This window comes from Streptomyces olivaceus (assembly GCF_000721235.1).
Classification (GTDB): domain Bacteria; phylum Actinomycetota; class Actinomycetes; order Streptomycetales; family Streptomycetaceae; genus Streptomyces; species Streptomyces olivaceus.
The window spans coordinates 55820-284205 of the sequence record NZ_JOFH01000006.1 but is presented as its reverse complement, the minus strand read 5'-3'; the positions used below and the strand labels follow the sequence as shown (position 1 = coordinate 284205).

Here is a 228386-nt window from a genome sequence, read left to right as displayed (position 1 = left end):
ATGACCACTGTCGCCGCGTACGCAGCCCCCGCCGCCAAGGCCCCGCTGGAGCGCACCACCATCGAGCGGCGCGAGGTGCGTGAACACGACGTCCTGATCGACATCAAGTTCGCCGGCATCTGCCACTCCGACATCCACCAGGCCCGCGAGGGCTGGGGTGAGGCCATCTTCCCGATGGTCCCCGGCCACGAGATCGCGGGCGTGGTCTCCGAGGTCGGCCCCGGCGTCACCAGGTTCGCCGTCGGCGACCGGGTGGGCGTCGGCTGCATGGTCGACTCCTGCCGCGAGTGCGAGTACTGCAAGGCCGGCCTGGAGCAGTACTGCGTCGAGGGCAACACCGGCACCTACAACGCCGTCGGCAGGGACGGCGAGGTCACCTACGGCGGCTACGCGCAGAAGGTCGTCGTGGACGAGAACTTCGTCCTCGGCATCCCCGAGGGCATCTCCCTGGACGAGGCCGCGCCCCTGCTGTGCGCCGGCATCACCACGTACTCCCCGCTCCGGCGGTGGAACGCCGGCCCCGGCAAGAAGGTCGCCGTGGTCGGCCTGGGCGGCCTCGGCCACATGGCCGTCAAGCTCGCGCACGCCCTGGGCGCCGAGGTGACCGTGCTGTCGCAGTCCCTGCGCAAGAAGGACGACGGCCTGAAGCTGGGCGCCGACCACTACTACGCCACCAGCGACCCGGCGACCTTCCAGGAGCTGGCCGGCAGCTTCGACCTGATCGTCTCGACGGTCTCCGCCCCGCTCGACTTCGCCGCCTACCTCGGGCTGCTGCGCCCGCACGGCACCCTGGCGAACGTCGGAGCGCCCGAGGAGCCCATCTCGCTCAACCTCTTCGCGCTGCTCGGCGGCGGCAAGGGCCTGGCCGGGTCCATGATCGGCGGCATCGCCGAAACCCAGGAGATGCTGGACTTCTGCGCGGAGCACGGCATCGGCGCCGAGATCGAGCTGATCGCCGCGTCCGAGGTCAACGAGGCCTACGAGCGCGTCCTGGCCAGCGACGTGCGGTACCGCTTCGTGATCGACACCGCGACGATCTGATCCTCCGGCCGCGAAGGCCAACCCGCCCGCCGGGTCCCGTCCGTCCGCCCCGCCCGCCGGGTCCCGTCCGTCCGCCCCGCTCCGGTCGTACCGCCACTGCCACAGTCGGCGGCGTCCGGGCGGGGCGGACGCGTATCCGCCCCCTCCGGGCCGCCACAGCCCCTCAGCGCGCCGTCCGGCGGCGTCGCAGCGACGGGTCGAGCAGCGCGGGCGTGGCGTCGAACTTCTCGTGCGCGGCGAGGTCCGTGCCGGGCGCGACGACGGCGTCGATCGCGTCGAGGACGTCGTCGGAGAGCACGGTGCCGGCGGCGGCGAGCTGGGAGTGCAGGTGGTCCAGGGTGCGGGGCCCGATGAGCGCGCCGGTGACGGCCGGGTGCGCGGTGACGAAGCCGAGCGCGAGCTGGATCATGGTCAGCCCCGCCTCGTCGGCGATCCCGGCGAGCTTCTCGACGGCGTCGAGCCGGGCCCGGTTGGCGGGGAGCGCGGGGTCGAAGCGCTCGGGGAGCACCGCCGACCGGTGCGTGGCGACCTCCCGGCCCGCCCGCACCGCGCCGGACAGCCATCCCGAGGCCAGCGGGCTCCACACCAGCACCCCGAGCCCGTACTGCTCGGCCACGGGCAGTACGTGGCTCTCGACCCCGCGCTGGAGGACGGAGTAGCTGGGCTGCTCGGTGACGTAGCGGCTCAGCCGGTGCTCGCGGGCGGCCCACTGCGCCTCGACGATCCGGTACGCGGGGAAGGTCGAGGAGCCGAAGTAGCGGATCTTCCCCGCCCGCTGCAGGTCGGTGAGCGCGGACAGCGTCTCCTCGTCGCTCGTGTTCGGGTCCCACCGGTGGATCTGGTAGAGGTCGACGTGGTCGACCCCGAGGCGGCGCAGGCTGTTGTCCAGCTCGGTGACCAGCCAGCGGCGCGAGGAGCCCTGGTGGTTGGGGTCGTCGCCCATCGGCATGTTGGCCTTCGTGGCCAGCACGATGTCGTCGCGGCGCCCGGCGATCGCCTTGCCGACCATCTCCTCCGACTCGCCGCCGCTGTACCAGTCGGCGGTGTCGATGAGGTTGATCCCGCCCTCCAGGGCGGCGTCGACGAGGGCGGTGGCCTCGTCCTGGGTGGTGCGCCCGATGCCGCCGAAGTTCATGGCGCCGAGCGCGAGCGAGCTGACCTGCACACCGGTGCGGCCCAAGGGGCGGTACTGCATGACGTGTCCTCCATGGAGAGTCCGGGGGCATGACTTGGTGGCGGGCTCGACGCTCTGGCATCATGAGAGACCAAGCGGAACCGCGTCCCGTTTACTCGTACGACGATACGGAACGATGTCCCGTTTATCAAGCGCAGCCGGGTGACCGACGCCGGGCGAGCGAAGGCGCAGGTGGGAGGACATGACGGTGAAGGACGGCGAGGCGGGGACCGGGCAGGCCGGATCCCGGCCCAAGCGCGCGGACGCCCGGCGCAACGAGAAGACCCTGCTCGACGCGGCCGCCGCCGTGTTCGTCAGGTCGGGCGTGGAGGCCCCCGTGCGCGACATCGCGGCCGAGGCCGGCGTCGGAACGGCCACGATCTACCGCCACTTCCCGACCCGGGCGGACCTCATCATCGGCGTCTACCGGCACCAGGTGGAGGCCTGCGCCGAGGCCGGCCCGGCGCTGCTGGCGAGCAGCCCGACCCCGTACGCCGCCCTCGTGAGCTGGGTCGACCGGTTCGTCGACTTCCTGGTGACCAAGCACGGCCTCGCCGCGGTCCTCCAGTCCGACAACGCCGGCTTCGAGACCCTCCACGCCTACTTCCTCGACCGCCTCGTCCCCGTCTGCGCCGACCTCCTCGCCGCCGCGACCGCCTCCGGCGAGATCCGCACCGACCTGGAACCCATCGCCCTCATGCGCGGCGTCGGCAACCTCTGCATCGGCGCGGAGACCCCCGACCCGCGCTACGACGCCCGGCAACTGGTACGGGTACTGATAGCGGGCCTGCGCGAGACGGACTGACCGCGGCCTGCCTACAGCGCGTCGAACGGCGGGACGATACGGACGACGATGACCAGCGGATCCCGAGGCGCGACCAGGAAGTAGAACCAGCCGCCGGCCGCGTCCATCCGTCGTAGCCCGCCCGGGCGTGGCCCGTTGCCGAGATCGCTAATGTCGACGCCCGTACTGGCCAGGTCGATGAGCTGATCGGCCAGGCGTTCAACTTCCGCCACGACGTAATCCGGGATGCCGCCTGCCACGTGCCCGTGGTCCGGGTCGTACTCCCACCGCCACTCCATGATCACCGGGAGGGACGGCCGACGGCGGCGTGCGCCTCGTCGAGGATGCGTCCGATCTCCGCAGCGGCTCGGCGTGCCTGGTCCGCGTCACCCGTCGCGGCCCGGTCCTCCCAGGCGCGCAGGTCCGCCGCCAGGGCCGGCTGGCGCTGGATGTAGACGTAGGTTGCCCACTGGACGATGAACCGTTGCAAGGGTGCCAGATCCGAGCCCTGCCTGGACTGGTCCGCCGCTTGGTCCAGCTCTCGTGTGAACGCCGGCAGCGCCACCGGTGCGATCTGTCCGACGGCCTGACGCAGTGCGGCTACCGTCGCAGGGGGCTGGGGGATGAGTGGTTGCCCGGCGGCGGAGGTGGTCATGGCTACTCCCATGGGCGCGATTCTGGTCCCACGCGTCAGGCTATCCGCCGCTGGTTCCCGCCTACCGCTCAAACGGGTGAGGCAGAACCGATACGTCCGTCCGGCGGCATGGAATCGTCGGGGTGCTTCGCGCGTTGCACGGACGTGGGCAGGAGGCCGGTGACGTGCGGGCCGGGTGGCCCGCACGATCGAGCCGAGACACATGGGAGGGCCGCTATGGCTGCGCAGACACAGAGGGCCGTGCTCGCGGGCGGATGCTTCTGGGGCATGGAGGAGCTGATCCGACGGCTCCCGGGCGTGACCGCGACCCGGGTCGGCTACACCGGCGGTGACGTGCCGAACGCGACGTACCGCAACCACGGCACACACGCCGAGGCCATCGAGATCGTCTACGACCCCGAGGCGACCGACTACCGCGCGATCCTGGAGTTCTTCTTCCAGATCCACGACCCGAGCACCGAGAACCGCCAGGGCAACGACATCGGCCTCAGCTACCGCTCGGCGATCTACTACGTGGACGACGAGCAGAAGCGGATCGCCGAGGACACCATCGCCGACGTCGACGCCTCCGGGCTGTGGCCGGGCAAGGTCGTCACCGAGGTGGAGCCGGTCGGCCCCTTCTGGGAGGCCGAGCCCGAGCACCAGGACTACCTGCAGCGCTACCCCAACGGATACACCTGCCACTTCCCGCGTCCGGGGTGGCGGCTGCCCGTGCGCACCGAGGGCTGAGGCCACCGGGAGCCTGCGCGGGGCGGCCCGGCCGGGCCGCCCCGCCGTGCGTGGTGGGCGCTCAGTGCGGCAGCGTCGCCGGGCTGCCGCCGTTGGCCTCGTAGCCCGCCACCGCGAGCGCGCGGTAGACCGCGAACTCCGCCGCCGGGTCGGCTGACAGGGTCCAGGGCAGTGCGCCCACGTGGCCGTCTATGACCGTCAGCTGGTTCATCGCCTCCGCCCAGCGCTCGCTGCGGACCAGGAAGAAGATCAGAAGGTGCCGCACGTGCGCCTGCATCGGGTCGTCCGGGCGGGCCGAGTGCACCGCGTGCAGGGCGCCGTGGACGGCCTTGGTGACGACCTCGCTCTGGTAGAAACCGCTGACCAGGTTGACCTCGGGCAGGTGCTCGAAGACCGCGAAGAGCGGCATCGCCGCCAGGAGCGAGCCCTGCGGGGCGCGCGCGGCCGCCGCCTCAGCGAACGAGTACGCCAGGTCGCGGGAGCCGTGCCACTTCTCGCACCAGTACTGCAGGGCGGCCAGGTGGGCGCCCATGTGGTTCGGAGCGCGGTCCAGGATCTTCAGCCAGAGCTGCTCGAACTCCTCGCGCGGGTAACCGAGGCCGCGGGCCACCGACAGCTCGACGATGTACGGCACCGGGTCCCCCGGCGCGAGGAGGGCCGCCTCGCCGCAGGCCGCCTTCGCCTCCTCCATGATGATCCGGAAGTCGTCCGTGCCCGGCGTCGCCGTCCGCCACGCCTGCTGCACCAGGAACTCGGCGTGCACCGCCGCGCCGCCCGCGTCCTTGGGCGCCTCCGCCCGCCACACCCGCAGCCACTGCCCGCCCGGCGCCTCCCCGACGCCGCCGGGGCGCTGCCGCAGCTCCAGCGACGCGGCGCCCGCGAAGGCCTGCACGCGCTGCCAGCGCCGCTCGCCCTTCGCCTCGGTGCCGGCGAGGAGCTGCTGCGCCCCCCGGTAGTCCTGCGTGCGCTGCACCAGGTCCAGGACGTCCAGCAGGTCCTGGTCGGGACCGGGCATCCGGACGTCCAGCTCCTCCTCGCGGGCGAAGCCGTAGTTCGCCGGGTCGGCGGCGTCCGGGTGGCCCGGCGGGACGAGACCGACCGCGCCGCGCCGCCGCCGCGAGATCTGCAGCAGCACGAAGCCGAGCATGACCAGGGCCATCAGGACCCAGAGAATCTCCATGTCTCAAGCGAACCAGACGCCGCCGACAATTGGCGAACCTGTCCAGGGGACCTGTGGAAAACGCGCGGAGCGTTCCGCACGGCTACCCTCGGTGCCCATGAGCGACAGGCACATCAGTCAGCACTTCGAGACGCTCGCGATTCACGCGGGCAACACCGCCGATCCCCTGACGGGCGCGGTCGTACCGCCCATCTATCAGGTGTCGACCTACAAGCAGGACGGCGTCGGCGGCCTGCGCGGCGGCTACGAGTACAGCCGCAGCGCGAACCCGACCCGCACCGCCCTGGAGGAGAACCTCGCGGCCCTGGAGGCCGGCAGGCGGGGCCTGGCGTTCGCGTCCGGACTGGCGGCCGAGGACTGCCTGTTGCGTACGCTGCTGCGCCCCGGCGACCACGTGGTCATCCCCAACGACGCCTACGGCGGCACCTTCCGGCTCTTCGCCAAGGTCGCCGGCAAGTGGGGCGTGGAGTGGTCGGTGGCCGACACGGGCGACGCGGCGGCCGTGCGGGCCGCGCTCACCCCGAAGACCAGGGCCGTGTGGGTCGAGACGCCCTCCAACCCCCTCCTCGGGATCACCGACATCGCCGCCGTGGCCCAGGTCGCCCGGGACGCCGGCGCGCGCCTCGTCGTCGACAACACCTTCGCCACGCCCTACCTCCAGCAGCCGCTGGCGCTCGGCGCGGACGTCGTCGTGCACTCCCTGACCAAGTACATGGGCGGTCACTCGGACGTCGTCGGCGGCGCGCTGATCGTCGACGACCAGGAGCTGGGGGAGGAGCTGGCCTTCCACCAGAACTCGATGGGCGCGGTCGCCGGGCCCTTCGACTCCTGGCTGGTGCTGCGCGGCACCAAGACGCTCGCGGTGCGCATGGACCGGCACAGCGAGAACGCGACCAAGGTCGTCGAGATGCTCTCGCGGCACGCGCGCGTGACGAGCGTGCTGTACCCGGGGCTGCCGGAGCACCCGGGGCACGAGGTCGCCGCCAAGCAGATGAAGGCGTTCGGCGGCATGGTGTCGTTCCGCGTCGAGGGCGGCGAGCAGGCGGCCGTCGAGGTGTGCGACCGCGCGAAGGTGTTCACGCTCGGCGAGTCCCTGGGCGGCGTCGAGTCGCTGATCGAGCACCCGGGCCGGATGACGCACGCCTCCGCGGCGGGCTCCGCCCTGGAGGTGCCCGCCGACCTGGTGCGGCTGTCGGTCGGCATCGAGAACGCCGACGACCTGCTGGCCGACCTCCAGCAGGCACTCGGCTAGGTGCCCCGGCTGTCGGACGATCCGGTCGCGCCCGCCTGATCGTCCGCGCCTGAAGGCGGTGTCCCGCGGGTGAGGGCGGTGCCCGCGCGTGAGGGCGGGCTGCGACTGAAGGCGGGCTCCCACGCGGTTGACCCCCACGCGGTTGAGTCATGCACCCGCGTGAAGCGGACTCACCAGCCCTCCCAGCCCGTCATGGGTGGGGTCGTCTCCGACGGCGGCTCCACCCACGGCTGGACGGTCAGGGCCCACACCGCGAACGCCACGGCCGCCGCGCCGAGCACCAGCCACGTCAGGCGGCGGAGGGCGGTCCTGCGCCGCAGCATGCGACCGCCGCGGCGCACGGCCTCCGCGTACAGCTCGGGCGGGACCCGCGGCGGCGACTGCTCAAGGATCCGCCGCGCGGCGGCCTCGCGTTTCGGGCGGCTCATCACGACCCCCTCACCCTCCCGCGGCTCCCCGCGCGCGTGCCCGCCGCCGGGCCCCTCACGGCGTCGCCGTCCTCGTGTCCGGTGCCACCGGACGGACCGGCGCGGCGGGCGGGCGGGCGGAGAAGCGTCGCCACCGCCCGGTCGCAGAGCGTCCGCACGCGCTCCAGGGGCAGGCCGAGCAGGGCCGCTGCCTGTTCCTCGGCGACGCCCTCGTACAGCCTGAGGACCAGGATCAGGCGTTCCTGCGGGGAGAGGCCCCCCAGGGGGCCGGCGGGGCGACCGCGGGACCGGCCGAGGCCGCCGTGCCGGTGCCAGGCCTCGCGGGCGAAGCGGGTGGCCAGGTACTGCCGGGTCCGGTCGTAGGGGTCCTCGCCGTGCAGCCGGTCCCAGGCCGCGTAGGTGTGGGCCAGGGACAGGGCGAGCAGGTGCCGCGCGCGCGGGTTGGCGTCCGGGGGCTCCGCCGTGAGCAGGGTGGCGGCATGCAGCAGCCGTCCCGCCGCACCCGCGACGAACGCCTCGAACTCCCGGGCCCGGCGGGCTCCGTGGGACGCATGCCGTTCTCGCACCGCGCCTCCCGCCCGGACCGGCGACGAGCCCTGAGGTCTCCATACCTGAGGTCTCATATCAGGCCAGGGGCGGCCCGCCGGTCAAGGGTCCGGTGCGAACCGTCCCGGAAACCTCGCCGAGGACGGGCGAGGACGGGTGAGGGCCGGCGATAACCGGCGACGACGGGTGAGGACGTCTGGGGACGGCGCGTCAGGAGGACGACGGCGTATCCGTGGCCGTCGCACCCGAGGGGGCCATACGGGCGGACAGGGCGCCGTTGAAGCGTGCGAGGAGCGCGCAGAAGGTCTCGCGCTCCTCCGGTGCCCAGTCGTGGGTCAGCTCGGCCATGAGCTGACGCCGGGAGGTCCGGACCTCCTCCAGCCGCGACACGCCGCGCGGGGACAGCTGGAGGACCACCGCGCGGCCGTCCTCCGGGTGCGAGGTCCGCTTGACGAGTCCGCTGTCGACGAGCGGGGCCACCTGCCGGGTGACCGTCGAGGAGTCGATGCCCATGCTCGCGGCGAGGGCCTTCACGCCCATCGGGCCCTCTTTGTCGAGGCGGTTGAGCAGGAGGTAGGCGGCTCGGTCCATGGAGTTGCGCACCTGGCCGACTCCGCCGAGCCGGGTCTGTTCCGCGCGCCGCGCGAAGAGCGCGACCTCGTGCTGGAGCGTCTCGAGAAGACCGGGGTCACCGGCGGTCGTCATGTCCATCGACATTTCAGGTGTTGTGGGCATGGCCGGGGGCTCACTTCGTGGAGGGCTGCTGATTTGGGGGACAGGGTACGCGGCCGGGCGGCAGGGCGTACCGACGCTCGGGCAAAGCAGGTCTCGGAGGTTGGTCACAACGGTGCACCGGGACCGCGAACTGCGATGCTGGGGACATGAGCTACAGCACGGCCGCCCCTGTCGGACCCGTCACCCTCGACGACGTGCGCGGAGCCCAGAAGATGCTCTCGGGTGTCGCACGGGTGACGGCGATGGAGGGCAGCAGGCACCTGTCCCGGATGGTCGGCTCGCCGGTGCACCTCAAGTGCGAGAACCTTCAGCGCACGGGCTCGTTCAAGCTGCGTGGCGCCTATGTGCGGATCGCCGGGCTGCTGCCCGAGCAGCGGGCCGCCGGTGTGGTCGCGGCGAGCGCGGGCAACCACGCGCAGGGCGTGGCGCTGGCGTCGTCGCTGCTCGGGGTGCGTTCGACGGTGTTCATGCCGAAGGGCGCCCCGCTGCCGAAGGTCAGCGCGACCCGGGAGTACGGCGCCGAGGTGCGGCTGCACGGCCAGGTCGTCGACGAGACGCTGGCCGCGGCCCAGGAGTACGCGGAGCGCAGCGGTGCCGTGTTCATCCACCCCTTCGACCATCCCGACGTCATCGCGGGCCAGGGCACCGTCGGGCTGGAGATCCTGGAGCAGTGCCCCGAGGTGCGGACCGTCGTGGTCGGCATCGGCGGGGGCGGACTGGTGGCCGGCATCGCGGTCGCCGTGAAGGCGCTGCGGCCCGACGTGCGGATCGTGGGCGTGCAGGCGGAGGGCGCGGCGGCGTATCCGCCCTCGCTCGCCGCGGGCCGCCCGGTGGCCGTCGAGAACCCGGTCACGATGGCCGACGGCATCAAGGTGGGGCGGCCCGGTGACGTGCCGTTCGGGATCGTCGGCGAGCTGGTGGACGAGGTCCGTACGGTCTCCGAGGACGAGCTGTCCACGGCGCTGCTGCTCTGTCTGGAGCGGGCCAAACTGGTCGTGGAGCCGGCCGGCGCGAGCCCGGTGGCGGCGCTGCTGAGCGCGCCCGAGACCTTCGCGGGCCCGGTGGTGGCGGTGCTGTCCGGCGGCAACGTGGACCCGGTGCTGATGCAGGGCGTGCTGCGGCACGGCATGGCCGCGCAGGGCCGTTACCTGGCGGTCCGGCTCCGCCTGACGGACCGGCCGGGCGCCCTTGCCACGCTTCTCGGGGTGCTGTCGGTGGTCGACGCCAACGTCCTCGACGTGAGCCACGTGCGGACCCACCCGCGGCTCGGGCTCACGGAGGCGGAGGTCGAGCTGCACCTGGAGACGAAGGGCCCGGAGCACTGCGCGGAGGTCGGCCGGGCGCTGCGGGAGGCGGGCTACACCGTCATCGCCTGAGCTGCTCGGCCGCTTCGTCACTCGTTCGGGCAACTGCATTGTGAGACGCGATACATCGCGTTACTGTGTGTCATGCGCCGCTCGCTGAGCGCGGCGAATCGTACAAACCTAGGCTTTTCGAAGAATCCCCGACGACGTGGAGACTCATATGCCGGGCGCCATCTATGCCGAAGGCCTGGTCAAGACCTTCGGCGACGTAAGGGCTCTGGACGGTGTCGACCTGGACGTACCCGAGGGCACGGTCCTGGGCCTGCTCGGACCGAACGGCGCGGGCAAGACCACCGCCGTCCGCTGTCTCACGACCCTGCTGCGCCCCGACAGCGGCAAGGCGGTCGTCGCGGGCCTCGACGTACTCGGGCAACCCAACGAGGTGCGGCGTTCCATCGGCCTCTCCGGCCAGTTCGCCGCGGTCGACGAATACCTGACCGGCCGGGAGAACCTGCAGATGGTCGGCCAGCTCTACCAGATGAGGGGCAGGGCGGCGAAGGCCCGGGCCGCCGAGCTGCTGGACCAGTTCCACCTCGCGGACGCCGCGGACCGGCCCACCAAGACCTACTCCGGTGGCATGCGGCGCCGGCTCGACCTGGCGGCCGCCCTGGTCGTCTGCCCGCCCGTCATGTTCATGGACGAGCCGACCACCGGCCTCGACCCGCGCAACCGGCAGGAGCTGTGGGGGGTCATCAAACAGCTGGTCGCCGGTGGTACGACCCTGCTGCTGACCACGCAGTACCTGGAGGAGGCCGATCACCTCGCGCACGACATCGCGGTCGTCGACCACGGCCGTGTCATAGCCCGCGGCACCTCCGACCAGCTCAAGGCCCGCACCGGGGGAGAGCGGGTCGAGGTCGTCGTCCACGAGCGCGACCACATGGGGGAGGCCGCAGAGGTGCTCGCCGGCTTCGGCAAGGGCTCGACCACCGTCGAGGAGCACACCCGCAAGCTCACCGTCCCCGTCACCGGCGGCGCCAAGCTGCTCGCCGAGGTCATCCGCGAACTCGACGTCCGCGGCATCGAGATCGACGACATCGGCCTGCGTCGCCCCACCCTCGACGACGTCTTCCTCTCCCTCACCGGCCATGTCGCCGAGACCAAGGGGGAGGACGGCCCGGCGGACGACGCCGGCCACGAGCAGGAGAAGGAGGCCACCAAGTGAGCGCCGCCACCGAAACGGCGCCGGTCGCGGCCGCCGCCAACCGCATGGGCCAGTCCGTCCGCGACTCGCTGGTCATCGCCCGCAGAAACCTGATCCGGATGACCAGGATCCCGGAGATGGTCCTGTTCGGGGTCATCCAGCCGGTGATGTTCGTCGTCCTGTTCACCTATGTCTTCGGCGGCTCGATGAAGATCGGGAACACCACCGACGCGGGCGTCTACAAGGACTTCCTGATGGCCGGCATCTTCGCGCAGACCGTCACCTTCGCCACCGCGGGGTCGGCGGCCGGAATCGCCGACGACATGCAGAAGGGTCTCGTCGACCGCTTCCGCTCCCTGCCGATGGCGCGGGGCGCGGTGCTGACGGGACGGACCGTCGCCGATCTCGTCCAGACGTGCATCACGGTGCTCGTCCTCGCGATCGTCGCCCTGCTCGTGGGCTGGCGCACCGGATCCGCGGAGCCGACCAACGCCGGGAAGATCCTGGGCGCCTTCGGCCTGCTCCTCCTGCTCGGATACGCGTTCACCTGGATCGGGGCGCTCATCGGGCTGTCCGTGCGGACGCCGGAGGCGGCGACCTCGGGAGGGATCATCTGGCTGTTCCCGGTGACGTTCGTGTCGAACGCCTTCGTGGACTCCAGCCAGATGACGCCCTGGCTGCGGCACATAGCCGAGTGGAATCCGTTCAGCGCCACGGTGCAGGCGACACGCGAACTGTTCGGCAACCCGGGAGTCGTCCAGTCCGACGCCTGGCCCATGCAGCACCCGGTGTGGGCCTCGCTGATCTGGTCCGTGCTGATCATCGCGGTCTTCCGGACCCTGGCGGTGCGCAAGTACCGCTCGGCCGCCAACTGAACGGCGAGACGGCGAGACGGCGAGGACGCCGAGACGGCGACGAGCCCCCGGCGTCACAGGGACGCCGAGGGCTCGGTCGAGGCGGAAAGCCGGGCCGGGTCAGCCGTTGTACGGCTCGGCCTTGAGGATCTTCACCGAGGCCGGCTTGCCGTTGGGCAGCTCGTACTGGGCGTCGTCGCCGACCTTGTGGCCGATGACGCCCGAGCCCAGCGGCGACTGCGGCGAGTAGGTCTCGATCTCCGAGCTCGCGTACTCGCGGGAGGCGAGCAGGAAGGTCAGCGTGTCGTCCTCGTCACCGTCGAAGGCGATCGTGACCACCATGCCGGGGGCCACCGCACCGTCGGCGGCCGGGGCCTCGCCCACCTTGGCGTTCTCGAGCAGCTGGGTCAGCTGGCGCACACGGAGCTCCTGCTTGCCCTGCTCCTCCTTCGCCGCGTGGTACCCGCCGTTCTCGCGCAGGTCCCCCTCCTCGCGGGCGGCGGCGATCTTGGAAGAGATCTCGGTGCGCGCAGGACCAGTAAGGTATTCAAGCTCCTCCTTGAGCTTGTTGTACGCCTCCTGGGTCAGCCAGGTGACGTTCTCGCTGGTCTGGGTCACGGGTGCTCCTCGTTGGTACTGGGAATACAAATCAACGCCCTACCCAGAAGGATGTTCCTTCACGGAAGGGCGAAACCACGAGCCTAACAATTCAGTACCCAAAGGGGGAGGACATAAGCCACCAGATCCATGTCACCGCAGGTCAGGCGGCACGTTTTGGCGCTCGTGGGCACTGCTGGAGCAGCTGGACCAGCTGCGTCACTCCGGGTGGCAGCCGAGCAGCTCGGCCGTCGTCCCGGCGGCCTTGGTGCGCAGGGTGACCACCTTGTCGATGCGGGTGGCGTCCCCGTCGAAGCGGAAGTCGGCCCGGCCCACCTCGTCGCCGTCCTCCGCCTGGGAGCGCACGGTGCAGTAGCCGGTGGCCCCGGCGTCCTTGCGGACCTCCAGGTGCACCTGCACCGAGTCCTCCGCGAGCTCGAAGCCGATCAGCTCGCCGCTGATCTTGTTCTGGCCGACGTAGTGGTAGCCGAACCAGCCGATCACCGCGAGCAGGACGGCACCGAGCACGGCACCGGCGACCTTGAGCGTGCGGTCGGCCCGCTCGTCCGAGGAGCGGCCGTAGCGGCCCTCGGGCGCTCGCGGCGTTCGCGTGCTCGCCGTACTCATGATCGTCCTCTCGGCAGGAGCCGGGCTTCCCGGGTGCCGGAATTATTCCGCTCCCGATTCGGTCACTATAGAAGCCCCCGATTGCGCCGATGCAGACGGGCGCCGACTGACCGAGGAATGAGTCTTGACTGACCAGCTGCGACTGATGGCCGTGCACGCCCACCCCGACGACGAGTCGAGCAAGGGCGCGGCCACCATGGCGAAGTACGTGTCCGAGGGGGTGGACGTGCTGGTGGTGACCTGCACGGGCGGGGAACGCGGCTCCATCCTCAACCCGAAGCTCCAGGGCGACCCGTACATCGAGGAGCACATCCACGAGGTGCGCAAGAAGGAGATGGACGAGGCCCGGGAGATCCTCGGCGTGCGGCAGGAGTGGCTCGGCTTCGTCGACTCCGGCTTGCCCGAGGGTGACCCGCTGCCGCCGCTCCCGGAGGGCTGCTTCGCCCTGGAGGACGTCGACAAGGCGGCCGGCGAGCTGGTGCGCAAGATCCGCTCCTTCCGCCCCCAGGTGATCACCACCTACGACGAGAACGGCGGGTATCCGCACCCCGACCACATCATGACCCACAAGATCACGATGGTGGCCTTCGAGGGCGCGGCCGACACCGAGAAGTACCCGGAGGCCGAGTACGGAGCGGCGTACCAGCCCTCGAAGGTGTACTACAACCAGGGCTTCAACCGGCCCCGCACCGAGGCGCTGCACCACGCGCTGCTCGACCGCGGGCTGGAGTCGCCCTACGCGGACTGGCTCAAGCGCTGGGCGGAGTTCGAGCGCAAGGAGCGCACGCTCACCACGCACGTGCCGTGCGCGGACTTCTTCGAGATCCGCGACAAGGCGCTGATCGCCCACGCCACGCAGATCGACCCCGACGGGGGCTGGTTCCGGGTGCCGCTGGAGCTCCAGAAGGAGGTCTGGCCCACCGAGGAGTACGAGCTCGCGAAGTCCCTCGTGGAAACCTCCCTCCCCGAGGACGACCTCTTCGCGGGCGTCCGGGACAATGCCTGACATGAGTGGAAGCGCAAGCCTGGCAATGACGCACCTCGTCACTCTCGCCGAGCTCGACGAGGACAAGGTCACCCCGGGTGTCCTCGGGTTCATCGTCTTCGCGGTGATGGCCCTGGCGGTGTGGGGGCTGATGAAGTCCATGAACCGGCACATGGGCAGGGTGGAGTTCAAGGAGACCGGGGATGCCGAGGGCTCCGCCGGTGGTGGTGAGGCGGCGAAGCCGCAGCGGGGGTAGTGGAGCGGCGTTCTCTTCGGCGCCCGGCGCCCGGCGCCCGGCGCCCGGCGTCGGTGCGGGCCGGGGGCGGGTCGCGCGGCCCGGCGCTGACGGGGTGCCGCTGCGCCCACCCGTGCCGCCCCAGCGGCACGACTGCCCGCAGCGGCGCGGCACGCACTGCCCGCAGCGGCGGCGGGGCGGGGGCTACGCCGGTACCGGGACGCCCATGACCTCCCTTGCCTGGCGGTTCGGGACCATGCCCAGGCGCCAGGCCTGCCAGCCTGCCTCCAGTTGTATGCCGCGTTCCAGGAGCAGCTGGTACGCGTTCACGTAGTCGTCCAGCTTGGGGTCGCGGGCGGCGTGGCGGGCGCGGGAGAGCTGGGTCAGCTCCTCCTGTGCCACCGCCGTACCGATCTCCACACCGCCGGGGGCGGCGTAGGGCAGCAGCGTGCAGCGCAGGAAGCGGGCCCAGTCCTCGCCCCGCCGGTCGCCGTACCCGGCGAAGAGCACGGCGGCCTCGTCGCACAGGGCCAGGGCCTGCGGCGTACGGGCGTTGCCCGCGTCCACGACCGCCAGCTCCAGGCAGGTCCACCCCTCGCCGTGTCCGACACCGATGCGCTGGAAGTCGGCGCGCGCGTCGACCAGGAGCTGGCGGGCGAAGCCCGAGTTGCGCAGCGAACCGGTCTGGGCGGCGCGCTGGTCGCGGGTGACCCGCGCCGAGTGGTGCCGGGCGCAGGCCAGGCCGTACACGTCCCGCATCCGGGAGAACATCGTGCGGGAGCGTTCCAGTTCCCGGACGGACCGGTCCAGGTCGCCGGCCTCCTCCAGTGCCTGGCCGAGGTAGTAGACGGTCCACGCCTCGCCGCGCGCGTCCTCGTTCTCGCGGTGCCGGGCCGTCGCCCGCCGCAGTTCGTCCACCGCCACCGAGGCGTCGCCGTCCACCAGGCGGGCCCGCGCCAGCTGCGTCAGCGCCCAGGCCTCGCCGCGGGCGTCCTGGGTGCGGCCGTACAGCTCCAGGGCCGCCCGCAGGTCCGCCTCCGCGCCGGGGACGTCGCCCATGCGCAGGTGCAGCTGGCCGAGCTGGAAGTGGGCCCACGCCTGGCCGTGCACCGACTCGCCCGCCCGGTGCAGCACCAGTGACTCGGTGAGCAGGTCGAGGGCCTCGGCCAGCCTGGACCGGTCGCGCTGCACCGCCGCCAGCGCGTGCAGCGTCCACGCCCGGTCCGTGGCCAGTTCCGGCGAGGCCTGGAGGTCGAGGGCCTCCTGGAGCCTGGCCGCCGCCTCGGTCAGATTGCCCTGGTGGTGCAGCGTGATCCCCAGCGAGCACAGGGCGCGGGCCGCACCGGCGTCGTGGTGGGCGTCGCGGTACAGGTCGACCACGGAGGTGAGCGTCGTCCGCGCCTTGTCCAGCTCGCCGAGCTGCCGGGCCGCGATGCCGGTCCGCCACTGCACCGAGCGCACCAGCAGCCCCTGGTCCACGGCTTGCGCCAGCTCGTTGATCTCACCCAGCCGGTACAGGTCGCCGCGCAGCAGGCAGTAGTCGCACAGCGCGCCCAGCAGGTTCAGCACCGTGCCCTGGTCGACGCCCTCCGCGTGTCTGAGCGCCGCCGTGATGAAGCTCGACTCGTCGTCCAGCCAGCGCAGCGCCTCGTCCAGGGACGTGAAGCCGTACTGCCCGAACTGGTTGGAGCGGGTCGACATGTTGCCGTCGACCAGGCGCAGCACGGAGTCGGCCAGCTCGGCGTAGTTCGCGATGAGCCGTTCCTGCGCGGCCGTCCGGTCGGCGGGCTGCTCCTCGTCGGCGAGCCGGGCGCGGGCGAAGGCGCGCACCACGTCGTGCAGGCGGTACCGGCTGCCCCGGACGTGGTCGATCAGACCCGCCCGCGCCAGCGCCGTCAGCTGCCGGGTCGCCTCCGTCTCGTCCGTGGCCAGCAGCGCGGCGGCGGCAGCGGCGCCCAGCGAGGTGCGCCCCGCCAGCGCCAGCCGGCGCAGCAGCCGCCGGGCCGGTTCCGACTGGTCGGTGTAGCGCAGCCACAGTGCCCGCTCGGCCGGATCCACCGGCCCGTACGCCCCCAGGTCGGTCGCCAGGGCGCGCGGCGAGCGCGGGCCCAGCGACGAGCCCGCGATGCGCAGCGCCAGCGGCAGCCCGCCGCACAGCTCCCGGATCCGGTCGCCGGACTCGGCGTCGTAGGGGCCCGAGTTGTCCTCGGCGGCGGCCGCGAGCAGCTCCTCCGCGCCCGCCGCGTCCAGCGCGTCGACGGGCAGGTCGTACACCCGGGCGGGCAGGTCGGCGGGGAGCCGCAGCGGCTCGCGCGCGGTGACCAGCACCAGGCTGTCCGACCGCTCCGGCACCAGCGTGCGCACCTGCTCGGCGTCCGCGGCGTCGTCCAGGACGACGGTGACCGGGACGCCCGTCAGATGCTGGTGGTACAGCTCGCTGAGCCGCTTGACCTGCTGGTCGGCGGAGGAGCGCTCACGGAACAGCAGTTGCTCGCGCGGCGCCCCGAGCCGGTTCAGCAGGTGCAGCAGCGCGTCCCGGGTGCTCAGCTGCGACCCGCCGCCCTCCCCGGCGCCGCCCGCCTCGGAGCCGTCTGCGCGCAGATCGACCAGGCACGCCCCGCGGAAGTAGTCGCGCAGTTCGTGGACCGCGCGCACCGCCAGCGTCGTACGGCCGCTGCCGGGCGCCCCGTGCAGCACCACCACCGTCGGCTTGGTCTCCGTGCTCGCGCGGGCCGCCTGCACCCACTGCCGCAGCTGCGCCATCTCCTGCCGCCGCCCCGCGAAGGCGGCGTCCGCCTCGGGCAGTTGCGCGAACGACTGCTCCAGCGCACTGCGCCCACGGGCCGCCGCGCTCTTGTCGGCGCCCCGCAGCTTCGGTCCCGTCCTGGTGGGCCCGGTGGACGCGGCGAGCATCCGCTGCTGGTCCAGGAAGGGGCGGATGCCGCGCACCTCCAGCGCGGTGAGCCACTGCAGCCGCAGCTGCTCGGGCCCGCCGGGCTGGCTGACGGCCCCGGCCCGGTGGTGGGCGGCCGGCACATGCGCCCCGACGACCTTCACCACCGTCGCCGCCGCGCCGACGACCCCGACCGCCACGCCCGCGCCGACGGCCGTGCCGGTGCCGGTGCCGAGCGCCACGTCGGCCACCACCGCGGCGACCGCCGCCACGGCGGCCACCAGCAGGGGCGTGCCGGCGCCCTCACGGGCGTAGCGCTGGCGGAAGGTGAGCTGGCCGGCGGCGGCCTCGTCGAGGGCGTGGGTGTAGGCGTCGTACTCCTCGCCGGCCGTCCCGGCCAGGGCGTCCAGGCCCGTCCGGGCCCGGGAGAGCAGTACGTTCCCGTCCGTGCGTCCGCCCGAGCGCCGTACCTCCTCCTCCACGGCCCGCCTGAGCAGCCCCTCGGCCTCCGCCCGATGACTGTCCCGCATGTCGCGCCCCCTCCGGCGGCATCGGTGTCCTGCCGGGTACCCCTGCTGCCCCCGGTGGCCCCGGACGACCCAGAGGCCTCCCGACCCGTCCCCGGGTCCTTCCCCGGTTATGCGTGGGTCAAGTGTCCTGCGCGGAGGAGACCCTGGGGAGGGTGCTGCACGACCGGGCCGAACCAAAACCCGCCCACCGCCCCACCCGACGCCGAGCCCCACGGTCCTCCGCCTTGAACTCCCACGCGTGCGATACGGCCCGGTGAGGCGGGCTCGTGAGGGTTTCGCCGGTTGCGCGGGGTGCTGTGAGAGGCTGGGGCGCATGAACCGGTTGGCTGGTGTGACCTCGCCGTATCTGCTGCAGCACGCTGACAATCCGGTCGACTGGTGGCCCTGGACGCCGGAGGCTTTCGAGGAGGCCCGGCGGCGTGACGTCCCGGTGCTGCTGAGTGTCGGCTACTCCGCCTGCCACTGGTGCCACGTGATGGCGCACGAGTCGTTCGAGGACGGGCCCACCGCCGAGTACCTCAACTCGCACTTCGTGAGCGTCAAGGTGGACCGCGAGGAGCGGCCCGACGTCGACGCCGTCTACATGGAGGCCGTGCAGGCGGCGACCGGGCAGGGCGGCTGGCCCATGACCGTGTTCCTCACGCCGGACGCCGAGCCCTTCTACTTCGGTACCTACTTCCCGCCCGAGCCCCGGCACGGCATGCCCTCCTTCCGGCAGGTGCTCCAGGGCGTCCAGCAGGCGTGGGCGGAGCGGCGCGACGAGGTCGGCGAGGTCGCCGGGAAGATCGTGCGGGACCTGGCCGGCCGGGAGATCTCCTACGGCGACGCCGAGGCGCCCGGCGAGGAGCAGCTCGGGCAGGCGCTGCTCGGACTCACCCGCGAGTACGACGCACAGCGCGGCGGGTTCGGCGGGGCGCCGAAGTTCCCGCCCTCCATGGCGGTCGAGTTCCTGCTGCGCCACCACGCCCGCACCGGCGCCGAGGGCGCCCTCCAGATGGCCGCCGACACCTGTGAGCGGATGGCCCGCGGCGGCATCTACGACCAGCTGGGCGGCGGCTTCGCCCGGTACTCCGTGGACCGCGACTGGGTCGTGCCGCACTTCGAGAAGATGCTGTACGACAACGCGCTGCTGTGCCGTGTCTACGCCCACCTCTGGCGGGCCACCGGGTCCGACCTCGCGCGCCGGGTCGCGCTGGAGACCGCGGACTTCATGGTGCGGGAACTGCGCACCGCCGAGGGCGGGTTCGCCTCCGCGCTGGACGCCGACAGCGACGACGGCACCGGACGGCACGTCGAGGGCGCGTACTACGTGTGGACGCCGGCCCAGCTCGGCGAGGTGCTCGGTGCCGAGGACGCGGAACTGGCCGCGCAGTACTTCGGCGTGACCGAGGAGGGCACCTTCGAGCACGGCGCCTCCGTGCTGCAACTGCCGCAGCAGGAGGCCGTCGTCGACGCCGCGCGGATCGCCTCGGTCCGGGAGCGGCTGCTCGCCGCGCGTGACGGGCGCCCCGCCCCCGGCCGGGACGACAAGGTGGTCGCCGCCTGGAACGGCCTCGCCGTCGCCGCGCTCGCCGAGACCGGCGCCTACTTCGAGCGCCCCGACCTGGTCGAGGCCGCCGTCGCCGCCGGCGACCTGCTGGTGCGGCTGCACCTGGACGAGCAGGTACGGCTCACCCGGACCAGCAAGGACGGCCGGCCGGGCGGCAACGCGGGGGTGCTGGAGGACTACGCCGACGTGGCCGAGGGCTTCCTCGCGCTGGCCTCGGTGACCGGGGAGGGCGTCTGGCTGGACTTCGCCGGGTTCCTGCTCGACCACGTCCTCACCCGGTTCCGCGACGAGTCCGGTTCGCTGTACGACACCGCGGCCGACGCCGAGCAGCTGATCCGCCGCCCGCAGGACCCGACCGACAACGCCACCCCGTCCGGCTGGAGCGCCGCCGCGAACGCCCTGCTCGCCTACGCCGCCCACACCGGCTCCGAGCCGCACCGCACCGCCGCCGAGCAGGCCCTCGGCGTGGTGAAGGCGCTCGGGCCGCGCGTTCCGCGCTTCATCGGCTGGGGGCTCGCCGCCGCCGAGGCGCTGCTCGACGGCCCGCGCGAGGTCGCCGTGGTCGGGGCCGATGCCGCCGACGCCGCCGCCCGGGGGCTGCACCGTACGGCGCTGCTGGGCACGGCGCCGGGGGCGGTCGTCGCCTACGGCGTCGCGGGGAGCGACGAGTTCCCGCTGCTCGCCGACCGGCCGCTGGTGGGCGGGGCACCGGCCGCGTACGTCTGCCGCAACTTCACCTGCGACGCGCCGACGACCGACCCCGAGCGGCTGCGCGCCGCGCTGAACGGCTGACACCGCGGGCGCCGTACGGACGGCGTCAGGATTCCCCGCCGGACTCCGCGAGGGCGCGCTCCACGATGGCCTCCAGCTGCTCGTGGTGCGCGCCCTTCCAGTACGCGCGTCCGCACGTGCCGCACTTCGCGAAGACGTCGTACGACCGCTCGGTGCCGCCCTTGAGCTGGTCGGCCACCTCGTCCTTGGTGGCGGGCCCCAGCAGGCCGTTGCAGGCGGTGCACCGCGTCCACGGGCGCAGGGCGGGCTGGAACCGGGCCAGGACCTCACTGAGCTGGTCGTCGGGGCGGGTGCTGTAGACGAAGGCGCCGGCCCACGGCTCGCGGCGGCGCAGCAGACCGCGGTCGCGGCTGAGCAGGACGCGTTTTTCGGCGGCCGACAGCGCGGCGAGCGCCGGGTCCCCGAGGTCCGCCGACTCGTACGCGGTGTCCACGCCGAGCAGCCGCAGCCGGCGGGCGAGGGTGCCGAGGTGGACGTCGAGCAGGAAGCGCAGGGGCGCGCCCGGGACCTCCTGGGGGTGGGTCACGGGCTGCACGCGCACCGACTCGCCGCCCGCCGGGACATGGCCGTGCGGTACCTCGCGGCCGTCGACGAGGAGCGTGCCGACCTCGGTCAGCGGGACGCCGAGGGACTCCACGACGTGGCCGAGGGTGGAGACGCCGTCGGCGGTGGCGCGGGCGGTGCCGGTGGGACGGGCGCGGGGCACGAACAGGTGCAGCTCGGGGGCGAACTCGACGCGGATCTCGGGACCGTTCACCCGGTCAGGATGCCACGGTCGCCGGGCCCGGACAGCGGCCTTTTCCGGGGCCGGGGGCCCTGTGCGCACCGACGACGGGAAGGGCCGGACAGGCCCTAGTAGGCGATCAGCGAGATCCCCACGTAGTGCGCGATGAAGGCGGCCAGGGTGAAGGAGTGGAAGACCTCGTGGAAGCCGAACCAGCGCGGTGACGGGTTGGGGCGCTTGAGCCCGTAGATCACGCCGCCCGCGCTGTAGAGCAGCCCGCCGACGATCACCAGGACGAGGACGGCGATGCCGCCGGCCCGCATGAACTCGGGCAGGTAGAAGACGGCCGCCCAGCCCATGGCCAGGTAGCAGGGCGTGTAGAGCCAGCGCGGGGCGCCGACCCAGAAGACGCGGAAGACGATGCCCGCGGCCGCCGCCGCCCAGATTCCCCAGAGCAGCCACTGGCCCTTGGCGCCCGGCAGCAGCAGCATCGTGAGCGGGGTGTAGGTGCCCGCGATGATCAAAAAGATGTTGGCGTGGTCCAGGCGGCGCAGGACGCCGTCCATCCGTGGGCTCCAGTCGCCCCGGTGGTAGAGCGCGCTGACGCCGAACAGCAGGCAGGCGGTCAGTACGTAGACCCCGCAGGCGATGCGGGCCTCGGTCGACTGGGCCAGGGCGGTGAGCACGAGTCCCGCGACGAGGACGGCCGGGAACATGCCGAGGTGCAGCCAGCCGCGCAGCTTCGGCTTCACCGGATGCGGGAGCGAGAGCGCCGTAGGACCCCGGCCGGCGGCCGGCTTCTCCCTGGGCGCGTCGGGGACGGACGCAGTCATGCGGGCATCGTACCTACGGTTCCGTAAGTTACGCATCAGTACGAACGTATGACCTACGGCGAGTGGCCATCGTCTCATGGGCGGGCCGGCCCCCGGCACCCCCTCAGCGGCAGTGCGCCCGTCCCGGCGGAGGCACGTGGTGATGCTCACTCCGCTCAAGTGTGACGCCCTCTGGACAGATGGGCGCTCGCGGCGGATGATCAAATGAGTGCGGTCGGCACCGGATGAGCACCCACGAGCCAAACGTCACGCATCCGGGTCGCAGCCCCCACGGGGCCTCTCAACAAAAAACCCCTCATTTAGGAGCAATCGTGGCGCGCGACATCGCGGCTCCCCCCGTCCCCACCACCCATCAGGAACTGATCTCGTGGGTGAACGAGATCGCCGAACTGACCCAGCCGGACGCAGTGGTCTGGTGCGACGGGTCCGAGGCCGAGTACGAGCGCCTGTGCGGGGAGCTCGTCGAGCAGGGCACCTTCCGCAAACTCGACCCGATCAAGCGCCCCAACTCCTACTACGCGGCCTCCGACCCCTCCGACGTCGCCCGCGTCGAGGACCGGACCTTCATCTGCTCCGCCAAGGAGGAGGACGCGGGCCCGACCAACCACTGGAAGGACCCCGCCGAGATGCGGGAGATCTTCACCGGCGAGAAGGGCGAGGGCGGTCTGTTCCGCGGTGCGATGCGCGGCCGGACCATGTACGTCGTGCCCTTCTGCATGGGCCCCCTCGGCTCCCCGCTCTCCGCGCTCGGCGTCGAGATCACCGACTCCGCGTACGTCGCCGCCTCCATGCGCACCATGACCCGCATGGGGCGGCCGGTCCTGGACGAGCTGGGCGAGGACGGCTTCTTCGTCAAGGCCGTGCACTCCGTCGGCGCCCCGCTGGAGCCCGGCCAGGCGGACGTCCCCTGGCCGTGCAGCGGCACCAAGTACATCTCGCACTTCCCCGAGGACCGCGAGATCTGGTCCTACGGCTCCGGCTACGGCGGCAACGCCCTGCTCGGCAAGAAGTGCTACGCCCTGCGCATCGCCTCCGTCATGGCCCGCGACGAGGGCTGGCTGGCCGAGCACATGCTGGTGCTCAAGCTGACCCCGCCGCGGGGTGAGGCCAAGTACGTCGCCGCGGCCTTCCCCTCGGCCTGCGGCAAGACCAACCTCGCCATGCTGGAGCCCACGATCTCCGGCTGGACCGTGGAGACCATCGGCGACGACATCGCCTGGATGCGCTTCGGCGAGGACGGCCGCCTGTACGCCATCAACCCCGAGGCCGGCTTCTTCGGCGTCGCGCCCGGCACCGGTGAGCACACCAACGCCAACGCGATGAAGACCCTGTGGGGCAACTCCGTCTTCACCAACGTCGCCCTCACCGACGACGGCGACGTGTGGTGGGAGGGGATGACCGAGGAGACGCCGGCCCACCTGACGGACTGGAAGGGCAACGACTGGACGCCCGAGTCCGGCACGCCCGCCGCGCACCCCAACGCCCGCTTCACCACGCCCGCCGCGCAGTGCCCGATCATCGCGCCGGAGTGGGAGGACCCGAGGGGCGTGCCGATCTCGGCGATCCTCTTCGGCGGGCGCCGCGCCACCGCCGTACCGCTGGTCACCGAGTCCTTCGACTGGGACCACGGCGTCTTCCTGGGCGCCAACGTGGCCTCCGAGAAGACCGCCGCCGCCGAGGGCAAGGTCGGCGAGCTGCGCCGCGACCCCTTCGCCATGCTGCCGTTCTGCGGCTACAACATGGGCGACTACATGGGGCACTGGGTCGACGTGGGCAAGTCCGCCTCGCAGAGGGGGGACCAGGCCAAGCTGCCGAAGATCTACTACGTCAACTGGTTCCGCAAGGACGACGCGGGCCGGTTCGTCTGGCCCGGCTTCGGAGAGAACGGCCGCGTCCTGAAGTGGATCGTGGAGCGCCTGGAGGGCACCGCGGACGGCGTCGAGACCCCGATCGGCGTGCTGCCGACCAAGGAGTCCCTGGACACCGACGGCCTCGACCTCGCCGACGCCGACCTGGAGTTCCTGCTCAGCGTCGACAAGGACGTGTGGCGCGAGGAGGCGGCGCTCGTCCCCGAGCACCTGAACACCTTCGGCGACCACACGCCCACCGAGCTGTGGGACCAGTACCGGGCCCTGGTGCGGCGCCTGGGCTAGGTCCTGTCGCCACATTCCAGCTCCGTGGCCGGTCCGGCTAGCCCTGACCCGCGAAGTCGTCACGAAGGCCGGTCACGGGGGGCCTGCCCCGCGCTCCAGTAGCTCTCCTCACCCGGAGCGCGGGCGGGCCCCGCTCGGGCCGGGTCCCCGCACAACGGCGTGCGACGGACCCGGCCCTTCGGCATGTCCGGACGGCGTGGCTGTGGCGCCCGGTCCGCGCGTCGCTGCGGGTGCGCGCGGACCGGGGCCGTGGGGGAGAGCCCGAGGGCTCAGCGGGACGCGAGTTCGCGCGGCTCCAGGGCCGCGGAATGGGCGTCCATGCGCTCGGCGGCCAGGATGGCGGCCGCCGTGTCGGCGCGGGAGGCGGCCACGACCAGGGCGCGGCCCGCCAGGGTGTGCGCCTTGCGGTGCAGGGCCGCCGGACGCGGCTCGGGGTGGGCGGCGGCCACCGTCAGACGGACCGGCGCCCGGCCTCCCCGCAACCGGGCCACCTGCGCGGCGAGCCGTTCGGCGGCGGTGTCCAGGTCGGTGGTGGGCTCCAGCGCGCGCAGCTCGTCCGTGAGGGCGAGCAGGGCCGCGAGATGGCCGGCGAGCTGGATGTCCAGCTCCTCCTCCCGGGACCGGTGGGGGAAGTCGGTACTGCCGGCCGCCGTGGTGCTGTGGACCGACTTGGTGCGGATCGGTTCGTACATGGGACGGCCTCCTGAGTTCTTCAGGAAGCCATCCTAGCTTAGATTCCGTCTAAAGTTGAGTTGTTCACAGAACCGGACGATGTGTACACAAGCCGTGAGATCACGGCCGGTGCGCGGCTGTCCCACGGCTCTCCCGTGGCTGCCTCACGGCTGGCTGTAGCCGTCCAGGAAGTTGCCGATCCGGTCCACCGCCTCGCGCAGATCACCGGCCGTCGGGAGGGTCACCACCCGGAAGTGGTCGGGTTCGGGCCAGTTGAAGCCGGTGCCCTGGACTACCATGATCTTCTCCTGGCGCAGCAGGTCCAGGACCATCCGCCGGTCGTCCTTGATCTTGAAGACCTTGGGATCGAGTCGGGGGAAGAGGTACAGCGCCCCCTTGGGCTTCACGCACGTCACGCCCGGGATGCGGGTCAGCGCCTCGTGGGCCGCGTCCCGCTGCTCCAGCAGCCGGCCGCCCGGCAGCACCAGCTCGTTGATCGTCTGGCGCCCGCTGAGCGCGGCGACCACACCGTGCTGGCCCGGCATGTTGGCGCACAGCCGCATGTTCGCCAGGATCGTCAGGCCCTCGATGTAGGACTCGGCGTGCGCGCGCGGACCCGAGATCGACATCCAGCCGACCCGGTAGCCGGCCACCCGGTACGCCTTCGACATGCCGTTGAAGGTGAGGGTCAGCAGGTCCGGGGCGATCGCGGCGGTCGGGGTGTGCGTCGCGTCGTCGTAGAGGATCTTGTCGTAGATCTCGTCGGAGCAGACCAGCAGGTTGTGCCGGCGCGCGATGTCGGTCAGGCCGCGCAGCATCGCGTCGTCGTAGACCGCGCCGGTCGGGTTGTTCGGGTTGATGATCACCAGCGCCTTGGTGCGGTCGGTGATCTTCCGCTCCACGTCGGCGAGGTCCGGCATCCAGTCGGACTGCTCGTCGCAGCGGTAGTGCACCGCCGTACCGCCGGAGAGCGACACGGCGGCCGTCCACAGCGGGTAGTCGGGGGCCGGGACGAGGACCTCGTCGCCGTCGTCGAGGAGCCCCTGCATCGCCATCACGATCAGCTCGGAGACGCCGTTGCCGATGAAGACGTGCTCGACGTCCGTCTCTATGCCGAGGGTCTGGTTGTGCATGACGACCGCCCGGCGCGCCGCCAGCAGGCCCTTCGCGTCGCCGTAGCCGTGCGCCGTCGAGACGTTGCGGAGGATGTCCTCCAGGATCTCGGGCGGGCAGTCGAAACCGAAGGCCGCCGGGTTGCCGGTGTTCAGCTTCAGGATGCGGTGCCCGGCCGCTTCCAGGCGCATCGCCTCCTCGAGCACCGGGCCCCGGATCTCGTAACAGACGTTGGCGAGCTTGGTCGACTGGATCACCTGCATGTCCGTGAGCTTACGACCCGGTTACGCTCCATGGGTCGTGTGATCCGCCACTTGAGACGCGCGGTATGGGCGGGTTTCGGCACTCACCGGGAGCCACGGCGCACCGAGCGCCCCGCCAGTACGTCCGTGCGCCGCCCCTCCTCCATCACGAACCGCCCGTCGACCAGCACGTACGGGATCCCCGTCGGCAGCCGGCGCGGCTCCTCGTAGGTGCTGCCGGCCGCGACCGTCGCCCGGTCGAAGAGCACCAGGTCGGCCCGGTACCCCTCGCGCACCAGGCCCCGGTCCGGCAGCCGCAGCCGGGCCGCCGGGCGCGAGGTGAGGTGGGCGACGCACTCCTCCAGCGGGAGCACGCCCAGCTCGCGCACGTAGTGGCCCAGGTAGTGCGGGAAGGTGCCGTAGGCGCGCGGGTGGGGTTTGGCGCCCTGCAGGATGCCGTCCGAGCCGCCGGTGTGGACGCGGTGCCGCATGATCGCGCGCACGTTCTCCTCGTGGCCGACGTGCTGGAGGATGGTCGGCGCCAGCCGGTCGGCGAGCAGCAGCTGCCGGACGACCGTCCACGGGCTCTCGCCGCGCAGCCGCGCCGACTCCTGGACCGTGCGGCCGACGTACTCCCCGAGCGCCGGGTCGCCGGTGCCGGAGATCTCGATCGTCTCCCACTCCATGGGCACGCCGTGGGAGCCGTCGGAGCCCAGCTCCTCCATGTGGTGCCGGATCCGCTCGGCGGTGTCGTCGTCCGCCAGCCGCTTCAGGATCTGCTCCGGGCCGCCCTCGCTCGCCCAGCTCGGCAGCAGCGCCGCGAGGGTGGTGCAGCCGGGGGTGTACGGGTACGTGTCCAGGGTGATGTCGGCGCCGCCGTCCAGCGCCTCGTCGAGCAGGGTCAGCAGCTCGGGGGCCCGGCCCCTGTTCACGCCGAAGTTCATGGTGGCGTGCGCCAGGTGCAGCGGGCAGCCCGCCTCCCGGGTCAGCTCCACCATCTCCTCGTACGCCTCCAGGGCGCCGGCGCCGTACGAGCGGTGGTGCGGGCAGTAGTAGCCGCCGTACTCGGCCACCACCCGGCACAGCTCGGTCAGCTCGGCGTCCTTGGCGTACATGCCCGGCGTGTACGTCAGCCCGGACGACATGCCGACCGCGCCCTGCTCCATGCCCTCGGCGACCAGCCGCCGCATGCGCTCCAGCTCGGCCGGCGTCACCTCCCGGTCGTCCCACCCGACCGCGAGGGCGCGCACCGTGCCCTGCGGGATCAGGTAGGCGGCGTTCACGGCGATGCCGCGGTCGAGGCGGTCCAGGTACTCGCCGACCGACCGCCAGTCGAAGTCGACGTCGTCGCCGGGGCCGTTCCACCCGGCGATCGCACGGCGCACCTCGCCGAGGGTGCGGTCGTCGACCGGCGCGTACGACAGCCCGTCCTGGCCGACGACCTCCAGGGTGACGCCCTGCGCGGCCTTGGCGCTGTGGTCCGGGTCCCGCAGCAGCGCCAGGTCGCTGTGGGCGTGCATGTCGATGAAGCCGGGGGCCAGGACCAGGCCCTCGGCGTCCAGTTCCCGGCGCGCCTTCGGGCGCTGGCACCCGGCGGCCGCCGCCTCCTTGACGATCGAGACGATCCGGCCGCCGTCGACCACGACGTCGGCGCGGTAGGAGTCGGCGCCGGAGCCGTCCACGACGTCGGCGTCCCGGATGACCAGCTCTTCCATGCTGCTTCTCCTTCGGATGGCTCTCAGAAGAACGTGCGGATGTAGTCGACGACGGTCCCGTCCGCCTCCGCGACCGGGATGAGCTGCCACTTGTCGAAGGACGTGCAGGGGTGGGACAGGCCCAGGCCCACCCAGTCCCCGACCTCCAGCTCCGCCTCCGGCGCGGTGCGCAGCCAGGCGTGCTGGTCGGAGAGGCCGCTCACCGCGACGCCGGTCGCCGGGCGCTCGGGTCCGCCGTCCGAGGGGCGGACCACCTGGGCGAAGGGCAGGTCGAGGTCGTACGCCGCGTCCCGCTTGCCGGCGTTGGCGAAGGCCTGCTCGGCGGTGGGGCGGGAGACCACCTGCGTCCACAGCCGGAACGCGGGCTCCAGGGCGCCCTCGGCGGGGACGCGGTTGAACGGCGTCACCTCGCGGTAGTGCCCGTCGTCGTGGGAGACGTAGGCGCCCGAGCGCAGCAGCTTGAGCACGGGCAGGGAGAGGTCCGGCACCTCGGCGAACACGTCGGCCACCGCGTCGAACCAGGCGCTGCCGCCCGCGCTCAGCACGACCTCCGCAAGGCCCGTGAACCGCCCGGCCCGGTCGAAGTCGACGGCCAGCGCGACCAGCCGCCGCAGCCAGGCGCGCACGCGCTCCGGGTCGGCGTCCGGCACCTCGCCCTCGTACCCGGCGACGCCCGCGAGGCGCAGCGTGCGCGCGGCGGCCACCGCGTCGGCGACCGCGGCGCAGTCCGCCTCGGTCCGCGCCCCGGTCCGCGCGCCCGCACCGGCGCCCAGCTCGACCACGACGTCCACCGGGCGGCCGGCGCCCGCCTCCGTCAGCGCGGCGTCCATCAGCTCGACGCCCCGCACGGAGTCGACGTAGCAGACGAAGCGGAAGTCCGGGTCCGCGTCGAGTTCGGCGGCGAGGCGGCGCAGGGCGGCGGCGTCGACCAGCTCGTTGGCGAGGAAGATCCGCCCGATGCCGAAGGCCCGCGCCACCCACACCTGGTGCGGCACGGCCAGGGTGATGCCCCAGGCGCCGTGCTCGATCTGGCGGTGGAAGAGCTGCGGGGCCATGGAGGTCTTGCCGTGCGGCGCGAAGGCGAGGCCGTGCCGGGCGGCGTACGTCTCCATCAGCGCGAGGTTGTGCTCGAGACGCTCGGCGGACAGGGCGAGGACGGGCGTGGCGAAACCGCCGGTGAAGAGGTTGCGCCGCTGGGCGGTCAGCTCGGCGACGGTCAGCCCCGCGGCGTCCGGCGGGAGGCCCTTGAAGCGGTGGTCGACGCGCTCCTGCGCCAGCTCGGCGAGGGCTTCGGTACCGGAGTCGCGGGCCATGGAGCCTCCATGATCTGATCCATCAATCCGATGCGTTGCAAACTCTGCAACGATCGTTGCGTATATCGCTTACTGCTGTCTAACATCTCGGCGAACGCGGGGTCAACGGAGCCGCCGCCCGCGAGACGCGCAGAGGAGCCAGGACCATCGTGACCGTCGACGGACCCCGCAGCACCGCCCCCGACGTCGCGGACGTCGTCGCGCTCGGCGAGTCCATGGTCACCTTCCTGCCCTCCCGCCCCGGGCGCCTCGCCGACGTCCCTTCCTTCGAGCGGGCCATAGGCGGCGCCGAGTCCAACGTGGCCTGCGTGCTCGCCGCCGCCGGGCACTCCGTCCGCTGGGTCGGCCGGGTCGGCGCCGACGGCTTCGGCGACCACCTCGTCGAGGCGATCGGTGCCTACGGCGTCGACGTCTCCGCCGTGCGCCGGGACCCCGGCCGCCCGACCGGCGTCTACTTCCGCACCGCCGGCGACCGCGCCACCGACGCCCACGAGGTGGCGTACTACCGCGCGGGCTCCGCGGCCTCCGCGATGTCCGCCGACACCATGGACCTCGACGCGATCCGCTCCGGCCGCGTCCTGCACCTGTCCGGCATCACGCCCGCGCTCTCCGCCGACTGCCTCGGCCTGATGCGGGAGCTGACCGCCCGCCGTCCCGGCCGCCCCCTGGTCTCCTTCGACGTCAACCACCGCCCCGGCCTGTGGCGCGACGCCGCGGACGGCCCCCGCATCCTGCTGGAGCTGGCCCGCGGCGCCGACCTCGTCTTCGTCGGCGAGGACGAGGCCTGGGACCTGGGCGGACCCGAGGCCGTACGCGCCGCGCTGCCCGAGCCGGACGTGCTCGTCGTCAAGCAGGGTGCGACCGGCGCCACCGCCTTCCACGGCAGCGAGCGGACCACCGTCCCCGCCCTCGCCGTCGACGTCGTCGCCGCCGTCGGCGCGGGCGACGCCTTCGCCGCCGGGTTCCTCTCGGCCACCCTGCGCGGCCTGCCCGTGCGCGACCGGCTGCGCCACGGCCACCTCATGGCCGCCGCTGCCCTCACCGTCCCCGGCGACCTCGCCGCGCCCCCCGCCCGCGACCACGCCGACCGCCTGGCCGCCCTGGACGACACCGCATGGGGGAGACTGCGACTCGGCCCCGGCTGGACGCAGGCCCGCGACGCGGCCGGCGACGCGGCCGATGGAACGGCCGGTGACGAGACCGGCGCAGGGGCCGACGAGGAGGTACGTACGCCATGAGCCAGACCGTCGACCGCGCGCTCAGCATCCTGCCGCTGCTCGCCGAGGGCCCCGCCGACCTGGGCCGGGTCGCCGACCGCCTCGGCGTGCACAAGTCCACCGCCCTGCGCCTGCTGCGCACCCTCCACGAGCACGGCTTCGTCTACCGCCAGGCCGACCAGCGCTACCGCCTCGGCGCCCGGCTCATCTCCCTCGCCCAGGAGGCGATGGAGAACCTCGACGTCCGCGAGATCGCCCACCCCCACCTCGTACGCCTCAACGAACAGGTCGGACACACCGTCCACCTCGCCGTCCACGAGGAGGACGAGGTCCTCTACATCGACAAGGTCGACAGCCGCTACCCGGTCCGCATGTACTCCCGGATCGGCAAGCCCGTCGCCATCACCGTCGCGGCCGTCGCCAAGCTGCTGCTCGCCGACCTTCCCGAGAACGAGCTGCGGGCCGTGGCCGAGAAGCTCGACTACCCCCTGTACACAGCCCGTTCGACACCGAACGCCGAGGGGTTCCTCAAGGAACTGGCCAAGGTGCGCGAACAGGGCTGGGCCACCGACCTCGGTGGCCACGAGGAGTCCATCAACTGCGTCGCCGCGCCCATCCGGGGTGCCGACGGCCGGGTGGTCGCCGCCATGTCGGTCTCCGCGCCGAACGTCGTCGTCACCGCCGACGAACTCCTCACCCTGCTCCCGCTGGTCCGCCGCACGGCGGACGCCATCAGCGGCGAGTACTCCGGCAGGACCCCAGTCAAGGAAGTCACCGCATGACCGACAAGATCGCTCTCACCCCCGCGACCCACACCGTCCCCCCGGCGAAGTTCAGCCACGGCGTGAAGAAGGGGAACCTCCTCCAGGTCGCCGGCCAGGTCGGCTTCCTCCCGCACGAGGAGGGCAAGGCCCCCACCCCGGCCGGTCCGACCCTGCGCGAGCAGACCCTCCAGACCCTCGCCAACGTCAAGGCGATCCTGGAGGAGGGCGGCGCCTCCTGGGACGACGTGCTGATGATCCGCGTCTACCTCACGGACGTGGACCACTTCGCCGAGATGAACGACATCTACAACGCCTACTTCGGGGAGCAGGGCCTCACCCAGCCGCCCGCCGCCCGCACGACCGTCTACGTCGGTCTGCCCGCGGGGCTCCTCATCGAGATCGACGCCCTCGCCGCCCTCGGCTGAGGTTCCGCCGCCCCGTACCGCCTGCCTGACTGTCTGTGATCGGCACGGCGTCCCCGTCCCACGGGACGCCGTGCCGCGCTCCTCCCTGCCCGAAAGCCCCATGCTCTTACCCCGAGGACCCCCTCATGTCCCCCATGTCTCTCCAGCTCGCCGCCGACGAGGCGCCACCGCACACCGGCGGTCTCCTCACCCTGATCGACGGCACGGCGGGCCTGCTGACCGTCGCCGCGATCGGCATCGTGCTGCTGCTCTTCCTGATCATCAAGGTCCGGCTGCAGCCCTTCGTCGCGCTGCTCTCCGTCTCCATAGCCGTCGGCCTGCTCGCCGGCCTCTCGGTCACCGAACTCTTCGGCACCGTCCAGAAGTCCGACGCCGTATCGACCATCGAGTCCGGCATGGGCGGCATCCTCGGCCACGTCGCCATCATCATCGGCCTGGGCACCATGCTCGGCGCGATCCTCGAAGTCAGCGGCGGCGCCGAGGTCCTGGCCTCCCGGCTGCTCGGCCTCTTCGGCGAGAAGCGCGCCCCGCTCGCGATGGGCCTGACCGGCCTGATCTTCGGCATCCCGGTCTTCTTCGACGTCGGCATCTTCGTCCTCGCGCCGATCGTCTACGCCGCCGCCAAGCGCTCCGGCAAGTCGGTCCTGCTCTACTGTCTGCCGCTGCTGGCCGGCCTCTCCATGACCCACGCCTTCCTGCCGCCGCACCCCGGCCCGGTGGCCGCCGCCGGCCTGCTCCACGTGGACCTGGGCTGGATCATCCTCATGGGCATCGTCTGCGGCATCCCGGCCGTGCTCGCCGCCTGGGTCTTCGCCGCCTGGATCGGGCGCCGCATCTTCGTCGCCGTGCCGCAGGACATGGTGGAGGCCGCCGAGGAGGCCAAGCAGTCCGTCATCGACGAGCAGCGCAGCGCCGGCGTCACGCCCCGGGAGAACCCGGTCGCGCTCGGCACGGTCCTCGGCATCATCGGCACCCCGCTGGTGCTGATCCTCGCCGCGACCTTCTCCTCCATCGCCCTGGACCCGTCCACCCTCCGCTCGGTGATCGAGTTCTTCGGCAACCCGTTCGTCGCCCTGACCATCGCCCTGTTCCTCGCCTACTACCTGCTCGGCATCCGGCGCGGCTGGTCCCGCAAGTCCCTGGAGACCGTCTCGACGGCCTCGCTGAAGCCGGTCGGCAACATCCTCCTCGTGGTCGGCGCGGGCGGTGTCTTCGGTGCCGTCCTCAGCGCGAGCGGCGTCGCCCAGGCCCTCTCCGACACCTTCAACGACGTCGGCCTGCCGGTGATCGTCCTGTCCTACCTGCTCTCCCTGGTGCTGCGGGTGGCGCAGGGCTCGGCGACGGTGGCGATCGTGACGACGGCGGGCATCGTGGCGCCGCTGCTGGCGGAGGGCGACCACTCGCAGGCGTTCGTCGCGCTGGTCATCATGGCCATCTCGGCGGGTTCCATCTTCGCCTCGCATGTCAACGACGGCGGCTTCTGGATGGTCGCCAAGTACTTCGGCATCAGCGAGCGGGACACCCTGAAGACGTGGACCGTGCTGGAGAGCGTGCTGTCGGTGGCCGGGTTCGTGGTGGCGGCCGTGGTGAGCCTCTTCGTGTAGGCGGCTCGTGCAGACGGCTCGTGCAGGCGTCCCGTGTAGTCGTCTGATAACGAAGTTGGGGCTGGTTGTGCCCGACACAGGATCGTCGACCATACTGCCCGCTGTGGAGCAGCGCAGAGGATCGACGAGCCAGCCCCTGGAAGGCGCCGGATTCGACCCGGCCTTCATCCCCGGGCTCACCGCCCCCGTGTCCGGTGAGCCCGAGGACGTGAGACGCGACGAGGCGGAGAAGGACGCCGAGGAGCCCTCGACGGCCGACGACACGGCCGCCGAGGACGCGGCGGAGGCCGAGGCCGCGGTGCCCGCCGTGGAGGCGGACGCCGGGGACGCGGACGAGGCGGACGACGAGGCCCCCGTGGACGGTCCCGTCTTCGAGGCGTCCGACCGCCGCGCGAAGATCGTCGCCGATCACAAGGGCGTACGCCTGTCCCTCGACGACCAGGCGTGCGAGTTCCGCTGGGACGAGGTCGGGGCCGTGGAGACGGAGACCGGCCGCTTCGGCAAGCGGTTCACCGTCACGGTGCACACCCCGGACCGCCGCTGGTACCCGATCGAGATCGAGGCGTCGTCCAGGAGCCGTTTCGCGGAGTGGGAATCCGCCCTGGACGAGGTCCTGGACGCGTACTTCGATGACGGCGAGCCGGAGGCGGCGACGGAGCCGGAGCCGGAGTCCGAATCCGAGCCGGACGCGAAGTCGGACGACGCGGAGACGGACGCCGACGACGCGAAGGACGCCGACGAGAAGGCGGACGAGAAGGCCGACAAGGCGGACGGCAAGGCCGAAGAGAAGGCCGGCAAGGCGGACGGCAAGGCCGAAGAGAAGGCCGGCAAGGCGGACGGCAAGGCCGAAGAGAAGGCGGACGAGAAGGCCGGCAAGAAGACCGACGAGGACGCCACCGCCCGCGCCGAGTAGGCGCATCACGTGAAGATCCCCGCACGCCCCCTTGTCCCGCTGTCCGCCATGGGCTTTCTTGACCATCATGGCGGACACCACGGGCAACACCACAGGGGCGGGCGCACCGGTCGGGGCCGGTCCGGCTCCGCGTAAGTCCAGTTGGCGCTACATCGGTCCCGGCATCGTCGTCGCGGCGACCGGGGTGGGCGCCGGCGACCTCGTCGCCACCCTCATCGCGGGCAGCAACTTCGGCTACACCCTGCTGTGGGCGGCCGTCATCGGCTGCCTGGTGAAGATCTCCCTGGCCGAGGCGTGCGGCCGCTGGCACCTGGCCACCGGCCGCACCCTGTTCGACGGCTGGGCCAGCCTCGGCCGCTGGACGACCTGGTTCTTCGCGATCTATGCCGTGATCTGGGGCTTCGTCTACGGCGCGGCGGCGATGTCGTCCAGCGCCCTGCCCCTGCAGGCCCTGTTCCCGGACGTGATGGGCCTCGAATGGTGGGGTATCGCCAGCGGTCTGGTGGGCCTGGTCTTCGTCTGGTTCAACAAGTACAACGTCTTCGAGAAGGTCATGACGGTCCTGGTGGGCGTCATGTTCGTCGTGACCGTCTACCTGGCGATCCGCGTCACCCCGAACCTCGGCGACGCCTTCGCGGGCCTCCTCCCGGTCCTCCCGGACGAGAAGGACTCGGTCCTCAACACCCTCGGCCTGATCGGCGGCGTGGGCGGCACCATCACGCTGGCCGCGTACGGCTACTGGGTCAACGCCAAGGGCTGGACCCACACCGGCTGGATGAAGGTCATGCGCCTGGACAACCGGGTCGCCTACGCCACGACCGGTATCTTCGTGATCGCCATGCTCTTCGTCGGCGCGGAGCTGCTGCACTCGGCGAACATCGCGATCGCGAGCGGCGACAAGGGCCTGATCCAGCTCGGCGACGTCCTGGAGCAGCAGTACGGCACGGCCACCGGCAAGCTCTTCCTGATCGGCTTCTTCGCCACCAGCTTCACCTCCCTGATCGGCGTCTGGCACGGCGTGAGCCTGATGTTCGCCGACTTCCTGGCCCGGCAGCGCGGCGAACGCGAGGCACGCGCCGACGAACTGGCCTCGGGCCGCCGCGAGAAGTCCTGGTCCTTCCGCGCCTACCTGCTCTGGCTGACCTTCCCGCCGATGATCCTGCTCTTCCAGGGCGAGCCCTTCCGCCTGATCATCATCTACGGCGTCCTGGGCGCCGCCTTCATGCCCTTCCTCGCCCTGACCCTGATGTGGCTCCTCAACTCCTCCCGCACACCCCGCGAATGGCGCAACGGCGGCCTGAGCAACGGCATGCTCGCGATCGCGGGGCTGCTGTTCCTGGTCCTGTGCGTGAAGCAGATCTGGGACCAGCCGTGGGCGGAGTTCTTCTAGTTCAGGCGGCTGTCCGGCGGCTCCGACGGCGCTTGCTGCTACTGCCGCTGCCGCTGCCGCCGCCCGAGCGCTTGCTGCCGCCGCCGCTGCCGCCCGAGCGCTTGCTGCTGCCGCCCGAGCGTTTGCTGCCGCCGCTGCCCAAGCGGTTGTTGATCGCGTTCTGCAGGGCGGCCGCGGCCGCCTGGATGCTGCGCCGGCCCGCGGCGTCCGTGACGACGGTGAGAGCCTCGTTCAGCAGTCGGACCGCCCTCACGAGGTAGTTCGCCCAGTAGGCGAACTCTTCGTTCGTGGCACTGCCGACTCCCGCGGCGAGCTCGTGGGCATACTGGACGAGGTACGTGACGGTGTCGTTCCGGTAACCGGCGTCGACGCCGGTCTCGCGGGCGTGGGTCAGCTCCCACACGTGCGTCTCGATCTCTTGCATCGGTAGCTGAAGGGTCTGCGCGGTCGGGGCGCCGGTCGTCTCTTCGTACAGGTCCTCGAACATGACGTCGTCGGTGGCGGCCGCCTGGCCCTCGTCGGGCACCATCGAACGCTGGGCGGCGTGGATCAGCTCGTGCCGCATGGTGCTGTACAGCTGGGCGGGTCCGCCTTCGAAGGCGGCCGCGTACACGGTGATCACGATCGGCGGCGAGTCGACGTTCGGGTCGTCGGGCTCCTGCCCCAGCTGCTCCTCGGTGTGGGCCATCGCGCCGACGGGCTCGTCGCTGTAGGTCACCACCACACGCTGGGTCAGGTTCCGCAGGATGTCCGCCTGGTTCTCACCGAGTCCGGCGCCGAGTTGGGTGAACCGCCCCAGGATGTACGCCAGCAGCTGCTGCAGAACGTTGTACCGCTCCGCTGACGACCCCGCGTTGCCGATGGCCTCCGCCAGAGCGCGGGACAGGTCGGGAACCTCGGCGGACCGCTGCCGGCCGGTCGGCTGCCGCACGCTCTCCTTGGCCACCCGCTGGACCGGCAGCGCGTTCGCACCGGTCTTCGTCCCGGCCCCCGCGCCCTGCGGGTGCTGGGCGAAGCTGTGCCCGGCCTGGCGCAGCATCTGTACGACCGCCTGGTTCCCGGCCGCGTTCTGCGCCGAGAGCAGTTTGGTCGAAGGGCTGGTCGATCGGGTGGTGGCAGCACTCTGACGGGACGAGGCCCGGCCTGACCGCTCGGAAGGCCCTTGGCGGTGGTCGAACACGGGCACGGGACGTCCTTATTGCGCGGAGGGAACGACGAACTCCGGTTTTGTCTACCCGGAGCGTTCGACGTGCGCCAGGGCCAGGAGGGCAGCCTCGACTGCCTCATGAGGCACCGGCCCTACTTCCCCTGCAAGTCCTTGTTGTTCTTCTTCTTGATGCCGGAGTGCAGGTCGTTGGGGTTGTTCGGGAGCAGCAGGTTGCGGCCGGGCGGGCTGTGGCCGGTGGCGGCCTTGTGCACCCCGATCACGAAGTCGGTGCAGTTGAACCGGATCACGTTGTACTCGTGGTTCAGGTTCGTCTGGATGTACTTCTGGGCCTTCGAGAACTGCTTCTGGTCGAGGGGGACCGACAGTTCGGTGGTCGCGTTGCTCGGGTCGTCGTGGTTCATCCGCACTTCGCCGGGGACACTCCGGTGCGGCGCGTCCTCGTTGATCTGCCCGCCTATGGGGTAGAAGCCCGCGGAGGACTGGAACTTGTCGCCCTTGTAGAACGCCACCCAGGAGTGACCGACGTTGTTGAGGTAGTCCTCGTCACGGAAACTGGCGTTCTTCCGCACCAGCACGCGAAGCGTGATGGGCTCGTCCGCGGCCTGCTCCTGTTCCTGCTCCCGCCCCTGCGTCTGCGGCGCTGCTCCCGCCTGCTGGCCACCGGCCGACTCGCCGGTCTCCGGCTGCGGGGCCCTGGTGTATCCGCCGTCCTCGGTCGCCTGCCAGCCCTGCTCCAGCATGCGCCGGTGGGCCGCGGCGGGGTCGGGCCACGGCATCCGCTGGACGACACGGTTCGCCGCGCCGCCGCCCCGGCCCGCGGCGCGCTGCACGGGGTGCGGTGTGCCCGACCGCCGCTGGGCCAGCAGCCTGGTGGTGCCGGCGTTCCCGGCCAGCCCCTGGAGGGCCAGCATCTCGCGCGAGGCGGGCGTCGCGGCGCCGGACCCGGCCGGCGACGTACTGCGGGACACGGCACGCTGGGCCGTCTGGACCGGCGCGGGTCCCTGCTGTCGCTCTTGCTCTCTCAACACCGGGCCCTTTCCCGCCGAGTCGTCCTCAGCCTGCAACGATTTCACGCCGTGATCACGTGCGGAAGGCCGGGGGGACTGTCCCCGGGGGCAAGGGTGCGGTGTCCGACGTGCCTCAGAGCAGGTGGTCGGCCTTGCCCGCCTTGATGTCGAGGATCATGCGGCGCAGGGCGTCCCGGCTGTCGGTGAGGGGGGCGTTCTCCTCGCCGGCTATGGCGATGTAGCCGTTACCGGTGGCGTCGGTACCGAGGCGGAAGCAGGAGTTTCCCTCGCCGCAGAAGGGTGCTTCCCAGGTGATGTCGCTGCTCATCGGGCGTCTCCTCAGAGTTCGTTGGCAATGGCGCGGATGAAGTCGCGCGACGCCTTCGACGAGAGGGCGATGCGCTCCATCCAGTCCAAGTGGGCACGGTACTTCGCCAGCTGGGTCTCGGCGTGCAGGAAATCAGGCCCGTGCGAGCTGTCGACCTGCACGGTGTCCAGCTGGGGCACGGGCCCCTCCGCGTACAGCACGGTCTGCCCCGCGCCGGGGAAGGCACCGGCGGCGAAGGGAATGACCAGGACGGTCACGTTGTCCTGCCCCGACCTCTCCAGGACGTAGCCCAGCTGTGCCTTGGCCACCTCGCGCCCACCGAACTGCATGCGGAGCGCCGCCTCGTGCACGATGGCCACGAACGGCGTCGCGTCGTCCCCGTCCAGCACGCTCTGCCGCTCGACCCGATGAGCCATGCGCAGGGCGACCTCGTGCTCGGGCAGCTGCGGGACGACCACCCGGAAGACGGCCATCGCGTGGTCCGAGGTCTGAAGCAGCCCCGGGACGTGCATCGAGTAGGCGGCCCGCATGCGGGCGGAGTGTGCCTCCAACTCCGCAATGTCCAGCATCCCCTGGGGCAGTGAACCCCGGTACTTCTCCCACCAGCCCCGCCGACCGGCTGCGGCCATGTCCACCAGGGCCTCGACGTAGTCCGCGTCCGCACAGTCGCAATTGCAGGCCAGGGTGCGGACCCGCTCCGGGCTGACGGCCCGCACCCCCGATTCGATGTGCGAGATCGTGCCCCGGTCGACCCCGAGCAGTCCCGCGGCGGACTCGGCGGACATGCCCGCCGACGTGCGCATGCGGCGAACCTCGATCCCCAGCCGCTTCTGACGCGCTGTGGCTGACGTCCTCGCTCCCATTGCTGCTCCCTCCACCTCGGCGTGGGCAAGTCTGCCGTCGGTAGACGCCAGGTCCCACGATCGAGCGCATTTCTCACTATCGGGTGCCAAATTAGGCACCCGCGGCGATACATTCGGTGATGGAAACGCTACACACGGCGTTCGGCAGTGCATCGCGCAAGCCTGTCCGCGCGACGGAGCCACCGACCGCCCCTCTCCCTCGAAGGAGTCACCATGCCCGCGACCCGCTGCCCATCCGCTTCCATTCACCCGGCGGACCCGGCGCCGCCCGTGCCCGAGACGCTGGCCTACAGCTTCACGCTCCCCGCCGCCCTGGCCAGCGCAGCGCTCGCGCGGGCGGCGACCAGGGAGGTGCTGCGGGCGCACGGACTGGTGGACATGCTGGACCCGGCGTTGCAGACGGTGGGCGAACTGGCGGCCGTGGCCTGCCAGTTCACGGAGTCCGCAAACTACTACCTGACCCTGCGCTACCGCTCCGCGACCCTCCGGGTGATCGCCTACGACAGCCACCCCCGCCACACCAGCCCCCACCTCGCCACGGCCTGCGACACCCGCCGCCGCGCCGCCCTCCGCGTCCTGGCCTGCGTCTGCCGGGCCTGCGACGGAGCGTGGGGCTTCGGCGAGGCGAGGGAGCCGGGTGGCGGTACGCGCATGTGGGCCACCCTGCCGAGGCTGAGCGCGGCGGCGTACGGGGCGCCTTGACCGGGCGCGTCAGCGCGGCGCCAGCAGAGGGCCCGCATCGTACGCGGTACGGGTGAATGCGATGGCGGTTCAGTTCGGGTCGGGCCGCGGGTCTTCTACGTTCTGTGATGGCAACCCCAGGGCCTCACGGAGGGCTTTGGGAGCGGACCGGCGAAAGGCACACCTGATGTCGGGGTTGGGGACGGTGGCACGGACGGTGTCCCTCGGACCGTCAGTCGGTTGCTGTGTGCTGGCGGTCTCGCTGGTGGTCCGCGCGCGGTGGGCGAGCGGGCGGGTGCGGACGCGGCTGCTGCTGTTGGGTGGTTCGGCGGTGGCCGGGGGCGCGTACCGGCTGCTGGCCGACATGCTGACGGCGCACGCTTCGGACCCCGGGCAGGACGAACGGCCGCTGCTGGGGCCGGTCGTGGCCGTCGGGGCGACGCTCGCGGTCGGCCTGGGGACGGCCGGCCTGGTGGTCGCGGCCGATGCCGGCACCGGCCGGCCCGTGCTGCTGCGGCGGGTGCTCGACGGGTTCGTCGCGGCGGGGGCCCTGTTCATGGCGGGGTGGGTCCTGCTGAGCGGGACCGGCGGCGGCTGGCGGCTGGGGGAGGGGATGGTGGGCTTCCTGTGGGCCGCCGAGCTGGTGTTCCTCAGCTTCCTGCTGGCCCTGTGCCGGCTCGTGCGCAGTGACCGCAGGGCCACCTTGTGGGCGGGGATCGTCGGGCTGTCCCTCATGCTGTTCGGCGACACCCTGCAGCTGTGGGCCGTCGGACCGCACCAGCCCGGGTCACTGGGGTGCCAGCTGGTCGACGGCTGCAAGACCGCGGGCCTCCTGGTGATCACCGCCGGGCCGTGGCTGCCCGGCGGGGCGAGCGTCCTGGACATAGCCCGGCCGGCGCTGCGCTGGGGGATGGAGGGCGCGGCTGCGTTCGTACCGCTGACGGTCTGCACGGTCATGGCGCTGGGGTACGTACTGTCCCCCGCCGCCCACGACCCGGTGCCGCTGCTGGTCGGCGGGGCGGTGCTGGTGAGCCTGTGGGCGCGCCATAGATTCCTGCCGAGCGAGACCATGAGGAGGGGCGACTGAGCCCCGTGCGGCCCCAGTCCCGGAGGGGACGGACAGCCGCACGGGGCCCGGGTCGGAGCTACGGCAGGGCGTGCACGTGCGGGCCCACCGCGCTCGACCAGCCGTTGCCCGCCGTCGCGTCCCAGTTGGTGGACCAGGCCATCGCGCCGCGCAGGTCGGGGTAGGTCTTGGACGGCTTGAAGGAGCCGCAGTTCGTCCCCTGGGTGAGGCAGTCCAGGGCGTCGTTGACCACCGACGGATCGGCGTAGCCGCTGCCCGCCGCGCTGGACGACGCCGGTACGCCCAGGCCGACCTGGGACGGGGCGAGGCCGCCCTCCAGCTGGATGCAGGCCAGGGCGGTGAGGAAGTCCACCGAGCCCTGCGCGTACACCTGGCCGTCGCAGCCCAGCATCGTGCCGCTGTTGTAGTACTGCATGTTGACGACCGTGAGGATGTCCTTCACGTTCAGCGCCGTCTCGAAGTACGAACCGGACGTCGACTGCATGTCGATGGTCTGCGGCGCCATCGTCAGGACCATGTCCGGGCCGGCCTTCGACGACAGGGCGCGCAGCGCCTCCGTCATGTAGGTCGGGTTGAGGCCGTTCTCCAGGTCGATGTCGACGCCGTCGAAGCCGTACTCCTGCATGACGGACCAGACGGAGTCCGCGAAGTTCGCCGCGGAGGCGGAGTCGCTCACCCCGACGGTGCCCTTCTCGCCGCCCACCGAGATGATCACCTTCTTGCCGTCGGCCTGCTTGGCGGCGACGTCCGCCTTGAACTGGTCGACGGTGTAGCCGCCGAGCCCGGCCGAGTCCAGGTTGAACTCCACCGCGCCCGGCGTCGTCGTCGCGTCGGCGAAGGCCACCGCGACGATGTCGTACTCGGCCGGCACGTCGGAGAGCTTCTGGACCGTGGCCCCGTTGTCGAAGTTCTGCCAGTAACCGGTCACCGCGTGCTTCGGGACGTCGGCGGCGGCCTTGGTCACCGCCGTGGACGTGGCCGGCGTACCGGCCGCGGTGTCGGCGTTCGCGGCCGAGGTGGGGCCGACGGCCGTGAACGCGAGTGCCAGGGTGCCGGTGACGGCGGCCGTCCAGGTGCCGAGCCGACGCGTGCGCCGTCTGCTTACGGGGTCCACTGCTGCCTCCGTGGGGGGAGTTGGGTGGGGGGATGTGGGGGATGGGGACGGCGGCCACCGTTGAAGTACAAGGTGGTCCAGACCAATTGGGGGTGTCAAGAGGTGGGTACGGAACAAGTTGGCCGTCGTACCGGTTCGGCCGTCGAGCGGAAAATGCTCAACGTGCCCCGGTTTGGCGCACCTTGTGCATCACAAGTTGTTCCACAGCTGGAGAATCGCTGTTCTCCCGTTACAGAGGCGTGGATACAGTGCTCGGGTAGTCACGCAGTGAAGTCATCCGGGTGTGCCCAGGCCGTACTCGCGGCCCGGCGGCACGGGGAGACGGGGAGCCGCACGTGCCAACTGCCATTGCCGTGACCAGTGCCGACATGGCACTGCCGCCGCAGGACGAACGAACGCTGCCCGCAATCGTGCTGAGGGACGTCGACCAGCGCCCCCTGGAACAGGTGCTGGCCGAGCTGCAGTCGCTGGTCGACCAGCACGGCCACGTCGTCGTGGTGTGCTCGCAGGCCGTCCCTCCGGGCGTGGAACGACGGCTGCGGACCGTGCGCGCCCTCCTGGAGACCGACCGCGTCGCCCTGTTCCAGCCACCGCTGCCGCCGCTCGGACTCGCCGTCCTCGTCCGGCAGTTGCGCCAGCTCGCCTCCTGCGACCTCAGCCCCGGCATCCTCGCCTCGGCCGGCCGGCTGCTCACCCACTACATCCACGCCGGTGCCGTGCTCGGCTCGGTGACCCACCTGGACCGCGTCCCCGTGGACCTCAAGGCGCACGCCAGGTCCTGGGTGCCGGGCAGCCAGTTCGGCGTCGTGGCCCACCCGGTGCCGCAGCTGGTGCGGATCGGCCCCGAAGCCGCCCTGACCGGGCCCGAGTTCGGCACCTGGCTCCTGGTCGCCAAGGGGCAGCAGGCCGCCGACTGGGTCACCGGCACCCTCGCCCCCTCCTGGCAGGTGCAGGGGCTGCGCGAGATGGCGCTGCCCGCCGAGTCGCCCCACTGGTGGGGGACCGGGCGGCTGACCGAGTTCTGCGCCTACCTGCCCGACCTCTCCGTCCTCTACCAGCTCGTCACCTCCGTCCGCCAGAGCACGTGCCACTGGTGCGGCATGGACGTCATAGGCGACCGCTGCGTGTTCTGCTCCGCCACGCCCCCGGTGTACGACGACGGCGCCGGCGGCCGCGCCCTCGGCCACCGCCGCGATCCCGCCCTCGGCCGCCGCGGTGAGAGACGCGCGCTCACGGGGTAGGTCGGTACCGCTCGCCCTTCCCCGACATCCGACCCGGTCCCGACCGATTCCCCCAATGAGGTTGCACGGCCCATGAACTCCCGTCAGCGCCGCGGCATCATCCTGCTGATCCTGTCGGTCCTCTGCGCCCTGGGCGCGTTCGCCGGTGTGCTGTCCGTCATCGACGACGTGCAGTCCAAGGTCGGCCCCGAGGTCACCGCGTACCGGCTGAAGTCCGACATCGAGCCCTACACGGAGCTGGGTGCCGCGCAGTTCGAGAAGATCGAGATGCCCGAGCGCTGGCTGTCCGACAACGCCGTCACCGACCTCGGCCAGGTCCGCGGGAAGATAGCCGTGACGAAACTGAAGGCCGGCTCACTGCTCCAGTCCGACATGATCGTCGACACGCCCGCCCTGCGGCCGGGGGAGCAGGAGGTCGCCATCATGATCGACGCGGCCACGGGCGTCGCCGGCAAGATCACGCCGGGCTCCGCCGTCAACGTGTACGCCACCTTCGAGGGGCAGCGCGAGGGCGACCCCGACCAGTCCAAGATCATCGTGACCAACGCCAAGGTCATCGACGTGGGTGAACTCACCTCGCTGGAACCCGACGAGGACAGCCGGGACCGGGAGCCCACCGACGCGGTCCCCATCACCTTCGCCCTGTCCACCCTCGACGCCCAGCGCCTCACCTACGCCGAGTCGTTCGCCCGGCGCGTCCGGCTCGCCCTGGTGGCGCCTGGCGGCGACTCCACGGTTCCGGACGCGGACCGGACGTACGAACTCGCGAAGGACAAGTGAGAGCCGTATGGCCACGAGGATCCTCCCGGCAGCCGGCGACGCGGACGCCGTACGGTCCATCACGACCCTGCTCAGCCAGCTCCCGGACGCCGAACCCCTCGCGCCGGTCGTCGACTCCACCCAACTCCTCGACACCCTCGCCCGGCTGGCCGCCGAGTCGGTCGACGAACTGCCCGAGGTCGTCGTCGTCCACGAGCGGATCGGCCCGGTACCGGCCCTGGAGCTGATCCGGGACGTCGCGCTCCGCTTCCCCGCCGCCGGCGTCGTCCTCGTCACCTCCGACCCCGGCCCCGGCCTCTTCCAGGCCGCCATGGACTACGGCGCCCGGGGCCTGGTCGCCCTCCCGCTCGGCTACGAGGAACTCGCCAGCCGCGTCCAGGCGGTGGCCCAGTGGTCGGCGGGCGTACGCCGGCACCTCGGCAGCGGCGGCGACGTGTTCACCGGCGCCGGCGGCACCGTCGTCACGGTCAGCGGCGCGAAGGGCGGCGTGGGCGCCACCCTCACCGCCGTCCAACTGGCCCTGGCGGCGCAGGCGTCCGGGCGCTCCACCGTCCTGCTCGACATGGACCTCCAGACCGGCGACGTCGCCTCCTTCCTGGACGTGCAGTTCCGCCGCTCGGTCGCCGACCTGGCCGCCATCAACGACATCTCGCCCCGCGTGCTGGCCGACGCCGTCTTCCGCCACGACAGCGGTCTGGCCCTGCTCCTCGCCCCCGGCGAGGGCGAACGCGGAGAGGAGGTCACCGACCGCGCCGCCCGCCAGATCGTCGCCGCCCTGCGCTCGCGCTACGAGGTCGTCGTCGTCGACTGCGGTGCCCAGCTCGGCGGGGCGGGCGCGGCCGTCGTGGAGGTGGCCGACACGGCCCTGCTGGTCACCACCCCCGACGTGGTCGCCGTACGGGGCGCGAAGCGGGCGGTGCGGATGTGGGACCGGCTGCAGATCCGCAAGGCCGAGGAGACGACCGTGGTCGTCAACCGGCACACCCGGAGCGCCGAGATCCAGCCCCCGCTGATCCGGCGGATCACCGGCACCGCCCTCGCCGCCACCGCCGTCCCCGCCAACTTCAAGGAACTCCAGGCCGCCGTGGACGCCGGCCGCGTCCACGAACTCGACGCCAAGGGCGCGGTGAAGCAGGCCCTGTGGGCCCTCGCGGGTGAACTCGGCCTGGCCGGCGCCCCGGAGAGCGACCGCAAGGGGCACGGCCGGCTGCGCGGCGACCGGGGGTCGGTGAGCCTCCGGCGCCGGAGGGACGGTGGGGGATGAGGCGGTGGAGGCACCCAGGGCCGGACCGGGGCCGCGACCGGGAGAGCGGCCAGGTCACCATCGAGTTCCTCGGCATGACACCGGTGATCGTCGCGACGCTGGTGGTGCTGTGGCAGCTCGTACTGGTGGGGTACACGTACACGCTCGCGGGGAATGCTGCCGACGAGGCGGTAAGGGCGGCGACGGCCGCCGAGCGGGGGGCACGGCAGGGGGCCTGCCAGGAGGCGGGCCTGGACAAACTGCCGGGCGCGTGGGAGGGAGGCGCCGCTGTGAACTGCGGTACCGCGGGCGGTTACGTCACCGCCGACGTACGCATCGAGGTCCCCATCCTCTTCCCGGGCACGGTCAGCTTCCCGTTCACCGTGCACGGGCACGCGGGGGCCGTGGAAGAGGAGGACGACTGAGATGCCGTACTCCGTGAACCTGTGGGGGAGAGCCTGGGGGAAGGCCCCGGGGGAGACCCGAGGGAGGGCCCCGGGGGAGACCCGAGGGAGGGCCAAGGCCTGGGGGAAAGCCCGGCGGAGGGACCGGGGCCAGGTGGCCATCGAGTACCTCGGCTTCCTCCCGGTCCTGATCGCCGTCGGCATGGCCGTCGTACAGCTCGGCCTCGTCGCGTACACCGCCCAGCAGGCCGGCACCGCCGCCCGTGCCGGGGCCCGCAGCGCTTCACTCCAGGAGAGCGCCCAGGGCGCCTGCGCGGCGGCCGTCAGCAGCTGGCTGGCGGACGGTACCGACTGCCCCCCGTCCTACGGCGGCGAAGAGGTCACCGTCACCGCCACCGTCGGCATCCCCTCCATCGTCCCCGGCTGTGACTTCGGGGACGCCACCAGGACCGCCACCATGCCGCTGGACCACTGACCGAGGAGCCGAGGACGCATGAGCCTGCGCGCACGCATCCACTCGCCCGAGGAGAACGGCGGCCGGGGCGAGGACGCACACCTGGTCGCCTCCTACCGGGCCAAGCTCCTGGAGGAGATCGACCTCGCCGAGATGAGCTCGCTCGCGATGGCCGAACGCCGCGCCCGCCTGGAGCGGGTGCTCGGCCACATCATCAGCCGCGAGGGCCCGGTCCTGTCCACGGCCGAACGCTCCCAGCTGATCCGCCGTGTGGTCGACGAGGCGCTCGGCCTCGGCATCCTGGAGCCGCTGCTCGAAGACGCCTCCATCACGGAGATCATGGTCAACGGCCCCGACGCGATCTTCGTCGAGCGCGGCGGCCGGGTCGAGCAGCTCCCGCTCCGTTTCGCCTCCCACGACCAGCTGATGCAGACCATCGAGCGCATCGTCTCCACGGTCAACCGCCGCGTGGACGAGTCCAACCCCATGGTCGACGCCCGCCTCCCCTCCGGCGAGCGCGTCAACGTCATCATCCCGCCGCTCGCCCTGACCGGCGCGACGCTCACCATCCGCCGCTTCCCGCGCTCCTTCACCCTCCATGAGCTGATCGGCCTCGGCTCGCTCGACGAGCACATGCTGTACCTGCTGGCCGGCCTGGTGCAGGCCCGCTTCAACATCATCGTCTCGGGCGCGACCGGCACCGGCAAGACGACCCTCCTCAACGCCCTCTCCGGCCTCATCCCGGAGTCCGACCGCATCATCACCATCGAGGACTCGGCGGAACTCCAGCTCCAGCAGGCCCACGTGATCCGCCTGGAGTCCCGCCCGCCGAACGTGGAGGGCCAGGGCCGGGTCACCATCCGCGACCTGGTCCGCAACTCCCTGCGCATGCGCCCCGACCGCATCGTCGTCGGCGAGGTCCGCGGCGGCGAGTCCCTGGACATGCTCCAGGCCATGTCGACGGGGCACGACGGCTCCCTCGCCACCGTCCACGCGAACAACGCGGAGGACGCCCTGATGCGGCTCCAGACCCTCGCCTCGATGTCGGACGTCGAGATCCCCTTCGTCGCCCTGCACGACCAGATCAACAGCTCCGTCGACGTCATCGTCCAGCTCACCCGCTTCGCCGACGGCGCCCGCCGCATCACCGAGATCGCCCTGCTGGCCAGCCACGGGGGCGAGCCGTACCGCCTGGCCACGGTCGCCCGCTTCAACGCCCGCCCGATGACCGCCGACGGCCGCATCGTCGGCACGTACGAGTACCACCCCCTCCCGCACCGCACCGCCGAGCGCCTCTACATGGCCAACCAGCCCATCCCGCAGGCCTTCGGCGTGGCCCACACCCTGGACCAGCTCACGACCCGGGAAGCCAGGTAGGACGGGCGCGATGAAGACGATTACGGAAGCCAGGGGCAGGACGGGCGCGATGACGACAGACACGGAAGCCAGGTAGGAACCGCCGATGGAACTGGAAACGCTCGTCACGCTCACCACCGGCATCACGCTGCTGACCTGCGTCCTGGCCGTCGTCGGCCTGCACTCCTGGGCCGCGGGCCGGGCCCAGCGCGCGGCCCTGGTCGACCGCCTCTCCGCCGCCGGCCAGGTACCGGTCGCCGGACGGCGCCGCCGCTTCCCCACCCTGGACCGCCGCCTGCGCCGCACGAAGCTCGGCCGCCAACTGGAACGGCGCCTGTCGGCCACGGGCCTGGACGTCACACCCGGCGAGTTCTTCGTGTACATGCTCGGCACGGTGGCGGGGCTCTGGCTGATCGGCCAGGCGACCCTGGCCCCCTTCTTCGGCCCTCTCGCGGGCCTGCTGGGCGTGGGCGTGGCCGTCCAGTTCCTCAACTGGCAACGCCAGAAACGCATCGAGAAGTTCATCAACCAGCTCCCCGAACTCGCCCGCATCCTCGCCAACGCCACCCAGGCCGGCCTCGCCCTGCGCACCGCGATCGGCATGGCGGCGGAGGAGCTGGAGGCTCCGGCCGGCGAGGAACTCGGCAAGGTGGCCGACCAGCTGGCCCTGGGCGCCGCCATGGAGGACGCCCTCGGCGAGCTGGCCGAACGGCTCCCCTCCCGTGAACTGGTCGTCCTCGTCACGACCCTCGTCCTCTCCAACCGGGCCGGCGGCCAGGTGGTCAGCGCCCTGCGCAACCTCACGGAGACACTGGAGGAACGCAAGGAGACCCGGCGCGAGGTCCGCACCCAGCTCTCCCAGGTCACGATGACGTCGTACGCCGTCCCCGTCCTGGGTGTCGGCTCGTTGTTCCTGATGAACGGGGTGAAGGACGGCGCCCTGGAACGCATGACGGGCTCCCCAGTCGGCCAGGCGGCGGTGATCATCGCCTTCGCCCTCTACGCGCTCGGCTTCGTCCTCATCCGCCGCCTGTCCCGCATCGACGTCTGAAAGGAGGCGGGCAACCGACATGAACACCCCCCTCACCGGCCTCCTCCTCGCCCTCCTCATGGGCCTGAGCGTCTGGGGCGCCTTCGCCGGCGTCCGCATGTACCGGGCCGACACGAAACTCCCCGCCGACCTCGCCCTCGCCCTGGAGGTCGGCTCCACCCGTACCGGCACGGCCCACTCCCTCATCGACCGCATGGGCATGCGCTACGCCCCGGTGGTGCTCCGCCTGATGGGCCCGTCCCTGGTGGCCAGATACCGCCGCCGCATCGACCTCGCCGGCAACCCCGGCGGCCTCACCATCGACCGCTACGCGGCCCGCAGGGCGGTGTACGGGGCCCTCGGGCTGATCGGCTTCCTGGCCTTCCTCCTGCGCGGCCAGCTCCTGGGCGCGGTCGTGATGCTGGCCTTCGGCGCGTTCTGGACTGAGGTCGGCATCTGGTCGGCGATCCGCATCCGCAAGGACGTGATCGAACGCACGCTGCCGGACTTCCTGGACGTCCTGGCGGTGGTGGTGAGCGCCGGCCTCGGCTTCCGTCAGGCCCTGGACCGCGTGTCGATGCGCTACGAGGGGCCCTGGGCCGACGAACTGCGCATCACGCTCCGCCAGATGGACCTCGGCATGAGCCGCCGCCAGGCCTTCACGGAACTGCGCCGGCGCAACGACTCCGAACAGGTGGCGATGTTCGTGACGGCACTCCAGCAGGGCGAGGAACTGGGCGCCCCCATCGTCGACACCCTGGTCTCCCTGGCCAAGGACATGCGCCGCACGGACGCCCAGAACGCCCGCCGCAAGGCCGCCCGCGCGGTCCCCAAGGCCACGATGATGATCACGACCTTCATGGTCCCGGCCACGCTGATCCTCCTGGGCGCCGGGCTGGTGCTCGGCTCGGGGACGGACTTCGGCTCCCTCACGGGCGAGTAGGGGAGGAGGAGCCCGCCATGCCGGTCACGCGTTCGCAGAAGGGAGGCGACGTACACCACAGAAGTGCGACTGCACACGCCCCAAAAACATCAACAACCAAACTCTCATCGTCCAGTTGGACGACTTCGACGGAAAACCTTTCGCATTTGCAATCCGCTGTGGGACAGTCATTGCCTGGTGTTCCCAACAGGTCGAGGTCCGAACCGAGCACGAGGGAGGCGGAGATGATGCCCGACCGCACGTCCGACACGGCCGACCAGCAGCTCACCGCCCCCCAGGACCGCCGCCCCACAGCACACGACCGGGCCCACGACGGGCCCCCGGGGCCCTCGCACGAAGGGGCCTTCCACCCTGGAGGGGAACATCATGACCAACTGGCTCCGCACCAAGGCCACTTACATCCACACCCAAGCCACCACCCGCAACGACAGGGGCCAGACGGCCGTGGAGTACCTGGGCATCATCGCCGTGGTGGTGGCGATCGTACTGGTCATCTCGGGGACGGGGCTGGGGCAGACGATCTACGACGCGATCACGTCGAAGATCGCCGAAGTCACTGGCGGCTGAGTCGGCTCCGCAGGCACAGCGACGCGGGGCAGGCTTTCCCCATCTACATCACGGTGGTGGCGGGCCTGCTCTTCCTCGCGCTCGCGTACCTCGCGGTCGGCCAGGCCGGAGCGACCCGCAGCGACGCGCAGACGGCGGCGGACGCGGCGGCACTCGCGGCAGCCCTGGAAACCCGGGACGGCCTCACGGACGAGTGGCTCGACAACGTTCTGGACCCGGAAATGTGGCAGGACATCTTCGACGGGAAGGCACCGCTTCCCAGCGCGTGCTGGCGAGCTCAGCAACTGGCGGCAAGCAACGACGCGACGGTGGACTGCGCACCGGACGGGCTTCTGAGCTACACCGTCGTCGCCGAGACCAATCACACTGTGGGGGAGAGCATCGTGCCGGGCACGGAGGGTCGGACGGCGACGGAGACCGCGACCGCCGTCATAGACGCCCGGTGCTCGTTCGAGCCACCGGCTGAGGATGCCGACGACGAGGTGCTGCCCACCCTCTCCTGCAAAGGGGGAGAGGACTGGGACCTGAAGCCGGACGACCTCTCGGACCTACCGAAACCTGAGGACCTGTTCGATGTCCATCTGGCCGACAGCTGACAAGAGAACGACGAGGACGAGGAAAGCGAAGTCATGAGCATTCGGTTCACGACAAGGGCCCGTGGGGGACTGGCCGCCTGGTCCGTTGCGATGGCGCTGGCCTTCGGCCTGGTCGGTTGCGGCAGCGGCGGTGGTGACGACGAGAAGCCGAAGGCCACGGCGTCAGCCTCGAAAGAGGACGGGTCGGCCCCGAGCGCTCAGGAGGGCACCGCGGAAGAGCCCTTGGCCGAGCTGAAGGGAAGCGAGGGCCTGAGCCTGCGCATCACCTCCGCCGAGAAGGACGCGGGCGGCTTCGTGACGGTCAACGGCGAACTGAAGAACGACGCCGACAAAAGCGTCGCGATCCCCTCCGCCCTGAGTGGAAACGAGACGGAGATCGTTCGCAACGGCAGGTCGCTCGGCGGTGCGACCCTAGTCGACTCGAAGAGCAAGAAGCGCTACTACGTACTGCGTGACACGGAGGGGCGCCCCCTGACAACGTCGGGATTCGCGACGATGAAGGCCGGCGACCGCCTCGCCGTCTTCATGCAGTTCCCCGCGCCGCCCGCGGACACCACCGAGGTCACGTTCCAACTGCCCACCTTCGCCAGCGCGACGATCTCCATCTCCGGGTGAGGCCCCGATGACCTCGAACCTCCGCCTGGCGACGGTCCTTTCCGTCTTGCTGACCACCACCCTCTACGGCACCGGCACGGCCCAGGCCGACGACGACCCGGGCGGCCCCCCGGGCACCGAGCCCGCCGCCTCCGCCCCCGTCGAGGTGGACCCCAACGACCCGGACCTCAAGCTCCCCGACGGCGCCACGCTGGCCCAGGCGAAGGTCCTGGACATCAAGTCCATCGTGGAGGAGCAGGGCGGCGACGAACGCCGCGAGGACACGAACACGAGCGTGACGCTCGCCCTGCAGGCCGAGGTGCTGTTCGGCAAGGACAGCGCGAAACTGGGTGCCGAGGCGAAGTCCCGCATCACCGGCATCGCCGACGAGATCAAGACCCAGAACGCCAGCAGGGTCCGGGTCTTCGGCTTCACCGACGACCTCGGTTCCTCGTCCCACGGCGACACCCTCTCCAAGAAGCGCGCCAACGCCGTCCACGACGTCCTGTCGCAGACCCTGAACGACGCCGACATCACCTACGAGGTCCGCGGCTATGGGGAGCAGTACCCCATCGCGGACAACGCGACGGAGGCCGGGCGCAAGAAGAACCGCAGAGTGGAGGTCTCCTTCCCGCGCTCAGGCGGCTGACGAACACGAGAAAGCGAAGCACAAGCGAATGCGCCCCCGCTCACCGCGCCCCCGCGCGACGCCGACGGCCCTCGCCGCACTGACGGCGCTCACGCTGGCCGCATGCAGCAGCACGGACAGGCCCGACCCGGCCCCGCCCACCGTCTCGAACCGCACCACGGCCCCCCACCCCACGGCCGGTTCCCCCGCGGCGGACGGCCAGGACCCGGACGCCTGCACCGACGGCAACTGTGAGATCACGGTGACCAAGCCCGTGACGCTCCACTTCCCGGCACCGGGCGGCGGCCGGGCGACGCTGTCGGTGACCGAAGTCGGCCCGAACAAGATCGAGTACGAGGTGAAGTCGGCCAACGGCCAGTCCAAGGCCGGCGCCTCGGGCCCGGGTCAGGGCTGCCTCACCCACCTCCGCGAAAACGGCACCGGCAACTCCTGCGGCCCCCTCACCACCACCCGCCCGACGCCCCAGCCCGACACGGTGACAATCCAGACAACAACGACCCCGACCGGCCCGGGCCTCCTCCGTATCGTGTCTCCCTGAGTCGCACCCCAGTGGAGACGGGTCCGCGACGGCGACCCACAACAGGCGGTCGACCTCGGTGGGCTGCCGTCCAACTGGTGTTCGCATGCGTCCTCTGGATAACTTTGATCTGTTTGAGGGCGACCCGTCTCGCCCATCGAAGCAACGTGGCCGGAACCGGGGGGAACTGTGAGTGATCTGACCGCTGACTACGAGGTGCTGAACCGGGTGAGGCACAACCTCGATCACATAGCCGAACTGATGAAAAAGCCGGGCCGGGAGATGAAAGAGGTCACCGGCAGCTCCATGGGTGTACCTGAGCTCGCTCGGCGCATGGACGACTTCGGTGACGAGTGGTCATACGGGATAAAGCAGCTCACCAAGTTCTCCGAGAAGGCCTCCGAGGCGCTGCTCACCGTCAAGGAGGCATTCGAAAAGCTCGACGACGAACTCGCCGAAGCGAGCAAGAAGCAGGGCAAGGGGAGCGCCAAGTAGTCATGGCTGTGACGACATTGGAAAGCTTCCCGACCCTGGGGTTCGTTCCTTGCCCGGGCGACCAGCCGGTGGCCGACGACGTGGCCAAGACGGTGCGCCGGACGGCAAAAAAGATGACCACGACCGCGAGGAAAGTGTCCAGGACGCCGACCGTGCGGTGCAGGGCAACGAGCTGGAACTTGAGGAACTGCGCCGTAGAGGGCGCCGTATGGCCGCTAATTACGTGGAGTACGGCAAGGCGATAGCCGACCGCCTCAAGAACGCCATGGACATCGCTCCGAACGAACCCGGGATGTGGGACAAGCTCGGTGACGCCATCGCGGACCTCGGCAAGGCGATAGCTGACCTTCCGGGACAGGTGGGTGAGCTCCTGTCCGAGATCGGCGACTGGATAAAAAACCACGCGGACTGGATCACCGTCGCGGCCTCGGTCGTCGGCGTCGTCGCCATCTTCTGCCCGGTGCTCGCTCCGTTGGCTGTCGGCCTCAGTGCCGTGGCGTTCTTCACCCATGCAGCTGCCTATGGTGTGAATGGACTTTTTCCACCCACCGGACAGAACATCGGCAACTGGCTCACATTGGGTGGCGACGCACTCGGCATGGTGCCCGGCTTCGGCGGAATCAAAGCCGGATACAAAGCCGCGCGAGGAGCCGGAGGTGTAGTGAAGGGCAGCCGAGTCGGCATCAAGACAGCCGTCTCCGCGACTAAGAGACTGGCGAAGGAAGCCGATCCGGTAGCCAGGGTGATCGACAAGCCTGTGATGGCCGCCGCCAGCAAGTTGGGCATCTCGCGGGGTGCTGCCCTGACTGCGACCGAAGGCATCCAGGCTGCCGCACAGCTCGCATGGACGGCGCCGACCGCGGTCAACGCCTACGCGACCAGTACCGGCCGGTATGACACGGCCACTTGGGGAACGGGAGTGGCCAACATCGCCACAGGCGTCGGCGGCGGGAAGTTCGGTGGCGTGGTCGCCGTCGGCAGTTCCATCGGCCTGGGTGCCTGGGAGCTGACTGACTGATGGATTCCACCGACGCACCGAGTCACGGCCCGCTGTCCACGAAGACTGACCCCTCCACCGGCGCGCCTGACCTGTGGTTCGAGCTACCTCCCGGGTTTGTCCAGTTCGATCTCGACGAAGACTCTGAGGTCCGTCTGCTCAGGATGGCGGACGCGGCCGATTCACTCTTCACTGGAGCAACTCTGGAACAGAAGTTCAGTCTCGTCGCTTCGGGCGAGTACATTCTGCGAACGCTGATCGAGGTGGGCGCCGAGTACGTGTCGAGTTGCCTACTACGGTCGGATGGGGGCAAGCTCTCGCATGGGACGCTCAGCGTGATCATTGAAAGGCCGGAGACCGGTCCTCAGAGCCAGGACCGTCAGGGAAGCGCGAAGCGCACGGCCGTTCAGTGGCGCAGTTTGTATCCGGACGCGGAGGTCGGGCTCGTCATGTTGCCCTACGGCATCGCCGCGCTATGTGTACGAGATCAAGAGCTTCAGATCCCCGGCGTGATTTTTGGGTTGGATGAACCTGTATCTGCCGCCGTACGGCAGGTTCAGTTCTGTGTTCCGTTGCAGACAGGCCCGGGTTCCGCCCTCTTCGTGTTCATGACCGAGGACATAGACAAGTGGCCCGAGTGCCTCGATCTACTCAGCGGAATAATGGCGTCAGTATCGCCGGACGATCCGGGCGAGCCGGACGAGGCAACCAATGAGAGGGCCGAGGGCCCAGGCGGCGGGAGAACGGAGACTCATGCATGAGCGCTGATGTGGAGGGCGGAGCGTCGACGAGTCGGAAGCGCTACCGCACACTGTCGGTGATCGGTGCTTTTTGCTACGTGCTGGCCGTCATTGCAGGCATGTTCCTGATTGCAGACGACTTGGGACTCATTTTTCTTGTGCCCCTGTGGATTGTCCACGGTGTGATCCTCGTCGTACTTATGGAAAAGCTGGGAGCCAAAGAATCAAGTCTGTACGCTGCTCTGTTCATTGTGATTACATCAGCGATGTCCGTGTACGTCATGGGGATGGCGCGCGATGACATTATGCTCCAACAGCGCGGTGAGGAGATCACCGGCACGGTCGTGAAGGAACGACTCGATCCAGCACAGGGCCGCAAAGGGCGACATTCCTATTATACGTTGGAGCGAGAGGACGGTGCTCGGGTTCTGGGGCCCGAGATGGAAACGACATCCGATCTGTACGACGTCGGCCAAGTGCTCTCGGTGATTGAGGACCCGAAAGGTGAACTGCCGCCGCAGACGCCGGGGCAGGTGGACGCAACGGCCGAACTGATGGGAGCCTCAGCGCTTTGCCTCGCGGCACTCGGCTCGGTCGGCTGGATGACCTGGCGAGGTTCAGACGCCGCGAAGCGGCGAGCCGACGGTAAGCCGTCGGCCGGAATGCGCAAGGTGTACAAGACCGTCACCCGGAACCACACCGCGGCCCCGGAGCAGGAGGAGAAGCTCCGGAAGGCGTTGGGTACGTACCCCGCTGACAGACGTGGGTACATCAAGATCCATCCTGAGGACTACCCCGACATATCTCAGCAGCGAGCGGCCCGGATCGCCTGGGAGATGGGCCTGCGGGCAGAGGCGGCCGGCAATCGCGGCTCGTGGCGCTTCGGGGAGACCGTGGTCGAGGAAGTCCCGCACGACTGAGGGGCGCTGTGGCCCGCCCTGGCCCGTCCGTCGCCGATGAGGGGCCGCACGCCGGCACGCTGCCGCCGGCGCTCACCAGCCCCGCCACGACCGAACCCGCGGTCGAACTGCCGCTGAGCCAGGCCAAGCCGCGGACGACACGGCGGTGAGCGGTACCAGCATGGTGTGCAGCGTCTGGAACGGGCGTGGGTCCCGGGGCGGGACGGGGGCGCGGAGACCGTCTCGCCGAGATCGGCCGTGCACTCGGGATGGCCGAGAGCCCCTACGAAGGCGGGCGGGCGCCGCGCAGGAACTGGTCGACGGCGTTGTCCACGAGGCCGTCGAGCAGTTCCGGGCCGACGACGTCGCCGTTGATGATCGACGCGATGCCCTGGAGGGTCGCGAACAGGACGATCCCGATCCGCTCGGAGGGGCCGCCCTGCAACGCCCCCTGCCGCTGCCCCTGAACGATCAGTTCGTTCATCAGCCCGAACGGAGCCTCGGCCGCCTTGGCGATCCGCGTCGCGCCGGGGCGGTGCTTGCTGGTGTACATGAGCTCCAGAAGCGCGGCGTTCTCGGTGGCGAAGCGGATGTAGGCCGTCACGGCCGCCCGCATGTGCGCGGAGAAGTCGTCGTCCGTGCCGGCGAGCGCGGCGCGCAACGCACCGTCCAGCTGGGCGAACCCGTCCTCGGCGAGCGCGTCCAGCAGGGCCTGGCGATCCGCGAAGTGCCGGCGCGGTGCGGCGTGGCTGACCCCGACCTCCCTGGCCAGATCGCGCAGGGACAGCTGGTCGGCCCCGTGCTCGCGCAGAGCGCGCCCGGCCGCGTCGAGCAGTGCGGCCCGGAGGTTCCCGTGATGGAAGGGCCGCTCATCGGTCATGCCTGGCATGGCGGTCACGGTATCAGCCTGCTGTCATTGACTACATAGTTTACACCGTCTACTTTGTGGTCCGTGCAGGCTGGACGTCGCCGACCTGCCCTCTATTCGGGCGTTCGCCGGGGCCGCTTGGTGGTGTCCCGCCGGGAGACGGCCTGCGCCACCTCGTCGAGGGCGGTGCGCAGGAGGGTGCCGTACGCGTCCTGCGGGAGGTCGGGGACGTGCTCCTCGGCCGCGTGGAGGTGCGCGGTGGCCGCGTCGAAGGACCCGAGCCGACGGTAGTTGTCGGCCAGGTTGAGGTGGAGGGAAGGGTAGAACCCGGCAACGCGGAGACCGGCGTGGTGCTCCTGGGCGCGCTGGTCGGTCATGGCGTCGGCAGCGTCCAGGGCCCGGACGTCCCAGGCGAGGGCCTGGGCGGGGTCTTCGTAGAGGTCTGCCAGGTAGTGGGCGAGGGAGCAGCGGTGCAGCGGGTCGCCGGTGACGCCGATCTCAAACCACAGGCCCAGAAGCTTGCGGCGGGCGGAGAGCGTGCTGCCCGTTCGGCCTTCGGTGACGGCTTGTCCGATGGCGTCCATGGTCGGGTCGGGGCCGGCGGGTGCGGTGGGCACGAAGGGTTCCTCGGGGTCGTTCAGGACGAGTATGCGGCCCTGACGGGCATGGCCAGGGTGGTGAGATCGCCGCGGTCGGCCGAGCGGATCGTGACGGGCCGGTCGTGTCCTCGCAGGTCGAGCATGACGTCGGGGCCGATGGCCGTGCTCACGGCGGGATAGAGCGTGGTCGTCTCGAACCGGATCTTGAGGGCCTCGCCCGTCACGGTGGCGAGGAGCGAAATGCCGGGGTGTTCGTCGTTCGGTGACCGGACGTCCACTCCGTGGCCGGAGATGTGGAGCGCGATGCATTCCCCGGGGTGTTCTTCCAGGGCGCGCAGCAGCAGGTCCTTCGCGACCGTGGCGCGGGTGGTGACCTCACCCAGGGACGCGAGCATCAGCCGGTGGTCGGGGAACTCCTCGGACAGCAACCGGCAGTGCCGGCCCTCCCGTTCACCCATGCGCAGCCGGATCCCGTGCGGCACCGCTTCGATGCGGACCAGCGCACTGTGCCGGATCTCGGCGACCGCCGCCCGCAGGTCGTCGCCGTCGATCGTGCCGACCCATGTCTGCTCCGCCGTCCGTGCCGGCACCAGGGACCGAGTGGACAGCCGGAACCGGTCGGTCGCCGTCAGGGTGATCGCCTCATGACCCGCCTCGACGTGTACGCCGGTAAGCACCGCCGTCCCCGGCCCGTATGCGGTCGAGGTGAGGACCTGGTCGACCGCATCCGCCAGCACGGGCCCCTTCAACGCGGCGATCAGCAGACCGGGCCGGTCGCCGCCGAGCGCGGATTTGATGACAGCAGCCTTCTGCCGTGCAGCCGCCGCATCCCCAACAACCCCGGCAACATGCTCGTCAACCAGCCGTGCGGCTTCGCCGGCCTCGGCGTCGAGAACCGTCCCGACCTCGGCGAGGGGCATGGCGATCTCGCGGAGCCGACGCAGCGCGGTCGCCCTCGCCACCTGGTCGGCGCCGTAGTGGCGGTACCCCGAGACCGGGTCCACTTCGGCTGGGGGCAGCAGCCCGGAGTCGGCGTAGAAGCGCAACGCGCTGGAGGTCAGACCACTGCGCTGGGCAAAGACCCCGATGGGCATCAGCTCGGAATTCGGCATCTCGCCATCATCGAGTTTCAACCAACTCGAAGGTCAACACCGACGTCGGGCGTCACCAGCACAACGGCCGGTGCCGGCTAGCCCTCCCGGCCCTCCGCGATCTCCACCCGGGCCCCCACCCGCACCCCCCACCGCTCCATCGCCCCGGCCTCCGCCTCCAGCACATGCCGCGAACGCACCCGGGGCCACCCGAGCCTGCCCGGCCGCATGGTGCGTACGGCGATGACGGTGAGGCGCCGGTCGAGATAGGCCACGTCGATGGACATCCGCATACGAAACGTGTGCACGCTGTTGGCAGGAGTCAGAAGCATCGCCCCATCGACGGCGTCCCGCCCCAACAGCCCCTTCGTCCGGGCCCGATAAGATCCGGCGATCTTCAGGGGCACACGAACCCGGTCGAGCCCTTCCCCCACCACCAACGCCCCCACCCCGTCCCGCCAACGCCGCTGGCGTCCCATCCGGTGCCCCTCCCTGCTGTTGTCAACCTGTTACGTATCGAAAAGCTGCACGTGCAACTGACCCTCACCGGTTGGTGACAGTAGCGAGACACTTTCACTCTGGTGTCTCCAACGCCCGGTGGATAGCGTTGCTTCGCTGAAGAGAAGCCTCGTCCCACCCAGGAGCCGACAGTGAATCGCCGCCGCCCCACCCTCCTCGCAGCGCTCGCACTGACCGCCGCTACGGCCCTGACGCTGTCCGCGTGCGGGAGCGACGACGACAGCTCCGGCGACAACGACAAGATCGCGGGGGCGGACACGGGAAGTTCTACTCCGTCGGCTTCACCGACTGCCGCCGAGCCGTCCAAGGCAGACCGACCTCAACTCCAACTGCCGGCCGATCTCTCCCACACCTTCGAGTGGCCCAAGACGGGAAACAAGGAAAAGGATGCGGTTCTGGCCGACAGTGAACAATCCATCAAAGCGGTGGACTTGGCAATCGTTAACCAAGACGCTTTGGACAAAGCCTACCTCTATTACTATGAGGGAGAGGCGGCCGCAGGTACTCAGGAGTTCATTCAGAACTATGTAGACAAGAAGGCGGTAATCACGGGGAGCTACCGCTTCTACGCTCCTGAGGTAGCAGTCGACGAAGACGGCACGGCTTCTTTTACATACTGCGAGGATCAAGGCAAGGCGTATGTGAAGTACCTTGAGACCGGTAAAGTCAGGGAAACCAAGGTAACTGAGAAGAGCTACGTCATTTATCACACGTCGCTGAGAAAAAACAGTGACGGGGTGTGGGAAATTCAGAAGGTCGCTTCACAGAGTGGGAGTCCCAAGTGCCAGCCTTGACCCGCGCCACGAAGACGCTGCTGGCAACAGTCACGGTTGGCTTGTGCCTGTCGCTTCTTGTTTTTCCTGGCGTAGCAAGCGCCGACGACATTCTCGATGGGAACACACAGAACTCGGGCAGCGAGCAGCGCGCGGAGACCGACGGCGACGGCACTGTCGCTGTCGCCGTGGGTGGAGTCAAGTTCGACCGTTCGAAGAATGGCGGAGGCGGATCTGCCGGGGCGCTAACTTCGTCCACTTCATGGAGCCCACCGCCTTGTTGGTACGCCCCCAAGTACAGCCCGGAAGAGTTGCAGAAAACTCTGGAACCGATCTGGGAGGCTGAATCCACGGGGTACGAGTGGGACGCCGAGCAGCGGGAGAAGTACAACGCCAAGGACGAGGAGAAGGGGTTCAATAAAGACAAGACTGGAAAAGGGTACTGGTGGGATTCGTATGTCAACAAGAGTTATCCGCCGGGCTGGGAAAAGTGCAACAAGGGGCCCTTCTGGGTGGACACGGGAGACGCTCCGCCCGCGGACATCGAGAACGCTGTGACGCCCGAGGTGCTCGCCGAACTCGCCTACGCGGAGATCCGTGTCCCCGGTACCGAGGTGACACTGGCGCCCGCGGATGCGACCAAGGTCAACCTTCCGACGTGGGCGTGGCTGAACGGTGCCGAGTTCAAGCCGGTCTCGGTCACCGCGTCTGTGGAGGCGATCGGCATCGAGGCGACGGCCACGGCGGAGCCGGTGTCGCTGCAGATCAAACCGGGAACGCCGGATGCCGAGACGTATCCTGCGTCTGGTGTCTGCGAGATCACTGATGGGCGTATCGGCGCGCCGTACGAAAAAGGCAAGGCCGACAGCACGCCTCCGTGCGGGGTGAAGTACCTGCGCTCATCAGGTGATGGGACGTTCCCGCTTCAAGCGACGGTTACTTGGGCAATTCATTGGACTGGCACCGGTGGTGCGGGTGGGGATCTCCCCGATGGCGCTTTCGGTGCCACCCAGGACGTCGTCGTCCAGGAGATTCAGGCCATCAACCGCTGAGTAGAGAGCGGGCAGTCGCGATACCCGGCCCCCGCCCCGCAAAATCGTGTTGTCCGGGGAAGTGGGGCGGGGGTAGGAAGGCTGCATGACTGGACTCGGTGCCGTTTTCCGGCCTCAGGTTGCCCCCGAGCGGCTGCGTGCCGTGGCTCGTGCTGCCGATGAGGCGGGGCTGGAGGAGCTGTGGCTGTGGGAGGACTGCTTCCGCGAGGGTGGGATCTCCACGGCCGCAGCCGCCCTCGCGTGGACCGAGCGGGTGCGGGTCGGCGTCGGGCTGCTGCCCGTGCCGTTGCGGAACGTGGCCGTCACCGCCATGGAGGCCGCCACCCTGCACCGGATGTTCCCCGGGCGCGCCCTCCTCGGTGTGGGACACGGCGTGCAGGACTGGATGGGGCAGGTCGGAGCGCGGGTTGAGTCTCCCGTCACGCTGCTGAGAGAGCACCTGCTCGCCCTGCGGGCGCTGCTCGGCGGGGAGCGCCTGACGACCGAAGGGCGCTACGTCCGGCTCGACGACGTCGCCCTCGACTGGCCGCCGGAGCGAGCCGTGGAAGTGCTCGCCGGCGCCACCGGGCCCCGCTCGCTGCGGCTGGCCGGTGAAGCCGCCGACGGGACCGTGCTCACCGCGTCCACTCCGCCCGACGGGGTACGACGGGCCCGGCGGCTCATCGACGAAGGGCGGGCCGCGGCCGGGCGGACGGAAGCGCACCGGGTGGTCGTGTATCTGCTCGCCGCCACCGGGGCCGGCGCCGCCGAGCGGCTTCGGGCCGAACTGGTCGCCGAAGGGGACGACACGGTGCCGGGTCTCGGCGTCGCCGGGGACGCGGGCGCCGTCGCCGCCGCCGTGGAGCGGCTGGCCGAGGCGGGGGCCGACACCGTGATCCTCCAGCCGACCGGGGACGAGCCCGACCCGGAAGGGTTCGTTCGGTTCGCCGCCGAGCAGGTTCGGCCGTTGGTGGCTCAGGCCTGAGGGTCTGAGGGTCTGAGGGTCTAAGGGGGAGGGCTGTTGCTCCTTGTCTCTTGCTCCCTTCTCTCCCTTCTCTCCTTTTTCTTCCTTCTTTTTACTTCTGCCGTCGAAACGGATCTCCCTCCTATGGTGCCGCCGCCACCGTCCCGGCCCCCTCGACACCGCGCCTTCGACGACCTCGTGGCCGAAGGTGCCTCCGTGCCCACCGACGGGTGGGATTTCTCCTGGTTCGAGGGACGGGCCACCGAGGCCCGGCCCTCCTGGGGGTACGCCCGGTCCATGGCCAGGCGGCTGGTCCGGGCCTCCGCCGTGCTGGAGGTGCAGACCGGGGGCGGAGAGGTGCTGGACTTCGCTCTCGGTGCCGCCGGCTCCCGCCGGTCCCCGCTCGTCGTGGCGACCGAGGGCTGGGCGCCCAACGTCGCCAAGGCCACCCGGCTGCTGGCCCCCCGCGGCGTGCCGGTGGTCGCCGTGCCCGACGACGCGCCGTTGCCGTTCGCCGACGGCGCCTTCGACCTGGTCGTGAGCCGGCATCCCGTCCAGCCGCACTGGGACGAGGTCGCCCGCGTGCTCGCGCCCGGCGGTACGTACTTCGCCCAGCACGTCGGTCCCGCCAGCGTCTTCGAGCTGATCGAGTACTTCCTCGGGCCGTTGCCGCAGGAGAGCCGGCGGCGACGCCATCCCGAGCTTGAGCGGAGCGATGCCGAGGCGGCCGGTCTCGAGGTCGTCGACCTGCGGGCGGAACGGCTGCGGATGGAGTTCTTCGACATCGGTGCCGTCGTCCACTTCCTGCGCAAGGTCGTGTGGATGGTGCCCGGCTTCACCGTGGACGCGTACCTGGACCGGCTGCGCGACCTGCACGAGCGCATCGAGGCCGACGGCCCGTTCGTCGCCCACAGCGCCCGCCACCTCTTCGATGTGCGCAAGACGGCGTGAGCGAACGGTGCGTAGGCGCGGCGGCCCGTCGCGGTGGTCCCTCGTTGGCGATTGTTATCCATCGTTGTCCTGGACCGGCTCGAATTCGGTGACTCGGTCGCGTACGTTCTAGGCAGGTAATTCGCGCAAGCAAAGCTGCGCGTTTGGCGCCGCGCAGTGGAGGGGGCTGCGCGGTGCCGGGCCGGCGGGCCGGGTGAGCGGGGCGGTCAAGCGGGCGTACGCCGGGCGCGTCATCCGGTTGGGGGAACGGTTCGGCGGGCGGACCCGGCGCTCTCCGGGGATCTCCGTGGCCCGCCGTGGCCCGTTCGTCCGCCTGTCGCCGCCGCCGACCTGGTGTTTCGGGTCGTGGTGCGGGGCGGAACGAGAGCCTCCGCGAGTGCTCGGCTGTCGCCGGACGGATGCGGAGAGTAGTTGTGGCACGCCGATGCGCGCGACATTCCTTACGAAGGGTTATGGTGGAAACCCCCCCTCGGGCCGGTCCGTATCCCCCCCCCACGGACCGGCCCGTTTTCTGTTCCGCCGGACGAGTGCGGACCGGCCGGTTTCCCGTTGCGCCGGACCAGCGCGTTTCGTGTTGCGCGCCGCACTCCCGGGACCCCTGTAACGAGGTGTTCACCGGTGCGTCGTCGTGCGCCGTGGCATGGCGGCGCTTGTTCGAGGGCATAACGCAAGCAGGTCGACGCCCGAACCACGGGTGTCGGATCTCAGCGGACGGCACGGAGCCGTCCGCCCGGGAGGCCCTTTGCACCAGCCCCACCGTGCGGTCACGGCACGGAAGACGCGGCGGAGGGCCGGTCCGCGGCCCGCGCCAGTGCAGGGCGGCCGTCGACCGGCCGGCTCGTTACCGCCCTTCCGGCCCAGCGTCCACTCCGTCGCTCCCCGACCTCATCCGAGGGGGTACGTCCTTCCGTGGTGACCAGCACCAAGCGCCGCAAGCCCGACCGGCGCACCTACGTTCTCGACACCAGCGTCCTGCTGGCCGACCCGAACGCTCTGAACCGCTTCGACGAGCACGAGGTCGTGCTCCCGATCGTCGTGGTGACGGAGCTGGAGGCCAAACGGCACCATCCCGAGCTCGGCTACTTCGCCCGGCAGGCCCTGCGCCTGCTCGACGAGTTCCGGGTCCGGCACGGTCGCCTCGACGCCCCCATCCCGACCGGGGACCTCGGCGGCACCGTCCGTGTCGAGCTCAACCACTCGGACCCCAGCGTGCTGCCCACCGGCTACCGCCTGGGGGACAACGACTCTCGCATCCTCGCGGTCGCCCGCAACCTGCAGGCGGAGGGGTACGACGTCACCGTCGTGTCGAAGGACCTCCCGCTCAGGATCAAGGCGTCCTCCGTCGGCCTCCTCGCCGAGGAGTACCGCGCGGAGCTGGCCATCACGGACGCCTCCGGCTGGACCGGAATGTCCGAACTCACCCTGCCGGGTGAGCAGGTGGACGTGCTCTTCGAGGAGGGCCGGGTCTACGTCCCCGAGGCCGCCGAGCTGCCCGTGCACACCGGCCTGACCATCCAGTCGGAGCGCGGCAAGGCCCTGGGCCGCGTCACCCCCGACGGCAACGTCCGGGTGGTGCGCGGCGACCGGGAGGCCTTCGGCATCAAGGGCCGCAGTGCCGAGCAGCGGATCGCGCTCGACCTGCTCCTCGACCCGGACGTCGGCATCGTGTCCATGGGCGGCCGGGCCGGCACCGGCAAGTCGGCGCTGGCGCTCTGCGCGGGCCTGGAGGCGGTCCTGGAACGCCGCCAGCACCAGAAGGTCATGGTCTTCCGTCCGCTGTACGCGGTCGGCGGACAGGAACTCGGCTACCTGCCCGGTTCCGAGGCCGAGAAGATGAGCCCCTGGGCGCAGGCGGTCTTCGACACGCTGTCGGCGGTCACCAGCCGCGAGGTCATCGAGGAGGTCACCGCGCGCGGGATGCTCGAGGTCCTGCCGCTCACCCACATCCGGGGGCGCTCGCTGCACGACGCGTTCGTGATCGTGGACGAGGCCCAGTCGCTGGAGCGCAACGTCCTGCTGACCGTGCTGTCCAGGATCGGCGCCAACTCGCGCGTCGTGCTGACCCACGACGTGGCGCAGCGGGACAACCTGAGGGTGGGCCGGTACGACGGTGTCGTCGCCGTCATCGAGAAGCTGAAGGGGCATCCGCTGTTCGCGCACGTCACCCTGACCCGTTCCGAGAGGTCCCAGATCGCGGCGCTGGTGACGGAGATGCTGGAGGACGGACACATCTGACCGTCACCCGGTCCGCACCGCGAACGGTTCGCACCTCGGACCGTCCCGTGCACGGGACCTGACCCGACGTCCGACCGTCGGCGCCGTCCGGAAAGGCCAAGAGCCTAGCCGGGCGGCGCTGTGGCGCGCGCGGGTTTCCGGGAATCCCCTGGGCCAAACGGGATGTGAGCTTTCACACGCAACACAGAATTGCCTCACCCCGTCGGGGTACGGCAGCATCTCATTCCTGTCAGGCCCCGCATACGACACAGCTGTGCCCTGAGCGGTACGGCGCCACAGCAGCACCAGAGCCAACTCCATAGTCGAGTTCGTATGCCGCCCGAGCACCACGCGACGCCTCCCGCACGGGAGTTGTCCACCGGGCCCGCGCCTCCCGTGACCGCAGTTGGAGGAGGCCAGCGCCAGGGGCACGATTGCGTCCGCGAGGGTCACCGAAGCGGGCGATGCTGGAAGGAAACCGTGTGAGCCGGATCTCGGTCCGGGGATTCGCAGTGGCCTCGGCCACGGCGGTCACCGCAGTCGGAAGCGTCGTCGGCGTTGCCTCGGGCAGCACCGCGCAGAACAGCGACGCGGAGGCGACGGCAGCAGGCACGACGCTGCTGGCGGACATCCCCATGGGCGAGCAGGCCCAGGTGCAGACCGCGTCCCTGACGCAGCAGGCCGACGTACAGGCCATCGCCGCGGACGCGAGCGCCAAGAAGGACGCCGAGGAGTCGGCGCGCAAGGCCGCCGCCAAGTCCGCGGTCGCCAAGAAGGAGGCCGCCGAGAAGGAGGCCAAGGCGAAGAAGGAGGCCGAGGAGCGCAAGGAGCGCGAAGAGGCCGCCAGCCGCAGCGCGACTCGTGACGCCTCCACCATCCAGGTCCAGAGCTCGTACACCGTGGCCGAAGTCCAGGCCATCGCCCGGCAGCTGGTGCCGAGCGGGCAGTTCCAGTGCTTCAGCAACATCGTGAACCACGAGTCCACCTGGAACTACCAGGCGACGAACGCCTCCTCGGGTGCGTACGGACTCGTCCAGGCGCTGCCCGGTTCGAAGATGGCGTCCGCGGGGGCCGACTGGCAGACCAACCCGGCCACCCAGATCAAGTGGGGGCTCAACTACATGGACAGCCGCTACGGCAGCCCGTGCGGCGCCTGGAGCTTCTGGCAGGCGAACAACTGGTACTGAGGCGCCTGTTCCGGCTTCGGCTCGGTACCGCATCCGGTTCCGAGACCCGGTGCCCGCCCTCAATCTCGCGCAGCCCCTCCCCGTCCTAGGGGGAGGGGCTGCTGCCATGTAGCGTCTGACGCAACGACTCCAGGGGGGAGTGGTGGGGACGGACGGGGGAAGAGGACGGATCATGTCGCGAGTGCCAGGGTGGCTCGGCCGGGTCGGCGCCGGACTGACCCAGATGAGTGAGCGGTTGGACCAGCGCCGTGCCGAGGCGAGCCGGGACGACGCCGACGGACCGGTCCCGTCCGCCGACGACCTGACGCCGTCCCCCGAGGAGGCGGCGCACGAGTACGCCGTCACGCACCACGCGGCTCTGGTCCGCGAGCGCCCCGACCCGGCACAGGCCGTGCCCTGGGGCGTACGGGTCGCCGCCGAGGCCGGCTGGCGGCTGCTGGTGCTCGCGGGGACCGTGTGGGTGCTGATGCGGGTCATCAGCGCCGTACAACTGGTGGTGCTGGCCTTCGTCGCCGCGCTGCTGATCACCGCGCTGCTCCAGCCGGCCGTGGCGTGGCTGCGCCGGCACGGCGTACCGCGCGGGCCGGCCACCGCCCTGACCGCGATCCTCGGGTTCGTGATCATGGGCTTGATCGGATGGTTCGTCACCTGGCAGGTGATGGAGAACATCGACAACCTCTCCGACCAGGTCCAGGACGGCATCGACGAACTGCGCAACTGGCTGCTGAACAGCCCCTTCCACGTCACCGACAAGCAGATCAACGAGATCGCCAAGAACCTGCGCGAGGCGGTCGGGGCCAACACCGACCAGATCACGTCGGCCGGCCTCGAAGGTGTCACGGTCGTCGTCGAGGCGCTCACCGGCATCCTGCTGGCCGCCTTCTCGACGCTCTTCCTGCTCTACGACGGCAAGCGCATCTGGCAGTGGACGCTGAAGCTGGTGCCGGCGGCGGCCCGGCCGGGCGTGGCCGGTGCCGGTCCGCGCGCGTGGCGGACGCTGACCGCGTACGTGCGCGGCACGGTCGTCGTGGCGCTGATCGACGCCATCTTCATCGGCCTCGGCATCTACTTCCTGGACGTGCCGATGGCCGTCCCGCTGGCCGTGTTCATCTTCCTGTTCGCCTTCATCCCGCTCGTCGGCGCGGTCGTGTCCGGCGCGCTCGCGGTCGTCGTGGCGCTGGTGACGCAGGGCATGTTCGCGGCGGTCATGACGCTCGTCGTGGTGCTCGCGGTGCAGCAGATCGAGGGCCACATCCTGCAGCCGTTCATCCTGGGGCGCGCGGTGCGCGTCCACCCGCTGGCGGTGGTGCTCTCGGTGGCCGCCGGCGGCATGGTGGCCGGCATCGGCGGCGCGGTGGTCGCCGTACCGCTGGTGGCGGTGACGAACACCGTCGTGGGCTATCTGCGGGCGTACTCCCGCGAGACCGCCTTGCGGCAGTCGCCGAAACCGCACGGTGCCACGTCGACGGACGCCTCCCCGGCGGTCGGTCCGCCCCCGCCGCCCCCGGAGGACACCCCGCCGGCGGACGCCTCGCCGACGCAGTGATGCCTCGCCGACCCAGTTGATGCCTCGCCGACGCAGTGACGCCTCGCCGTGACGCGAACGGGCCCCGCCCGCCTCGCCCTGGTGCCGGGGGAGGTGAGCGGGGCCCGTGCCGTGTGCGCCGTGTGCGCCGCGGGTCGCGTGGCTACTCGGCGGCCAGTACCGCCTCCGCGTCCAGCGTGACGCCGACGGCCTCGACCACGGCGGCGATCTTGAACGCTTCCTGGATCGTCTCGCGGTCCACCCCGGCCTTGCGGAGCACCTGCTCGTGCGAGTCCAGGCACATGCCGCAGCCGTTGATGGCGGACACCGCGAAGGACCACAGCTCGAAGTCGACCTTGTCGACGCCCGGGTTGCCGATGACGTTCATCCGCAGACCGGCGCGCAGGGTGCCGTACTCGTGGTCCGACAGCAGGTGCCGGGTGCGGTAGAAGACGTTGTTCATCGCCATGACGGCGGCGGCCGACTTGGCGGCCCGGTACGCCTCGGGCGTGAGGTTCGCCTTCGCCTCCGGCTCCAGCTCGCGCAGGACGATGGGGGAGCGCGAGGCGATGGCGGTCGCCAGCACGGTGCCCCACAGCTGCTGCGCCGGCAGGTCGGAGTTGCCGATGACCGAACCCAGGTTGAGCTTCAGGTCCTTGGCGTAGTCCGGTACGGCGGACTTCAGGGAGTCGAGGGACATGTCAGCTCACTCTCCCGACAGCAGCGCGACCGGGTCCAGGGTCTCGTCGCCCTTGCTCCAGTTGCACGGGCAGAGCTCGTCGGTCTGCAGGGCGTCGAGGACCCGCAGGACCTCCTTGGGGTTACGGCCGACGGAGCCGGCGGTGACCATCGTGAACTGGATCTCGTTGTTCTGGTCCACGATGAAGACCGCGCGCTGCGCGAAGCCGTCCTCGCCCTCGATGCCGAGGTCGCGCATCAGCTCGTGCTTCGAGTCGGCCAGCATCGGGAAGGGCAGGTCGGTCAGGTCGGGGTGGTCCTTGCGCCAGGCGTGGTGCACGAACTCGGAGTCGCCGGAGAAGCCGAGGACCTGGGCGTCACGGTCGGCGAACTCGTCGTTCAGCTTGCCGAAGGCGGCGATCTCGGTCGGGCACACGAAGGTGAAGTCCTTGGGCCATGCGAAGACGACCTTCCACTGACCCTCGTAGGTCTTGTGGTTGATCTGCTGGAACTCCTCGCCCTTCTCCAGCGAGACGCAGGCGGTCAGATCGAACTCGGGGAACTTGTCACCGACAGTGAGCACGTGCTCTCCAAAAGCGCAGCGAAGAAACACCCCGGTTTGCGAGTGTTTCCCATGGGTTGGACGTTGTTGATGTTGGCACAGGGTGCATTGATTAGTGAAATAGCTACACTCGGTCGAGTTGATCGGAGGTGGCTATTAGTGTCCAGCAAGAAGAGGCAGCCCAGTCTCGCCCAGCTGCGGGCTTTCGACGCGGTCGCCGAGCACCTGCATTTCCGGGACGCCGCCGCCGCGATCGGCATGAGCCAGCCCGCGCTCTCCGGCGCCGTTTCGGCCCTGGAGGAGGCACTGGGTGTCACGCTCCTGGAGCGTACGACGCGCAAGGTGCTGCTCTCGCCCGCCGGCGCCCGGCTCGCGGTGCGGGCCAAGGCGGTCCTGGCGGAGGTCGGTGCGCTCCTGGAGGAGGCCGAGGCGGTACGGGCGCCCTTCACCGGCGCGCTGCGGCTCGGTGTCATCCCGACCGTGGCGCCCTACCTGCTGCCGACGGTGCTGCGACTCGTCCACGACCGCTATCCCGACCTCGACCTCCAGGTCCACGAGGAGCAGACGGCGAGTCTGCTGGAGGGGCTGACGACCGGGCGCCTCGACCTGCTGCTGCTCGCGGTGCCCCTCGGCGTCCCCGGGGTCACCGAACTCCCGCTCTTCGACGAGGACTTCGTACTGGTCACACCGCTCGACCACCGGCTCGGCGGCCGGGAGGGCGTCGAGCGCTCGGTGCTGCGCGAGCTGAAGCTGCTGCTGCTCGACGAGGGCCACTGCCTGCGCGACCAGGCCCTCGACATCTGCCGGGAGGCGGGCCGCGCGGGTGTCCCGGCGACGACCACGGCCGCCGGCCTGTCGACGCTGGTGCAGCTGGTGGCCGGCGGTCTCGGCGTGACGCTGCTGCCGCGCACCGCCGTCCGCGTGGAGACCTCCCGCTCCAGCCAGCTCCTCACCGCCTCCTTCGCCGACCCGGCCCCCACCCGCCGCATCGCCCTCGCCATGCGCACGGGCGCGGCCCGCTCGGCGGAGTACGAGGAACTGGCGGCGGCCCTGCGGGAGGCGATGCGGGACCTGCCGGTCCGCACGGTGCACGACTGAGCGACCGCCCCGGTCGGACGGCCGCTCAGTTCCCCGCTCGTGCACCGGTTCCGGCCGTACACCGGTTTCCCGGGGCCGTACACCGGTCCCCGCTCATGCACCGGTCCCGGTCTGCGCACCGGCGGGGCTACTCCGTGCGCAGCCCCTCCGGCCGCATCAGCCGCAGCAGCGGTGGCAGGCTGCACAGCGTCACCACCAGGACGACCGCGGCGCCGATGCCGGTCATGGACAGGACGCCGGCCCAGTCGACGCCGACCGGGGTGCCCGTCATCTTCAGCAGCACCGCGCCCAGGGTCAGCCCCACCACCGAGGCCAGCAGCAGGCCCAGCACGATGGGGATCGCCGTCTGCCACAGCACCGACAGGCTCAGCGTGCGGCGCCGGGTGCCGAAGGCGACCAGGGCGGAGAGCAGCTTCCTCCGCTCGCGCAACTGCTCCAGCTGCGAGACCAGCAGACTGGCCCCGATCAGCGCCAGCACACACGCCGCCCCGACGAACAGACCGGTGCGGACGACGTCGTACCGGTCGGTCCGCTCCATCTCCGACCACGTCACGGTGTCCGTCAGCAGGCCGATGCCCGCCGCGGTGTTCCGCACATGGTCCTGCACGTCCGCCACCGACCGGTCGATCTTCAGGTAGGCGCGTCCCTGCAGGCCCGACGCGAACGTGTCCGGCATCGCCTTCGGCGTCATCAGGAAGCCGCTCTGGTCGAACTCGTCGTCCAGCAGTCCGGAACGCGGCTTCGCGCTCTTCAGGTCCTGGGGCACCGTCCAGGGGGTGTCCGGCTTCTCGGGACTGCCCTCGTACGCCGGGTCCAGGTACAGCTTCCGTCCAGGCTCGGCCAGGTTGCCGTCGTCGAGCGACGTGTCCCACTTGGCCCCGTGGACGGCGAACACGTCACCGTCCCGGCACGAGGGCAGGTTGGCGATCTGCCGCAGCGCGGCGCAGTCGCCCACCGTCAGGTCCGTACCCCACTCCGCGTCCGTGGCGCGGTCGCCGAGGTAGCCCTCGGAGAAGTCGTAGACCGCCTGCACGCCCTTGGTGTCGCGCAACTTCTGGGCGGACGCCTCCAGTGGCGCCTCCTCCGGCAGCGTCACCTCCATCTGCGCCCGCGAGACGTCCTTGCCGGTGGACCGGGTGTAGTCGCTGTCCACGCCGGCGAACAGCATCTGCAGCGCGATCGCCCCCGCGACCGCCACCGCGATGCCGTTGACCATGCGGGCGGCCGTACCGCTGCTCAGCTGCAGCCTGCGCACGGCCAGTTGCCAGGCCACGCCGCCGGAGCCGAGCCGGGAGACGACGGCCTCCACGATCCACGGCAGCAGCGCCGTCACGCCGACCAGGAGCAGGACCACGCCCCCGGTCACCAGGTACTGGTTGAAGTCGCCGTTGTCGCGCCCGTTGCCGATCATCGGGTAGAGCATCGCCAGTCCGGCCACCGGCAGCAGCAGCCGCCACCACAGCCGGCGCCTGCGCTGGCGGCCCGAGCGCACCACACCCAGCGGTTCGATGACCACCCCGCGCAGCGCGAACAGCGTCACCAGCACGGCGGCGGCCGGCACCGCCACCGCCACGAGCAGGGCCAGCAGCGGGGACGGGTTGAGGTAGCTGGGGAAGACACTGACGCGGAAGATCTCGGCCGTACCCGCGAGCTGGCGTCCCGCGAGGAAGAACAAGGTGCCGAAGACCAGCCCCAGTACCGAGCCCGCCAGCGCCTCGCCGGCGGCGATCCGCCGGGTCATGCGGCTGTCGGAGCCCACCAGCCGCAGCGCCGCCAGCCGCCGGTCCCGCTGCTCGCCGCCGAAGCGCACGGCCGTGGCGATGAAGATGGCGACCGGCATCAGCAGGACGACGAAGACGACGAGGATCAGCAGGAGCAGCACCGGGTCCGACCGCTCGGAGACGGGTTCCGGATCGCCGAACCGGTCGATCCGCTCCATGCGGCCCTGGTTGGTCTCGATGTGCGACGCGAGCCCTTCGGCGCCCTGGTAGAAGGCGAGTTCCGCCGAGCCGATCAGCCCGCTCTCCCCGATCGTGCCGACGATCCGGTCCGGCAGCCGCTCCCGCAGGAGCGCGCCGGCGTCCGACTCCAGCAACTCCTTCAGCGCGGGGGAGACCACCATCTCGCCCGTCCCCGGGAACTTCTCCACACCCGGCGGCAGCGGCGCTCGCGGCCCCTCGGGTTCGAGGGCCCGGCCCCGGACGTCGTCCTCGCGGAAGTCGGTGTCGACCCTGGCGACCACCAGGGTGTTATCCGCCTTCGGAATCACCTCGCCGCTGAAGGTGATGTCGGAGCGCGCCGCCTCCCGTTCGTGCCGGACGGTGAGCGCGCTGGGCAGCGCCGTCGTCAGCAGCAGCAGCGCCACACCGAGGCCGACGCCGACGGCCGTCAGAACGGCCCGGGTCCAGCCCTCGCGGCCTCCGGTGAAGGCGAAGCGGACGCCCAGCATCAGGTCCGCGGCCCACTGGCGCACGTTCATACGGCCCGCTCCATGTCCCGGGACTTGCCGTCCCGTACGACGACCTCGCGGTCGGAGTAGGCGGCCACCCGCGCCTCGTGCGTGACCAGCACGACGGCGGCGTTGGTGGAGCGGGCGGCGTCGGTGAGGAGTTCCATCACCCGCTCGCCGTTGAGGGAGTCGAGGGCACCGGTCGGCTCGTCGGCGAAGAGCACGCGGGGGTTGGTGACGAGCGAGCGTGCCACCGCGACCCGCTGGCCCTGACCGCCGGAGACCTCGCTGGGCCGCTTCTTCCTGAGGTCGTCGACCTCCAGGCGTTCCATCCAGGTCAGCGCGGCACGCTCGGCCTCCTTGCGGGAGCCGCCGTTCAGACGCAGCGGGAGGGCGACGTTCTCGACGCAGGTCAGCTCCGGCACGAGCTGGCCGAACTGGAACACGAACCCGAAGTCCGAGCGGCGCAGGGCGCTGCGCTGGGAGTCGGACATCGCGGACAGCTCGTGCCCGTTGTACGTGATCGTGCCGGAGTCGGGCGTGACGATGCCGGCGAGGCAGTGCAGCAGCGTCGACTTGCCGGACCCGGAGGGGCCCATGACCGCGACGACCTCGCCGGGGTGGATGGAGAACTCGGCGCCGTCGAGCGCGGCGGTGGGGCCGTAGGCCTTGCGGAGCTGCTCGGCCGAGAGCAGGGAACCTGCGGGAGGAGTCATCGGGCTACCGCCTCACGGAGCTTGTCGAGGCGCGCGGCGGTGAGCTCCAGCCAGCGCAGGTCGGCCTCGAGGTGGAAGAGTGCGTGGTCGCAGATGAGCTGATCGGCGAGATCGCCCTTGCGCTTGCGGTCGGTGAGGATGCGCATGCTGCGCAGGTGCTCCGAGCGCTGGGTGTCGAGGACGTCGGCGGCGTCGCGGTGGGTGAGCAGCGCGAGGACGACCTTCGTGTACAGCGTCGACTGGAGGTACGGCTCGGGCTTCTCCGGCGTGGCGAGCCACCGCTGTACGTCGGTGATCCCGTCGTCGGTGATCGCGTACCGCTTGCGCTCGGGACCGCCGCCCGTCTCGACGCCGTCGACGACGACGAGGCCGTTCTTCAGCAGGCGGGACATCGTCGAGTAGACCTGGCCGTAGTGCAGCGGCCGGTCGTGACCGAACTTCTCGTCGAAGGCGCGCTTGAGGTCGTAACCGTGGCGCGGCCCGGACTCCAGGAGTCCCAGGAGGGTGTGACCGATGGACATGCGGAGCACTCTACACACGGTGTATACGCAGTATGTATACGCCCTGTGCAGAGTCCGTGGCGGGAGATGCGAGGGGGAGGCGAAGCCGCAGGTCGGAGCCGATTGTCACGGTTGTGCTACGCGGAGGGCGGCGTCCGGCTGTGCTGCACGGAGGGCGTCGTCGGGGTGGGGCGGCCGGGCGCCGCCCGCCGGGGCTGTCAGCGGCGCGGCCGCTCGCCGAAGCCGCCGGACCCGGAGGCGCGGGACTCGGGGCCGCCGGACCAGAAGTCGCCGGCCCCGGCGGACCTGGACCTGGCGGACCTGGCGGACCTGGACCTGGTGGACCTGGCGGACCTGGCGGACCCGCGCCCGGCGAATCCGGGCCGGGCGGCGGGTCCGGTCACGGCGGGGGCGCGGCCCCGGATCCGTCCCTGGGCGGACGGCCCCGGCGCGGCAGCGGACCGGTGTCGCCGGGGAGGCGGCCCGCCTCCGCCAGTGCCCGGCGCAGCAGGAACTCGATCTGGGCGTTGGCCGACCGCAGCTCGTCGCCCGCCCAGCGGGCCAGCGCCTCGTACACCTGGGGGTCCAGCCGCAGCAGCACCTGCTTGCGCTGCTGCGGCCGGCGCTTCGGAGCGGAGCTCCCGGCAGGGGCGGGGCCCCCGGGCGAGGCGGACCCCCCGGGCGAGGCGGGGCCCGCCGGCGGCGTGCGGCCCTCGGAGGAGGCGGGGTCCTCGGAGTGCGCGTGGCCCTCGGGGCGCGCGGGATCCTCGGGGTGCGCGGGGTCCTCCGGCGGGGGTGTCACTGGTAGAGCGTCCCCGTGTTCAGGACCGGCTGGGCGGCGCGGTCCCCGCAGAGGACGACCATCAGGTTGGACACCATCGCCGCCTTGCGCTCGTTGTCCAGCTCCACGATGTCCTGCTCGTTGATCCGGGCCAGCGCGGCCTCGACCATGCCGACCGCTCCGTCCACGATCTGCCGCCGCGCGGCGACCACCGCGCCCGCCTGCTGCCGCTGGAGCATCGCCGAGGCGATCTCCGGCGCGTAGGCGAGGTGCGTGAAGCGGGACTCGATGATCTGCACGCCGGCCGCCTCCACGCGGGCGTGCAGCTCGACGGCGAGCTTCTCGGTGATCTCCTCCGCGTTGCCGCGCAGCGAGAGGCCGTCCTCCTCGTGGGCGTCGTACGGGTACTCGATGGCGATGTGCCGCACGGCCGCCTCGGTCTGGGTGGAGACGAACTCCACGTAGTCGTCGACCTCGAAGGTGGCCTGCGCGGTGTCCTCCACCCGCCACACCACGACCGCGGCCAGCTCGATCGGGTTGCCGTAGGCGTCGTTCACCTTCAGGACGGCCGTCTCGTGGTTGCGCACCCGCGTCGAGATCTTGGTGCGGGAGGTGAAGGGGTTGACCCAGCGCAGACCGTCCTGGCGGATCGTGCCCCGGTACCGCCCGAAGAGCTGCACCACGCGGGCCTCGCCCGGCGCGACCATGTTCAGCCCGCACATCGCCAGGAAGGCCGCCAGGGCGATCAGGATGCCGCCGATGATCAGGGCGGCCTTCCCGCCGGCCGAGTCGACCGCCGTGGCGCCGACGACCAGACCGGCGCCGACGAGCAGCCCGACCAGGCCGAGCAGCAGGGCGAAACCGCCGCCGATGCTGTGCGCGTGGGTCTCGCGTACCCGCGGTGCGGGCATCTCGGGCACATCGGCGGTGGCCTGCGGGGCATCGTGCGTGGACATGGGTGGTCCCCCGTTCTCGCGGGGCGCGGCGGACCGCGCCCGGTCATCCATCGGATTGTCGGTCGGATTGTCTATCGTGTGTCTAGCTAACTGATATCACTTTACCCGAGGGCGACAACCTTTAACCGCTCTCGTACGTCGGTTCCTGTGGGGCGGGTGCTGATTGTCACGTCCGTACAAGGCCGGATCGGCAGCCGTTTGTCACATCTACGGGTGTTAGCTTGCTGAGCTGACCTGAGCGACGAACCTGTGCGACGCGTGTGCAAGGCGTGCCCACAGATGACCGAAGCGGAGCAGATCGGACTCATGGGAAGAGCGGAAGAGAGAAAAGCGCGACAGCGCGGTGGCCACCGCGCGGCGCCCAAACGCCGCCGCTCGGCCCCGGCGGACGGCCGTGGCCGCATACGCCGGCTGTTCACCTGGAAGAAGGTCGTCGGCGCCTTCCTGGGCGTCTGCCTGGTCGTCATGGGCGCCTTCATCGTGCTGTACATGGTGATCGACATCCCCGAGGGCAACCCCGAGGCCGATCTGCAGAGCAACGTCTACAAGTACAGCGACGGCAGCGTCATGGCCCGCACCGGCGAGCGCAACCGCGAGATCGTCGACCTGGCAAAGATCCCCAAGGAGGTCCAGCGGACCTTCGTCGCCGCCGAGAACAAGACCTTCTACAACGACGCCGGCGTCGACCTCAAGGGCACCGCGCGCGGTGTGCTCAACACGCTCTCCGGCAAGGGCGCGCAGGGCGGTTCGACGATCACCCAGCAGTACGTCAAGAACTACTACCTGAGCCAGGAGCAGACGGTCACCCGCAAGCTCAAGGAGCTGGTCATCTCCCTGAAGCTGGACCGGGAGAAGTCCAAGGACTACATCCTCGCCGGGTACATGAACACCAGCTACTACGGGCGCGGCGCCTACGGCATCCAGGCCGCTGCGCAGGCGTACTACCGCGTCGACGCCGAGGAACTGACGGTCGAGCAGGGCGCGTACCTTTCCGCGCTGCTCCAGGCGCCGAACCAGTACGACTGGGCGATCGCCAGCGAGACCGGCAAGAAGCTCGTCCAGGAGCGCTGGAACTACGTCCTGGACAACATGGTCGAGCAGAAGTGGCTGAGCCAGGGCGACCGCCAGGGCATGGAGTTCCCCGAGCCGAAGGAGCCCAAGGCCGCCGCCGGCATGGAGGGCCAGACCGGATACCTGGTCGAGGCCGCCAACTACTCGCTCAAGAAGCAGCTCGTCGCCCAGGGCGACGCCGAGGACATGGAGCAGGCCAAGGCCCTCGTGGACCTCGGCGGCTACACGGTCACCCTCAACATCGACAAGAAGAAGCAGGCCGCGCTGGAGAAGTCGGTCAAGGAGAAGCTCACCAGCAAGCTCGAACCCGACAAGCGCGACGTCGACGCAGACGTCCAGGCCGGCGCCGTGTCCGTCGACCCGAAGACGGGCGGGGTCCTGGCGATGTACGGCGGCGTGGACTACATCAAGCACTACACGAACAACGCCACCCGCGACGACTACCAGGCGGCCTCGACCTTCAAGCCGGTGATCCTCGCCGCAGCCGTCGACCAGGACGCCGAGACCCAGGACGGCGTGCCGATCACGGCCAAGACCGTCTACGACGGCACGAGCGAGCGCCCCGTGATGAACGGCGACCAGGAGGTCGGCTTCGCGCCGCCCAACGAGGACGACAAGAGCTACGGCGACATCGACGTGCAGGAGTCGATGAACCAGTCCGTCAACTCCGTCTTCGCGCAGATGGGCATCGACGTCGGCATGCCCGAGGTGGTGAAGGTCGCGGGCGAACTCGGCATGGACACCGAGGGCATGGAGGCCGTCCCCGCCCAGACCCTGGGAAGTATGGGCGCCAGCCCCCTGGAGATGGCCGGTGTCTACGCCACCCTCGACAACCACGGCGTCAAGGTCACGCCGTCCATCGTGAAGTCGGCCGAGCACAAGGACCGCACGATGGACTTCCCCGACCCCGTCGGCGAGCGGGTCATCAGCCGCGAGGCCGCCGACACGGTGACCTCCGTGCTCACCGGCGTGGTCGACGACGGTACGGCCAAGACGTCCGTGCGGGACAACCCGCTGCGCGACGGCCAGGTCGTGGCGGGCAAGACCGGTACGTCCGACAACAACAAGTCTGCCTGGTTCACCGGCTTCACCCCCGACCTGGTGACCTCGGTCGGCCTCTTCGGCGAGGACGCGAAGACGCACAGCCAGGTCCCGATGTACAAGGCCGCCGGCGTCGACCGCGTCAACGGCGGCGGCTTCCCCGCCGAGATCTGGGCCGGGTACACCTTCGGCGTCATGGACGAGGTCAGCAAGTTCGACCTGGAGACCAAGCAGGGCAACGCGGTCAAGCCGAGCAACACGCCGACGAACACCGAGTCGCCGACGCAGTCGCCCACGCAGGAGGAGTCGAGCAGCCCGCCCGAGAGCGAGTCGCCGCCGACCCAGTCCCCGACCAGCGACCCGCCCGGCAGCGAGTCGCCGCCCGAGTCGCCGACCCGGTCGCCGTCGAACAGCCCCTCCACGGAACCGCCCCCGGGCGGCGGTGAGGAGACGGAGACGGAGGATCCCGACTTCCCCGGCGGGGACTGGCTGCAGTAACCGCCCTCGGGACGGAAGCGGACACGCACGAAGGGGCGCCCGGTACTCACCGGGCGCCCCTTCGTGCGTGTCACCGCCGGTTCAGGGCGGGTTCGTGACCGGGTCAGCTCTGATTCAGCTCGAACCAGACCACCTTGCCCGTACTCAGCCGCGTCGCGCCCCAGCGCCGGGCCAGCCGGTTCACCAGGTACAGACCGCGCCCGCCCTCGTCCGTGGCGCGGGCCTGCCGCAGCCGGGGCAGTTGCGGCACGTCGTCACCGACCTCGCAGCGCAGCACGTCCGTGCGCAGCAGCCGCAGCGTGACCGGACGGGAGGCGTAGCGCACCGCGTTGGTCACGACCTCGCTGACGAGCAGCTCCACGGCGTCCGTGAGGTCCTCCATGCCCCAGCGCGACAGCGCGCGCCGGGCCAGGCGGCGGGCACGGCCGGGCGCCGCGTCCTCCGGCTCCAGGAACCAGTACGCCACGTCGCTGGGCGCGATGCCGTCGAAGCGGGCGGCGAGCAGCGCGATGTCGTCGTCCCGGTCGCCCGGCCCGAGCATGTCGAGCACCTCGTCGCACAGGGCCTCCAGGGGCGGCGGATGGTCCGGGCCGGTGAGCTGCGCGGTCGCGGCCAGGCGCTCCCGCAGCTGCTCGATGCCGGTCCACACGTCGCGCAGCCGGGACTCCACCAGCCCGTCGGTGTACAGCAGCAGGGTCGCGCCGGCCGGGGCGTCCAGCTCGACGGCCTCGAAGTCCACGCCGCCCACGCCGATCGGGGCGCCGGCCGGCACCCGCAGCACCTCGGCCTCGCCGCCCATGTGCAGCAGCACGGGCGGCGGGTGGCCGGCGTTGGCGACGGTGATGCGGTGCGACACCGGGTCGTACACCGCGTACAGGCAGGTCGCCATGCGGTCGGTGCCCAGGCGCTGGGCCTGCTCGTCGAGGTGGTGCAGCACCTCCTGCGGCGGCAGGTCGAGGCCGGCCAGCGTCTGCGCGGTGGTCCGCAGCTGGCCCATGATCGCGGCCGACGTCATGGAGTGGCCCATCACGTCCCCGACGACCAGGGCGACCCGGCTGCCGGGCAGCGGGATGGCGTCGTACCAGTCGCCACCGACCCGGGCCGTCTCGGCGGCCGGGAGATACCGTGAGGCCAGGCGCACGCCGGTGCAGCGCGGCAGGTTCTCCGGGAGCATCGTGCGCTGCAGCTCGTCGGCGATGTACGCCTCACGCCCGTACAGCACCGCCTTGTCGATGCCGAGGGCGCTGTGCGTGGCGAGCTGGGCCGCGACCAGCAGGTCGTCGGCCTCGAAGGCGGCGCGCTCCGGTCCGCGCAGGAACAGGGCGGCCCCGATCACCCGGCGCCGCCCGCGCAGCGGCGCGAGGATCGCCCGCCTCCCGTCCGGCACGGCGAAGTCGCGCTCCTCACCGAGCAGCTCCGGCAGCGCCGCGTGGGCGGCCGGCGTGTCCGTGAAGACCGGGCGCACCCCGCGCAGCACCTCGGCGAGCGCGCTGCCCGGCCGCACCTCGCACAGTTCGGAGCCGACCGTCTCCAGTTCGGAGGGCTCCGGCTGGGCGGCCGGGATGAAGCCGCCGCCCTCGGTGTCCCGCTCGGCCGGTATCCGGTCGGTGCGCCGCAGCCGCAGCACCAGCGGGCCGGTCGGGCGCTCGTCGCCGACCGGCAGCGGCTCGCGCAGATAGACCAGGATCGCGTCGGCGAACGTCGGCACGGTGGCCCGGCACAGCCCCATCACGATCTCGTCGAGGTCCATGCCCCGGGCGATCCGCCGCGTCGCCGCGCCCACGAACCGCAGCCGGTCCCCGTCCCGCCGCATCGGCGTCGGCTGCCCCGGTGGGATGAGCTGACCGGTGCGCCGGTCAGGGCCCGCCTGAGCGGCGGTCCCCGGAGGCTGCGCGTCGCCCGGCTGTGCGGGGACGCCCTCGGCCGCGGACGCCGGCCGCGGCCGGTGCGTGCCGGGTTCGGCGGCCTGTTCGGCGCCGGGCTGGGCGTGCTGCTCGACGGCGCCGGGGGAGCCCTCGGCGGCCTCGGGCGGCGTCTCCCCGGCGCGACCATGTGCCGGTAACGCCGACCCGGAGGCGTGCTGCTCCGCGGCGGCGCGCATGAGCGCCCCGCGGGGATCCGTGGGGTCGGCGCCCGTCTGCGGGCGGTCGAAGGAGGTCGGGTGCTCCGTCACGCGTGTCGAATCCATCCGTCCGGGACTGCGCGCGGCGCGTGCAGTTCGTCCCGCAGGAATCCCGATACCCCGAATACGTGCCGGGGGAACGGGGTTCCCGCGTGGTCAGAAGCTGTTCCTGTGTCTCCGGCGGACCGTCTGAGGCCCGTCTGCGTGTTGCCCTGGTACCCCTCGCTCACGTCCTGCCGCCCCTCGGTGACGATCGGTCAAGCACAGCGCACGATCCGCTGGTTGCTCTCGCCGCGCTCCCTTGCGGAGGACGATCCTACGTTTCCTGCCCGGGGGCACATCAAGGGTCTCATGACGACGCGTGCGCGGGCGTGCGATCCCAGTCGCCCGGCAGCGACGGTACCTCCCACGTGGGATCGGGCCGCCAGTCCTCCCAGCCGTCGGCGAACGGGGCGCCCCAGGCGCGGATGTCCGCGACCGCCGCACGCCCCGCCGCGCGCACCCGTTCGGCCAGGCCGGCGTCCATCAGCCGGTCCCGCTGGGCCTGCGCGAACTCGTCCTCGTCCCGCCAGTGCCAACTGCGGTCCGGGTGCACGGAGATGTCCAGGAAGTGGTCCTCGGAGTCGACGCCGCCCTCCCAACGGACCAGCGGCTCCTCCAGGTTCACGTACCAGTTCTTGAACCGCCAGCCCGGGTCCCAGAAGAGCCACACCGACCAGGGCTGACCGGGCCGCGCCAGCTTCAGCACACCCGTGCCGGACCACCGGTCGCGCTGCACGGTGCGCGGCTTGGTGTAGCGCGTGGCCAGCGGCTCCAGGTGCACGGACGTGCCGTCGGCGAGCACCGGCTTCACGCACTCGGTGCCGGGCGCCAGCCACACGGCGAGCAGGTCGGCGTCGTCCCGGACCACGGTGACGGGGCGCGCGATGTGGACGTGCGGGCCGCCGTTCTCCCGGTAGCGCCACAGGATCCGGCTCCCGGGCGCCCAGAACTCCGTGGGCCCGCCCGGGGCGCCCGCCGCCTCGCTCACCGCTTCACCGTCTGCCATGGACAGATATTAGGTGCCCCGACCACGCGACGCGCCGGTGATCGCCGGAGTGCACCCCGGGCATCCGGCCCCGGACCCCGGACCCCAACCTCCGACGGGTCCCGGACCTCCGACGGATCCCGGACCCGGGGGCAGCGCCCCGACGGCGGGCGTGCGTCACGGGCGGGTCATCCGCAGCACGTCCAGCGCCTCGTCCAGCTGCTCCCGCGTGAGGTCGCCGCGCTCGACGTACCCGCTCTCCAGCACGACCTGGCGGATCGTCTTCCGCTCGGCCAGCGCCTTCTTGGCGACCTTGGCGGCCTCCTCGTACCCGATGTACTTGTTCAGCGGCGTGACGACGGACGGGGAGGACTCGGCGTACTCGCGGGCCCGGTCGCGGTGCGCGACGATGCCGTCGACGGTCCGGTCGGCCAGCAGCCGCGAGACGTTCGCGAGCAGCCGCACCGACTCCAGTACGTTCTTGGCGATCACCGGCAGCATGACGTTCAGCTCGAAGTTGCCGGCCGCTCCGGCGGCGGCGACCGTCGCGTCGTTGCCGGTGACCTGGGCGGCGACCATCAGGACGGCCTCAGGGATCACCGGGTTGACCTTGCCCGGCATGATCGACGACCCCGGCTGGAGGTCCGGCAGCGCGATCTCCGCGAGCCCGGTCCGCGGCCCGGACGCCATCCAGCGCAGGTCGTTCGCGATCTTCGTCAGGCCGACTCCGATGGTCCGCAGCTGCCCACTGGTCTCGACGACGCCGTCCCGGGCGCCCTGGGCCTCGAAGTGGTCGCGCGCCTCGGTCAGCGGCAGCCCGGTCGCGCGGGCCACCTCCTCGATGACGGCGGCGGAGAAGCCGGGCGGAGTGTTGATCCCGGTGCCGACGGCGGTGCCGCCCAGCGGCAGCTCCGCGAGGCGCGGCAGGGACGCCTCAAGGCGCTCGACGCCGTACCGCACCTGGGCGGCGTACCCGCCGAACTCCTGGCCCAGGGTGACGGGCGTGGCGTCCATGAGGTGCGTACGCCCCGACTTCACGACGTCGGCGAACTCCTCCGCCTTGCGCTCCAGCGCGCCGGCGAGGTGGTCCAGGGCCGGGATCAGGTCGCGGGTGACGGCCGCGGTGGCGGCGATGTGGAGCGAGGACGGGAAGACGTCGTTGGACGACTGGGAGGCGTTGACGTGGTCGTTGGGGTGCACGTCGCGGCCGAGGCGCTCGGTGGCCAGGGTGGCGAGGACCTCGTTGGTGTTCATGTTGGACGAGGTGCCGGACCCGGTCTGGAAGACGTCCACGGGGAAGTGCGCGTCCCACTTCCCCTCGGCGACCTCGCCGGCCGCCTCCCGGATCGCGTCGGCGACGTCCCGGTCGAGCACGCCCAGCTCGGCGTTGACCTTGGCCGCGGCGCCCTTGATCCGGGCGAGGGCCTCGATGTGGGCGCGTTCGAGGCGTTGGCCGGAGACGGGGAAGTTCTCGACGGCGCGCTGGGTCTGGGCGCGCCACTTGGCGTCCGCGGGGACGCGGACCTCGCCCATGGAGTCGTGCTCGATGCGGTAGTCGCTCATACCGGGTACAGCGTGCGGGGCGGTGCGGATGTTCCGGGGCGGCGCCCCGGGGACGGGAAGGGGAGGCGGGGGCGGGAAGGGGAGGCGGGGGCGCAGGGAGCCCCCGCCCGCCGGACGCGCTACGCCAGCCCCGGCCCCCGCACCGGAATCGTCGTGAACGTCGGCTGCGGCGCCGGGTCCTGGAAGAAGTCGTTGCCCTTGTCGTCCACCACGACGAACGCCGGGAAGTCCTCCACCTCGATCTTCCAGACCGCCTCCATGCCCAGCTCCTCGTACTCCACGACCTCGACCTTCTTGATGCAGTCCTGCGCGAGCCGCGCCGCCGGACCGCCGATCGAGCCCAGGTAGAAGCCGCCGTGGGCGTCGCACGCGTCGGTGACCTGCTTGCTCCGGTTGCCCTTGGCCAGCATCACCTTCGAGCCGCCCGCCGCCTGGAACTGCTCCACGTAGGAGTCCATGCGCCCCGCGGTCGTCGGCCCGAAGGACCCGGAGGCGTACCCCTCAGGCGTCTTCGCGGGACCCGCGTAGTACACCGGGTGGTCCTTCAGGTACTGCGGCATCTCCTCGCCCGCGTCCAGCCGCTCCTTGATCTTGGCGTGGGCGATGTCGCGTGCCACCACCAGTGGGCCGGTCAGCGACAGCCGGGTCTTGACCGGGTGCCTGGTCAGCTCGGCGAGGATGTCGTCCATCGGCCGGTTGAGGTCGATCCTGACGACGTCCCCCTCCTCCGCCAGGTGCTCGTCCGTCGTCTCCGGCAGGAACCGCGCCGGGTCGGTCTCCAGCTGCTCCAGGAAGACGCCCTCGGCGGTGATCTTCGCGACCGCCTGGCGGTCGGCCGAGCAGGACACGGCGATGGCGACCGGGCAGGACGCCCCGTGCCGCGGCAGCCGCACCACGCGCACGTCGTGGCAGAAGTACTTGCCGCCGAACTGCGCGCCGATCCCGATCTTCTGCGTCAGCTCGAAGACCTTCTCCTCCAGGTCCTGGTCCCGGAAGCCGTGCCCGAGCGCGGAGCCCTCGGCCGGGATCTCGTCCAGGTAGTGCGCGGAGGCGTACTTCGCGGTCTTCAGCGCGTACTCGGCCGACGTGCCGCCGACCACGATCGCCAGGTGGTAGGGCGGGCAGGCGGCCGTGCCCAGCGAGCGGATCTTCTCCTCCAGGAAGGCCATCATGGAGGACTCGTTCAGGACGGCCTTGGTCTCCTGGTAGAGGAACGACTTGTTGGCCGAGCCGCCGCCCTTCGCCATGAACAGGAACTTGTAGGCGCCGCCGTCGGTCGCGTACAGCTCGATCTGGGCGGGGAGGTTGGAGCCGGTGTTCTTCTCCTCCCACATGGTGAGCGGGGCCATCTGCGAGTAGCGCAGGTTCAGGTTCTGGTACGCGTCGTAGATGCCGCGGCTGAGGGCCTCCTCGTCGCCGCCCGCCGTCAGCACGTTCTGGCCGCGCTTGCCCATGACGATCGCCGTGCCGGTGTCCTGGCACATCGGCAGCACGCCGGCCGCCGCGATGTTCGCGTTCTTCAGCAGGTCCAGGGCGACGAACTTGTCGTTGCCGGACGCCTGCGGGTCGTCGATGATGCGGCGCAGCTGCGCCAGGTGCGCCGGGCGCAGGTAGTGCTGGATGTCGTGGACGGCCTCCTCGGCCAGCTTGCGCAGCGCCTCGGGCTCCACCTTGAGGAACGTCCGCCCGTCGGCCTCGAAGGTGGAGACACCCTCGGCGGTCACCAGCCGGTACGGAGTGGTGTCCTCGCCCTGGGGGAGCAGATCGGTGTACGCGAACTCAGGCATCTCGCCCATTCCTCACTAGACATCACGCGCGGCTGGATGCGGCCGGATCCCGCCGGATCGCCCGGCGGACCTCCCGGCGCCCGCCCAGCAGCGACGGCTGGCCTCCGTCGGCAGCGCCAACCAGCGTAGAACCTGCTCCGGACGCCGAGCTTGTGAGGTAAGGCTCAGTACGGCGGCCCCGGTCGGCGCGGGGTGCCGGGCTGGGGTGCCGGGCTGGGGTGCCGGGCGGGTGTGCGACAAGGTTGTCCACAGGGGTAGTCGCGATCTATCGCGTTTCGGTACGCTGCTGCCGTGGACCTTCAGAAGCACGCCCCAGTGCAGGACGCGGCCGCCCGCTCCACCGCCACCCGCACCTCCGAGCTGCGCGCCTCGGACGCCGACCGCGACCGTGTCGCCGACATGCTGCGCGAGGCCCTCGCCGAGGGCCGGCTCACCGCCGACGAGCACGCCGAGCGCGTCGAGGGCGTGCTGGCCGCCAAGACCGTCGGGGAGCTGGACGTCTTCGTGCGGGACCTGCCCGCCGCGCACCGCGACCGGGGCCCCGCCGCCCCGGCCCCCAACCGGCCCACCGCCGGCGCCGTCCCGCTGGAAGCCGACGAGAACGTGGTGGCGGTGTTCAGCAGCGCCGTCCGCAAGGGCCGCTGGCGGGCCAACCGCCGCATCCACGCCTACGCGGTCTTCGGCAGCGTCGAGATAGACCTCAGCGAGGCGGTCTTCGAGTACCAGCAGGTCGTCATCAAGGCGTTCTCCGTCTTCGGCAGCGTCGAGGTGCGCGTCCCGGAGAACGTGTCGCTGCGCGGTACCGGCGGCGGTGTCCTCGGCAACTTCGAGGTGCACACCCTCGACTCGTCCGAGCCCGACGCCCCCGTCGTCTACGTGGACGGCTGGGCCGTACTGGGGCATGTGGAGGCGCGTCCGAAGCGCGGCAGGGTCGTCGCGGACCTTCTCGACCGGGTGCACCGCCGGGTGGAGAAGGGTTTGCGCAAGCATCTCTAGCCCGGCCCCGGAATGCCGCCCTCGGCCGTCGTGAACCCTGTGCATAGGCACGCGCACAACGGGTAAGCCTTGACGCATCGTCTCTCGCTCGCGAAGCCGTCGTCAGGAGTAGACCCGTGCTGCAACCGCCGCATTCGTCCCTGCAGGTAGCTGCCGTTCCGGCCCAGCGGGAGCCGGTGCGGGACAGGGACCAAGACGCTCCGTGGCACACCGAGGCGGTGTGCCGGCGCGACGAGGCCGGACTGTTCTTCGCCCCCTCCAAGGAACCGACCGCCGCCCGGCTCTCCCGCGAGGAGGCCGCCAAGCGCGTCTGCGCCCGCTGTCCGGTCATGGTCGAGTGCCGCGAGCACGCCCTCCTGCAACCCGAGCCCTACGGCGTCTGGGGCGGCCTCACCGCCGCCGAGCGCCGGGTGGTCCTGGCCAGGCGCCGGCGCCGCGACGTCGAACTCAAGAAGACCGCCCGCACGACGGGCCGCATAGCGGCGGCGGGGTAGTACCCGGCGGAGCGAAGGGGCACCCTCTCCGCACAGAGGGTGCCCCTTCGGCGCCGGGCCGGTTTTCCGTCCCGTGCGGCTGACCCCGTGCGGCTGACAAGGTGCCGGCGGCAAGCCGGGAACCACCGCACCCGCGGAAGAAGTGCCCGTGCCCCGCTTCAGAGGGCGCCGCGCGAAACCGGCGGAGTCACTTCGCCCGGTCGAAGTCCACCGCGCTGTAGGCCCGCAGCTTGCTCAGCCGGTGCTCGGAGTCGATCCGCCGCACCGTGCCCGACTTGGACCGCATCACGATCGAGTCGGTCGTCGCCGTCTCCGAGCGGTACCGCACCCCGCGCAGCAGCTCGCCGTCGGTGATGCCGGTCGCGACGAAGAAGACGTTGTCCCCGGCGACCAGGTCGTCGGTGGTCAGCACCCGGTCCAGGTCGTGCCCCGCCTCGACCGCGCGCTGCCGTTCCTGGTCGTCCTTGGGCCACAGCTTGCCCTGGATGGTGCCGCCCAGGCACTTCACCGCGCAGGCCGAGATGATGCCCTCCGGCGTACCGCCGATGCCGAGCAGCAGGTCGATGCCGGTGCCTTCGCGCAGCGCCAGGATGGAGCCGGCCACGTCGCCGTCGGAGATCAGCTTGATGCGGGCGCCGGTGTCCCGGACCTCCTTGATGAGGCCCTGGTGCCGGGGCCGGTCGAGGATGACGACGGTGACGTCCTCGGGGGTGCGGCGCTTGGCCTTGGCGATCCGGCGGATGTTCACCGACACGGGCGCGTTGATGTCGACGAAGTCGGCGGCCTCCGGGCCGGTGACCAGCTTGTCCATGTAGAAGACGGCGGACGGGTCGAACATGGAGCCGCGCTCGGCGGCGGCCAGCACGGCGATCGCGTTGGTCATGCCGTTGGCGGTCAGTGTGGTGCCGTCGATCGGGTCGACCGCGATGTCGACCTCGGCCCCGGTGCCGTCGCCGACCCGCTCCCCGTTGAAGAGCATCGGCGCCTCGTCCTTCTCGCCCTCGCCGATGACGACGACGCCGTTCATCGAGACGGTGTGGACGAGGGTCCGCATGGCACGCACGGCGGCACCGTCGGCGCCGTTCTTGTCGCCGCGCCCGACCCACCGGCCGGCGGCCATCGCCGCGGCCTCGGTGACCCGCACCAGCTCCATGGCGAGGTTGCGGTCGGGGGCCTCTGAGGGGACGTCCAGTTCGGACGGCAGGTGATGCTCGGTCATCGGAACGCACCTTTCTGATACGACGACGGCCGGATGAGGGTTTGGCCAAGACTCTATCGTCAGTCCGACAAAATGAGCAGGGGACCCCACGTATGAGCGGATCAGGCGCCTGCGACGATAGGGGACGTGGCAGGTAAGAACGGCAAGCAGAAGACCGCCCGAGACATGATCCTCTCCCTCGGGGTCATTGTCCTGGTGGCGGGGGTGATCTGGATCTTCATCCCGCACGACGACGGGGAACCGGACATCAAGCGGGTCGACTACCGCGTGGAGCTGCTGACCGCGCAGCGTGCGGCGTCGTACCCGGTGGCGGCGCCCGAGGGCCTGTCCGAGGACTGGAAGCCGACCTCCGTCCGCTTCCAGGGCGCCGACTCCGACACCTGGCACCTGGGCTTCCACGCCCCGGACGGCGAGTACGTGGCCGTCGAGCAGTCCACGAAGAAGCCGGCCGAGTTCATCGACGAGGCCAGCCAGGGAGCGCGGGCGACCGAGCGGACCGAGGAGCTCGGCGGCCGGACCTGGACGCGCTACACGGGCGGCCGGTACGACGCGCTGGTGCTCAACGGCGGCGACGACATGAAGGGTGCCACCACGGTGGTGGCCGGCACCGGGTCGTTCGAGCAGCTCGGCAGGATGGCGGCCGCGCTCGAGCTGAGCTGAGCCGACGGCCGTTCCGCACGGTCCCGCACGGTCCGATGCCGTGGCGAAGCCCCCGGCCGGGGGGATGTGGGCCGGAGGCTTCGCCGTGTACGCGCGCGGCTGTGTATGCGCCGGCTGTGTACGCGCGTGAAGGCGGAGAGGCTCAGACCGTGGTGACGACCTGCTCGTAGGGGAGGCGCGGGGAGCGGGGGAACCAGGCGTCCGGGCCCGGGCGGCCGATGTTGACGACCATCAGCGGGGTGTGGTCGTCGTCCAGGAACTCCTTGCGCAGGCCCTCGAAGTCGACGCCGGTCATCGGCCCGGCGGCCAGCCCCGCGGCGCGGACGCCGACGATGAAGTACGCGGCCTGCAGGGAGGCGTTCAGCGCGGCGGCACCCTCGCGCACCGGGCGCTCGCTGAAGAAGGCGTCCTTGACCTGCGGGGCGTGCGGGAAGAGCTCCGGCAGCTCCTCGTGGAACTCGTTGTCGGCCGACAGGATCGCGACCAGCGGGGCGGCGGCCGTCTTGGGCCGGTTGCCCTCGCCCATGTGCCGCACGAGGCGCTCGCGGGCCTCGGGGGAGCGGACCAGCGTGATGCGCAGCGGCGACTGGTTGAAGGCGGTCGGACCGTACTTGACCAGGTCGTAGATCGCCTGCACCTGCTCGTCGGTCACCGGCTCGTCGGTGAAGGTGTTCGCGGTGCGGGCCTCGCGGAACAGCAGGTCCTGGGCGGCGGCGTCAAGAACGAGAGACATGCGTGATCTTCCTTGGGGGGTGCGTCGGCTCCGCACGGCGTGGGGCCGGGAGCCGTTGACGGGGACGACACTACGCCAAAGAAAGTTCAAGCTTCAACCAAAACGGGAGCGCGGTGATCCGCTTCACAGAACGGTGATCCGCTCCACAGGGCCGAACCACCGCCGGGAAACGCCGACAGGACCGGGGCACTGCCTAGGAGTGCCGACGGAACCGGGACGACGCCGAGGAGCGCCGGCGGGACCGGGGCACCGCAGAGGAGCGCCGACGGAACCGGGGCGGCGCCGAGGAGCTACGGGGTGTCCTCCCGCTCCGTCTCCTCACGCTCCGACTCCTCCGGGTCCGACTCCTCGGCCAGCGCCGCGTCCAGGCGGGCGCGGGCGCCGTCGAGCCGGTTGCGGCAGACCTTCGCCAGTTCCTCGCCCCGCTCCCACAGGGCGAGGGACTCCTCCAGCGTCGTACCGCCGGCCTCCAGCCGCCGGACCACCTCGATCAGCTCGTCCCGCGCCTGCTCGTACCCGAGCGCCTCGGACATCGCCGTCGGCTGTTCCACCTCGCTGGTCATCCACCCACCCTATGCGTCAACTCGTACGGAGAAATCGCCCTCGGAGACCCGGGCGCGCAGCGTCTCGCCCGGCTCCACCTCGCCGGGGTCCCGGACCGCGTGGCCGTCGGCCCGCTGCAGCACGGCGTACCCGCGCTTGAGGGTCGCGGCAGGGGACAGGGCCACCACGCGCGCGTGCGTGTGCGTCAGTTCGGAGTCGGCCCGGTCGAGGTGGTGGCGCAGCGTGCGGCGGCTGCGGTCGAGCAGCGCCGTCACCTGCTCGGCCCGGTCGTCGATCATCCGGTGCGGGTCCTGTATCGACGGCCGGGCCAGCGCGTGGGCGAGCCCCCGCTCCTCGCGGTCGACGAACGCCGCCACGCACCGCCGGGCGCGGTCCCGCAGCAGCCGTACCCGCTCGTACTCCTCGCCGACGTCCGGCACGACCTTCTTCGCGGCGTCGGTCGGGGTGGAGGCGCGCAGGTCGGCGACGTGGTCGAGGAGCGGGTTGTCCGGCTCGTGGCCGATCGCCGAGACGACCGGCGTGCGGCAGGCGGCGACCGCCCGCACCAGCTGCTCGTCGGAGAAGGGCAGCAGGTCCTCCACGCTGCCGCCGCCGCGCGCGACGACGATCACGTCCACGTCGTCCCTCGCGTCCAGCTCCTTCACCGCCTGCACCACCTGCGGTACGGCGTGCACGCCCTGCACCGGGACGTTGCGCACCTCGAAGCGGACGGCGGGCCAGCGGTGCCGGGCGTTCTCCAGGACGTCCCGCTCGGCCGCCGACGCCCGTCCGCAGACGAGGCCGATCAGCTGCGGCAGGAACGGCAGCGGTTTCTTGCGCTCCTGGGCGAACAGCCCCTCGCGCGCCAGGGCCTTCTTCAGCCGCTCCAGCCGCGCCAGCAGCTCCCCGACGCCGACGGGCTTGATCTCGGCGGCCCGCAGCGACAGCTGCCCCCGGGGCGCGTACCACTCCGGCTTCGCGTGCACGACCACCCGGGCGCCCTCGCCGACCAGGTCCGCCACCGCGTCGAACACCTGCCGATAGCAGGTCACGCTCACGGAGATGTCGTACGACGGGTCGCGCAGCGTCAGGAACACCACACCGGCGCCCGGCCGCCGGGACAGCTGCGTGATCTGCCCCTCGACCCAGACCGCGCCGAGCCGGTCGATCCAGCCCCCGATCAGCCGTGACACCTCGCCCACGGGCAGGGGACTCTCGGACGTCGAGTTAACAGCCATGCGCCCGAGCGTAACGGCCGGGTCCGACAACCCGACCCGCCGTGACACAGGGGGCGCGAGGGAGTACGCCCCTCGCGCCCCCGGCGGCACACCCGCCCCGCGTCACACTCCCGCCGTACCCCCGCCCGTTCCCGTACCCGCGTCCCGGCGCCTCCGCCACTGCACGGCCAGCACCGCCAATCCCACCGCCAGCCAGACCGCCCCCACCACCTGCGCCGTTCCCGAGGCCTCCACGATCACCGCGATCGTGATCGCCGCGCCCAGCACCGGGATCAGCAGATGCCGCCACCAGCTCACCGGGCCCTCCCCGCGCCGGACCACGAACCAGCCCACCACGCTCGCGTGCAGCAGCGTGAACGCGGTCAGCGCGCCGACGTCGACGACCGAGACTAGGTGGTCGAGACCGTCGTCCCGGCGTGCCGCCCACACCGCCGCCGCCATCGTGATCACGGCCGAGACCAGCAGCGCCACGCGCGGCACCCCGGAATCCGTCCGCGACAGCACGCCCGGCAGCCGCCGGTCGCGGCCCATAGCGAACAGCAGCCGCCCGGCCGCAGCCTGCCCCGCCAGCGCCGCGAACGCCGCGCCGATCGCCTTGCTGACCGCCACCAGGTCGTGCAGCCAGGTGCCCACCGACGTGTCGACCGCGTCGTAGAAGGCCGACCCCTGGCGCTCCGGATCCGCCGCCAGCTCCGCCGACGACACCGGTTCCAGCAGCGCCACCAGATACGTCTGCGCCACGAACAGCACCCCGGCCAGCGCCAGGCAGAACAGCAGCGCCCGCGCGACCTTCGCGGACCCGCCGGTGACCTCCTCCGCGAACGTCGCGATCGCGTCGAAGCCCAGGTACGACAGGACCGCCACCGACACCGCCCCGACCACCGCCGACAGCGCGAACGCGCCCTGCGTGCCGTCCCCGGACAGCGGCGACAGCCAGTCGCGGGCGGCCCCGTCCCGCGCGAGGACCACGATCGCCGCGACCACGAAGACGACCAGTACGACGATCTCCATGGCGAGCACCAGGAAGCCGACCCGGGCCGCCGCGCGCACCCCCCACAGGTTCAGCAGCGTCGTGACGACCACCGCGATCGCCGTCCACACCCACCGCGACACCTCGGGGACCAGCGCCTCCATGGCGATGCCGGAGAACAGGTAGGCCACCGCCGGGATCAGGACGTAGTCCAGCATCGCCATCCAGCCGGCGACGAAGCCCGCCCCGTCGCCGAGCCCCGCGCGCGCGTAGGCGAACACCGAGCCCGCCTGGGGGACCACCCGCACCATCTGCGCGTAGCTGAACGCGGTGAACGCCATCGCGATCGTCGCCACGACGTAGACGAGGGCGACCGCGCCGTGCGACTTGGCGTCCAGCGTGCCGAACACGCCGACGGGCGCCATGGGCGCGATGAACAGCAGCCCGTAGACCACCAGGTCCCTGAAGCCCAGACTGCGCCTCAGCTGCTGTTCTCCACCGGCCTCCTCGGCCGCCGTACCGCTGTGTGACATCGTGCCTCCGCCAGTGCCTCGGACTCTGCTTCGGAACGTTCCCGCCAGTCTCTCCGGCAACGCCGTCCACACGCGATCTCTGACCCGCCGAACGCGGCCTTACGATGGGTGCCATGACTGCTTCGCCTGGCCGCCGTGTCCTGCTCGCCGCCCCCCGTGGCTACTGCGCGGGTGTGGACCGCGCCGTGATCGCCGTCGAGAAAGCCCTGGAGCAGTACGGGGCCCCGGTGTACGTCCGCCACGAGATCGTCCACAACAAGTACGTCGTCCAGACCCTGGAGAAGAAGGGTGCGATCTTCGTCGAGCGGACGGAGGAGGTGCCCGAGGGGAACATCGTGATGTTCTCCGCGCACGGCGTGGCCCCCGTCGTGCACGAGGAGGCCGAGCGCGGCCGGCTCGCCACCATCGACGCCACCTGCCCGCTCGTCACCAAGGTCCACAAGGAAGCCGTCCGCTTCGCGAACGACGACTACGACATCCTCCTCATCGGCCACGAGGGCCACGAGGAGGTCATCGGCACCTCCGGTGAGGCGCCCGACCACATCCAGCTCGTCGACGGACCCGAGGACGCCGCGAAGGTCGAGGTCCGTGACCCGTCGAAGGTCGTCTGGCTCTCCCAGACCACCCTCTCCGTCGACGAGACCATGGAGACCGTCGACGCCCTCAAGGACAAGTTCCCGCAGCTGATCTCGCCGCCGAGCGACGACATCTGCTACGCCACGCAGAACCGCCAGCTCGCGGTCAAGCAGATGGGCGCCGAGGCCGACCTGGTGATCGTCGTCGGCTCCCGCAACTCCTCCAACTCCAAGCGGCTCGTCGAGGTCGCCAAGCAGGCGGGCGCCCGCGAGGCGTACCTCGTGGACTTCGCCGACGAGGTGGACACGGCCTGGCTGGAGGGCGTCACCACGGTCGGCGTCACGTCCGGCGCCTCCGTCCCGGACGTGCTGGTCGAGCAGGTCCTGGAGCTGCTGGCGCAGCGCGGCTTCGAGGACGTGGAGATCGTCAAGGCCGCCGAGGAGTCGATCACCTTCTCCCTGCCCAAGGAGCTCCGCCGCGACCTGCGCGAGGAGGCGGCGTCCCTGGTGGCGGAGCGGGGCGGCTCGGGTACGGCGGGCACGCCCGGCGTGTGAGAGGACGGGAGCGGCGGGAGGACGGCGGGTGTCTCCTGGTCGTACGTGACGGTCAGTCGGCCGTCGTAACGTAGGGCCATGCAGATCTTCGGCGTGGACATCGGCGGATCCGGGATCAAGGGCGCCCCTGTGGACCTCGACAGGGGCGACCTGGCCCAGGAGCGCTGCAAGGTGCTGACCCCGCATCCGGCGACCCCGGACGGCGTGGCCGACGGGGTCAAGCAGGTCGTGGAGCACTTCGGCTGGACCGGCCCGGTCGGCCTCACCTTTCCGGGCGTGGTGACCGCCGGTGCCACGGTGCGTACGGCGGCCAACGTCGACAAGAGCTGGGTCGACACCGACGCCCGCGCCCTGTTCGGCGAACGGCTGGGCGGACTGGACGTGACCGTCGTCAACGACGCGGACGCGGCGGGCGTCGCCGAGATGGCCTTCGGGGCCGGCCGCGGCCGCAAGGGCACGGTCATTCTGCTCACCTTCGGCACCGGCATCGGCAGTGCCGTCTTCACCGACGGCGCCCTGGTCCCCAACACCGAGCTGGGGCACCTGGAGCTGGACGGTCACGACGCGGAGAAGCGTGCCTCCAGCAAGGTCAAGGACGACCACGACATGTCCTGGGAGCAGTGGGCCCACCGCGTCCAGAAGTACCTCGCGCACGTGGAGATGCTGTTCTCGCCGGAGCTGTTCGTGATCGGCGGCGGGGTCAGCCGCAAGTCCCACAAGTTCCTGCACCACATCAAGGGCATCCAGGCGGAGATCGTCCCCGCCCAGCTCCAGAACAACGCCGGGATCGTGGGGGCGGCGATGCGGGCGGCCGGCTGAGCGCGGCGGCTCACGCAGGGGCGCGTCTGCGGGCGGCGGCCCGGCGCCGCACCAGCCTGATCCGCCGGACGATCACCGTCGCCCCGGCGACCAGCGTCCCGCCGTACAGCCAGCCGGCCTCGGTGGCCAGCGCGGTCACGATGCCCATCAGGCGGCTGCCGAGACCGTCCCCGCTCTCGGCCACCGTCACGAGGCCGACGGCGAAGGCGATCGGCACGACGACGGGGGCGGTCAGCAGGTCGTTCCCGCGCACCCAGCAGGCGGTGAGCAGGCACACCGGCAGGAACAGCACCCCGTACAGGGTCAGCGACGCGCCGAACAGCAGCGCGTCGACGCCGCCCAGCAGCGTCATCACGGCCCCGCAGAACAGACCGCCGCCCAGTCCGGTCAGCCGTGGATTGGGCATGCCCCGCACGGCGCGCACCGCCCGCGCCACCGCGGAACCGCCGGCTCCGGCCACCTTCGGCGCGTTCGCCCGCGCCGCCACCGGCCGCCCGGCCGGCCGCCGGAGGGCAGCGGCGCCGCCCCGTGCCTGCGGGGGCAGCGTCGCCCGGCTGCTCTGTCGCGGTCCGTGCTGCGCAGGTCGCGTCCTGTGTTGCTCCACTGGACCAACTTAGGTCGGTTTATGTGCCGAATAGGCCGACAGACACGCCGTCGGATGCGTCCTGTCCAAGCGTTCGACTCCGGACGGGCCCCGTACGGCCCACCCCGTAGACTGGTGGATCGCCCCACTCACCCCACCCTCACGTACGGGAAGTCGCAACGTGTCGCTCACGATCGGAATCGTCGGTCTGCCGAATGTCGGCAAGTCGACCCTGTTCAACGCCCTGACCAAGAACGACGTGCTGGCGGCCAACTACCCGTTCGCCACGATCGAGCCCAACGTCGGCGTCGTGGGCGTCCCCGACCCCCGCCTGGGGAAGCTGGCCGAGATCTTCTCCTCGGACAAGATCCTCCCGGCCACGGTCGACTTCGTCGACATCGCGGGCATCGTGCGCGGCGCGAGCGAGGGCGAGGGCCTGGGCAACAAGTTCCTCGCGAACATCCGCGAGTCCGACGCGATCTGCCAGGTCATCCGCGCGTTCAAGGACGAGAACGTCGTGCACGTCGACGGCAAGGTCTCGCCGAAGGACGACATCGAGACCATCAACACCGAGCTGATCCTCGCCGACCTCCAGACCATCGAGAAGGTCCTGCCGCGCCTCCAGAAGGAGTCCCGGATCAAGAAGGACATCCAGCCCAAGGTCAAGGCGGTCGAGGAGGCCAAGGAGATCCTGGAGAAGGGCGACACCCTCTCCTCGCAGGGCATCCTCCAGGGCGCCGAGCGCGCGGAACTCCTCCACGACCTCCACCTCCTCACGACAAAGCCCTTCCTTTACGTCTTCAACGTCGACGAGGACGAGCTGACCGACGACGACTTCAAGGACGAGCAGCGTGCCCTGGTCGCCCCCGCCGAGGCGATCTTCCTCAACGCCAAGCTGGAGGCCGACCTCGCCGAGCTGGAGGAGGACGAGGCCCTGGAGCTCCTCCAGTCCGTCGGCCAGGACGAGCCCGGCCTCGCCACCCTCGCCCACGTCGGCTTCCGCACCCTCGGCCTGCAGACCTACCTGACGGCCGGCCCCAAGGAATCCCGCGCCTGGACCATCAAGAAGGGCGCCACCGCCCCCGAGGCCGCCGGCGTCATCCACACCGACTTCCAGAAGGGCTTCATCAAGGCCGAGGTCATCTCCTTCGACGACCTGGTCGAAACGGGCTCGGTCGCGGAATCCCGCGCCAAGGGCAAGGCCCGCATGGAGGGCAAGGAGTACGTGATGCAGGACGGGGACGTGGTGGAGTTCCGCTTCAACGTGTGAGCGGGTGAAGTTACACCACGTCGCTGACGTGGCAAACAAGCAGATCAGAAGGGGGCCGGGCTCTCAAGAGCCCGGTCCCCTTCTGGACCTGCGCTGGATGTTCAGGGGTGTTGGATCAGTCGGGATCAGGTTTCGTAAACGGTGGAGCGATGCCCGACGTGGACGACCCACACCACGAGCTCCCCCTTGTCGATTGTGTAGACGACCCGGTAGTCGCCGACCCGCAGTCGACGGCGTTCCGGCTGGGAGACGAGCGCGGTGGTGTTATAGCCGAGAGGGTCGCTCTCCAGTTCGGTCAGTTTGGTCAGGATGCGTAGGGCCATACCGCGAGGGATCTTCCGGAGCTCGGCCTGTGCCTCTGGCCGGAAGACGGTTCGGTATTCACTCACCGCGCGCCAGCGTCTCCCTCATGATGTCTTCGATCGGGATACCGGGTGCCGGGTTGGCCATGCGTTCGTCGATGATCCGATTGATCTCGCGCTCTTCCCATTCCTGGTACTTGCGCAGCACCTCGATGGAGACGACGGCCGCGATCTGCTTGCCCCGTCGAGTGATCACGGTGGGCACATCATCCCGATCGGCGCGCTCCACGACCTCGGCCAGGTGCGCACGTACGTCGCGGATGGACTCTATGGGCAGTGGCTGCGTCATGCGCTCAAGTGTACCGAGTGTTCCATGTGTACACGAAGTGCTCCGAGTGGAGCGGTTGTGCGTGCTGGATGGGCCGGGTGACTCGTCATCGCGCTGGACAGGTGGTGGATAGCCGCTTCCGGTGCCACGTTTGCGCAGGTGGGGGCTCTGGGCTGCAGATTCCGGGCTGACGTGTGGCGGACGGCCTGCTTGCCCTTGGGGCGGGCGGGCGACCGCTGTCGTCGCAGGTCGGGGCAGGTAGCCAGTCCCTCCCTTGCCTATCCCCGGCTGGGGCAGGCTCCGGGGCGGGAGCGCTCGCATACTGGGTTACATGCACGGACATAGAGAACTCGGGGCCTTCCTCCAGACTCTCCGCGCCCGCCTGCGCCCGGAGGATGTCGGCCTGCCGGACTACGGAGACCGGCGCCGGGTGCCGGGGCTCCGGCGCGAGGAGCTGGCGCTGCTGGCCGGGGTCAGCTCCTCCTACTACACGCGCCTGGAACAGGGGCAGTCCCTGGGCGCCTCCCCCGAGGTGCTGGACGCCCTCGCCCGGGCCCTGCGGCTGGACGAGGCCGAACGCCGGCACCTGCACGACCTGGCCGGCAGTGTGCGGCGGCGCCCGGTCGTGCGCCGCCCGCCCGAAGAGCACGCCGACGCCGCCACGCTGGACCTGCTGGAGGCGCTCGACGCCGTCCCGGCACTGGTCAGTGGACGGAGGGGCGACATCCTGGCCTGGAACCCGCTGGGCCACGCCCTCTTCGCCTCCCACCTCGACCACTTCGCGCCGCAGTGCCCGGACGACCGTCCCAATCTGGCCCGCCTGATCTTCCTCGACGACCACGTCCGGGCGCTGTACACCGACTGGCCCGGTAAGGCCAGGGCGGTCGTCCGGAACCTGCGCATGGTGGCGGGGCGCCATCCGGACGACGGGCAGCTCGGCTCACTCATCGGTGAACTGACCATGAGCAGCCCGGAGTTCGCCTCCATGTGGGCCGAACACGGGGTCAGCCCCTGCGACTCGGACGTGTGGGAGATGCACCACCCGCTGGTCGGCGTACTCACCGTCAACCAGCAGAGCCTGCGGCCACCGCAGGACAGCGACTCCCTGCTGGTGCTCGCCACCGCCGCGCGCGGTGACTCCGCTTCCCGGAGCGCGCTGAGCCTGCTCGCCCAGGTGATCTCCGACGCGCGCGTCTGCGACCGCCGTACACAGCACGACGCCGGTGACGGCCGACGCGGCACGCCGTCGCTCCCGCGCCGGTCCGACTTCTGAAGCCGGGGGCGGCGAGGAACACCGGCACCGCAAGCACCGCCCCAGCGCCGTACACACGGCCCCAGCGCCGCAGTACCAGCGCCCGTCCGCGTCCCGCGCGTCCGCCCGCGTTCCACGCGCCCGTGAGCGCCCGCCCGTTCGCTGTGGGAGCGGACAGCACCGATCGACCCATCCCCCCCCGGAAAGCCTGGAGAGCATCGTGGACACCATCACCCTCGGCGACGTCACCGTGACGCGCGTCCGGGAGTACTACGGCCCCGTCGACCTCACGCCCGAGGCGTTCGTGCCGGACAGCCCGGCGGAGGCCTGGGAGACGCACCGTTCCTGGCTGGTGCCGGACTTCCTGGACGCCGAGACCCGGATCGTCAACTCGGCGATCCAGACCTGGGTGCTGCGCAGCGAGGGCAGGATCATCCTGGTCGACACCGGCGTCGGAAACCACAAGGACCGCCCGTACGCGCCCGTGTGGAACCGGCTGGACACCGACTTCCTGGGCAACCTCGCCCGTGCCGGTGTCCGCCCCGAGGACGTCGACCTCGTCATCAACACACACCTGCACGTCGACCACGTCGGCTGGAACACCTACCTGGACGGCCGGACCTGGGTGCCGACGTTCCCCAACGCCACCTACCTCATGCCCAGGGCCGACTTCGACTACTGGAACCCCGCCAACGAACACAAGACCCTGCTGGGCCGCGGCAACCAGAACGTCTTCGAGGACAGCGTCGCCCCCGTGCACCGGGCGGGCCTGACCCACCTGTGGGAGGACGGGTACCGGATCGACGGCAACCTGCGCCTCGACCTCGCCCCCGGCCACACCCCCGGCTCGTCGGTGCTGAGGCTGGAGTCCGGGTCCGACCGGGCCCTGTTCGTCGGCGACCTGATGCACAACCCCATCCAGATCGTCGAGCCCGACGCCAACAGCTGCTTCTGCGAGGACCCCGCCCAGGCCCGCGCCACCCGCCGCAGGCTCCTGGGCTCGGCGGCCGACAGCAACGCCCTGGTCATCCCCGCGCACCTCGGCGGTCACGGCGCCGCCGAAGTGGTCCGCGAGGGCGGCGGGTTCGCCGTCAAGGGCTGGGCGCCCTTCGCCAAGTACACCGAGACGGTCTGAGAACCGCGGAAGGACGTCAGACATGACCCGCCATCCCGATCCTGATCCCGACCCGACGACCGCGCACGACGCCGGCCCCGCTGCCACCACCGCGCGAAGCGCCGGTCCCGTCGTCACCACCGAGCAGGGCGCCGTCCGCGGGCTGCGCCGCGGCGAGACCCTGGCCTTCCTGAACATCCCCTACGCCGCCCCGCCCCGCGGCGCCGGTCGGTTCGCCCCGCCGCAGCCGCACGAGCCGTGGCAGGGGATACGGGACGCCACCGTGCCGGGCCCCACCGCCCCGCAGGCCGAACGCAGGCTCGGTGCCCTCGACATGAGCCCCTACTTCGGCGCCGGCTGGAGCGTCGGCGAGGACTACCTCACCGTCAACGTGTTCGCCCCCGCGACCGGCGGCGACGGGCTGCCGGTCATGGTGTTCGTCCACGGCGGCGGCTTCGTCGCCGGATCGACGCGGGCCGGACTGTACGACGGCTCCGCGTTCGCCCGCGACGGCGTCGTCCTCGTCACCCTCAACTACCGGCTCGGCATCGCCGGATTCCTCGACCTCCCCGGCGCACCCGCCAACCGCGGCCTGCTCGACGTCGTCGCCGCGCTGCGCTGGGTGCGCGAGAACGTGTCCGCCTTCGGCGGCGACCCGCGCAACGTCACCCTCTTCGGCCAGTCGGCCGGGGCGACCACCGCCGGCGGCGTCCTCGCCACCCCCGAGGCCGCCGGCCTGTTCCGGCGGGCGATCCTGCAGAGCGGCAGCGGCCTGGGGGCGTTCACCGGCGAGCAGGCCGCGCGTGTCACCAGGGCGGCGGCCGAGGCCCTGGGTATCGAGCCCCACGTCGACGCCTTCGCCGCCGTTCCCGACGCACAGCTGGTCGAGACCGCTTCCCGGCTCGCCGGCATCGACCTGCGGACCGCGACCCACCACGACCCGCTGCTCGGCCTCAGCCCCTTCAGCCTCGTCCTCGACACCCAGCCCGCCGAGGCCGTCGTCGCCGGCCTCGCCGCCGACGTCGACCTCCTCGTCGGCACCAACTCCGAAGAGGGCAACCTCTACCTGGTCCCGGTGGGTACGTACGCCGGCTCGTCCGCCGCCGACGTCGACGCGACGGCCGAGCGCTCGCACCCCGACCCGGCGCGGCTCGTCGAGGCCTACCGCGCGTCGCGCCCCGGGGCGTCCTCCGCGCAGCTGCGTTCCGCCCTCATGACCGACGCCCTGTTCGGCGCGGGCAGCCGCGCCCTGGCCGGGGCCCACGCCGCGTACCCGGAGTCCGCCACCCACGCGTACGAGTTCGCCTGGCGCTCCCCGGCCCTGGACGGGGAGCTGGGCGCGGCCCACGCGGTCGAGCTGCCCTTCGTCTTCGGCCTCGCGGACCAGCCGGGACTCAACGGCCCGGGCGCCCTGCTCGGCCCCGGCAGGCCCCCCGCGGACCTCGCGGACCGCGTACACGCGACCTGGATCCGGTTCGCCAGGACCGGCGACCCCGGCTGGGAGCCGTACGACACCGACCGCCGGGCCACCATGCGCATCGACACCGAGTGGACCCAGATCGACGACCCCCGCGCCCGGGAACGCGAGGTCTGGGACTGACGGACCTGCCGCTCCGCTGCCGGCCGGCGTCTGATGCCGTGCCCGCGGTGGGCGGGACCGCGATCAGCGCGGCGTCGACGTACGGCCATGCCCTCGTCGCCCCCGCCGGACCCCGCAGCGGCCCGCTCAGCGCGGGTCCCGGGCGGCGCGCTTGAGGCGGAGGGCGGAGACGAGGAAGAAGACGCCGCCGAGGAAGGCGTAACCGGCGAGGTTGCTGAGGGAGGCGCCGTCCTTGCCGGCCTGCGCGAAGAACGACGCGCCGGCGAGGGTGGAGATGGCGCCACTGGCGATCATGGCCCACTGGCCACCCAGTCGGCGGCGGAGCGCACCGACGACGAGCTGGACGATGCCGGCGGTGACGGCCCAGGCGCCCCAGACGCGCAGGACGTCCGGGATGCCGGACGCTGCGGCGACGGCCAGGCCGACGCCGGTGAGGGTGCTGAGCGCGATGTTCGCGTACAGGCCCCGGACCGGGCCGCCGTCCGCCCGCGCGGACCGGACGTCGGCGACCGCGCACGCCACGTCGAACAGGGGATAGACGACCAGCAGCGTCACGCTCACCGGGCCGAGGGAGTCGGCGGTGGTGAACAGCAGGGCCGCCCACACGGCGGCGAACGCGAAGCGCAGGAAGTACAGCCTGCTCAGGGCCGTGGTGACGCCGGTGGGAGCGGTGGCGGCGAGGGTGTCCATGGGATGCCTTCCGATCGAAGAGTGAGGGAGAACGTTCGGTCTCTTTTTGTATCCAAGAGGGCGAGAGTGCTCCCTGTCAAGACCGAACGTTCTCCCTCCCCTGCTTGGTACGGTGGATCCATGAGTCGGGACACAGGAGGAGGCGGCAGCACGTCGGCGGCTCGGTCGAGGCTGCTCACCACGGCGACCAGGATTTTCTACGCGGAGGGGATCCACTCCGTCGGCGTCGACCGGATCATCGCGGAGGCGCAGGTCACCCGCGCCACGCTGTACCGGCACTTCACGGGCAAGGAGGAGCTGGTCCTCGCCTACCTCGGTCAGGCGGACCTGGGGATCCGGGCCCAGGTCGAGGCCGCGCGGGCGGGCGAGGAGACGGCCGCCGGCGAGGTCCGCGCCGTCGCCCGTTCCATCGCCGACGGCATCCGGTCGCCCGGCTTCCGAGGCTGCGCCTTCCTCAACGCGGTGGCCGAATACCCCGACCCCGCGCACCCGGTCCACCGTGCCGTCCTGGCGCACCGGCAGTGGTTCCTGGACACCGTCACGGAGTTGCTGGCCCGGATCGGCGACGCGCCCGCCGACGGCGACGGCCGGCACCTCGTCATGCTGAGGGACGGCGCGATGGCGGCCGGCTGCCTCTTCGACCCGGAGCTGGTCTGCGAGACCTTCCTGCGCGGCGTCGAGGACGTCGTGCGGTCCCGAGGCGCGTGAGCGCCGCCGTGCGCCCGCCCCGCCCGGGAGGCCGGCCGGCCGGTCGTTGACCCCTCCGTCGTACTCCCGGCCGGGTCAGCGCCCCGTCGAGCCGTCGATCAGTTCGCGCAGGATGTCCGCGTGCCCGGCGTGGCGGCCCGTCTCCTCGACCATGTGGACCAGGGCCCAGCGGACGCTGGGCGCGGGGCGGTCCGGGCGGGGCCGGGGGAGTGGGGCGCCGAGGTCGGTGCACGTGTCGAGCATCCGGTTGGCGCGCGCGACGGTCTCCCGGTAGCGGGCGACGACGTCGGCCACGCCGTCCTCGGGCGCGGCCCGGAACGTCGCCGGCCAGTTCCGCACCTCCTCCCCGAGGAAGAGCGCGCGCTCGACGTGGACCAGGTGGTTGAGGAGGCCGAGCAGGTTCGTGCCGGACGCCACCGCGGCCGTGCGGACCTGCGGTTCGGGGGCGCCGTCGACCTTGTCGGCGATCGAGGCCCTGAGGTAGTCGAGGAAGCCGCGCAGGGTCTCGGCCTCGCTGTCGCGAGTGCGCGGCGGCGGGGTGTCCCGGCGCGAACCGCGGCGGACGGCGGCAGGCGTGTGCATGGGGACCTCCTTGTGGGTGGGGCGGCCGTATCACGGTGGGGCGGGCGTATCACGGCGGACCGGCTGTGCCGGAGTGGACCGGTTGTGCCGGGGGTGGACCGGGCGCGCCGAGGTAGGCCGGTCGTACCGAGGTAGGCCGGTCGTACCGAGGTGGACCGGGTGTTACCGAGGTGGACCGGGCGTGTCGAGGTAGTCCGGCTTGTACCGAGGTGGACCGGCCGGTACCGCAAGGCGCCCGGTGCTGCGGGGGCGTGCCGGTCCCGTGCAGTCGGGGTGGCCCTGCGGGGCCGGGGCGGCGTACGGTCCGTCAGTCCTCGCGGCGGATCAGCAGGACGTGGTCGACGACCTCGGCGGTGCTGCCGTCCGGGCCGGTCGCGATCCGGCGCGGCGCGTCCGCGCGTTCGACCCGCCACGTCGACGGGTCGAGGGCGAGACCCGCGGCGACCTCGTCGGGCGTCGGGTGGTGGACGTCGGGGTCCTGGTTCCACGACCACGGCGCAGTCGAGCCGTGGTCGACGACCAGCAGCCGCCCGCCCGGACGCAGGGCCTGCGCGGCCGTCCGCAGGACCGCCGACCGGTCCATCTCGAAGGGGGTGTGGAAGTAGTGCGCGGTGACCAGGTCGAAGAGGCCCTCGGGGAAGGAGACCCCCAGGTCGTGCCGTCGGGCGTCGACCAGATCGCCGAGGCCGTGGGCGCGGGCGTGCCCGGTGAGCCGTTCGGCCGCCACGCCGGAGATGTCCACGGCGGTGACCCGCCAGCCCCGGCGGGCCAGCCACAGCGCGTCGCCGCCGCTGCCGAGCCCGAGGTCGAGCGCGTCGCCGGGAGGCAGGTCGGTGACCGTCTCGACGAGGCGGGCGTTGGGCCGCGGGTCGCCCGTCGCGGGGTGGGACGCGTGGACGCCGTCCCAGAACGCGACCGGATCGGTGGTGTTCATCGAAGCTCCGTAAGTCGTCGGACGGCCCGGGAGGGCCCGATGCGGCCAGTCTCGGCAGCGCCGCCCGGTCCTGGCACGGAAACTTGCCGTTGTGGCAAGGTGACCCGATGGACGCCGGAACGGACGACGTACTCGATGCCGTGGGCCCGCGGCTGCGGACGCTGCGCCGCGAGCGGGGCATCACCCTCGCCCACCTCTCGGCGGCGACCGGTGTGTCCGAGAGCACCCTGTCCCGGCTGGAGAGCGGGCAGCGCCGGGCCACCCTGGAACTGCTGCTGCCGCTCGCCCGGATCTACGACGTCCCGCTGGACGACCTCGTCGGGGCGCCGCGCACCGGCGACCCGCGGATCCATCTGAAGCCGGTCCGGCGCTTCGGGATGGTCTTCGTGCCCCTGTCCCGGCGGCCGGGCGGGACGCAGGCCTTCAAAATGATCATTCCGAGCCGGCCGGCGCCGCTCGAACCCACCCCGCAGACCCACGAGGGCTCGGAATGGCTGTACGTGCTCAGCGGCAGGCTCCGGCTGCTGGTCGGGGAGCGCGACCTCGTGCTGTCGCCCGGCGAGGCGGCCGAGTTCGAGACGTCCCTGCCGCACTGGCTGGGCAGCGCCGACGGCGGCGCGGTCGAACTGCTCGTCCTGTTCGGCCTGCAAGGGGTGCGGACACACGTGCGCGGCGACTGAGCGGAACGGCCGCCGCCGCTCACGCCGTCGCCCTCGCGGCGAGGGTGGGGCCCGGTCCGTCGTGTCCGTGACCCGCGTACCGTCCACCTCCCGCCCGTGCCTACCATGCGCTCAGTGACCGGCCGGCCACCCGAGACCGCGGCCGGCGTCCCGCGGCGCCTCCGCGTCACCGCCCGAAACAGGAGCACGGCACACGTGTCCACACCGCCGCAGCCCGGGCCCCAGGGGCCCCACGCCCAGGGACCGCATCCGGCCGGGCAGCACCACCACCCGCCGCAGCCGCAGCCCGAGCACCCCCACCTGCCGTCGCAGCCGTATCCGTACGCGTATCCGCAGCCGGGTCCCTGGGGGCAGCCCTACGGCGGTCACGGGGGGCGGCCCGGAGAGGCGCGGCTCAGCGGACTCGCCGTCGCCGCGTTCGTGCTCGGGATCCTGTGCTTCGTGCCGGCGGTCGGGCTGGTGCTCGGGCTGGTCGCGCTGGCGCGCATCAGGAAGCGCGGCGAACGGGGCAAGGGGTTCGCGGTGGCCGGGTCATTGCTGTCCTGCGTGGGGCTGGCGCTGTGGGCGGCGTTGCTCTCCACGGGAGCCGCCGGCGACTTCTGGGACGGCTTCCGCGACGCCGCGCGGGGCGAGGGCACCGCGTACGCGCTGGAGAAGGGCCAGTGCTTCACCACCCCCAGCGGCTCCCTGCAGGGAGTGACGTACGACGTCGACGAGGTGCCCTGCGCGCAGCAGCACGACGGCGAGGTCTTCGCCTCCTTCGAACTGCCGCGCGGCTCCTTCCCCGGCGACACGGAGATCAGCCGGGCCGCCGACGACCGCTGCTACGCCCTGCAGGACGGCTACGCCATGGACCGGTGGGCGCTGCCGGCCGACGTCGACGTGTACTACCTGACCCCGACCTCCGGCAGTTGGCGGACCGGCGACCGGGAGATCACCTGCCTGTTCGGCAACACCGACGAGCGGGCCGACCTGACCGGCTCGCTCCGCAACGACGGTGCGCGGCTCGACGCGGACCAGCACACCTATCTGCTGGCGGAGGGTCACCTCAACCGCGCCATGGACCGGATGCCCGGGGCGGCGGCCGTCGAGGACGACCTTGCGGCCTACCGGATCTGGGCGGGACAGGTGGCGGAGGCGCTCCGGGCCGAGACCACGATGCTGGACCGGCACCGCTGGCCGGGCGGTGCCGAGCGCCCCGTCACCGAACTGGTCCGGGACCTGGAGACGGCGCGCGACGAGTGGGGCCTGGCGGCGAAGGCGACCGACGCGGACACCTACTACGCGCACTACGGCAAGGGCTACGACCTGCTCGCGGCCGACACCACGGTCACCGCCCGCGAGGCCCTGGGACTGGCCACGACGCCGCCCGACCACGAGGCGGGCGGCGAGGACGGCGGTGGCGGGGACGACCCCGGCCTGAAGGTGTGAGGCGCGCGCCATAGCGGGAGGAAGTGCCTGGGTAAAGCCCCCGGCTGCCACAAGTCATCACTTCGAGTGATTCTCTGGCCTTTGCTTGCCTGGCTCAACCTACGGTTGCCACGCTGTTGCTGTCTGTACAACCTGATGGGAGCGGCCAGTGACATTCGGTGAGCAGCCGGCGTATCTGCGTGTCGCGGGTGATCTCCGCAAGAAGATCGCCGACGGCCTGCTGCCGCCCCATACCCGCCTGCCGTCCCAGGCGCGGATCCGCGAGGAGTACGGGGTCTCGGACACCGTCGCGCTCGAAGCGCGCAAGGTGCTGATGGCGGAGGGGCTGGTCGAGGGCCGCTCCGGCTCCGGGACCTATGTGCGCGCGCGGCCCGTGCCCCGGCGCATCGCCCGCTCCGGCTACCGGCCGGCGGGCGGTGCCACCCCCTTCCGCCAGGAGCAGGCCGACGGCGAGGCGCACGGCACCTGGGAGTCGCGCAGCGAGCAGGCCGAGGCGAGTGGTGCCGTGGCCGAGCGGCTGGGCATCAAGTCCGGCGACCGGGTCATGTGCACGCGGTACGTCTTCCGGGAGGCCGGCGAGGCCGTGATGCTCTCCACCTCCTGGGAGCCGCTCGACCTCACCGGCCGCACCCCCGTGATGCTGCCCGAGGAGGGGCCGCTCGGCGGCATGGGCGTCGTGGAGCGCATGGCCGCCATCGACGTCGTCGTCGACAACGTCACCGAGGAGGTCGGCGCCCGCCCCGGCCTCGCCGAGGAACTGCTCGCCCTCGGCGGCGTCCCGGGCCACGTGGTCCTGGTCGTCCACCGCACCTTCTACGCCTCGGGCCGGGCGGTCGAGACGGCCGACGTGGTCGTCCCCGCCGACCGGTACCGGGTGGCGTACCACCTCCCCGTCAAGTAGCGGCGGCGCCGGGAGACTTCAGGCTCGCTCCCGTGGTGTGAGATGGCGCACGCCTCCCGTGCGCCTCTCGCGCCCCTCAGTCCTGCCCGCACGCCCGTCCGGCACGGTCCGTCACCGTCCGCGCGGCGCCGGAATCCGGTCGTTCCCGCAGGTCGTCTCCGTCGCTCCTGCCATGCCTCCGACCGGAAGCGTTGGCGCGCCCGGACGGCGCGTTCCTTCTCGTGCGCCCCCTGCGTTCTGGCTGGTTGCGTACCTCTTTGTGTAAAGCCGTATTCGCTGAGTAAAGGTTGGGCGTAGGCTCGGGCATATGCGGATCGGGGTTTCCTTACCGGGCGGGGCGCGGCGCGGGCCGCGGGCGGGAAGTGGAGAGGCGCGATGAACGACGGCACGGTCACTCTTCCCTGGCTGGTCTTCCGGCAGGACGACAACGGCAATCGCTATCGCGTGGGCCGGTACGCGACCCGGGACGAGGCCCAGAAGATCGCGGACACCCTGCACGACCGCGGGCACCAGCAGCTCTACTGGGTCGAGAAGCTCGGCGCCAAGGGCGCGGGAGACTGACCTCACGGCCGACCCGGCGGTCGGCGGCCCGCCGCGGTGGGCGGGCCGGGGGTGCGGACCGGGACAGGCCGTAGGATCCGGCGCATGAGCGAACGGATCGTGGTGGCCGCGGCCCTCGTCGACGGCGGACGTCTTCTGGCCGCGCGCCGCAGCGCACCGGCCGACCTGGCCGGACGCTGGGAACTGCCCGGCGGCAAGGTCGAGGCGGGCGAGAGCCCCGAGGCGGCCCTCGTGCGCGAACTGCACGAGGAACTGGGCGTGGCCGCCGAGCCAGGAGAGCGTGTCCCCGGGCGGTGGCCCCTGAGGGCGCCGTTCGTCCTGCACGTGTGGACCGCGCGGCTGCTCCCCGGCTCCGCCGCTCCCGAGCCCCTCGAGGACCACGACGCCCTGCGCTGGCTCGCCCCCGACCGGATCTGGGACGTGCCCTGGCTCGACCAGGACGTGCCGGCCGTCGAGCGGGTGATCGCCCACCTGGGGCTCGACGCGGTGCGTTCTCCCGGCGGTACAGCGCCTGAATAGAGGGTACGTGCCTATCAACCCGACGGAAGCGGACGCAGGTGGGGGACGCCGGCCGGGGATGTGAGCGGCGTGGACGACAGCGAGGGCGGTTGTGCCGAGTGGGTCTTCCCCGCGGCACCCGACGCCGTGCGCACCGCCCGCTCGGTGGTCCGCCGCACGCTGGAGGAGTGGCGGCTCGGCAGCGTCGGCGACCTCGCCGCCCTGCTGGTCAGCGAGTTGGCCACCAACGCCCTGCGGCACGCCGCCGGCCCCATCGGCGTCCGCCTGGAGCGCGGCCCCGGCGGGGCCGCCGGAGTCCTGCTGGTGGAGGTCTCCGACCCGCTCCCTGACCTGCCCCGGGAGCGCGTCGCCCGGCCCGACGACGAGGACGGCCGGGGGTTGCAGCTGGTGGCGTCGACCGCACGCCGGTGGGGCACCCGGTCCGGCGGAACGGGCAAGACGGTGTGGTTCGAACTCACGGTGCCGCCACAGCCGTGACCACGGCACCGCGCGGCAGTCGCGACTCACCACCGCGACTCACCACCGCGCCACGCGGCAGCCGCCACCGCACCGCGCCACGCGGCAGCCGCCGCCGCACCGCGCCACGCGGCAGCCGCCGCCGCACCGCGCCACGCGGCAGCCGCCGCCGCACCACACCACGCGGCAGTCGTGACGCACCGTCACCGCGAGGCAGCGGTGATCCGCCCTCGCCACCGCGTCCGAACGCCCCGGCACCGCGCCGAAGCGGCCCCGCAACGCCCCTGTTCCCGGGGGCCGTCGTGACCGGGCCGGAGGCAGTTGTGGAACTGCGGGATTCGATGCCGTGTCCGCTGGTTAGAAGACTGGAAGTGTTGTCACGGTCCGGACCGAAAACCATCGGGACCGTGCTGTGATCGTGAACACCGTGTCGTGCGGCGCCGTAGTGCTGGATACTGCGGGCAGCCGCCTCCGGTGACCGGTGCCGGACGCGGTGAGCTGGAGGGGACGGTTCGCGTGAGCGAGATACCAGCGAGGGCCAAGGAGTCCGCGGAGTCCAAGGAGTCCAAGGAGACCGAGAGGCCGTCGCACGGCGCGCCACTCGGTGACGCGGTGTGGCAGAGCAACCCACCCGGCTCCATCTACGACTACATCAAGGTCGCGTCCTTCTCCATCGGTCCCGACGGCCTCGTCGACCAGTGGAGCCTGCGCGCGGAGCAGTTGCTCGGCATCCCCGCCGAACACGCCGTGGGCACCGATCCCATCGACGCCTTCGTCGACCCCGAGCTGCGCGAGCGCGGCCAGCGCAAGATGGCCGAAATCCTCGACGGCCGGGAGTGGACCGGCGTGGTCCCCTTCCGCACACCGGACGCCCCCGGGTCCCCCGTACCGGACGTCCCCGGTGACCCGGACCGGGACGGCGAACGCGGGCGCGGGAGGCGCGGCCTCGCCGAGGTGTACGTCATGCCGACCCGCACCGAGGACGGGGAGAAGGCCGCCGTCTGCATCGTCGTCGACGTACGCGTCCTGCGCAGCATCGAGACCGACCTCGCCGCCTCGCAGGCCATCTTCGGCCAGTCCCCGTTCGGCTTCCTGCTGATCGACCCGGACCTGCGGGTGCGCCGCGCCAACCACCGGTTCGCCTCCATCTTCGGCGGCACGCCCGACAGCCACCGCGGCAAGACCGTCCACGACTACCTGCCGCGGGCCGAGGCCGACCGCGTCTCCGCGACCCTGCGCCGGGTCCTCGAAACCGGCAACTCCATCACGGACATGCACGTCACGGGCTTCGTGCCGGGCTCGGAGGGGCGCCGCCACTGGTCCGTCAACCTCTACCGCGTGCACAGCGGTTCCGGCCGGCCCATCGGCGTCGCCTGGCTGGGAACCGACATCACCTCCCGCCGCCAGGCCGCCCGCGAGGCCGCCGCCGCCCGCCGCAACCTCGCCCTGCTCAACGACGCCGGCGCCCGCATCGGCAACTCCCTCGACCTGGAGACCACCGCCCGCGAACTCCTCGACGTCGTCGTCCCCGGCTTCTGCGACCTGGCCACCGTCGACCTCTACCAGGGTCTGCTGGCGGGCGACGAGACCCCGCCCGGCCTCGCCGACGGCAGCGCGGAGCTGCGCCGCGTGGCCTTCTCCAGTGCCGTCTCCGACGCCCCCTTCCTCGGCACCGGCGAGCGGGTCAAGCTCGGCGCCGTCCACCACTACCCGTTCAACTCGCCCTGTGCGGACGCCCTGCGCACCGCCCGCCCGCGCAGTGTGCCTGCGGAGGAGGGCGGCCTCGTGCAGTCCACCCTCGCCGTGCCGATGGTCGCCCACGACACGGTCGTGGGACTCGCCCAGTTCGCCCGGACCAAGGGCAGCGAGCCCTTCGGCGACCGCGACCGCGACCTCGCCGTGGAGCTGGCCGCCCGCGCCGCCGTCTGCATCGACAACGCCCGCCTCTACCGGCGCGAGCACGAACGCGCGCTCATCCTGCAGCGCTCCCTGCTCCCGCCCGGCGACCCCGAGGCGTCCGGCCTCGACATCGCCTGCCGGTACCTGCCGGGCAACGCGGCCACCGGCCGGGCCAGCGAGGTCGGCGGCGACTGGTTCGACGTCATCGAGCTGCCCGGCCACCGCACCGCCCTGGTCGTCGGCGACGTCATGGGCCGCGGCCTGCGCGCCGCGGTCGCGATGGGCGAACTGCGCACCGCCGTACGCACCCTGGCCCAGCTCGACCTCGAACCGGCCGAGGTGCTCGCCCAGCTGGACGAGATCGCCCGGGGCCTCGGCGCCCCCTCGGGCGTCCAGCAGGCCACCCGGTCCGCCCGCCGTCCACGCGAGGCCGACCTGTCCGAGGTCTACCTGGCGACCTGCGTGTACGCCGTCTACGACTCGGTGACCAGGCGCTGCACCTTCGCCAACGCGGGCCACCTGCCGCCCGTCCTGGTCGAGCCCGGGGAGACCGCGCTGATGCTGGACGTGCCGCCCGGCCTGCCGCTCGGGGTGGGCGGGGAGCCCTTCGAGGAGGTGGAGGTCGAACTGCCCGAGGGCGCCCTGCTGGCCCTCTACACCGACGGACTGGTCGAGAGCCGCGACCACCCCCTCGACGAGGGGCTCCAGGCCTTCGTGGGCGCTCTCACCGACCCCGCCCAGCCCCTGGAGGACGTCTGCGACCACGTCCTCAACACGCTGGACAGCCACCACGGCGAGGACGACATCGCGCTGCTGATGGCCCGTGTCCAGGGGCTGCCCAGCGACTCGGTCGGCGACTGGACGCTGCCCCGCGAGCCGCGCAGCGTCGGCCGGGCCCGCGAGCTGGCCCGCGCCCAGCTGCTCGACTGGGACATGGAACCGCTGGTCGACACGACGGAGCTGCTCGTCAGCGAACTCGTCACCAACGCGCTGCGGTACGGCGAGGGCGAGATCAGGCTCCGCCTCCTCCTCGACCGCACCCTGGTCTGCGAGGTCTGGGACTCCGGCCTGGTCCAGCCCCGCAGGCGCCGGGCCCGCGCCACCGACGAGGGCGGCCGCGGCCTGCAACTGGTCGGCCTGCTCAGCGCGGCCTGGGGCTCACGCCGTACGCCGCGCGGCAAGACCGTCTGGTTCGAACTGCCCCTGCCGGGCGCCGACACCCAGCTCACCGACCCGGCGGAGGCGCTGCTCAGCCTCTTCTGACGCCTCCGGCGGCACGCCCCGGCGTCGTCCGGGTGCGGGCCCGCCGGGTGCGGCGTACGTGGCCGCACCCGGCCAGCAGCAGGGCCGCCCCGGCCGTGACCAGGGGCGGCACCAGGTCGGCGGAGATCATCGCGATGCACCCCCGACCGGAACCGGAACACCGGTTCGAGTCGTCCCCGTTGGCAACACGCTCGGAGCGTACGCGCGGCGACCGGCCACCGCGACCGGGACCGGGCCACAGGGAGGGGACACCGTGGAGGACACGGAACCGAGACCCACCGAACCGAGACGCACCGAACCGGCACCCGCCGACACCGATTCGCCCCCGCCGGGCCCACCAGCCCCCGCCGACACAGATCAGCCCCCGCCGGGCCCACCGGCACCCGCCGACGCCGGTCGGCCTTCGCCGGTCCCACCGGCACCCGCCGACGGTGATTCGCCCCCACCGGGCCCACCAGCCCCCGCCGACACCGATCAGCTCCCACCGGTCCCACCCGCACCCGACGACGAGAGCCGCACGGTTGGTGCGGGTGGGAACAAAGACGCCGAAGCCGAGGCCAAGGCCACCCCACGCAAAAGACCCCGCATCCGCCGCAAGCGAACCGCCCTCGCCGTCCTCCTCGTCCTGCTCCTCCCCCTGCTCGTCGCAGAGACGGCCCTGCGCGTCAACTACCTGGGCGACCCCGCCGACGGCACCCGCACCCGCGGCCGCGACGCGCTCTGGCTCGGCCACGCCTGGGTCGACGGCCGCAAGACGGAGGCCGACCTCACCGCGCTGGCCCGCAACCTGAAGACCACCGGCATCCGGGACCTGTACGTCCACACCGGCCCGATGGAGCACGACGGCACGCTGCCCGAGGCCCTCTACCCCAAGGCCCACTGGCTGATCGACGGCGTGCACCGGGAACTGCCCGGCGTCCGCGTCCAGGCCTTCCTCGGCGACGTCCTCGCCACCGAGAGCCCCGACGGCATGCGGCTGGAGCAGGCCGCCACCCGTGCCGCCGTCGTCGACTCGGCCCGCCAGGTCCTGGACGTCGGCTACGACGGCGTCCACCTCGACCTGGAGCCGCTGCACTCGGGCGACCGGGACTACCTCTCCCTCCTGGACGACGTCCGCGCCGTCACCCGCCCGCGCGGCGCGCAGCTCTCCGTCGCCGCCCACCAGATCGACCCGCTCCCGGGCTTCCACTCCTTCTGGGGCACGGTCGCCGGGCACCCCAAATGGTGGTCGCAGGAGTTCTTCGGCCGGGTGGCCCGCCGCGTCGACCAGATCGCCGTCATGTCGTACGACACGATGCAGCCGCTGGAGAGCCTGTACGGCGGCTACGTAGCGCAGCAGACCTCGCTGGCGCTGGAGGTCACGCCGCCCACGACCCACCTCCTGATGGGCCTGCCCTTCTACCAGGAGAACCGCTTCGGCCACTGGGCGCACGCCGAGACCGTCGCCGCCGCCGTCCGCGGTGTCCGCCTCGGACTGTCCCGTACGGACGCCGACCGCGAGCGGTTCGGTGTCGCCGCGTACATCGACTTCGCGGCGACGGACGAGGACTGGGCGTCGTACCGGTCGGGCTGGGTCGGTTAGGGCCTAAGGGGTGCCCCGGTCCCGGGTCCGGCGGCCGATCTTCGAACCCAGCCACACCAGCGGGTCGTACTTGCGGTCCACGGCCCGTTCCTTCAGCGGGATCAGCGCGTTGTCCGTGATCCGGATGCCCTCGGGGCAGACCTCCGTGCAGCACTTGGTGATGTTGCAGTAGCCGAGGCCGTGCTCGTCCTGGGCCGCGCGTCCGCGGTCCAGGCCGGTGTCCCCGGCCGCGTCCAGCGGGTGCATGTCCAGCTCGGCGACCCGCATCAGGAACCGCGGTCCCGCGAAGGCCGGCTTGTTCTCCTCGTGGTCGCGCACCACGTGGCAGGTGTCCTGGCAGAGGAAGCACTCGATGCACTTGCGGAACTCCTGCGACCGTTCCACGTCCTCCTGCATCATCCGGTACTCGCCCGGCCCGAGTTCGGCGGGCGGCACGAAGGCCGGGACCTCCCGCGCCTTGGTGTAGTTGAAGCCGACGTCCGTCACCAGGTCCCGGATCACCGGGAAGGCGCGCAGCGGCGTGACGGTGATCGTCTCCTCGCGGGTGAAGACGGACATGCGGGTCATGCAGAGCAGCCGGGGACGCCCGTTGATCTCCGCCGAGCACGAACCGCACTTGCCGGCCTTGCAGTTCCAGCGCACGGCGAGGTCGGGGGCCTGGGTGGCCTGGAGGCGGTGGATGATGTCGAGGACCACCTCGCCCTCGTTGACCTCGACCGTGAAGTCCGCCAGGCCGCCGCCCTCCACGTCACCGCGCCACACCTTGAAGCGGGCCTCGTAGCCGGTCATCCGCCCAGGCCCTCCAGTTCGTCGTCGGCGAGGTACTTCACCAGCTCCTCCTTCTCGAAGAGGGCGAGCAGATCGGGCCGGACGGGCTCGGTGGCCTCCCGCACCAGGGCGATCCGGCCGCGCTCGGGGTCGGCCGCCGCGGGCTCGACCGACGGGTCGGCCAGCGAGCACAGCAGGTTGGCCGGACGCCAGCGCCGGTCCATCGACGGGTGGTCCTCGCGGGTGTGCCCCCCGCGCGACTCGGTGCGTTCCAGCGCCGCCCGCGCCACGCACTCGCTGACCAGCAGCATGTTCCGCAGGTCCAGGGCGAGGTGCCAGCCCGGGTTGAACTGCCGGTGCCCCTCCACCCCGGCCCGGCGGGCGCGCACCCGCAGCTCGGCCAGTTTCTCCAGGGCCTGCTTCATCTCCGGCTCGCGGCGGATGATCCCGACCAGGTCGTTCATGGTCTGCTGCAGTTCCTGGTGGAGGGTGTACGGGTTCTCCGGCGGGCCCTCGGCGGGCTCCTGCGTCTCGGCGGAGAACGGCCGCAGCGCCTCCGCGGCGGCCGCGTCGACCTGGGCGTCCTCGACCGGGACGCGGGCCCCGTCACCCCCGTCGCCGGATCGCGCCGCCGCGTACTCGGCCGCGTACCGGCCCGCACGGCGCCCGAACACCAGCAGGTCGGAGAGCGAGTTGCCGCCCAGCCGGTTGGAGCCGTGCATGCCGCCGGCCACCTCACCGGCCGCGTACAGCCCCGGCACCCCGCGCGCCGCGGCCGTGTCGGAGTCGACGGCGATGCCGCCCATCACGTAGTGGCAGGTGGGCCCGACCTCCATGGCCTCCGCCGTGATGTCGACGTCGGCCAGCTCCTTGAACTGGTGGTACATGGAGGGCAGCCGGCGCCGGATCACCTCGGCGGACATCCGGGTCGACACGTCGAGGAAGACCCCGCCGTGCGGCGAGCCCCGGCCCTCCTTCACCTCGGCGTTGATCGCGCGGGCCACCTCGTCGCGCGGCAGCAGCTCGGGCGGGCGCCGGTTGTGGTCGGGGTCGTCGTACCAGCGGTCCCCCTCCGCCTCCGACTCGGCGTACTTCTCCTTGAAGACGTCGGGGACGTAGTCGAACATGAACCGCCTGCCATCCGAGTTCCTGAGCACGCCGCCGTCGCCGCGCACCGACTCGGTGACGAGGATGCCCTTGACCGACGGCGGCCAGACCATGCCCGTCGGGTGGAACTGCACGAACTCCATGTTCAGCAGCGGCGCCCCGGCCAGCAGCGCCAGGGCGTGGCCGTCGCCGGTGTACTCCCACGAGTTCGACGTCACCTTGAACGACTTGCCGATGCCGCCCGTGGCGAGCACCACGGAGGGCGCCTGGAGGACGAAGAAGCGGCCGCTCTCGCGCTCGTAGCCGAAGACGCCCGACACGTTCCGGCCGTCCTTGAGGACGCGGGTGACCGTGCACTCCTGGAAGACCTTCAGGCGGGACTCGTGGTCGCCGGTCTCGCGGAAGTCCTCCTGCTGGAGCGAGACGATCTTCTGCTGCAGGGTGCGGATCAGTTCGAGACCCGTACGGTCGCCGACGTGGGCGAGGCGCGGGTACTCGTGGCCGCCGAAGTTGCGCTGCGAGATGCGGCCGTCCTTCGTCCGGTCGAACAGCGCCCCCCAGGTCTCCAGCTCCCACACCCGCTGCGGGGCCTCCTGGGCGTGCAGTTCGGCCATCCGCCACTGGTTGAGGAACTTGCCGCCGCGCAGGGTGTCGCGGAAGTGGACCTGCCAGTCGTCGCCGGAGTTGACGTTGCCCATGGCGGCGGCGATGCCGCCCTCGGCCATCACCGTGTGCGCCTTGCCGAACAGCGACTTGCAGATCACGGCCGTACGGGCGCCGCGCTCGCGGGCCTCGACGGCGGCGCGCAGTCCGGCGCCGCCCGCGCCCACCACGACCACGTCCCATTCCTGCCGGTCGACCACGGACATCAGAACAACCTCGGATCGTCGAAGACGCCGGACGCGACGAGATACACGTAGAAGTCGGCGAGCGCCACGCTCACCAGCGACGCCCAGGCGAGCTGCATGTGCCGGGCGTTGAGCCTGCCGACCACCCGCCACATCCGGTAGCGCACGGGATGCCGGGAGAAGTGCTTGAGCTTGCCCCCGACGATGTGCCGGCAGGAGTGGCAGGAGAGGGTGTACGCCCAGATCAGCGCGATGTTGGCCAGGAAGATGAGGGTGCCGAGCCCCATGTGGCCCCAGGCGTAGTGCTCGTCGCGGAAGGCGAGCACGGTGTCGTAGGTGAGGATCAGCGCGACGAGGAGCGCCGCGTAGAAGAAGTAGCGGTGGATGTTCTGGAGGATCAGCGGGAAGCGGGTCTCGCCGGTGTACTTCTTGTGCGGCTCGGCCACCGCGCAGGCCGGCGGGGAGGCCCAGAAGCCCCGGTAGTAGGCCTTGCGGTAGTAGTAGCAGGTCAGGCGGAAGCCGAGCGGGAAGATCAGGATGATGATCGCGGGGGAGACGCCCCACCAGGTGCCGAAGAGTTCCCAGTTGGGCCCCGAGCGCATCGGCTCGCAGCTCTCCGCCAGGCAGGGGGAGTAGAAGGGCGAGACGTAGGGGGCCGCGTAGTAGTCCGCGTTCGCGAAGGCCCGCCAGGTGGAGTAGACGACGAAGGCCAGCAGGCCCGCGGCGGTGGCGGCCGGTGCCAGCCACCAGCGGTCGGTGCGCAGGTGCGGGGCGCGGATGGCGGCGCGCGTCCGGGAGTGGACGCCGCCGCCCGGGGGATGGTCCTCGGTGGCTGGCGGTTCCGTACCAGTGGCCACTGGGCGACTCCGGTCGGTCGGGTCTGGTTGCGGGCCTTTCTCGTGTCCCCCGGCACAGGCCCTAGGGGGCGCGGCGGTCGCGGGCGCCGAGGCCCTCGTCGTCCGAGTCCGTCCACAGCGAGCCGTCGTACGGCGTGTCGGGGATCGTGACGAGGTCGGGACGGTGCGGTGCGTCCGGCGCCGCGGTCGCCGCCCGCAGCAGCGCGACGCTCTCGCGCAGGTGGTCGGCGTCGGTGCGGACCCGGCGGACCTCCAGGCCGCCGCTGCCCACCTGCTGTTCCAGCCGGGTCACCGACCGGGCCAGTTCGTCGAGACTGCGCTGGATCGATGACAGGTCGTCGTGCACGGACATGACGTGACCTCACTTCCGCCGGAACTTCCGCCGGACGTCCGCAGGGCACACGGCAGGGACCGGCCTTGGGTGGCGACGCTCATGCGCCTGCGAGTGTCGCGCGTCACACCCGCCGCTGGGAAGGGATGTGCAGCGATTGGCCGGAGCGCGCCGGTGCACCACGGGCGGCATTGCGCCGCACGAGTGGCGTTGCGTACCGCTGTCGCCGTGTCTCCGCGCACGGCCGAACCGTTTCCTCTTCAGTGGCCGCATCCCCGTCCGGATACAAATGATCAACTTGAATACCGCAAATAAGGCGTACTGCGACACACGGTGCATCGCGCGTGCACCGTCCCGAGCGATCACCACGGCCGCGGCCTTCCGGAGGTAGCAGAGATGTCCCACGTCCGCGTCGGACCGCGCGCCGTCACGCGCTCGGTCGCCTTCCTCACCGCGGGTGTCCTCGCGGTCCCCGCGCTGGCCGGCTGCACCTCCGACGAACCGGCCGGCAAGCCGCTCGCCGCACAGGACGTCGCCGCCGCCCCGCGCTCCCGGGTCGCCGACGGCGGCACCCTGCGCTGGGCCGTGGACTCCGTACCGGAGACGCTGAACACCTTCCAGGCGGACGCCGACGACACCACGAACCGCGTCGCCCAGGCCGTACTCCCCTCGATGTACCGGACGGACGACACCGGCCGCCCGGCGCGCAACCCCGACTACCTGGAGTCGGCCGAGGTCGTCGACACCGAGCCCAAACAGGTCGTCGTCTACAAGCTGAACCAGCAGGCCGTCTGGAGCGACGGCCGGGAGATCGGCGCCGCCGACTTCGCCGCCCAGTGGCGCGCCCTGTCCGGCAAGGACAGCGCCTACTGGACCGCGCGCAACGCCGGCTACGACCGCATCGAGAAGGTCGAGCGCGGCGCCGGCGACCTGGAGGTCAAGGTCACCTTCAGCCGGCCCTACGCCGACTGGCAGTCCCTGTTCACGCCGCTGTACCCGAAGGACGTCACGGGCACCCCGGACGCCTTCAACGACGGCGCGCGGCGGGAGCTCAAGGTCACCGCCGGTCCCTTCGCGGTCCAGAAGGTCGACACCAAGGACGACGAGGTCGTGCTCGCCGGCAATCCGCGCTGGTGGGGCGAGCCGGCCAAGCTGGAGCAGATCGTGCTGCGCGCCGTCCCCCGCGACAAGCGCGTCTCCGAGCTGGTCGCCGGGAAGCTCGACCTCGCGGAGGTCGACCCGGAGACCGCCGACGAGGTCGGCCTGGCCGCCGGCCCGCGCGACGCCGGCACCGGCACTCCGCTGATGGGACCGCAGGGCACCCCGGCCGCGGGCGCCCCCGGCTCCCCGCTCGCCGGAGACCGGGGCAGGTCCGCCGCGCAGGCGCTGCGCTCCTGGGCCCTGGCCAACGGCTCCGACGAGGAGGCCGCCGAGGAGGAGGTCCTCGCCCGCGAGGAGCGGCGCGAGACCGAGGCGAAGGCCCAGCGCCGGCAGCGGGCCCTGAGCGGCTTCGAGGTGCGCAAGTCGCTGGAGCCCGCCTACACCCAGCTCGCCCTCAACGGCGCCGACGGCCCGCTCGCCGACGAACGCGTCCGCAGGGCCGTGGCCCGGGCCCTGGACCGGAAGAAGCTGGCCGAGGCGGTGCTGAAGCCGCTCGGCCTGCCCGCCGAGCCCGTGGGCAGCCATGTCGCGCTGGCCGGCCAGCCCGCCTACGCCGACGGCAGCGGCGCACTCGGCGACCAGAACGCCAAGGAGGCCCGCGCCCTGCTCGCGGACGCCGGGTGGGTGCCCGGCGGGCCGGTGAAGAAGACCGAGAAGGGCGAGAAGGCGGCCGGCGCCGAGGGGGACGGGGAGAAGGAGAAGGACGGGAAGAAGTCCGAGGACGGCGACGACGGCGACGACGGGACGTACATCGTCGGCGAGGACGGCAAGAACCCCGGCGACGGCGGCGACAGCGGTGACGGCGAGAACGGCGAGGGAGGGGCGAAGGCCGGCGACGCCGAGAGCGGCGAGAAGCACAGCAGCGGCAAGAACACCGCGCAGGGCGGCGCCCCCGGCGCCTACGCCCCCAAGGGCACGGCCGCCCCGGCCGCCGCGGCGGCCCCCGTCGCCAAGGACGGCAAGGCGCTCACCCTCCGCTTCGTGCTCCCCTCGGGCCCCGGCTCCGAGGCGCTGCGCACCGTCGCCGGCCGGGTCTCGGACATGCTGGACGAGATCGGCATCGACACCGCCATCACGAAGGTGCCGGACGAGAGCTACTTCAAGGACCACATCGCTTCGGGCGCGTACGACCTCGCGCTCTACTCCTGGCCCGCCACCGCCTTCCCCGCCACCGACGCCCGCCCCGTCTACGCCAAGCCCGTCCCGGCCGCCGACGGCTCCCTGAACGTCGCGCAGAACTACACCCGGGTCGGCACCGACCAGGTCGACCAGCTCTTCGACCGCGCGATGTCGACGCTGGACCGCAAGGAGGCCCGGGACCTGCTGCGCAAGGCCGACTCCCGGATCTGGGCGGCGGCCGGCTCCGTTCCCCTCTACCAGCGCCCCCAGCTGACGGCGGCCCGCAAGGGCCTCGCCAACGCGGGCGCGTTCGGTTTCGAGACGCCGGTCTACGAGGACATGGGCTTCCTGAAGAAGGGCGCCCAGGGCCCCCGGCCCGCCGCCTCGCCCTCGTCCTGAGACCCGGCCCACCCCTCCCGGCAAGCCGCAGCCCCCGGGGCCCCGTACCATTGGGTGAGGCCGTGGCATGTACCGCCCGGCAGGCCCGCGTGACACGGACGTCCGCGAGGGCCGTCCTCACACCCTCCGGGAGTAAGCCACTTATGGCCGCGTCTACCACGCGTCACGACATTCGCAACGTCGCCATCGTCGCCCACGTCGACCACGGCAAGACCACCATCGTCGACGGCATGCTGAAGCAGGCCGGTGCCTTCGCCGCCCACCAGCTCGAGGGCGTCGACGACCGCATGATGGACTCGAACGACCTGGAGCGTGAGAAGGGCATCACGATCCTCGCCAAGAACACGGCGGTGAAGTACCACCCGAAGGCCGGGGGGGACGTCATCACCATCAACATCATCGACACCCCCGGCCACGCCGACTTCGGCGGCGAGGTCGAGCGCGGTCTGTCGATGGTGGACGGCGTCGTGCTGCTCGTCGACGCCTCCGAGGGCCCGCTGCCGCAGACCCGCTTCGTGCTGCGCAAGGCGCTCGCCCAGCGGCTGCCGATCATCCTCTGCATCAACAAGACGGACCGCCCGGACGCCCGGATCGACGAGGTCGTCAACGAGACGTACGACCTCTTCCTGGACCTCGACGCCGACGAGGAGCAGATCGAGTTCCCGATCGTCTACGCCTGCGGCCGGGACGGCGTCGCCTCCCTCACCAAGCCCGAGGACGGCACGGTCCCCACCGACTCCACCAGCCTGGAGCCGTTCTTCTCGACGATCCTGGACTACATCCCGGCGCCGACGTACGAGGAGGACGCCCCCCTCCAGGCGCACGTGACCAACCTGGACGCCGACAACTTCCTCGGCCGCATCGCGCTGCTCCGCGTGCACCAGGGCGAGCTGAAGAAGGGGCAGACCGTCGCCTGGATGAAGCGCGACGGCTCCGTGCAGAACGTCCGCATCTCCGAGCTGATGATGACCGAGGCGCTCACCCGCAAGCCCGCCGAGAAGGCCGGCCCCGGTGACATCTGCGCCGTCGCGGGCATCCCGGACATCATGATCGGCGAGACCCTGGCCGACCAGGAGAACCCGGTCCCGCTGCCGCTGATCACGGTGGACGAGCCCGCGATCTCCATGACCATCGGCACCAACACCTCCCCGCTGGTCGGCCGCGGCGCCACCGGCAAGGGCGCGGACAACAAGGCGGCCGTCAAGGACCGCAAGGTCACCGCCCGCCAGGTCAAGGACCGCCTGGACCGCGAGCTGATCGGCAACGTCTCGCTCCGCGTCCTGGACACCGGACGGCCGGACGCCTGGGAGGTGCAGGGCCGCGGTGAGCTGGCGCTCGCCATCCTGGTCGAGCAGATGCGCCGCGAGGGCTTCGAGCTGACCATCGGCAAGCCGCAGGTGGTCACCAAGGAGGTCGAGGGCAAGACGTACGAGCCCGTCGAGCGCATGACGGTCGACGTGCCCGAGGAGCACATGGGCGCGGTCACGCAGGTCATGGGCGTGCGCAAGGGCCGGATGGACAACATGTCCAACCACGGCTCCGGCTGGGTCCGCATGGAGTTCGTGGTGCCGTCCCGCGGTCTGATCGGATTCCGTACGGAGTTCCTCACCCAGACCCGCGGCACCGGCATCGCCCACTCCATCCACGAGGGCCACGAGCCCTGGTTCGGCACCCTCACGACCCGCAACAACGGCTCGCTGGTCGCCGACCGCTCCGGTGCCGTCACCGCGTTCGCGATGACCAACCTCCAGGAGCGCGGTGTCCTCTTCACGGACCCGGGCACCGAGGTGTACGAGGGCATGATCGTCGGCGAGAACTCCCGCGCCGACGACATGGACGTCAACATCACCAAGGAGAAGAAGCTCACCAACATGCGGTCGTCGTCGGCCGATTCGTTCGAGGCGATCGTCCCGCCGCGCAAGCTGTCGCTCGAGCAGTCGCTGGAGTTCTGCCGCGACGACGAGTGCGTCGAGGTGACCCCGGAGGCCGTCCGCATCCGCAAGGTGAACCTGGACGCCCGCGAGCGCGCCCGCGCCGCGAGCCGCGCCAAGCACGGCTGACCCGCCGGGACTTCAGAACGCCGGAGCAGCTGACACAGGGGGCACCGGGCACCACGGCCGACGTGGCGCCCGGTGCCCTTTCGTGGGTGCACGCGGCCACGTCGCGCACGGCAACGTCGCGCACGGCAACGTCGCGCACGGCAACGTCGCACACGGCCACGTAGGGAAAACCCTCGACTTCCCGACGGGGCCGCGTCGGACGGTCCCGCAGCCACTAACCTGCGCGGAAGCACGCGAGGGCCCCGCCGTCGATGACGGCGGTCGTACCCGGCGCGAGACAGAGCTGTCTGTCAGCCTGCACTCTCCGAGCGTCACGCGCAATCATTTTCTGCGTCACGTGTGTCCGCTATGCGGACAGTCACCCCCGTTAGATGTGTAACAAGTCCGTTTCGCAGCGATCTCGCACCAAACCCTTTGTCCGGATTTTGAAAGGTCTGGCCCCTATCTGTGATCGAACCGAGACCTCGAACCTGTGGTTCGTTCCCCGGAGGATGGCAGATAGTTAGGCGCGTAGAGCTCGGATAAACGGGTCACGCGCTGACGGGGCGCAGGCTCGCGAGCGTGAGGGTGCCCGACGATCTCATCACCGGTCAGTGGCCGGTGTGTGTCGGGTGCTCCTCTTTGCGGTGAACCAGCGGATTCATGAGGAGGAACCCATGCGAGGTGCCACAAGCGCCATATGGGTCGCATCGTTCCCGATGGCAGGTGCAGGCCCCGCGGGTGCGTTCCGTGTCGTCCAGGTCGATACGGCCGCGGCGAGGCGTCGCGAACTTCCCTGACGACGCGTGCCGTCGGCCGGTGCCACCGGTCGCGAGCCAGGGTTCTCCAGGGGTGATGTCGCCCCTCCGTCGTTGTTCCCCTCGCGCGCTGCGCCTGACATACGCCGTGCGAAGGCCGTCGGACCCCCATACCCCCGACGACCTCCAACCTGTGAAATGGACGAATCATGACGAGTCCAATCGAGATTGAGGGTGCTGAAGCCTCTCCCGTCTTGGACAAAGAGAGCGCGCCGCAGGGTGACGCCCCGAAGCCCAAGGAGCCGGAAGGGCGCAAGCCCGGCCAGTTGATGTGGGCGCGCTTCAAGCGCGACCGGGCCGGCGTGATCTCTGCCTTCGTCGTCCTGTTCTTCTTCGTGATCGCGGCGGCGGCGCCGCTGATCTCGAAGGTCTACGGCAAGGACCCGTACACGCTGTACGGGCAGGACAACCCCGACCTCCTGGACATGTTCACCATGCCCGCCGCACCGTTCGGCGGCATCGACGGCGACTTCTGGTTCGGCATCGAACCGGGCCTGGGCCGCGACGTGTTCACGCAGCTGCTCTACGGGATGCGCAACTCGATGGCCACCGCGCTGGCGGCGACCCTCATCATGACGTTCCTGGGTGTCCTGATCGGCCTGGCCGGCGGCTACTTCGGCGGGAGGATCGACTACTGGCTCGGCCGGATCACCGACTTCTTCATGGCCCTGCCCAGCCAGCTCTTCTTCGTCGCCGCGATGCCCGTCATCACCACCGTGTTCGTCGCCCCGGACAAGGAGACGCCCACCTATGTGCGCGCCGCCGCGATCATCATCGTGCTGTCCTTCCTGGGCTGGATGAGCATGGCGCGCATCGTCCGCGGCGCCACGATGTCCCTGCGCGACCGGGAGTTCATCGAGGCGGCCCGCATCTCCGGGGCCTCGCCCTGGCGCATCCTCCGCAAGGAACTGCTGCCCAACATCGTCACTCCTACGCTGGTACAGGCGACGCTGACGCTGCCGAGCACCATCCTCAGCATCGCCTTCCTGTCCTTTGTGGGCGTGGGGTACGTCGAGCCCACGCCGGACTGGGGGCGGATGTTCAAGATCGGCGCCGAGATCATCGAGCAGGACCCGTACTACATGCTCTTCCCCGGCGTGGCCATGGTGATCTTCATTGTGGCCTTCAACCTCCTCGGTGACTCGGTGCGGGACGCCTTCGATCCCAAGGGAAACCGCTGAGGCCCAGGGGAAATCCCCCCACATCCTCGCCCGGCCGGTTCGGCGCCGCCCAGCCCGGTCCCGGCCTTGTACCAGCAGCGCTCACTACTCACAGGCAGGTGGACTCGTCCCTATGAGCATTCTCCGTAACCGCACCGCGACGGCCGCGATAGTCGCGGTCGCTGCCGGCGCCCTGACCCTCACCGCCTGCGGTGGTGGCGACAGCGACAGCTCCTCCAAGGACAACAGCAAGCAGAAGGAAGACGCCAAGTCGCAGTCGAAGCCGGTCCAGATCGGCGACGCGCAGGCGTCCACCGGCCCGGCGCCCGACGTCGAGGGCGCCAAGTCGGGTGGCGTCGCGACCGTCTACCAGGCCACGGACTTCTCCCACCTGGACCCGGGCCAGATCTACGTCTCGGACGGCAAGCTGCTCAGCCGCCTCATCTTCCGCGGTCTGACCCAGTACGACGAGGACGAGAACGGCAACCTGACCGTCGTGGGCGACCTCGCCACCGACGCGGGCAAGGAGTCCGACGGCGGCAAGACCTGGACGTACACCCTCAAGGACAACCTGAAGGACGAGAACGGGAACCCGATCAACTCGGCGGACTTCCGCAACACCGTCGAGCGCCTGTACTCCAACTACATCACCGATGGCCCGACGTTCCTGCAGCAGTGGCTGTCCGGTGACGGCACGACCTACCGCGACGCCTACCAGGGCCCGGACAAGGGCAAGCACCTGCCCGACGACGTGCTGGAGACGCCGGACGACAAGACGATCGTCTTCCACTTCGACACCCCGCGGCCCGACCTGCCGCAGATGCTGACCATGCCCGGCTACCAGCTGGTCCCGGAGGAGACGGACACCAAGGAGAAGTACGACTCCGCCCCCGTCTCGGTCGGCCCGTACAAGATCTCCGACTTCAAGCCGGGCAAGTCCATGACGCTGGTCAAGAACACCCAGTGGGACCCCAAGTCCGACTCGGTGCGCCACCAGTACCTCGACGGGTTCAACATCTCGATGAACCACGACGACGAGGACCAGACCAAGACCCTCCTCGCCGACCAGGGCGAGGCCAAGAACGCCATGATGTTCACGGGCCAGGTCGCCACCACCCAGCTCCAGAAGGTCGTCGGCGACAAGCAGGCGATGGAGAACCGCACGATCCAGGGCTACGCCCCCTACGTGTGGCAGCTCAACTTCAACATGGACCGCATCAAGGACAAGAAGCTCCGTGACGCGATCAGCCTGGCCCTGCCCTCGGACGCGGTCTTCAAGGCCGACGGCGGTGCCTACGGCGGTGAGGTCGCCAACTCGCTGATGTCGCCCACGACTCCGGGCTACGACGAGAAGTTCGACCCGTTCAACCGGGAGAAGAAGCCGAACGGCGACGTCGAGGCCGCCAAGAAGCTGATCAAGGAGGGCGGCTTCGAGGGCAAGAGCCTCGTCTACGCCTACGGCAACACGCCGGAGCGCCAGAAGCAGGCCGTCCTGATCGCCACCGCGCTGGAGAAGATCGGCCTCGACATCCAGAAGAAGGAGATCGACTCCGCCACCTGGTACGAGCAGGTCGGCAAGGTCAAGAACGGCTACGACCTGTACATGACCGGCTGGGGCCAGGACTGGCCGTCCGCCTCCACGGTCTTCCCGCCGGTCTACGACGGCACGCAGATCCAGGACGGCGCGTCGAACTACTCGCACATCAACGACGACCACGTCAACTCCGAGATCAAGCGCATCCAGAAGATCACGGACACGGACGAGGCCACCAAGGCCTGGGCCGAGCTGAACGAGTACATCTCCAAGGAAGTGAACCCGGCCGCCCCGATCTACTACACCAAGGTCTTCCAGATCTTCGGTTCGAACATCGGCGGCATCCGCTACAGCTCGGACTCGAGCTACGTGGACGTGACCCGGGTCTTCCTCAAGAAGTAACCCGTTGGGCCGGGAAGCCGGTGGCGGGCGCGCTGCGCAGCGCGCCCGCCACCGGGCCCGGTTCCCCTCCGGCCCTCCCCATCCCCCTGCCGCAGTCCTGAGAGCAGCTGTCTGCCATGCTTCAATTCCTCATTCGCCGGTCCCTCGGCGCGGTGCTGATCCTGGTGTTGATCAGTGCCTTCACCTTCTTCATGTTCTTCGCGATCCCGCAGGACCCGGCCATGCTGGCCTGTGGCAAGAACTGCACTCCGGACGCGCTGGAGATCATCCACAAGAACCTGGGCCTCGACAAGCCGGTCACGGTCCAGTACTGGAACTTCCTGATCGGCATCTTCGCCGGGCGCGACTTCGCCGTCGGCCACTGCGCCGCCCCCTGCTTCGGTGTCTCCTTCGCGAACAACCAGAACGTCTGGGACACGATCATGGACCGGTTCCCGCTGACGGTCTCGCTGACCGTCGGCAGCCTCGTGGTCTTCCTCATCGTCGGCCTCGGCGCCGGCCTGCTGGCCGCGCGCAACCGCGGCACCTGGATCGACAAGGTCTTCAGTTCCGGTTCGCTGGTCATCAGCTCCCTGCAGATCTACTTCCTCGGCCCGCTCGTGATGCTGGCGCTCGTCTACAGCACCGGTTGGCTCTCGAAGCCGAAGTACGTGCCGTTCTCCGAGAACCTCGGCGGCTGGTTCGCGGGCCTGCTGATCCCCTGGCTCGTCATGGCGACCATCTTCACGGCCAACTACACGCGTATGAGCCGGTCGTCGATGATCGAGCAACTACAGGAAGAGCATGTGAGAGCGGCCCGCGCCAAGGGCATGTCGGGCAACTACACCTTCTTCCGGTACGCGTGGCGCGGCTCGCTCGTCCCCATCGTCACCATCCTCGGCATCGACCTGTCCTCCCTCATGGGCGGCGGCATGGTGACCGAGCTGACGTTCGGCCTGGCCGGGGTCGGCCGGCTGGCGCTGGAGTCCGTCACCAACAAGGACCTGCCGATGCTGATGGGCGTCATGCTGGTCAGCGCAGCGCTCATCATCGTCTTCAACCTGATCGTGGACGCCATGTACGCCGTCATCGACCCGCGCGTGCGCCTGTCCTAGGAGAACCACCGTGACCACTCAGACCAAGCCCGAAGAGGCCCCGGCCGCCGCCGCGGGGAACGCGTTTCTCTCGGTGCGCGACCTCAAGGTCCACTTCTCCACCGAGGGCGGCGTCGTCAAGGCGGTGGACGGTCTCTCCTTCGACCTGGAGCGGGGCAAGACCCTCGGCATCGTCGGCGAGTCCGGCTCCGGCAAGTCGGTGACCAACCTGGCCGTCCTCGGCCTGCACGACCGCCGCAAGACCGCGATCGACGGCTCGATCACCCTGGACGGCCAGGAGCTGACCGACGCCAGTGAGAAGCAGCTGGAGACGCTGCGCGGCAAGAAGATGGCGATGATCTTCCAGGACGCGCTCACCGCGCTGTCGCCGTACTACACGGTCGGCCGGCAGATCGGCGAGCCGTTCATGAAGCACAACGGCGCGTCCAAGAAGGACGCCCGGGTGCGCGCCATCGACCTGCTGCAGAAGGTCGGCATCCCGCACCCGCAGAAGCGGGTCGACGACTACCCGCATCAGTTCTCCGGCGGCATGCGCCAGCGCGCCATGATCGCCATGGCCCTCTCCTGCAACCCCGACCTGCTCATCGCGGACGAGCCGACCACGGCGCTCGACGTGACGGTGCAGGCGCAGATCCTCGACCTGCTCAAGGACCTCCAGCAGGAGTTCGGCTCCGCGATCATCATGATCACCCACGACCTGGGCGTGGTCGGCAACATGGCCGACGACATCCTGGTCATGTACGCGGGCCGGGCCGTGGAGCGCGGCACGGTGCGCGAGGTCCTCAAGTCGCCGCAGCACCCGTACGCCTGGGGCCTGCTGGGCTCGATGCCGAACCTCACGTCCGACGTCAACGAGCCGCTGATGCCGATCCCGGGGTCGCCGCCCTCGCTGATGAACCCGCCCTCGGGCTGCGCGTTCCACCCGCGGTGCGGCTTCACCGACCTGGTCACCGGCGAGCGGTGTTCGGGGGAGCGTCCGACGCTCGACCTGGGCCGCGGCGCCGCCTGCCACCTGACGGGCGACCAGCGGCAGCAGGTGTTCATCGAGAAGATTCAGCCCCGGCTGGGCTGAGCGGAAACCGGCGACTGGGGCATCACCATGAGCGACAACACCAAGACGACCACAGCGGTGGCCGACACCTTCCCGCAGCAGCGGGACGGCGACACCGCGCCGCTGCTCAAGGTCAGCGGCCTCTCGAAGTACTTCCCGATCAAGGGCGGCTTCCCGATCAAGCGCACCGTCGGCCACGTCAAGGCCGTCGACGGCGTCGACTTCGAGGTCTTCCCGGGCGAGAGCCTGGGCCTCGTCGGGGAGTCCGGCTGCGGCAAGTCGACCACGGGGCGGCTGCTGACCCGGCTGTACGAGCCCACGCAGGGCACCATCGAGTACCGCGGCAAGGACATCTCCCGGGCCAACCGGCGGGAACTGGCGCCGATCCGGTCCGAGATCCAGATGATCTTCCAGGACCCGTACGCGTCGCTGAACCCGCGGCAGACCGTCGGCACGATCATCTCGGGCCCGATGGAGATCAACGGGATCAACCCGCCCGGCGGCCGGGAGAAGCGGGTCCGCGAGCTCCTGGAGATCGTGGGTCTCAACCCGGAGCACTACAACCGCTTCCCGCACGAGTTCTCCGGCGGCCAGCGCCAGCGCATCGGCGTGGCGCGCGCCGTCGCCCTGCAGCCGAAGCTCATCGTCGCCGACGAGCCGGTCTCCGCCCTGGACGTCTCGATCCAGGCCCAGGTGGTGAACCTCCTCCAGGAGGTGCAGCGGGAGATGGGGATCGCGTTCGTCTTCATCGCCCACGACCTGGCGATCGTGCGGCACTTCTCGCAGCGTGTCGCAGTGATGTACCTGGGCAAGGTCGTGGAGATCGCGGACCGCGACTCGCTCTACAACCGCCCCCGCCACCCGTACACGCACGCGCTCCTGTCGGCCGTGCCCGAGGCGGACCTCGACGCCGAGAAGCGGGAACGCATCCGGCTGGAGGGCGACGTCCCGTCGCCGATCTCCCCGCCGTCCGGCTGCCGCTTCCGCACCCGGTGCTGGAAGGCGCAGGACAAGTGCGCGACCGAGGAGCCGCCGCTCGTGCAGATCTCCGGCAACCGCGAGGGCCACCTGACGGCCTGCCACTTCCCCGAGGAGGGCACGACGGAGGCCAGGGCCGAGGACGTCGTCATGGACCCGGGCCTGAAGGCCCTGGAAGCGAACACGGACGCCTGACGCCGGTTCCGCCCCGCCGCCCCGGGCAGTCGTGCCGCTGGAGCGGGGCGGGGCGGGTGGGCGCAGCGGCACCCGGCCGGCGCACCCGCCCCCGGCCGACACCCACGCCGGGGGCGCCCGCCCGCGCCGGGCACCGCCACGCACCCGTACCCCGACCCGGGTACGGGCTCATCGACTCTCAGGCATCCGCCAGTGCGCTCCCGTAGCGCTCCACCGCCAGATACGGGTTCAGGTGCGGATGGCGGCTGCCGACGGACACGTCCCGCCAGAAGCGCTGCAGCACGTTCGCCGTGCGGAAGCCGCCGGCGCCGCCGAGATCGAGTAGCCGGTCAACGGCGGTACGGGCGTCCCGGCCCGCGTCCGCCAGTGCCATGCGCAGCCGCGCGCCGTCCGCTTCGGACAGTGCGCGCGTGTCGGACTCCCGTGCGACCGACAGCATCGTCGCCTCGGCCCGGTCCACCAGGTGCGCCGCCTCCGCGAGCCAGTGCCGCGCGCCCGGCGACTCCCTCATCGACGTGTACGCGCTCATGAACGGCTTGCGGTCCGAGGCGAACATCGCGTGGGTGGCGTCGAGGGCGCCCCGCGCACCGCCGATCACCGGGGCGAGCACCGTCATCGAGTACAGCATCAGGTCGTTCAGTCCGAACGGGGCCGCCGCCACGACCCGCGACGCGGGTACCGGCAGGTCCTCGGCGACGAGCGTGTGGCTGCCGGTGCCGCGCATCCCGGCCATCTGCCAGGTCCGGTCGACCGTCAGATCCGCCACCGGGATCACGGCGAAGCAGAACGTGCCGTCCACCACCACCGCGAGCGAGGCCCAGGACGCGTCCTCGCAACCCGACACGTTCGGCCAGCGGCCGGTCACCCGCACCCCGTCAGCGTCCCGGACGCCCCGCGCTCCGGGCACACCCGAACCGCAGAAGACCGCGTCGGGGTCGGCGAACAGCTCTTCGGAGCCCGGGAAGGCCGCGGCCGCGAGACTCTTGCCCGTCGCGCACGTTCCGGCGACCCACGCCGACGACGGGCAGGCCTGCCCCAGCGCGGTCAGGCGACGGGCCACGGCCTCGGCGCCCGCCCCCGTTCCCCCGTGCTCCCGGGGTGTCCGCAACGCGAAGTCCCCGGCCTCTCGCATCGCCTCCAGGCTCTCCGGTGCCGGGCGTTCGTTCTGTTCGGTCTTCTCGGCGTGAGCGCGCAGAACGTCGCGCGTCGTGCCAGCGTCGTTGATCACGCCATCGACCCAAGCACCGGTTTCGCACCGGCGGCCATACGCGGACGCCGCCGGTCCATACGCGCCTGTGCGCGTTGCTACGATCGGCCGCATGGACCTGATCAGCGAGGTGATCCGCACCGTGCGCGTCGGCAGTGCGGGCGCCCGGCTGATCCGGCAGACCGACCCGCGGGGCCTGCGGTTCTCGGCGTTCACCGGCAGCGGGTTCCACATCGTGCGGCGCGGCACCTGCTGGCTGATCACCGAGCACGGCGAGCCGGTCCGGCTCGGGCCCGGCGACGTCGTGCTCAGCTCGTCCGGCGCCGCGCACGGACTGTCCGCCACCCCGCGCGCGCTGGCGGACCTGCCGGAGTGCGTGATGGGTCCCGTCCCGCCGGAACCGGGGCCGGCGGACTTCGAGTTCCTGTGCGGTGCCTACCGGTTCGAGCACGGCAGCGCCCCGCAGTACCTGCGCGCGCTGCCGGACCTCATCGCGGTGTCACCGGAGTACGAGCGCCTCCCGCGGCTGCGCGCGCTGATGGACCTCCTCGCGGCGGACATCGCTGCCGGAACCGGCCCGGGCACCGGCGCGACCCTGCCCGCACTCCTCGACCTGGTCCTCGCCGAGGTGCTGCGCCAGTGGCACGACGAGCAGGACACCTCCGGCCGGCCGCGCGCCGACGACCCCGGAATCGCCGCGGCGCTGCGCGAGATCCACGAGAACCCGCAGCGGGCGTGGACGATGGATCAGCTGAGCTCGGCGGCGGCCATGCCGCGCACCGCGTTCACGCGCCGGTTCACCGCGGTGATCGGCATGCCGCCGATGAAGTACCTGACGACGTGGCGCCTCGGCCGCGCGGCGCGCCTGCTGCGCGAGTCGGACGCCCCGCTCGCGGCGATCGCGCGTCAGGTCGGCTACACCAGCGAGTTCGCCTTCTCCGCCGCGTTCCGCCGCGAGCACGGGACGTCCCCCGGCGGTTTCCGCCGCACCCCGGTCCTGCTCGCCGGAGGCTGAGACCGGCGTAGCCGCGCCGCCGTGCACTCCAGAGCGGCAACGGACTCCCGTGCGCGCGGCAGGTGATCCGCCGCCGCGGCCGAGTGAGCCCTCCGCCGCCACGCGCGGCACCCGGGCGTCTCCGTCGCCCCCGGGCCCGCGGGCGCCGCCGTGGCCGGTGCGCGGCGGCGGGGACAGCCCAGGACGAGGGCGCACAGGTACGCGGCGGTCAGTGCCCGCGCTCCCTCGTGCCGCCCGTTCGGCGTACCCCCGCCACCCGTCCGGACGGCACGAATGTGCGCCGAGCGGACCTCGCCCCGAAGCTGACCGAAACGCACCGGCGGACGAGTCAGGGCACGAGGAGGCACTCCATGCGCGGAGCCACGCACGCCAAATGGGCCGCTTGCGCGGCGGCGGCAGCCCTCGCGGCGACGGCCTGCGGAGGCGGGGGCGGGGGAGGCAACGGCGGCGGAGACAGCGGTGCCGTACTCAGCTCCTCCTGGGGCGACCCCCAGAACCCGCTGGAGCCGGCCAACACCAACGAGGTCCAGGGCGGCAAGGTCCTCGACATGATCTTCCGGGGGCTCAAGAGGTACGACCCCGAGTCCGGCGAGGCGCAGAACATGCTCGCCGAGAAGATCGAGACCTCCGACTCGCAGAACTTCACCGTCACCGTCAAGGACGGCTGGACCTTCAGCAACGGCGAGAAGGTCACCGCCCAGTCCTTCGTGGACGCCTGGAACTACGGCGCGAGCCTGAAGAACAACCAGCGCAACGCCTACTTCTTCGCCTACATCGACGGCTACGAAAAGGCGCACCCCGAAGACGGTGGCAAGCAGAGCGCCGACACCCTCTCCGGGCTGAAGGTCACCGGAGCGCGCACCTTCACGATCAAGCTCAGCCAGAAGTTCTCGACGTTCCCCGACACCCTCGGCTACCCGGCCTTCGCGCCGCTGCCCAAGGCGTTCTTCGACGACCACGACGCCTGGCTGAAGAAGCCCGTCGGCAACGGCCCCTACCAGGTCGACAACTACACCCGCGGCTCCCAGATGTCGCTGCGCAAGTGGGAGCAGTACCCCGGCGACGACAAGGCCCAGAACGGCGGCGTCGACCTCAAGGTCTACACCGACAACAACACGGCCTACACCGACCTGATGGCCGGCAACCTCGACCTCGTCGACGACGTGCCCGCCGCCCAGCTCAAGAACGTCAAGAACGACCTCGGCGACCGGTACATCAACACCCCGGCCGGCATCATCCAGACCCTCGCCTTCCCGTACTACGACGACGCCTGGAACAAGTCCGGCTCCGAGAAGGTCCGCAAGGGCCTGTCCATGGCGATCAACCGCAAGCAGATCACCGACACGATCTTCCAGCAGACCCGCACCCCGGCCACCGACTGGACCTCGCCGGTCCTCGGCGAGGACGGCGGCTACAAGGCCGGTCTGTGCGGCGAGGCCTGCGAGTACAACGCCGAAGAGGCGAAGAAACTGGTCAAGGAGGGCGGCGGGCTGCCCGGCGGCCAGGTGAAGATCACGTACAACGCCGACACCGGCTCCCACAAGCAGTGGGTGGACGCGGTCTGCAACTCGATCAACAACGCCCTGGACAACGACAAGGCCTGCGTCGGCAACCCGGTCGGCACCTTCGCCGACTTCCGCAACCAGATCACCGACCGGAAGATGAGCGGCCCCTTCCGCTCCGGCTGGCAGATGGACTACCCGCTCATCCAGAACTTCCTCCAGCCGCTCTACTACACCAACGCCTCCTCCAACGACGGCGAGTACTCCAGCCAGAAGTTCGACGACCTGATCGACAAGGCCAACGGGGAGACCGACACCGCGGCGGCCATCAAGTCGTTCCAGCAGGCCGAGGAGGTCCTGAGGGACGACATGGGGGCCATCCCGCTCTGGTACCAGAACGGCAGCGCCGGCTACTCCGACCGGCTCTCGAACGTCAAGCTCAACCCGTTCAGCGTCCCGGTCTACAACGAGATCAAGGTCGGCTGAGGGGGCGCCATGGGACGCTACGTCGTCCGGCGGCTGCTCCAGATGATCCCGGTCTTCATCGGGGCCACGCTGCTGATCTTCCTCATGGTCAACGTGATGGGCGACCCCATCGCGGGCCTGTGCGGCGACCGGGAGTGCGACCCCGCGACGGCCGCGCAGCTGCGGCACGAGTTCGGCCTCGACCAGCCCGTGTGGCGGCAGTACGTCACCTACATGGGCAACGTCTTCACCGGCGACTTCGGCACCGCCTTCAACGGCCAGCCGGTGACCGAGCTGATGGGCACGGCGTTCCCGGTCACCATCCGGCTGACCGTCGTGGCGATCGTCTTCGAGATCGTCGTCGGCATCGTCCTCGGCGTCGTCACCGGCCTGCGCCGCGGCCGCCCCGTCGACACCGGGGTGCTGCTGCTCACCCTGGTCGTCATCTCCGTGCCCACCTTCGTCACCGGCCTGCTGCTCCAGCTGCTGCTCGGCGTCAAGTGGGGCTGGATCAACCCGGCCGTCTCCTCCGCGGCACCCCTGGACGAGCTGATCGTCCCCGGCCTGGTCCTCGCGTCGGTCTCCCTGGCGTACGTCACCCGGCTGACCCGTACGTCCATCGCGGAGAACCGGCGTTCCGACTACGTCCGCACCGCCATCGCCAAGGGCCTGCCGCGCCACCGGGTCATCACCCGGCACCTGCTGCGCAACTCCCTCATCCCCGTCGTCACCTTCATCGGCACCGACATCGGCGCCCTGATGGGCGGCGCCATCGTCACCGAGCGGATCTTCAACATCCACGGCGTCGGCTACCAGCTCTACCAGGGCATCCTGCGCCAGAACACGCAGACGGTGGTCGGCTTCGTCACCGTCCTCGTGCTGGTCTTCCTGGTCGCCAACCTCGTCGTCGACCTCCTGTACGCCGTACTCGACCCGAGGATCCGCTATGCCTGAACCGCGGCAGGAGCCCCACGAGCCCGAGCGGGCGGTAGCCGGCACCGGCATGGGCGCCACGATGGACCTCGGCACCAGCGAGGCGGCCACGCTGGAGCAGCCGCCGGGGCCGGACGGGACGAACCCGCACGAGCGGCCCCGCAGCCTCTGGACCGACGCCTGGCACGACCTGCGCCGCAACCCCGTCTTCATCATCTCGGCGCTGGTGATCCTCTTCCTGGTCGTCATCTCCCTGTGGCCGTCCCTGATCGCCTCCGGGAGCCCCCTCAAGTGCGACCTGGCCAAGGCCCAGGAGGGCTCCCAGCCGGGCCACCCCTTCGGCTTCAACGGCCAGGGCTGCGACGTCTACACCCGCACCGTCTACGGCGCCCGCACCTCGGTGGCCGTCGGCATCCTCGCCACCCTCGGCGTCGCCCTCCTCGGCAGCGTCCTCGGCGGGCTCGCCGGGTTCTTCGGCGGCGCGGGGGACGCGGTCCTCTCCCGGATCACCGACGTCTTCTTCGCGATCCCAGTCGTCCTCGGCGGCCTCGTGCTGCTCTCCGTCATCACCAGCAACACCGTCTGGCCGGTGATCGGCTTCATCGTGCTGCTCGGCTGGCCGCAGATCTCCCGCATCGCCCGCGGCTCCGTCATCACCGCCAAGCAGAACGACTACGTCCAGGCGGCGCGGGCGCTGGGAGCCTCCAACTCCCGCCTCCTGCTCCGCCACATCGCGCCCAACGCGATCGCCCCCGTGATCGTCGTGGCCACCATCGCGCTCGGCACGTACATCTCCCTGGAGGCGACCCTGTCCTTCCTCGGCGTCGGCCTCAAGCCGCCCAGCGTCTCCTGGGGCATCGACATCTCGGCCGCCGCTCCCTACGTCCGCAACGCCCCGCACGCGCTGCTGTGGCCCTCGGGCGCGCTCGCCGTCACGGTCCTCGCGTTCATCATGCTCGGCGACGCGGTGCGCGACGCCCTCGACCCGAAGCTGAGGTGAGCCGCCGCATGCTGCTCGAAGTGCGCGACCTGCACGTGGAGTTCCACACCCGCGACGGTGTGGCCAAGGCCGTCAACGGCGTCAGCTACGGCGTGGACGCGGGCGAGACCCTCGCCGTCCTCGGGGAGTCCGGCTCCGGCAAGTCCGTCACCGCCCAGACGGTCATGGGCATCCTCGACGTCCCGCCGGGCCGGATCACCGCGGGGGAGATCCTCTTCGAGGGCCGGGACCTGCTGAAGCTGAAGGAGGAGGAACGCCGGAAGGTCCGCGGTGCCGAGATGGCGATGATCTTCCAGGACGCGCTGTCGGCCCTGAACCCCGTGCTGACCGTCGGCGCCCAGCTCGCCGAGATGTTCACCGTGCACCGCGGCATGTCCCGCAAGGACGCCCACGCCAAGGCCGTCGAGCTGATGGACCGGGTGCGGATCCCGGCGGCCAGGGAGCGGGTGCGGCAGTATCCGCACCAGTTCTCCGGCGGCATGCGCCAGCGCATCATGATCGCCATGGCGATGGCCCTGGAGCCCAAGCTGATCATCGCCGACGAACCGACCACCGCCCTCGACGTCACCGTCCAGGCGCAGGTCATGGACCTGCTCGCGGAGCTCCAGCGCGAACTGCGGATGGGCCTGATCCTCATCACCCACGACCTCGGGGTGGTCGCCGACGTCGCCGACAAGATCGCCGTCATGTACGCGGGCCGGATCGTGGAGGCGGCACCCGTCCACGACATCTACAAGGCCCCGGCCCACCCCTACACCCGCGGCCTGCTGGAATCCATCCCGCGCCTGGACCAGAAGGGCCAGGAGCTGTACGCCATCAAGGGCCTGCCGCCCAACCTCACCCGCATCCCGCCCGGCTGCGCCTTCCACCCCCGCTGCCCCATGGCCCAGGACGTCTGCCGCACCGACGTACCCCCGCTCTACGACGTCACGGAGTCCGACGCGGAGCGAGGCAGCGCCTGCCACTTCTGGAGGGAGTGCCTGCATGCCTGAGACCACCGAGCCACTCCTCGAAGTCCGCGGTCTGGTCAAGCACTACCCGCTGACCTCCGGCATCCTCCTCAAGAAGCAGGTCGGCGCGGTGAAGGCCGTCGACGGCGTGGACTTCGAACTGGCCCGCGGCGAGACCCTCGGCATCGTCGGCGAGTCCGGCTGCGGCAAGTCCACGGTCGCCAAGATGCTGGTCAACCTGGAACGGCCGACGGCGGGCGAGATCCGCTACCGGGGCGAGGACATCACCCGCCTGTCGGGGCGGGCGCTGAAGTCCGTGCGCCGCAACATCCAGATGGTCTTCCAGGACCCCTACACCTCCCTCAACCCCCGCATGACCGTCGGCGACATCATCGGCGAGGCGTACGACATCCACCCCGAGGTGGCCCCGAAGGGCGACCGGCGGGGGCGGGTCCAGGACCTGCTGGACGTGGTCGGCCTGAACCCGGAGTACATCAACCGCTACCCCCACCAGTTCTCCGGCGGCCAGCGCCAGCGCATCGGCATCGCGCGGGGCCTGGCGCTGCGCCCGGAGATCATCGTCGCCGACGAGCCGGTCTCCGCCCTCGACGTCTCGGTCCAGGCCCAGGTCATCAACCTCCTCGCCCGCCTCCAGAGCGAGTTCGACCTGTCCTACATCTTCATCGCCCACGACCTCTCGATCGTCCGGCACATCTCGGACCGGGTCGGCGTGATGTACCTGGGGCGCATCGTGGAGACGGGCCGGGACGCGGAGATCTACGACCACCCGACCCACCCCTACACGCAGGCGCTGCTCTCCGCCGTGCCGGTGCCCGACCCGCAGGCCCGGGAGCACCGCGAGCGGATCATCCTGGCCGGTGACGTCCCCTCCCCGACCAACATCCCCTCCGGCTGCCGCTTCCGCACCCGGTGCTGGAAGGCGCGGGAGCGGTGCGCCCTGGAGGTGCCGGCCCTGGCGGTCCCCGCCGAGTTCCGCTCCGTCTCCGGCCCCGCGGCCCACGACTCGGCCTGCCACTTCGCCGAGGAGAAGCAGGTGGTCCCGCCGGAGGAGCCCGGCGAGGGTCCCCATCGGTCGTCCGGGGACCGCTTCGGAAAATGAGCGGGCCGGGGAGACAGGTTCCCCGGCCCGCTTACGGCACCCGCACGGCCGTACGCGGAACAGCCTCACGCGTCCGTATATCGGAGCGGCTTCGCCGAAGTTGCCCGCGTGTTAAGCCCGTTGCCGTACGGGTGACGCGCAGGCCCGCACGGGGTCCCGCTTCGGAGCGGGGCCGCTACCGCTTCGGTGCCGGCAGCGACCGCTTGAGGAAGTCCACCTGCAGCCGCAGCAGGTTCTCGGCGACCGACTCCTGCGGGGTCATGTGGGTGACGCCGGACAGCGGCAGCACCTCGTGCGGGCGGCCGGCCGCGAGCAGGGCCGAGGACAGCCGCAGGGAGTGCGCGACCACCACGTTGTCGTCGGCCAGCCCGTGGATCACCATCATGGGCCGGTGCGGCTCGGCCGCGTCGACCAGGCCCGCGTCGTCGATCACCGAGTTCCGGCGGTAGACCTCGGGCCGCTCGGCGGGGTCGCCGAGATACCGCTCCTGGTAGTGGGTGTCGTAGAGCCGCAGGTCGGTGACCGGAGCGCCGACGACGGCGGCGTGGAAGACGTCCGGCCGGCGCAGCGCCGCCAGGGCGGCCAGATAGCCCCCGAAGGACCAGCCCCGGATCGCGACCCGGTCCAGATCCAGCGGGAAGTCGGCGGCGAGCGCGTGCAGCGCGTCCACCTGGTCCTGGAGCACGACGGCGGCGATGTCGTCCCTGACGGACTTCTCCCAGGCGGGGGAGCGCCCGGGAGTGCCGCGCCCGTCGGCGACGACCACCGCGAACCCCTGGTCGGCGAACCACTGCGAGGTGAGGTGGGCGTTGTGCGCGGCGACCACCCGCTGACCGTGCGGGCCACCGTAGGGGTCCAGGAGTACGGGAAGGGGGGTGTCACCGTGGTAGTCCGTCGGCATAAGCACGGCGCACGGGACGCGGCGTGCGCCCCCCTGGGTGAGCGTCACGCGCGGGGTCAGACCGGGGTCTTCGGCGTACGAGGCGACGGTCGCCGTCTGCTTCCCGTCCCGCAGCACGTGGGCCCGGGCCCCGGGCCGGTCGAGCGTCGCGGAGACCAGCACGGTCACGCCTCCCGCGCGGGCCGCCGTGTGCACGCCGGGCTCCTGGGAGACGCGCTCCACGCCGAGTTCGTTGACCCGGTAGACGTGCACCTCGCCCGGCTCCGCCTCGGCCGCCTCCTCGCCCGCCGACGCGGAGACCAGCACGTCGTCGGCGCCGACGTCCAGCACCGCCCGCAGATGCAACTGGGCTCCGGTGAGCGGACGTTCACCGACCGCGAGCACGCGCGCCCCGCCCTCGTCGGCGATCCGCACCAACTGCCCGGACGGACTCCAGCAGGGCGCGCCGGGGAAGAGTTCCAGCCAAATTGGATCTTCGTCGGCGTGCACCATCCGGGTCGACCCGGACTCGGTGTCCACGGCCAGGAACAACTGGCTGCGCTGGTCGCGCGCTTGTACGAGGAGGAGCGGCGCGCCCGCCGACGACCAGTGCACGCGCGCCAGGTACGGGTACCGCGCCCGGTCCCAGCGGACCTCCGTGCGCTCCCCGTCGAGACCGACGAGGAACAGCCGTACGTCCGCGTTGGGGGTGCCCGCCGCCGGGTACGGCACGCGCTGCGGATCACGTTCGGGACGGGCCGGGTCGGAGATCCACCAGCGCTGGACCGGCGTGTCGTCCACCCGCGCGACCAGCAGCCGGTCCGACTCCGGGCTCCACCAGAAGCCCCGGTTGCGGCCCATCTCCTCGGCCGCGACGAACTCCGCGAGCCCGTACGCGACGCCCTCGCCGTCCGCCTCGGCCAGGGCCCTGTCCCCGTCCCCCTCGGCGCCCACGACCCGGAGGGCGCCCCGGGCGACGTAGGCGACGTGCCGCCCGTCGGGGGCGGGGCGGGGGTCGATCACCGGTCCGGGCGCGGCCAGTTCACGCACGCTGCCGGAGCCCAGCTCCGCCGCGTACAGCCGCCCCGACAGCGCGAAGGCGGCCAGCTCGACCGCCGCGTCGGTGGCGTAGCCGACGATGCCGGCACCGCCCTCACGGCTGCGTTCGCGCCGCGCCCGCTCTTCGGGCGACAGGCGCTCCTCGGCGCCTCCCAGGAGGGCCCGCGGGTCGGCGGCGACGCGCTCGGCCCCCTCCTCGACGTCGAGCACCCAGAGGGAGTTGGCCCGGTCCGTACCGGTGCCGGAGCGCAGGAAGGCGACCCGTGAACCGTCGGGTGCCACGGTGAACGAACGCGGCGCGCCGAGCGTGAACCGCTGGGTGCGCGCGTGCCGTTTGGGGAAGGAGTCGGACTCGGTCGTCATACCTCGACCATATTGGCCATGCGCCCCCTTGTGCGGCCGTGCGCCGAGAGATGCGCGCGTGCGGATAGTTATGATCACTGACGCATGGTGGGTATCAACCAGGTGCTCGCTCTGCGGATTTGCCTGCCCCAAGCTCTGACTGCGACCGACCCCCCCATGTCCCTGGGCCCATTGGAGGTGAGCCGCCGTGGCACTCTCGATTTCGGCGGTTGTGCTGCTGGCGATCATCGTCTTCCTGCTGGTGAAGAAATCAGGCTTGAAGACGGGCCACGCGGTGGTGTGCATGCTTCTCGGCTTCTACCTGGCCTCCTCGACGATCGCTCCCACGATCAGCGAGGTCACGACGAACATCGCGGGGATGATCGGCAGCATCAGCTTCTGATCTCCGCGTCCGCAACCGACCGGCACGTCGGCGTCGTCCCTCTCCCCGGACACGAAGCATCCCGGGGAGACGGAGGCACCGAGACATGCCGAAAACCGTGATGGCGCCGTGATGGGCGCCCTGGTCTGCAGCGTGGTCGGCGTACTGCTCCTGTGGGCCGGACTGTACGACGCGGCCCGGGTACGCCGGCTGCGCCGCCACGGAATCCGCACCACCGGCATGGTGGTCGACAACGTCCGGGTGCAGGAGCCCAGGAGCAGCAGCCCCAGCTGGGCGCCGGTCATCGCCTTCGCCGACCAGCACGGCTACCGCGTGGAGTTCACGCCGAGCATGCGCGGCGCCGGGATGGGCCTGCCGACCGGCCGCCAGGTCCCCGTGGTCTACCTCCCCCACAACCCCCAGGCGGCCCGCGTCTTCACCCGCCGCCACATGACCGGCCCCGTCCTCTTCATCGTGGCCATGGGCCTGCTCTTCCTGGGGCTCGGCGTGGTGATCGGGGTGACGGGTTGACGGCCCCGGGCCAGGCGTGGACGCGGCGGTAGCGCCTCTGTCGGCCTGTTCTGCTGCCCCGCCGCGCCAAGGCTCCGTAGAGTGAGGCCATCGGGAGCGGCGAGGATCCAGGGGCGGGCGTGGACGACGACAGTGTGGACAGAAGACTCCGGGAACTGGCGAAAGCCTCCCCCAACTTCGGCCGCCTGTACGAGTATCAGGCGCTGCTCGCCATCTACGGTTCCCAGGCCGAGCTGACCGTCCTGACCAACCCGAACGCCGCCTACGTCAGCGCCGGGCAGTTCGGCGAGGTGCTGGCCGAGGAGTTCGTCACCCGCACGGGCACGCGTGTCTCGGGCACCCGTCAGATCGACCGCATCGAGGCGCTCACCCGGGCGGACGTCCTCGGCGGCTGGAGCCGCGACGCCTTCCACCAGCTCCGCCGGGGCCGCAACGAGGCCGCGCACCAGCATCTCTTCGACACCACCATGGCCCTGGAGGCCCTCAAGCTGTGCTGGCAGCTGGGCGACCTCTTCGACCGGGCCATGGGCGGCACCCGCGCCGTGACCGCCTTCGTCCCGCCCACGCTCCCCGCCCCGACTCCGGAGACCGACCCCGAGGAGATCGCGGAGCTGCGCGAGGCGCTGGCGGGGCATCAGCGCACCCTCGCCCAGTCCCGCGTGAAGCTCTCGGAGGTCGGCGACCGCCTGGAGGCCGAGCGCCGGGCCCGCGCGGAGGCCGAGCGCATCATCGCCAACGCGGAGCAGGCCAAGGCCTCGTACGCCGCCCAGCTCGACGAACTGCGCGCCAAGATCACCGATCTGCGCGCGGCACACCAGCAGCGGTACGACCGTGAGCGGCTCAGGCCCCGCCCCGTCGCCACCGCCACCCGCGACATCATCGTGGAGCGGGCCCAGCGCCCCGCCCCGCTCAACGAGGTGCAGGCCCGCGAGAAGATCGACGCGATGCTCACCGGCGCCGGCTGGCACGTCCAGGACAAGGCCGACGCCAACCCGCTGGCGGGCACGGGCGTGGCGGTGCGGGAGTTCACCCTCGCCACCGGCCGCGCCGACTACGTCCTCTACGTCGACGGAAGGATCGCCGGCGTCATCGAGGCCAAGCGCGAGGGAACCCCGCTCGCCGGGGCTCTCGCGCAGAACGAGCGGTACGCGGCGGGCGTACTCAAAGAGCACGCGATGGCCGTGTGGCGTCGCGACGAGCCCTTCGCCTTCCGCTACGCCACGACCGGCATCGAGACCTACTTTCTCAACCGCACCGATCCGGACGCCCGCTCACGCGAGGTCTTCGCCTTCCACCGCCCCGAGACCCTCGCGGCGTGGATGCGGTACGCCGACGAGCACCCGGACGCTCCGACCTTCCGCGCCGCCCTGCGCACCGCGATGCCGCTGCTGGAGACCCACGGTCTGCGGATGGCCCAGGTCGAGGCGATCACCGGCCTGGAGAGCTCGCTCGCCGCCGACCGGCCGCGCGCCCTGATCCAGATGGCCACCGGGGCCGGGAAGACCTTCACGGCCGTCACCGAGACCTACCGCCTGCTCCGCCACGCCGGGGCCCGCCGGATCCTGTTCCTCGTCGACCGCAACAACCTCGGCCGCCAGGCCCGCGCGGAGTTCGACAAGTACCGCACCCCGGACGAGAACCGGAAGCTCACCGACCTCTACAACGTCGACATGCTGGGCCGCGGCGGCCTCCAGGAGACCTCTTCCGTCGTCATCTCGACGGTCCAGCGCATGTACGCCCTCCTCAAGGGTGACCCCCTGGACGACTCCCCGGCGGCTGAGGACCAGGAGGACAAGAGGTCCTCACCCCTCAACAACGCCTACGTGACGGACAAGCCGATCACGGTCGGGTACAACCCGGACGTCCCCGTCGAGTCCTTCGACGTCATCGTCGTCGACGAGTGCCACCGCTCCATCTACGGCCTGTGGCGGGGCGTCCTGGACTACTTCGACGCCCACCTCGTCGGCCTCACCGCCACGCCCACCCGGCAGACCAAGGGCTTCTTCGACCACAACGAGGTCTCCCGCTACACCTTCCAGCAGGCCGTCGCCGACGGCGTCAACGTCGACTTCGACGTCGTACGGGTCAAGACCGACCTGCGGGACGAGGGCGCCGTCGCGACCATCGAGGCCGGTACCACGGTCCGCATCCGCGACCGGGAGACCCGCGACCAGCGCTACGAGGAACTCGACGAGGACTTCACCTACACCGCCCCGCAGATCGGCCGCACGGTCATCACCGAGGACGAGGTCCGCGCCGTCCTGACCCTCTACCGGGACAACTGGCGGCGCTGGTTCCCGGGCCGCGCCGACCTCCCGAAGACCCTGGTCTTCGCCGGGCCCTACGACGACCACGCCGACGAGGTCCTCAAGCAGGCCAAGGAGGTCTTCGGCCGGGGCGACGAGTTCGCCAAGAAGATCACCTACCGGTCCCGGGACAACGGCGACGACCCGGAGGCCCTGATCAACGACCTCCGCAACTCGCCCCGGCTGCGGATCGCCGTCACCGTCGACATGATCGCCACCGGCACGGACGTGAAGCCGCTGGAGTGCGTGATCTTCCTGCGGTCGGTGAAGAGCCCCGTCATGTTCGAGCAGATGAAGGGCAGAGGGGCCCGTTCCATCGACGCGGACGAGCTGAAGGCGGTCACCCCGGAGGCGGCGGCCGACCTCAGGAAGGACCGTTTCGTCGTCATCGACGCGGTCGGCGTCACCGACTCCCCGCTCGTCGACGCCCGCCCGCTGATTCCGGCCGGCGCCCAGCGCGGCATCCCCCTCGCCAAGCTCCTCGACAAGGCCGGCACCCGTTCCCTGACCGCCGACGAGGCGGAGACCCTGGCCCGCCGCCTGGCCCGCATCGACCGCCAGCTCGGCACGGAGGAACGGTCCCTCATCGCCGAGGCGTCCGGCGGTACGAGCCTGGCCGACCTGGCCCGCCGCATCACCGACGCGGTGGACGTCGACACCCAGGACCAGGCCCGGCACGAGGGCGGCCCCGAGCAGGCCCGGCAACTCGTCCACGACGCGATCGCCCCGCTCACCGCCCGCCCCGAACTGCGCAAGCTGATCCTGGAGATCCGCCACCAGCAGGATCTCACCTACGACGAGACGACCGAGGTGAAGATCACCGAGCTGCGCGAGATCCCCAGGGAGGAGCGCGCGGCCAAGGAACTCGCCGACTGGAACTCACTGCTGGAGAAGGAGCAGCGGGACCAGAACGCCGCGATCCAGGTCGCCCTCGGCAGCGGGGTCCGGCTCGCGCCGAGCGAGGCGAGGGCCGCCCTGCGCGAACTGGCCGGCCGTATCCGCGCGACGAACCGTTCCTGGACGACGGGTGTCCTGTGGGACCACTACACAGAGCTCGGCAGGGCCACGGCCGGCCCCGGCAAGGAAGCGGGGCTGGGCGACCTCATCCGGATCATCCGCTTCGAGCTCGGCGCGGACGACGAGCTGACGCCGTACCGTACGGTGGTCGAGGAGCGCTTCGAGGGCTGGCTGCTCCGGCAGCGGCAGGCGGGCGTGCTGTTCACCGAGGACCAGCTGTGGTGGCTGGAGCGCATAAAGAACGCCATCGCGGCCGACGTCGGTATGGAGCCCGGTGAGTTCTCCGTGGCCCCGTTCTCGGAGCGGGGTGGTGGTCGGGGGTTCATGAAGGCCTTCGGCGACAAGGACCGGGCGTTGGAACTGTTGGATGAGCTGAATCAGGAACTGGCTTGAGCGAGAGCGGTGACGTGGACGGGGAGAGGGATCTTCCGGCGGGGTGGGTTTGGAGCACGTTGGAGGACCTCCTGGCGTGTGAGCCACGTGCCATAACGGATGGCCCGTTCGGCTCCAACCTGAAATCCGCTCACTATACGGATAGCGGTGCGCGCGTCCTCCGGCTTCAGAACATCGGTGACGGCCAGTTCCGAGATGAGCGGGCCTATATCAATCTTGCCCACTTCGAGAGTCTTCGGGCTCACGAAGCCGCTGAGGGAGATCTGCTTCTCGCATCGCTGGGGGAGACGCTGCCTCGTGTAGCGATCCTTCCGAAACTAGATGAGCCGGCCATCGTCAAGGCGGACGTGATTCGGGCGAGACTGCACCCTGCGGTGGTGACCAAGTGGGTCTACTATGCGCTGCGCGCGCCGCAGACGCAGGTTCGTACAAGTGCGCTGATCAAGGGCGTGGGTAGGCCCCGTCTGGGGCTGGCGGCGATGCGGTCGATCCCTGTTCCCGTGCCCCCGCTCGCAGAGCAGTGGCGGATCGTTGAGATGTTGGAAGAGCAGTTGTCGCGCTTGGACGCCGCTGTCGTCAGTGTCGAAGCCAGTTCTCGGCGTGTGCGAGGACTGAGGGCGGCGGCCCTGTCGGCAGCGCTGGAGAGCGTCGGCGATTCGCCCGTCAGGCGGCTCGCTGATGTTCTGAAAGAGCCGCTGCGCAATGGGCATTCGGCGAAGGCGACCACAGACCCGGGCGGGATTCGCACACTCAACCTGACAGCCGTTACACAGGGAGACTTCAGCGACGAGAACACGAAGCTGACGGTCGCCGACCCGCATCGAGTGCGTGACTTGTGGCTGACCAGGGGGGACATTCTCGTCCAGAGGTCGAATACACCAGACCTGGTCGGAACAGCCGCTATGTATGCCGGGGATAACGGGTGGGCCATTTTTCCGGACTTGCTGATCCGTGTTCGAGTATGCGAGGGCGTTCTCCCCGAGTACGCGACTCTGGTTCTACAGAGTCGCGATGGGCGTTCGTACTTCAAGTCTCGTGCTAAAGGGCTCGCCGGTTCCATGCCGAAAATCGATCAATCGGCGATTGAAAACTTCCGAATCCCCGTTCCGTCCCTGGACGCTCAGAAGCGGGTCGTCGCTGAAGTGCAGGAGCAGTTCGACCGAGTCTCCCGTCTCTCTGCGGAGCTGGACCGTGCGAGGAAGCGGTCGGACGGGCTTCGTCGCGCACTCCTGCGCACCGCCTTCAACGGATGCCTGGTGCCGCAGGATTCAAAAGACGAGCCAGCCCCCCGGCTGCTCGCCCGCATCGCAGCCGAGCGCGCCGCGCAACCCAAGCCCAAGCGGGCCCGTAAGACCGCGGCCAAGCCGCCCGCTCAGCGCGTCGCCGATGTGACCGCCCCTGAACCGACCACTGCCCCCGCCCTCGCCGTACAGCAGGAGTTCGAGCTGTGACCGCCGCCCCCGTAGAAGCCCAGCAGCCCGAGCCCGCCAAGACGGCGCAGGCCGTCGCCCAGACGAACACCCTCGTCGCCAAGCTCTGGAACTACTGCAACGTCCTCCGCGACAACGGCATGTCCACCATCGAGTACGTCGAGCAGCTCTCCTACCTGCTCTTCCTCAAGATGGTCGACGAGAGCGAGAACGACCCGTGGGAGGGGCGCGACATGAGCGCCGTCGTCCCTGCCGAGTACAACTGGAAGTCCCTCGTAGGCAAGCGCGGCGTCGAGCTGGAGAAGCACTACCGAGCCGTCCTCGAAAACCTGGGCAGCCGTCCCGAGACCACCATCGGGACGATCTTCGACGAGGCCCAGAACCGCATCACCAAGCCTGCCCTCCTCGAAAAGCTCGTCGTCGAGCTGATCGGCCGCGAAGACTGGGCGATGACCGGCGTCGACCTCAAGGGCGACGCCTACGAGGGCCTCCTGAACAAGGGTGCCTCGGACACCAAGACCGGCGCCGGTCAGTACTTCACCCCCCGCCCGCTCATCGACGCCATGGTCGACGTCATGCGCCCCGGGCCGGAGGACACCATCACCGACCCCGCCTGCGGTACTGGCGGCTTCCTGATCGCCGCCCACGCCTACATCCGCGAACACCACATGGGCACCATGTCGCTCGACGAGCGGAAGGCGTACGACGAGGGCCGCAAGATCTGGGGCAACGAACTCGTCACCGGCACCGCCCGCCTCGCCGCGATGAACATGCTGCTCCACGGCATCGGTACCAGCGACGGGCCGAGCCTGATCACCGTCGGAGACGCCCTCGCCGACAAGCCCAGCGGCAAGCACGCGACGCTCGTCCTCGCGAACCCGCCCTTCGGACGCAAGTCCGCGATCACCGTCATCGGTCAGGACGGCGAGGCGAGCAAGCAGGAGACCGAGTACGACCGCGACGACTTCACCGCCACGACCACCAACAAGCAGCTCAACTTCCTCCAGCACATCATGTCGCTCACGGCCGTCGGCGGACGCGCTGCCGTCGTCCTGCCCGACAACATCCTCTTCGAAGGCGGCGCGGGTGAGAAGATCCGCCGCAAGCTGCTCGACGAGTTCGACCTCCACACCATCCTGCGGCTGCCCACGGGCATCTTCTACGCGGACGGCGTCAAGGCCAACGTCCTCTTCTTCGACAAGAAGGCCCCCCGCGCAGACGGCAAGCCCCACACCTCCGAAACGTGGGTGTACGACTTCCGCACGGGCCAGCACTTCACGCTCAAACGGCGCCCGCTCACGCGTGCTCATCTGGACGACTTCGTCGCGGCCTACCGTGCGGGTGAGCCCGTCTCCTCCCGCGTCGAGTCCGAGGACGAGAATGGCCCCTTCAAGAAGTTCACCTACGACGAGCTGCTCGCCATCGACAAGGTCAACCTCGACATCAAGTGGATGAAGGACCCCACCCTCGAGGACGCCGACAGCGGCCTGCCGCCCGAGGTGATCGCCGAGGAGATCGTCCGTGACCTACAGTCCGCCCTGAACGAGTTCACCGCCATCGCCCGCTCCCTGGGCGGCGACGTGGACGTACCGGAGGTCGAGGTCGAGTAGGTGCCGGATCAGCCCCCGGCCGCGTACGGCACGAAGCCGGCCCACGCGGCGGGGGCGAAGGCCAGCCGGGGCCCCTCGACGTCCTTCGAGTCACGGACGTGCACAGTGCCGGGCACGGTGGCGATCTCGACGCAGGAATCGCCCTCAGGGCCGCTGCTGTAGCTGCTCTTGAACCAGTCCAGAGCGATCGTGGCCCTGTTGGGTGCCTCGTGGATCATGTCTCTCCAAGCAGTTTCTCGATGAGGGCGAGTGTCTCCCCGGGCGGAAGAGCCTGCGCCCGGATCGTGCCATACCGAAGATCGAGAATCCGCAGCTGCCTTGGATCAGACGTCGGACGGCCGTTGAACGCGCCGTCAGAGCGGCCCACAGCGGTACCGTCCTCGAACTTCAGTAGTTCGATCCTGCCGCTCATGCCCGGGTGAGCGACGCTGCTCAGCGGCATGACTTGAAGCGCTACGTTGTTCAATCGCCCCACCTCCAGCAGGCGTTCGAACTGCTGCTTCCGTTCCATTGTGCCCCCAACTCGTCGGCGGAGGACCGCCTCCTCGACGACGAAACTCAGGGAAGGCGCCGGTGAACGATCGAAAATGGACAGGCGTGCCATGCGAGCGGCCACCAGGCGATCCACCTCATCGACTGAATACGGGGGTTGCCGGACCTCGAACAGAGCGCGTGCATACGCGGGCGTCTGCAACAACCCCGCGATGCTGCTGCACTCGTAGACTCCGATCTCCACCGCCCGAGCCTCCATCTGCGCGAGATCCCGAACCTTCTTCGGATACCGGACCTTCTTCACGTCCTCCTTCATCGCGGCGATGAGTCCACCGGCGTTCAGCACCTCGTCCGCCATGTCCAGGTACTCGGGCCGGGGGATGCGCTTCCCGCTCTCGATCTTGTACACGAGGTCCTCGCCGTACCCGACGGCCTGGGCGAAGTCACCGACCCGCATCTCGGCGGCTTCCCGGCGGAGCCTCAACTGGCGGCCCACCGTGGTGATCACGGCCAGCGCCCAGTCGTCGTCCTGGTCCACCTCCCAGCCGGGCTCGTCCGTCTCGGTCCCGGCCTGCGCCGCCTCGTCGCTCACCGACATGCGTGCCCCTCCGTAGTGCCGAACCCTGCGCTGGGGGAGCCGTGTCTACAGTCCGGACAGCGTTGGACAAGCGTTGGACCGTGGCTCTACGTAACAGGGCAATCACTCGTCACGGTACGTCCGAGCCGCCACGCTGAGTGACGTGAATCAGGAAACTCAGGAAGTCGAGTGCACGGGCCGCGACTTCTCCATGCTGCTGTCGTCCACTCCGCGCGGCGCCCGCCTCGCACGCCTGCTCACGGTGAACGCGCTGCGGAACTGGGGCATGCCCGACGAGGCGGCGAGCCACGTCGTCGCCGAGCTGGCGGCCAACGCGGCCACCCACGGCCGGCTCCCCGGACGCAGCTTCCGCCTCACGCTCCTGGTCGTCGGTGACACGCTCCGCATCGAGGTCACCGACACGCGTGGTGACCGGATGCCCGTGCCGCAAGTGCCCGAGGCGGCGGGTGAGTCGGGGCGGGGCCTGCTGCTCGTCGAGGCGCTGGCCGACCGCTGGGGCGTCGTCGAGGGGCGGTTCCCGCACAAGACCGTCTGGGCGGAACTGCGCTACGCGCCACCGGAACCCGAATCCTCGCGCTCCGGTCTCGGTGGCGGCTGATGACCAAGGAACTTCGTGTCCTTGACTTCCCGGGTCCAGTCAGCCTGCCGGGGCGGGCCCATGAAGTCGTCGGTCACTGGCCGGGTTCCGCCTTGGCGGCAGCGCGGCGGATGCGTCCGGCTTCCTCGATCATCGCCTTCGCGCGGGTGTAGTCGGGTTCCTGTGCCGCGTCGTCCTCCAGCCGGTGGACGCGCGCCTCCAGCGCGGAATCGCGGCTAAGGGCGTACTCGCCCCACCAGCGGGCCATGAAGGCGGGGACGGGGGCCAGGTCGTAGGCGTCGGCGATGTCGCGGCGCCAGTGCCGGTCGAAGTCGACGAGGAGCTGCGGCGCGTGCTGCGCGATGGCGGCCCGCAGTGCCTTCGGGGTCCGCTCGGGCATGGAGGGGACGGACGATCCGCTGTTCGGGGATGCGGTGGTCATGAGGAGCGGTCTCTTCCTTCGGCGGCCGGTCAGGCGGCGGCGCGGAGCACGGACGGCTCGGCTGCCTCCGTGTATCGCAGGTCCTCGGCACTCATGCGTCCGAGGCTTGCACACGAGCAGCACATCCCACATTCAATCCCGGGAGGACGCACTCCCGTACGCCTGCCTCTGTGTCATCGTGTGCCGGAACCCGCTTCCCCGCGCTCCGGTGCCGTCGGCGACTGAAAGACAAAAGACTCGGGAGAAAGCAACCCACCAAACCCGACCCTTCCGTCCGTGACCGCGCAACCTCGGGGGCTCACTCGGGCGGGTGAACATCTCCTGTCCAGCTGGATTTCCGGACGCCGGAGGCCCGACGCTCAGGGCAACGCACCACCAGGACCAAAGACCGAGACTGCAGACATGAGACGGCCCCCGCCGGGACGGCAATCCCAAAGCGAGGGCCTGACCACAGAGGAAGAAGCGCTTCCCAATGGCTGTCCAGAACCCTAACGTGCCCCCGCGCGCCCACGCCCGTCCCACGGGCGACAAACACCCGAACCGGCGCCCCGGCACGGCCCCGTACCCGGGTGGGTTGCAGCACCACAACACCCGCCACACCACCCGCTTCACAGTGATCGGCAACCACCTCGCCCAGCACCGCGAGCTCTCCCTGCTGGCCATCGGTCTCGGTACGCACCTCCAGTCGCTGCCGAAGGGCGCCCGCGCCGACATCAAGAGCCTCGCCGGCCGGTTCCCCGAAGGCACGACCCGTATCGCCGCCGCCCTGCGCGAGCTGGAGGCGCACGGTTACCTGCGCCGCGACCGCCACCGCACGCCCTCCGGCCGCATCGTCACCCGTACGACCTCGTGCAACCAGCCCGCTGCGCCTGGGCGTGCTGTCGAGGACCACCCCGTGCCACCCGTGCCGGCGGCTGCTCCGAGGGCGCCGCAGTGTCCCGAGCCGCCCGCCGCCCCCGAGAGCCGCCGTGATTCCCGCGAGCCTCGTCCGCCACGCAGGGCGCTGCCCGACGTACCCCGCCCGGCGTGTCCCGCCCCCGCCGCGCTCCAGGACGCCGTCGACCTCCTCTCCGGCCTCCGGCGCCACGATCCCCACCTGCTGCTCTCCGCCGCCGACACGGCGCATCTCGCCCCGGGCGTCGTCGCGTGGCTGGAGCGCGAGGTCAGCCCGGCCGCCGTACGCCACGCGCTCATCACCGACCTGCCGGCCGAGGGCCTGCGTCGCCCCGCCGCGTTCTTCGCCCAACGGCTCACCGCCCAGCTGCCACCCCCGCCCCCGTTCCGCGCGTCCGCGGACCCCGCGCCCGTACGGCACCCCGTACGGAACTGCGACGGCTGCGACCGGGGCTTCCGCGCCGCCGAACCGGGCCTCTGCCGCGAGTGCCGAGCGAAAGCCACCACAGCCGTCGCGTCTGTCGTGCCGTGGCCGTAGGTCTGAGACATCGGCCGTGTTGTCCGGCCCCCTGCCCGTACGGGTGCCGTGTGCGCCATGATGGAGATGGCCCAAGCACCCTGCCTCATCCTTCGAACATCCCGGGGCCGAGAGTAGAAGGACGCTCTGATATGAAACTCGACGTCAGTGCTGACCAGCACAGACTGCTGAGCCTGTGCGCCTTGCGGATCGGTGACGCCACCCTGGACTGGAGCCTGCTCGCCCGCAGCGCCCAGAGCCCCGAGGGCCTGGCCGCCCTCCTGGACGGGCAACTGCGCGAGGACTCGCGCGCCGCCACCAGGAACCGGCCCAAGCTGCAGCAAGGGCTGGCCACCGGCCTCGACGCCGCTCGCGCCCGCGTGGACGAGGAGCTGGCAGCGGCCGACAGGGTCGGTGCCCGTCTGGTCACCGTCCTCGACGAGGACTACCCCGCGAACCTGCGCATGATCGGCAACCTCCCGCCGTTCCTCTTCCACCTCGGCGAACTCGACCGGCGTGACGCCCGCTCCATCGCCGTCGTCGGCACCCGTGAAGCCTCCGAGGAGGGCACCCGCCGGGCTGCCCGGATGGCACGTGAGCTCGTCGAGCACGACGTCGTGATCGCCAGCGGCCTCGCCAAGGGCATCGATGCCGCTGCCCATCAGGCCACCCTCGACGCGGGCGGACGGACCTTCGCCGTCATGGGCACCGGCATCGCCGCGCCCCTCTACCCGGCGGAGAACCGGCCGCTCGCCAAGGCGATCCTCACGGCCGGTGGAGCGCTGCTGAGCCAGTTCTGGCCCACCAGTCCCCCGGCGAGGTACACCTTTCCTCGCCGCAACGTCGTGACGAGCGGTACCACCCTGGGCAGCGTCGTCATCGAGGCCTCCAGTACGTCCGGTGCCAAGATGCAGGCCCGTCTGGCCGCGGAGCACGGCAAGCTCGTCTTCCTGATCCGGTCCCTCACGGACAGTCAGCTCTGGGCCAGGAAGATGATCGAGGAGCACCGGGCGATCCTGGTCACCGCGTCCAGCGACATCACGGGCCGCCTCGCTCAGGCTGCCGACATCCAGCGCGCCGGACAGCAGCGCCAGCAGCTGGCTCTGGTCGGCCTGTGACCGTAGGTCTTCCCGATCCCGCAGGCTTCCCCGGCTGTCCGGTGTGCGCCTACGTCCTCACGGGCACCGCCCGGCTGTGTTCGGACTGCGCCGGGCGCACGCTCCAGCCCATCGCCGACTCCCACTGCCCGGTCTGTTCCCAGGCCGTCGCGTCCGACAGCCGATGTGTCAATCGCCTGTGCGCGTTACCCGAGGCGCAGCGGGGATTCTCACGTGTCGACGCGGTGGCCGTGTACTCAGGAGACCTGCGCGACAAGATCCGCAAGCTGAAGTACGAGGGGAGAAGCGGCTGGGCGATGATCTTCGGACGTCTCCTCGTCGGTTGGATGGAGAGCCACGCCGAGCAGATGAGCGGCGTCGACCACGTCATCGGCAACCCCACCCACGCCGGTCGGCAGCCGATCCAGCACATCGAAGCGATCATGGACGCCGCGTACGCCGAAGACGCCACCCGCAGATTCCCTCTCAGTCCGCCGGGCGCACACCGCTTGGTCAAGGGAGCCGAGACGCCCCGGTCCGCGACCCGGAGCCTGAGCGAGAAGCGTGCGGCTGCGACCACCCACGCAGCCGCTCTGAGCTGGACCGGGGACAAGAGCGACATCAGGGGAGCCACGGTCCTGCTCGTCGACGACGTGTTCACCAGCGGTTCGCAGCTCCAGCAGGTCGCGCTCCGGCTCCGGGCGACCGGAGCCGCCGACGTACGCGGTCTCGTCCTGGCCCGCGTCCCCTGGAGCGGGTGAACGACGGCATTGGGCCGTGCGTCACCCTTCGCCACGAGGCGGACCGCTCTGACGACCGGGAGCCGCATCGCTCCCGCACTTCGCTGAAGCCACGGCTTCGTAGCGGCCCGATCCGGAAACACGGGGAGCGGATTCGGTCACCTTTGCCCGAACAACGCTCACCGGCTTGACCGACCCCCCGTCGTCTCCGGAAGGGTGCTCACAAAGATCGTGGCGAAGAGTGAGCACGGGGTCGCAGATGGCTGTTTCCGCACCGCATACGCGTCAGTTCGAGGCGTTCCAGACCAACCTGTCCTACGCACGCCGCATGGTGAAGACGGGAGGGATGCTGACGCCGTTCCGGTCACCCACGATCGACATCGACGACTTCTACCGGGCGGCCTGGGTCCAGGCCGTCGCCGCGATCGACCACTGGCTGCACGAGGAAGTACTGCGAAGGGTGGCCGAGCTGACGGCCAGGGACAGTCCCGAGATGCCCCCGCAACTGCGCCGCTACGAACTGCCGCTGCACCGCGTCGAGGCGGTACGGCGGGGCGAGGTCGATCTCTCCGAGGCCGTCGTGGAGCATCTGCGCGAGAAACTCGCCGTGCAGGCGCTCCAGCACCCCGGGAAGATCTCCGAGGTGCTCAAGCTCGTCACCGAGAGGAAGGTCTGGTACGAGGCCGCGGGCTGTATCAACGAGCACTTCTTCCAGGGGCGGACCACGTTCAACGAGAAGACGCTCCGCAGCCGCTACCTGGAGATCACGCAGCGCAGGAACCGCATCGCCCACGACGCCGACCTGGTGGACGGCGACCTCAAGAAGCGCCGGTCCATCGACGCGAACGAGGTGACGGACGCCATCGACTGGATCGAGCGCATCGCCCTTGCCATCGCACATGTGCTCGACGGAAAGAAGTGACTTCACCGGGCGGTGACCCGTGGCCCCGACTTCGGACGGGGGCGTGACCGGGAGGCCGAAGCCGGCGCGAGAAGGATGCTTCGGTGTCGTGGTGATCGGCGGAGGTCAGTTGCCCGGTCCGCCCGAGGGGGCGCCGCTGGGCGGTGCGCCGGTCGGGGCTCCGCTCGGCGGACCGCCGCCCTCCGGGGCGCCGCCACCGTCGCCGGGGGCGTTGCCGCCGGTGGGTTCGGTGCTGGTGTCGATGGGGACGGTCAGCTTCGCCGTGTAGCCGGCCCGCACCGATCCGCTCATGGCCGCCAGTTGATGGACGCCGCCGTCGTCGCCGAAGACGTTGTCCGTCTTGAGGGTGAGCTTGGCCAGGTTGTCGACGGAGGACTCGTACCCGTCGGTGGCGAAGACGGTTTCGCAGTCGCTCTTGGGAAGGGCCAGCTGGGAGGTCGACAGCCGCTTGTCGTAGTCGGTGATGGAGTCCAGGTCGGGGTAGACCTCGAAGTGGATGTGGGGCCAGCGGCCCGGATAGCAGGCGGGGAAGATGCTGACGAACTTCACCCGGCCGTCGTCGTCGGCGACCTGGACGCCGCGCAGGTAGTTCTCGTCCTCGATCCCGCTGGAGTACAGGGAGTAGTTGCCGTCCCGGTCGCACTGCCAGGCGTAGACGGCGGCTCCGGCGAGCGGTCGGCCGTCCTCGACGATGTCCAGCAGGGTGAACTCGAAGGTGAGGGGGACGCCCGGCGCGGTGGTGGTCGAGTCGCCGAAGCTGGAGCGGATGTCCTGGCGGACGATGCCGTCCTGGTCCAGGACCTGGACCCCGTTGGTGCCGTCCGCGGGGTAGGGGCCGTTGGTCTCGTCCGGAATCTCGGTGAGGTCGGACGAGGAAGAGGACGACGCGGAGGCGGTGGCCTTCCCCGAGGCGCTGCCGCCCGATCCGCACGCCGCGAGTGCGGCCATGCCGCCGACGCCGCCCAGGAAGGACAGGGCCCGCCTGCGCGAGACGAGCGTGCCGAGGTCGAACCCCAGCCCCTGGTCGACGACCTCCTCCTCGGGGTGGGGGAGCAGACGTCCCTGGTAGGTGGGGCCGTCGGGGGTCTCGTTGGCTTTTGGCTTGCGCATGGAGGCGAGCCTGGCAACCCAACCCGTGAACCGGCTCGGCGCCGACTGTGTGCGGGCTGTGAAGTACGGGGCCGACGGTGGTGAGGGTCTCCCTCGTGCGGCCGGGGAAGAAATCGACCATGAGAAGAAGCGTTCATGAAAGCGCTGCAAGGTTGTCAAGATCGCGACGAATACGCGCAGTTGCGCTCCGCGTGCGGTCATTCCGGCCCCTGGCCGTGCTCGTGCGCCGGCGCGACACTCCGGCCACGGCACTGCTGGCAGGGGCACTTCTGGTGGTGCTGCTGCCCAACGCGTCCGACGCCGGTACCGGGGCGCCGGGCCGCGGACCCTCCCTCGGCACCGTCTCCGCACGGGCCGACACGGTCACCGGCGGCGACGTGCTCCTCCGGGTCGGCGTCCCGGACGGCGTGGACCCCGGGCGGGTCCGGGTCGCCCGGGACGGCGTGGACGTGACCGGCGCCTTCTCGGCACCGGACGGCAACCCGCGCACCCTCACGGGTCTGGTCACCGGACTGCGCACCGGCGCGAACCGGATCACGGCCGCCGTCGCGGGGGCGCACACCAGGCCGGCGTCCCTGCGGGTGACGAACCACCCCTCGACCGGCCCCGTGATCAGCGGACCGCACGAGCAGCCCTTCGCCTGCTCCACCGAGGACTTCGAACTCGTCGACGGCTCGACCCTCGGCGCCCCCCTCGACCGGGACTGCTCGATCCGCACCCGCGTCGACTACGCGTACCGGTCGACGGACGGCTCGGTGAAGCCACTCGCAGATCCGGCGGCCGAGCCCGCCGACCTGGCCACGACCACCACCACCGCCGGGCGGCGCGTGCCCTTCCTCATCCGCGTCGAGACCGGCACCCTGAACCGCGCCGTCTACCAGATCTCCATGCTGGCGGACCCGGCCGCACCGGCGCCGGACCGCGACAGCCGCAGCCCGGGCTGGAACGACCGGCTGATCTACACCTTCGGCGGTGGCTGCCGCGGCGGCTGGTACACGCAGGGCTCCGGCACCGGCGGGGTCCTGGACACCGAGATGCTCGGCCGCGGCTACGCCGTCGCGTCGTCGTCGCTCAACGTCTTCGGTAACAACTGCAACGACCTGCTGGCCTCCGAGACCACGATGATGGTCAAGGAGCACTTCGCCGAACGCTACGGAGCGCCGCGGTTCACCATCGGCTGGGGCTGCTCGGGAGGCTCGTACCAGAGCCACCAGATCGCCGACAACTACCCCGGCCTGCTCGACGGGATCATCGTCGGGTGCAGCTTCCCGGACGTCACCTCGGCCACGAACCTCACCCTTCTCGACTCCCGGCTGCTGGACCACTACTTCACCCGGACCGACGGCTCCGCCACCACCCCGCGACCGTTCACGCGCGAACAGCAACGCGCCGTCTCCGGGTTCCGGGAGCACGCGAGCATCGCCAACCTCAGCGACGGCGCCAAACGCCTCGACCCCGACGCGGAGTTCCCGGCCAACCTCCCCGCGGACCAGCGCTACGACGCCCGGACCAACCCCGGCGGTGCGCGCGGCACGGTCTTCGACCACACGGTGAACGTGTACGGCACCGACCCGCGCACCGGAGCCGCGCTGCGCCCCCTGGACAACGTCGGCGTGCAGTACGGTCTCGACGCCCTCAACGCGGGAGAGATCGGCAAGGCGCAGTTCATCGACCTCAACACCCGGATCGGAGGCATCGACCGCGACGCCGGCTTCACCGCCGGCCGGGTGCACGCGGACGCCTCGGCGACGAGCGCGGCCTACCGCACGGGCCGCGTCCTGTGGGGCGGCGGCGGTCTCGCCAGCACGCCGATCATCGACCACCGCTCCTACACGGACGACCTGCCCGGCGGCGACATCCACATGGCCGTACACGGGTTCTCGACCCGGGCCCGGCTGATCGCGGCGAACGGAACCGCCGCCAACCAGGTCATGCTGGAGGAGGACAACCGGTACGGCTTCAGTCTGCGCAGCCCCGCGCTGCGGCACGCGCTGACGGAGATGGACGCCTGGCTGACCTCGCTCACCGAGGACGGCCGGGCGGAGTGGACGACGGGGGCCGCGCGGCCCTCCGCACGCGAGGTGATCGCCCGCAAACCGGCCGCTCTGACCGACGCCTGCTGGACCCGGGACGCCGAGCCCCGCAAGATCGAGCAGCGGCTGGACCAGGACAACCGGGGGGAGTGCGGCGCGCTCTACCCGGCGTACGAGACCCCGCGCCTCGCGGCCGGCGCACCACTCGCGGACGACGTGATCGCCTGCCGACTGCGGCCGCTCGACCCGGAGGACTACGCGGTCGACTTCACCCGGGCCGAGCTGCGCGCCCTGCGTGCCGCGTTCCCCTCGGGCGTCTGCGACTGGAGCCGGCCGGGGCGCGAGCAGCGGGCGCCCGCCGGCCCCTGGCAGGCCCTGCCCGGCCACGCGCACCGGCCCTGACCCCGGACCTCGCCGGCCGCCGGGCTCGACCGGCACCGAGCGGCGGGACCACTTCGCCCGGAAGTGGTCCCGCTCGTCGCATCCGGACCCTTTGCGCAGGGGAGGCGGCCCGCCCGCTCCCCGGTACTCATAGGGTGGAGCCCATGACGGAACTGCCCGGCCGGCGTCTGCTGCTGGTGCACGCGCACCCGGACGACGAGTCGATCAACAATGGCGTCACCATGGCCCGGTACGCGGCCGAGGGCGCGCACGTGACGCTGGTGACCTGCACCCTCGGAGAGCGGGGCGAGGTCATCCCGCCCGAGCTGGCCCATCTGTCCGGCGCCGCTCTCGGCGGCCACCGCAGGGGTGAGCTGGCGGAGGCGATGCGCGCGCTCGGCGTCGGCGACTTCCGGCTGCTGGGCGGGCCCGGGCGGTTCTCCGACTCGGGGATGATGGGCCTGGGCGACAACGACGACCCCGGCTGTCTCTGGCAGGCCGACGTCGACGCGGCCGCGGCGCTCCTCGTCGACGTGATCCGCGAGGTCCGGCCCCAGGTGCTCGTCACCTACGACCCCGACGGCGGTTACGGCCACCCCGACCACATCCAGGCCCACCGCGTCGCCATGCGCGCGGTGGAGCTGGCGGCCGAGGCCGGGTGCCCGGTCGCCAAGGTCTACTGGAACCGCGTGCCGCGCTCCTGGGCCGACGCCGCCTTCGCCCGGCTCCGGGACGAGCTGCCGGGGCTGCCGTTCGAGAAGGCGGCCGGTGTCGAGGACGTGCCGGGTGTCGTCGACGACGAGCGGATCACGACCGAGATCCACGGCGAGGGCACCCCGTACGCCGCCGCCAAGGCCGCCGCGATGCGGGCCCACGCCACGCAGGTCACGGTCGCCGAACCGTACTTCGTCCTCTCCAACGACCTGGCCCAGCCGATCATCACCACCGAGTACTACGAACTGGTGCGCGGTGAGCGGGGCGGAGGCGGCGGGCGTGAGCATGATCTCTTCGCCGGGATCGGCGGGGGCGACGCGACCGAGGAGGCGCCGTGAGCAAGCGCAACGAGCCGGCGGTCACCTCCGCTCTGGCCCAGCCCCTGCGTCCGCCCTCGCCCGGCCGGGCCGCCCTGTACGTGGGGCTCTTCGTGCTCGGCGCCGTCGTCGGGGTCGCGGGTGCGCTGCTGCAACCGGCGTGGTTCCCCGGCGGACTGCTCCTCGCGCTGGCCGCCGAGGCGGGCCTGTGCGTCGGCGCGGGCCGTGCCGTGGGGCGCCGGGGTGGAGCCGTCGCGCCCGCCGCAGGCTGGGCGCTCGCGGTGGTGCTGCTCACCACCAGCCGTCCGGAGGGCGACTTCCTCTTCGCCGCCGGCAGCGGCTCCTATCTCTTCCTGCTCGGCGGGATCGCCGTCGCTGTGATCTGCGCCACCCTCGCGCCGGTTCGGCAACCGGACGGCGGCCCTGCCCGACTTCGCAAGTGACGTACCGCTTCGCCGTGCCACGCGCGTGCGAGTCCCGTGTGGGTTTCCCCGGCGGTCAGGGGATACACGCGAGAAGTGGCCAGTATGGTGGTGCGCGCCGCCGAGCCGCCCGCTTTGAAGGTGTGACGGGCGGCGGAGCCAACCGGGAGAACCTGCCTTGAGTCGTGAAACTGACAGTCCGTCCTCCGGGCCCCACGGGCGCGGCGGAGCCGCATACCCCTCGGGCACCCCGCCCTACGGGACACCCACGGCTTCCGACGCCGGTGCCGACGCGGGCCGTTCGGCCGCGCGACCGGAGGAGCGCAAGACCGAGACGACGCTGACGACCCGTATCCGGATCAACATCCCGGGTTCGCGGCCCATTCCGCCGGTCGTCGTGCGCAAGCCCGTCGGGGACGCCGAGGGCGCCGCCGACGACGGCCGGGAGACGAAGGGTGCCGAGCGGCCCGACACGGCGCCGAGCGCCGCCGCGCCCGCGGCCGCCCCCGCCCCCGAGGTCCCGGCCGAGCCCGCGGCGCCCGCCGGGGACAAGCCGACCAGCGACTGGTTCGCGCCCCGCAAGTCCGGGCCGGGCAAGGGCACTCAGGGCGGCGGCGCCACCAACGGCGCCGGTCTGCCCGGTGGTTCGGGCCCCGCGTCCGGTGCTCCCGGCACCGGCGGCCCCGCGTCCGGTGCCGGTGCGCGGCCGGGCGGCGGGAGTGGCCGTCCCGGTGGCGTCGTCGGCTCCATGAACGCGCCCGGCGGTTCCCGGCCCGGCTCCGGCGCCGGGTCCACCAACGGCGCGGGCCTGCCCGGCGCGACCGGCGGACCGGTGGCTCCCGGTCACGGCGGCGGCACCGGGTCCTTCGACGTGACCGAGGCGCTGGCGGCGGGGCCGCTCGGCAACGGCTCCCGGCCGAGCGGCGGCAGCGGTGCCGAGCCGCGCCGCGACGATCTGCCGTACTTCTCGGGCGACGGGCCGGACGCGCAGGGCCCCGGCCCGAACGGGCAGAACGGTCCCGGCGGCCAGTCCCCGTACGGCGACACCCGCGGCCCGGCAGGCCCCACCGGCGGCCCGGTCACCGGCGACAGCCGGCTGTCGCCGCCCCCTGCGGAGGACTTCGCCGCCCCCGGACCGCGCGGTCCCGGCGCCCCGCAGGGCCCCGGCCGGGACGCCGCCCGCCCCGGCCCCGGCGGCGGCCTCAGCGACGACACCGCGATCCTCACCCCGCAGAAGCAGGTCTCCGAGCCCGGCGCCCCCGGCTACGGCAACCCGGACAACATCTCCGGCAACACCGTCACCAGCGGCATCCCCGTCGTACCGGGAGACCACAACGCGCCCTTCCCGCCCGGCCCGTCCGGCGACGGACCGCTCGCGCACACGCCGCCCAAGCTGCCCGAGCCGGTCTCCACGCCCCCGGCGAGCTCCGCCAAGCCCGCCAAGAAGAAGGGGCGCGGCAAGCTCCCGCTGCTCGTCGGCGGCCTGGTCGTCGTCGCCGGTGTCACCTACGGCGCCGGCCTGCTGATGAACCGCTCCGACGTCCCCAAGGGCACCACCGTGCTCGGCATCGACATCGGCGGCAGCACCCGGGACGACGCCGTCGAGAAGCTGGACAAGGCGCTCGCCGACCGCGCGGGCAAGCCGCTCAAGCTCACGGTGGACGGCGAGACCGTCTCCCTGAAGCCGGACCAGGCGGGCCTCCAGTTCGACACGCAGGCCACCGCCAGCGCCGCGGCGACGAGCGACTACAACCCGATGTCCGTGATCGGCTCGCTCTTCGGGCAGAAGCGGGTGGTCGAACCGTCCATGCCCGTCGACGAGGAGAAGCTGCACGCCGCCCTGGCGGACGCGGCCGGCGGAGCCGGATCGGTCACCGAGGGCACGGTCGAGTTCAAGCCGGGCAAGGCCGTCCCGGTGTACGGCAAGGCGGGCAAGGGCATCGACGTCGACAAGTCGACCGAGGCCGTGCAGGCGGCGTACCGCACCCAGGTGGAGACCGGCAACGCCGCCGCGGTGAACGTCCCGACGACCGAGCAGCAGCCGACGGTCCCCAAGGCCGAGGTCGACCGGATGCTGAAGGAGTTCGCCCAGCCGGCGATGGCCGCGCAGGTGACCGTCCAGACCGACGCCGCGCACTCCGTTCCGATGAGCCCGGAGAAGTCCCTCTGGAAGTTCCTCGGGGTCACGGCCGTCGACGGCAAGCTGGTCGACAAGCCCGACCTGAACGCCCTCAAGGAGCTGTACGGCCAGGCGTTCGACGGCGTGCTCATCACCCGCGGGAACGGCGAGAAGACGCCGGTCACCCCCGAGGACGTCTACGGCGCCCTGCGCGAGGCCCTGAAGAGCAAGACCGACCGCGTAGCCGTCATCGACACCAACCCCAGCTGACGCCGGACGACGAGAGGGGCGCCCGGCACCCGCCGGGCGCCCCTCCCGCGCGTACGCTGCCCCGGGGGAGCCGGTCGGACACAGTCGCGCCCCGCACGCACAGGACCTCGCGGGGCGGCACGGGTGGGCGCGGCGGCACCCCGCAAGCGCCGGGCCGCGCGACCCACCCCCGGCCCACCTCGACCGCCGGTCCGATGCCGGCCCCCGGCCCCCGGCCCCCGGCCACCGGCCACCGGCCACCGGTCAGTTCAACATCGCCCGAGCCGACCGAGCCTCCCCCCGCACGCGTTCCGCGCCCGCCTCGTCCACGGCCCCCACCACCTCCGCGTACGCCTCCAACTCCCCGGCCCCCGCCAGGAACTCCCCCCGCTCCACCAGCAGCCGCGCCCGCTCGTACCGCAGCCGCGCCGCGTGCGACGGCAGCAGCAGCGCCAGTTCGATCGCCCACAGCCCCACCGCGGACTGCTCCGGCCGCCCCGCAGCCCACGCCCGGACGTTGTTCAGCACCCGCGTCACCACGTCCAACGGCGCCGCGGGCTCCAGCATCGACGGCGTCAGTCCCGCCGCCCCGGTCGCCCCGGCGACCAGCGCCTCCGCGTCGTCGCCGCTGAGCAGCCGCCCCCCGTCGAACGGATCGACGAGCACCCGCTCCTCCACCCCGCCCGCGGAGCCGCCCGCGAGCCCCGGCTCGGCCCCGAACCCGACCACGAAGTGCCCCGGCAGCGCGACCCCGTACACCGGCGCCCCCGCCCGCCGCGCCACCTCCATCCACACCACCGACAGCAGGATCGGCAGCCCGCGCCGGCGCCGCAGCACCGCGTGCAGCAACGACGACTCCAGCCGCCGGTAGTCCGCGCCGACCCCGTGGAACCCGTACCGCTCACCGAGCAGGTCCCGCAGCGCCTCGGCCCAGGCCCGCGGCGTACCCGGCCGGAACGGCAGCTCCCCGGCCAGCCGGTCCAGCTCCACCTGCGCGGCGCCCAGGCCCGCCTCGTCCAGCGAGCCGTCGCCCTCCGCGCCCACCAGCAGGCACAGCGCGGACAGGTCGGGCCGCTCGGAGCGGACCTCCTCGGCGAAACGGCGGCGCAGTTCGGCGGAGCGTTCCGGCGACGGGGGCTGCGGGGGACGTGGGTGGCGCATGGCTGGCTCGTGCCCTTTCACGGCGGCTTTCACAACGATCGATCACCGGCTCTCCCGGCCCTGCCGGATCTCCCGGCCCTCGGCGCCCTTCCGGCTCCCGCCCCTACCGCTCCGTCCCGGCGCCGGCCGGCTCCCGGTAGTGGTGGTACGCGTGGTGCGCCGCGAAGCCCATCCCGGCGTACAGGGCCCGCGCACCCGCGTTGTCCGTCTCGACCTGGAGCCACGCCGCCGACGCGCCCTCCTCCAGCGCCCGCCGGGCCAGCGCGGCCAGCACGGTGGTCGCGAGCCCCCGGCGCCGGTACGCGGGGTCGACCTCGACGGCCGCGAAGGAGGCCCACCGCCCGTCCACGACGCACCGCCCGATCGCCGCCGGAGCCCCGGCCTCGGCACCGGGCACCGTCGCGAACCACACCGACGGACCGCTGCCCAGCACCCGCAGGGCCACCTCGCTCACGCCCTTGCGCTGGTACCGCGCCAGCCACGCCTCGTCCGCCGTCCGGGACAGCTCCACCCCGGCGCCCTCGGCCAGGTCGGCGACCGGCGCGAGCGGGCCCGTCCACACCTCGGCCGTCACCTCGCGCACCCAGCCCCGCCGCTCCAGCTCCGCGCACAGCGCTTCCTGCGTGCCCTCGGCGCCGGTGGCGGTCTGGACGTACGCGGGCAGCCCGCGCTCCCCGTACCAGCGTCGTACGGCCGTCAGCGCCTCGTCGAGCGGCAGCCCCGGATCGCCCAGCGGCAGTACGGAGTTGGCCCGCCGCGTGAACCCGGCGGCGGCGCGCAGCTCCCACTCGCCCAGCCACTCGCTCTCCACCGGACGCCAGGCGCGCGCCGTGGTCCGGGTCAGTTCCCGGAAGGACGCGGCGGGCCCGCGCCGGCGCGCGGGCGCGGACGGCACGACCTTCCCGGCGACGAGCGAGGACTCCGCGACACGGACCGACTCACCGCTCTTCCGTGTGATCAGCAACACACCGTCAGTCCATGATGTGAGAACACCCACCGTGTCGGTGAACATCTCATCCGTAACACCGGGTTCCCTCAACCGCCGCACGGAGACTCGTTTGCCCACGTCAGCAACGGTGATACGGACCTCAAGACGCCCAGCGGCCGAGATTTCCACGGGTCGGTCCACCCCTCCTGTTCGGATCACGTCCAAGAACGGAGATACTAGGGGCGGGCATCGACGACGCCGCGCTCCCGCGCGCCAGGCGGCGGAGCCTGGGGAGGCCCGCCAGCGCCCTATCTAGGAGGAACGACAGCGTGACCTACGTCATCGCGCAGCCTTGTGTCGACGTGAAGGACAAGGCGTGCATCGAGGAGTGCCCGGTCGACTGCATCTACGAGGGCCAGCGGTCCTTGTACATCCACCCGGACGAATGCGTCGACTGTGGTGCCTGTGAGCCGGTCTGCCCGGTCGAGGCGATCTTCTACGAGGACGACACTCCCGAGGAGTGGAAGGACTACTACAAGGCGAACGTCGAGTTCTTCGACGAACTCGGTTCGCCGGGCGGCGCCAGCAAGCTGGGGCTGATCGAGCGCGACCACCCCTTCGTCGCCGCGCTGCCGCCGCAGAACCAGTAAGAGCGGCCCGCACACGCGCCGCCTCGGTCCCGTGCGGCCCGGTCTCCGGACCGGCGCCGGACGGGGCCGAGGCGTTTGCCGTGCCGGGCGCGCACGAGGAAAGGGAGCCACCCCGTGTCCGCAGTCTCCGACCGCCTTCCCGCCTTCCCGTGGGACAAGCTGGAGCCGTACAAGAAGACGGCCGCGGCGCACCCCGACGGCATCGTCGACCTCTCCGTCGGCACCCCGGTCGACCCGGTGCCCGAGCTGATCCAGAAGGCCCTGGTCGACGCGGCGGACTCCCCGGGCTATCCGACCGTCTGGGGCACGCCCGCGCTGCGCGACGCGATCACCGGCTGGGTGGAGCGCCGCCTGGGCGCCCGCGGCATCACCCACCGCCACGTGCTGCCGATCGTCGGCTCCAAGGAACTCGTCGCCTGGCTCCCGACCCAGCTGGGCCTCGGCCCCGGCGACCGGGTGGCCTTCCCGCGCCTGGCCTACCCGACGTACGAGGTCGGCGCGCGCCTCGCCCGCGCGGAGCACGAGGCGTACACGGTGACCCGAGGCGCTGACGCGCCGGGCCCGATCGACCTGGACCCCGCGGGCCTGAGGCTCCTGTGGCTCAACTCCCCGTCCAACCCGACCGGCGAGGTCCTGTCCAAGGCCGACCTGACCCGCATCGTGGCCTGGGCGCGCGAGCACGGCGTCCTCGTCGTCTCCGACGAGTGCTACCTGGAGCTGGGCTGGGAGGCCGCCCCTGTCTCCGTCCTGCACCCGGACGTCAACGGCGGCTCGTACGACGGCCTGGTCGCCGTCCACTCCCTGTCCAAGCGTTCCAACCTCGCGGGCTACCGCGCGGCCTTCCTGGCCGGCGACCCGGCGGTCCTGGGCCCGCTTCTGGAGATCCGCAAGCACGGCGGCATGATGACGTCCGCGCCGACCCAGGCGGCCGTGGTGGCGGCCCTCGGCGACGACGAGCACGTCCGCGTCCAGCGCGAACGCTATGCGGCCCGCCGCACGGTCCTGCGCGACGCCCTGCTGGGCCACGGTTTCCGCATCGAGCACAGCGAGGCCAGCCTCTACCTGTGGGCCACCCGTGACGAGTCCTGCTGGACCACGGTGGCCCATCTGGCCGACCAGGGCATCCTGGTGGCCCCGGGCGACTTCTACGGCCCGGCCGGCGACCGGTTCGTCCGCGTGGCCCTGACCGCGACGGACGAACGCGTCCGGGCGGCGGTTCAGCGCCTGGCCGCATGACCTGTGCGCAAAAGGCCGGGACCCGGGGAGAACCCCGGGTCCCGGCGCAGCAGAGTCGGCGGTGCTCAGCCGAGCGGCAGCCCCTGCACCGGCAGTCCGCCGCCCAGCGCGTCCGTCGGCAGGCCGCCCTCCGTGGCGGTCCCGGCGGTGTCACCGACGATCTCCCCGGCGGCGCCCGCCGCGCTGCCCGCGGCGTTCTGCGCGACCGGCGTGGCCTTCTTGACGACCGAGCCGCCGGTCTTGCCGGCCATCGGCACGGCCGTCTTCACGGCCTCGCCGCCGGTCTCGCCCGCGGTCCTGGTGACGCTCTGCGCCGCCGAGTCGACGCTGTTGCCGACGTTCGCCCCGTCCAGGGCGGTCAGGCCCCCGAGGTCCGGGGTGGCGGGCAGTGCGGGAGCCGCGCCGGCGGAGCCGGCCGCACCGACCCCGGCAGCCGCTCCCGCGGCGACGAGCAGCGCGGCACGGGCGATCCGGCGGGTCAGGGGGAGGGACATGATGCTCCTTCGACGGAAGTCAACGATGTTCAAAAGCGGTCAGGATGAGGAATCCCACCGTGCCCGGCGAGTCATCGACCGGGCTCGGACGCAGTGACTACCGCTCGAAGGCCACGAAGGTTGCGGCGAGGCGACGTAAAGAGTTGGTAATGCGTCGCATTATCAGGTGCACAGAAAAACGGGCAAAAGGGTGCCGGTAGGAAAGTCCGCCGAATCCTTACGGCCCTTGATTTCTCCGGGCTCCGACGGACCCGGGACGGGCATCGGGGAAACCCGCGCCGCGCGTCGCCCTCCCGCCCGTACGGGTAACGCGCAAGGGTGACGCCTCGCACGGGCGACCGCCGCACCGCGGCCGCCCCCGGCCCCGTCGCCGACTCGTGTCGTGCGGCCGTGATCCGCTACCCCGCGGTCGTGATCCGCTACCGCGCGGTCGTGATCCGCACCGAACCACCGGCCCGCTCGGCGCCCTTGGCGCCCGTACCCGCCGGACGCCACTTGCTGTCGGTGTTGCCCGCGGTCCACACCCGGCCCGCGTACGAGACGTTCTGGATGCGCAGGGCGGACGCGTTGGCCACCGCCCAGTGGGCCAGCTGCCAGCCGCGCCGCGTGCGCTCCTCCGGCGACGAACCGCTGTCCGCGGTCACGGGCAGGGTCACGGTCCGCTCGTCCGAACCGCCCCCGGCGCCCGGCGCGTCCGCGGTGGGCGAGGGCGAGTCCGCGGGTGCCGCCGAGGCGTCGGCCACCTCCGCGGCGGCCGGCTGGAGCACCGCGGGCCCGAAGTCCCGCACCAGCGCCGCACGGACCGCGTCCGGCCCCTTCACCCGGTTCGTCTCGGGCGGCCCGTCGCAGGTCAGCGTCGCGGCGGACCGGCCGGTCAGGGCGCCGGCGAGCAGCAGGGCGTCCGCCTCGTGCTTGGCGTAGGCGTACGGGTGCCCGCTGCGCTGCACGCGCTGGGCGGCGTCGTTCAGCGACAGGTCCAGGTAGTCGGGCACCTTGACCAGGTGGTCGTAGAACTGGCCCGCCGAGTACGCCGGGTCCATGATCTGCGCCGGTGTGCCCCAGCCCCACATGGGCCGCTGCTGGAACAGGCCGAGCGAGTCCTTGTCGCCGTGGTCGAGGTTGCGCAGCGCCGACTCCTGCAACGCCGTCGTCAGCGCGATCGCCGCGGCCCGCTCGGGCAGCTCGCGGGCGGTGGCCACGGCGGTGATCGTCGCCGCGTTCACCGCCTGCTCCGGCGTGAACTCGTAGAACGCCCCGTCGTCCTTGCCGGACACCACCGTGCACTTCGGGTCGCCGGGGCCGCCGGTGACGTACTGCGCCGTCACATACCCGGCGAGGGCGAGCAGGACCACGGAGGCGGCGCCGGCACGCAGGAGGCGGCCACGGCGTCTTGGAGGCGGCGAGGGCGGGAGCACGCGTACAAGGTACTGGAGGGTAGGGCCCGGTGTACGCCGGGTACGGACAGTGCCCCAAGGGGCACGCACGTTAGGGTCGGGCCATGGCCGACACCCCGCTTGACCTCACACTGGACGCCGCGGAGCTTACCGCGCGGCTCGTCGACTTCCCGTCCGAGAGCGGCACCGAGAAGCCGCTGGCGGACGCGGTCGAGGGCGCCCTGCGCGCGCTGCCCCACCTGACGGTCGAGCGGTACGGCAACAACATCGTCGCGCGCACGGAGCTGGGCCGCCCGGAGCGGGTGATCCTCGCCGGTCACATCGACACGGTGCCGATCGCGGGCAACGTCCCCTCGCGCCTCGACGAGGACGGGGTGCTGTGGGGCTGCGGCACCTGCGACATGAAGGCCGGGGTCGCCGTGCAGCTGCGCATCGCGGCGACCGTCCCGGAGCCCAATCGGGACCTCACCTTCGTGTTCTACGACAACGAGGAGGTCGCCGCCGACCTGAACGGCCTGAAGCACGTCGCCGAGGCCCGTCCGGAGTGGCTGGAGGGCGACTTCGCGGTGCTCCTGGAGCCGTCCGACGGCCAGGTGGAGGGCGGCTGCCAGGGGACGCTGCGGGTGCTGCTGAAGACGGCGGGGGAGCGGGCGCACTCCGCGCGGAGCTGGATGGGCGCCAACGCGATCCACGCCGCCGCCCCGATCCTCGCCCGCCTGGCGGCGTACGAGCCGCGCTACCCGGTCATCGACGGCCTGGAGTACCGCGAGGGCCTCAACGCGGTCGGCATCACGGGCGGGGTGGCGGGCAACGTCATCCCCGACGAGTGCGTCGTCACCGTCAACTTCCGCTACGCGCCCGACCGCAGCCCCGAGGACGCCCTCGCCCACGTGCGCGAGGTCTTCGCGGACTGCGGGGTCGCGGAGTTCGTGGTCGACGACCACAGCGGCGCGGCCCTGCCCGGCCTCTCCCACCCGGCCGCGGCGGCCTTCATCGAGGCCGTGGGCGGCACCCCGCAGCCCAAGTACGGCTGGACGGACGTGTCGCGCTTCTCCGCGCTCGGCGTCCCGGCCGTCAACTACGGACCGGGCAACCCGCACCTGGCGCACAAGCGCGACGAGCGGGTCGAGGTGGCGAAGGTCCTCGCGGGGGAGGAGCGCCTGCGCTCCTGGCTGACCGCCTGATCCACCGCGGGCCCGCGCGGGTTTACGTCGCTGCGTGGCGGACATGCTGAGGTCCCTCGTACGTAACCCGCGTAGATCTACGCTGAGGTGGAACAACCTGCGACTGGAGGGAGCGCCCATGCCTACCGGCAACCCCGAGGGCAAGAAGCAGCCACCGGAGGAACAGCGCCTGGGCCCGGTCCTCCGGAGGGGGGACCAGGTGCAGCGGAGCACCACCGACCAGCGGCTGCTGGACGAGCGCGCCCCGACCGACTGGGTGCACACCGACCCCTGGCGCGTCCTGCGCATCCAGTCGGAGTTCATCGAGGGCTTCGGCACGCTCGCCGAACTGCCGCCCGCCATCAGCGTCTTCGGCTCCGCCCGGACCCCGGCCGACTCGCCGGAGTACGAGGCGGGGGTGCGGCTGGGCCGCGGCCTGGTGGAGGCGGGCTTCGCGGTCATCACCGGCGGCGGCCCCGGCGCCATGGAGGCGGCCAACAAGGGCGCCCTGGAGGCGAAGGGCACGTCGGTCGGCCTCGGCATCGAGCTGCCGTTCGAGCAGGGGCTCAACCCCTATGTCGACATCGGCCTCAACTTCCGCTACTTCTTCGTCCGCAAGATGATGTTCGTGAAGTACGCGCAGGGATTCGTCGTCCTGCCGGGCGGCCTCGGCACCCTCGACGAACTCTTCGAGGCCCTCACCCTGGTCCAGACCCAGAAGGTGACCCGTTTCCCCATCGTCCTCTTCGGCTCCGAGTACTGGGGCGGCCTGGTCGACTGGCTCCGCGGAACCCTGGTGGCCCAGGGCAAGGCGGCGGAGAAGGACCTCCTCCTCTTCCACGTCACGGACGACGTCGACGAGGCGGTGGCCCTGGTCTCCAAGGAGGCGGGCCGCTAGCGGACCCCGCCCGCGGACGACTGCGGGACGGCACGCTCGCGGAGAGCTGGGGGACGGCGCGCAGGGGTGCGGGGGACGCGGTCCCCGTCGGGGTCCGGGGGTGGATCCCCCCCATCCCCTCCCGCTACGCCAACCCCCGCCGAGCCACCGCCGGCACCCGGTGGCCCGCGATCGTCGCCACCATGTCCAGCACCTGCCGCGTCTCCGCCACCTCGTGCACCCGGTACACCCGCGCCCCCAGCCACGCCGACACCGCCGTGGTCGCGAGCGTGCCGATCAGCCGCTCCTTCACCGGCCGGTCCAGCGTCTCCCCGACGAAGTCCTTGTTGGACAGGGACACCAGCACCGGCCACCCCGTCTCCACCATCTCCCCGAGCCGCCGCGTCGCCTCCAGGCTGTGCCGCGTGTTCTTCCCGAAGTCGTGCCCGGGATCGATCAGCACCGACTCCCGCGGCACCCCCAGCGCCACCGCCCGCTCGGCCAGTCCCAGCGTCACCCGCAGGATGTCGGCCACGACGTCGTCGTACGCCACCCGGTGCGGCCGCGTCCGCGGCTCGGCGCCGCCCGCATGCGTGCAGACCAGCCCCGCCCGGTAGCGCGCCGCGACCTCCGCGAGCCTCGGGTCGACGCCGCCCCACGCGTCGTTCAGCAGGTCGGCCCCGGCCTCGCAGACGGCCTCGCCGACATCGTGCCGCCAGGTGTCCACGCTGATCACCACGTCCGGGAACCGCCGCCGCACCTCCGCGACGAACCCCACCGTCCGCCGCGCCTCCTCCTCGGCGGACACCTCGTCCCCCGGGCCGGCCTTCACCCCGCCGACGTCGATGATCGCGGCGCCGCCGGCCACCGCCTCCTCCACGCGCGCGAGAGCGGGTTCGTCGCGGAAGGTGGCCCCCTGGTCGTAGAAGGAGTCCGGGGTCCGGTTCACGATCGCCATGATCACCGGCTCGTGCGGTCCGAATTCCCGCCTGCCCAGCCTGAGCGTCCCCTGCGACATCGTCTCGTCCATACCGTTCTCTCGTCCCGCTCTCGACCTCGGTCGCGCGGTCCTTCGCCGACCGCGGCACCGGCTGTCAGACTCGCATGGCACGATCGGACCCGACACAACCGACTCCCGCACGACCGACGCCCGCAGTACCGACTCACGCAGTACCGACTTCCGACTCCGACCGTCCCGACCGACCATGGGGGCACCAGCGATGGTCATGTTCCTGTTCCTCGTCATCGCGCTGGCCGTCGTCGTGGCCGCGGTGACCCTCGCCGTGGTGAGCGGCGGCGACAGCGGGCCGCTGCCCGACGCCGCCCCCGAGCGCGTCCGGGACGCGCTGCCGCCGGACCGCCCGGTGGCCCGCGGCGACGTGGAGCGGCTCCGCTTCCCGCTGGTCGCCCGCGGCTACCGCATGGCGGAGGTCGACGACGCCCTGGGCCGCCTCGGTGCCGAACTGGCCGAGCGCGACGCCCGCATCGCCGACCTGGAGTCGGCCCTGGCCGGGGCCCGGTCCGCCGCCGTCCACCAGCACGTCGCCATGGACAAGCCCACCGGGGAGGAGCACCGGTGAGCGCCGGAGAGGCCGTCGCGGGCCCGGACGGCGCGGCGCGCTGCCCCTGGGCCCTGTCCACCGCGGACTACGTGACGTACCACGACGAGGAGTGGGGCCGCCCGGTCCACGGCGACGACGCCCTGTACGAGCGGCTCAGCCTGGAGGCCTTCCAGTCCGGCCTGTCCTGGATCACCATCCTGCGCCGCCGCACCGGTTTCCGGGCCGCCTTCGCCGGCTTCGCCATCGCCGAGGTGGCCGCCTTCACCGACGAGGACCGCGAGCGCCTGCTCGCCGACCCGGGCATCATCCGCAACCGCGCCAAGGTCGACGCCACCCTCGCCAACGCCCGCGTCCTGGCCGGGTGGGAGCCGGGCGAGCTCGACGAGCTGATCTGGTCCCACGCCCCGGACCCGGCCGGCCGCCCGGTCCCGAAGACCCTCGCCGACGTCCCGGCCGTCACCCCGGAGTCCACGGCGTTGTCGAAGGCCCTGAAGAAGCGGGGTCTGCGCTTCGTCGGCCCGACCACGGCGTACGCCCTGATGCAGGCCTGCGGCCTGGTGGACGACCACCTGGCGGCGTGCGTGGCCCGCCGGTCCTGAGCTTCGGGGCGGGAGGCGGCAGCCGCCTCCCGCCCGCAAGGCAGCCGCCTACCGGCCCAGATACCTGGGCTTCTCCTTCTCGACGAAGGCCCGCACCGCGATCGCATGGTCCTCGGAGGCCCCCGCGCGCGACTGCAGCTCGTCCTCCTTGTCCAGCGTCTCGGAGAGCGAGTGTGTCAGCCCGTACGCCGTGGCCTCCTTCAGCGCCGCGTACGCCACCGTCGGCCCCTCGGCCAGCGCCCGCGCCGTCTTCTCGGCCTCCGCGCGCAGCTCGGCGGCGGGGACGACCCGGCTGGCGATGCCCAGTTCGTACGCCTCCCGGGCGGCGATGCTGCGCGGGAAGAGCAGCAGGTCGGCGGCGCGTCCGGGGCCGACGACACGCGGCAGGGTCCAGGAGATCCCCGAGTCCGCGGTGAGCGCCACCCCCGCGAAGGACGTGTTGAAGGACGCCGTGTCCGCGACGATCCGGTAGTCCGCGGCGAGGGCGAAACCGAGGCCGGCCCCGGCCGCCACGCCGTTCACGGCGGCGACCACCGGCTTCCGGGCCCCGGCGAGGGCGCGCACGATCGGGTTGTAGTGCTCGCGCACCGTGCTCATCGTCTGACCCGAAGCCTGCCCCGAACCGGCCTCCCGGTCGGCCGCCAGCAGCCCGATGTGCTCCTTCAGGTCCTGGCCGACGCAGAACGCCCGCTCGCCGGCCGCGGTCAGCAGCACCGCCCGCACGGCGTCGTCCGCGGCCGCGGAGCGCACCGCCTCCCGGAGCGCGACCTTGGTCTCGACATTCAGCGCGTTCATCGCCTCGGGGCGGTTCAGCGTGATCGTCGCGAGCCCGTCGCCCACCTCGTAGAGAACGGTGTCGGCCATGGAAATCCCCTCCGCGTCGTCGCGTGCGTCCGTCAGACAGCATGACGGAGATCGACGGCAACGGATCGATCGGGAGATGTGACCTGCGTCAAAGAATTCCGGTCCGAATCCATTCGGAGGAAGGGGCCGGGGGCGCGCAGTATCGCAGTCACATCGCCGAATTGAGTGGTTTTGCTCGCGCGCGTTGCCCAAGCGATGCCGACCGATGTTGGTCATCGGGTCCTGGGATGCGGGATAATGGCCGGGAAGGAATGTGTTCGATGCCGGTGTCGCGTGTCCGGTCCGGACTGCGCGTGCCCTCACGGGCCTCGGCGGTGACGGTGAGCTGGTATCAGGAAGGGGAACGAGCATGGCGGCCATGAAGCCGCGGACGGGTGACGGCCCGCTCGAGGTGACCAAGGAGGGGCGGGGCATCGTCATGCGCGTTCCGCTCGAAGGCGGCGGTCGACTCGTCGTCGAGCTGACCCCCGACGAGGCCGACGCGCTCGGCGACGCCCTCAAGAAGGTCGTCGGCTGACGCGCGAGCGACCATACCCAATCAGTCGCCCCGGTGCCGCATGCGGTGCCGGGGTGATTGCTGTTCCGGTGCTTCGCTACTGCTTCGCTACGGCATTCAGCGCTTGACGGCGCAGAGCAGTCCGTCGCCCATCGGAAGCAGCGAGGGCACCAGTTCCTCGCTCTCCCGGACCGCGCGCAGGACCTCCCGCAGCCGCAGCACCTCGGTGGGCTGCGGTCCGGAGTCGACCGTCCGGCCCGCGCCGAAGACGCCCTCGAAGGCGACGAGACCCCCGGGACGCAGAAGCCGCAGCGATTCGGCGAGATAGTCGGGGTACTCGAGCCGGTCGCCGTCGCAGAAGACCAGGTCGTAACCGGCGTCCGCGAGCCGGGGCAGTACATCCAGGGCGCTCCCGGGAATGAACCGGGCCCGGTTGCTGGCGAAGCCCGAGGCCCGGAAGGCCTGCCGCGCGAACTGCTGGTGCTCCGGCTCGGGGTCGACCGTGGTCAGCACGCCGTCCGGTCGCATCCCGCGCAGCAGATGGATCCCGGAGACTCCGCAGCCGGTGCCGATCTCGGCGACCGCCTTGGCGTCCACGGCAGCGGCGAGCAACCCCAGGGCCGACCCCGTCCCCGGGGTCACCGAGCGCAGGCCCGCCTCGCGGGCCCGCTCGCGTGCCCAGAGCAGCGCGTCGTCCTCGGCGACATAGGCGTCGGCGAACGCCCAGCTCGTCTGCCGGTTGCCGGTAATGGCCCTCTCCTGTCCCCGTTGTTGCCTCGGCGTGACTGTATCCGTTGGCGTCGGGAACCCGCAGATGGGACCGGTCGTTCAAAGGGGAGAGCGAAGAGGCGGCCGAGAGGCTGTGACCGGGACGGGGGCGGCCGATGGACCAGGGTGGCGAGCAGGTGCTCACACGGCCGTGCGGCCCGGACCGGCGCAGATCAAATTCTCGTAAAACCGCTTATCCGGAGCTAACGGGCGAGGTGGCTATGGTAGGGGCTCCACTGGACACCACCAGAGCCGACAGGGGAGGTGCGGCCGTACCCGCGGATCGGGGCGGAGTGCTGCGGCGCTTCCTCGGATCGGCAGGCAGGCCGAAATCCGTGAACGACACCGCTGCTGACCACAGCCACGCCGACCGTCCCACGACGGGGCACGCCCAGACCGCGACCTTCTCCGGCGACGCGGACGGGCAGGCGTGGACTCCGCCCACCTGGGAGGAGATCGTCAGCACCCACAGCGGCCGGGTCTACCGCCTCGCCTACCGCCTCACCGGCAACCAGCACGACGCCGAGGACCTCACCCAGGAGGTCTTCGTCCGCGTCTTCCGCTCCCTGTCGACCTACACGCCGGGCACCTTCGAGGGCTGGCTGCACCGCATCACGACCAACCTCTTCCTGGACATGGTCCGCCGCAAGCAGCGCATCCGGTTCGACGCGCTCGGCGACGACGCGGCCGAGCGGCTGCCCAGCAAGGAGCCCTCCCCGCAGCAGGTCTTCCACGACGCCCACTTCGACGCGGACGTCCAGCAGGCGCTGGACACCCTCGCGCCCGAGTTCCGGGCCGCCGTCGTCCTGTGCGACATCGAGGGACTGTCGTACGAGGAGATCGCCGCGACCCTGGGCGTCAAGCTCGGCACGGTGCGCTCCCGTATCCACCGCGGCCGCTCCCAGCTGCGCAAGGCGCTGGCCCACCGCTCGCCCAAGGCGCGCGCCGAGCGCCGCTCCTTCGTGGCCGGTGTGCCCGCTCTGGGAGGAGGGGGCACGAGCGCGTGAGTGGGTCACGGCCTGAGTCCGAGGGACATCTCGCAGAGCAGCATCTGGGAGACCGACTCTCCGCCCTGGTGGACGGCGAGCTCGGTCATGACGCGCGTGAGCGCGTACTGGCGCACGTGGCCACCTGTGCGAAGTGCAAGGCGGAGGTCGACGTGCAGCGCCGGTTGAAGGACGTCTTCGCGCAGGCGGCCCCGCCGCCCCCCTCCGAGAGCTTCCTGGCCCGCCTCCAGGGGCTTCCCGCGGGAGGTGACACGGACGGTGACGGCCCGCCGCCGGGCGGCGGAGGTTTCTCCGACGGCCTGGCCGGGCTGCCCGGCAGGTTCCCGACCGCCGCGGCCTCCGGCGCCTTCGGTGCCAAGCGGGGCGACCGGTTCGCGTTCGACTACGTGCCCGCCCGGCCGCACACCCCCCTCCTGCCGCCCTCCGCGCCCGGGCGGGGCGGCTTCCGGATCCACGACGTGAACCGGTCGGAGAACGAGCGCTCCGCCTCGCGCGGCAGGCGGTTCGCCTTCGCCGCCGCCGGGGCGGTGTCGCTGGCCGCCATCGCGCTGGGCGGTGTCACCTTCGGCGTCCCGGACACCACCACGGACGCCCGCGGCGCGGGCAGCGGCAGCAACGTGACACCGGCCCGCACCCAGGGCACGGGAGCGGCCGGCACCTCCGAGAGCCAGCGTCGCCGTACGGGCGCCCCGCTCCTCGGGCAGTCCCAGGGGCAGCGCTCGCTCGGTGACACCCCCGTCGCGCCCACCGGCGTCTCCGCGCCGCTGCTGCCCGGCCTGCCCGCCCCGGCCGGCGCCGACGTGCGACAGCAGGCCGTGCGCGCGCTGACCACGCCGGTCACGGCCGGTGCCGCCGTCATGTCCCCGTTGATACGGCCGCTCGAAGCGGTGCCCCCGCTCGCCCTGTCCTCCTGGTCCAAGGCCCCGGAGGTCAGGCCGCCCGGGCTGTTCGCCGCCCCCGAGCCGGTTCCGTCTCCTTACCCCGCGGCCTCACCGGCCGCCTCGGCCCGTCCGGTTCGCTGACCGGGCTCTGCGCGCCGGGCCGCGAACCTGATTGAATCCGGGTGGCGCCAGAGCCCTTGGAGCCGAGATCTGCGGCCAGCTGCGGGGGAGAAGATGAACGAGGCGAAGCCCACGAGGACGAAGTGGTGGAGTCGTCCCCGCCCGTCAGGAGAGACGACCGACGGCGACTTCGAGCTGGAGCGCCCCGGTCCGGGCACCGGAGCGGGTGACGAGGCGCAGGGCGGCGACTTCGAGCTGGAACGGCCGCTGCCGCCCGGCACCCCGGCGGGCGTCCCGGGTGGGAACGGCGACGGTGCCGCCGGGGACGAGGCCGGCGACGGCGACTACGAGCTGGACCTCCCGACGCCGAGGGCCGAGGGGACCCGGTACGCCGAACCCGCCCCGGTCACTGACGCCGGTCCCGCGACCGGCATCCCTTCGGCGCCGGACACCTCTCCGGCATCCGACGCCGTCCCGGCCTCGGATGCCGTCCCCGCGCCCGCCCGGGCGCCTGGAGCTGCACCCGTGGCCGATGCCGACACCGGGGAGGCATCCCCCTCCGCCCCCGCCGCCGAGCGTCCCAAGCCGCTGCACGAACCCGACCCGTACAGCACCCCGCCCTACGGCGAACCGGGCCCGTGGGCCCCCGCCCCGCCCGTCCAGCACCCGGCGGCCACACCGGCGCACGGCACGGCGGCCGTCTCCTCGCCCGCACCCGCCCCGCACGCCCCCGCCGCACCCGGGCCCGCACCACAGCCACCGCTCCCGCACGGAACCGCCCCGCACGGGGCGCCGCCGGTGTCCCCGCCGCCGGGCGCGCTGCCCGACCCGGCGTTCGCCGACGCCCCGCCCCCGCCGCACCCGACGTCCACGCACCCGACGCCCCCGACGCACCAGACCCATCCGACGCCCCCGCCCCCGGCGTCCCCCCTGACCTCCGTCCCGGCGTCGGCGGACGCACCGCCCCCGCAGGCCGAGGCGACGCCCGCCGCCGAGCCGGGCGGCGAACCGGCACTCGACCCCTGGGGGCGTTACGACCCCTGGGCCGTCCCGGCCGCCGCGCCCCTCCAGCACGACGGCTCGGACACCTGGACGCCGAAGGAGCGGCGCGGGCGCCGGCGCAGGGCGCTCGTCGGCGGGGCGCTGCTCATCGCCCTGGTCTCCGGCGGCGTCGGCGGCGCCCTCGGCACGTACCTGGAGCGCAACGGCGGCGTCGGCACGGTGGACCTCCCGCAGGCCGGGGCCGAGTCCGCCGAGCGGGCCCCCGACACCGTCGCCGGCATAGCCGCCCGGGCCCTGCCCAGCGTGGTGACCCTGCACGTGAGCGGCAGCGACGCCGCGGGCACCGGCACCGGGTTCGTACTCGACGACCGCGGCCACATCCTGACCAACAACCACGTCGTGGAGCCCGCCGGCTCCGGCGGCGACATCACCGTGACCTTCAACAGCGGCGACACCGCCGAGGCCGAGGTCGTCGGCCGCGACGGCGGGTACGACCTGGCCGTGGTGGAGGTCAAGGGTGTCAGCGGCCTCACGCCCATGCCCCTCGGCAACTCCGACAACGTGCGGGTCGGCGACCCCGTCGTCGCCATCGGCGCCCCCTTCGACCTGGCCGGCACGGTCACCTCCGGCATCATCAGCGCCAAGGAACGGCCCATCACCGCGGGCGGTGAGGAGGTCGACGGCAGCGACGTGTCGTACGTCGACGCCCTGCAGACCGACGCGCCCATCAACCCGGGCAATTCCGGCGGCCCGCTGCTCGACGCCCAGGGCCGGGCCATCGGCATCAACTCCGCCATCCGCTCCGCCGACAACGGCAGCGCCGAGTCGGACGGCGGCCAGGCCGGTTCGATAGGGCTCGGCTTCGCCATCCCCATCAACCAGGGCAAACGCGTGGCCGAGGAGCTGATCAACACCGGGAAGGCCGCCCACCCGGTCATCGGCGTCACCCTCGACATGAACTACGCGGGGGACGGCGCCCGCGTCGGCGCCAAGGCGAGCGACGGGGGACCGGCGGTCACCTCGGGCGGGCCCGGTGCCAGGGCCGGGATCAAGCCGGGCGACGTGATCACCGCGGTCGACGGACAGCGGGTGCACTCCGGCGAGGAGCTCATCGTCAAGACCCGCGCCCAGCGCCCGGGCGACCGTCTGGAGCTGACCCTGGAGCGGGACGGCGAGGAGACGAAGGTCTCCCTGGTGCTCGGCTCCTCGGACGGGGACTGAGCAGGCCGGGGGCCGGAAAGGCAAACAATTCGGAAAGCGCTCGTATACACGCACTCGGGGCTCACGGGACGGTACCGGTCGGACGGGATCGCCGGGTACCGTGGTGGCGGCCCGGACATCCCAAGGAGCTTCAGGTGTTCAATGACATAGGCGCACTAGAGCTGGTGACGCTCGTCGTCCTCGCCGTGCTCGTCTTCGGTCCGGACAAGCTCCCCAAGGTCATCCAGGACGTGACGCGCACCATCCGGAAGATCCGCGAGTTCTCGGACAGCGCCAAGCAGGACATCCGGGACGAGCTGGGCCCCGAGTTCAAGGACTTCGAGTTCGAGGACCTGAACCCCAAGACGTTCATCCGCAAGCAGCTGGACAACGACGAGCTGGGCCTCAAGGAGCTCCGCAGCGGCTTCGACCTGAAGAAGGAGATGGCCGAGGTCACCGACGCGGTGCACGGCCGCGACACGGAGGCCTCGTCCGCGTCGTCCGCCGCCGCGTCCTCCTCCGGCGGGCGTATCGACATGTCGAAGAAGGCCGACCTGTCGAAGAGGCCGGAGAAGGCCGAGAAGCCCGCCGCCGACGACCGGCCGCCCTTCGACGTCGACGCCACCTGAGCCCCACGCCTCGCCCCGATGCGCCCCCGGGCCCGCCGTCGGCCCGTGCGTGTGACGCGTCTCATACTCCGGACGGGGCGCCCACGACCCGAACGCGCCGCCCGGGCGGCCCACGCGCCGGGCGGTTTCCCGGCTGCCGCCAGAGGTGTGGCTATGCTGCCCGAGTTGTTGTGCGGACCGGACGAGTGCGCCCGAAGGGGGGCGGGCTTCCGTTCCGACGAGAGCGAGGAGGCGTCCGGGCACATGGAGACGACGAGTCGGGCAGTCGCGCAGACGCCGGCCGCGGAGGGCGGACCAGAGTCCCCCGAAGGCCGGCGTACGGTCGACGGCTACCTGCGTGCGCCCTTCCCGTGGTACGGCCTCGACGAGGCCTTCACGGGGCGGCGCTGGCTGATGCAGATCGGTACGGCGGCCGACGGGGCCGTGGAGCACGGCTCCATCGGGCACGGGGACGAACCGTCCGTGCGCAACGAGCACGTGGCTGGCGAGGAGAAGGACGCCAAGGAGAAGTTCGCGGTCGTCGTGACCGTCGCGGCCAACCCGGACCGGCGCAGCGCCGACGGCACCGGCCTGCTGGAGGCCACCTCGGTCTCCTCGGCGGCCTGGCTGGCCGGTGTGGGGCTGCTGTCCTTCACCTGGCCGGGCCAGATGGACCACTCGCTCCGCGACGACTGGCTGGAACAGCAGACGGAGACGGCGTGGGTCCTGGCGGACGACCTGGAGGGCGAGGACTGGACCGCGCTGTCGCTCCCCGTGGACGGCGTGCCGACGCCGTTCCACTACCGGGAGTCCGAGTTCGGCTGGGTGCTGGCCGGCTCCACCCAGCAGGGCGTGCACCTGGGCGCCTACGGACGGGGCATGAGCGCCTACGGTCTCGCCTTCTCCGTGGTGAAGGACATCGGGGCGTACGCCCCCTAGGCCTCCAGGACTCCTCGGCCCTCCAAGCCCCCTCGGCCCCGTAGTCCCCTGGGCCCGGGGGCCGGCCGTCGGCCGTGTGTACGACGAGGGGCGCCGTCCTCGCGGACAGCGCCCCACTCCCGTACGGAACCTCGTGGCCCGTACGGAACGTCGTCAGAACTTGTTCTTCGGCGTGATCCCCAGCGACAGCCCCGACAGGCCCCGCTGCCGCCCCCCGAGCTTGCCCGCGATCGAGCGCAGGGCCGCGCCCGCCGGGGAGTCCGGGTCGGTCAGGACGACCGGCCTGCCGTCGTCGCCGCCCTCGCGCAGGCGCACGTCGATCGGGATGGAACCGAGCACCGGCACCGAGGCGCCGGTCGTGCGGGTGAGGCCGTCGGCGACCGACTGGCCGCCGCCGGTGCCGAAGACGTCGACCATCTCGCCGCAGTGCGGGCAGGGCAGGCCGGACATGTTCTCGACCACGCCCACGATCTTCTGGTGGGTCTGCACGGCGATGGCGCCGGCCCGCTCCGCCACCTCGGCGGCGGCCTGCTGAGGGGTCGTCACGACCAGGATCTCGGCGTTCGGCACGAGCTGGGCGACGGAGATCGCGATGTCGCCGGTGCCGGGCGGCAGGTCGAGCAGCAGGACGTCCAGGTCGCCCCAGTACACGTCGGCCAGGAACTGCTGGAGCGCGCGGTGCAGCATCGGGCCGCGCCAGACGACCGGCGCGTTGCCCGGGGTGAACATGCCGATGGAGATGACCTTCACGCCGTTCGCCGACGGCGGCATGATCATGTTCTCGACCTGGGTGGGACGCCCCTCGGCGCCCAGCATGCGCGGCACGGAGTGGCCGTAGATGTCCGCGTCGACGACGCCGACCTTGAGTCCGTCGGCCGCCATCGCCGCCGCCAGGTTCACCGTCACCGACGACTTGCCGACGCCGCCCTTGCCGGACGCCACCGCGTACACCCGGGTCAGGCTGCCCGGCTTGGCGAAGGGCACCTCGCGCTCGGTCTGCCCGCCGCGCAGAGCGGTGGCCAGCTCCTTGCGCTGCTCGTCGCTCATCACGTCCAGCTCGACGTCGACGCGCGTGACGCCCTCCACGCCCGAGACCGCGTCCGTCACGCGCTGCGTGATGGTGTCCCGCATGGGGCAGCCGGAGACCGTCAGGTACACCGCGACCGCGACCGCTCCGTCCGCGCCGATCTGCACCGACTTGACCATCCCGAGTTCGGTGATGGGCCGGTTGATCTCGGGGTCGTTCACCGTCGCCAGTGCCTCGCGCACCGCGTCTTCCGTAGCCATACGACGATGGTACGGCGCCGCCCACGGGGCGCGGAAAGCCCCGTCACCGGTCGTGTACGTCACGCCCCGCGGGCCGATCCGCCGGGAATACCCCGCGATCGGCACGGTGGCCGTTCTGCCGCTCCTCCAGCTCCTTGAGCGCGTCCTGCAGCTCGGAGCGGATCCAGTCCCGCGTCGCGACCTCGCCGAGCCCGATGCGCAGGGCGGCGATCTCCCGGGTCAGGTACTCGGTGTCCGCGATCGACCGCTCGTTCTGCTTGCGGTCCTGCTCCAGGTTGACCCGGTCCCGGTCGTCCTGCCGGTTCTGCGCCAGCAGGATCAGCGGGGCGGCGTAGGAGGCCTGCAGCGACAGGGCCAGCGTCAGGAAGATGAACGGGTACTCGTCGAACCGAAGACTGCTCGGCGCCGCGATGTTCCACACCACCCACAGGATGATGACGACCGTCATCCAGACGATGAACCGCCCGGTGCCCAGGAAGCGCGCGACGCGCTCCGACAGCCGGCCGAAGGACTCCGGGTCCCACTCGGGCAGCAGCCGGCGGCGCGGCGGGCGGGGCTGGTCCAGGCGGGTCCGGGCCCGGGAGGCCGCCGTGGCTCCCGAGGCGGCGCGCTCGCGGGCCGTCGTCTCGCGCTCAGGCACCATCGCGGTTCGCCTCCCCCGCCGTCTCGTCCAGGTGGTACTCGGTCTCCCGCCAGTCGTCGGGCAGCATGTGGTCCAGTACGTCGTCCACGGTGACCGCGCCGAGCAGCGACCCGGAGTCGTCGACGACCGGCGCCGCGACCATGTCGTACGCGGCGAAGAAACCGGCCACCACGGGCAGTGCGGCCTCCGGCTCCAGGGGCTGCAGGTCGTCGTCGAGGATCGAGCCGACCAGCGTGTACGGGGGGTCGCGCAGCAGGCGCTGGAAATGGACGGTGCCCAGGTACTTGCCGGTCGGGGTCTCCTCCGGCGGCCGGCAGACGTAGACCTGGGCGGCGTGCGCGGGGGACAGGTCGGGGTTGCGGATGCGGGCCAGGGCGTCGGCGACGGTCGCGTCGGGCCGCAGCACGATCGGCTCGGTCGTCATCAGACCGCCGGCCGTGTGCTCCTCGTACGCCATCAGCCGCCGCATGTCCGCCGCGTCGGAGGGCTGCATCAGGCTCAGCAGCCGCTCCTTGTCCGCCTCGGGCAGCTCGCCCAGCAGGTCGGCCGCGTCGTCCGGGTCCATCGCCTCCAGGACGTCCGCGGCGCGCTCCTCCTTGAGCTTGCCGAGGATCTCGATCTGGTCGTCCTCCGGCAGCTCCTCCAGCACGTCGGCCAGGCGGTCGTCGTCGAGGGCCGCGGCGACCTCCGCGCGGCGCTTGGCCGACAGGTGGTGCAGGACGTTGGCGAGGTCGGCGGGGCGCAGCTGCTCGAACGTGGCCAGCAGGTTCTCCGCGCCCTGCCCCTGCTCCTCCACGGAGAAGCCGGTGACGCCGGACCACTCGACGGTCAGCTTCTCGCCCTTGGCCCGCCGGAACGCGCCGCCCTTGCGGCCCTTGCGGACGAAGACCTTGTCGATCTCCCAGTCCCGGCGGGCGGGCAGCTGCTGCACCGACAGGTCGAGCACCGTGACCTCCTCGTCCGTCTCGGTGAGAGTGACCCGCCGGTCGAGCAGTTCGCCGAAGACGAGGCGCTCGGTGGGCCGCTGCTCGAAACGGCGGACGTTGAGCACGCCGGTGGTGATGACCTGGCCCGACTCGATGCCGGTGACCCGGGTCATGGGCAGGAAGATGCGGCGGCGGGTGGTGAGTTCGACGACGAGCCCGAGCACGCGCGGGGGTTTGCGGGCGACGCGGAGCATGACGACCAGATCGCGGACCCGTCCCACCTGGTCGCCGGCCGGGTCGAACACGGCGATGCCGGAGAGGTGGGAGACGAAGATCCGGGGGGCGCCCGCTGCCATGGCCGCGGCTCCTTTCCTCACCCCTGCGCGGAGGAGTGAGCGTGCGTGCGTGAAAGCTGGTTCGTACGGTGTCTCTTTTCCGAATTGCCCGCTCGGACGGGCTTCAGGCTAGCCCGTCCCGATCGGCCTCGCCCCGGCGGCCGGTCCGGACGGACTGGCTCCGCCGGCCGCGCGGCGCCCCGGTACGCTGCGCCCTGGCCCGGTCGGCTCACCGCCGACGTCCGTCGGCCCGTGCCAGTCCCCCGAGAAAGGCGGCCCCACCTGTGTCTGTGACTCCCCGGCGCCGAATCCGCAGAGCCGCTCTGGTGGGCGCGGCGTGCGCCCTGGTGGTGACGGGAGCCGGGCTGACGGGATGCGGCAGCGAGGACCCCGACGCGGGCACCAACGGCCTCGGGAAGCTCCCGGCCGACAAGATCCAGGCCAAGGCCCGTACGACCGCTCAGGCGGCCGACACGGTCCGTCTGCACGGCACGGTGGAGGCGGGCGGCAACAGGTACACCCTCGACATGCGGCTGAAGGCCGACGGAGGGACCGGGTCGGTCGCCGCCCAGGGGACGACGTTCGGGCTGCTGCGCGTCGGCGAGCAGCTCTTCCTCAAGGCCGACTCCGGTTTCTGGAGCCACGACGGCGGCGACGCCAAGGCCGCCGGCAAGCTGGCCGACAAGTACGTGAAGGTGCCGCAGAGCGACCCCGTGTACAAGAAGTTCAGCGGCTTCACGGACAAGGACGTCCTCCTCGGCGGTCTGCTGACCCTGCACGGCACGGTCCAGACGGACGGCCGCCACGAGCAGGCGGGCGTGCGCACCATCCGGATCACCGGCGACGAGGGCGACGGCGGTTCGCTGGACGTCTCGCTGGAGGGCACGCCGTACCCGCTGCGCCTGGTGCGGGCGGGCAGCGCCGGCACGCTGGACTTCTCCGACTGGAACAAGGACTTCGCCCTGGAGCAGCCGCCGAAGGACGACACCCTGGACTACGGCAAGCAGCTGCCGACGTCCTGAGGCGCCACCGCGGGCGTGCGGCGTCCGGAGGCCGCTACCGGCGGCGCCGCTTCAGCAGCAGCCGGGGCAGCCCCGCCGGCGCCGGCTGCCGGGTCGTCGCCGGGCTCGGCAGCGGGGCCTCGGCCAGCGCGCCGTCGGGCAGCGGCGCCGTCGACCCGGTCGGCTCCAGGCGCAGCACCCGGCACTCGCGGGCCCAGCGGTCGGTCATGGCCTCGCCGTCCGGTGCGTTGAGCCGCTTGCCCTTCAGGGCGGCGACCGCCTCCTGCCACGCCTCGGAACCGGGCGCAAGCTCCACGACCCGCGCGGACCAGCAGACCACCCGGCCGCCCTTGTCCTTGCTGCGCACCGTCACCTCCGCCGTGCCCCCGTCGGCCAGGGCCGGCAGCGGCTGCTCGCCGGGCCCGTCGCCGACGACGCAGGCGGCGCCCTCGTGCCACACGTGCCACAGGGGACGGGCGGGCACGCCGGGCCCCTTGGCCCAGATGAGGCCGGACTTCTTGGTGGCCTCCTCGACGAGGGCCTGGCCGAGCAGCTCGCTTGTCATGCGGTCAGCCTATCCAGGACCCCGGGGGCCGGTTCAGAGCCAGCCGTTGCGCTTGAGGGTGCGGTGGATGCCCAGGCAGATGACGACCGTGACCGACAGCACCAGCGGGTAGCCGAACTTCCAGTGCGTCTCCGGCATGTAGTCGAAGTTCATGCCGTACACACCGCAGACCATCGTCGGTACGGCGACGATCGCGGCCCACGAGGTGATCTTGCGCATGTCCTCGTTCTGCGCGACGGACGCCTGGGCGAGGTTGGCCTGGAGGATGGAGTTGAGCAGCTCGTCGAAGCCGACGACCTGCTCCTGCACCCGCGCCACGTGGTCGGCGACGTCGCGGAAGTACTTCTGGATCTCCGGGTCGACCAGTCGCATCGGCCGCTCGCTGAGCAGCTGCATGGGACGCAGCAGCGGCGCCACCGCCCGCTTGAACTCCAGCACCTCGCGCTTGAGTTGGTAGATCCGTCCGGCGTCCGTGCCGCGCGAGGTGCCCTTGCGGCCCGGCGAGAACACCTCGGTCTCGACCTCGTCGATGTCGTCCTGCACCGCGTCGGCGACCGCGAGGTAGCCGTCGACGACGTGGTCGGCGATGGCGTGCAGCACCGCCGAGGGGCCCTTGGCCAGCAGCTCGGGGTCCTCCTGGAGCCGGTGGCGCAGCGCGCGCAGCGAGCCCTGGCCGCCGTGCCGGACGGTGATGAAGAAGTCCCGCCCCGTGAAGCACATGACCTCGCCGGTCTCGACGACCTCGCTGCTGGCGGTCAGCTCGTCGTGGTCGACGTAGTGGATGGTCTTGAAGACGGTGAACAGGGAGTCGTCGTAGCGCTCCAGCTTGGGCCGCTGATGGGCCTGGACGGCGTCCTCCACGGCCAGCGGGTGCAGCCCGAACTCCCGGGCGATACCGGCGAACTCGTCCTCGGTGGGCTCGTGCAGGCCGATCCACACGAAGCCGCCGTCGCGGCGCACCTGGCGCATCGCCGTGTGCGGGGTCAGCGGCACGTCGGTCTCGACGCGGGCGCCGTCGCGGTAGACGGCGCAGTCGACGACGGCGGACGGCGTCGCCGGGTCGCGGGTGGTGTCGTAGGCGCTGTTGTCCTTGCGCAGGGAGACGACGCGGGAGGGGCGGACCGCGGCGCGCAGGTCACGGATCATCGACATGGCAGGCTCCTTCGCTACGGGCGGCGAACGGGGCCGTGACGGATGGAACCACCCGGAATGAGGACGTCCTGACCACGCGTGTTCGGCGCGTCCACAAAGCGGGGGGCACCGCACCGTCGCGGTGGCCGGTTTCGCCGCTGGTTCAGCTGCTGATCGGACCGGCGGGCCACGGGTCGGACGAGTCACACGTCGGACGAGCGGGAATTGACGGAACGGATCAGGCACAACGAGACGAAGTGCTCTTCCGCGAGGGATCGTGCGACGGGAAGCGGCGGCCGGAAGAACCGGGGCGGCTGCGTCAGCGGCGGGAAGAGCGGGTGGTACTGCACGGTCGACTTCGGTCCATGCCGCCCACCTCCTCCGGCCGGTCCCTCGTGAGGGACGATCCATTCCCCTTGTTTGAGGGGGTTCCCCGTAGGGGAGTGTTCACGGCGTCGGGGTGTGGCCGCGATGCCCTGCGTGCTGCCCCGAACCGCTGACCCAGAGTACCAGTCACGCGACGTGTCAAGGTGCCGCTTTGCCGCTTCCCGACGAGTTCTATGCTCGCCGCATGGCTGATGTTCTTCCACTGGTCGAGGCCCGGCTGCGCAGCGCGCTGGGCGAGCCGGACGCCCGGGCGGCGGTCACCTTCCTGGGCACCGACCGCATCGAGGTGCTGCGTTTCCCCGCCGCCGGCCAGGAGGGCGAGATCGTCCGCTACGCCACGCTCGGCATGTCGGCGCAGCCCATGGCGGACCCCACGGCGACGCTCGCCGACCCGGACCGGGGCCCCCGCGCCGAGCTGGTGCTCTCGGTGCGCGCCGGGGCGGCCGACACCGGCAAGGTGCTGCGTCCGCTCGCCGTGCTGGCCGCCTCTCCCCAGGTGGAGGGCGTGATCGTGGCGCCCGGTGCCTCGCTGGACGTGGGCGAGCCGCTGTGGCCCGGGGCGCCGTTCACCTCGGTCCTGGTCGCCGAGCCGGGCGGCCTCGTCGAGGATCTGGAGCTGGACGCGCCGCTGGAGGCCGTGCGGTTCCTGCCGCTGCTGCCGATGACGCCGAACGAGGCCGCCTGGAAGCGCGTGCACGGGGCGCAGGCGCTCCAGGAGCGCTGGCTGACGCAGGGGACGGACCTGCGCGATCCGTCCCGCAGGTCCGTCCCACTGGACTGACGCGCTCACTCGCGCTGTCCGGTCACCGGGCGTCAGTCGGCGAAGACCGCGACCGAGTCCTCGGTCGCGTGGGCGGGCTCCAGCTCCTGCGCCCGGTGGGTGAGCGCCCGGCGCCGTACGAGGACCACGACCGCGCCCAGCACGGCGGTGACCGCCGCCACCACGAAGGGGACGTGGATGTCGGTCCACTCCTCGATCTTCGGCGCGAAGTACGGCGCAGCGGCCGCGGCGAACCAGCGCACGAAGTTGTAGCCCGCGCTGGCCACCGGCCGCGGGGCGTCCGACACACCGAGGGCCAGCTCGGTGTAGACGGTGTTGTTCACGCCGATGAACGCGCCGGACAGGACGGTGCAGACGATCGCCGTGGTGTGGTCGCCGTAGCCGAGGACGAGCACGTCGGCCGCGAGCAGCACCAGTGAGCCGCCGAGCACCTTCAGCGAGCCGAAGCGCCGCTGCATGCGCGGAGCCACCAGGACCGAGAAGACGGCGAGCAGCACACCCCAGGCGAAGAACACGGCACCCGACTTGTACGGGGTCATGTTCAGTACGAAGGGGGTGAAGGCCAGCACGGTGAAGAACGTGTAGTTGTAGAAGAACGCCGAGACCGCGGCGGAGGCCAGGCCGCCGTGGCCCAGTGCCCTGACCGGGTCGAGCAGCGAGGTCCTGCGGGCCGGCTTCGGCTGCTCCTTGAGGAACACCGCGATGCACAGGAAGCCGATGGCCATCAGGAAGGCCGTGCCGAAGAACGGGTAGCGCCAGCTCGCGTCGCCGAGCAGCGCGCCCACCAGCGGGCCGCACGCCATGCCGAGGCCGAGGGCGGACTCGTAGAGCAGGATCGCGGCGGCGCTGCCGCCTGCCGCGGCGCCGACGATGACCGCGAGGGCCGTCGAGACGAACAGCGCGTTGCCCAGGCCCCAGCCGGCCCGGTAGCCGACGAGCTGGCCGACGGTGTCGGAGGTGCCCGCGAGGCCCGCGAAGACCACGACGAAGGCGAGGCCGAGCAGCAGGGTCTTGCGCCCGCCGATCCGGCTGGAGACGAAGCCGGTGACCAGCATCGCGAGGGCGGTGATCAGGAAGTACGAGGTGAACAGGAGGGAGACCTGGCTGGCGTTCGCGTCCAGGCCCTTGGCGATGGACGGCAGGATCGGGTCGACGAGTCCGATGCCCATGAAGGCCACGACGGACGCGCCGGCGGTCGCCCACACCGCCTTGGGCTGCCGCAGGATGCTGCCCGCACCCGCGTCGAAGGTGTCCATGCAGTGCTCCAATGCCCGACGGGAGAGGATGGAAATGGTTGGTGTATACACATAGTAAGTTAGCTCAGCTAATTGATGCAAAGTACACCTAGTTTTCGCCGGTCAGGCCGCCCCGCGACCTCCCCGTTCGGACGGGTGATCGTCCTTGACGCGGGGGAGCGGGGGTAGGACCGTGGGGCTGTATGAGGGGCGAACCCAGTTGCCCGAAGTGCGGTGGCCGGGTCAGGGCTCCCGGCCTCTTCGCCGACACCTGGCAGTGCGACCTGCACGGCACGGTGCATCCGCTGCAGCCCGTTCTCCCGCCCAGCGTCGAGGCGCTCGGCGTGGTGGTGGACCGCACGCAGGTGCCGTTGTGGATGCCCTGGCCGCTGCCGGTCGGCTGGCTGTTCACCGGTGTGGCCTGCGCGGGCGACGACCGCAGCGGCGGCCGGGCGACCGCGCTGGCCTGCTCGGGACCGAGCCCGCTCGGCGGTGTCGGGGAGCTGATCCTGGTCGCCGAGGAGCTGGGCGTCGGCCTCGGTGCCCACTACGCGGGGCTCGACGCCCCGGACCCCGGTCCGTACCTGGACGTGGAGAAGCCGCCCCAGGCCAAGGTCCTGGCCGCCGGCCGGCCGACCCCTCTCTGGCACGTCCCCGGCGCACCCGTCGACCGGGCCGTCTTCGCCGGGGAGGCGCTCGGCCTGTGGCTGTGGGCCGTCGCGTGGCCCGAGCAGGCGGCGCTGCTGATGTACGAGGAGCTGGTGCTGACCGACCTGCGGGACGCGGGCGCCGAGGTGGACCTGGTGCCGTGCGGCGCGCTGTCGCCGCGGCTCATGCGGCCGACCGCGCCTTAGCCGCGTCGTCCGGCTGGTCGTGCGCCGGTGGTCGTGTACCGGTGGCCGTGCGCCGGAGGTCGTGTGCCGGAGGTCGTGTGTCGGTGGCCGTGCGCCGGAGGCCGCCGTGTAGGGGGTGGACGGGTGCTGCGGGTGTGACAGAGGCGGGTCGGGTTCCGGTTATCCTTGAGCGTCCCCGTCCGTCCCGTCACCGCTTGGAGGCAGCGTCGTGCGCATCGATCTGCACGCCCACTCCACCGCGTCCGACGGCACGGACACCCCGGCCGAGCTGGTGCGCAACGCCGCCGCTGCCGGTCTCGACGTCGTCGCGCTGACCGACCACGACACCACGCGCGGGCACGCGGCGGCCGTCGCCGCGCTCCCCGAGGGGCTCACGCTGGTCACCGGCGCCGAACTCTCCTGCCGCCTCGACGGCGTCAGCATGCACATGCTGGCCTACCTCTTCGATCCCGAGGAGCCCGCCCTGCTCGCCGAGCGCGAGCTGGTCCGGGACGACCGCGTGCCGCGGGCGCGGGCCATGGTCGCCAGGCTCAACGAGCTGGGCGTGCCCGTCACCTGGGAGCAGGTCGCCCGGATCGCCGGCGACGGGTCCGTCGGCCGGCCGCACGTGGCCTCCGCGCTCGTCGAACTCGGCGTCGTGCCGACCGTGAGCGACGCCTTCACCCAGGACTGGCTGGCCGACGGCGGCCGTGGCTTCGTGGAGAAGCACGAGACCGACCCCTTCGAGGCGCTCCGGCTGATCAAGGGCGCGGGCGGCGTCGCCGTCTTCGCGCACCCCGCCGCCGCCAAGCGGGGCCGCACGGTGCAGGAGGCGTCCATCGCCGACCTGGCCGCGGCCGGGCTCGACGGCATCGAGGTCGACCACATGGACCACGACGAGGACACGCGCGCCCGGCTGCGGGGCCTCGCGAAGGAGCTGGGGCTCCTGACGACCGGGTCCAGCGACTACCACGGCAGCCGGAAGACCTGTGTGCTCGGCGAGTACACGACGGACCCCGAGGTGTACGGGGAGATCACGCGACGGGCGTTCGGGGCGTTCCCCGTGCCGGGCGCGGGCGGGGCCTGAGCCTCCCCTCCCGACCGTCCACTTCCGCACTCCCGCAAGGCCAGTAGCTCACCCATGTTCGACGTCGCCGTCTTCGGCTCCCTCTTCCTGACCCTTTTCGTCATCATGGATCCCCCAGGGATCACCCCGATCTTCCTCGCGCTGACCTCCGGCCGCCCCGCCAAGGTGCAGCGGCGGATGGCCCTCCAGGCCGTCTGCGTCGCCGGCGGCGTGATCACGGTGTTCGGTCTGCTCGGGCATCAGATCCTGGACTACCTGCACGTGTCCGTGCCCGCCCTCATGATCGCGGGCGGGCTGCTGCTCCTGCTGATCGCGCTCGACCTGCTCACCGGGAAGACCGACGAGCCGAAGCAGACCAAGGACGTCAACGTCGCCCTCGTACCGCTGGGCATGCCGCTGCTCGCCGGGCCCGGCGCGATCGTGTCGGTCATCCTGGCCGTGCAGAAGGCGGACAGCGTGACCACGCAGGTCTCCGTGTGGGCGGCGATCCTGGCGATCCACGTGGTGCTGTGGCTGGTGATGCGGTACTCGCTGCTGATCATCCGGGTCATCAAGGACGGCGGCGTGGTCCTGGTGACCCGCCTCGCCGGCATGATGCTCTCCGCGATCGCCGTGCAGCAGATCATCAACGGCGTCACGCAGGTGATCCAGGGCGCCTGAGCGCCGAGCGCCGCGGTCCGGGGCGCGTGAGCACACGCAAAGGGCCCCCGCGCGGCACGGCGCCGCGCGGAGGCCCCAGGGGCGTGCTGTCCGCGCTACGAGGCCGAGGTCTCGGCGGGGCGGATCCACAGCCGCTGCCCTATGGCGGCGGCCTGCTGAACGATGCGATTCACGGAGGCGGCGTCCACGACAGTCGTGTCCACGGGGGTCCCGTCGACGTCGTCGAGTCGCATGACTTCAAAGCGCATGGCCTCTCCCTTGATCTGGTCATCCTCCTGAGGAGAACTACTGGTGTGGCTCCTGGGTCGTCGGTGCCCGGGCTTCCGAAAGGTCCAACGACATGCCCTCTGCAAACATTCCCTACGCTAAGGAAATTTTTCGAACGGCTAATTACTGACAGGTAAGTCGCTTGTTACGGAGTGACAGGTGTCCGATACAGACTGACCGGGACCGGTTGTATTCGTAGCGTGACCGCCGGGACAATAGAGGCGATGAACGACGACCTCGCGTCCCTGAACGCTCGCATCGATCGCACCAACGAGCTGCTCCAGCGCATGCTCGCCGAGGTGGCCAAGACGCCCTCGACGCACGCGATCTTCGTCGACGCCGGATACCTCTACGCGGCGGCGGGGCGGCTGGTGGCCGGGACCGAGGACCGCCGGGCCTTCGACCTGGACGCCGAGGGACTGATCGAGGCGCTCATCGACACGGCGCGCACCATCTTCGCGGACAGCCGCCTGCTGCGCGTGTACTGGTACGACGGCGCCCGCCGCCGCATCCACACCGCCGAGCAGCAGTGCATCGCCGAGCTGCCGGACGTCAAGGTGCGCCTGGGCAACCTCAATGCCAACAACCAGCAGAAGGGCGTCGACTCCCTCATCCGCTCCGACCTGGAGTCCCTCGCCCGGTACCGCGCCCTCAGCGACGCCGCCCTGCTCGGCGGCGACGAGGACCTGGTCTCCGCCGTCGAGGCCGCGCAGGGGTACGGGGCCCGCGTCCACCTGTGGGGCATCGAGGCGCCCGATGGCCGCAACCAGGCCGACCCGCTGCTCTGGGAGGTCGACAGCCAGCGCTCCTTCGACCTGGACTTCTTCAAGCCGTACGTCTCCAGACGGACGGCCGTCCAGCCCCTCGACGCAACGGGGGCCGGGCGGCCTGCCAGGGAGGACGTCCGTTTCGTGGGCGCGCAGATCGCCGCGAAGTGGCTGGCGGCCCGGGGCCGCGGCACCCTGCTCGAACTCCTCCCCAGCCATCCCTACCTGCCCGGTTCGGTCGACCAGGACCTGCTGGTCGAGGCCGAGGGCCTGCTGCAGTACTCCCTGCGCGGCCAGGCCGACCTGCGCCGTGCCCTGCGGGACGGCTTCTGGGAGCACCTGCGGGCGCAGTACTAGGAACCGCCCGGCTCCGCTCGGCCCAGTGCGTCCCAGAAGTCGGCGAGTGCGCGGGCCGTGGGCAGCGGCCGGTCGGTGTTCGGGGAGTGCTCGGCGCCGGTGACGACGGTGCGGTGCGCGCCCAGCCGTTCGGCCATCTCGTCCAGCAGGGGCACGGGCCACGTGTCGTCGTAGGCGCCCGACAGGACGTGGCACGGCAGCGGCAGACGGGCCAGCTCGCCGACCCGGTCCGGCTCGGTGCACAGCTGGCGCCCCGTCGCTCGCAGCTGGGCCGGCCTGGTGCCCAGCCAGCGGGCCCGCAGCGGGCCGGGCTCCTCCGGACCGTGGGCGGGGGCCGGCGCCCCGGCCTCCTCCGGCGGCCCGATCGCCCGCATGACGTCCCAGACCTCGGCCATCGTCATCGTGTCCAGCGCGTCGCGCAGCAGTTTCACGCGCTGCCGCTGGGACTCGGAGATCCGGGCCGGGCCCGACGACATCAGGGTGAGGGACAGGAACGGGGCGTGGTCGAGCAGCACGGCGGCCCGCGCGATCTGGCCGCCGAGGGAGTGCCCGACGAGATGCACAGGGCCACCCAGCGCCGCGACCTGCGCGAGGACGTCGCGGGCCAGCTCGGGCTGCGCGTAGCGGGCCTCGTCGTGCTCGGGCCCGTCCGACTCGTACTGCCCCCGCCCGTCCACGGCGACCGTGCGGTAACCGCGCGCCCCGAGCGGTTCGTGCAGCAGCGTGAAGTCCTCCTTGCTCCCCGTGAAGCCGGGCAGCATCAGCACCGTCCCCCTCGGGTCGGCGCGGCCGGGCACGGGCGAGTCCACGACGGCGAACTCACCGCGCGCGGTACGCATCCGGTACGTGCGGGCGCCCGGGGGCGGGCTGAAGGCGGCGTTCCTGCTCACGGGCAGAGGCTATCGGGACGAGGCCGTCGAACGGCGGGGGAGGGGGCCGCCGTGGCCGAGGGGCCGAGGGGCCGCGTGGTCGAGGGGCCGCCGGGGTCCTGGGCGGCCCGGGGTTCGGCGGCAGGTGTCGGAAGGGGAGGGAGCGCCGGTGGGCGCGGGAGGCGCGGGCGGCGGGACACGTGGGCTCGGCGGGAGGTTGCCCGGCAACGCCGTCGGCCCGGCCCCACCAGGGTGGCGGGACCGGGCCGACGGCGTTGCCGGGCGGTGCGGATCAGCTCTCGGCGGGCTCCGCGGCCTGCGTGGCGGCCGTGGCCGCCTTGCGGGTACGGCGGGCCTTCGGCTTCGCCTCCTCGGCCGGCGCCTCGACGGCGGCCGCCGCCTTGCGGGTACGGCGGCGCGGTGCGGCCGCCGGGGCTTGGCCTCTTCCGTGCCCTCGGCCGTCTTCCGGGTGCGGCGCGGCTTGGCCTCGGTGGGTTCCGCAGCGGCGTCGGTGTCGGCGGCCGTCTTCGCGGTGGCGGCCTTGCGGGTGCGTCGGGGCTTGGCCTCGGCGGCTTCCGCCGTGGCTGCCTCCGCGATGCCCGATTCGGTGGCCTGTGCGGCCTTGCGGGTGCGGCGCGGCTTGGTCACCGCCGGCTCGACCGCTCCCTCGGCGGCGGGCGCCGTGGCCTTGCGGGTGCGGCGGCGCGGCTTCTCGGCGGCCGGGGTCTCCACGGCTGGGGTCTCCACGGTCACCGGGGCCTCGACCACCGCGGGTGCCTCCGCTGCCACCGGTGCCTCCGCCGTCTTGCGGGTGCGGCGGCGGCGCGGCTTCGCGGGGGCGTCGACGGCGTCCACGACCTGGACCGCGTCCACGGCCTCGGCGACGTCCTTGACCTCGGGGACCTCGGGCGCCGCGACCGCGCTCGCCGCGACGGCCTCCGCCGTCGTGGCCACCGCCGGCTGCCGCGACGGCTCGCCGTTCCGCGTACGCCGCCGGCGGCGCAGCGTGCGCGGCGCCTGCTCCGCGTCCCGCGCGGCCTCGGCACCGCCGGGGGCGGCCTCGGGCGCGGAGCCCGCGGAGGCCTCCGCGTCCACCGGTGCCCCGCCGCGCATCCGGCGACGGCGACGCGGCGTCGTACGCGACGAACGCTCGCGGTCGCCGGAGCGGGACTCGTCCCGGCCCCCGCGGCCACCGCGCGTGCGGCCACCGCGGCCGGCCGGCTCGCCCAAGTCCTCCAGCTCCTCCGCGTCGAGCCCGGCGCGCGTGCGCTCCGAGCGCGGCAGGACGCCCTTGATGCCCTCGGGGATGCCGAGGTCGGTGTACAGGTGCGGGGAGGTGGAGTACGTCTCCGGCGGGTCGTTGAAGCCCAGCTGCAACGCCTTGTTGATCAGCTGCCAGCGCGGGATGTCGTCCCAGTCGACCAGCGTGATCGCCGTACCCTTCGCGCCCGCGCGGCCCGTACGGCCGATGCGGTGCAGGTACGTCTTCTCCTCTTCCGGCGACTGGTAGTTGATGACGTGCGTCACGCCCTCGACGTCGATGCCGCGGGCGGCGACGTCGGTGCAGACGAGGACGTCCACCTTGCCGTTGCGGAAGGCGCGCAGGGCCTGCTCGCGGGCGCCCTGGCCGAGGTCGCCGTGGACCGCGCCGGAGGCGAAGCCGCGCTGCTTGAGCTGGTCGGCCAGGTCGGCCGCCGTGCGCTTGGTGCGGCAGAAGACCATGGCCAGTCCGCGGCCCTCGGCCTGCAGTATGCGCGCCACCATCTCGGGCTTGTCCATGTTGTGCGCGCGGTAGATGTACTGCTTCGTGTTCGCGACCGTCGCGCCCTCGTCGTCCGGCGAGGTGGCGCGGATGTGCGTGGGCTGCGACATGTAGCGGCGGGCCAGTCCGATGACCGCGCCCGGCATGGTGGCCGAGAACAGCATGGTCTGGCGCCGGGCCGGCAGCATGTTGATGATCTTCTCGACGTCGGGCAGGAAGCCCAGGTCGAGCATCTCGTCGGCCTCGTCGAGGACCAGGCACCTGACGTGCTTGAGGCTCAGCTTCTTCTGGCCCGCGAGGTCCAGCAGGCGGCCCGGGGTGCCGACGATCACGTCGACGCCCTTCTTCAGGGCCTCCACCTGCGGCTCGTAGGCCCGGCCGCCGTAGATGGCGAGGACGCGCACGTTGCGGGCCTTGCCGGCGGTCAGGAGGTCGTTGGTGACCTGCTGGCACAGCTCACGCGTCGGAACGACGACGAGGGCCTGCGGGGCGTCGGTCAGGGACTCGGGCGCGGCGCGGCCCGCCTCGACGTCGGCGGGGACGGTGACGCGCTCGAGGAGCGGGAGGCCGAAGCCCAGCGTCTTGCCGGTGCCGGTCTTGGCCTGGCCGATCACGTCCGTGCCCGAGAGGGCCACGGGGAGCGTCAGCTCCTGGATCGGGAAAGGGGTGATGATGCCGACGGCTTCGAGGGCTTCGGCGGTCTCGGGGAGGATCCCGAGGGATCGGAACGTCGTAGTCAGGGTGCTGCCTCTTCTGTGTACGTGGTGCGAGGCGAGCGCGCGGGTCGTGCCGGACCGTGTCGGGGACGTCGGCTGCCTTACGGGTGAGCCGTAGGACACGGGACCTCTGTCGACGCTCCAGCGCTCGTACCACTGAGGGTCCCCCTCCGGAATCCGTACGCAGCGTGGCGCACAGCAGGGAGGGCTGTCGGGTCGGAGCCGATCGGGCCACCGACCGGGCATCCTCATGCGTGCGGCCCGACGGCGATGTCACGTACCCGTACGTCACATACTCGGCAGGCGCATTACCACCATACCCCGGATTCGCGCACACGCGATGGCCGAATTGGTCACGTAGTCGTCGTCACACTCACTGACCAGGGCCTTCCCGCTGTCGAAGAGCGGGCTATTGTGCGCTGCATGACGAGCTCTGACAAGCCTGGCACCGCCGCAGACGCCCCCGCTGCATCCCCCGCATCCGCCGAAACCGCCGGATCCACCTCGATCGCCGCCCGGGACTGGGCGACGGCCGCGGCCGATCCGCAGTACCGCGCCGCGGTCGTGGACCTGCTCGGCGCGCTCGCGTACGGCGAGCTGGCGGCGTTCGAGCGGCTCGCCGAGGACGCCAAGCTGGCGCCCACGCTGGCGGACAAGGCGGAGCTGGCGAAGATGGCGTCTGCGGAGTTCCACCACTTCGAGCGGCTGCGCGACCGGCTCGCCGAGATCGGCGAGGAGCCGACGGGGGCCATGGAACCGTTCGTGGCCGCCTTCGCCGGCTTCCACAAGCAGACCGATCCCTCCGACTGGCTGGAGGGGCTCGTCAAGGCGTACGTCGGCGACTCCATCGCCAGTGACTTCTACCGCGAGGTCGCGGCCCGCATCGACACGGACACCCGGGAGCTGGTGCTGGCCGTGCTCGACGACACCGGGCACGCCGGTTTCGCCGTGGAGAAGGTGCGCGCGGCGATCGACGCCGACCCGCGGGTGGGGGGCCGGCTCGCGCTGTGGGCGCGGCGGCTGATGGGGGAGGCGCTGTCGCAGTCCCAGCGGGTGGTGGCCGACCGGGACGCGCTGTCGACGATGCTGGTGGGCGGCGTCGCGGACGGCTTCGACCTGGCCGAGGTCGGGAGGATGTTCTCCCGGATCACCGAGGCGCACACCAAGCGGATGGCGGCGCTGGGGCTGGCCGCCTGAGCACGGCCGGCCGGCGAGGCCCGGCCGGCACGGCGACCGGTGGAACGGTGGTGTCAGGCCGGCGCCGAGCTGCCGCGGAGGGCTCCCGCTCCCGCGGGGCGCAGCAGCAGTGACAGGGCGGCCGCGGCGAGCGTGGCCGAGCCGAGGAGCACCAGGGGCAGACTGGCCGCGCCCAGTGCGGTGTGCGTCACGAACGCCCCGAACAGCGCCCCCGCCGCGCCCGTCGGCAGCACCAGGATGCGGGCGGGAAGACGGTGCGGCAGCCGGTGGGCCGCGGCCCACGCCAGAGCGAGTCCGAGGATCGCGGCGCTGATCGCTTCGAAGAGCATGTCGGGGTCCCTCCCAGATGGCCGGCCTGCCCGCAACGGTCACACCCGTCTTACCCCTGACCTGCGGAATACAACCCTCCCCCTGTGGGTGAACTGTGGCCCGTCCGTGAACGCGCTTTCGTACCCGGGGGCCGCCCGTGGACGCGCGTACGAACCCGTGGACACGCGCACGAAAGGGGCCCGGCGGTGACTCGCACCGCCGGGCCCCTTCCGTTACTTCGTCCGTCGTCCCGGCTACAGCGCGCCGAAGCCCACCTTGCGCGGGGCCGGCTCACCGATCTCGACGTAGGCGAGACGGTCGGCCGGCACCAGGATCTTGCGGCCGTGTTCGTCCACGAGGCTCAGCAGCTGCGACTTGCCCGCCAGTGCCTCGCCCACCACGCGCTCGACGTCTTCGGCGCTCTGACCGCTCTCCAGAACGATCTCGCGGGGCGCGTGCTGCACGCCGATCTTGACCTCCACGGCTATGTCCCTCCGACGGTCAGTGAAGTGCGCGATCATCCGCGCCGTACCCCGCACACATTAGCCCGGTGAGGGGACGTACACGGTGCGTCCGAGAACGCCAGGAGCGAACAGCCGACGGGAACAGAACGGGAGGAGGGCCGGAACGGAGCCGCCCTCACACCCGCCGCGCGGTGCCGGTCGGCGCCTGTCGGTGCCCCTCAGTGCTGATCGGTGCCGTGCAGCGGGAAGCCCGCGATGCCCCGCCAGGCCAGCGACGTCAGCAGCTGGACCGCCTGGTCGCGCGGCACGCTGCGGTCGCTGTGCAGCCAGGACCGGGCCACCACCTGGGCGAGGCCGCCCAGACCGGACGCCAGCAGCATCGACTCCGCGCGCGAGAGGCCGGTGTCCTCGGCGATGACGTCGCAGATCGCCTCGGCGCACTCGTTCGTGACCTTGTCCACGCGCTCGCGCACGGCGGGCTCGTTGGTCAGGTCCGACTCGAAGACCAGCCGGAAGGCGCCGCCGTCGTCCTCGACGTACGCGAAGTAGGCGTCCATGGTCGCGCGGACGCGCTGCTTGTTGTCGGTCGTAGAGGCGAGCGCGCTGCGCACGGACTGGATCAGCGCCTCGCAGTGCTGGTCCAGCAGTGCCAGGTAGAGGTCGAGCTTGCCCGGGAAGTGCTGGTAGAGCACGGGCTTGCTGACGCCGGCGCGCTCGGCGATGTCGTCCATCGCGGCCGAGTGGTACCCCTGGGCCACGAATACTTCCTGTGCGGCGCCCAGCAACTGGTTGCGTCGGGCTCGGCGGGGAAGGCGTGTGCCCCGCGGGCGTACCGCCTCTGTCTGCTCGATGGCTGTCACGCCGCCTCCCATAGTCGTCCTCGTGCGGTGTGCGCCGCGCTGTCATCGTACTTTTCGGTAACCGTGGTGTGTGTGCTGCGGGCGCAGAATTTCACGGACCGGACGGCGGCGAAAGCCGCACAACAGGTTTCAAAAGACCTCAGGCCGGGCAGAGATCGGCCTCCGTTCGCGGCTCCGGACGTCAGCGGTAGTCGTCCTCGTCGTGGGAGACGACCCGGGCCTGTTCCGCCAGGTCGGCCTCGTCGGCGCGGTCGGCGTCGGCGTCGTTCAGCGGGTCGTCGCGCTCCGGTACGACATCCGTCCGCTGCTCGGCCGTGTCGGCGTCGGGCGCTTCCACGTCGCGTTCCTCCGGGTCCGGTGCCCCGGTGCCGGCGGACTCGTCGAAGGTCTCGGGGTCGGTCGGGTCGACGGTCATGCTGGACTCCCTTCCTGCGAACGTCCCTGTGGGGTCAGGGGCCACACGCGGGTGCCCATTCCACGAGCCTAGGAGACACCCGAAACGGGCGCCACGTGTCGGACCGCGCTCCCTGCTTGTGATGGCGAACACGTGAGCCATTGCGTGATCGTCTCGTAACATTGCCGCATGCCTTCGATCGAGCCGCCATCCGTGCCGCCCGCCAACGTGCTGCCGAGGGTCGCGGCGGTCAGGGCCGCCGACGGCGAGCGGCTCGGGTCGGTCCGGCTTCCGGGCGTCACCCTCACGGTGCGGTCGAGACCCCCGCAGCGCGAGGGACTGCCGCCCGCCCTGTACATCCACGGCCTCGGCGGTTCCTCCCAGAACTGGTCGGCGTTGATGCCGCTGCTGGACGGCGTCGTCGAGAGCGAGGCCCTCGACCTGCCGGGGTTCGGCGACTCCCCGCCGCCGGACGACGGCGACTACTCGATCACGGGGCACGCCCGCGCGGTCGTCCGCCGCCTCGACGCCTCCCGGCGCGGCCCCGTGCACCTCTTCGGCAACTCGCTCGGCGGCGCCGTGGCCACCCGCATCGCCGCGGCGCGGCCCGACCTGGTGCGCACGCTCACCCTCGTCTCGCCCGCGCTGCCGGAGCTGCGCGTGCAGCGCAGCGCGGTGCCCACCGGTCTGCTGGCGGTGCCGGGAGTGGCGTCGCTCTTCACCCGGGTCAGCCGGGACTGGACCGCCGAGCAGCGGGTCCGCGGGGTGACGGCGCTCTGCTACGGCGATCCGGACCGGGTCTCGCCGGAGGGGTTCCGCAACGCGGTGGAGGAGATGGAGCGGCGACTGCGGCTGCCGTACTTCTGGGACGCGATGGCGCGCTCCGCCCGAGGCATCGTCAACTCCTATACGGTGGGCGGCCAGTACGGACTGTGGCGACAGGCGGAGCGGGTTCTCGCACCCACGCTCCTGGTCTACGGTGGTCGCGACAGACTCGTCGGCTACCGCATGGCCGCGCGGGCCACCCGTGCCTTCCGCGACTCCCGGCTGCTGACGCTGCCGGACGCGGGACACGTGGCGATGATGGAATATCCGGACGCCGTGGCCACCGCGTTCCGTGAACTCCTCGCGGACACCGAGGGGCCGGCGGCCGGCGAGAGGACCGACGGGGTCGTCGAGGACGAGCCCGCCAACCAGACCACAGGAGGCTGAGGCGCGACGTGGGACGCCACAGCCGCCGGGGACCCGCCCCCAGGGCCGACGCCGCGGATCCCGCCACCCCGCGGAAGGACCGGCCCGGAGTACCGGGTCGCCGCGCGGCCGGGCCGCCGCCGGGGCAGCGAACCCCGCCGACGGGGCCCAGGCCGCCCGGCAACGCACCGCGTACGGCACCCGGGGGGCCCTGGGCCGGGCCCCAGGGGGCGGCTCCGCCGGGGCAGGAGCAGGGACGGGGGCAGCGCTTCCCGGACGGGCGGTTCCCCGACGGGACTCCGGCCCACGGCTTTCCGACGCTTCCGGGCGGTGTCCCGGCACGAGGATTCCCGGGCGGCCCGGACGGCACGCCGGCCCATGGCGTACCGGGGCTCGCCGACGGCACTCCGGCGCGCGGCGTACCGCAGTTCACCGACGGCACTCCGGCGCACGGGGTGCCGCGGGTGCGGGGCGGTCATCCCGAGCAGCGTGAAACCGGCGGCGGCTGGGGCGAGCTGGGCGGCCGGACCGCGCCCCCGGGGCAGCCCACCCGACCGGGGCCGCCCCTGCCGCGGCAACGGCAGGGACCACCTCAGGGACCGCCGCAGGAAGCTCCGCAAGGGCGTCGGCAAGATCCCGGGCAAGGCCCCCGGCAGGAGTACCTGGACGCCTTCGCCGGGGACGACGACGTCTTCGCGGCCCGCGCTCCGCACCGTACGGCCGCCCCCGCGCGGTCCGCCGACCCGTACTCCTCGGTCACCGACTGGAGCGCGGACGACGGCGCCGGCAACACCCTCGCGTCGGCCGCGGGCGGCGACGACGGCGACGACGCTCCGCCCACCGGCGAGCCCGTCTCGGCCAAGGGCGGCAAGGGCAGGGCCTTCACCGGCGTCGCGGCGGCCGCCGTCACCACCGTGCTGGCGGTCGTCGTGGCGGGTCAGGTGGCCGACGGGTCGGACGCGGGCGGCACCACGTCGCAGTCCGCCGCGGGCCAGGCCCGCGACGCGCACGGCTCCTCGTCCCGGGCGGACGAACGCGCCACTCCCTCCGCCCCCGCCCCGCCCCTGACGTACGAACAGAAACTCGGCAAGAGGTACCCGCTCGGCGCCGACCTCAAGGGGTCGGGGAAGTTCGACGCGATCCCGGGCATCGCGAAGGCACCCGGGGCGGGACAGAAGTACACCTACCGAGTGGACGTGGAGCAGGGGCTCGGTCTCGACGGCGAACTCTTCGCCGATGCCGTGCAGAAGACGCTCAACGACCAACGCAGCTGGGCGCACAACGGCGCCCGCACCTTCGAACGCATCCACTCCGGACAGCCCGACTTCGTGATCACGCTGGCCAGCCCCGGTACCACCGCCGAGTGGTGCGCCAAGTCGGGGCTGGACACCACCGAGGACAACGTCTCGTGCGACTCGGCCGCCACCGAGCGCGTGATGATCAACGCGTACCGCTGGGCGCAGGGGGCGGAGCCCTACGGCGACGCGATCCTCCCGTACCGGCAGATGCTCATCAACCACGAGGTCGGACACCGTCTCGGCCACAACCACGTCACCTGCGACAAGGACGGCGAACTCGCCCCGGTCATGCAGCAGCAGACCAAGTTCCTCGACCATGACGGGATCCACTGCCGACCCAACCCCTGGGCCTATCCGAACGACTGACTGGCCGTCAGGCCGGGCCCTTGGGATGGCACACGGTAATCGCATGATCTCTTAGCGCGACAGAACGCGCCCCGTGCGGGAAAGTTACGACCGTTCACCCCTTTTGGTGGCGCGATGGACAACCGTCCATCGCGCCACTGCCTTGTCCGCATACGTTCGTCCCGCTGCGAGCCGCCGGGCCAACGGCGGCTCCCCAAAAGGAGGATCGGGGGTGCGCGCGTGCGCATCGGACTGCTTACGGAGGGCGGCTATCCGTACGTGGGCGGTGAGGCCGTGCTCTGGTGCGACCGGCTGGTGCGCGGGCTGGCGCAGCACGAGTTCGACGTCTACGCGCTCAGCCACAGCGAGCACCAGGAGGCCGAGGGGTGGGTGCCGTTGCCGCCGCAGGTCGGACGGGTGCGCACCGCGTCGCTGTGGGACCACGAGGACGACGGGGTCGCGTACGGCCGGCGTGCGCGCCGGCGCTTCGCCGAGTGCTACGGCGAACTGGCCGCGGCCCTGTGCACGGGCGCTCCCGGTGACCCGGCCGGTGCGGCGGAGGACGGTTCGACCCTTCAGGCGGACCGTTTCGCCTACGCGTTGTACGGCCTCGCCGACCTCGCCCGGGACGAAGGCGGACTGACCACGGCACTGCGCTCCGAGACCGCGGTGCGCGCCCTGGAACGCGCCTGTCGCACGCCCGGCGCCCACCGAGCCGCCCGCGAGGCGCGCGTCCCCGATCTGCTGACGGTCGCCGCGCGCCTCGAACACGCTCTGCGCCCCCTGTCGCTCGACTGGTACGAGGACGACGGACTCGGCGCGGTGGACCTGTGCCACGCTGCCTCCGGCGGCCCGGCCGCCCTCCCGGGCCTGCTCGCCCAGCACTTCTGCGACGTACCGCTGCTGGTCACCGAGTACGGCGTGCGGCTTCGGACGCACTACCTCACGGAGCCCGACTCCCCACCGGCGATACGGTCCCTGCTGGCCGCCTTCCACGGCCGGCTGGCCGCCGAGACCTACCGGCACGCATCCGTGATCACGCCGGGCAACGCGCACGCCCGCCGGTGGCAGGAACGCTGCGGGGCCGAGCGCGCCAAGCTCCGCACGGTCCACCCGGGCATGGACGCGGCGCCCTTCGCCGAGGCGGGAGAGGCACCGGAGTACGCCGACCCGCAGACCCTCGTCTGGGTCGGCCGAATCGAACCGGCCAAGGACCTGGTGTCGCTGCTGCACGCCTTCGCGGAGATCCGCAGGGCGGAGCCCGGGGCGCGCCTGCGGATCGTGGGCGCGCCGTCCGGCCCCGAGGGTGCGGCCTACCTCGCCCACTGCAAGGGCCTGGCCGCGCAGCTCTTCCCCGACGAGGCCGACGGCCCGCACGCCGTCGGCCGCAACCCGGTGTCCTTCGAGGAGATCGGCGGCCCGGAGCTGCCGTCCCGCGCGGACGCCTACACCGCGGGCGCCGTGGTGGTGCTCTCCAGCGTCGTCGAGGGATTCCCGTCCGGGCTCGTCGAGGCCATGTTCTGCGGCCGCGCGACGGTGTCCACCGACGTCGGCGCGGTGGTGGAGGCCATCGGCGGTACGGGGCTCGTCGTGCCCCCGCGCAACCCGCGGGCGCTCGCCGAGGCGTGCGTCGCGCTGCTGCGCGACCCCGAGCGCCGTGAGCGCCTCGGCGCCGCCGCGCGCGCCCGCGCACTGGAGTTGTTCACCGTCGAGCAGAACGTCACGGCATTTCACGGCATTTACCTGGAGATCCTCTTGCGCACGCCGGTACGCCGGGTCCTGCTCGACGACACCGGGGAACCTCTGCCGTTCGCCGCGCCGGCCGAGGCCCACGTCCCCGGACGCTGGTCCGATCCCGCCCGCGTCGCGGCCCGCAGTGGCCCCGGCTGGGCCACGGACACACCGGCCCGGACGACGGACGCCCGGGCCACACCCGCCCGGACCGCGACCGCAGACACCATGCGGGCGGGCACCGGGAACGCGGGCACCGTGAGCGCAGACACGGCGACTGCCGGTGCCTCGACTGCCGGTGCCTCGACCGCCGGGGGTGCGAAGGTCCGCGGTGGGACCGAACGCGGGGGGACCGAACTCCGCGCGACCGAACGGGCCGCCACCGCCCGTGTCACGGCCCCTGTTTCCGTGACCGAGGGAGCAGCCCGATGAGCGGCCTCGGCGAGCTGGACCGGCCCGAGACCCCCCGCAGCCCGGGCGCCTGGGACGAACGCTCGCGGAAGTCCCTCACCGACCGCGCCCCGGGTCCCGGAGACGCTGCCGCACCGTCGTCCGGCGACGGAGGAGCCGCCCGCGGCGGCGCACAGCCGCCGTCCACCGTGCGCCGGGCCGCCGCCGACCCGGTGAAGGCCCTGATGCACCGCCACCGCGACCTGTGCGAACGCGCCGTGGACCCCCTGGAGATCGCCGCGGGCCTGGAGGCGCACGGCGTCACCGACCGGACCGCCGCACGCTTCCGCCATCGGGACGTCTTCTCCCTCGCGGAGGAGATGTACGCCCGCATCCCGCGGGACGGCGACGCTCCACCGCGTCCCACGGAACCGTCGGCGCCCCGCGCGGCCCGTGCGGCCTGGATCGTCCTCGCCCCGCTGCCCGGCGTGCTGTGCGCCGCCGCGGTGGCGGGCCTGCGCCTCACCGAGGGCCGGCCCCGGCTGATCGCCGCCGCGGTCGGCGCCCTCGCGGTGGCCCTGGCCCTGCGCGCGGTCCTGCGCCGCGGTCCGCTGCGCGCCGCTGCGCGCACCTCCGGCACCTGGACCTGCTGGCTCGTCGGCTACGCCCTGCTCGGCGACGGCCTCCTGCACACCGCTCTCACCGGTGGCCCCGACGCCCTGCCCGACGGCACCGCCGGTGGCCCGTGGCCCGTCGCCGCCGCCCCCGTTGTGGCGCTCGCCCTGTCCTGCGTGCCCGCGGCCGTCGGCGCCCACCTCTTCACGACACGCGCCCGCCGCCGACTGACGTCCAGCCGGGGCCTGGCCGACTTCTCGGCCTCCGTACGCCCCCTGCTGCTGGGCGTGTTCGCGCTGTACACCGGCGCTCTGGCGGTCCTGCTCGCGCTGACCGGCGCGGTACTCGGCGAGCCCGCCGCGTACCCGCAGGCCCTCACCCTGGGCGCGCTGCTCCTGCTCGCCCGGCTGCTCACCGTGCACGGTCACGCCCACGCCGCCACCCTCGTCCTCACCGCCGCGGCCGCCGCCGAGGCGACCGCCCTGGCCACGGTCTTCGCAGGCCGCCTCCCCGGCTGCGGGTTCCTGGCCGCACCCGTGGAGGCCCTGGTCGCCGTGTGCGGCCCGGCAGGCGTACCGACGGCGGCTTGCGGCGTCGGCGCCCTGACCCTCCTGGCGCACGCGACCCGCCGCCTGACCAGGGCCTCGGCGCACGCCCACGCGCACGGCCAGGCCCGGGTGACGGCGTCACGGCCGAGGTGACCGCGCTTCCCCGCACAGACAGCCCTCCACCCACCCGCGTCCCCTCCCAAGATTCCCCCGAATTCCCCCCGCAATTGCCTCGAAGGAGCCCCAGATGATCACTTCCCGACCCGACGCCCCGGCACGGGGAGCCGTGCGATGAGAGTCCTGCTGATCGGATCCAACGGATACCTCGGCCGCTTCGTCGCCGACCGGCTGCTCGCCGACCCCGCCGTCCAGCTCACCGCTCTCGGCCGGGGCGACGACGCCGACGTCCGCTTCGACCTCGCCACCGGAAGCCCCGGCGCCCTCACCCGCTTCCTCGACGCGGTGCATCCCGGTGTCGTGGTCAACTGCGCGGGCACCACCCGGGGCGGCGCCCGCGAACTCACCCGGCACAACACCGTGGCCGTCGCCACCGTCTGCGAGGCCCTGCGTCGCAGCGGGTGCGGCGCCCGCCTGGTGCAGGTCGGCTGCAGCGCCGAGTACGGCCCCAGCCAGCCCGGCTCCTCCACCGCGGAGGACGCGGTGCCCCGCCCCGGCGGTCCCTACGGCGTCAGCAAACTCGCCGCGACCGAGCTGGTGCTCGGCTCCGGCCTGGACGCCGTGGTGCTCCGCGTCTTCTCGCCCGCCGGGCCCGGCACCCCGGCCGGCTCCCCGCTGGGCCGGCTCGCCGAGGCGATGCGCCGCGCCATGCAGTCCGGCGACGGTGAGCTGCGGCTCGGCGGCCTCGGTGCCCAGCGCGACTTCATCGACGTCCGCGATGTCGCCCGAGCCGTCCACGCCGCCTCCCTCTCCGCCGCGCAGGGCGTCATCAACATCGGCTCCGGCCGTGCCGTCCGGCTGCGCGACGCCGCCGCCACCCTCGCCCGTGTGGCCGGCTACGGCGGCGCCCTGCACGAACTCGACGCACCGCCCGGCGCCCTTCGGCCCACCATCGGCCATCCTCGCGGCGAGGTCCTCGGACACCGCGCCGACGCCCTCGGCCACCACCGCGCCGAAGCTCTCGGCCATCACCGCCCGGACCCCCTCGGGCACCGCGGCGACCGCACCGACGGCGAGCACCCGGCACCGGTCGCCTACCCCTACCCGGACGGCTGCGGCAGCTGGCAGCAGGCAGACGTGCGCACCGCACGCGACCGGCTCGGCTGGCGGCCCCGCATCGCCCTCGAGGAGTCCCTCGCCGACATCTGGATGGAGGCGGCATGCCGTATCTGACCAGCACCCGGGCGGGCACGGCGAGCACCGACGTCCGCACCGGCCTGGGCGTCCCGGGCCTTGCCCATCCGCTCGTCGCCCCAGGTGAGTGGGAGGACCTCACCCGTCCGGGCACCCCGCTGCACTGGGTCGTCCTCAACATCGCCGACGGTCCCGGCGCCCACCCCGACCCGCGCTGCCTGGCGGTCGCCGGCCGGCTGCGCAACGCGGGCGTCCGTGTGCTCGGCCATCTCGATGCCCTCCACGGAGCGCGCAGCCTCGGCGCAATGATCTCCGACGCCCACCGCTATCTCGACTGGTACCAGGTCGACGGCTTCCTCCTCGACCGCTGCCCCTCGGAGCGGGCGGCGCTCCCCGAGATCCGCCGCACCGTCACCACGCTCCGGGTGATCCGTGACGATGCCCACATAGTGCTCGGCCACGGGACCCATCCCCATCCCCGCTACGCCGAGCACGCCGACCAGCTCGTCACCTTCTCGGGCTCCTGGGCCGACTACCGCTGGTCCCAGGCCCCCGAGTGGAGCGCCGACCATCCCCCCGAACGCTTCTGCCACTTCGTCCACGGCGTGCCGCACGGGCATCTCGAAGAAGCACTGCGCCTCGCGCGCTGGCAGGGAGCCGCGACGATCTACTTCACCGACCGCACGGACCACGGCGGCCGTGTCGACCCCTGGGAGACCATGCCCGGCTACTGGGACGAGATCGTCTCGCGGGTCGGGACGGGTGTCTCGGAATGAAAAAGGCCGTGGCAGTGTTACTGGCAGAGCAACCGTAATCACTGACCGACCAACGGAGTCCCCGTGTCGCTGCCACCCCTGGTCGAGCCGGCCGCCGAGCTCACCGTAGACGAGGTCCGCAGGTACTCCCGCCACCTGATCATCCCCGATGTGGGGATGGACGGGCAGAAGCGGCTGAAGAACGCCAAGGTGCTCGCCGTGGGCGCGGGCGGCCTCGGTTCGCCGACCCTGATGTACCTGGCGGCAGCCGGTGTCGGCACGCTCGGCATCATCGAGTTCGACGAGGTCGACGAGTCCAACCTGCAGCGTCAGGTCATCCACAGCCAGGCCGACATCGGCCGGCCCAAGGCGGAGTCCGCCCGCGACACCATCAAGGGCATCAACCCGTACGTGGACGTGATCCTTCACCAGGAGCGGCTCGAGGCCGACAACGTGATGGACATCTTCAGCCAGTACGACCTGATCGTCGACGGTACGGACAACTTCGCGACCCGTTACCTCGTCAACGACGCCTGCGTGCTGCTGAACAAGCCCTACATCTGGGGTTCGATCTACCGCTTCGACGGCCAGGCCTCCGTCTTCTGGTCCGAGCACGGCCCCTGCTACCGCTGCCTCTACCCGGAGCCCCCGCCCCCCGGCATGGTCCCCTCCTGTGCCGAGGGCGGCGTCCTGGGCGTCCTGTGCGCCTCCATCGGCTCCATCCAGACCAACGAGGCCATCAAGCTCCTCCAGGGCATCGGCGAGCCGCTGCTCGGCCGCCTGATGATCTACGACGCCCTGGAGATGACGTACCGCCAGGTCAAGGTCCGCAAGGACCCCGACTGCGCGGTCTGCGGTGAGAACCCGACCGTCACCGAGCTCATCGACTACGAGGCCTTCTGCGGCGTCGTCTCTGACGAGGCCCAGGCGGCCGCCGCCGACTCCACCATCACTCCCAAGCAGCTCAAGGAGTGGATGGACGACGGCGAGAACATCGAGCTCATCGACGTCCGCGAGCCGAACGAGTTCGAGATCGTCTCCATCCCGGGCGCCACGCTGATCCCGAAGAACGAGTTCCTCATGGGCTCCGCCCTGGAGAGCCTGCCGCAGGACAAGAAGATCGTCTTGAACTGCAAGACGGGTGTCCGCAGTGCGGAAGTCCTCGCGGTCCTCAAGTCCGCCGGCTTCTCGGACGCCGTCCACGTCGGCGGCGGCGTGATCGGCTGGGTCAACCAGATCGAGCCGGACAAGCCCGTCTACTGACCGGACCCCGGTCCGCCTCCCGGGACGGCGGGGGCTTCGGGCGCCGTGGGCGCTCGGGGCCCCCGCCGTCGTCAGGAGCAGACCTTGCCGTCCTCGGGCACCGTCCCCTTCAGGAGGTAGGTGTCCACCGCGGAGTCGACACAGTCGCTCCCGCTGCCGTACGCCCCGTGCCCCTCGCCCTTCCAGGTCAGCACCACACCGACGTCCTTGCCCAGCTCGTCCGCCATCCTGCGGGCGCCCTCGTAGGGCGTGGCCGGGTCGCCCGTGTTGCCGACCACCAGGATGGGGTCCGCGCCGGGCGCGCTCACCTCCGGAGTCTCGTGCTGACCGGCCACCGGCCAGTCGTGGCACCACCCGGCGGTGTCCCAGCCGAGGAAGGCGCCGAAGACGGGCGAGACCTCCTCGAACTTCGGGAGCAGCTTCTTCGTCTCCTCCAGCGTCGGCCGCTGCTTGTCGTCCAGGCAGGATATGAGCCGTTGCGAGTGGGTCGTCGTGCCGTAGCGACCCGAGTCGTCCCGCTCGTTGTAGCCGTCGGCGAGAGCCAGCAACTCGGAGCCGTCGCCCTGCTCCGCGGCCTCCAGCGCGCTGGTGAGGGACGGCCAGCCGCTCTCGCTGTAGAGCGGCAGCACGATCCCGGTGAGCGCGAGTGTCTGCGTCAGTCTCCGGTCCGGGGAGGACGTCGGCAGCGGCTCCGCGTCCAGCCGCTCCAGCAGGTCGGCGATCTTCCGCGACCCCTTCCCGGGTTCCTGCCCGGTCGACTCCAGGTAGTCGTCCAGCGCGCGCTGGAAGCCCCTCGCCTGGTTCTCCGCGTGGCCCATCGTGTCCGCGGCCGGGTCCACCACGGCGTCGAGGATCACTCGCCCCACGTGCTCGGGGAAGAGATGGGCGTAGACGCCGCCGAGTTCGGTGCCGTAGGAGATGCCGAAGTAATGCATCCTCTCGTCACCCAGCACGTGCCGCATCAGGTCCATGTCGCGGGCGGTGTCGGTGGTCGAGACGTGCGCCATCAGCTTGCCGGCGGCCTTCTGGCAACCCTTGCCGAAGTCGGCCGCGTTCTCCAGGTACGCCTGCTCCTCGGCCGGTGTGTCCGGCGTCGAGTCCACCGACTCGGCGTCCGCCATCGCCTCGTCGCTGCGGCAGCGGACGCCCTCACTGGCCGCCACGCCGCGCGGGTCCCAGCTCACCAGGTCGTACCGCTTGTGCAGGGAGGAGACGGTGTCGGCGTAGGACGGCATCATGGAGACGCCTGAGCCGCCGGGTCCGCCGAAGTTGAACAGCAGCGAACCGATGCGGTCGTCTCCGGTGGCCTTGGCCCGGATCAGTGCCAGGCCGATGGTCTCCCCGTCCGGGTCGGACCAGTCCAGCGGCGCCTTGAGCGTGGCGCACTGCCAGTCGTCGCCCGGCGCGGGGGAGTCGGCCGTGCCCTTGCAGCGGCCCCAGTCCAGTGCCTGGGACGCGAGGGCTTCGGGCACCCCCGACGGCGCCGCCGCCGACGGGCCCGCGCTGCTCCTGTCCCCGTCCCCCCGGTCGTCGCCGGACGAGCCGCCGCTGCAGCCCGCCGTCAGCAGTGCGGCGGCGGCCGTCAGAGCCGTCCACCGTACGAGTCGCGCCATGTCCTCTCCCCCCTGGCAAGCCGTCCGCGCCCGTGCAGCGGATGGCGGTGATGCCATGGTAGGCGGATGCCGCGGCAGCCGCCGACTCCTGTGGATAACGCTCTGACCTGCTGGTTCGGGCGAGCGTCGATGATCATCGGGGTGCGATGGTCAGGAGCAGACGGTTCCGGCCGCGGGCACCTTCCCGTTCAGGAGATAGCCGTCCACCGCGCCCCGTACGCACTTGTTCTTGCTGTCGTAGGCCCCGTGCCCCTGGCCCTTGAACGTCAGCTCCACGCCGACGCCCTTCCCCAGCGCCTCGGCCATCTTTCCGGCACCCTCGTAGGGCGTCGCCGGGTCCCCGGTGTTGCCGATCACCAGGATCGGCGGGGCACCCGGTGCGCCGACGTCGGGATGGCCGGCGGCGCCGGGCACCGCCCAGTCGGTGCAACTCACCATGGACCAGGCGAGGTAGTCGCCGAACACGGGCGAGGCCTTGCGGAACTCGGGCAGCCTGCCCTCCACGTCGGCCGAGTCGTACCGCGCCTTGTCGTCGGCGCAGCTGATGGCGGTGTTGGCCGCGCCGATGTTGCTGTACCGGCCGTTCTCGTCGCGCCCGTTCAACGAGTCCGACAGCGCCATCAGAAGGCGGCCGTCACCGTCGTACGCCTGCTCCAGGCCCTCGGTGAGGTACTCCCAGAAGTCCTTCGAGTAGAGCGACTGCGCGATGCCGCCGGTCGCGGCGGTCTCGGTGAGCTTGCGGGGGAGGATGCCCGGGATCGGCCTGCGGTCGAGGTCCTTGAGCAACTTGGCGATACGGGACTTGACGTCCTCCGCGGTCTCCCCGATGGGGCAGTCCTCGGTCTTGGAGACGCAGTCCTCGGCGAAGTTGTCGAGCGCGAGCTGGAAGCCCTTCGCCTGGCCGAGCGCACTCTGCTCTCCGGTCTGCGTCGGGTCGACGACCGCGTCGAAGACGGCGCGGCCCACCTTCCTGGGGAACAGATGGGCGTAGACGCCGCCGAGTTCGGTGCCGTAGGAGATGCCGAAGTAGTGCAGCTTCTCGTCGCCCAGCACCTGGCGCATCAGGTCCATGTCGCGGGCCGCGTCGGTGGTGCGCACATGCGGAAGGATCTTCTTCGAGTTCTTCTCGCAGGCGGCGTTGAACTCCTCCGTGTTGTCCAGCAGCTCGGTGCGCTCGGCCTGGTCGTCGGGGGTGGCGTCCTGCTGGAAGTAGGCGTCGAGCTGCTTGTCGTCCAGGCACTGGACGGGGTCGCTGCGGCCGACTCCGCGCGGATCGAAGCTGACCAGGTCGTAGCGGGTGCGCAGCTTCGCGTAGTCCTGGCCGAAGGCGGGCAGCGTGCTGACGCCCGATCCGCCCGGACCGCCGAAGTTGAAGACGAGGGAGCCGATCCGCCGGTCCGCCGCCCCGCTGGACTCGACCCGGATCAGCGCGACGCCGATCGTGTCGCCCCGGGGGTCGTCCCAGTCGAGCGGTGCCTTCATGGTGGCGCACTGCCACTCGTCGCCGTCCGGCAGCGGGGAAGGAGCGGCGCCGCCGCCCTCGGCCCCGGAGGGAGCGGGGCAGTCCTTCCAGTCGAGCTTCTGGGCGGTCAGGTCCTCCTCCCCGCCGGAGTCTCCTCCGGAGCCGTCGCTGCAACCCGCCGACGCGGACAGCACCACGGCGGTGACGGCGGTCAGGACGCCGGCGCGCAGCCGGAGGGAGTGCGGCATGCGTCCATCGTGCGGGCGCGGGCGGCCGGGCGCTCGGGGCGGCGGCCGTACGAGGTACGCGAGGCGTACGGCGCGGTCGGGCCGAAGGGCGCTACAGGGCCGCCTACAGTCGCCGCAGGGCCTCGTAAGGCCGCTGCAGGGCCTCTTTCCGGGACAGCCGCTACAGGGCTTCTTTCCGGGTCAGGTGGTTGAAGACCAGCCAGCCCGGCAGGACCGGCAGCCACAGGGTGAGCAGCCGGAACAGCAGCACCGCGGGGGCGGCGACCTCCTTGGGCAGGCCGACGGCGATCAGACCGACCGTCAGCGTGGCCTCCACGGCGCCCACACCGCCGGGCGTCGGCGCGGCGGACCCCAGGGCGTTGCCCGCGAGGAAGACGACCGCGACGCTCGCCAGACTGATGGACGTCGACTCGTCGCCGAAGGCGCGGATCGAGGCGTCCAGGCACATCACGAAGCACGCGGTGAGCAGCAGCATGCCGCCGATACCGGTGATCAGTTTCTGCGGCCGCTGCAGGATGTCGAGCATGCGCGGTACGACGCCGGCGAAAAGCGACCGCACGCGCGTGACGACGAATTTGCGCAGGAACGGCACCGACGTCACCACCAGCACGAGGACCGCCACGGTCAGCAGGCCCGCGATGACCGTCCGGGACGGCGACAGCGACGGCGTCTTCTCGGTCCCCGTCAGGTAGCCGAAGGAGAGCAGCATCAGGATGTGGCAGCCGAGTCCGAACAGCTGGGACGCGCCGACGCTCGCCACCGCGAGCCCCGGGCGTACGCCCGCCCGCTGCAGGAAACGGGTGTTCAGGGCCACGCCGCCGACCGCCGCGGGCGCGACGATCTTCACGAACGATCCCGCGACCTGCGCCGCCACGGTCCGCAGGAACGGCACCCGCTCCGGCACGAAGCCCAGCAGGGACATCGCCGCCGCCACGTAGCTCGCGGCCGAGAACAGCACCGCCGCGGCCACCCAGCCCCACTCCGCGTTGGAGATCAGCGGCCCGAACTCGATGTGGGTGAGCTGCGTCAGCAGGAAGTAGGCGCCGATCGCCCCGGCGATGAAGCTGATCAGCGTGCGCGGCCGCACCCGTTCCAGCCGGGCGGGCTCGACGGGGGCCTGCGGCCGGATGCGCAGCACCGCGTGGCGGATCTGGGTGAGCAGGTCCTCCTCGCGCGCCTCCTCCAGAGCCTCGTCGACGGCCCGTTTCTCGGCCCGCTGCTCCGCCCGTACGGCCTTCTTGTCCGGCTTGTCGGGCTTCGCGCTCTTGTCCGTCCTTGCGGCTGTGCCGTCCTGCTCGGTGGCGGTGTCCGGCCTGTCGCCGGCCGCCTCCGCGCGGGCGAGCTTCGCCTGCCGGGAGGACTCCAGGACCGCCTCGCGCTCGCGCTGTGCCCGCTCCCGGGCCAGTTTGCGCAGAGTCGCGCGCGTGGAGCGGCTCAGCGCGATGGGCTGGAGCATCGGCAGACAGTCCGCCACGGCGTCGGGGCCGAGCACCTCCACCGCCGAGGCGACCGCGCGTTCCGCGCCCACCCGCAGGCCGAGTGTCACCAGGAGCTGCGAGATGTCCATCCGCAGCAGCAGGTCGCCGGCCGCGATCTCGCCGATGCGCAGGTCGGTGAGGATCACCGTGCCGGAACGGTCCACCAGGATCGCGTCGCCCACCAGCCTGCGGTGCGCGATGCGCCGCGACTGCAGGGCCTGCACCTGCTCCCAGGTGCCGCGCAGCAGGTCGTCCGTGATCTCCTCGTCCGGGAGGGAGTCCAGAGTGCGCCCGCCGGTGTGCTCGTAGACGAGGATCACGGCGTCGGGGCCCAGCTCGGACGTCGCGATCAGCTTGGGCGCGTTGGCGCCGGCCGCGATCGCCGCGTACGCGAGCAGCGCCTCCTGCTCCAGCGCCTGCCGCAGTGACGGGAGGCTGCTGCGGGTGGCGAAGCCGCGCAGGGTCAGATTGCGCCAGGCGCGGTAGAAGAAGCCCTGCGCCTGCTGCTCCCGGTCCACCACGGTCACGTCGAGCGGCCGGCCGTCCTCCAGGGTGACGAAGTAGCGGCGGCCGCGGTCGCCGGTCTCCGTGGTGTCCGACGGCGCCTCCTGACGGGCGGCGGTCACCGGGTGGAAGCCCACGTGCCGCAGACCCGCCATCAGCGTCCGGCCGGTGGGCCGGACGTTGGGGGAACCGACCGCGTACAACGTGCCGTAGGCCACGGTCCAGCCGATCAGGACCGTGAGGATGATCGAGAACGGTGTCGTGTAGCCGGTGACGAGCATCGAGAAGGCGTCGAGCAGCAGCACGATCCACAGCACCGCGCGCCACCGGGGACGGCGCGACATGCCGACGGCCGTCATGTACGCGATGACCGGAGCCAGGTAGCCGTGCACGGGGTCGGTCAGTGCGTGGATGTCGCCGGGCGACGGCTGGGTGAGCGCGTCCTGGATCGAGCCGGGGGCGGCCCGGGCGACCCACAGGTCCGTGGCGAGGGTCACCCCGTGCGCGAGGACGGCCGCCAGTACGCCGTCGGCGATCCGCAGTCCGTCCCGTTTGATCAGCCGCTCGATCGCGAAGGCGACCGGCACCAGGAGGATCGCGATGCTGGACGCCAGCCCCGCGATCTTGATGAGCAGGTCCGGAGCCTGCCCGGTGCCCTTGTTGATGTCCTGTTCGAGACCCGAGGTGGTGCCGTGCGCGAAGGCGGCGACGGCGAGGAGCACCGCCACGGCGAGGACGCCCACCAGGAGCCGCATGAGGTCGGACGGACGGTGCACGCGCGCGGGGAGCAGCGGTTCGTCGCCCTCCACCTCGTCGATGTGGGCCACGTCGTCGGGGTCGGCGGCGGTCGCCGAGCGGCTCTCCGGCGACCGCCCGCCGGTCTTCCCGCCGCCGTCGTCCGCGGTGTCTGGGCGCGACGCAGCGTCAGAGGTGCCCTCGGCGTCCTCGGGGTGCGCACCCTGCTGCTTCATCGCCTCTTCTTGCTCTCGTATCACTGGTCACCGCCCGCACGATGGTGGCATGCCGTGCCGGTCCCGGCAGGCATCAGGGTGCCCGTGCGGGCCGCACAGTCTGCCCGAAGCGCCGCTCGCGGGCGAGGGACGCGCACCGTCCGGAGCGCGCCGTGCTGTCGGTGGAGTGCGGCAGGATGGGTCGGATGAGCGAGCAGAGCCTTCCGGACGACGCCCGCGCGGAGCGCGCGGACGCGCTGCCCGAGTACGCCGAGCGGGTCCTCGACGTGACCGAGGTGATCCCGCCGGGCCGTGTCATGACATACGGGGACGTCGCGGAGTACCTGGAGGAGGGGGGACCCCGCCAGGTCGGCCGTGTGATGTCCCTCTACGGCGGCGGCGTCCCCTGGTGGCGCATCGTCCGCGCGGACGGCGTCCTGCTCGCCGGGCAGGAGCTGGAGGCCCTCGACCGCTACCGGGAGGAGGGCACGCCCCTGAAGGAGGCGAGCAGAGCCGCGGAGGGGCACCTGCCGCGCGTCGACCTCAAGCGGGCCAGGTGGGACGGCGGCGGACGCGCGGAGGGTCACACCTGACAGCTTCCGCCATGGGGACGGCCGACGTGCGACCCGTGATCCGTCCGGGGGACACGGAGCACTTAGGGCATGTCCGTCGCATGACGTACGTTCGTGGTGCGGAGGACGCGCGTGCCGCGAGCGACCCGGGGAGAGAAGGGGAAGCCCCGCTTCCGTCTCGTCCGTGGGCGGGGCGCCGGCCGCACGCGTCCCCCTCATCCGGCGGCCACCGCCGTACCCGCACCGCGGACGGCCCACCAGCACACCCACCAGGACCGGCGAACCACGTGAGCTCCTCTTCCTCCACCGGACCCCCGCAGCGCCCCCGGGCGCGGCGGGGGAGCCGTGGCGCCTACCGACTGGTGCGTACCCCGCCGGCACGCATGGACCCCCCTCATCTGGACGCCGCACAGCGCTCGGTGGTTGACCACCCAAGCGGACCGCTGCTCGTGCTGGCCGGTCCCGGCACCGGCAAGACCACCACGCTGGTGGAGTCGGTGGCGGACCGGGTCGCCCGGGGCGGTGACCCGGAACGCATCCTGGTGCTGACCTTCAGCCGGAAGGCCGCCGTCGAACTGCGCGACCGGATGGCGCTGCGCATGGGCGCCACGCGCGCTCCCCGGGCGACGACCTTTCACTCGTTCGGCTACGCCCTGGTCCGCGCCCACCAGGACAGCGAACTCTTCGTGGAGCCGCTGCGGCTGCTGTCCGGACCCGAGCAGGACGTGACGGTGCGCGAGCTGCTCGCCGGCCAGGTGGACCTGGAGGGGCTCGGGCTGGCCCACGTGCGCTGGCCGGACGAACTGCGCGCCTGCCTGACCACCCGCGGCTTCGCCGACGAGGTCCGTGCGGTGCTCGCCCGCAGCCGTGAACTGGGTCTCGGACCGGACGCCCTGGGTGCCTTCGCGAGGCGCACCGGCCGCCCCGACTGGCGTGCCGCCGCCGTCTTCCTCGCCGAGTACCTCGACGTGCTCGACCTCCAGGGGGTGCTCGACTACGCGGAACTGGTCCACCGCGCGGTGCTCCTCGCCGGCCGCCCGGAGGTCGCCGCGCACCTGGCCGCACGGTACGACGCGGTCTACGTCGACGAGTACCAGGACACCGACCCGGCCCAGGTACGGCTGCTGCACGCCCTGGCCGGCGGCGGACGCACCCTGGTCGCGTTCGGGGACCCGGACCAGTCGATCTACGCCTTCCGGGGCGCGGACGTGAACGGCATCCTCGACTTCCCGGCCGCCTTCCCGCGCGCGGACGGCCGTCCGGCGCCGGTCGAGGTGCTGCGGACCTCGCGCCGCTCCGGGACCGCCCTGCTGGCCGCCACCCGGCTGCTGACCCGGCGCATGCCTCTGACCCGCCTCCCCGCCGACCGGGTCCGCGCCCATCGCGAGCCGGTACCCGTACGGGACGGCGGACGCGTCGAGGCGTACACGTACCCGACCTCCGGCACCGAGCTGGACAACATCGCGGACATCCTGCGCAGGGCCCACCTGGAGGACGGCGTCCCCTGGAGCGACATGGCCGTCCTGGTCCGCGCCGGGTCACGCTCCATCCCCACGCTCCGCCGGGCCCTCACCGCGGCCGGTGTTCCCCTGGACATCGACGGCGACGACCTTCCCCTGCGCCACGAACCGGCGGTGGCGCCGCTCCTGACGGCACTGCGGGCGGTCGCGGAGGCGGAGACGGGGGCGGGGCCGGGGGCGGGGGAGCGGCCCGGGAAGGACGCCGAGAGGACGGAGACCGGCCCGCGTGGTGGCGGCGCCGATGGTGCCGGTGCCGGTGACGCGGCCGACTCGGACGCCGACGCCAGTGTCGGTGTCCGAGTCGGTATCGAGGCGGGGGTATCGAGTGAGGCCGTCCTGGCGGCCGCCGAGGACGCTCCCCCCGCGACCGCCGACGGCGACTCCCGCGCGGACGACGAAAACGCCCCCCGCGCGGAGGCCGCCCCCCGGTGGCTCCCCACCGAGACCGCCCTCACCCTGCTCACCTCGCCCCTCGCCGGCATGGACGCCGCCGACCTGCGCCGTCTGGGACGCGCCCTGAGGGACGAGGAGCGTGCCGCAGGCAACGCGCTGCCGCCGCCCTCGGACGAACTTCTCGCGCGGGCGCTGGCCGAGCCGGAGCGGCTCGTCGTGCACGACCCCGCCTACGCGCGCGGCGCCCAGCGGCTCGGTGCGCTGCTCCACAGGGCCCGTGCGCGGCTGGCGGGCGGCGGCAGCGCCGAGGAGGCGCTGTGGGACCTGTGGGAGGGCACCCCCTGGCCCACCCGGCTGGAACGCTCCGCCCGGCGTGGCGGCGCCGCAGGACGCAACGCAGACCGTGACCTCGACGCCGTGTGCGCGCTGTTCGCGACCGCCGCCCGCGCGGAGGAGCGCACCGGCGGGCGGGGCGCGCTGAACTTCCTGGAGGAGGTCGACTCCGAGGACATCGCCGCCGACACCCTCACCCGGCGTGCCGTACGCCCCGACGCCGTCCGCCTGATGACCGCGCACCGCGCGAAGGGCCTGGAGTGGCGGCTGGTCGTCGTCGCGGGCGTCCAGGAAGGCCTCTGGCCCGACCTGCGCCGCCGCGGCTCGCTGCTGGAGGCCGACCGGATCGGGCGCGACGGGCTGGCCGAACCGCTGACGCCGGGCGCGCTGCTCGCCGAGGAACGCCGCCTGTTCTACGTGGCCGCCACGCGCGCGCGGGACCGTCTCGTCGTCACCGCCGTGAAGGCACCGGCCGACGACGGCGACCAGCCCTCCCGGTTCCTGTCCGAACTCGGCGTGGAACCCGTCGACGTCACGGGTCGTCCGCGCCGCCCCCTCGCCGTCGCGGCGCTCGTCGCCGAACTGCGCGCCACGACCGTCGATCCACGCGTCTCCGAACCTCTCAGGGAGGCCGCCGCCCGCCGGCTGGCCCGCCTCGCCGCCCTCACCGACGAGGGCGGTCGCCCCCTCGTGCCGTCCGCCCACCCCTACCGCTGGTGGGGCATGTGGGACCGGACCGAGAGCAAGGTGCCCCTGCGCGACCGCGACCAGCCCGTCACCCTCTCGGGCAGCGCCCTGGACCAGCTGGCCAACACCTGCGCCCTGCAGTGGTTCCTGGGCCGCGAGGTGAAGGCCGACGCACCCGCGAGCGCGGCCCAGGGCTTCGGCAACGTGGTGCACGTGCTCGCCGACGAGGTGGCCTCCGGGCACACCCCGGCCGACCTCGCCGTCCTCATGGAACGCCTGGACTCCGTGTGGAACGCGCTCGCCTTCGACGCGCCGTGGAAGTCCCAGCAGGAGAAGGCCAACGCGCGCGCGGCGCTCGAACGCTTCCTGAAGTGGCACGTCATGGACCGCGCCGGACGCACGCCGGTGGCCAGCGAGCACGACTTCGACGTGACCCTGGAGGCAGGCGACTACGAGGTGCGCATCCGCGGCCAGATGGACCGCGTCGAGACCGACGGCGACGGCCGCGCGTACGTCGTCGACTTCAAGACCGGCAAACAGGCGCCCACCTCCGCCGAGGTCGCCCGCCATCCCCAGCTCGCGGTCTACCAGCTCGCCGTCCGGGAGGGCGCCGTCGACGACGCCTTCGACGGCGTACGCCCCGAACCCGGCGGTGCCGAACTCGTCCAGCTGCGCCAGGGGGCGCCCCAGCGGGACGGCGGCGAGACCCTGCCCAAGGTTCAGGCGCAGGAGGCCCCGGAGGGGGAGTCGGGCGAGTGGGTCGGCGACCTGCTGGCCACGGCCGCCGGCAAGGTCCTGGACGAGCGCTTCACCCCCACCGCCGGCCAGCACTGCACCCACTGCGCCTTCCGCGCCTCGTGCAGCGCGCGGCCCGAGGGACGGCAGGTCGTGGAGTGAGCGGCCGTGCCCGGTGTGACGAGCTGCACCACAGGTGCTGACCAGCACATCTCCGGGCCGCCGGGGCACTGCGGCCTCCGTTGTCGGTGGCCGCCGCTAGCCTCTTGGACGTGCCCGCCCACATCACCGATCCCGAGCAGCTCAAAGAGCTCCTCGGCATCCCCTTCACCCCGGAGCAGACGGCCTGCATCGTCGCGCCGCCCGCCCCGCAGGTGATCGTGGCCGGAGCCGGGTCGGGCAAGACCACGGTGATGGCGGCCCGTGTGGTGTGGCTGGTCGGCACCGGCCAGGTCGCCCCGGAACAGGTCCTCGGCCTCACCTTCACCAACAAGGCGGCCGGTGAACTCGCCGAACGCGTCCGCAAGGCCCTCGTCCGCGCGGGCGTCACCGACCCCGACGTGCTCGACCCGGACCACCCGCCGGGCGAGCCGGTGATCTCGACGTACCACGCCTTCGCGGGCCGGCTGCTGACCGACCACGGGCTGCGGGTCGGGCTGGAGCCGACCTCCCGGCTGCTGGCCGACGCCACCCGCTATCAGCTCGCCGCGCGGGTGCTGCGCGAGGCGCCCGGGCCCTATCCGGCGCTCACCCGCTCCTTCCCCGACCTGGTCGGGGACCTCCTCGCCCTCGACGCCGAGCTCGCCGAGCACCTCGTACGCCCCGAGGACCTGCGCACCTGGGACGCCGGCCTCCTCGACTCCCTGGCAGGGGTCCGGCTCGGCAACGCCGACCTGCGCAAGGTCCCCGAGGCTGCCGCCGCCCGCCGCGAACTGGCGGACCTGGTGATCCGCTACCGGTCGGCCAAACGCGAACGGGACCTGCTCGACTTCGGCGACCAGATCGCCCTGTCCGCGCGGCTCGCCGGGCTGCCCGAGGTGGGCCGCGTCCTGCGCGAAGAGTTCCGGGTGGTGCTGCTCGACGAGTACCAGGACACGTCGGTGGCCCAGCGCGTGCTCCTGGCGGGCCTGTTCGGCAGCGGCACCGGCCACCCCGTGACCGCCGTGGGCGACCCCTGCCAGGCGATCTACGGCTGGCGCGGCGCCTCGGTCGCCAACCTCGACGACTTCCCCGAGCACTTCGAGCGGGCGGACGGCCGCCCCGCCGCCCGGCAGTCCCTCAGCGAGAACCGCCGCAGCGGCGGCCGCCTCCTCGACCTCGCCAACGGCCTCGCCGAGCCCCTGCGCGCCATGCACGCGGGCGTGGAGGCGCTGCGCCCCGCACCCGGCGCCGAACACGACGGCACCGTCCGCTGCGCCCTGCTGCGCACCCACGCCGAGGAGATGGACTGGATCGCCGACTCCGTCGCCCACCTCGTGCGCACCGGCACGGCGCCCGGGGAGATCGCCGTCCTGTGCCGCACGGCGACGGACTTCGCCCAGATCCAGGGGGCCCTGGTGGCGCGCGACGTGCCCGTCGAGGTCGTGGGCCTCTCCGGGCTGCTGCACCTGCCCGAGGTGGCCGACCTGGTCGCCGTCTGCGAGGTGCTTCAGGACCCGGGCGCCAACGCCTCCCTGGTCCGCCTGCTCACCGGTCCGCGCTGGCGCATCGGCGCGCGAGACCTCGCCCTGCTGGGCCGCCGCGCCCGGCTGCTCGTGAGCCACGCGCGCGTGGCGGGCGACGACGACCCCGACCGGAGGCTCGCCGAGGCCGTCGAGGGGGTCGACCCGTCGGAGGTGATATCGCTCGCGGACGCACTGGACACCTTCCTGGAGACGCCGCTGGACGGCACCGGGGACGACGACGGGCTGCCCTTCTCGCCGGACGCGCGCGTGCGCTTCGCCCGACTGGCCGCCGAACTGCGGGAACTGCGCAGGGCACTGTCCGACCCGCTCATGGACGTCCTGCACCGCGTCCTCGCCGTCACCGGTCTGGAGGTCGAGCTGTCGGCCTCGCCGCACGCGCTGGCCGCCCGCCGCCGCGAGACCCTCTCGAACTTCCTGGACGTCGCCGCGTCCTTCGCCGCGACCGACGGCGAGGCCACGCTCCTCGCCTTCCTGGGATTTCTGCGCACCGCCGCCCAGTACGAGAAGGGTCTCGACAACGCGCTGCCCGGCGGGGAGAACACCGTCAAGGTGCTCACCGCCCACAAGTCCAAGGGCTTGGAGTGGGACGTCGTCGCCGTGCCCGGCCTGGTCACCGGCACCTTCCCCAGCGGCCAGGGCCGGGAGAAGTGGACCGCGCAGGGCAAGGTGCTGCCGCACGGCCTGCGCGGCGACGCCGACACCCTGCCCGAGGTGCCGGCCTGGGACTCCCGGGGGCTGAAGGCCTTCCACGCGGCGATGAAGGAACACCAGCACACCGAGGAGCTGCGCCTCGGCTACGTCACCTTCACCCGCCCGCGCTCCCTGCTCCTCGGCTCCGGCCACTGGTGGGGGCCCAGCCAGAAGAAGCCCCGCGGGCCGTCCGACTTCCTCACGGCCCTGTACGAGCACTGCGTGGCAGGACACGGCGAGATCGAGGCCTGGGCGGACGCACCCGCCGAGGGCGAGGAGAACCCGGCCCTGCACCGCGCGGCGGACGACCAGGTCTGGCCGCTGCCCCTGGACGACGAGGCGCTCGCCCGTCGCCGGGCCGCCGCCGAGACGGTCCTCGCCCACCTGGACGGCCTCTCCGCCCCGGAGGCAGCGCTCCCCTCGCCCGGCCCGGACGCACACGCCGACCCGGACTGGCCGCCGCCGCCCGAGGACGACGACGCCCTCCAGGCGCGGGAGGCGCCCGGCTGGGCCGGGGACCCCACCGAGTACTCCATCGAGGACCCCGCCGATAATCCGACCGAGGACCCCGCCGACTGGGACTCCTGGGCCACGGACCGCCCCGCCACCGCGCCGGATCACCCGGCCATCCCGCCGGACCGCCCCACCGTCCCGCGCCAGGCGCAGGCGCCCCCTCCCGACCGACCCGACGCCAGCGTCCCCGACCGCCTCACGCCGGAGGAAGCACGCACCGTGGCCTCCTGGGACCGCGACCTCGACGCGCTCACCGGCGAACTGCTCCGCGCCCGGGAGAGCGTCACCGAAGTACCCCTCCCGGTATCGCTGACCGCCTCCCAACTGCTGAGCCTGGCCGCCGACCCGGACGGCTTCGCCCAGGAACTGGCCCGGCCCATGCCCCGCCCGCCCCGGCCCGCCGCGCGCCGCGGCACCCGTTTCCACGCCTGGGTCGAGGCCCGCTTCGAACCACTGACACTGCCCCTCCTTGAACCGGAGGAGCTGCCCGGCGGCGACGCCGAGATCGCCGACGAACAGGACCTCGAGTTCCTCAAGGACGCCTTCGAACGCACCGAGTACGCCCAGCGCGCCCCCTACCGCGTCGAGACGCCCTTCCAGTTGTCGCTCGCCGGCCGTGTCGTACGCGGCCGCATCGACGCGGTCTACAAGGCGGGCGACGGCAGGACGGCGACGTACGAGATCGTCGACTGGAAGACCAACCGCGCCGCCACCGCGGACCCGCTCCAGCTCGCGCTCTACCGCCTCGCCTGGGCCGAGCAGCAGCACGTACCGCTTGAATCGGTGACCGCCGCCTTCCTCTACGTACGCACCGGCGACGTCGTACGGCCCGAGGGCCTCCCGGACCGCGCCGCGCTGGAGAACCTGCTGCTGGCCGGACCGGTCGGTGACGAACCGCACGATCGGGGAGTCCCTTCGGGCCGATAGGCTCGTGAGCATGAGCCACTCCGTTGACAATGCTGTCAGCGCTGTCCGTACGTACATCGAGCAGCACCGCGCCGCCTTCCTCGACGACCTCGTCGACTGGCTGCGCATACCGTCCGTGTCGGCGCAGCCCGAGCACGCGTCCGATGTGCGCCGCAGCGCCGACTGGCTCGCCGCCGAGCTGAAGGAGACCGGCTTCCCGACCGTGGAGGTCTGGCCGACCCCGGGCGCCCCGGCCGTCTTCGCGGAGTGGCCCTCCGGGGACCCGCAGGCGCCCACGGTCCTCGTCTACGGCCACCACGACGTGCAGCCCGCCGCCCGCGAGGACGGCTGGAGCAGCGAGCCCTTCGAGCCCGTCGTCCGGGAAAACCGCCTCTACGCGCGCGGGGCGGCCGACGACAAGGGGCAGGTGTTCTTCCACACACTCGGTGTCCGCGCCCACCTCGCCGCCACCGGCCGCAGCGCCCCCGCCGTGAACCTCAAGCTGCTGATCGAGGGCGAGGAGGAATCCGGCTCCCCGCACTTCCGCGCCCTCGTCGAGGAACGCGCCGGCCGGCTCGCCGCCGACGCGGTGATCGTCTCCGACACCGGCATGTGGTCCGCGGACACCCCCACGGTGTGCACCGGCATGCGCGGTCTCGCCGAGTGCGAGATCCGGCTGCACGGACCCGACCAGGACATCCACTCCGGCTCCTTCGGCGGCGCGGTCCCCAATCCGGCGACCGCGGTCGCCCGCCTGGTGTCCGCCCTCCACGACGAGCACGCGCGCGTGACGGTCCCGGGCTTCTACGACGGAGTGGTCGAACTCACCGACCGGGAACGCGAACTCTTCGCCGAGCTGCCCTTCGACGAGCGGCAGTGGCTGCGGACCGCCCAGTCGTACGCAGCCCACGGCGAGGCCGGGTACACCACTCTGGAGCGCGTCTGGGCCCGCCCCACCGCCGAGGTGAACGGCATCGGCGGCGGCTACCAGGGCCCGGGCAGCAAGACGATCGTCCCGTCCTCCGCCATGGTCAAGCTCTCCTTCCGCCTGGTGGCCGGACAGGACCCGGACCACGTGGAGAAGGCCGTCCGCGCCTGGGTCACCGAGCAGGTGCCCCAGGGGGTCCGCTGCGAGATCGCCTTCGCCCCCGCCACCCGCCCGTGCCTGACACCGCTGGACCATCCGGCGCTCCGGTCGGTGGCCCGCGCGATGGGCCGGGCCTTCGGCGCACCGGTCCGCTTCACCCGCGAGGGCGGCTCCGGCCCGGCCGCCGACCTCCAGGAGGTCCTCGGCGCTCCGGTGCTGTTCCTCGGCATCTCCGTCCCGTCCGACGGCTGGCACGCCCCCGACGAGAAGGTGGAGCTGGACCTCCTCCTCAAGGGCGCCGAGACCTCCGCCCACCTCTGGGGAGACCTGGCGGAGCACTGGAGCCACGTCCCCTGAGGCCCCGCACGCACCGGCCCCGGAACGGCGAACACGCACGGCACACTGGAGAGACCGCCGCGCACCGCCGAGCCTCCGGGCCCCGGGCGCCCCCGCCGCACGACCCGCCGAACCGCCTGCCGAACCGAACCGCTCACCGGGGGAGTTGGAAGCACCCGTGACCACCTGGACCGACCAGACCGCCGACCGTCCCATTTCGCTCACCGCGCCCGGCGGCATCGACCGGGCCGCCCACCACCGCCTCGACGAGGCCTGGCTCGCGGCGGCGTGGAGCCACCCCTCGACGCGCTGCTTCGTGGTCTCCGGCGGTCAGGCCCTCATCGACGAGACGACCGACGGGCGCACCGAACTCGTCATGACCCCGTCCTTCGAGGCCCCGCTCACCGAGGCGCACCGCTACTTCCTCGGCACCGACGAGGACGGGGTCAGCTACTTCGCCCTCCAGAAGGACTCCCTGCCGGGCCGCATGGACCAGTCGGCGCGCCCGGCGGGCCTGCGGGAGGCCGGCCTGCTGCTGTCACCGCGCGACGCGGGCCTGCTGGTCCACGCGGTGGCCCTGGAGAACTGGCAGCGGCTGCACCGGTTCTGCTCCCGCTGCGGAGAACGCACCGTCATCGCCGCGGCCGGCCACATCCGCCGCTGCCCCGCCTGCGGTGCCGAGCACTACCCGCGCACCGACCCCGCGGTGATCATGGCCGTCACGGACGAGGAGGACCGCATCCTCCTCGGCCGCCAGGTGCACTGGCCCGAGGGCCGCTTCTCCACCCTCGCCGGCTTCGTCGAGCCCGGCGAGTCCATCGAGCAGTCGGTGCGCCGCGAGGTCCAGGAGGAGGCCGGGATCACCGTGGGCCCCGTCGAGTACGTCGCCAGCCAGCCCTGGCCCTTCCCGTCCAGCCTGATGCTGGGCTTCATGGCCCGGGCCACCTCGACCGAGATCGACGTCGACGGCGACGAGATCCACGAGGCCCGCTGGTTCTCCCGCGAAGAGCTCGGCGCCGCCTTCGAGTCCGGCGAGGTGCTGCCGCCCTACGGCATCTCGATCGCGGCCCGCCTCATCGAGCTCTGGTACGGCAAGCCGCTGCCGACGCGCAGCGCCTTCTGAGCCGGAGCCCGGCGCCCCGGCTCGGCCCGGACACGCCGAAGGGGCGGCCCTCCACAGTGGAGGGCCGCCCCTTCGGCGTGTCCGGGGGGCGTCCCGGCTACGCGCCGATCTTCTGCTTCACCTGCGCCAGCGACGGGTTGGTCAGCGTCGAGCCGTCGGGGAACAGCACGGTCGGCACCGTCTGGTTTCCGCCATTGGCCTTCTCCACGAACGCGGCGGACTCCGGGTCCCGCTCGATGTTGACCTCGGTGTACGCGATGCCCTCGCGGTCCATCTGGCCCTTCAGCCGACGGCAGTAGCCGCACCATGTGGTGCTGTACATCGTCACAGTGCCCGACATGTCTCTCGTGCTCCTTCGGCGACTCGGGAAAGCGGCGGCCGGGAAACGGCCGCACGAGGAGAACGTCCACGACGGCGTCACCATTCCCCTCCGCGTCCTCCTGCGCGTTCCCCTCCGCGCGGCGCCCGTCGCGAGTACCGGGCGACGCCCGTCGTATTTGTACGACTGTCAGTGCGTGCCTGTGGACAACCGACTCACGCGTCTCCTGAGACCTGGCAGCATGGCGGTGTGACAGCAGCAACGCACTCCACCCTCTTCCCGCAGGTACCGGACTCGGCCGACGCGGTGCTCGACGGGCTCGACCCCGAGCAGCGCGAGGTGGCCACCGCCCTGCGCGGACCGGTGTGCGTGCTGGCGGGAGCCGGCACGGGCAAGACCCGGGCGATCACCCACCGCATCGCCTACGGGGTGCGCGCCGGGATGCTCCAGCCCACCAGTGTGCTCGCCGTGACCTTCACCAACCGCGCCGCCGGGGAGATGCGGGGCCGGCTGCGCCAGCTCGGCGCCTCCGGGGTCCAGGCCCGCACGTTCCACTCGGCGGCGCTGCGCCAGCTCCAGTACTTCTGGCCGAAAGCGATCGGCGGCTCCCTGCCCCGGCTGGTCGACCGCAAGATCCAGCTCGTCGCCGACGCGGCCGCCGCCTGCCGCATCCGCCTCGACCGGGGCGAGCTGCGCGACGCCGCCGCGGAGATCGAGTGGTCCAAGGTGACCCAGACCGTCCCCGCCGACTACGCCGCCGCGGCGGCCGGGGCCGGCCGCCAGGCGCCGCGCGACCCCGCGGAGATCGCCCAGCTCTACGCCGCCTACGAGGACCTCAAGCGCGGACGCGGTGTCATCGACTTCGAGGACGTGCTGCTGCTGACGGTGGCGGTCCTCCAGGACCGGCACGACGTCGCCGAGCAGGTCCGCGCCCAGTACCAGCACTTCGTGGTCGACGAGTACCAGGACGTCAGCCCGCTCCAGCAACGCCTGCTGGAGCTGTGGCTCGGGGACCGCGACGACCTGTGCGTCGTCGGCGACGCCAGCCAGACCATCTACTCGTTCACGGGAGCAACCCCGGACCACCTGCTCGACTTCCGCGGCCGCCACCCGGGCGCCACCGTCGTCAAGCTGGTCCGGGACTACCGCTCCACCCCGCAGGTCGTCCACCTCGCCAACGGTCTGCTCGCCCAGGCCAGGGGCCGGGCGGCCGATCACCGTCTGGAGCTGGTCTCCCAGCGGCCCACCGGCCCCGATCCCGTCTACACCGAGTACACCGACGAACCGGCCGAGGCCGAGGGCGCGGCCCGCCGCATCCGCGAACTCGTCGACTCGGGCGTTCCGGCCGCCGAGATCGCCGTCCTGTTCCGGACCAACTCCCAGTCCGAGACCTACGAGCAGGCGCTCGCCGACGCCGGTGTCCCCTACCAGCTGCGGGGTGCGGAGCGCTTCTTCGACCGCCCCGAGGTGCGCAAGGCCAACAGCGCCCTGCGGGCCGCGGCGCGCTTCGGCGGCAACGACTCCCTCCTCGACGACGCCGTCGACCTGCCCTCGCAGGTGCGCGCGGTGCTGTCCGGGGAAGGCTGGCTCCCCGAGCCGCCGGCCGGGTCGGGCGCGGTGCGGGAGCGCTGGGAGTCGCTGGCCGCCCTGGTGGGTCTGGCGCAGGACTTCGCCGCCGCCCGGGCGGGCGCCACGCTGAGTGACCTCGTCGTGGAGCTCGACGAGCGGGCGGGCGCCCAGCACGCTCCCACCGTGCAGGGCGTCACCCTCGCCTCGCTGCACTCGGCGAAGGGCCTGGAGTGGGACGTCGTCTTCCTGGTGGGTGTGGCCGAGGGCATGATGCCGATCACCTACGCAAAGACCGACGAGCAGATCGAGGAGGAGCGCCGCCTTCTCTACGTCGGGGTCACCCGGGCCCGTGAGCGCCTGCACCTGTCCTGGGCGCTCGCCCGCTCGCCCGGTGGCCGTCCGAGCCGCCGTCCGAGCCGTTTCCTCAAGGGACTGCGGCCCGGCTCGGGCACGGCGGGCGGCCGGGCGGCGGCCGGGGGCCCCGGGGGAGTGGAACGCGGATCCGGAAGGGGCGGTACCGCGCCCGCCGTCCCGCGGCGCACCGCGCGCACACCGGCTCGCTGCCGGGTCTGCGGACGCTCGCTCACCGATGCCGGCGAGATGAAGCTGATGCGCTGCGAGGACTGCCCGTCCGACATGGACGAAGGGGTGTACGAGCGGTTGCACGAGTGGCGGGCGGTGCAGGCGGGACGCAGCGGGCAGCCGGCGTTCTGCGTTTTCACCGACAAGACGCTCATGGCGATCGCGGAGTCCGTGCCGGAGGACGAGCGTGAACTGGCCCGGATCCCGGGGGTCGGAGCCCGCAAGCTCAACCGTTACGGAGCCGAGGTGCTGGCCATCTGCGCAGGCCAGGAGGGAGTCGGGCTTGACGGGGACGACTGATACGAACTCGTCGAAAAAATAGTTTGCGCATGCCCCGGGAATCCCCATAGGTTCTTGGTCACGGGAACAGCGGCCTTCCCGGAGGCCCTGAATCCGTGTTGTACTTGCATATCCGTGGACTGGTTCGTCCCAGTCCCCCGAGACGCCGAGAGGAGGCGAGTCCAGTGATCAGCATCAACCACAGCTCCAGCGCCGGCTTCACCGCCAAAATGACCGATCGCTCGGCCGTCTCCCTGTGCGTGCTCGGCGCCTCCAACCCGGGCACCGGTCTGTCCGGCATCCGTGCCGTGCGTCCGGCCGCCTCCTCCGTTGCTCCCGCGGGCCTTCCCGTCCGCGAGCGCAATGAGCGACCGACCAAGGCACTGGAAGCAGCAGTAGCGGCACAGGCGCAGGCCTATGCCTTTACCGCGACCGGTGCCGGAATCCGGAAGCAGACGACGCAGCACCACCTGATGTGGGCCTTCCGTGGGCCAGAACCCTGGAGTGATCCAGCCTGATCGCCGATCAGGCCGGCGCCTTCAGGGCCGCGGAACCCCACCCGGGATCCGCGGCCCTTCTGTTTGTCCCCGAACGGGGACGACGGCACGAAGGAGCCTCGGGACAAGAAAAGAACCCGGTACCAAGCCGCCAACCGGCCAACCGGCCGGCACGACCAGACGAGGAAGACCACCCGTGCAACTCGAAGCGCACGCCCCGTCCGTACCGCCTTCCGACACGATCCCCAAGCCCTGTTCCACGGAGGACTCCGCCTTGACCCCGCTCACCGCGCTCACCGCGCTCGACGACGCCATCGAGAACCTCGGCGTGCCCGTCCCGTGCCGTTCCTACGACCCGGAGGTCTTCTTCGCCGAGTCGCCGGCGGACGTCGAGTACGCCAAGTCCCTCTGCCGCACCTGCCCGCTGATCGAGGCCTGCCTCGCCGGCGCCAAGGAGCGGCGCGAGCCTTGGGGCGTCTGGGGTGGCGAGCTGTTCGTCCAGGGTGTCGTCGTCGCCCGGAAGCGGCCCCGCGGCCGCCCGCGCAAGAACCCGGTTTCGGCATGAACATCGCAGGAACGATCGACCGTCCCCTCACGTACGACCCCCAGAAGCAGGCCCCGATGAAGCCGTCCACCCACGACATCGCAGGCTCCGCGCCTGAAGACCTCACCACCACCGGCGCGAAGGACTCGCGCCAGAACAGGACCCGCGAGATGCAACTCATCCCAGAAGCCCTGGCGCGTGCGCATATGCACGACCGCCTGCAGGAGGCGGAGCAGGAACGCCGGGCGCTGAGCCTGGCGACCGCCCGCCGGATGCAGCGCCGGGCGGAACGCGCCTCGATGCGCGCTCGCCGCGCGCTCGCCATGGCGGTCATGCAGTAGTGACGGCAATGCGGTAGTGGCGGTCATGCGGTAGTGACGGCAATGCGGTAGTGGCGGTCATGCGTAACCGAGACACCCGAAGCGGTGGTCTCCCGGTCCGGGAGACGAAGCTTCGCCCGGGGGGCCGGTCCGTGCGGACCGGCCCCCACGGGCCGTCCGGGTCCGTCCGGTGCCGGTGAACTCAGGCCTCCGCGGCGGTCTCCTCCACCGCGTGCCCGTCCTCGCCGGACCCGGATTCCGCCTCACTCGGCCTCGCCCCGGCACTCTGCCGCGGTCCAGCCTTCCGCTCCGGTTCGTCTGCCGCATCGTCTGCCGCTTCGTCGGCCTCCCGCTCCGGGACGAAACCGGTCAGCCACTCCGCCAGTTCGTCGCGCAGCCGGACCGTCGCGCCCAACTGGCACAGCACGCCGATCGTGCTCAGGGTCACCCGGTGGATCAGGAGGTAGGAGGGCGGCAGGTTGAGCTGCTTGGCCAGTTGGTACGCGGGGGAGCGGGGGTCGCCGATGCGGGCGGCCTGGCTGCGCATCCAGCCCCGGGTGAAGGTGAACTCCTCGGCCCGGGCCGGCTCGATGATCGGCAGGAGGTACTCGAGGACGGCGTCGGGGTCCAGCTCTATCGAGTCCCTGACGAAACCCTCCGTGCAGAGCATCTCGTACACCGCCTCCGCCTCGCCGTCCAGGGTCATGCGCAGGGCCTCGCCGATGGGCTCGGGCAGGCCGCCCGGGAGGCGGTCGACCGTGCCGAAGTCGAGGACACCCAGGCGCCAGTCGTCCTCACCGTCCGGCCCGCCGGGCAGCAGGCGGAAGTTGCCCGGGTGCGGGTCGGCGTGCAGGAGCCCGGTGCGTGCCGGGCCCGAGAAGAGGAAGTGGGCCAGCAGCTGACCGGCCCGGTCGCGCTGTTCCCGGGTGCCGTCCGTGATGATCTCCGAGAGCGGTGTGCCGTCGATCCACTCGGTGATCAGCACCTGCTCGCACTGGTGGACCACGTCCGGGACCAGAATGTCCGGATCGTCGGCGAACTCCTCGGCGTGGGTCCGCTGGGCATCGGCCTCCAGGTCGTAGTCCAGTTCCTCCGAGACCCGGTCCTTCAGCTCGGTGATCAGCGGCTTGACGTCCATGCCGGGGACCAGTGGGCCGAGCAGGCGGGCGAAGCGGCTGAGCTGGTTCAGGTCCGAGAGCAGCGCCTCGCCGGCGCCGGGGTACTGCACCTTGACCGCCACCTCGCGGCCGTCGTGCCACACCCCCCGGTGCACCTGGCCGATCGAGGCTGCCGCGGACGGCTTGTCCTCGAACTCCAGGAACAGCTCCTGCCAGTCCTCGCCGAGCCGCTCCGCGAGCACGGCGTGCACCGTGCGCGTCGGCATCGGCGGCGCGGCCTCCTGCAGCTTGGTCAGCGCGGCCCGGTAGGGACCGGCGACCTCCTCGGGCAGTGCCGACTCGAAGACGGACAGGGCCTGCCCGAACTTCATCGCGCCGCCCTTGAGCTCGCCCAGGACCTTGAACAACTGCTCGGCGGTCCGCTGCTGCAACTGCTGGCCGACGATCTCCGCGGACTCGCCCACGATCCGCTTGCCGAGCCCCCAGGTGGCCCGCCCGGCGAAGCCGAGCGGGAGCGCGGCGAGCTTGGCGGTCCGGGTGACCGCCTTGCGCGGAAGATCAGACATGCGCCCTCCAAGTCCCAGCCGGCCGCGTCGGTCCCACTCCGTGGCGTGCTGCCGACGGCGGCCCTTGCCCAGCCATTGTCGCTCCCCTGGCCCCGTCCTCGGCGATGTGTTCCTGCTTACCTTCCGCGGCGGCCCCGCACGGGCAGGCCGGATGTGCGGCGACCGGTCGCGCGTGCCACCGCAGAGCCGGCAGCGAGACCTCCCAGCGGACGCCGGTGCCGGCGGGCGTGCCGCCGTCCAGGAAGGCGAGGGCGTGCGCCGCCGCGAACCCGGCGACGGTCGCCGCGAGGGTGAGGTCGCAGGGCGGCACCGGGCGCGGCCGGCCGGAGCGCCACTGCGCCACCAGGCGGGGCCAGGCCGGATCGCGGTCGGTGCGGTCCGCGTACAGGCAGCCGGCGCACCCGGTCTCCCCGGG

207 protein-coding genes and 3 pseudogenes (1 of these 210 cut by a window edge) are annotated in these 228386 nt (G+C 71.8%); 126 read left to right on the top strand and 84 right to left on the bottom strand.

Annotated features, from left to right (window positions below; translation table 11 throughout):
- The gene (locus tag IG94_RS0110090; protein ID WP_031033628.1) at nt 1-1041 is read left to right on the top strand and encodes an NAD(P)-dependent alcohol dehydrogenase; all 1041 of its coding nucleotides are present in this window, start codon (nt 1-3) and stop codon (nt 1039-1041) included.
- Nucleotides 1042-1204: 163 nt separating this feature from the next.
- Here the strand turns inward: IG94_RS0110090 and IG94_RS0110085 are convergent, their stop codons facing one another.
- A complete protein-coding gene (locus IG94_RS0110085; protein WP_031033626.1) occupies nt 1205-2236 on the bottom strand; it encodes an aldo/keto reductase in 1032 nt (343 codons plus the stop codon).
- A gap of 181 nt (nt 2237-2417) precedes the next feature.
- On the opposite strand from IG94_RS0110085, the gene IG94_RS0110080 reads away from it, so the two are divergent.
- Nucleotides 2418-3020 (top strand): TetR/AcrR family transcriptional regulator, encoded by a 603-nt coding sequence (locus tag IG94_RS0110080; RefSeq protein ID WP_211269663.1) that lies wholly within the window; start codon nt 2418-2420, stop codon nt 3018-3020.
- Nucleotides 3021-3031: 11 nt separating this feature from the next.
- On the opposite strand, the gene IG94_RS0110075 is transcribed toward IG94_RS0110080, so the two are convergent.
- Both IG94_RS0110075 and IG94_RS0110070 read right to left on the bottom strand, forming a co-directional pair.
- Entirely contained in the window at nt 3032-3304 is a 273-nt protein-coding gene (locus IG94_RS0110075; RefSeq protein ID WP_031033622.1) for a hypothetical protein, read from the bottom strand.
- A complete protein-coding gene (locus IG94_RS0110070; RefSeq protein ID WP_031033620.1) occupies nt 3301-3654 on the bottom strand; it encodes a DUF6247 family protein in 354 nt (117 codons plus the stop codon). Before IG94_RS0110070 ends, IG94_RS0110075 begins: the two co-directional genes overlap by 4 nt.
- A gap of 216 nt (nt 3655-3870) precedes the next feature.
- Here IG94_RS0110070 and msrA point away from each other — a divergent pair, with 216 nt between their 5' ends.
- Entirely contained in the window at nt 3871-4383 is a 513-nt protein-coding gene (gene msrA, locus IG94_RS0110065) for a peptide-methionine (S)-S-oxide reductase MsrA (RefSeq protein WP_031033616.1), read from the top strand.
- Nucleotides 4384-4444: 61 nt separating this feature from the next.
- On the opposite strand, the gene IG94_RS0110060 is transcribed toward msrA, so the two are convergent.
- On the bottom strand, nt 4445-5563 hold the full coding sequence (locus IG94_RS0110060) for a hypothetical protein (protein WP_031033614.1): 1119 nt from the start codon (nt 5561-5563) through the stop codon (nt 4445-4447).
- A 97-nt stretch (nt 5564-5660) separates the two neighbouring features.
- Between IG94_RS0110060 and IG94_RS0110055 the strand changes: the two genes are divergently transcribed.
- Nucleotides 5661-6815 carry a cystathionine gamma-synthase gene (locus IG94_RS0110055; RefSeq protein WP_031033611.1) on the top strand — a complete coding sequence of 385 codons (1155 nt, stop codon included), beginning with the start codon at nt 5661-5663 and terminating at the stop codon, nt 6813-6815.
- A 170-nt stretch (nt 6816-6985) separates the two neighbouring features.
- Here the strand turns inward: IG94_RS0110055 and IG94_RS43395 are convergent, their stop codons facing one another.
- The 3 genes from IG94_RS43395 to IG94_RS0110040 form a co-directional block, all read right to left on the bottom strand.
- Nucleotides 6986-7243, bottom strand: coding sequence for a hypothetical protein (locus IG94_RS43395; protein ID WP_031033609.1), 258 nt, complete (start codon nt 7241-7243; stop codon nt 6986-6988).
- Nucleotides 7243-7809 (bottom strand): sigma factor-like helix-turn-helix DNA-binding protein, encoded by a 567-nt coding sequence (locus tag IG94_RS43390; protein WP_224221399.1) that lies wholly within the window; start codon nt 7807-7809, stop codon nt 7243-7245. Before IG94_RS43390 ends, IG94_RS43395 begins: the two co-directional genes overlap by 1 nt.
- A gap of 190 nt (nt 7810-7999) precedes the next feature.
- Nucleotides 8000-8506 carry a MarR family winged helix-turn-helix transcriptional regulator gene (locus tag IG94_RS0110040; protein ID WP_037760468.1) on the bottom strand — a complete coding sequence of 169 codons (507 nt, stop codon included), beginning with the start codon at nt 8504-8506 and terminating at the stop codon, nt 8000-8002.
- Nucleotides 8507-8670: 164 nt separating this feature from the next.
- Here IG94_RS0110040 and ilvA point away from each other — a divergent pair, with 164 nt between their 5' ends.
- The 3 genes from ilvA (at nt 8671) to IG94_RS0110025 (ending at nt 11907) form a co-directional block, all read left to right on the top strand.
- Nucleotides 8671-9900, top strand: coding sequence for a threonine ammonia-lyase (gene ilvA, locus IG94_RS0110035; protein ID WP_031033592.1), 1230 nt, complete (start codon nt 8671-8673; stop codon nt 9898-9900).
- Between the two features lie 148 nt (nt 9901-10048).
- Nucleotides 10049-11053: a daunorubicin resistance protein DrrA family ABC transporter ATP-binding protein gene (locus IG94_RS0110030; protein ID WP_031033590.1), complete on the top strand. Its 1005-nt coding sequence runs from the start codon at nt 10049-10051 to the stop codon at nt 11051-11053.
- A complete protein-coding gene (locus IG94_RS0110025) occupies nt 11050-11907 on the top strand; it encodes an ABC transporter permease (RefSeq protein ID WP_031033588.1) in 858 nt (285 codons plus the stop codon). The genes IG94_RS0110030 and IG94_RS0110025 overlap by 4 nt, the downstream gene beginning before the upstream one ends.
- A gap of 99 nt (nt 11908-12006) precedes the next feature.
- On the opposite strand, the gene greA is transcribed toward IG94_RS0110025, so the two are convergent.
- Both greA and IG94_RS0110015 read right to left on the bottom strand, forming a co-directional pair.
- Entirely contained in the window at nt 12007-12504 is a 498-nt protein-coding gene (gene greA / locus IG94_RS0110020; RefSeq protein ID WP_031033579.1) for a transcription elongation factor GreA, read from the bottom strand.
- A gap of 198 nt (nt 12505-12702) precedes the next feature.
- Entirely contained in the window at nt 12703-13110 is a 408-nt protein-coding gene (locus tag IG94_RS0110015) for a DUF4307 domain-containing protein (RefSeq protein WP_031033577.1), read from the bottom strand.
- A 145-nt stretch (nt 13111-13255) separates the two neighbouring features.
- On the opposite strand from IG94_RS0110015, the gene mca reads away from it, so the two are divergent.
- Together mca and IG94_RS0110005 are read left to right on the top strand one after the other, a co-directional pair.
- Nucleotides 13256-14116 carry a mycothiol conjugate amidase Mca gene (gene mca / locus IG94_RS0110010; RefSeq protein ID WP_031033575.1) on the top strand — a complete coding sequence of 287 codons (861 nt, stop codon included), beginning with the start codon at nt 13256-13258 and terminating at the stop codon, nt 14114-14116.
- The gene (locus IG94_RS0110005; RefSeq protein WP_194276205.1) at nt 14109-14351 is read left to right on the top strand and encodes a hypothetical protein; all 243 of its coding nucleotides are present in this window, start codon (nt 14109-14111) and stop codon (nt 14349-14351) included. The genes mca and IG94_RS0110005 overlap by 8 nt, the downstream gene beginning before the upstream one ends.
- A gap of 183 nt (nt 14352-14534) precedes the next feature.
- Here IG94_RS0110005 and IG94_RS0110000 read toward each other — a convergent pair whose 3' ends face one another.
- Nucleotides 14535-17753 (bottom strand): tetratricopeptide repeat protein, encoded by a 3219-nt coding sequence (locus tag IG94_RS0110000; RefSeq protein ID WP_031033570.1) that lies wholly within the window; start codon nt 17751-17753, stop codon nt 14535-14537.
- Between the two features lie 313 nt (nt 17754-18066).
- On the opposite strand from IG94_RS0110000, the gene IG94_RS0109995 reads away from it, so the two are divergent.
- Complete coding sequence (locus tag IG94_RS0109995) at nt 18067-20094, top strand: thioredoxin domain-containing protein (RefSeq protein WP_031033567.1); 2028 nt, start codon at nt 18067-18069, stop codon at nt 20092-20094.
- 25 nt (nt 20095-20119) lie between these two features.
- Here the strand turns inward: IG94_RS0109995 and IG94_RS0109990 are convergent, their stop codons facing one another.
- A complete protein-coding gene (locus tag IG94_RS0109990) occupies nt 20120-20851 on the bottom strand; it encodes a Mut7-C RNAse domain-containing protein (RefSeq protein ID WP_031033564.1) in 732 nt (243 codons plus the stop codon).
- A gap of 95 nt (nt 20852-20946) precedes the next feature.
- Nucleotides 20947-21651, bottom strand: a complete 705-nt coding sequence (gene trhA, locus IG94_RS0109985; protein WP_031033562.1) for a PAQR family membrane homeostasis protein TrhA — start codon at nt 21649-21651, stop codon at nt 20947-20949.
- Nucleotides 21652-21962: 311 nt separating this feature from the next.
- Here trhA and IG94_RS0109980 point away from each other — a divergent pair, with 311 nt between their 5' ends.
- Nucleotides 21963-23804: a phosphoenolpyruvate carboxykinase (GTP) gene (locus tag IG94_RS0109980; protein WP_031033559.1), complete on the top strand. Its 1842-nt coding sequence runs from the start codon at nt 21963-21965 to the stop codon at nt 23802-23804.
- 269 nt (nt 23805-24073) lie between these two features.
- Here IG94_RS0109980 and IG94_RS0109975 read toward each other — a convergent pair whose 3' ends face one another.
- From IG94_RS0109975 to IG94_RS0109960, 4 genes are all read right to left on the bottom strand, one after another.
- Nucleotides 24074-24496, bottom strand: coding sequence for an SCO4983 family protein (locus IG94_RS0109975; RefSeq protein ID WP_031033557.1), 423 nt, complete (start codon nt 24494-24496; stop codon nt 24074-24076).
- Nucleotides 24497-24640: 144 nt separating this feature from the next.
- Nucleotides 24641-25852: a pyridoxal phosphate-dependent aminotransferase gene (locus tag IG94_RS0109970; RefSeq protein ID WP_031033554.1), complete on the bottom strand. Its 1212-nt coding sequence runs from the start codon at nt 25850-25852 to the stop codon at nt 24641-24643.
- Between the two features lie 83 nt (nt 25853-25935).
- Nucleotides 25936-27546, bottom strand: coding sequence for an N-acyl-D-amino-acid deacylase family protein (locus IG94_RS0109965; protein ID WP_031033551.1), 1611 nt, complete (start codon nt 27544-27546; stop codon nt 25936-25938).
- A gap of 23 nt (nt 27547-27569) precedes the next feature.
- Entirely contained in the window at nt 27570-28859 is a 1290-nt protein-coding gene (locus tag IG94_RS0109960) for an alanine racemase (protein WP_031033549.1), read from the bottom strand.
- Nucleotides 28860-29008: 149 nt separating this feature from the next.
- Between IG94_RS0109960 and IG94_RS0109955 the strand changes: the two genes are divergently transcribed.
- The 6 genes and pseudogenes from IG94_RS0109955 (at nt 29009) to IG94_RS0109930 (ending at nt 35172) form a co-directional block, all read left to right on the top strand.
- Nucleotides 29009-30097: a sugar kinase gene (locus IG94_RS0109955; RefSeq protein WP_031033546.1), complete on the top strand. Its 1089-nt coding sequence runs from the start codon at nt 29009-29011 to the stop codon at nt 30095-30097.
- The gene (locus IG94_RS0109950; RefSeq protein ID WP_031033544.1) at nt 30094-30858 is read left to right on the top strand and encodes an IclR family transcriptional regulator; all 765 of its coding nucleotides are present in this window, start codon (nt 30094-30096) and stop codon (nt 30856-30858) included. Before IG94_RS0109955 ends, IG94_RS0109950 begins: the two co-directional genes overlap by 4 nt.
- Nucleotides 30855-31265, top strand: a complete 411-nt coding sequence (locus IG94_RS0109945) for a RidA family protein (protein ID WP_031033541.1) — start codon at nt 30855-30857, stop codon at nt 31263-31265. The genes IG94_RS0109950 and IG94_RS0109945 overlap by 4 nt, the downstream gene beginning before the upstream one ends.
- Nucleotides 31266-31390: 125 nt before the next feature.
- On the top strand, nt 31391-32869 hold the full coding sequence (locus IG94_RS0109940) for a GntP family permease (protein ID WP_031033539.1): 1479 nt from the start codon (nt 31391-31393) through the stop codon (nt 32867-32869).
- A gap of 103 nt (nt 32870-32972) precedes the next feature.
- A pseudogene (locus tag IG94_RS0109935) lies at nt 32973-33620 on the top strand (hypothetical protein); the annotation flags it as partial.
- 229 nt (nt 33621-33849) lie between these two features.
- Nucleotides 33850-35172, top strand: coding sequence for an Nramp family divalent metal transporter (locus tag IG94_RS0109930; RefSeq protein ID WP_031033533.1), 1323 nt, complete (start codon nt 33850-33852; stop codon nt 35170-35172).
- Nucleotide 35173: 1 nt separating this feature from the next.
- Here the strand turns inward: IG94_RS0109930 and IG94_RS0109925 are convergent, their stop codons facing one another.
- From IG94_RS0109925 to IG94_RS0109910, 4 genes are all read right to left on the bottom strand, one after another.
- Nucleotides 35174-36358: a hypothetical protein gene (locus tag IG94_RS0109925; RefSeq protein ID WP_157852233.1), complete on the bottom strand. Its 1185-nt coding sequence runs from the start codon at nt 36356-36358 to the stop codon at nt 35174-35176.
- A gap of 113 nt (nt 36359-36471) precedes the next feature.
- Nucleotides 36472-37308, bottom strand: a complete 837-nt coding sequence (locus tag IG94_RS0109920; RefSeq protein ID WP_031033529.1) for a hypothetical protein — start codon at nt 37306-37308, stop codon at nt 36472-36474.
- Between the two features lie 172 nt (nt 37309-37480).
- Nucleotides 37481-37675: a hypothetical protein gene (locus IG94_RS0109915; protein ID WP_031033526.1), complete on the bottom strand. Its 195-nt coding sequence runs from the start codon at nt 37673-37675 to the stop codon at nt 37481-37483.
- Between the two features lie 11 nt (nt 37676-37686).
- Nucleotides 37687-38538 carry a helix-turn-helix domain-containing protein gene (locus IG94_RS0109910; RefSeq protein ID WP_031033525.1) on the bottom strand — a complete coding sequence of 284 codons (852 nt, stop codon included), beginning with the start codon at nt 38536-38538 and terminating at the stop codon, nt 37687-37689.
- 213 nt (nt 38539-38751) lie between these two features.
- On the opposite strand from IG94_RS0109910, the gene IG94_RS0109905 reads away from it, so the two are divergent.
- The gene (locus IG94_RS0109905; protein WP_031033523.1) at nt 38752-39240 is read left to right on the top strand and encodes a hypothetical protein; all 489 of its coding nucleotides are present in this window, start codon (nt 38752-38754) and stop codon (nt 39238-39240) included.
- Between the two features lie 226 nt (nt 39241-39466).
- Complete coding sequence (locus tag IG94_RS0109900; protein ID WP_224326265.1) at nt 39467-40306, top strand: hypothetical protein; 840 nt, start codon at nt 39467-39469, stop codon at nt 40304-40306.
- Nucleotides 40307-40364: 58 nt separating this feature from the next.
- Here the strand turns inward: IG94_RS0109900 and IG94_RS0109895 are convergent.
- Nucleotides 40365-41390 (bottom strand): annotated as a pseudogene (locus tag IG94_RS0109895) (chitinase); the annotation flags it as partial.
- Nucleotides 41391-41788: 398 nt separating this feature from the next.
- Between IG94_RS0109895 and IG94_RS0109890 the strand changes: the two are divergent.
- The 18 genes from IG94_RS0109890 to IG94_RS42535 all read left to right on the top strand — a co-directional run bounded on the left by IG94_RS0109890 (nt 41789) and on the right by IG94_RS42535 (nt 55095).
- Nucleotides 41789-42661: a hypothetical protein gene (locus tag IG94_RS0109890; RefSeq protein WP_052410615.1), complete on the top strand. Its 873-nt coding sequence runs from the start codon at nt 41789-41791 to the stop codon at nt 42659-42661.
- Between the two features lie 72 nt (nt 42662-42733).
- The gene (gene cpaB / locus IG94_RS0109885) at nt 42734-43441 is read left to right on the top strand and encodes a Flp pilus assembly protein CpaB (protein WP_031033512.1); all 708 of its coding nucleotides are present in this window, start codon (nt 42734-42736) and stop codon (nt 43439-43441) included.
- Between the two features lie 7 nt (nt 43442-43448).
- Nucleotides 43449-44705 carry a CpaE/TadZ family protein gene (locus IG94_RS0109880; protein ID WP_031033510.1) on the top strand — a complete coding sequence of 419 codons (1257 nt, stop codon included), beginning with the start codon at nt 43449-43451 and terminating at the stop codon, nt 44703-44705.
- Nucleotides 44702-45109 (top strand): TadE/TadG family type IV pilus assembly protein, encoded by a 408-nt coding sequence (locus tag IG94_RS0109875; protein ID WP_031033508.1) that lies wholly within the window; start codon nt 44702-44704, stop codon nt 45107-45109. Before IG94_RS0109880 ends, IG94_RS0109875 begins: the two co-directional genes overlap by 4 nt.
- 133 nt (nt 45110-45242) lie before the next feature.
- Nucleotides 45243-45563 (top strand): TadE/TadG family type IV pilus assembly protein, encoded by a 321-nt coding sequence (locus IG94_RS0109870; protein WP_031033506.1) that lies wholly within the window; start codon nt 45243-45245, stop codon nt 45561-45563.
- An 18-nt stretch (nt 45564-45581) separates the two neighbouring features.
- Entirely contained in the window at nt 45582-46919 is a 1338-nt protein-coding gene (locus tag IG94_RS0109865) for a TadA family conjugal transfer-associated ATPase (protein WP_031033503.1), read from the top strand.
- Nucleotides 46920-47004: 85 nt separating this feature from the next.
- Nucleotides 47005-47949 (top strand): type II secretion system F family protein, encoded by a 945-nt coding sequence (locus IG94_RS0109860; RefSeq protein WP_031033501.1) that lies wholly within the window; start codon nt 47005-47007, stop codon nt 47947-47949.
- A gap of 19 nt (nt 47950-47968) precedes the next feature.
- On the top strand, nt 47969-48871 hold the full coding sequence (locus IG94_RS0109855) for a DUF5936 domain-containing protein (protein ID WP_031033499.1): 903 nt from the start codon (nt 47969-47971) through the stop codon (nt 48869-48871).
- 366 nt (nt 48872-49237) lie between these two features.
- Complete coding sequence (locus IG94_RS0109850) at nt 49238-49438, top strand: membrane protein (RefSeq protein WP_031033496.1); 201 nt, start codon at nt 49238-49240, stop codon at nt 49436-49438.
- Nucleotides 49435-50034: a pilus assembly protein TadG-related protein gene (locus tag IG94_RS0109845; protein WP_031033677.1), complete on the top strand. Its 600-nt coding sequence runs from the start codon at nt 49435-49437 to the stop codon at nt 50032-50034. The genes IG94_RS0109850 and IG94_RS0109845 overlap by 4 nt, the downstream gene beginning before the upstream one ends.
- Before the next feature lie 33 nt (nt 50035-50067).
- A complete protein-coding gene (locus IG94_RS0109840; RefSeq protein WP_031033494.1) occupies nt 50068-50649 on the top strand; it encodes a hypothetical protein in 582 nt (193 codons plus the stop codon).
- 7 nt (nt 50650-50656) lie between these two features.
- Entirely contained in the window at nt 50657-51277 is a 621-nt protein-coding gene (locus tag IG94_RS0109835; protein ID WP_031033492.1) for an OmpA family protein, read from the top strand.
- A gap of 28 nt (nt 51278-51305) precedes the next feature.
- Nucleotides 51306-51815, top strand: coding sequence for a hypothetical protein (locus tag IG94_RS0109830; RefSeq protein ID WP_031033489.1), 510 nt, complete (start codon nt 51306-51308; stop codon nt 51813-51815).
- Nucleotides 51816-51983: 168 nt separating this feature from the next.
- On the top strand, nt 51984-52289 hold the full coding sequence (locus IG94_RS0109825) for a hypothetical protein (RefSeq protein ID WP_031033487.1): 306 nt from the start codon (nt 51984-51986) through the stop codon (nt 52287-52289).
- Between the two features lie 157 nt (nt 52290-52446).
- Nucleotides 52447-53307 (top strand): hypothetical protein, encoded by an 861-nt coding sequence (locus IG94_RS0109820; RefSeq protein ID WP_157852231.1) that lies wholly within the window; start codon nt 52447-52449, stop codon nt 53305-53307.
- Nucleotides 53307-54047: a hypothetical protein gene (locus tag IG94_RS0109815; RefSeq protein WP_031033483.1), complete on the top strand. Its 741-nt coding sequence runs from the start codon at nt 53307-53309 to the stop codon at nt 54045-54047. The genes IG94_RS0109820 and IG94_RS0109815 overlap by 1 nt, the downstream gene beginning before the upstream one ends.
- Nucleotides 54044-54946 carry a hypothetical protein gene (locus IG94_RS38490; protein WP_107060486.1) on the top strand — a complete coding sequence of 301 codons (903 nt, stop codon included), beginning with the start codon at nt 54044-54046 and terminating at the stop codon, nt 54944-54946. The genes IG94_RS0109815 and IG94_RS38490 overlap by 4 nt, the downstream gene beginning before the upstream one ends.
- An 8-nt stretch (nt 54947-54954) precedes the next feature.
- Nucleotides 54955-55095, top strand: coding sequence for a hypothetical protein (locus IG94_RS42535; protein ID WP_157852229.1), 141 nt, complete (start codon nt 54955-54957; stop codon nt 55093-55095).
- A 113-nt stretch (nt 55096-55208) separates the two neighbouring features.
- Here the strand turns inward: IG94_RS42535 and IG94_RS0109795 are convergent, their stop codons facing one another.
- From IG94_RS0109795 to IG94_RS0109780, 4 genes are all read right to left on the bottom strand, one after another.
- Nucleotides 55209-55814, bottom strand: coding sequence for a TetR/AcrR family transcriptional regulator (locus IG94_RS0109795; RefSeq protein ID WP_031033480.1), 606 nt, complete (start codon nt 55812-55814; stop codon nt 55209-55211).
- A 92-nt stretch (nt 55815-55906) separates the two neighbouring features.
- Nucleotides 55907-56377, bottom strand: coding sequence for a hypothetical protein (locus tag IG94_RS0109790; protein ID WP_052410614.1), 471 nt, complete (start codon nt 56375-56377; stop codon nt 55907-55909).
- Between the two features lie 53 nt (nt 56378-56430).
- Nucleotides 56431-57504 carry a DNA polymerase III subunit beta family protein gene (locus IG94_RS0109785; protein WP_031033476.1) on the bottom strand — a complete coding sequence of 358 codons (1074 nt, stop codon included), beginning with the start codon at nt 57502-57504 and terminating at the stop codon, nt 56431-56433.
- 77 nt (nt 57505-57581) lie between these two features.
- A complete protein-coding gene (locus tag IG94_RS0109780; protein ID WP_031033474.1) occupies nt 57582-57962 on the bottom strand; it encodes a DUF192 domain-containing protein in 381 nt (126 codons plus the stop codon).
- A 171-nt stretch (nt 57963-58133) separates the two neighbouring features.
- Here IG94_RS0109780 and IG94_RS0109775 point away from each other — a divergent pair, with 171 nt between their 5' ends.
- The 7 genes from IG94_RS0109775 to IG94_RS0109745 all read left to right on the top strand — a co-directional run bounded on the left by IG94_RS0109775 (nt 58134) and on the right by IG94_RS0109745 (nt 66668).
- Nucleotides 58134-58796, top strand: a complete 663-nt coding sequence (locus tag IG94_RS0109775; RefSeq protein ID WP_031033472.1) for a hypothetical protein — start codon at nt 58134-58136, stop codon at nt 58794-58796.
- Nucleotides 58784-59827, top strand: a complete 1044-nt coding sequence (locus IG94_RS0109770; protein WP_031033469.1) for a hypothetical protein — start codon at nt 58784-58786, stop codon at nt 59825-59827. The genes IG94_RS0109775 and IG94_RS0109770 overlap by 13 nt, the downstream gene beginning before the upstream one ends.
- Nucleotides 59828-59912: 85 nt before the next feature.
- Entirely contained in the window at nt 59913-60791 is an 879-nt protein-coding gene (locus IG94_RS0109765) for an LLM class flavin-dependent oxidoreductase (RefSeq protein ID WP_031033467.1), read from the top strand.
- Nucleotides 60792-60914: 123 nt separating this feature from the next.
- On the top strand, nt 60915-61721 hold the full coding sequence (locus IG94_RS0109760; protein WP_031033465.1) for a class I SAM-dependent methyltransferase: 807 nt from the start codon (nt 60915-60917) through the stop codon (nt 61719-61721).
- Nucleotides 61722-62630: 909 nt separating this feature from the next.
- Nucleotides 62631-63956, top strand: coding sequence for an RNA 5'-3' helicase PhoH2 (phoH2, locus tag IG94_RS0109755; protein ID WP_031033464.1), 1326 nt, complete (start codon nt 62631-62633; stop codon nt 63954-63956).
- A gap of 461 nt (nt 63957-64417) precedes the next feature.
- Nucleotides 64418-65122, top strand: coding sequence for an aggregation-promoting factor C-terminal-like domain-containing protein (locus IG94_RS0109750; RefSeq protein WP_031033460.1), 705 nt, complete (start codon nt 64418-64420; stop codon nt 65120-65122).
- A gap of 172 nt (nt 65123-65294) precedes the next feature.
- Nucleotides 65295-66668 carry an AI-2E family transporter gene (locus IG94_RS0109745; protein WP_031033458.1) on the top strand — a complete coding sequence of 458 codons (1374 nt, stop codon included), beginning with the start codon at nt 65295-65297 and terminating at the stop codon, nt 66666-66668.
- 142 nt (nt 66669-66810) lie between these two features.
- Here IG94_RS0109745 and IG94_RS0109740 read toward each other — a convergent pair whose 3' ends face one another.
- Nucleotides 66811-67347, bottom strand: a complete 537-nt coding sequence (locus IG94_RS0109740; RefSeq protein WP_031033455.1) for an alkyl hydroperoxide reductase — start codon at nt 67345-67347, stop codon at nt 66811-66813.
- A gap of 6 nt (nt 67348-67353) precedes the next feature.
- The gene (locus tag IG94_RS0109735; protein WP_031033453.1) at nt 67354-67908 is read right to left on the bottom strand and encodes a peroxiredoxin; all 555 of its coding nucleotides are present in this window, start codon (nt 67906-67908) and stop codon (nt 67354-67356) included.
- 138 nt (nt 67909-68046) lie between these two features.
- On the opposite strand from IG94_RS0109735, the gene IG94_RS0109730 reads away from it, so the two are divergent.
- On the top strand, nt 68047-68985 hold the full coding sequence (locus tag IG94_RS0109730) for a LysR substrate-binding domain-containing protein (protein WP_031033450.1): 939 nt from the start codon (nt 68047-68049) through the stop codon (nt 68983-68985).
- A gap of 127 nt (nt 68986-69112) precedes the next feature.
- On the opposite strand, the gene IG94_RS0109725 is transcribed toward IG94_RS0109730, so the two are convergent.
- The 5 genes and pseudogenes from IG94_RS0109725 to IG94_RS0109705 all read right to left on the bottom strand — a co-directional run bounded on the left by IG94_RS0109725 (nt 69113) and on the right by IG94_RS0109705 (nt 74387).
- Entirely contained in the window at nt 69113-71464 is a 2352-nt protein-coding gene (locus tag IG94_RS0109725; protein WP_031033439.1) for an ABC transporter permease, read from the bottom strand.
- Nucleotides 71461-72150: an ABC transporter ATP-binding protein gene (locus IG94_RS0109720; RefSeq protein ID WP_031033436.1), complete on the bottom strand. Its 690-nt coding sequence runs from the start codon at nt 72148-72150 to the stop codon at nt 71461-71463. Before IG94_RS0109720 ends, IG94_RS0109725 begins: the two co-directional genes overlap by 4 nt.
- A complete protein-coding gene (locus IG94_RS0109715) occupies nt 72147-72671 on the bottom strand; it encodes a PadR family transcriptional regulator (RefSeq protein WP_031033434.1) in 525 nt (174 codons plus the stop codon). The genes IG94_RS0109720 and IG94_RS0109715 overlap by 4 nt, the downstream gene beginning before the upstream one ends.
- 379 nt (nt 72672-73050) lie before the next feature.
- Nucleotides 73051-73284 (bottom strand): annotated as a pseudogene (locus tag IG94_RS0109710) (type II toxin-antitoxin system antitoxin); the annotation flags it as partial.
- Nucleotides 73285-73448: 164 nt separating this feature from the next.
- Nucleotides 73449-74387, bottom strand: coding sequence for an SPFH domain-containing protein (locus IG94_RS0109705; RefSeq protein WP_031033429.1), 939 nt, complete (start codon nt 74385-74387; stop codon nt 73449-73451).
- Between the two features lie 306 nt (nt 74388-74693).
- On the opposite strand from IG94_RS0109705, the gene IG94_RS0109700 reads away from it, so the two are divergent.
- Nucleotides 74694-76997, top strand: coding sequence for a transglycosylase domain-containing protein (locus IG94_RS0109700; RefSeq protein WP_031033427.1), 2304 nt, complete (start codon nt 74694-74696; stop codon nt 76995-76997).
- Between the two features lie 103 nt (nt 76998-77100).
- On the opposite strand, the gene IG94_RS0109695 is transcribed toward IG94_RS0109700, so the two are convergent.
- The 4 genes from IG94_RS0109695 to IG94_RS0109680 all read right to left on the bottom strand — a co-directional run bounded on the left by IG94_RS0109695 (nt 77101) and on the right by IG94_RS0109680 (nt 83496).
- Nucleotides 77101-79170, bottom strand: a complete 2070-nt coding sequence (locus IG94_RS0109695; protein ID WP_107060485.1) for a SpoIIE family protein phosphatase — start codon at nt 79168-79170, stop codon at nt 77101-77103.
- A 298-nt stretch (nt 79171-79468) separates the two neighbouring features.
- Nucleotides 79469-80167 (bottom strand): cytidylyl-2-hydroxypropylphosphonate hydrolase, encoded by a 699-nt coding sequence (gene fomD / locus IG94_RS0109690; protein WP_031033423.1) that lies wholly within the window; start codon nt 80165-80167, stop codon nt 79469-79471.
- 156 nt (nt 80168-80323) lie between these two features.
- Entirely contained in the window at nt 80324-81709 is a 1386-nt protein-coding gene (locus IG94_RS0109685; protein ID WP_031033420.1) for a class II fumarate hydratase, read from the bottom strand.
- A gap of 119 nt (nt 81710-81828) precedes the next feature.
- Entirely contained in the window at nt 81829-83496 is a 1668-nt protein-coding gene (locus tag IG94_RS0109680) for a fumarate hydratase (RefSeq protein ID WP_031033417.1), read from the bottom strand.
- A gap of 291 nt (nt 83497-83787) precedes the next feature.
- On the opposite strand from IG94_RS0109680, the gene IG94_RS0109675 reads away from it, so the two are divergent.
- Together IG94_RS0109675 and IG94_RS0109670 are read left to right on the top strand one after the other, a co-directional pair.
- Complete coding sequence (locus IG94_RS0109675) at nt 83788-84492, top strand: DUF1707 SHOCT-like domain-containing protein (RefSeq protein ID WP_031033415.1); 705 nt, start codon at nt 83788-83790, stop codon at nt 84490-84492.
- Nucleotides 84493-84608: 116 nt separating this feature from the next.
- Complete coding sequence (locus tag IG94_RS0109670; protein ID WP_031033412.1) at nt 84609-84986, top strand: WhiB family transcriptional regulator; 378 nt, start codon at nt 84609-84611, stop codon at nt 84984-84986.
- A 187-nt stretch (nt 84987-85173) separates the two neighbouring features.
- On the opposite strand, the gene glpX is transcribed toward IG94_RS0109670, so the two are convergent.
- Nucleotides 85174-86205: a class II fructose-bisphosphatase gene (glpX, locus tag IG94_RS0109665; protein ID WP_031033410.1), complete on the bottom strand. Its 1032-nt coding sequence runs from the start codon at nt 86203-86205 to the stop codon at nt 85174-85176.
- A gap of 126 nt (nt 86206-86331) precedes the next feature.
- Here glpX and IG94_RS0109660 point away from each other — a divergent pair, with 126 nt between their 5' ends.
- Complete coding sequence (locus IG94_RS0109660; protein ID WP_031033408.1) at nt 86332-86865, top strand: DUF4245 domain-containing protein; 534 nt, start codon at nt 86332-86334, stop codon at nt 86863-86865.
- Between the two features lie 142 nt (nt 86866-87007).
- Here IG94_RS0109660 and IG94_RS0109655 read toward each other — a convergent pair whose 3' ends face one another.
- The 4 genes from IG94_RS0109655 to IG94_RS0109640 form a co-directional block, all read right to left on the bottom strand.
- Nucleotides 87008-87598, bottom strand: coding sequence for a malonic semialdehyde reductase (locus IG94_RS0109655; RefSeq protein ID WP_031033406.1), 591 nt, complete (start codon nt 87596-87598; stop codon nt 87008-87010).
- Between the two features lie 290 nt (nt 87599-87888).
- Nucleotides 87889-88161: an exodeoxyribonuclease VII small subunit gene (locus IG94_RS0109650; RefSeq protein WP_031033403.1), complete on the bottom strand. Its 273-nt coding sequence runs from the start codon at nt 88159-88161 to the stop codon at nt 87889-87891.
- Between the two features lie 9 nt (nt 88162-88170).
- Nucleotides 88171-89379: an exodeoxyribonuclease VII large subunit gene (gene xseA, locus IG94_RS0109645; RefSeq protein WP_031033401.1), complete on the bottom strand. Its 1209-nt coding sequence runs from the start codon at nt 89377-89379 to the stop codon at nt 88171-88173.
- Between the two features lie 102 nt (nt 89380-89481).
- A complete protein-coding gene (locus tag IG94_RS0109640) occupies nt 89482-90882 on the bottom strand; it encodes an APC family permease (protein ID WP_031033397.1) in 1401 nt (466 codons plus the stop codon).
- 104 nt (nt 90883-90986) lie between these two features.
- Here IG94_RS0109640 and IG94_RS0109635 point away from each other — a divergent pair, with 104 nt between their 5' ends.
- On the top strand, nt 90987-92012 hold the full coding sequence (locus IG94_RS0109635; RefSeq protein ID WP_031033395.1) for a 4-hydroxy-3-methylbut-2-enyl diphosphate reductase: 1026 nt from the start codon (nt 90987-90989) through the stop codon (nt 92010-92012).
- 78 nt (nt 92013-92090) lie between these two features.
- Complete coding sequence (ppgK, locus tag IG94_RS0109630) at nt 92091-92831, top strand: polyphosphate--glucose phosphotransferase (RefSeq protein ID WP_031033393.1); 741 nt, start codon at nt 92091-92093, stop codon at nt 92829-92831.
- Between the two features lie 10 nt (nt 92832-92841).
- Here the strand turns inward: ppgK and IG94_RS0109625 are convergent, their stop codons facing one another.
- Nucleotides 92842-93237, bottom strand: coding sequence for a DUF6542 domain-containing protein (locus tag IG94_RS0109625; protein WP_372457258.1), 396 nt, complete (start codon nt 93235-93237; stop codon nt 92842-92844).
- A gap of 358 nt (nt 93238-93595) precedes the next feature.
- Here IG94_RS0109625 and ychF point away from each other — a divergent pair, with 358 nt between their 5' ends.
- Nucleotides 93596-94684, top strand: a complete 1089-nt coding sequence (gene ychF / locus IG94_RS0109620; protein WP_031033388.1) for a redox-regulated ATPase YchF — start codon at nt 93596-93598, stop codon at nt 94682-94684.
- Nucleotides 94685-94809: 125 nt separating this feature from the next.
- Here ychF and IG94_RS0109615 read toward each other — a convergent pair whose 3' ends face one another.
- Complete coding sequence (locus tag IG94_RS0109615; protein ID WP_031033386.1) at nt 94810-95073, bottom strand: type II toxin-antitoxin system RelE family toxin; 264 nt, start codon at nt 95071-95073, stop codon at nt 94810-94812.
- Nucleotides 95066-95335, bottom strand: a complete 270-nt coding sequence (locus IG94_RS0109610; RefSeq protein ID WP_031033384.1) for a type II toxin-antitoxin system Phd/YefM family antitoxin — start codon at nt 95333-95335, stop codon at nt 95066-95068. The genes IG94_RS0109615 and IG94_RS0109610 overlap by 8 nt, the downstream gene beginning before the upstream one ends.
- A gap of 310 nt (nt 95336-95645) precedes the next feature.
- On the opposite strand from IG94_RS0109610, the gene IG94_RS0109605 reads away from it, so the two are divergent.
- The 3 genes from IG94_RS0109605 to IG94_RS0109595 all read left to right on the top strand — a co-directional run bounded on the left by IG94_RS0109605 (nt 95646) and on the right by IG94_RS0109595 (nt 99280).
- Nucleotides 95646-96587: a helix-turn-helix transcriptional regulator gene (locus IG94_RS0109605; protein WP_078892239.1), complete on the top strand. Its 942-nt coding sequence runs from the start codon at nt 95646-95648 to the stop codon at nt 96585-96587.
- A gap of 199 nt (nt 96588-96786) precedes the next feature.
- A complete protein-coding gene (locus IG94_RS0109600) occupies nt 96787-97701 on the top strand; it encodes an MBL fold metallo-hydrolase (RefSeq protein WP_031033379.1) in 915 nt (304 codons plus the stop codon).
- Nucleotides 97702-97723: 22 nt separating this feature from the next.
- Complete coding sequence (locus IG94_RS0109595; RefSeq protein WP_078892238.1) at nt 97724-99280, top strand: carboxylesterase/lipase family protein; 1557 nt, start codon at nt 97724-97726, stop codon at nt 99278-99280.
- Between the two features lie 126 nt (nt 99281-99406).
- Here IG94_RS0109595 and IG94_RS0109590 read toward each other — a convergent pair whose 3' ends face one another.
- Nucleotides 99407-99970, bottom strand: coding sequence for a hypothetical protein (locus tag IG94_RS0109590; protein WP_031033376.1), 564 nt, complete (start codon nt 99968-99970; stop codon nt 99407-99409).
- A gap of 120 nt (nt 99971-100090) precedes the next feature.
- Between IG94_RS0109590 and IG94_RS0109585 the strand changes: the two genes are divergently transcribed.
- On the top strand, nt 100091-100678 hold the full coding sequence (locus IG94_RS0109585; protein ID WP_031033374.1) for a TetR/AcrR family transcriptional regulator: 588 nt from the start codon (nt 100091-100093) through the stop codon (nt 100676-100678).
- A gap of 75 nt (nt 100679-100753) precedes the next feature.
- On the opposite strand, the gene IG94_RS0109580 is transcribed toward IG94_RS0109585, so the two are convergent.
- Together IG94_RS0109580 and IG94_RS0109575 are read right to left on the bottom strand one after the other, a co-directional pair.
- Nucleotides 100754-101260 (bottom strand): DinB family protein, encoded by a 507-nt coding sequence (locus IG94_RS0109580; RefSeq protein WP_031033373.1) that lies wholly within the window; start codon nt 101258-101260, stop codon nt 100754-100756.
- A gap of 307 nt (nt 101261-101567) precedes the next feature.
- Nucleotides 101568-102194: a class I SAM-dependent methyltransferase gene (locus tag IG94_RS0109575; RefSeq protein ID WP_031033372.1), complete on the bottom strand. Its 627-nt coding sequence runs from the start codon at nt 102192-102194 to the stop codon at nt 101568-101570.
- A gap of 107 nt (nt 102195-102301) precedes the next feature.
- Here IG94_RS0109575 and IG94_RS0109570 point away from each other — a divergent pair, with 107 nt between their 5' ends.
- The 7 genes from IG94_RS0109570 to IG94_RS0109540 all read left to right on the top strand — a co-directional run bounded on the left by IG94_RS0109570 (nt 102302) and on the right by IG94_RS0109540 (nt 109904).
- Nucleotides 102302-102874, top strand: a complete 573-nt coding sequence (locus IG94_RS0109570; RefSeq protein ID WP_031033371.1) for a helix-turn-helix domain-containing protein — start codon at nt 102302-102304, stop codon at nt 102872-102874.
- Nucleotides 102875-103069: 195 nt separating this feature from the next.
- Complete coding sequence (locus tag IG94_RS0109565; RefSeq protein WP_031033369.1) at nt 103070-104305, top strand: DUF4190 domain-containing protein; 1236 nt, start codon at nt 103070-103072, stop codon at nt 104303-104305.
- Nucleotides 104306-104453: 148 nt separating this feature from the next.
- Nucleotides 104454-105206, top strand: coding sequence for a GntR family transcriptional regulator (locus tag IG94_RS0109560; RefSeq protein WP_031033368.1), 753 nt, complete (start codon nt 104454-104456; stop codon nt 105204-105206).
- Nucleotides 105207-105581: 375 nt separating this feature from the next.
- The gene (locus tag IG94_RS0109555) at nt 105582-105767 is read left to right on the top strand and encodes an SPOR domain-containing protein (protein ID WP_031033367.1); all 186 of its coding nucleotides are present in this window, start codon (nt 105582-105584) and stop codon (nt 105765-105767) included.
- A gap of 84 nt (nt 105768-105851) precedes the next feature.
- A complete protein-coding gene (locus tag IG94_RS0109550; protein WP_031033365.1) occupies nt 105852-106286 on the top strand; it encodes a (deoxy)nucleoside triphosphate pyrophosphohydrolase in 435 nt (144 codons plus the stop codon).
- 60 nt (nt 106287-106346) lie between these two features.
- The gene (locus IG94_RS0109545; RefSeq protein WP_031033363.1) at nt 106347-106763 is read left to right on the top strand and encodes an ATP-binding protein; all 417 of its coding nucleotides are present in this window, start codon (nt 106347-106349) and stop codon (nt 106761-106763) included.
- 495 nt (nt 106764-107258) lie between these two features.
- Nucleotides 107259-109904 (top strand): SpoIIE family protein phosphatase, encoded by a 2646-nt coding sequence (locus tag IG94_RS0109540; protein WP_031033362.1) that lies wholly within the window; start codon nt 107259-107261, stop codon nt 109902-109904.
- Here IG94_RS0109540 and IG94_RS42530 read toward each other — a convergent pair.
- The gene (locus IG94_RS42530) at nt 109891-110034 is read right to left on the bottom strand and encodes a hypothetical protein (RefSeq protein ID WP_157852227.1); all 144 of its coding nucleotides are present in this window, start codon (nt 110032-110034) and stop codon (nt 109891-109893) included. The genes IG94_RS0109540 and IG94_RS42530 overlap by 14 nt on opposite strands.
- Before the next feature lie 123 nt (nt 110035-110157).
- Here IG94_RS42530 and IG94_RS0109530 point away from each other — a divergent pair, with 123 nt between their 5' ends.
- Nucleotides 110158-111486, top strand: coding sequence for a glycoside hydrolase family 18 protein (locus IG94_RS0109530; RefSeq protein ID WP_078892237.1), 1329 nt, complete (start codon nt 110158-110160; stop codon nt 111484-111486).
- Between the two features lie 3 nt (nt 111487-111489).
- Here the strand turns inward: IG94_RS0109530 and IG94_RS0109525 are convergent, their stop codons facing one another.
- The 4 genes from IG94_RS0109525 to IG94_RS0109510 form a co-directional block, all read right to left on the bottom strand.
- The gene (locus IG94_RS0109525; protein ID WP_031033359.1) at nt 111490-112275 is read right to left on the bottom strand and encodes a succinate dehydrogenase/fumarate reductase iron-sulfur subunit; all 786 of its coding nucleotides are present in this window, start codon (nt 112273-112275) and stop codon (nt 111490-111492) included.
- A complete protein-coding gene (locus tag IG94_RS0109520) occupies nt 112272-114230 on the bottom strand; it encodes a fumarate reductase/succinate dehydrogenase flavoprotein subunit (RefSeq protein WP_031033358.1) in 1959 nt (652 codons plus the stop codon). The genes IG94_RS0109525 and IG94_RS0109520 overlap by 4 nt, the downstream gene beginning before the upstream one ends.
- Entirely contained in the window at nt 114230-115066 is an 837-nt protein-coding gene (locus IG94_RS0109515; RefSeq protein WP_031033356.1) for a hypothetical protein, read from the bottom strand. Before IG94_RS0109515 ends, IG94_RS0109520 begins: the two co-directional genes overlap by 1 nt.
- A gap of 61 nt (nt 115067-115127) precedes the next feature.
- Nucleotides 115128-115418, bottom strand: a complete 291-nt coding sequence (locus tag IG94_RS0109510) for a hypothetical protein (RefSeq protein ID WP_031033355.1) — start codon at nt 115416-115418, stop codon at nt 115128-115130.
- A 375-nt stretch (nt 115419-115793) separates the two neighbouring features.
- Between IG94_RS0109510 and IG94_RS0109505 the strand changes: the two genes are divergently transcribed.
- From IG94_RS0109505 to IG94_RS0109475, 7 genes are all read left to right on the top strand, one after another.
- Complete coding sequence (locus IG94_RS0109505) at nt 115794-118076, top strand: ABC transporter family substrate-binding protein (RefSeq protein ID WP_031033353.1); 2283 nt, start codon at nt 115794-115796, stop codon at nt 118074-118076.
- Nucleotides 118077-118219: 143 nt separating this feature from the next.
- Complete coding sequence (gene typA / locus IG94_RS0109500) at nt 118220-120136, top strand: translational GTPase TypA (RefSeq protein ID WP_031033352.1); 1917 nt, start codon at nt 118220-118222, stop codon at nt 120134-120136.
- A gap of 946 nt (nt 120137-121082) precedes the next feature.
- Complete coding sequence (locus IG94_RS0109495; RefSeq protein ID WP_031033351.1) at nt 121083-122114, top strand: ABC transporter permease; 1032 nt, start codon at nt 121083-121085, stop codon at nt 122112-122114.
- A gap of 112 nt (nt 122115-122226) precedes the next feature.
- Nucleotides 122227-124029, top strand: coding sequence for an ABC transporter substrate-binding protein (locus IG94_RS0109490; RefSeq protein ID WP_031033350.1), 1803 nt, complete (start codon nt 122227-122229; stop codon nt 124027-124029).
- A gap of 116 nt (nt 124030-124145) precedes the next feature.
- Nucleotides 124146-125123 carry an ABC transporter permease gene (locus tag IG94_RS0109485; RefSeq protein ID WP_031033349.1) on the top strand — a complete coding sequence of 326 codons (978 nt, stop codon included), beginning with the start codon at nt 124146-124148 and terminating at the stop codon, nt 125121-125123.
- 10 nt (nt 125124-125133) lie between these two features.
- Nucleotides 125134-126195 (top strand): ABC transporter ATP-binding protein, encoded by a 1062-nt coding sequence (locus tag IG94_RS0109480; protein WP_031033348.1) that lies wholly within the window; start codon nt 125134-125136, stop codon nt 126193-126195.
- 27 nt (nt 126196-126222) lie between these two features.
- A complete protein-coding gene (locus tag IG94_RS0109475) occupies nt 126223-127347 on the top strand; it encodes an ABC transporter ATP-binding protein (protein ID WP_031033347.1) in 1125 nt (374 codons plus the stop codon).
- Nucleotides 127348-127525: 178 nt separating this feature from the next.
- On the opposite strand, the gene IG94_RS0109470 is transcribed toward IG94_RS0109475, so the two are convergent.
- Complete coding sequence (locus tag IG94_RS0109470; protein ID WP_031033345.1) at nt 127526-128575, bottom strand: acyl-CoA dehydrogenase family protein; 1050 nt, start codon at nt 128573-128575, stop codon at nt 127526-127528.
- A gap of 91 nt (nt 128576-128666) precedes the next feature.
- Here IG94_RS0109470 and IG94_RS0109465 point away from each other — a divergent pair, with 91 nt between their 5' ends.
- The 6 genes from IG94_RS0109465 to IG94_RS0109440 all read left to right on the top strand — a co-directional run bounded on the left by IG94_RS0109465 (nt 128667) and on the right by IG94_RS0109440 (nt 135539).
- Nucleotides 128667-129569, top strand: a complete 903-nt coding sequence (locus IG94_RS0109465) for an AraC family transcriptional regulator (protein ID WP_031033344.1) — start codon at nt 128667-128669, stop codon at nt 129567-129569.
- Between the two features lie 350 nt (nt 129570-129919).
- A complete protein-coding gene (locus tag IG94_RS0109460) occupies nt 129920-131557 on the top strand; it encodes a peptide ABC transporter substrate-binding protein (protein WP_031033342.1) in 1638 nt (545 codons plus the stop codon).
- A gap of 9 nt (nt 131558-131566) precedes the next feature.
- Nucleotides 131567-132490 (top strand): ABC transporter permease, encoded by a 924-nt coding sequence (locus IG94_RS0109455; protein ID WP_031033341.1) that lies wholly within the window; start codon nt 131567-131569, stop codon nt 132488-132490.
- Complete coding sequence (locus tag IG94_RS0109450; protein ID WP_031033340.1) at nt 132483-133469, top strand: ABC transporter permease; 987 nt, start codon at nt 132483-132485, stop codon at nt 133467-133469. The genes IG94_RS0109455 and IG94_RS0109450 overlap by 8 nt, the downstream gene beginning before the upstream one ends.
- Before the next feature lie 8 nt (nt 133470-133477).
- Entirely contained in the window at nt 133478-134461 is a 984-nt protein-coding gene (locus tag IG94_RS0109445) for an ABC transporter ATP-binding protein (protein ID WP_031033339.1), read from the top strand.
- Nucleotides 134454-135539 (top strand): ABC transporter ATP-binding protein, encoded by a 1086-nt coding sequence (locus tag IG94_RS0109440; protein ID WP_031033337.1) that lies wholly within the window; start codon nt 134454-134456, stop codon nt 135537-135539. The genes IG94_RS0109445 and IG94_RS0109440 overlap by 8 nt, the downstream gene beginning before the upstream one ends.
- A gap of 175 nt (nt 135540-135714) precedes the next feature.
- Here the strand turns inward: IG94_RS0109440 and IG94_RS0109435 are convergent, their stop codons facing one another.
- On the bottom strand, nt 135715-137841 hold the full coding sequence (locus IG94_RS0109435) for a S9 family peptidase (protein WP_031033333.1): 2127 nt from the start codon (nt 137839-137841) through the stop codon (nt 135715-135717).
- Nucleotides 137842-138028: 187 nt separating this feature from the next.
- Here IG94_RS0109435 and IG94_RS0109430 point away from each other — a divergent pair, with 187 nt between their 5' ends.
- The 5 genes from IG94_RS0109430 (at nt 138029) to IG94_RS0109410 (ending at nt 145489) form a co-directional block, all read left to right on the top strand.
- A complete protein-coding gene (locus tag IG94_RS0109430) occupies nt 138029-138223 on the top strand; it encodes a hypothetical protein (RefSeq protein ID WP_031033330.1) in 195 nt (64 codons plus the stop codon).
- Nucleotides 138224-138334: 111 nt separating this feature from the next.
- Nucleotides 138335-138733: a DUF3592 domain-containing protein gene (locus IG94_RS0109425; RefSeq protein ID WP_031033329.1), complete on the top strand. Its 399-nt coding sequence runs from the start codon at nt 138335-138337 to the stop codon at nt 138731-138733.
- 119 nt (nt 138734-138852) lie between these two features.
- A complete protein-coding gene (locus tag IG94_RS44030) occupies nt 138853-142449 on the top strand; it encodes a type I restriction endonuclease subunit R (protein ID WP_282916615.1) in 3597 nt (1198 codons plus the stop codon).
- On the top strand, nt 142446-143900 hold the full coding sequence (locus IG94_RS0109415) for a restriction endonuclease subunit S (RefSeq protein WP_031033326.1): 1455 nt from the start codon (nt 142446-142448) through the stop codon (nt 143898-143900). Before IG94_RS44030 ends, IG94_RS0109415 begins: the two co-directional genes overlap by 4 nt.
- Nucleotides 143897-145489, top strand: coding sequence for a type I restriction-modification system subunit M (locus tag IG94_RS0109410; protein ID WP_052410608.1), 1593 nt, complete (start codon nt 143897-143899; stop codon nt 145487-145489). The genes IG94_RS0109415 and IG94_RS0109410 overlap by 4 nt, the downstream gene beginning before the upstream one ends.
- Before the next feature lie 8 nt (nt 145490-145497).
- Here the strand turns inward: IG94_RS0109410 and IG94_RS0109405 are convergent, their stop codons facing one another.
- Entirely contained in the window at nt 145498-145707 is a 210-nt protein-coding gene (locus IG94_RS0109405) for a DUF397 domain-containing protein (RefSeq protein WP_031033323.1), read from the bottom strand.
- Nucleotides 145704-146579, bottom strand: coding sequence for a helix-turn-helix domain-containing protein (locus IG94_RS0109400; RefSeq protein WP_031033322.1), 876 nt, complete (start codon nt 146577-146579; stop codon nt 145704-145706). Before IG94_RS0109400 ends, IG94_RS0109405 begins: the two co-directional genes overlap by 4 nt.
- 142 nt (nt 146580-146721) lie before the next feature.
- Here IG94_RS0109400 and IG94_RS0109395 point away from each other — a divergent pair, with 142 nt between their 5' ends.
- A complete protein-coding gene (locus IG94_RS0109395; RefSeq protein ID WP_031033321.1) occupies nt 146722-147177 on the top strand; it encodes an ATP-binding protein in 456 nt (151 codons plus the stop codon).
- A 73-nt stretch (nt 147178-147250) separates the two neighbouring features.
- Here IG94_RS0109395 and IG94_RS0109390 read toward each other — a convergent pair whose 3' ends face one another.
- On the bottom strand, nt 147251-147598 hold the full coding sequence (locus IG94_RS0109390) for a hypothetical protein (protein ID WP_031033319.1): 348 nt from the start codon (nt 147596-147598) through the stop codon (nt 147251-147253).
- A 472-nt stretch (nt 147599-148070) separates the two neighbouring features.
- Here IG94_RS0109390 and IG94_RS0109385 point away from each other — a divergent pair, with 472 nt between their 5' ends.
- The 4 genes from IG94_RS0109385 to IG94_RS0109370 all read left to right on the top strand — a co-directional run bounded on the left by IG94_RS0109385 (nt 148071) and on the right by IG94_RS0109370 (nt 151768).
- Entirely contained in the window at nt 148071-149030 is a 960-nt protein-coding gene (locus IG94_RS0109385; protein WP_031033318.1) for a hypothetical protein, read from the top strand.
- Nucleotides 149031-149161: 131 nt separating this feature from the next.
- The gene (locus IG94_RS0109380; RefSeq protein WP_043483252.1) at nt 149162-150127 is read left to right on the top strand and encodes a DNA-processing protein DprA; all 966 of its coding nucleotides are present in this window, start codon (nt 149162-149164) and stop codon (nt 150125-150127) included.
- Between the two features lie 230 nt (nt 150128-150357).
- Nucleotides 150358-150867 (top strand): ComF family protein, encoded by a 510-nt coding sequence (locus tag IG94_RS43375; protein WP_224326263.1) that lies wholly within the window; start codon nt 150358-150360, stop codon nt 150865-150867.
- Nucleotides 150868-151105: 238 nt separating this feature from the next.
- Nucleotides 151106-151768 (top strand): hypothetical protein, encoded by a 663-nt coding sequence (locus IG94_RS0109370; protein WP_031033314.1) that lies wholly within the window; start codon nt 151106-151108, stop codon nt 151766-151768.
- Between the two features lie 105 nt (nt 151769-151873).
- Here IG94_RS0109370 and IG94_RS0109365 read toward each other — a convergent pair whose 3' ends face one another.
- The gene (locus IG94_RS0109365; RefSeq protein WP_031033313.1) at nt 151874-152878 is read right to left on the bottom strand and encodes an intradiol ring-cleavage dioxygenase; all 1005 of its coding nucleotides are present in this window, start codon (nt 152876-152878) and stop codon (nt 151874-151876) included.
- Between the two features lie 191 nt (nt 152879-153069).
- Between IG94_RS0109365 and IG94_RS0109360 the strand changes: the two genes are divergently transcribed.
- The 4 genes from IG94_RS0109360 to IG94_RS41580 all read left to right on the top strand — a co-directional run bounded on the left by IG94_RS0109360 (nt 153070) and on the right by IG94_RS41580 (nt 159134).
- Nucleotides 153070-155313 carry a DUF6351 family protein gene (locus IG94_RS0109360; protein ID WP_224326257.1) on the top strand — a complete coding sequence of 748 codons (2244 nt, stop codon included), beginning with the start codon at nt 153070-153072 and terminating at the stop codon, nt 155311-155313.
- Between the two features lie 143 nt (nt 155314-155456).
- Nucleotides 155457-156344, top strand: coding sequence for an N-acetyl-1-D-myo-inositol-2-amino-2-deoxy-alpha-D-glucopyranoside deacetylase (gene mshB, locus IG94_RS0109355; protein WP_031033308.1), 888 nt, complete (start codon nt 155457-155459; stop codon nt 156342-156344).
- Nucleotides 156341-156766 (top strand): DUF6113 family protein, encoded by a 426-nt coding sequence (locus tag IG94_RS43095; RefSeq protein WP_031033306.1) that lies wholly within the window; start codon nt 156341-156343, stop codon nt 156764-156766. Before mshB ends, IG94_RS43095 begins: the two co-directional genes overlap by 4 nt.
- A 157-nt stretch (nt 156767-156923) precedes the next feature.
- Nucleotides 156924-159134 (top strand): hypothetical protein, encoded by a 2211-nt coding sequence (locus IG94_RS41580; RefSeq protein WP_031033305.1) that lies wholly within the window; start codon nt 156924-156926, stop codon nt 159132-159134.
- A 243-nt stretch (nt 159135-159377) separates the two neighbouring features.
- Here IG94_RS41580 and IG94_RS0109340 read toward each other — a convergent pair whose 3' ends face one another.
- Nucleotides 159378-160274 carry a transglutaminase-like and tetratricopeptide repeat-containing protein gene (locus IG94_RS0109340; RefSeq protein ID WP_031033303.1) on the bottom strand — a complete coding sequence of 299 codons (897 nt, stop codon included), beginning with the start codon at nt 160272-160274 and terminating at the stop codon, nt 159378-159380.
- Nucleotides 160275-160377: 103 nt separating this feature from the next.
- Nucleotides 160378-161391 carry a GNAT family N-acetyltransferase gene (locus IG94_RS0109335; RefSeq protein ID WP_043483250.1) on the bottom strand — a complete coding sequence of 338 codons (1014 nt, stop codon included), beginning with the start codon at nt 161389-161391 and terminating at the stop codon, nt 160378-160380.
- 140 nt (nt 161392-161531) lie between these two features.
- Here IG94_RS0109335 and fdxA point away from each other — a divergent pair, with 140 nt between their 5' ends.
- A complete protein-coding gene (fdxA, locus tag IG94_RS0109330) occupies nt 161532-161852 on the top strand; it encodes a ferredoxin (protein ID WP_003973842.1) in 321 nt (106 codons plus the stop codon).
- Between the two features lie 114 nt (nt 161853-161966).
- Entirely contained in the window at nt 161967-163088 is a 1122-nt protein-coding gene (locus IG94_RS0109325) for a bifunctional succinyldiaminopimelate transaminase/glutamate-prephenate aminotransferase (protein WP_031033300.1), read from the top strand.
- A gap of 65 nt (nt 163089-163153) precedes the next feature.
- Here IG94_RS0109325 and IG94_RS0109320 read toward each other — a convergent pair whose 3' ends face one another.
- Both IG94_RS0109320 and IG94_RS0109315 read right to left on the bottom strand, forming a co-directional pair.
- A complete protein-coding gene (locus IG94_RS0109320) occupies nt 163154-163582 on the bottom strand; it encodes a hypothetical protein (RefSeq protein WP_031033298.1) in 429 nt (142 codons plus the stop codon).
- Between the two features lie 419 nt (nt 163583-164001).
- A complete protein-coding gene (locus IG94_RS0109315) occupies nt 164002-164997 on the bottom strand; it encodes a VldE C-terminal domain-containing protein (protein WP_107060481.1) in 996 nt (331 codons plus the stop codon).
- Nucleotides 164998-165080: 83 nt separating this feature from the next.
- Here IG94_RS0109315 and dapE point away from each other — a divergent pair, with 83 nt between their 5' ends.
- Nucleotides 165081-166160 carry a succinyl-diaminopimelate desuccinylase gene (dapE, locus tag IG94_RS0109310; RefSeq protein ID WP_031033296.1) on the top strand — a complete coding sequence of 360 codons (1080 nt, stop codon included), beginning with the start codon at nt 165081-165083 and terminating at the stop codon, nt 166158-166160.
- Between the two features lie 118 nt (nt 166161-166278).
- On the top strand, nt 166279-167037 hold the full coding sequence (locus IG94_RS0109305) for an LOG family protein (RefSeq protein WP_031033294.1): 759 nt from the start codon (nt 166279-166281) through the stop codon (nt 167035-167037).
- 124 nt (nt 167038-167161) lie between these two features.
- Here the strand turns inward: IG94_RS0109305 and folP are convergent, their stop codons facing one another.
- Complete coding sequence (gene folP, locus IG94_RS0109300; RefSeq protein ID WP_031033293.1) at nt 167162-168034, bottom strand: dihydropteroate synthase; 873 nt, start codon at nt 168032-168034, stop codon at nt 167162-167164.
- A 202-nt stretch (nt 168035-168236) separates the two neighbouring features.
- Between folP and IG94_RS0109295 the strand changes: the two genes are divergently transcribed.
- Together IG94_RS0109295 and IG94_RS0109290 are read left to right on the top strand one after the other, a co-directional pair.
- Nucleotides 168237-168596, top strand: coding sequence for a DivIVA domain-containing protein (locus IG94_RS0109295; RefSeq protein WP_031033291.1), 360 nt, complete (start codon nt 168237-168239; stop codon nt 168594-168596).
- On the top strand, nt 168593-169177 hold the full coding sequence (locus IG94_RS0109290; protein ID WP_031033290.1) for a DNA-3-methyladenine glycosylase I: 585 nt from the start codon (nt 168593-168595) through the stop codon (nt 169175-169177). The genes IG94_RS0109295 and IG94_RS0109290 overlap by 4 nt, the downstream gene beginning before the upstream one ends.
- Before the next feature lie 48 nt (nt 169178-169225).
- On the opposite strand, the gene chcB is transcribed toward IG94_RS0109290, so the two are convergent.
- The gene (gene chcB / locus IG94_RS0109285; RefSeq protein ID WP_446034572.1) at nt 169226-170047 is read right to left on the bottom strand and encodes a 2-cyclohexenylcarbonyl CoA isomerase; all 822 of its coding nucleotides are present in this window, start codon (nt 170045-170047) and stop codon (nt 169226-169228) included.
- Between the two features lie 343 nt (nt 170048-170390).
- Here chcB and IG94_RS40280 point away from each other — a divergent pair, with 343 nt between their 5' ends.
- Nucleotides 170391-170558 (top strand): DUF3117 domain-containing protein, encoded by a 168-nt coding sequence (locus IG94_RS40280; protein WP_003966491.1) that lies wholly within the window; start codon nt 170391-170393, stop codon nt 170556-170558.
- 96 nt (nt 170559-170654) lie between these two features.
- Here the strand turns inward: IG94_RS40280 and IG94_RS0109275 are convergent, their stop codons facing one another.
- Nucleotides 170655-171353: an O-methyltransferase gene (locus tag IG94_RS0109275; protein WP_078535646.1), complete on the bottom strand. Its 699-nt coding sequence runs from the start codon at nt 171351-171353 to the stop codon at nt 170655-170657.
- Between the two features lie 287 nt (nt 171354-171640).
- Here IG94_RS0109275 and sigE point away from each other — a divergent pair, with 287 nt between their 5' ends.
- The 5 genes from sigE (at nt 171641) to IG94_RS0109245 (ending at nt 177062) form a co-directional block, all read left to right on the top strand.
- Nucleotides 171641-172312 (top strand): RNA polymerase sigma factor SigE, encoded by a 672-nt coding sequence (sigE, locus tag IG94_RS0109270; RefSeq protein ID WP_031033286.1) that lies wholly within the window; start codon nt 171641-171643, stop codon nt 172310-172312.
- A complete protein-coding gene (locus IG94_RS0109265) occupies nt 172309-173334 on the top strand; it encodes an anti-sigma factor family protein (protein WP_031033284.1) in 1026 nt (341 codons plus the stop codon). Before sigE ends, IG94_RS0109265 begins: the two co-directional genes overlap by 4 nt.
- A gap of 93 nt (nt 173335-173427) precedes the next feature.
- On the top strand, nt 173428-175536 hold the full coding sequence (locus IG94_RS0109260) for a S1C family serine protease (protein WP_031033283.1): 2109 nt from the start codon (nt 173428-173430) through the stop codon (nt 175534-175536).
- 134 nt (nt 175537-175670) lie between these two features.
- Nucleotides 175671-176144, top strand: coding sequence for a sec-independent translocase (locus IG94_RS0109255; RefSeq protein WP_031033282.1), 474 nt, complete (start codon nt 175671-175673; stop codon nt 176142-176144).
- 243 nt (nt 176145-176387) lie between these two features.
- A complete protein-coding gene (locus tag IG94_RS0109245; protein WP_031033280.1) occupies nt 176388-177062 on the top strand; it encodes a hypothetical protein in 675 nt (224 codons plus the stop codon).
- A gap of 153 nt (nt 177063-177215) precedes the next feature.
- Here the strand turns inward: IG94_RS0109245 and IG94_RS0109240 are convergent, their stop codons facing one another.
- Genes IG94_RS0109240 through IG94_RS0109230 form a run of 3 tightly spaced genes read right to left on the bottom strand, consistent with a single transcriptional unit; the run spans nt 177216 to nt 180274 of the window.
- Complete coding sequence (locus IG94_RS0109240; protein WP_031033279.1) at nt 177216-178349, bottom strand: Mrp/NBP35 family ATP-binding protein; 1134 nt, start codon at nt 178347-178349, stop codon at nt 177216-177218.
- A gap of 43 nt (nt 178350-178392) precedes the next feature.
- Nucleotides 178393-178992 carry a DUF1003 domain-containing protein gene (locus tag IG94_RS0109235; protein ID WP_031033278.1) on the bottom strand — a complete coding sequence of 200 codons (600 nt, stop codon included), beginning with the start codon at nt 178990-178992 and terminating at the stop codon, nt 178393-178395.
- Nucleotides 178982-180274, bottom strand: a complete 1293-nt coding sequence (locus IG94_RS0109230) for a magnesium transporter MgtE N-terminal domain-containing protein (protein WP_031033277.1) — start codon at nt 180272-180274, stop codon at nt 178982-178984. The genes IG94_RS0109235 and IG94_RS0109230 overlap by 11 nt, the downstream gene beginning before the upstream one ends.
- A gap of 263 nt (nt 180275-180537) precedes the next feature.
- On the opposite strand from IG94_RS0109230, the gene IG94_RS0109225 reads away from it, so the two are divergent.
- Complete coding sequence (locus tag IG94_RS0109225; protein WP_031033275.1) at nt 180538-181275, top strand: hypothetical protein; 738 nt, start codon at nt 180538-180540, stop codon at nt 181273-181275.
- A gap of 34 nt (nt 181276-181309) precedes the next feature.
- On the opposite strand, the gene IG94_RS0109220 is transcribed toward IG94_RS0109225, so the two are convergent.
- Both IG94_RS0109220 and IG94_RS0109215 read right to left on the bottom strand, forming a co-directional pair.
- Complete coding sequence (locus IG94_RS0109220) at nt 181310-181819, bottom strand: hypothetical protein (protein ID WP_031033274.1); 510 nt, start codon at nt 181817-181819, stop codon at nt 181310-181312.
- 33 nt (nt 181820-181852) lie between these two features.
- A complete protein-coding gene (locus IG94_RS0109215; RefSeq protein WP_031033273.1) occupies nt 181853-182971 on the bottom strand; it encodes a magnesium and cobalt transport protein CorA in 1119 nt (372 codons plus the stop codon).
- Between the two features lie 550 nt (nt 182972-183521).
- Between IG94_RS0109215 and IG94_RS0109205 the strand changes: the two genes are divergently transcribed.
- Nucleotides 183522-184118, top strand: a complete 597-nt coding sequence (locus tag IG94_RS0109205) for a suppressor of fused domain protein (RefSeq protein WP_031033271.1) — start codon at nt 183522-183524, stop codon at nt 184116-184118.
- A 32-nt stretch (nt 184119-184150) separates the two neighbouring features.
- Here IG94_RS0109205 and IG94_RS0109200 read toward each other — a convergent pair whose 3' ends face one another.
- On the bottom strand, nt 184151-185374 hold the full coding sequence (locus IG94_RS0109200) for an MFS transporter (RefSeq protein WP_031033270.1): 1224 nt from the start codon (nt 185372-185374) through the stop codon (nt 184151-184153).
- A gap of 182 nt (nt 185375-185556) precedes the next feature.
- On the opposite strand from IG94_RS0109200, the gene IG94_RS0109195 reads away from it, so the two are divergent.
- The 3 genes from IG94_RS0109195 (at nt 185557) to IG94_RS0109185 (ending at nt 187933) form a co-directional block, all read left to right on the top strand.
- Nucleotides 185557-186207 (top strand): DUF6758 family protein, encoded by a 651-nt coding sequence (locus IG94_RS0109195; RefSeq protein ID WP_031033268.1) that lies wholly within the window; start codon nt 185557-185559, stop codon nt 186205-186207.
- 208 nt (nt 186208-186415) lie between these two features.
- Nucleotides 186416-187273, top strand: a complete 858-nt coding sequence (locus IG94_RS0109190) for a PHP domain-containing protein (protein ID WP_031033267.1) — start codon at nt 186416-186418, stop codon at nt 187271-187273.
- A gap of 54 nt (nt 187274-187327) precedes the next feature.
- Nucleotides 187328-187933, top strand: coding sequence for a MarC family protein (locus IG94_RS0109185; protein ID WP_031033266.1), 606 nt, complete (start codon nt 187328-187330; stop codon nt 187931-187933).
- Nucleotides 187934-188028: 95 nt separating this feature from the next.
- Here the strand turns inward: IG94_RS0109185 and IG94_RS41575 are convergent, their stop codons facing one another.
- Nucleotides 188029-188181 carry a hypothetical protein gene (locus IG94_RS41575; RefSeq protein WP_107060478.1) on the bottom strand — a complete coding sequence of 51 codons (153 nt, stop codon included), beginning with the start codon at nt 188179-188181 and terminating at the stop codon, nt 188029-188031.
- Nucleotides 188182-188424: 243 nt separating this feature from the next.
- On the opposite strand from IG94_RS41575, the gene IG94_RS0109175 reads away from it, so the two are divergent.
- Entirely contained in the window at nt 188425-189324 is a 900-nt protein-coding gene (locus tag IG94_RS0109175; protein ID WP_031033264.1) for an NYN domain-containing protein, read from the top strand.
- On the opposite strand, the gene IG94_RS0109170 is transcribed toward IG94_RS0109175, so the two are convergent.
- Together IG94_RS0109170 and IG94_RS38480 are read right to left on the bottom strand one after the other, a co-directional pair.
- Nucleotides 189321-190214, bottom strand: a complete 894-nt coding sequence (locus IG94_RS0109170) for an alpha/beta fold hydrolase (protein ID WP_031033263.1) — start codon at nt 190212-190214, stop codon at nt 189321-189323. The two genes, IG94_RS0109175 and IG94_RS0109170, sit on opposite strands and share 4 nt — an antisense overlap.
- 9 nt (nt 190215-190223) lie before the next feature.
- A complete protein-coding gene (locus IG94_RS38480) occupies nt 190224-192590 on the bottom strand; it encodes a DEAD/DEAH box helicase (protein WP_428837405.1) in 2367 nt (788 codons plus the stop codon).
- 504 nt (nt 192591-193094) lie between these two features.
- Here IG94_RS38480 and IG94_RS0109160 point away from each other — a divergent pair.
- A complete protein-coding gene (locus IG94_RS0109160) occupies nt 193095-193868 on the top strand; it encodes a ferritin-like domain-containing protein (RefSeq protein WP_031033262.1) in 774 nt (257 codons plus the stop codon).
- A 53-nt stretch (nt 193869-193921) separates the two neighbouring features.
- Here the strand turns inward: IG94_RS0109160 and IG94_RS0109155 are convergent, their stop codons facing one another.
- The 4 genes from IG94_RS0109155 to IG94_RS0109140 all read right to left on the bottom strand — a co-directional run bounded on the left by IG94_RS0109155 (nt 193922) and on the right by IG94_RS0109140 (nt 195916).
- A complete protein-coding gene (locus IG94_RS0109155; protein ID WP_031033261.1) occupies nt 193922-194197 on the bottom strand; it encodes a hypothetical protein in 276 nt (91 codons plus the stop codon).
- Nucleotides 194198-194431: 234 nt separating this feature from the next.
- Nucleotides 194432-194659, bottom strand: coding sequence for a DUF3107 domain-containing protein (locus tag IG94_RS0109150; RefSeq protein WP_031033260.1), 228 nt, complete (start codon nt 194657-194659; stop codon nt 194432-194434).
- Nucleotides 194660-194859: 200 nt separating this feature from the next.
- Entirely contained in the window at nt 194860-195501 is a 642-nt protein-coding gene (locus tag IG94_RS0109145) for a TetR/AcrR family transcriptional regulator (protein WP_031033259.1), read from the bottom strand.
- 181 nt (nt 195502-195682) lie between these two features.
- Nucleotides 195683-195916, bottom strand: coding sequence for a hypothetical protein (locus tag IG94_RS0109140; RefSeq protein WP_031033258.1), 234 nt, complete (start codon nt 195914-195916; stop codon nt 195683-195685).
- A 168-nt stretch (nt 195917-196084) separates the two neighbouring features.
- Between IG94_RS0109140 and IG94_RS0109135 the strand changes: the two genes are divergently transcribed.
- The 7 genes from IG94_RS0109135 (at nt 196085) to moeZ (ending at nt 205342) form a co-directional block, all read left to right on the top strand.
- Nucleotides 196085-197107 (top strand): alpha/beta hydrolase, encoded by a 1023-nt coding sequence (locus IG94_RS0109135; RefSeq protein WP_031033257.1) that lies wholly within the window; start codon nt 196085-196087, stop codon nt 197105-197107.
- Between the two features lie 8 nt (nt 197108-197115).
- Nucleotides 197116-198750, top strand: coding sequence for a DUF3152 domain-containing protein (locus IG94_RS0109130; protein WP_031033256.1), 1635 nt, complete (start codon nt 197116-197118; stop codon nt 198748-198750).
- A gap of 219 nt (nt 198751-198969) precedes the next feature.
- Nucleotides 198970-200892: a DUF3492 domain-containing protein gene (locus tag IG94_RS0109125; protein WP_078892235.1), complete on the top strand. Its 1923-nt coding sequence runs from the start codon at nt 198970-198972 to the stop codon at nt 200890-200892.
- A complete protein-coding gene (locus IG94_RS0109120) occupies nt 200889-202166 on the top strand; it encodes a hypothetical protein (RefSeq protein WP_031033254.1) in 1278 nt (425 codons plus the stop codon). The genes IG94_RS0109125 and IG94_RS0109120 overlap by 4 nt, the downstream gene beginning before the upstream one ends.
- Before the next feature lie 138 nt (nt 202167-202304).
- The gene (locus IG94_RS0109115) at nt 202305-203363 is read left to right on the top strand and encodes an SDR family oxidoreductase (protein ID WP_031033253.1); all 1059 of its coding nucleotides are present in this window, start codon (nt 202305-202307) and stop codon (nt 203361-203363) included.
- Nucleotides 203351-204100: a spherulation-specific family 4 protein gene (locus IG94_RS0109110; RefSeq protein ID WP_031033251.1), complete on the top strand. Its 750-nt coding sequence runs from the start codon at nt 203351-203353 to the stop codon at nt 204098-204100. The genes IG94_RS0109115 and IG94_RS0109110 overlap by 13 nt, the downstream gene beginning before the upstream one ends.
- A 63-nt stretch (nt 204101-204163) precedes the next feature.
- The gene (gene moeZ / locus IG94_RS0109105) at nt 204164-205342 is read left to right on the top strand and encodes an adenylyltransferase/sulfurtransferase MoeZ (RefSeq protein WP_031033250.1); all 1179 of its coding nucleotides are present in this window, start codon (nt 204164-204166) and stop codon (nt 205340-205342) included.
- A 71-nt stretch (nt 205343-205413) separates the two neighbouring features.
- Here the strand turns inward: moeZ and IG94_RS0109100 are convergent, their stop codons facing one another.
- The 3 genes from IG94_RS0109100 to IG94_RS0109090 all read right to left on the bottom strand — a co-directional run bounded on the left by IG94_RS0109100 (nt 205414) and on the right by IG94_RS0109090 (nt 211618).
- Nucleotides 205414-206955, bottom strand: a complete 1542-nt coding sequence (locus IG94_RS0109100; RefSeq protein ID WP_031033249.1) for an alpha/beta hydrolase — start codon at nt 206953-206955, stop codon at nt 205414-205416.
- 150 nt (nt 206956-207105) lie between these two features.
- Nucleotides 207106-208665 (bottom strand): alpha/beta hydrolase, encoded by a 1560-nt coding sequence (locus tag IG94_RS0109095; protein ID WP_031033248.1) that lies wholly within the window; start codon nt 208663-208665, stop codon nt 207106-207108.
- 160 nt (nt 208666-208825) lie between these two features.
- Nucleotides 208826-211618, bottom strand: a complete 2793-nt coding sequence (locus IG94_RS0109090) for a lysylphosphatidylglycerol synthase transmembrane domain-containing protein (protein WP_031033247.1) — start codon at nt 211616-211618, stop codon at nt 208826-208828.
- 185 nt (nt 211619-211803) lie between these two features.
- Between IG94_RS0109090 and IG94_RS0109085 the strand changes: the two genes are divergently transcribed.
- The 5 genes from IG94_RS0109085 to nudC all read left to right on the top strand — a co-directional run bounded on the left by IG94_RS0109085 (nt 211804) and on the right by nudC (nt 222177).
- On the top strand, nt 211804-212190 hold the full coding sequence (locus IG94_RS0109085) for an MGMT family protein (RefSeq protein WP_031033246.1): 387 nt from the start codon (nt 211804-211806) through the stop codon (nt 212188-212190).
- Between the two features lie 266 nt (nt 212191-212456).
- On the top strand, nt 212457-215999 hold the full coding sequence (locus IG94_RS0109080; RefSeq protein WP_078892234.1) for an ATP-dependent helicase: 3543 nt from the start codon (nt 212457-212459) through the stop codon (nt 215997-215999).
- A 110-nt stretch (nt 216000-216109) separates the two neighbouring features.
- Nucleotides 216110-219652, top strand: a complete 3543-nt coding sequence (locus IG94_RS0109075; RefSeq protein ID WP_043483284.1) for an ATP-dependent helicase — start codon at nt 216110-216112, stop codon at nt 219650-219652.
- A gap of 10 nt (nt 219653-219662) precedes the next feature.
- Nucleotides 219663-221075: a dipeptidase gene (locus IG94_RS0109070; protein WP_031033243.1), complete on the top strand. Its 1413-nt coding sequence runs from the start codon at nt 219663-219665 to the stop codon at nt 221073-221075.
- A 157-nt stretch (nt 221076-221232) separates the two neighbouring features.
- A complete protein-coding gene (gene nudC, locus IG94_RS0109065) occupies nt 221233-222177 on the top strand; it encodes an NAD(+) diphosphatase (RefSeq protein ID WP_031033241.1) in 945 nt (314 codons plus the stop codon).
- Nucleotides 222178-222274: 97 nt separating this feature from the next.
- Here nudC and IG94_RS0109060 read toward each other — a convergent pair whose 3' ends face one another.
- On the bottom strand, nt 222275-222517 hold the full coding sequence (locus tag IG94_RS0109060) for a mycoredoxin (protein WP_031033239.1): 243 nt from the start codon (nt 222515-222517) through the stop codon (nt 222275-222277).
- A 171-nt stretch (nt 222518-222688) separates the two neighbouring features.
- Here IG94_RS0109060 and IG94_RS0109055 point away from each other — a divergent pair, with 171 nt between their 5' ends.
- The 4 genes from IG94_RS0109055 to IG94_RS0109045 all read left to right on the top strand — a co-directional run bounded on the left by IG94_RS0109055 (nt 222689) and on the right by IG94_RS0109045 (nt 226308).
- Nucleotides 222689-224947 carry an ATP-dependent DNA helicase UvrD2 gene (locus IG94_RS0109055; protein ID WP_308043520.1) on the top strand — a complete coding sequence of 753 codons (2259 nt, stop codon included), beginning with the start codon at nt 222689-222691 and terminating at the stop codon, nt 224945-224947.
- Nucleotides 224948-225111: 164 nt separating this feature from the next.
- Complete coding sequence (locus IG94_RS40275; RefSeq protein ID WP_078535640.1) at nt 225112-225444, top strand: hypothetical protein; 333 nt, start codon at nt 225112-225114, stop codon at nt 225442-225444.
- A 175-nt stretch (nt 225445-225619) separates the two neighbouring features.
- Complete coding sequence (locus tag IG94_RS0109050) at nt 225620-225988, top strand: WhiB family transcriptional regulator (protein ID WP_031033236.1); 369 nt, start codon at nt 225620-225622, stop codon at nt 225986-225988.
- On the top strand, nt 225985-226308 hold the full coding sequence (locus tag IG94_RS0109045; RefSeq protein ID WP_031033235.1) for a hypothetical protein: 324 nt from the start codon (nt 225985-225987) through the stop codon (nt 226306-226308). The genes IG94_RS0109050 and IG94_RS0109045 overlap by 4 nt, the downstream gene beginning before the upstream one ends.
- A 181-nt stretch (nt 226309-226489) precedes the next feature.
- On the opposite strand, the gene IG94_RS0109040 is transcribed toward IG94_RS0109045, so the two are convergent.
- Both IG94_RS0109040 and IG94_RS0109035 read right to left on the bottom strand, forming a co-directional pair.
- The gene (locus tag IG94_RS0109040) at nt 226490-227971 is read right to left on the bottom strand and encodes an ABC1 kinase family protein (protein WP_078892233.1); all 1482 of its coding nucleotides are present in this window, start codon (nt 227969-227971) and stop codon (nt 226490-226492) included.
- Nucleotides 227964-228386, bottom strand: partial view of a TOMM precursor leader peptide-binding protein gene (locus IG94_RS0109035; protein ID WP_031033233.1) — the final stretch only. 792 nt of this gene lie beyond the right edge of the window; 423 of the gene's 1215 nt are visible here — the last part of the coding sequence; the start codon falls outside the window, past its right edge — the gene reads right to left on this strand; its stop codon occupies nt 227964-227966. The genes IG94_RS0109040 and IG94_RS0109035 overlap by 8 nt, the downstream gene beginning before the upstream one ends.

What these genes read in the sequence shown, in the direction of transcription:
- IG94_RS0110090 (WP_031033628.1), top strand. Translation starts at nt 1, where the DNA reads ATGACCACTGTCGCCGCGTACGCAGCCCCCGCCGCCAAGGCCCCGCTG.
- IG94_RS0110085 (WP_031033626.1), bottom strand. Translation starts at nt 2,236, where the DNA reads ATGCAGTACCGCCCCTTGGGCCGCACCGGTGTGCAGGTCAGCTCGCTC.
- IG94_RS0110080 (WP_211269663.1), top strand. Translation starts at nt 2,418, where the DNA reads ATGACGGTGAAGGACGGCGAGGCGGGGACCGGGCAGGCCGGATCCCGG.
- IG94_RS0110070 (WP_031033620.1), bottom strand. Translation starts at nt 3,654, where the DNA reads ATGACCACCTCCGCCGCCGGGCAACCACTCATCCCCCAGCCCCCTGCG.
- msrA (WP_031033616.1), top strand. Translation starts at nt 3,871, where the DNA reads ATGGCTGCGCAGACACAGAGGGCCGTGCTCGCGGGCGGATGCTTCTGG.
- IG94_RS0110060 (WP_031033614.1), bottom strand. Translation starts at nt 5,563, where the DNA reads ATGGAGATTCTCTGGGTCCTGATGGCCCTGGTCATGCTCGGCTTCGTG.
- IG94_RS0110055 (WP_031033611.1), top strand. Translation starts at nt 5,661, where the DNA reads ATGAGCGACAGGCACATCAGTCAGCACTTCGAGACGCTCGCGATTCAC.
- IG94_RS43395 (WP_031033609.1), bottom strand. Translation starts at nt 7,243, where the DNA reads ATGAGCCGCCCGAAACGCGAGGCCGCCGCGCGGCGGATCCTTGAGCAG.
- IG94_RS0110040 (WP_037760468.1), bottom strand. Translation starts at nt 8,506, where the DNA reads ATGTCGATGGACATGACGACCGCCGGTGACCCCGGTCTTCTCGAGACG.
- ilvA (WP_031033592.1), top strand. Translation starts at nt 8,671, where the DNA reads ATGAGCTACAGCACGGCCGCCCCTGTCGGACCCGTCACCCTCGACGAC.
- IG94_RS0110030 (WP_031033590.1), top strand. Translation starts at nt 10,049, where the DNA reads ATGCCGGGCGCCATCTATGCCGAAGGCCTGGTCAAGACCTTCGGCGAC.
- IG94_RS0110015 (WP_031033577.1), bottom strand. Translation starts at nt 13,110, where the DNA reads ATGAGTACGGCGAGCACGCGAACGCCGCGAGCGCCCGAGGGCCGCTAC.
- mca (WP_031033575.1), top strand. Translation starts at nt 13,256, where the DNA reads ATGGCCGTGCACGCCCACCCCGACGACGAGTCGAGCAAGGGCGCGGCC.
- IG94_RS0110005 (WP_194276205.1), top strand. Translation starts at nt 14,109, where the DNA reads ATGCCTGACATGAGTGGAAGCGCAAGCCTGGCAATGACGCACCTCGTC.
- IG94_RS0110000 (WP_031033570.1), bottom strand. Translation starts at nt 17,753, where the DNA reads ATGCGGGACAGTCATCGGGCGGAGGCCGAGGGGCTGCTCAGGCGGGCC.
- IG94_RS0109995 (WP_031033567.1), top strand. Translation starts at nt 18,067, where the DNA reads ATGAACCGGTTGGCTGGTGTGACCTCGCCGTATCTGCTGCAGCACGCT.
- trhA (WP_031033562.1), bottom strand. Translation starts at nt 21,651, where the DNA reads ATGACTGCGTCCGTCCCCGACGCGCCCAGGGAGAAGCCGGCCGCCGGC.
- IG94_RS0109975 (WP_031033557.1), bottom strand. Translation starts at nt 24,496, where the DNA reads ATGTACGAACCGATCCGCACCAAGTCGGTCCACAGCACCACGGCGGCC.
- IG94_RS0109970 (WP_031033554.1), bottom strand. Translation starts at nt 25,852, where the DNA reads ATGCAGGTGATCCAGTCGACCAAGCTCGCCAACGTCTGTTACGAGATC.
- IG94_RS0109965 (WP_031033551.1), bottom strand. Translation starts at nt 27,546, where the DNA reads ATGGAAGAGCTGGTCATCCGGGACGCCGACGTCGTGGACGGCTCCGGC.
- IG94_RS0109960 (WP_031033549.1), bottom strand. Translation starts at nt 28,859, where the DNA reads ATGGCCCGCGACTCCGGTACCGAAGCCCTCGCCGAGCTGGCGCAGGAG.
- IG94_RS0109950 (WP_031033544.1), top strand. Translation starts at nt 30,094, where the DNA reads ATGAGCCAGACCGTCGACCGCGCGCTCAGCATCCTGCCGCTGCTCGCC.
- IG94_RS0109945 (WP_031033541.1), top strand. Translation starts at nt 30,855, where the DNA reads ATGACCGACAAGATCGCTCTCACCCCCGCGACCCACACCGTCCCCCCG.
- IG94_RS0109940 (WP_031033539.1), top strand. Translation starts at nt 31,391, where the DNA reads ATGTCCCCCATGTCTCTCCAGCTCGCCGCCGACGAGGCGCCACCGCAC.
- IG94_RS0109930 (WP_031033533.1), top strand. Translation starts at nt 33,850, where the DNA reads ATGGCGGACACCACGGGCAACACCACAGGGGCGGGCGCACCGGTCGGG.
- IG94_RS0109915 (WP_031033526.1), bottom strand. Translation starts at nt 37,675, where the DNA reads ATGAGCAGCGACATCACCTGGGAAGCACCCTTCTGCGGCGAGGGAAAC.
- IG94_RS0109910 (WP_031033525.1), bottom strand. Translation starts at nt 38,538, where the DNA reads ATGGGAGCGAGGACGTCAGCCACAGCGCGTCAGAAGCGGCTGGGGATC.
- IG94_RS0109905 (WP_031033523.1), top strand. Translation starts at nt 38,752, where the DNA reads ATGCCCGCGACCCGCTGCCCATCCGCTTCCATTCACCCGGCGGACCCG.
- IG94_RS0109890 (WP_052410615.1), top strand. Translation starts at nt 41,789, where the DNA reads ATGGCACTGCCGCCGCAGGACGAACGAACGCTGCCCGCAATCGTGCTG.
- cpaB (WP_031033512.1), top strand. Translation starts at nt 42,734, where the DNA reads ATGAACTCCCGTCAGCGCCGCGGCATCATCCTGCTGATCCTGTCGGTC.
- IG94_RS0109880 (WP_031033510.1), top strand. Translation starts at nt 43,449, where the DNA reads ATGGCCACGAGGATCCTCCCGGCAGCCGGCGACGCGGACGCCGTACGG.
- IG94_RS0109875 (WP_031033508.1), top strand. Translation starts at nt 44,702, where the DNA reads ATGAGGCGGTGGAGGCACCCAGGGCCGGACCGGGGCCGCGACCGGGAG.
- IG94_RS0109865 (WP_031033503.1), top strand. Translation starts at nt 45,582, where the DNA reads ATGAGCCTGCGCGCACGCATCCACTCGCCCGAGGAGAACGGCGGCCGG.
- IG94_RS0109860 (WP_031033501.1), top strand. Translation starts at nt 47,005, where the DNA reads ATGGAACTGGAAACGCTCGTCACGCTCACCACCGGCATCACGCTGCTG.
- IG94_RS0109855 (WP_031033499.1), top strand. Translation starts at nt 47,969, where the DNA reads ATGAACACCCCCCTCACCGGCCTCCTCCTCGCCCTCCTCATGGGCCTG.
- IG94_RS0109850 (WP_031033496.1), top strand. Translation starts at nt 49,238, where the DNA reads ATGACCAACTGGCTCCGCACCAAGGCCACTTACATCCACACCCAAGCC.
- IG94_RS0109840 (WP_031033494.1), top strand. Translation starts at nt 50,068, where the DNA reads ATGAGCATTCGGTTCACGACAAGGGCCCGTGGGGGACTGGCCGCCTGG.
- IG94_RS0109835 (WP_031033492.1), top strand. Translation starts at nt 50,657, where the DNA reads ATGACCTCGAACCTCCGCCTGGCGACGGTCCTTTCCGTCTTGCTGACC.
- IG94_RS0109830 (WP_031033489.1), top strand. Translation starts at nt 51,306, where the DNA reads ATGCGCCCCCGCTCACCGCGCCCCCGCGCGACGCCGACGGCCCTCGCC.
- IG94_RS0109815 (WP_031033483.1), top strand. Translation starts at nt 53,307, where the DNA reads ATGGATTCCACCGACGCACCGAGTCACGGCCCGCTGTCCACGAAGACT.
- IG94_RS38490 (WP_107060486.1), top strand. Translation starts at nt 54,044, where the DNA reads ATGAGCGCTGATGTGGAGGGCGGAGCGTCGACGAGTCGGAAGCGCTAC.
- IG94_RS0109795 (WP_031033480.1), bottom strand. Translation starts at nt 55,814, where the DNA reads ATGCCAGGCATGACCGATGAGCGGCCCTTCCATCACGGGAACCTCCGG.
- IG94_RS0109790 (WP_052410614.1), bottom strand. Translation starts at nt 56,377, where the DNA reads ATGGACGCCATCGGACAAGCCGTCACCGAAGGCCGAACGGGCAGCACG.
- IG94_RS0109785 (WP_031033476.1), bottom strand. Translation starts at nt 57,504, where the DNA reads ATGCCGAATTCCGAGCTGATGCCCATCGGGGTCTTTGCCCAGCGCAGT.
- IG94_RS0109780 (WP_031033474.1), bottom strand. Translation starts at nt 57,962, where the DNA reads ATGGGACGCCAGCGGCGTTGGCGGGACGGGGTGGGGGCGTTGGTGGTG.
- IG94_RS0109765 (WP_031033467.1), top strand. Translation starts at nt 59,913, where the DNA reads ATGACTGGACTCGGTGCCGTTTTCCGGCCTCAGGTTGCCCCCGAGCGG.
- IG94_RS0109760 (WP_031033465.1), top strand. Translation starts at nt 60,915, where the DNA reads ATGGTGCCGCCGCCACCGTCCCGGCCCCCTCGACACCGCGCCTTCGAC.
- IG94_RS0109745 (WP_031033458.1), top strand. Translation starts at nt 65,295, where the DNA reads ATGTCGCGAGTGCCAGGGTGGCTCGGCCGGGTCGGCGCCGGACTGACC.
- IG94_RS0109740 (WP_031033455.1), bottom strand. Translation starts at nt 67,347, where the DNA reads ATGTCCCTCGACTCCCTGAAGTCCGCCGTACCGGACTACGCCAAGGAC.
- IG94_RS0109725 (WP_031033439.1), bottom strand. Translation starts at nt 71,464, where the DNA reads ATGAACGTGCGCCAGTGGGCCGCGGACCTGATGCTGGGCGTCCGCTTC.
- IG94_RS0109720 (WP_031033436.1), bottom strand. Translation starts at nt 72,150, where the DNA reads ATGACTCCTCCCGCAGGTTCCCTGCTCTCGGCCGAGCAGCTCCGCAAG.
- IG94_RS0109715 (WP_031033434.1), bottom strand. Translation starts at nt 72,671, where the DNA reads ATGTCCATCGGTCACACCCTCCTGGGACTCCTGGAGTCCGGGCCGCGC.
- IG94_RS0109705 (WP_031033429.1), bottom strand. Translation starts at nt 74,387, where the DNA reads ATGTCCACGCACGATGCCCCGCAGGCCACCGCCGATGTGCCCGAGATG.
- IG94_RS0109700 (WP_031033427.1), top strand. Translation starts at nt 74,694, where the DNA reads ATGGGAAGAGCGGAAGAGAGAAAAGCGCGACAGCGCGGTGGCCACCGC.
- fomD (WP_031033423.1), bottom strand. Translation starts at nt 80,167, where the DNA reads ATGGCAGACGGTGAAGCGGTGAGCGAGGCGGCGGGCGCCCCGGGCGGG.
- IG94_RS0109685 (WP_031033420.1), bottom strand. Translation starts at nt 81,709, where the DNA reads ATGAGCGACTACCGCATCGAGCACGACTCCATGGGCGAGGTCCGCGTC.
- IG94_RS0109680 (WP_031033417.1), bottom strand. Translation starts at nt 83,496, where the DNA reads ATGCCTGAGTTCGCGTACACCGATCTGCTCCCCCAGGGCGAGGACACC.
- glpX (WP_031033410.1), bottom strand. Translation starts at nt 86,205, where the DNA reads ATGACCGAGCATCACCTGCCGTCCGAACTGGACGTCCCCTCAGAGGCC.
- IG94_RS0109655 (WP_031033406.1), bottom strand. Translation starts at nt 87,598, where the DNA reads ATGTCTCTCGTTCTTGACGCCGCCGCCCAGGACCTGCTGTTCCGCGAG.
- IG94_RS0109650 (WP_031033403.1), bottom strand. Translation starts at nt 88,161, where the DNA reads ATGACCAGCGAGGTGGAACAGCCGACGGCGATGTCCGAGGCGCTCGGG.
- xseA (WP_031033401.1), bottom strand. Translation starts at nt 89,379, where the DNA reads ATGGCTGTTAACTCGACGTCCGAGAGTCCCCTGCCCGTGGGCGAGGTG.
- IG94_RS0109640 (WP_031033397.1), bottom strand. Translation starts at nt 90,882, where the DNA reads ATGTCACACAGCGGTACGGCGGCCGAGGAGGCCGGTGGAGAACAGCAG.
- IG94_RS0109635 (WP_031033395.1), top strand. Translation starts at nt 90,987, where the DNA reads ATGGGTGCCATGACTGCTTCGCCTGGCCGCCGTGTCCTGCTCGCCGCC.
- ppgK (WP_031033393.1), top strand. Translation starts at nt 92,091, where the DNA reads ATGCAGATCTTCGGCGTGGACATCGGCGGATCCGGGATCAAGGGCGCC.
- IG94_RS0109625 (WP_372457258.1), bottom strand. Translation starts at nt 93,237, where the DNA reads ATGCCCAATCCACGGCTGACCGGACTGGGCGGCGGTCTGTTCTGCGGG.
- IG94_RS0109610 (WP_031033384.1), bottom strand. Translation starts at nt 95,335, where the DNA reads ATGACGCAGCCACTGCCCATAGAGTCCATCCGCGACGTACGTGCGCAC.
- IG94_RS0109605 (WP_078892239.1), top strand. Translation starts at nt 95,646, where the DNA reads ATGCACGGACATAGAGAACTCGGGGCCTTCCTCCAGACTCTCCGCGCC.
- IG94_RS0109595 (WP_078892238.1), top strand. Translation starts at nt 97,724, where the DNA reads ATGACCCGCCATCCCGATCCTGATCCCGACCCGACGACCGCGCACGAC.
- IG94_RS0109590 (WP_031033376.1), bottom strand. Translation starts at nt 99,970, where the DNA reads ATGGACACCCTCGCCGCCACCGCTCCCACCGGCGTCACCACGGCCCTG.
- IG94_RS0109585 (WP_031033374.1), top strand. Translation starts at nt 100,091, where the DNA reads ATGAGTCGGGACACAGGAGGAGGCGGCAGCACGTCGGCGGCTCGGTCG.
- IG94_RS0109580 (WP_031033373.1), bottom strand. Translation starts at nt 101,260, where the DNA reads ATGCACACGCCTGCCGCCGTCCGCCGCGGTTCGCGCCGGGACACCCCG.
- IG94_RS0109575 (WP_031033372.1), bottom strand. Translation starts at nt 102,194, where the DNA reads ATGAACACCACCGATCCGGTCGCGTTCTGGGACGGCGTCCACGCGTCC.
- IG94_RS0109570 (WP_031033371.1), top strand. Translation starts at nt 102,302, where the DNA reads ATGGACGCCGGAACGGACGACGTACTCGATGCCGTGGGCCCGCGGCTG.
- IG94_RS0109555 (WP_031033367.1), top strand. Translation starts at nt 105,582, where the DNA reads ATGAACGACGGCACGGTCACTCTTCCCTGGCTGGTCTTCCGGCAGGAC.
- IG94_RS0109550 (WP_031033365.1), top strand. Translation starts at nt 105,852, where the DNA reads ATGAGCGAACGGATCGTGGTGGCCGCGGCCCTCGTCGACGGCGGACGT.
- IG94_RS42530 (WP_157852227.1), bottom strand. Translation starts at nt 110,034, where the DNA reads ATGATCTCCGCCGACCTGGTGCCGCCCCTGGTCACGGCCGGGGCGGCC.
- IG94_RS0109525 (WP_031033359.1), bottom strand. Translation starts at nt 112,275, where the DNA reads ATGACCGGCTACGAGGCCCGCTTCAAGGTGTGGCGCGGTGACGTGGAG.
- IG94_RS0109520 (WP_031033358.1), bottom strand. Translation starts at nt 114,230, where the DNA reads ATGTCCGTGGTCGACCGGCAGGAATGGGACGTGGTCGTGGTGGGCGCG.
- IG94_RS0109510 (WP_031033355.1), bottom strand. Translation starts at nt 115,418, where the DNA reads ATGTCCGTGCACGACGACCTGTCATCGATCCAGCGCAGTCTCGACGAA.
- IG94_RS0109505 (WP_031033353.1), top strand. Translation starts at nt 115,794, where the DNA reads ATGTCCCACGTCCGCGTCGGACCGCGCGCCGTCACGCGCTCGGTCGCC.
- typA (WP_031033352.1), top strand. Translation starts at nt 118,220, where the DNA reads ATGGCCGCGTCTACCACGCGTCACGACATTCGCAACGTCGCCATCGTC.
- IG94_RS0109495 (WP_031033351.1), top strand. Translation starts at nt 121,083, where the DNA reads ATGACGAGTCCAATCGAGATTGAGGGTGCTGAAGCCTCTCCCGTCTTG.
- IG94_RS0109490 (WP_031033350.1), top strand. Translation starts at nt 122,227, where the DNA reads ATGAGCATTCTCCGTAACCGCACCGCGACGGCCGCGATAGTCGCGGTC.
- IG94_RS0109485 (WP_031033349.1), top strand. Translation starts at nt 124,146, where the DNA reads ATGCTTCAATTCCTCATTCGCCGGTCCCTCGGCGCGGTGCTGATCCTG.
- IG94_RS0109475 (WP_031033347.1), top strand. Translation starts at nt 126,223, where the DNA reads ATGAGCGACAACACCAAGACGACCACAGCGGTGGCCGACACCTTCCCG.
- IG94_RS0109465 (WP_031033344.1), top strand. Translation starts at nt 128,667, where the DNA reads ATGGACCTGATCAGCGAGGTGATCCGCACCGTGCGCGTCGGCAGTGCG.
- IG94_RS0109460 (WP_031033342.1), top strand. Translation starts at nt 129,920, where the DNA reads ATGCGCGGAGCCACGCACGCCAAATGGGCCGCTTGCGCGGCGGCGGCA.
- IG94_RS0109455 (WP_031033341.1), top strand. Translation starts at nt 131,567, where the DNA reads ATGGGACGCTACGTCGTCCGGCGGCTGCTCCAGATGATCCCGGTCTTC.
- IG94_RS0109450 (WP_031033340.1), top strand. Translation starts at nt 132,483, where the DNA reads ATGCCTGAACCGCGGCAGGAGCCCCACGAGCCCGAGCGGGCGGTAGCC.
- IG94_RS0109445 (WP_031033339.1), top strand. Translation starts at nt 133,478, where the DNA reads ATGCTGCTCGAAGTGCGCGACCTGCACGTGGAGTTCCACACCCGCGAC.
- IG94_RS0109440 (WP_031033337.1), top strand. Translation starts at nt 134,454, where the DNA reads ATGCCTGAGACCACCGAGCCACTCCTCGAAGTCCGCGGTCTGGTCAAG.
- IG94_RS0109435 (WP_031033333.1), bottom strand. Translation starts at nt 137,841, where the DNA reads ATGACGACCGAGTCCGACTCCTTCCCCAAACGGCACGCGCGCACCCAG.
- IG94_RS0109425 (WP_031033329.1), top strand. Translation starts at nt 138,335, where the DNA reads ATGGGCGCCCTGGTCTGCAGCGTGGTCGGCGTACTGCTCCTGTGGGCC.
- IG94_RS0109405 (WP_031033323.1), bottom strand. Translation starts at nt 145,707, where the DNA reads ATGATCCACGAGGCACCCAACAGGGCCACGATCGCTCTGGACTGGTTC.
- IG94_RS0109400 (WP_031033322.1), bottom strand. Translation starts at nt 146,579, where the DNA reads ATGTCGGTGAGCGACGAGGCGGCGCAGGCCGGGACCGAGACGGACGAG.
- IG94_RS0109390 (WP_031033319.1), bottom strand. Translation starts at nt 147,598, where the DNA reads ATGACCACCGCATCCCCGAACAGCGGATCGTCCGTCCCCTCCATGCCC.
- IG94_RS0109385 (WP_031033318.1), top strand. Translation starts at nt 148,071, where the DNA reads ATGGCTGTCCAGAACCCTAACGTGCCCCCGCGCGCCCACGCCCGTCCC.
- IG94_RS0109380 (WP_043483252.1), top strand. Translation starts at nt 149,162, where the DNA reads ATGAAACTCGACGTCAGTGCTGACCAGCACAGACTGCTGAGCCTGTGC.
- IG94_RS0109370 (WP_031033314.1), top strand. Translation starts at nt 151,106, where the DNA reads ATGGCTGTTTCCGCACCGCATACGCGTCAGTTCGAGGCGTTCCAGACC.
- IG94_RS0109365 (WP_031033313.1), bottom strand. Translation starts at nt 152,878, where the DNA reads ATGCGCAAGCCAAAAGCCAACGAGACCCCCGACGGCCCCACCTACCAG.
- mshB (WP_031033308.1), top strand. Translation starts at nt 155,457, where the DNA reads ATGACGGAACTGCCCGGCCGGCGTCTGCTGCTGGTGCACGCGCACCCG.
- IG94_RS0109340 (WP_031033303.1), bottom strand. Translation starts at nt 160,274, where the DNA reads ATGCGCCACCCACGTCCCCCGCAGCCCCCGTCGCCGGAACGCTCCGCC.
- IG94_RS0109320 (WP_031033298.1), bottom strand. Translation starts at nt 163,582, where the DNA reads ATGTCCCTCCCCCTGACCCGCCGGATCGCCCGTGCCGCGCTGCTCGTC.
- dapE (WP_031033296.1), top strand. Translation starts at nt 165,081, where the DNA reads ATGGCCGACACCCCGCTTGACCTCACACTGGACGCCGCGGAGCTTACC.
- IG94_RS0109305 (WP_031033294.1), top strand. Translation starts at nt 166,279, where the DNA reads ATGCCTACCGGCAACCCCGAGGGCAAGAAGCAGCCACCGGAGGAACAG.
- folP (WP_031033293.1), bottom strand. Translation starts at nt 168,034, where the DNA reads ATGTCGCAGGGGACGCTCAGGCTGGGCAGGCGGGAATTCGGACCGCAC.
- IG94_RS0109295 (WP_031033291.1), top strand. Translation starts at nt 168,237, where the DNA reads ATGGTCATGTTCCTGTTCCTCGTCATCGCGCTGGCCGTCGTCGTGGCC.
- IG94_RS40280 (WP_003966491.1), top strand. Translation starts at nt 170,391, where the DNA reads ATGGCGGCCATGAAGCCGCGGACGGGTGACGGCCCGCTCGAGGTGACC.
- IG94_RS0109260 (WP_031033283.1), top strand. Translation starts at nt 173,428, where the DNA reads ATGAACGAGGCGAAGCCCACGAGGACGAAGTGGTGGAGTCGTCCCCGC.
- IG94_RS0109245 (WP_031033280.1), top strand. Translation starts at nt 176,388, where the DNA reads ATGGAGACGACGAGTCGGGCAGTCGCGCAGACGCCGGCCGCGGAGGGC.
- IG94_RS0109240 (WP_031033279.1), bottom strand. Translation starts at nt 178,349, where the DNA reads ATGGCTACGGAAGACGCGGTGCGCGAGGCACTGGCGACGGTGAACGAC.
- IG94_RS0109235 (WP_031033278.1), bottom strand. Translation starts at nt 178,992, where the DNA reads ATGGTGCCTGAGCGCGAGACGACGGCCCGCGAGCGCGCCGCCTCGGGA.
- IG94_RS0109230 (WP_031033277.1), bottom strand. Translation starts at nt 180,274, where the DNA reads ATGGCAGCGGGCGCCCCCCGGATCTTCGTCTCCCACCTCTCCGGCATC.
- IG94_RS0109220 (WP_031033274.1), bottom strand. Translation starts at nt 181,819, where the DNA reads ATGACAAGCGAGCTGCTCGGCCAGGCCCTCGTCGAGGAGGCCACCAAG.
- IG94_RS0109215 (WP_031033273.1), bottom strand. Translation starts at nt 182,971, where the DNA reads ATGTCGATGATCCGTGACCTGCGCGCCGCGGTCCGCCCCTCCCGCGTC.
- IG94_RS0109205 (WP_031033271.1), top strand. Translation starts at nt 183,522, where the DNA reads ATGGCTGATGTTCTTCCACTGGTCGAGGCCCGGCTGCGCAGCGCGCTG.
- IG94_RS0109200 (WP_031033270.1), bottom strand. Translation starts at nt 185,374, where the DNA reads ATGGACACCTTCGACGCGGGTGCGGGCAGCATCCTGCGGCAGCCCAAG.
- IG94_RS0109195 (WP_031033268.1), top strand. Translation starts at nt 185,557, where the DNA reads ATGAGGGGCGAACCCAGTTGCCCGAAGTGCGGTGGCCGGGTCAGGGCT.
- IG94_RS0109185 (WP_031033266.1), top strand. Translation starts at nt 187,328, where the DNA reads ATGTTCGACGTCGCCGTCTTCGGCTCCCTCTTCCTGACCCTTTTCGTC.
- IG94_RS41575 (WP_107060478.1), bottom strand. Translation starts at nt 188,181, where the DNA reads ATGCGCTTTGAAGTCATGCGACTCGACGACGTCGACGGGACCCCCGTG.
- IG94_RS0109175 (WP_031033264.1), top strand. Translation starts at nt 188,425, where the DNA reads ATGAACGACGACCTCGCGTCCCTGAACGCTCGCATCGATCGCACCAAC.
- IG94_RS0109160 (WP_031033262.1), top strand. Translation starts at nt 193,095, where the DNA reads ATGACGAGCTCTGACAAGCCTGGCACCGCCGCAGACGCCCCCGCTGCA.
- IG94_RS0109155 (WP_031033261.1), bottom strand. Translation starts at nt 194,197, where the DNA reads ATGCTCTTCGAAGCGATCAGCGCCGCGATCCTCGGACTCGCTCTGGCG.
- IG94_RS0109140 (WP_031033258.1), bottom strand. Translation starts at nt 195,916, where the DNA reads ATGACCGTCGACCCGACCGACCCCGAGACCTTCGACGAGTCCGCCGGC.
- IG94_RS0109135 (WP_031033257.1), top strand. Translation starts at nt 196,085, where the DNA reads ATGCCTTCGATCGAGCCGCCATCCGTGCCGCCCGCCAACGTGCTGCCG.
- IG94_RS0109120 (WP_031033254.1), top strand. Translation starts at nt 200,889, where the DNA reads ATGAGCGGCCTCGGCGAGCTGGACCGGCCCGAGACCCCCCGCAGCCCG.
- IG94_RS0109115 (WP_031033253.1), top strand. Translation starts at nt 202,305, where the DNA reads ATGAGAGTCCTGCTGATCGGATCCAACGGATACCTCGGCCGCTTCGTC.
- IG94_RS0109110 (WP_031033251.1), top strand. Translation starts at nt 203,351, where the DNA reads ATGCCGTATCTGACCAGCACCCGGGCGGGCACGGCGAGCACCGACGTC.
- IG94_RS0109100 (WP_031033249.1), bottom strand. Translation starts at nt 206,955, where the DNA reads ATGGCGCGACTCGTACGGTGGACGGCTCTGACGGCCGCCGCCGCACTG.
- IG94_RS0109095 (WP_031033248.1), bottom strand. Translation starts at nt 208,665, where the DNA reads ATGCCGCACTCCCTCCGGCTGCGCGCCGGCGTCCTGACCGCCGTCACC.
- IG94_RS0109090 (WP_031033247.1), bottom strand. Translation starts at nt 211,618, where the DNA reads ATGAAGCAGCAGGGTGCGCACCCCGAGGACGCCGAGGGCACCTCTGAC.
- IG94_RS0109085 (WP_031033246.1), top strand. Translation starts at nt 211,804, where the DNA reads ATGAGCGAGCAGAGCCTTCCGGACGACGCCCGCGCGGAGCGCGCGGAC.
- IG94_RS0109070 (WP_031033243.1), top strand. Translation starts at nt 219,663, where the DNA reads ATGAGCCACTCCGTTGACAATGCTGTCAGCGCTGTCCGTACGTACATC.
- IG94_RS0109060 (WP_031033239.1), bottom strand. Translation starts at nt 222,517, where the DNA reads ATGTCGGGCACTGTGACGATGTACAGCACCACATGGTGCGGCTACTGC.
- IG94_RS0109045 (WP_031033235.1), top strand. Translation starts at nt 225,985, where the DNA reads ATGAACATCGCAGGAACGATCGACCGTCCCCTCACGTACGACCCCCAG.
- IG94_RS0109040 (WP_078892233.1), bottom strand. Translation starts at nt 227,971, where the DNA reads ATGTCTGATCTTCCGCGCAAGGCGGTCACCCGGACCGCCAAGCTCGCC.